Origin of the sequence: Streptomyces sp. SCSIO 75703 (assembly GCF_036607905.1) — a bacterium.
In the GTDB taxonomy this organism is placed as follows: Bacteria; Actinomycetota; Actinomycetes; order Streptomycetales; family Streptomycetaceae; genus Streptomyces.
In genome coordinates this window covers 6520916-6751601 of record NZ_CP144555.1, presented here as the reverse complement: position 1 = coordinate 6751601, position 230686 = coordinate 6520916, and the positions used below count along the sequence as shown (strand labels likewise).

200 protein-coding genes, 3 pseudogenes and 1 riboswitch (2 of these 204 cut by a window edge) are annotated in these 230686 nt (G+C 74.7%); of the genes and pseudogenes, 96 read left to right on the top strand and 107 right to left on the bottom strand.

All coding sequences use genetic code 11. The features are described from left to right. Nucleotides 1-968 carry the 5' end (the start) of a lantibiotic dehydratase gene (locus tag VM636_RS29680; RefSeq protein WP_338486203.1) on the bottom strand. The gene continues 1357 nt to the left of window position 1, outside the view, so only the first 968 of its 2325 coding nucleotides appear in the window; it begins with the start codon at nt 966-968; its stop codon lies beyond the left edge, outside the window. Nucleotides 969-1209: 241 nt separating this feature from the next. Here VM636_RS29680 and VM636_RS29675 point away from each other — a divergent pair, with 241 nt between their 5' ends. From VM636_RS29675 to VM636_RS29665, 3 genes are all read left to right on the top strand, one after another. Beyond that, entirely contained in the window at nt 1210-1461 is a 252-nt protein-coding gene (locus VM636_RS29675; protein WP_030419824.1) for an MbtH family NRPS accessory protein, read from the top strand. Continuing rightward, nucleotides 1454-2233, top strand: coding sequence for a 4'-phosphopantetheinyl transferase superfamily protein (locus VM636_RS29670; RefSeq protein WP_030419825.1), 780 nt, complete (start codon nt 1454-1456; stop codon nt 2231-2233). Before VM636_RS29675 ends, VM636_RS29670 begins: the two co-directional genes overlap by 8 nt. A gap of 214 nt (nt 2234-2447) precedes the next feature. After that, nucleotides 2448-3188 (top strand): peptidase E, encoded by a 741-nt coding sequence (locus tag VM636_RS29665; RefSeq protein ID WP_030419826.1) that lies wholly within the window; start codon nt 2448-2450, stop codon nt 3186-3188. A 73-nt stretch (nt 3189-3261) separates the two neighbouring features. On the opposite strand, the gene VM636_RS29660 is transcribed toward VM636_RS29665, so the two are convergent. Both VM636_RS29660 and VM636_RS29655 read right to left on the bottom strand, forming a co-directional pair. Next, nucleotides 3262-3903 (bottom strand): LuxR C-terminal-related transcriptional regulator, encoded by a 642-nt coding sequence (locus VM636_RS29660; protein ID WP_234340473.1) that lies wholly within the window; start codon nt 3901-3903, stop codon nt 3262-3264. An 8-nt stretch (nt 3904-3911) separates the two neighbouring features. Next, nucleotides 3912-4523 (bottom strand): response regulator transcription factor, encoded by a 612-nt coding sequence (locus VM636_RS29655; RefSeq protein WP_030419828.1) that lies wholly within the window; start codon nt 4521-4523, stop codon nt 3912-3914. Nucleotides 4524-5052: 529 nt separating this feature from the next. Here VM636_RS29655 and VM636_RS29650 point away from each other — a divergent pair. From VM636_RS29650 to VM636_RS29640, 3 genes are all read left to right on the top strand, one after another. Beyond that, on the top strand, nt 5053-8160 hold the full coding sequence (locus tag VM636_RS29650; protein ID WP_338486198.1) for a type 2 lanthipeptide synthetase LanM family protein: 3108 nt from the start codon (nt 5053-5055) through the stop codon (nt 8158-8160). A 61-nt stretch (nt 8161-8221) separates the two neighbouring features. Continuing rightward, nucleotides 8222-8416 (top strand): hypothetical protein, encoded by a 195-nt coding sequence (locus VM636_RS29645; protein WP_030419830.1) that lies wholly within the window; start codon nt 8222-8224, stop codon nt 8414-8416. Between the two features lie 192 nt (nt 8417-8608). Beyond that, nucleotides 8609-11521, top strand: a complete 2913-nt coding sequence (locus VM636_RS29640; RefSeq protein ID WP_030419831.1) for a LuxR family transcriptional regulator — start codon at nt 8609-8611, stop codon at nt 11519-11521. A gap of 19 nt (nt 11522-11540) precedes the next feature. On the opposite strand, the gene VM636_RS29635 is transcribed toward VM636_RS29640, so the two are convergent. From VM636_RS29635 to VM636_RS29620, 4 genes are all read right to left on the bottom strand, one after another. Further along, on the bottom strand, nt 11541-12791 hold the full coding sequence (locus tag VM636_RS29635; protein ID WP_030419832.1) for an MFS transporter: 1251 nt from the start codon (nt 12789-12791) through the stop codon (nt 11541-11543). A gap of 27 nt (nt 12792-12818) precedes the next feature. Further along, nucleotides 12819-14048, bottom strand: coding sequence for a cytochrome P450 (locus VM636_RS29630; protein WP_338486195.1), 1230 nt, complete (start codon nt 14046-14048; stop codon nt 12819-12821). Then, nucleotides 14045-21352 carry an amino acid adenylation domain-containing protein gene (locus tag VM636_RS29625; protein WP_338486193.1) on the bottom strand — a complete coding sequence of 2436 codons (7308 nt, stop codon included), beginning with the start codon at nt 21350-21352 and terminating at the stop codon, nt 14045-14047. Before VM636_RS29625 ends, VM636_RS29630 begins: the two co-directional genes overlap by 4 nt. Nucleotides 21353-21526: 174 nt before the next feature. Continuing rightward, nucleotides 21527-27832, bottom strand: coding sequence for an amino acid adenylation domain-containing protein (locus VM636_RS29620; protein ID WP_338486191.1), 6306 nt, complete (start codon nt 27830-27832; stop codon nt 21527-21529). A 480-nt stretch (nt 27833-28312) separates the two neighbouring features. On the opposite strand from VM636_RS29620, the gene VM636_RS29615 reads away from it, so the two are divergent. Next, complete coding sequence (locus tag VM636_RS29615; protein WP_051821274.1) at nt 28313-30406, top strand: AAA family ATPase; 2094 nt, start codon at nt 28313-28315, stop codon at nt 30404-30406. A 69-nt stretch (nt 30407-30475) separates the two neighbouring features. Here the strand turns inward: VM636_RS29615 and VM636_RS29610 are convergent, their stop codons facing one another. Next, a complete protein-coding gene (locus VM636_RS29610; protein WP_159042141.1) occupies nt 30476-30670 on the bottom strand; it encodes a hypothetical protein in 195 nt (64 codons plus the stop codon). Between the two features lie 146 nt (nt 30671-30816). Between VM636_RS29610 and VM636_RS29605 the strand changes: the two genes are divergently transcribed. Beyond that, nucleotides 30817-31461 carry a TetR family transcriptional regulator gene (locus tag VM636_RS29605; RefSeq protein ID WP_338486188.1) on the top strand — a complete coding sequence of 215 codons (645 nt, stop codon included), beginning with the start codon at nt 30817-30819 and terminating at the stop codon, nt 31459-31461. 389 nt (nt 31462-31850) lie between these two features. Here the strand turns inward: VM636_RS29605 and VM636_RS29600 are convergent, their stop codons facing one another. From VM636_RS29600 to VM636_RS29560, 9 genes are all read right to left on the bottom strand, one after another. Further along, nucleotides 31851-33026, bottom strand: coding sequence for an LLM class flavin-dependent oxidoreductase (locus VM636_RS29600; RefSeq protein ID WP_030419839.1), 1176 nt, complete (start codon nt 33024-33026; stop codon nt 31851-31853). Nucleotides 33027-33141: 115 nt separating this feature from the next. Next, entirely contained in the window at nt 33142-34629 is a 1488-nt protein-coding gene (locus VM636_RS29595) for an aldehyde dehydrogenase (protein WP_030419840.1), read from the bottom strand. A 222-nt stretch (nt 34630-34851) separates the two neighbouring features. After that, nucleotides 34852-35796: an AraC family transcriptional regulator gene (locus VM636_RS29590; protein WP_199809366.1), complete on the bottom strand. Its 945-nt coding sequence runs from the start codon at nt 35794-35796 to the stop codon at nt 34852-34854. A 374-nt stretch (nt 35797-36170) separates the two neighbouring features. Next, nucleotides 36171-36632: an NUDIX domain-containing protein gene (locus tag VM636_RS29585; protein WP_158786409.1), complete on the bottom strand. Its 462-nt coding sequence runs from the start codon at nt 36630-36632 to the stop codon at nt 36171-36173. A 31-nt stretch (nt 36633-36663) separates the two neighbouring features. Then, complete coding sequence (locus VM636_RS29580) at nt 36664-39054, bottom strand: pyruvate dehydrogenase (protein WP_338486183.1); 2391 nt, start codon at nt 39052-39054, stop codon at nt 36664-36666. A gap of 34 nt (nt 39055-39088) precedes the next feature. After that, nucleotides 39089-40429 carry a CaiB/BaiF CoA-transferase family protein gene (locus VM636_RS29575; RefSeq protein ID WP_078855864.1) on the bottom strand — a complete coding sequence of 447 codons (1341 nt, stop codon included), beginning with the start codon at nt 40427-40429 and terminating at the stop codon, nt 39089-39091. Nucleotides 40430-40476: 47 nt separating this feature from the next. Continuing rightward, nucleotides 40477-41448, bottom strand: coding sequence for a hydroxymethylglutaryl-CoA lyase (locus VM636_RS29570; protein WP_338486181.1), 972 nt, complete (start codon nt 41446-41448; stop codon nt 40477-40479). Between the two features lie 109 nt (nt 41449-41557). Then, entirely contained in the window at nt 41558-42136 is a 579-nt protein-coding gene (locus VM636_RS29565; RefSeq protein ID WP_338486179.1) for an NAD(P)H-dependent oxidoreductase, read from the bottom strand. After that, entirely contained in the window at nt 42133-42669 is a 537-nt protein-coding gene (locus VM636_RS29560) for a flavin reductase family protein (protein ID WP_053914384.1), read from the bottom strand. Before VM636_RS29560 ends, VM636_RS29565 begins: the two co-directional genes overlap by 4 nt. A 540-nt stretch (nt 42670-43209) precedes the next feature. On the opposite strand from VM636_RS29560, the gene VM636_RS29555 reads away from it, so the two are divergent. Genes VM636_RS29555 through VM636_RS29545 form a run of 3 tightly spaced genes read left to right on the top strand, consistent with a single transcriptional unit; the run spans nt 43210 to nt 47226 of the window. Beyond that, nucleotides 43210-44481, top strand: coding sequence for an MFS transporter (locus tag VM636_RS29555; RefSeq protein ID WP_338486177.1), 1272 nt, complete (start codon nt 43210-43212; stop codon nt 44479-44481). A 1-nt stretch (nt 44482) separates the two neighbouring features. Continuing rightward, nucleotides 44483-46258: a sulfatase gene (locus tag VM636_RS29550; protein WP_338486175.1), complete on the top strand. Its 1776-nt coding sequence runs from the start codon at nt 44483-44485 to the stop codon at nt 46256-46258. Beyond that, complete coding sequence (locus VM636_RS29545; protein WP_338486173.1) at nt 46255-47226, top strand: formylglycine-generating enzyme family protein; 972 nt, start codon at nt 46255-46257, stop codon at nt 47224-47226. The genes VM636_RS29550 and VM636_RS29545 overlap by 4 nt, the downstream gene beginning before the upstream one ends. Here VM636_RS29545 and VM636_RS29540 read toward each other — a convergent pair. Further along, a complete protein-coding gene (locus VM636_RS29540; RefSeq protein ID WP_338486171.1) occupies nt 47190-49241 on the bottom strand; it encodes a discoidin domain-containing protein in 2052 nt (683 codons plus the stop codon). The two genes, VM636_RS29545 and VM636_RS29540, sit on opposite strands and share 37 nt — an antisense overlap. A 95-nt stretch (nt 49242-49336) precedes the next feature. Further along, complete coding sequence (locus VM636_RS29535) at nt 49337-49939, bottom strand: TetR family transcriptional regulator (protein ID WP_030419852.1); 603 nt, start codon at nt 49937-49939, stop codon at nt 49337-49339. Between the two features lie 162 nt (nt 49940-50101). On the opposite strand from VM636_RS29535, the gene VM636_RS29530 reads away from it, so the two are divergent. From VM636_RS29530 to VM636_RS29490, 9 genes are all read left to right on the top strand, one after another. Beyond that, a complete protein-coding gene (locus tag VM636_RS29530) occupies nt 50102-51421 on the top strand; it encodes a D-arabinono-1,4-lactone oxidase (RefSeq protein WP_030419853.1) in 1320 nt (439 codons plus the stop codon). After that, a complete protein-coding gene (locus tag VM636_RS29525) occupies nt 51418-52641 on the top strand; it encodes an amino acid deaminase/aldolase (protein ID WP_338486169.1) in 1224 nt (407 codons plus the stop codon). The genes VM636_RS29530 and VM636_RS29525 overlap by 4 nt, the downstream gene beginning before the upstream one ends. A gap of 24 nt (nt 52642-52665) precedes the next feature. Further along, nucleotides 52666-54060 (top strand): GH1 family beta-glucosidase, encoded by a 1395-nt coding sequence (locus VM636_RS29520; protein WP_030419855.1) that lies wholly within the window; start codon nt 52666-52668, stop codon nt 54058-54060. Nucleotides 54061-54420: 360 nt separating this feature from the next. Next, a complete protein-coding gene (locus tag VM636_RS29515; protein ID WP_030419856.1) occupies nt 54421-54615 on the top strand; it encodes a hypothetical protein in 195 nt (64 codons plus the stop codon). Between the two features lie 611 nt (nt 54616-55226). Beyond that, on the top strand, nt 55227-55586 hold the full coding sequence (locus VM636_RS29510; protein WP_338486166.1) for a rhodanese-like domain-containing protein: 360 nt from the start codon (nt 55227-55229) through the stop codon (nt 55584-55586). Next, complete coding sequence (locus VM636_RS29505) at nt 55583-56986, top strand: MBL fold metallo-hydrolase (protein WP_338486163.1); 1404 nt, start codon at nt 55583-55585, stop codon at nt 56984-56986. The genes VM636_RS29510 and VM636_RS29505 overlap by 4 nt, the downstream gene beginning before the upstream one ends. Next, complete coding sequence (locus tag VM636_RS29500; RefSeq protein WP_053914346.1) at nt 56983-57564, top strand: rhodanese-like domain-containing protein; 582 nt, start codon at nt 56983-56985, stop codon at nt 57562-57564. Before VM636_RS29505 ends, VM636_RS29500 begins: the two co-directional genes overlap by 4 nt. Before the next feature lie 99 nt (nt 57565-57663). Beyond that, on the top strand, nt 57664-57924 hold the full coding sequence (locus tag VM636_RS29495) for an anion permease (protein ID WP_030419860.1): 261 nt from the start codon (nt 57664-57666) through the stop codon (nt 57922-57924). A gap of 66 nt (nt 57925-57990) precedes the next feature. Next, nucleotides 57991-58257, top strand: coding sequence for a metal-sensitive transcriptional regulator (locus tag VM636_RS29490; RefSeq protein ID WP_030419861.1), 267 nt, complete (start codon nt 57991-57993; stop codon nt 58255-58257). 82 nt (nt 58258-58339) lie between these two features. On the opposite strand, the gene VM636_RS29485 is transcribed toward VM636_RS29490, so the two are convergent. From VM636_RS29485 to VM636_RS29450, 8 genes are all read right to left on the bottom strand, one after another. Then, nucleotides 58340-59593, bottom strand: a complete 1254-nt coding sequence (locus tag VM636_RS29485; protein ID WP_338486159.1) for a four-carbon acid sugar kinase family protein — start codon at nt 59591-59593, stop codon at nt 58340-58342. Between the two features lie 12 nt (nt 59594-59605). Continuing rightward, entirely contained in the window at nt 59606-60493 is an 888-nt protein-coding gene (locus tag VM636_RS29480) for a class II fructose-bisphosphate aldolase (protein ID WP_051821277.1), read from the bottom strand. A 36-nt stretch (nt 60494-60529) separates the two neighbouring features. Continuing rightward, entirely contained in the window at nt 60530-61333 is an 804-nt protein-coding gene (locus VM636_RS29475) for an FCD domain-containing protein (protein WP_338486157.1), read from the bottom strand. 2 nt (nt 61334-61335) lie between these two features. Next, the gene (locus VM636_RS29470) at nt 61336-62121 is read right to left on the bottom strand and encodes an aldolase/citrate lyase family protein (RefSeq protein ID WP_030419865.1); all 786 of its coding nucleotides are present in this window, start codon (nt 62119-62121) and stop codon (nt 61336-61338) included. 19 nt (nt 62122-62140) lie between these two features. Beyond that, the gene (locus VM636_RS29465) at nt 62141-63298 is read right to left on the bottom strand and encodes a hypothetical protein (protein WP_338486155.1); all 1158 of its coding nucleotides are present in this window, start codon (nt 63296-63298) and stop codon (nt 62141-62143) included. Between the two features lie 20 nt (nt 63299-63318). Beyond that, the gene (locus tag VM636_RS29460; protein WP_053914343.1) at nt 63319-64158 is read right to left on the bottom strand and encodes an alpha/beta hydrolase; all 840 of its coding nucleotides are present in this window, start codon (nt 64156-64158) and stop codon (nt 63319-63321) included. After that, nucleotides 64151-65578 carry an MFS transporter gene (locus VM636_RS29455; RefSeq protein ID WP_199809368.1) on the bottom strand — a complete coding sequence of 476 codons (1428 nt, stop codon included), beginning with the start codon at nt 65576-65578 and terminating at the stop codon, nt 64151-64153. The genes VM636_RS29460 and VM636_RS29455 overlap by 8 nt, the downstream gene beginning before the upstream one ends. An 888-nt stretch (nt 65579-66466) precedes the next feature. Further along, complete coding sequence (locus VM636_RS29450) at nt 66467-67075, bottom strand: TetR/AcrR family transcriptional regulator (protein WP_338486152.1); 609 nt, start codon at nt 67073-67075, stop codon at nt 66467-66469. 136 nt (nt 67076-67211) lie between these two features. On the opposite strand from VM636_RS29450, the gene VM636_RS29445 reads away from it, so the two are divergent. Both VM636_RS29445 and VM636_RS29440 read left to right on the top strand, forming a co-directional pair. Then, entirely contained in the window at nt 67212-69407 is a 2196-nt protein-coding gene (locus VM636_RS29445; RefSeq protein WP_338486150.1) for an MMPL family transporter, read from the top strand. After that, nucleotides 69404-69841 carry a DUF3817 domain-containing protein gene (locus VM636_RS29440; protein WP_234312554.1) on the top strand — a complete coding sequence of 146 codons (438 nt, stop codon included), beginning with the start codon at nt 69404-69406 and terminating at the stop codon, nt 69839-69841. Before VM636_RS29445 ends, VM636_RS29440 begins: the two co-directional genes overlap by 4 nt. Nucleotides 69842-69979: 138 nt before the next feature. Here VM636_RS29440 and VM636_RS29435 read toward each other — a convergent pair whose 3' ends face one another. Beyond that, entirely contained in the window at nt 69980-70618 is a 639-nt protein-coding gene (locus VM636_RS29435; RefSeq protein WP_030419870.1) for a response regulator transcription factor, read from the bottom strand. Continuing rightward, nucleotides 70615-71829 carry a sensor histidine kinase gene (locus tag VM636_RS29430; RefSeq protein WP_338486145.1) on the bottom strand — a complete coding sequence of 405 codons (1215 nt, stop codon included), beginning with the start codon at nt 71827-71829 and terminating at the stop codon, nt 70615-70617. The genes VM636_RS29435 and VM636_RS29430 overlap by 4 nt, the downstream gene beginning before the upstream one ends. Nucleotides 71830-72000: 171 nt before the next feature. Between VM636_RS29430 and VM636_RS29425 the strand changes: the two genes are divergently transcribed. From VM636_RS29425 to VM636_RS29400, 6 genes are all read left to right on the top strand, one after another. Then, on the top strand, nt 72001-73089 hold the full coding sequence (locus tag VM636_RS29425; protein WP_030419872.1) for an ABC transporter permease: 1089 nt from the start codon (nt 72001-72003) through the stop codon (nt 73087-73089). Then, nucleotides 73086-73766: an ABC transporter ATP-binding protein gene (locus VM636_RS29420; protein ID WP_030419873.1), complete on the top strand. Its 681-nt coding sequence runs from the start codon at nt 73086-73088 to the stop codon at nt 73764-73766. Before VM636_RS29425 ends, VM636_RS29420 begins: the two co-directional genes overlap by 4 nt. A 186-nt stretch (nt 73767-73952) precedes the next feature. Continuing rightward, nucleotides 73953-74417 (top strand): DUF2871 domain-containing protein, encoded by a 465-nt coding sequence (locus VM636_RS29415; RefSeq protein WP_053914341.1) that lies wholly within the window; start codon nt 73953-73955, stop codon nt 74415-74417. 37 nt (nt 74418-74454) lie between these two features. Then, on the top strand, nt 74455-74979 hold the full coding sequence (locus tag VM636_RS29410; protein ID WP_338486142.1) for a hypothetical protein: 525 nt from the start codon (nt 74455-74457) through the stop codon (nt 74977-74979). A 360-nt stretch (nt 74980-75339) separates the two neighbouring features. Further along, complete coding sequence (locus VM636_RS29405; protein ID WP_338486140.1) at nt 75340-75786, top strand: Sec-independent protein translocase subunit TatB; 447 nt, start codon at nt 75340-75342, stop codon at nt 75784-75786. A gap of 87 nt (nt 75787-75873) precedes the next feature. After that, the gene (locus tag VM636_RS29400) at nt 75874-76104 is read left to right on the top strand and encodes a hypothetical protein (protein WP_030419877.1); all 231 of its coding nucleotides are present in this window, start codon (nt 75874-75876) and stop codon (nt 76102-76104) included. 56 nt (nt 76105-76160) lie between these two features. Here VM636_RS29400 and tatA read toward each other — a convergent pair whose 3' ends face one another. Further along, the gene (tatA, locus tag VM636_RS29395) at nt 76161-76466 is read right to left on the bottom strand and encodes a Sec-independent protein translocase subunit TatA (RefSeq protein ID WP_037857980.1); all 306 of its coding nucleotides are present in this window, start codon (nt 76464-76466) and stop codon (nt 76161-76163) included. Between the two features lie 152 nt (nt 76467-76618). Here tatA and VM636_RS29390 point away from each other — a divergent pair, with 152 nt between their 5' ends. Beyond that, nucleotides 76619-78160 (top strand): LCP family protein, encoded by a 1542-nt coding sequence (locus VM636_RS29390; RefSeq protein ID WP_338486137.1) that lies wholly within the window; start codon nt 76619-76621, stop codon nt 78158-78160. A gap of 21 nt (nt 78161-78181) precedes the next feature. On the opposite strand, the gene mgtA is transcribed toward VM636_RS29390, so the two are convergent. The 3 genes from mgtA to VM636_RS29375 form a co-directional block, all read right to left on the bottom strand. Beyond that, nucleotides 78182-80755 carry a magnesium-translocating P-type ATPase gene (gene mgtA / locus VM636_RS29385; RefSeq protein WP_234340468.1) on the bottom strand — a complete coding sequence of 858 codons (2574 nt, stop codon included), beginning with the start codon at nt 80753-80755 and terminating at the stop codon, nt 78182-78184. A gap of 52 nt (nt 80756-80807) precedes the next feature. Beyond that, nucleotides 80808-81170: a metalloregulator ArsR/SmtB family transcription factor gene (locus VM636_RS29380; protein ID WP_030419881.1), complete on the bottom strand. Its 363-nt coding sequence runs from the start codon at nt 81168-81170 to the stop codon at nt 80808-80810. Nucleotides 81171-81315: 145 nt separating this feature from the next. Further along, a complete protein-coding gene (locus VM636_RS29375; protein ID WP_051821282.1) occupies nt 81316-81663 on the bottom strand; it encodes a hypothetical protein in 348 nt (115 codons plus the stop codon). A 240-nt stretch (nt 81664-81903) separates the two neighbouring features. Here VM636_RS29375 and VM636_RS29370 point away from each other — a divergent pair, with 240 nt between their 5' ends. The 3 genes from VM636_RS29370 to VM636_RS29360 all read left to right on the top strand — a co-directional run bounded on the left by VM636_RS29370 (nt 81904) and on the right by VM636_RS29360 (nt 85742). Continuing rightward, entirely contained in the window at nt 81904-82800 is an 897-nt protein-coding gene (locus tag VM636_RS29370; RefSeq protein ID WP_030419883.1) for a virginiamycin B lyase, read from the top strand. A gap of 401 nt (nt 82801-83201) precedes the next feature. Continuing rightward, complete coding sequence (locus tag VM636_RS29365) at nt 83202-84614, top strand: cytochrome ubiquinol oxidase subunit I (protein ID WP_338486133.1); 1413 nt, start codon at nt 83202-83204, stop codon at nt 84612-84614. An 87-nt stretch (nt 84615-84701) separates the two neighbouring features. Beyond that, entirely contained in the window at nt 84702-85742 is a 1041-nt protein-coding gene (locus VM636_RS29360) for a cytochrome d ubiquinol oxidase subunit II (protein WP_338486131.1), read from the top strand. Between the two features lie 47 nt (nt 85743-85789). Here VM636_RS29360 and VM636_RS29355 read toward each other — a convergent pair whose 3' ends face one another. Beyond that, nucleotides 85790-87607: an FAD-binding dehydrogenase gene (locus tag VM636_RS29355; RefSeq protein WP_338486129.1), complete on the bottom strand. Its 1818-nt coding sequence runs from the start codon at nt 87605-87607 to the stop codon at nt 85790-85792. 509 nt (nt 87608-88116) lie between these two features. Here VM636_RS29355 and VM636_RS29350 point away from each other — a divergent pair. Both VM636_RS29350 and VM636_RS29345 read left to right on the top strand, forming a co-directional pair. Then, a complete protein-coding gene (locus VM636_RS29350) occupies nt 88117-89340 on the top strand; it encodes a cysteine desulfurase family protein (RefSeq protein WP_338486127.1) in 1224 nt (407 codons plus the stop codon). Between the two features lie 102 nt (nt 89341-89442). Continuing rightward, nucleotides 89443-90075 carry a TetR/AcrR family transcriptional regulator gene (locus VM636_RS29345; RefSeq protein WP_030419888.1) on the top strand — a complete coding sequence of 211 codons (633 nt, stop codon included), beginning with the start codon at nt 89443-89445 and terminating at the stop codon, nt 90073-90075. A gap of 82 nt (nt 90076-90157) precedes the next feature. Here the strand turns inward: VM636_RS29345 and VM636_RS29340 are convergent, their stop codons facing one another. The 4 genes from VM636_RS29340 to VM636_RS29325 form a co-directional block, all read right to left on the bottom strand. Further along, entirely contained in the window at nt 90158-91774 is a 1617-nt protein-coding gene (locus VM636_RS29340; RefSeq protein ID WP_338486125.1) for a long-chain fatty acid--CoA ligase, read from the bottom strand. 84 nt (nt 91775-91858) lie between these two features. Continuing rightward, nucleotides 91859-93220 (bottom strand): MFS transporter, encoded by a 1362-nt coding sequence (locus VM636_RS29335; RefSeq protein WP_053914333.1) that lies wholly within the window; start codon nt 93218-93220, stop codon nt 91859-91861. A 142-nt stretch (nt 93221-93362) separates the two neighbouring features. Beyond that, nucleotides 93363-94574 (bottom strand): acetyl-CoA C-acyltransferase, encoded by a 1212-nt coding sequence (locus tag VM636_RS29330; protein ID WP_338486122.1) that lies wholly within the window; start codon nt 94572-94574, stop codon nt 93363-93365. Next, on the bottom strand, nt 94571-95479 hold the full coding sequence (locus VM636_RS29325) for an SDR family NAD(P)-dependent oxidoreductase (RefSeq protein WP_030419892.1): 909 nt from the start codon (nt 95477-95479) through the stop codon (nt 94571-94573). Before VM636_RS29325 ends, VM636_RS29330 begins: the two co-directional genes overlap by 4 nt. Before the next feature lie 573 nt (nt 95480-96052). Between VM636_RS29325 and VM636_RS29320 the strand changes: the two genes are divergently transcribed. Then, on the top strand, nt 96053-97036 hold the full coding sequence (locus VM636_RS29320; protein ID WP_338486119.1) for a phosphotransferase: 984 nt from the start codon (nt 96053-96055) through the stop codon (nt 97034-97036). Nucleotides 97037-97283: 247 nt separating this feature from the next. Here VM636_RS29320 and VM636_RS29315 read toward each other — a convergent pair whose 3' ends face one another. From VM636_RS29315 to VM636_RS29305, 3 genes are all read right to left on the bottom strand, one after another. Beyond that, on the bottom strand, nt 97284-98288 hold the full coding sequence (locus tag VM636_RS29315) for a hypothetical protein (protein WP_338486117.1): 1005 nt from the start codon (nt 98286-98288) through the stop codon (nt 97284-97286). 141 nt (nt 98289-98429) lie between these two features. After that, on the bottom strand, nt 98430-99215 hold the full coding sequence (locus VM636_RS29310) for a hypothetical protein (protein WP_051821285.1): 786 nt from the start codon (nt 99213-99215) through the stop codon (nt 98430-98432). Then, nucleotides 99212-99553: a hypothetical protein gene (locus VM636_RS29305; protein WP_030419896.1), complete on the bottom strand. Its 342-nt coding sequence runs from the start codon at nt 99551-99553 to the stop codon at nt 99212-99214. The genes VM636_RS29310 and VM636_RS29305 overlap by 4 nt, the downstream gene beginning before the upstream one ends. A gap of 231 nt (nt 99554-99784) precedes the next feature. On the opposite strand from VM636_RS29305, the gene VM636_RS29300 reads away from it, so the two are divergent. From VM636_RS29300 to VM636_RS29290, 3 genes are all read left to right on the top strand, one after another. Continuing rightward, complete coding sequence (locus VM636_RS29300) at nt 99785-100534, top strand: class I SAM-dependent methyltransferase (protein ID WP_338486114.1); 750 nt, start codon at nt 99785-99787, stop codon at nt 100532-100534. Between the two features lie 975 nt (nt 100535-101509). Further along, a complete protein-coding gene (locus VM636_RS29295; RefSeq protein ID WP_051821287.1) occupies nt 101510-102130 on the top strand; it encodes an isochorismatase family cysteine hydrolase in 621 nt (206 codons plus the stop codon). After that, nucleotides 102127-103398 carry an MFS transporter gene (locus VM636_RS29290; protein WP_037857988.1) on the top strand — a complete coding sequence of 424 codons (1272 nt, stop codon included), beginning with the start codon at nt 102127-102129 and terminating at the stop codon, nt 103396-103398. The genes VM636_RS29295 and VM636_RS29290 overlap by 4 nt, the downstream gene beginning before the upstream one ends. 94 nt (nt 103399-103492) lie before the next feature. Here VM636_RS29290 and VM636_RS29285 read toward each other — a convergent pair whose 3' ends face one another. Continuing rightward, nucleotides 103493-104437 carry a LysR family transcriptional regulator gene (locus tag VM636_RS29285; RefSeq protein WP_030419900.1) on the bottom strand — a complete coding sequence of 315 codons (945 nt, stop codon included), beginning with the start codon at nt 104435-104437 and terminating at the stop codon, nt 103493-103495. 454 nt (nt 104438-104891) lie between these two features. Here VM636_RS29285 and VM636_RS29280 point away from each other — a divergent pair, with 454 nt between their 5' ends. Both VM636_RS29280 and dhaL read left to right on the top strand, forming a co-directional pair. Further along, nucleotides 104892-105890, top strand: coding sequence for a dihydroxyacetone kinase subunit DhaK (locus VM636_RS29280; RefSeq protein ID WP_030419901.1), 999 nt, complete (start codon nt 104892-104894; stop codon nt 105888-105890). 53 nt (nt 105891-105943) lie between these two features. Further along, nucleotides 105944-106612 (top strand): dihydroxyacetone kinase subunit DhaL, encoded by a 669-nt coding sequence (gene dhaL / locus VM636_RS29275; protein ID WP_030419902.1) that lies wholly within the window; start codon nt 105944-105946, stop codon nt 106610-106612. Nucleotides 106613-106633: 21 nt separating this feature from the next. Here dhaL and VM636_RS29270 read toward each other — a convergent pair whose 3' ends face one another. Further along, nucleotides 106634-107386, bottom strand: a complete 753-nt coding sequence (locus VM636_RS29270; protein ID WP_030419903.1) for an HAD family phosphatase — start codon at nt 107384-107386, stop codon at nt 106634-106636. Between the two features lie 537 nt (nt 107387-107923). Between VM636_RS29270 and VM636_RS29265 the strand changes: the two genes are divergently transcribed. Next, a complete protein-coding gene (locus VM636_RS29265; protein ID WP_051821288.1) occupies nt 107924-108649 on the top strand; it encodes a ScbR family autoregulator-binding transcription factor in 726 nt (241 codons plus the stop codon). A gap of 106 nt (nt 108650-108755) precedes the next feature. On the opposite strand, the gene VM636_RS29260 is transcribed toward VM636_RS29265, so the two are convergent. Next, nucleotides 108756-109412, bottom strand: a complete 657-nt coding sequence (locus VM636_RS29260) for a TetR/AcrR family transcriptional regulator (RefSeq protein ID WP_030419905.1) — start codon at nt 109410-109412, stop codon at nt 108756-108758. A 149-nt stretch (nt 109413-109561) separates the two neighbouring features. On the opposite strand from VM636_RS29260, the gene VM636_RS29255 reads away from it, so the two are divergent. Next, on the top strand, nt 109562-110617 hold the full coding sequence (locus tag VM636_RS29255) for a hypothetical protein (protein ID WP_030419906.1): 1056 nt from the start codon (nt 109562-109564) through the stop codon (nt 110615-110617). Nucleotides 110618-110717: 100 nt separating this feature from the next. Here VM636_RS29255 and VM636_RS29250 read toward each other — a convergent pair whose 3' ends face one another. Continuing rightward, the gene (locus VM636_RS29250; protein WP_338486108.1) at nt 110718-111647 is read right to left on the bottom strand and encodes a LysR family transcriptional regulator; all 930 of its coding nucleotides are present in this window, start codon (nt 111645-111647) and stop codon (nt 110718-110720) included. Between the two features lie 122 nt (nt 111648-111769). Here VM636_RS29250 and VM636_RS29245 point away from each other — a divergent pair, with 122 nt between their 5' ends. Next, nucleotides 111770-112273 carry a DapH/DapD/GlmU-related protein gene (locus VM636_RS29245; RefSeq protein WP_030419908.1) on the top strand — a complete coding sequence of 168 codons (504 nt, stop codon included), beginning with the start codon at nt 111770-111772 and terminating at the stop codon, nt 112271-112273. Nucleotides 112274-112422: 149 nt separating this feature from the next. Here the strand turns inward: VM636_RS29245 and VM636_RS29240 are convergent, their stop codons facing one another. After that, nucleotides 112423-113490 (bottom strand): hypothetical protein, encoded by a 1068-nt coding sequence (locus VM636_RS29240; protein WP_338486484.1) that lies wholly within the window; start codon nt 113488-113490, stop codon nt 112423-112425. Nucleotides 113491-113706: 216 nt separating this feature from the next. Continuing rightward, nucleotides 113707-113973 carry a hypothetical protein gene (locus VM636_RS29235; protein WP_338486105.1) on the bottom strand — a complete coding sequence of 89 codons (267 nt, stop codon included), beginning with the start codon at nt 113971-113973 and terminating at the stop codon, nt 113707-113709. A 176-nt stretch (nt 113974-114149) separates the two neighbouring features. Here VM636_RS29235 and VM636_RS29230 point away from each other — a divergent pair, with 176 nt between their 5' ends. The 3 genes from VM636_RS29230 to VM636_RS29220 all read left to right on the top strand — a co-directional run bounded on the left by VM636_RS29230 (nt 114150) and on the right by VM636_RS29220 (nt 116738). Further along, nucleotides 114150-114485 carry a metalloregulator ArsR/SmtB family transcription factor gene (locus VM636_RS29230; protein ID WP_030419911.1) on the top strand — a complete coding sequence of 112 codons (336 nt, stop codon included), beginning with the start codon at nt 114150-114152 and terminating at the stop codon, nt 114483-114485. A 44-nt stretch (nt 114486-114529) separates the two neighbouring features. Next, nucleotides 114530-116251, top strand: coding sequence for a SulP family inorganic anion transporter (locus VM636_RS29225; RefSeq protein ID WP_051821295.1), 1722 nt, complete (start codon nt 114530-114532; stop codon nt 116249-116251). A gap of 70 nt (nt 116252-116321) precedes the next feature. Continuing rightward, nucleotides 116322-116738: an ATP-binding protein gene (locus tag VM636_RS29220; protein WP_030419913.1), complete on the top strand. Its 417-nt coding sequence runs from the start codon at nt 116322-116324 to the stop codon at nt 116736-116738. Between the two features lie 67 nt (nt 116739-116805). On the opposite strand, the gene VM636_RS29215 is transcribed toward VM636_RS29220, so the two are convergent. Then, nucleotides 116806-118116: a GAF domain-containing SpoIIE family protein phosphatase gene (locus tag VM636_RS29215; protein WP_051821296.1), complete on the bottom strand. Its 1311-nt coding sequence runs from the start codon at nt 118114-118116 to the stop codon at nt 116806-116808. Between the two features lie 498 nt (nt 118117-118614). Between VM636_RS29215 and VM636_RS29210 the strand changes: the two genes are divergently transcribed. Together VM636_RS29210 and VM636_RS29205 are read left to right on the top strand one after the other, a co-directional pair. Next, on the top strand, nt 118615-118962 hold the full coding sequence (locus tag VM636_RS29210; protein ID WP_030419915.1) for a metalloregulator ArsR/SmtB family transcription factor: 348 nt from the start codon (nt 118615-118617) through the stop codon (nt 118960-118962). Between the two features lie 83 nt (nt 118963-119045). Then, the gene (locus VM636_RS29205) at nt 119046-119306 is read left to right on the top strand and encodes an antitoxin (protein ID WP_338486102.1); all 261 of its coding nucleotides are present in this window, start codon (nt 119046-119048) and stop codon (nt 119304-119306) included. A 111-nt stretch (nt 119307-119417) separates the two neighbouring features. Here the strand turns inward: VM636_RS29205 and entE are convergent. Continuing rightward, nucleotides 119418-119621: pseudogene (entE, locus tag VM636_RS29200) on the bottom strand (2,3-dihydroxybenzoate-AMP ligase); the annotation flags it as partial. 333 nt (nt 119622-119954) lie between these two features. Then, a riboswitch (cobalamin riboswitch) is annotated at nt 119955-120145 on the top strand. Nucleotides 120146-120327: 182 nt separating this feature from the next. Here entE and metE point away from each other — a divergent pair. Then, complete coding sequence (gene metE, locus VM636_RS29195) at nt 120328-122646, top strand: 5-methyltetrahydropteroyltriglutamate--homocysteine S-methyltransferase (RefSeq protein WP_338486100.1); 2319 nt, start codon at nt 120328-120330, stop codon at nt 122644-122646. 172 nt (nt 122647-122818) lie between these two features. Continuing rightward, on the top strand, nt 122819-124156 hold the full coding sequence (gene thiI, locus VM636_RS29190; protein WP_338486098.1) for a tRNA uracil 4-sulfurtransferase ThiI: 1338 nt from the start codon (nt 122819-122821) through the stop codon (nt 124154-124156). Here the strand turns inward: thiI and VM636_RS29185 are convergent. The 3 genes from VM636_RS29185 to VM636_RS29175 all read right to left on the bottom strand — a co-directional run bounded on the left by VM636_RS29185 (nt 124081) and on the right by VM636_RS29175 (nt 127824). After that, nucleotides 124081-125163 carry an enoyl-CoA hydratase/isomerase family protein gene (locus tag VM636_RS29185; protein ID WP_338486096.1) on the bottom strand — a complete coding sequence of 361 codons (1083 nt, stop codon included), beginning with the start codon at nt 125161-125163 and terminating at the stop codon, nt 124081-124083. The genes thiI and VM636_RS29185 overlap by 76 nt on opposite strands. Before the next feature lie 155 nt (nt 125164-125318). Further along, entirely contained in the window at nt 125319-126311 is a 993-nt protein-coding gene (locus tag VM636_RS29180; RefSeq protein WP_030423394.1) for a nitroreductase family protein, read from the bottom strand. A 442-nt stretch (nt 126312-126753) separates the two neighbouring features. Next, nucleotides 126754-127824, bottom strand: a complete 1071-nt coding sequence (locus VM636_RS29175) for a zinc-dependent alcohol dehydrogenase family protein (protein ID WP_030423395.1) — start codon at nt 127822-127824, stop codon at nt 126754-126756. A 269-nt stretch (nt 127825-128093) separates the two neighbouring features. On the opposite strand from VM636_RS29175, the gene VM636_RS29170 reads away from it, so the two are divergent. Both VM636_RS29170 and VM636_RS29165 read left to right on the top strand, forming a co-directional pair. Beyond that, the gene (locus VM636_RS29170; RefSeq protein ID WP_030423396.1) at nt 128094-128672 is read left to right on the top strand and encodes a hypothetical protein; all 579 of its coding nucleotides are present in this window, start codon (nt 128094-128096) and stop codon (nt 128670-128672) included. Between the two features lie 87 nt (nt 128673-128759). Beyond that, nucleotides 128760-129521 (top strand): alpha/beta hydrolase, encoded by a 762-nt coding sequence (locus tag VM636_RS29165; RefSeq protein WP_338486092.1) that lies wholly within the window; start codon nt 128760-128762, stop codon nt 129519-129521. A gap of 540 nt (nt 129522-130061) precedes the next feature. Here the strand turns inward: VM636_RS29165 and VM636_RS29160 are convergent. The 3 genes from VM636_RS29160 to VM636_RS29150 form a co-directional block, all read right to left on the bottom strand. Then, on the bottom strand, nt 130062-130664 hold the full coding sequence (locus tag VM636_RS29160; protein ID WP_030419374.1) for a DoxX family membrane protein: 603 nt from the start codon (nt 130662-130664) through the stop codon (nt 130062-130064). Nucleotides 130665-130885: 221 nt separating this feature from the next. Beyond that, nucleotides 130886-132610, bottom strand: a complete 1725-nt coding sequence (locus VM636_RS29155; protein WP_030419373.1) for a GAF domain-containing protein — start codon at nt 132608-132610, stop codon at nt 130886-130888. 166 nt (nt 132611-132776) lie between these two features. Next, on the bottom strand, nt 132777-133469 hold the full coding sequence (locus VM636_RS29150; RefSeq protein ID WP_030419372.1) for a response regulator transcription factor: 693 nt from the start codon (nt 133467-133469) through the stop codon (nt 132777-132779). Nucleotides 133470-133872: 403 nt separating this feature from the next. On the opposite strand from VM636_RS29150, the gene VM636_RS29145 reads away from it, so the two are divergent. Further along, nucleotides 133873-134328: a pyridoxamine 5'-phosphate oxidase family protein gene (locus tag VM636_RS29145; protein ID WP_030419371.1), complete on the top strand. Its 456-nt coding sequence runs from the start codon at nt 133873-133875 to the stop codon at nt 134326-134328. A 316-nt stretch (nt 134329-134644) separates the two neighbouring features. After that, entirely contained in the window at nt 134645-135853 is a 1209-nt protein-coding gene (locus tag VM636_RS29140) for a globin domain-containing protein (protein WP_030419370.1), read from the top strand. A gap of 192 nt (nt 135854-136045) precedes the next feature. Here VM636_RS29140 and VM636_RS29135 read toward each other — a convergent pair whose 3' ends face one another. Both VM636_RS29135 and VM636_RS29130 read right to left on the bottom strand, forming a co-directional pair. Beyond that, a complete protein-coding gene (locus VM636_RS29135; protein ID WP_338486088.1) occupies nt 136046-137026 on the bottom strand; it encodes a hypothetical protein in 981 nt (326 codons plus the stop codon). A 447-nt stretch (nt 137027-137473) separates the two neighbouring features. Beyond that, entirely contained in the window at nt 137474-138046 is a 573-nt protein-coding gene (locus VM636_RS29130) for a hemerythrin domain-containing protein (protein WP_338486086.1), read from the bottom strand. 758 nt (nt 138047-138804) lie between these two features. Between VM636_RS29130 and VM636_RS29125 the strand changes: the two genes are divergently transcribed. After that, nucleotides 138805-139206 (top strand): hypothetical protein, encoded by a 402-nt coding sequence (locus VM636_RS29125; RefSeq protein WP_338486084.1) that lies wholly within the window; start codon nt 138805-138807, stop codon nt 139204-139206. A 97-nt stretch (nt 139207-139303) separates the two neighbouring features. Further along, nucleotides 139304-139921 (top strand): vitamin K epoxide reductase family protein, encoded by a 618-nt coding sequence (locus VM636_RS29120; protein WP_338486082.1) that lies wholly within the window; start codon nt 139304-139306, stop codon nt 139919-139921. 81 nt (nt 139922-140002) lie between these two features. On the opposite strand, the gene msrA is transcribed toward VM636_RS29120, so the two are convergent. The 5 genes and pseudogenes from msrA to VM636_RS29095 form a co-directional block, all read right to left on the bottom strand. Continuing rightward, nucleotides 140003-140515: a peptide-methionine (S)-S-oxide reductase MsrA gene (msrA, locus tag VM636_RS29115; RefSeq protein WP_030419365.1), complete on the bottom strand. Its 513-nt coding sequence runs from the start codon at nt 140513-140515 to the stop codon at nt 140003-140005. A 177-nt stretch (nt 140516-140692) separates the two neighbouring features. Then, a complete protein-coding gene (locus VM636_RS29110) occupies nt 140693-142039 on the bottom strand; it encodes an ammonium transporter (RefSeq protein ID WP_030419364.1) in 1347 nt (448 codons plus the stop codon). Nucleotides 142040-142070: 31 nt separating this feature from the next. Continuing rightward, the gene (locus tag VM636_RS29105) at nt 142071-143012 is read right to left on the bottom strand and encodes an urease accessory protein UreD (protein WP_338486079.1); all 942 of its coding nucleotides are present in this window, start codon (nt 143010-143012) and stop codon (nt 142071-142073) included. A 1-nt stretch (nt 143013) separates the two neighbouring features. Next, nucleotides 143014-143424, bottom strand: coding sequence for a GTP-binding protein (locus VM636_RS29100; RefSeq protein WP_030419362.1), 411 nt, complete (start codon nt 143422-143424; stop codon nt 143014-143016). A gap of 37 nt (nt 143425-143461) precedes the next feature. After that, nucleotides 143462-143987 (bottom strand): annotated as a pseudogene (locus VM636_RS29095) (urease accessory UreF family protein); the annotation flags it as partial. 112 nt (nt 143988-144099) lie between these two features. On the opposite strand from VM636_RS29095, the gene VM636_RS29090 reads away from it, so the two are divergent. After that, nucleotides 144100-144987 carry an FUSC family protein gene (locus VM636_RS29090; protein ID WP_338486076.1) on the top strand — a complete coding sequence of 296 codons (888 nt, stop codon included), beginning with the start codon at nt 144100-144102 and terminating at the stop codon, nt 144985-144987. A gap of 249 nt (nt 144988-145236) precedes the next feature. Here the strand turns inward: VM636_RS29090 and VM636_RS29085 are convergent, their stop codons facing one another. Next, entirely contained in the window at nt 145237-145692 is a 456-nt protein-coding gene (locus tag VM636_RS29085) for a GtrA family protein (RefSeq protein ID WP_234312532.1), read from the bottom strand. Nucleotides 145693-146178: 486 nt separating this feature from the next. On the opposite strand from VM636_RS29085, the gene VM636_RS29080 reads away from it, so the two are divergent. After that, complete coding sequence (locus VM636_RS29080) at nt 146179-147186, top strand: glycoside hydrolase family 11 protein (protein ID WP_030419359.1); 1008 nt, start codon at nt 146179-146181, stop codon at nt 147184-147186. A gap of 66 nt (nt 147187-147252) precedes the next feature. On the opposite strand, the gene VM636_RS29075 is transcribed toward VM636_RS29080, so the two are convergent. After that, a complete protein-coding gene (locus VM636_RS29075) occupies nt 147253-148188 on the bottom strand; it encodes an ion transporter (RefSeq protein WP_030419358.1) in 936 nt (311 codons plus the stop codon). Between the two features lie 87 nt (nt 148189-148275). Beyond that, nucleotides 148276-148947 (bottom strand): CGNR zinc finger domain-containing protein, encoded by a 672-nt coding sequence (locus VM636_RS29070; RefSeq protein ID WP_338486073.1) that lies wholly within the window; start codon nt 148945-148947, stop codon nt 148276-148278. 53 nt (nt 148948-149000) lie between these two features. Between VM636_RS29070 and VM636_RS29065 the strand changes: the two genes are divergently transcribed. After that, entirely contained in the window at nt 149001-150506 is a 1506-nt protein-coding gene (locus tag VM636_RS29065; protein WP_338486071.1) for an MFS transporter, read from the top strand. Nucleotides 150507-150851: 345 nt separating this feature from the next. On the opposite strand, the gene paaE is transcribed toward VM636_RS29065, so the two are convergent. The 5 genes from paaE to paaA are packed head-to-tail and all read right to left on the bottom strand — an operon-like array spanning nt 150852 to nt 154559. Next, nucleotides 150852-151958 (bottom strand): 1,2-phenylacetyl-CoA epoxidase subunit PaaE, encoded by a 1107-nt coding sequence (gene paaE / locus VM636_RS29060; protein ID WP_030419355.1) that lies wholly within the window; start codon nt 151956-151958, stop codon nt 150852-150854. Then, complete coding sequence (gene paaD / locus VM636_RS29055) at nt 151958-152464, bottom strand: 1,2-phenylacetyl-CoA epoxidase subunit PaaD (protein ID WP_053914311.1); 507 nt, start codon at nt 152462-152464, stop codon at nt 151958-151960. Before paaD ends, paaE begins: the two co-directional genes overlap by 1 nt. Further along, nucleotides 152458-153285, bottom strand: a complete 828-nt coding sequence (paaC, locus tag VM636_RS29050; protein WP_030419353.1) for a 1,2-phenylacetyl-CoA epoxidase subunit PaaC — start codon at nt 153283-153285, stop codon at nt 152458-152460. The genes paaD and paaC overlap by 7 nt, the downstream gene beginning before the upstream one ends. A gap of 9 nt (nt 153286-153294) precedes the next feature. Further along, entirely contained in the window at nt 153295-153588 is a 294-nt protein-coding gene (gene paaB / locus VM636_RS29045; protein ID WP_030419352.1) for a 1,2-phenylacetyl-CoA epoxidase subunit PaaB, read from the bottom strand. Next, on the bottom strand, nt 153585-154559 hold the full coding sequence (paaA, locus tag VM636_RS29040; protein WP_338486067.1) for a 1,2-phenylacetyl-CoA epoxidase subunit PaaA: 975 nt from the start codon (nt 154557-154559) through the stop codon (nt 153585-153587). The genes paaB and paaA overlap by 4 nt, the downstream gene beginning before the upstream one ends. Nucleotides 154560-154765: 206 nt before the next feature. Here paaA and paaI point away from each other — a divergent pair, with 206 nt between their 5' ends. The 3 genes from paaI to VM636_RS29025 all read left to right on the top strand — a co-directional run bounded on the left by paaI (nt 154766) and on the right by VM636_RS29025 (nt 158075). Beyond that, a complete protein-coding gene (gene paaI / locus VM636_RS29035) occupies nt 154766-155215 on the top strand; it encodes a hydroxyphenylacetyl-CoA thioesterase PaaI (protein WP_338486065.1) in 450 nt (149 codons plus the stop codon). Continuing rightward, the gene (gene paaK / locus VM636_RS29030; RefSeq protein WP_338486063.1) at nt 155212-156558 is read left to right on the top strand and encodes a phenylacetate--CoA ligase PaaK; all 1347 of its coding nucleotides are present in this window, start codon (nt 155212-155214) and stop codon (nt 156556-156558) included. Before paaI ends, paaK begins: the two co-directional genes overlap by 4 nt. Before the next feature lie 218 nt (nt 156559-156776). Then, nucleotides 156777-158075, top strand: a complete 1299-nt coding sequence (locus VM636_RS29025) for an NAD(P)-binding domain-containing protein (protein ID WP_338486061.1) — start codon at nt 156777-156779, stop codon at nt 158073-158075. 88 nt (nt 158076-158163) lie between these two features. Here the strand turns inward: VM636_RS29025 and VM636_RS29020 are convergent, their stop codons facing one another. The 6 genes from VM636_RS29020 to VM636_RS28995 all read right to left on the bottom strand — a co-directional run bounded on the left by VM636_RS29020 (nt 158164) and on the right by VM636_RS28995 (nt 163381). Further along, entirely contained in the window at nt 158164-159288 is a 1125-nt protein-coding gene (locus VM636_RS29020) for a tryptophan dimethylallyltransferase family protein (RefSeq protein WP_037857696.1), read from the bottom strand. Between the two features lie 207 nt (nt 159289-159495). After that, complete coding sequence (locus VM636_RS29015; protein ID WP_030419346.1) at nt 159496-160851, bottom strand: cytochrome P450; 1356 nt, start codon at nt 160849-160851, stop codon at nt 159496-159498. Between the two features lie 17 nt (nt 160852-160868). Then, nucleotides 160869-161462 (bottom strand): ATP/GTP-binding protein, encoded by a 594-nt coding sequence (locus VM636_RS29010; protein ID WP_030419345.1) that lies wholly within the window; start codon nt 161460-161462, stop codon nt 160869-160871. After that, nucleotides 161437-161814 (bottom strand): DUF742 domain-containing protein, encoded by a 378-nt coding sequence (locus VM636_RS29005; RefSeq protein ID WP_030419344.1) that lies wholly within the window; start codon nt 161812-161814, stop codon nt 161437-161439. The genes VM636_RS29010 and VM636_RS29005 overlap by 26 nt, the downstream gene beginning before the upstream one ends. After that, on the bottom strand, nt 161811-162212 hold the full coding sequence (locus VM636_RS29000) for a roadblock/LC7 domain-containing protein (RefSeq protein ID WP_030419343.1): 402 nt from the start codon (nt 162210-162212) through the stop codon (nt 161811-161813). The genes VM636_RS29005 and VM636_RS29000 overlap by 4 nt, the downstream gene beginning before the upstream one ends. Next, nucleotides 162209-163381 (bottom strand): ATP-binding protein, encoded by a 1173-nt coding sequence (locus tag VM636_RS28995; RefSeq protein ID WP_030419342.1) that lies wholly within the window; start codon nt 163379-163381, stop codon nt 162209-162211. Before VM636_RS28995 ends, VM636_RS29000 begins: the two co-directional genes overlap by 4 nt. Before the next feature lie 538 nt (nt 163382-163919). Between VM636_RS28995 and VM636_RS28990 the strand changes: the two genes are divergently transcribed. After that, nucleotides 163920-165329, top strand: coding sequence for a cytochrome P450 (locus tag VM636_RS28990; protein ID WP_338486056.1), 1410 nt, complete (start codon nt 163920-163922; stop codon nt 165327-165329). Nucleotides 165330-165397: 68 nt separating this feature from the next. Here the strand turns inward: VM636_RS28990 and VM636_RS28985 are convergent, their stop codons facing one another. Together VM636_RS28985 and VM636_RS28980 are read right to left on the bottom strand one after the other, a co-directional pair. Next, on the bottom strand, nt 165398-166426 hold the full coding sequence (locus tag VM636_RS28985; RefSeq protein ID WP_338486054.1) for a hypothetical protein: 1029 nt from the start codon (nt 166424-166426) through the stop codon (nt 165398-165400). 162 nt (nt 166427-166588) lie between these two features. Next, a complete protein-coding gene (locus VM636_RS28980) occupies nt 166589-166945 on the bottom strand; it encodes a transglycosylase family protein (RefSeq protein WP_030419339.1) in 357 nt (118 codons plus the stop codon). Nucleotides 166946-167258: 313 nt separating this feature from the next. Here VM636_RS28980 and VM636_RS28975 point away from each other — a divergent pair, with 313 nt between their 5' ends. Further along, nucleotides 167259-167750, top strand: coding sequence for a DUF5949 family protein (locus tag VM636_RS28975; protein WP_030419338.1), 492 nt, complete (start codon nt 167259-167261; stop codon nt 167748-167750). Nucleotides 167751-167795: 45 nt separating this feature from the next. Here the strand turns inward: VM636_RS28975 and VM636_RS28970 are convergent, their stop codons facing one another. Further along, nucleotides 167796-168332, bottom strand: a complete 537-nt coding sequence (locus VM636_RS28970) for an isochorismatase family cysteine hydrolase (RefSeq protein WP_030419337.1) — start codon at nt 168330-168332, stop codon at nt 167796-167798. A gap of 190 nt (nt 168333-168522) precedes the next feature. Here VM636_RS28970 and VM636_RS28965 point away from each other — a divergent pair, with 190 nt between their 5' ends. Together VM636_RS28965 and VM636_RS28960 are read left to right on the top strand one after the other, a co-directional pair. After that, nucleotides 168523-169581 (top strand): right-handed parallel beta-helix repeat-containing protein, encoded by a 1059-nt coding sequence (locus VM636_RS28965; RefSeq protein WP_030419336.1) that lies wholly within the window; start codon nt 168523-168525, stop codon nt 169579-169581. Between the two features lie 156 nt (nt 169582-169737). Next, a complete protein-coding gene (locus tag VM636_RS28960) occupies nt 169738-170781 on the top strand; it encodes a methyltransferase (RefSeq protein ID WP_030419335.1) in 1044 nt (347 codons plus the stop codon). A gap of 74 nt (nt 170782-170855) precedes the next feature. On the opposite strand, the gene VM636_RS28955 is transcribed toward VM636_RS28960, so the two are convergent. The 4 genes from VM636_RS28955 to VM636_RS28940 all read right to left on the bottom strand — a co-directional run bounded on the left by VM636_RS28955 (nt 170856) and on the right by VM636_RS28940 (nt 174361). Next, a complete protein-coding gene (locus VM636_RS28955; RefSeq protein ID WP_030419334.1) occupies nt 170856-172016 on the bottom strand; it encodes a SchA/CurD-like domain-containing protein in 1161 nt (386 codons plus the stop codon). 148 nt (nt 172017-172164) lie between these two features. Further along, a complete protein-coding gene (locus VM636_RS28950; RefSeq protein ID WP_030419333.1) occupies nt 172165-172833 on the bottom strand; it encodes a class F sortase in 669 nt (222 codons plus the stop codon). A gap of 111 nt (nt 172834-172944) precedes the next feature. Beyond that, complete coding sequence (locus VM636_RS28945) at nt 172945-173355, bottom strand: hypothetical protein (RefSeq protein ID WP_030419332.1); 411 nt, start codon at nt 173353-173355, stop codon at nt 172945-172947. A gap of 163 nt (nt 173356-173518) precedes the next feature. Next, nucleotides 173519-174361 carry an alpha/beta hydrolase gene (locus VM636_RS28940; RefSeq protein ID WP_338486051.1) on the bottom strand — a complete coding sequence of 281 codons (843 nt, stop codon included), beginning with the start codon at nt 174359-174361 and terminating at the stop codon, nt 173519-173521. A 222-nt stretch (nt 174362-174583) separates the two neighbouring features. On the opposite strand from VM636_RS28940, the gene VM636_RS28935 reads away from it, so the two are divergent. Together VM636_RS28935 and VM636_RS28930 are read left to right on the top strand one after the other, a co-directional pair. Continuing rightward, a complete protein-coding gene (locus tag VM636_RS28935; protein WP_338486049.1) occupies nt 174584-175279 on the top strand; it encodes a hypothetical protein in 696 nt (231 codons plus the stop codon). 82 nt (nt 175280-175361) lie between these two features. Continuing rightward, nucleotides 175362-175889, top strand: coding sequence for a GNAT family N-acetyltransferase (locus VM636_RS28930; protein ID WP_030419329.1), 528 nt, complete (start codon nt 175362-175364; stop codon nt 175887-175889). Here VM636_RS28930 and VM636_RS28925 read toward each other — a convergent pair. The 3 genes from VM636_RS28925 to VM636_RS28915 all read right to left on the bottom strand — a co-directional run bounded on the left by VM636_RS28925 (nt 175879) and on the right by VM636_RS28915 (nt 177596). Further along, nucleotides 175879-176337 carry an ATP-binding protein gene (locus VM636_RS28925; protein WP_030419328.1) on the bottom strand — a complete coding sequence of 153 codons (459 nt, stop codon included), beginning with the start codon at nt 176335-176337 and terminating at the stop codon, nt 175879-175881. The two genes, VM636_RS28930 and VM636_RS28925, sit on opposite strands and share 11 nt — an antisense overlap. A 188-nt stretch (nt 176338-176525) precedes the next feature. Further along, complete coding sequence (locus VM636_RS28920; RefSeq protein WP_030419327.1) at nt 176526-176972, bottom strand: DUF2267 domain-containing protein; 447 nt, start codon at nt 176970-176972, stop codon at nt 176526-176528. Nucleotides 176973-177158: 186 nt separating this feature from the next. Continuing rightward, nucleotides 177159-177596 carry an Hsp20/alpha crystallin family protein gene (locus VM636_RS28915; protein WP_030419326.1) on the bottom strand — a complete coding sequence of 146 codons (438 nt, stop codon included), beginning with the start codon at nt 177594-177596 and terminating at the stop codon, nt 177159-177161. Between the two features lie 153 nt (nt 177597-177749). On the opposite strand from VM636_RS28915, the gene VM636_RS28910 reads away from it, so the two are divergent. Beyond that, entirely contained in the window at nt 177750-178415 is a 666-nt protein-coding gene (locus VM636_RS28910; protein ID WP_338486046.1) for a type III effector protein, read from the top strand. Between the two features lie 122 nt (nt 178416-178537). Here the strand turns inward: VM636_RS28910 and pgm are convergent, their stop codons facing one another. After that, nucleotides 178538-180178 (bottom strand): phosphoglucomutase (alpha-D-glucose-1,6-bisphosphate-dependent), encoded by a 1641-nt coding sequence (pgm, locus tag VM636_RS28905; protein ID WP_030419324.1) that lies wholly within the window; start codon nt 180176-180178, stop codon nt 178538-178540. A gap of 488 nt (nt 180179-180666) precedes the next feature. Further along, nucleotides 180667-181095 (bottom strand): hypothetical protein, encoded by a 429-nt coding sequence (locus VM636_RS28900; RefSeq protein WP_030419323.1) that lies wholly within the window; start codon nt 181093-181095, stop codon nt 180667-180669. A 224-nt stretch (nt 181096-181319) separates the two neighbouring features. On the opposite strand from VM636_RS28900, the gene VM636_RS28895 reads away from it, so the two are divergent. Continuing rightward, nucleotides 181320-182141, top strand: coding sequence for an SAM-dependent methyltransferase (locus VM636_RS28895; protein ID WP_030419322.1), 822 nt, complete (start codon nt 181320-181322; stop codon nt 182139-182141). Nucleotides 182142-182163: 22 nt separating this feature from the next. On the opposite strand, the gene VM636_RS28890 is transcribed toward VM636_RS28895, so the two are convergent. After that, nucleotides 182164-183099 (bottom strand): LysR family transcriptional regulator, encoded by a 936-nt coding sequence (locus VM636_RS28890; RefSeq protein ID WP_030419321.1) that lies wholly within the window; start codon nt 183097-183099, stop codon nt 182164-182166. A gap of 94 nt (nt 183100-183193) precedes the next feature. Between VM636_RS28890 and mdlC the strand changes: the two genes are divergently transcribed. The 3 genes from mdlC (at nt 183194) to VM636_RS28875 (ending at nt 187678) form a co-directional block, all read left to right on the top strand. After that, a complete protein-coding gene (mdlC, locus tag VM636_RS28885) occupies nt 183194-184774 on the top strand; it encodes a benzoylformate decarboxylase (protein WP_053914300.1) in 1581 nt (526 codons plus the stop codon). A 125-nt stretch (nt 184775-184899) separates the two neighbouring features. Next, nucleotides 184900-186354 (top strand): benzaldehyde dehydrogenase, encoded by a 1455-nt coding sequence (locus tag VM636_RS28880; RefSeq protein ID WP_030419319.1) that lies wholly within the window; start codon nt 184900-184902, stop codon nt 186352-186354. Nucleotides 186355-186415: 61 nt separating this feature from the next. After that, entirely contained in the window at nt 186416-187678 is a 1263-nt protein-coding gene (locus VM636_RS28875) for an aromatic acid/H+ symport family MFS transporter (protein WP_338486042.1), read from the top strand. A 120-nt stretch (nt 187679-187798) separates the two neighbouring features. Here VM636_RS28875 and VM636_RS28870 read toward each other — a convergent pair whose 3' ends face one another. Next, the gene (locus tag VM636_RS28870) at nt 187799-188542 is read right to left on the bottom strand and encodes a PepSY domain-containing protein (RefSeq protein ID WP_338486040.1); all 744 of its coding nucleotides are present in this window, start codon (nt 188540-188542) and stop codon (nt 187799-187801) included. Nucleotides 188543-188810: 268 nt separating this feature from the next. Then, entirely contained in the window at nt 188811-189851 is a 1041-nt protein-coding gene (locus tag VM636_RS28865; RefSeq protein WP_234340463.1) for a LysR family transcriptional regulator, read from the bottom strand. 208 nt (nt 189852-190059) lie between these two features. On the opposite strand from VM636_RS28865, the gene snpA reads away from it, so the two are divergent. Beyond that, entirely contained in the window at nt 190060-190725 is a 666-nt protein-coding gene (snpA, locus tag VM636_RS28860; protein ID WP_030419315.1) for a snapalysin, read from the top strand. Nucleotides 190726-190789: 64 nt separating this feature from the next. On the opposite strand, the pseudogene VM636_RS28855 reads toward snpA, so the two are convergent. Beyond that, nucleotides 190790-191064 (bottom strand): annotated as a pseudogene (locus tag VM636_RS28855) (radical SAM protein); the annotation flags it as partial. A gap of 44 nt (nt 191065-191108) precedes the next feature. After that, nucleotides 191109-191792, bottom strand: a complete 684-nt coding sequence (locus tag VM636_RS28850; RefSeq protein WP_030419314.1) for an adenosylcobinamide amidohydrolase — start codon at nt 191790-191792, stop codon at nt 191109-191111. A 475-nt stretch (nt 191793-192267) separates the two neighbouring features. Between VM636_RS28850 and VM636_RS28845 the strand changes: the two genes are divergently transcribed. After that, on the top strand, nt 192268-192618 hold the full coding sequence (locus VM636_RS28845) for a hypothetical protein (RefSeq protein WP_030419313.1): 351 nt from the start codon (nt 192268-192270) through the stop codon (nt 192616-192618). 42 nt (nt 192619-192660) lie between these two features. Here VM636_RS28845 and VM636_RS28840 read toward each other — a convergent pair whose 3' ends face one another. Continuing rightward, nucleotides 192661-193857, bottom strand: a complete 1197-nt coding sequence (locus VM636_RS28840) for a globin domain-containing protein (RefSeq protein WP_338486036.1) — start codon at nt 193855-193857, stop codon at nt 192661-192663. A 74-nt stretch (nt 193858-193931) separates the two neighbouring features. Further along, a complete protein-coding gene (gene nsrR / locus VM636_RS28835) occupies nt 193932-194378 on the bottom strand; it encodes a nitric oxide-sensing transcriptional repressor NsrR (protein WP_030419311.1) in 447 nt (148 codons plus the stop codon). Between the two features lie 150 nt (nt 194379-194528). Between nsrR and VM636_RS28830 the strand changes: the two genes are divergently transcribed. Together VM636_RS28830 and VM636_RS28825 are read left to right on the top strand one after the other, a co-directional pair. Further along, nucleotides 194529-194960, top strand: a complete 432-nt coding sequence (locus VM636_RS28830; RefSeq protein WP_030419310.1) for a hypothetical protein — start codon at nt 194529-194531, stop codon at nt 194958-194960. Nucleotides 194961-195188: 228 nt separating this feature from the next. Further along, nucleotides 195189-196472, top strand: coding sequence for a sensor histidine kinase (locus VM636_RS28825; protein WP_078855797.1), 1284 nt, complete (start codon nt 195189-195191; stop codon nt 196470-196472). Nucleotides 196473-196538: 66 nt separating this feature from the next. Here VM636_RS28825 and VM636_RS28820 read toward each other — a convergent pair whose 3' ends face one another. After that, entirely contained in the window at nt 196539-198284 is a 1746-nt protein-coding gene (locus VM636_RS28820) for an MFS transporter (RefSeq protein WP_338486033.1), read from the bottom strand. A 309-nt stretch (nt 198285-198593) separates the two neighbouring features. Continuing rightward, nucleotides 198594-199109: a MarR family transcriptional regulator gene (locus tag VM636_RS28815; protein WP_338486031.1), complete on the bottom strand. Its 516-nt coding sequence runs from the start codon at nt 199107-199109 to the stop codon at nt 198594-198596. Between the two features lie 200 nt (nt 199110-199309). Between VM636_RS28815 and VM636_RS28810 the strand changes: the two genes are divergently transcribed. The 10 genes from VM636_RS28810 to VM636_RS28765 all read left to right on the top strand — a co-directional run bounded on the left by VM636_RS28810 (nt 199310) and on the right by VM636_RS28765 (nt 208573). Continuing rightward, a complete protein-coding gene (locus VM636_RS28810; protein ID WP_053914294.1) occupies nt 199310-199999 on the top strand; it encodes a GAF and ANTAR domain-containing protein in 690 nt (229 codons plus the stop codon). A 292-nt stretch (nt 200000-200291) separates the two neighbouring features. Then, nucleotides 200292-202199: an ATP-binding protein gene (locus VM636_RS28805; protein WP_338486028.1), complete on the top strand. Its 1908-nt coding sequence runs from the start codon at nt 200292-200294 to the stop codon at nt 202197-202199. After that, nucleotides 202196-202603, top strand: a complete 408-nt coding sequence (locus VM636_RS28800; RefSeq protein WP_030419304.1) for a roadblock/LC7 domain-containing protein — start codon at nt 202196-202198, stop codon at nt 202601-202603. The genes VM636_RS28805 and VM636_RS28800 overlap by 4 nt, the downstream gene beginning before the upstream one ends. Beyond that, complete coding sequence (locus VM636_RS28795) at nt 202600-202947, top strand: DUF742 domain-containing protein (protein WP_030419303.1); 348 nt, start codon at nt 202600-202602, stop codon at nt 202945-202947. The genes VM636_RS28800 and VM636_RS28795 overlap by 4 nt, the downstream gene beginning before the upstream one ends. Then, nucleotides 202928-203545, top strand: a complete 618-nt coding sequence (locus VM636_RS28790; protein ID WP_030419302.1) for an ATP/GTP-binding protein — start codon at nt 202928-202930, stop codon at nt 203543-203545. The genes VM636_RS28795 and VM636_RS28790 overlap by 20 nt, the downstream gene beginning before the upstream one ends. Next, the gene (locus VM636_RS28785; protein WP_030419301.1) at nt 203542-204774 is read left to right on the top strand and encodes a cytochrome P450; all 1233 of its coding nucleotides are present in this window, start codon (nt 203542-203544) and stop codon (nt 204772-204774) included. Before VM636_RS28790 ends, VM636_RS28785 begins: the two co-directional genes overlap by 4 nt. Then, nucleotides 204771-205991 (top strand): cytochrome P450, encoded by a 1221-nt coding sequence (locus tag VM636_RS28780; RefSeq protein ID WP_030419300.1) that lies wholly within the window; start codon nt 204771-204773, stop codon nt 205989-205991. The genes VM636_RS28785 and VM636_RS28780 overlap by 4 nt, the downstream gene beginning before the upstream one ends. A gap of 155 nt (nt 205992-206146) precedes the next feature. Then, complete coding sequence (locus tag VM636_RS28775) at nt 206147-206551, top strand: hypothetical protein (protein WP_030419299.1); 405 nt, start codon at nt 206147-206149, stop codon at nt 206549-206551. Nucleotides 206552-206834: 283 nt separating this feature from the next. After that, nucleotides 206835-207653, top strand: coding sequence for a hypothetical protein (locus VM636_RS28770; protein ID WP_030419298.1), 819 nt, complete (start codon nt 206835-206837; stop codon nt 207651-207653). Nucleotides 207654-207781: 128 nt separating this feature from the next. Beyond that, nucleotides 207782-208573 (top strand): SAM-dependent methyltransferase, encoded by a 792-nt coding sequence (locus VM636_RS28765; protein WP_030419297.1) that lies wholly within the window; start codon nt 207782-207784, stop codon nt 208571-208573. Between the two features lie 91 nt (nt 208574-208664). Here the strand turns inward: VM636_RS28765 and VM636_RS28760 are convergent, their stop codons facing one another. The 4 genes from VM636_RS28760 to VM636_RS28745 form a co-directional block, all read right to left on the bottom strand. Then, the gene (locus VM636_RS28760; protein ID WP_338486024.1) at nt 208665-209681 is read right to left on the bottom strand and encodes an iron-siderophore ABC transporter substrate-binding protein; all 1017 of its coding nucleotides are present in this window, start codon (nt 209679-209681) and stop codon (nt 208665-208667) included. 118 nt (nt 209682-209799) lie between these two features. Beyond that, nucleotides 209800-210612, bottom strand: coding sequence for an ABC transporter ATP-binding protein (locus VM636_RS28755; RefSeq protein ID WP_030419295.1), 813 nt, complete (start codon nt 210610-210612; stop codon nt 209800-209802). A 57-nt stretch (nt 210613-210669) separates the two neighbouring features. Continuing rightward, complete coding sequence (locus VM636_RS28750; protein ID WP_051821240.1) at nt 210670-211629, bottom strand: iron chelate uptake ABC transporter family permease subunit; 960 nt, start codon at nt 211627-211629, stop codon at nt 210670-210672. Between the two features lie 86 nt (nt 211630-211715). Beyond that, nucleotides 211716-212702: an iron ABC transporter permease gene (locus VM636_RS28745; protein WP_051821239.1), complete on the bottom strand. Its 987-nt coding sequence runs from the start codon at nt 212700-212702 to the stop codon at nt 211716-211718. Nucleotides 212703-213020: 318 nt separating this feature from the next. Between VM636_RS28745 and VM636_RS28740 the strand changes: the two genes are divergently transcribed. The 5 genes from VM636_RS28740 (at nt 213021) to VM636_RS28720 (ending at nt 218703) form a co-directional block, all read left to right on the top strand. Next, nucleotides 213021-213581, top strand: a complete 561-nt coding sequence (locus tag VM636_RS28740) for an MSMEG_1061 family FMN-dependent PPOX-type flavoprotein (RefSeq protein WP_053914291.1) — start codon at nt 213021-213023, stop codon at nt 213579-213581. An 89-nt stretch (nt 213582-213670) separates the two neighbouring features. After that, nucleotides 213671-214531, top strand: a complete 861-nt coding sequence (locus VM636_RS28735; protein WP_030419291.1) for an ABC transporter ATP-binding protein — start codon at nt 213671-213673, stop codon at nt 214529-214531. Next, nucleotides 214528-215508, top strand: a complete 981-nt coding sequence (locus VM636_RS28730; protein ID WP_030419290.1) for an iron-siderophore ABC transporter substrate-binding protein — start codon at nt 214528-214530, stop codon at nt 215506-215508. Before VM636_RS28735 ends, VM636_RS28730 begins: the two co-directional genes overlap by 4 nt. Nucleotides 215509-215515: 7 nt before the next feature. Beyond that, on the top strand, nt 215516-217582 hold the full coding sequence (locus VM636_RS28725; protein WP_053914290.1) for an iron ABC transporter permease: 2067 nt from the start codon (nt 215516-215518) through the stop codon (nt 217580-217582). Nucleotides 217583-218103: 521 nt separating this feature from the next. Next, the gene (locus VM636_RS28720) at nt 218104-218703 is read left to right on the top strand and encodes a GPP34 family phosphoprotein (RefSeq protein WP_338486020.1); all 600 of its coding nucleotides are present in this window, start codon (nt 218104-218106) and stop codon (nt 218701-218703) included. 81 nt (nt 218704-218784) lie between these two features. Here the strand turns inward: VM636_RS28720 and VM636_RS28715 are convergent, their stop codons facing one another. The 6 genes from VM636_RS28715 to crtI all read right to left on the bottom strand — a co-directional run bounded on the left by VM636_RS28715 (nt 218785) and on the right by crtI (nt 225310). Next, nucleotides 218785-220041: a M20 family metallopeptidase gene (locus VM636_RS28715; protein WP_030419287.1), complete on the bottom strand. Its 1257-nt coding sequence runs from the start codon at nt 220039-220041 to the stop codon at nt 218785-218787. Between the two features lie 305 nt (nt 220042-220346). Continuing rightward, nucleotides 220347-221003 carry a trimeric intracellular cation channel family protein gene (locus VM636_RS28710; RefSeq protein ID WP_030419286.1) on the bottom strand — a complete coding sequence of 219 codons (657 nt, stop codon included), beginning with the start codon at nt 221001-221003 and terminating at the stop codon, nt 220347-220349. 277 nt (nt 221004-221280) lie between these two features. Beyond that, nucleotides 221281-221757, bottom strand: a complete 477-nt coding sequence (locus VM636_RS28705) for an MSMEG_6728 family protein (RefSeq protein WP_030419285.1) — start codon at nt 221755-221757, stop codon at nt 221281-221283. A gap of 15 nt (nt 221758-221772) precedes the next feature. Beyond that, on the bottom strand, nt 221773-222771 hold the full coding sequence (locus VM636_RS28700; protein ID WP_338486017.1) for a DUF5914 domain-containing protein: 999 nt from the start codon (nt 222769-222771) through the stop codon (nt 221773-221775). Beyond that, nucleotides 222768-223790: a phytoene/squalene synthase family protein gene (locus VM636_RS28695; RefSeq protein WP_030419283.1), complete on the bottom strand. Its 1023-nt coding sequence runs from the start codon at nt 223788-223790 to the stop codon at nt 222768-222770. Before VM636_RS28695 ends, VM636_RS28700 begins: the two co-directional genes overlap by 4 nt. Then, entirely contained in the window at nt 223787-225310 is a 1524-nt protein-coding gene (crtI, locus tag VM636_RS28690) for a phytoene desaturase family protein (RefSeq protein WP_338486015.1), read from the bottom strand. The genes VM636_RS28695 and crtI overlap by 4 nt, the downstream gene beginning before the upstream one ends. A gap of 602 nt (nt 225311-225912) precedes the next feature. Here crtI and VM636_RS28685 point away from each other — a divergent pair. From VM636_RS28685 to VM636_RS28670, 4 genes are all read left to right on the top strand, one after another. Beyond that, nucleotides 225913-227097 carry a lycopene cyclase family protein gene (locus VM636_RS28685; RefSeq protein WP_338486013.1) on the top strand — a complete coding sequence of 395 codons (1185 nt, stop codon included), beginning with the start codon at nt 225913-225915 and terminating at the stop codon, nt 227095-227097. A 46-nt stretch (nt 227098-227143) separates the two neighbouring features. After that, on the top strand, nt 227144-227866 hold the full coding sequence (locus VM636_RS28680) for a methyltransferase domain-containing protein (protein ID WP_030419280.1): 723 nt from the start codon (nt 227144-227146) through the stop codon (nt 227864-227866). After that, nucleotides 227863-229422, top strand: a complete 1560-nt coding sequence (locus VM636_RS28675; protein WP_338486011.1) for an FAD-dependent oxidoreductase — start codon at nt 227863-227865, stop codon at nt 229420-229422. Before VM636_RS28680 ends, VM636_RS28675 begins: the two co-directional genes overlap by 4 nt. Before the next feature lie 187 nt (nt 229423-229609). After that, nucleotides 229610-230686, top strand: partial view of a S1 family peptidase gene (locus VM636_RS28670; protein ID WP_053914285.1) — the 5' portion only. Its footprint extends 84 nt past the window's final position; 1077 of the gene's 1161 nt are visible here — the first part of the coding sequence; the start codon lies at nt 229610-229612; its stop codon lies beyond the right edge, outside the window.

Here is a 230686-nt window from a genome sequence, read left to right as displayed (position 1 = left end):
GTCAGCGCGGCGGCGTCGGTGCCGGCCGCGCGTACGGCGTCCCGGCCGCGTTCGAGCACGGCGAGCTGGGCGAGGGCCCGGTCGCGGGCGGCCTCGTCGGGGACGCGTTCGAGGATCCGGCGCAGGGCCCGGTCGGGGTGGGTGGCGGCGGGCACCTCCAGGCGGTGGGCGACCCAGCGCCGGCGGACCAGCTCCTCCACGATGCCGGCGACCTCGTCGGGGTCCCGGCCCAGGTCGGCGGCGATGGCGGCCGGGTGCCGGGTGCCGTCGCAGCGCCGCAGGACCGCCTGCCGGAGGTCGTCGACGGGCTGGGCGGGCCGGCCCGGGACCCGTACCGCGCCGTCCTCGCAGCGCACGAAGGACATCCGGCGCGGCGGGATCCACCGCATCAGCCCGGTGTCCTCGCCGAGCACCTTGGCCAGGGCGTCGACGGCCCAGCCGGAGAAGTACACCTCCTGCGCGGCGAGGAAGCCCCGTCCGGGGTCCACGGTGACGGCGTGCGGCGCGGCCGGGTCCCAGCGGCCCCAGCCGACGGGGCCGAAGAAGCCGATGGTGTCGTTCTTGACGCAGAACCGCTGCCAGTAGTGGGCGACCAGTTCCTCGCGCTGGCGGGGCATGCTGCTGCGCTTGTCCACGCCCGGCGTCCACCGCAGGAACGGCGCGATGCCGGTGCGCAGTACCGCCGGGTTCTGCCAGGCGAGGGCCGCCTGGAAGCGGGGCCGGCCGGCGATGTGCTGGAGGTGGCGGGCGGTGTCGACGGCCGCCTCGGCGAGGTCCCGCGCGAAGGCGTCCCACTCGGGTCCGGACAGGTCGGTGCCGGGGCGGAACTTGTCGGCGGCCTCGGCCAGTCCGGGCGGGGCGAGGCGCAGCACGCCGTCGGCGGGGAAGCCGGGGCCGCGCAGGGCGAACTCCTGCCAGAGCCGCCAGCCTCCGCCCGGTAGCAGGACCGGTGCGTGCTCGTCCGACATCACGTGCTCCTTCCGGAAAGGGGGATGCGGGCCGGCCGGGGGTCGTCCGGCCGGGCGCCGGGCTCCCCCGGCCGGTCAGCACCGTCCCGCGCCGGGGCGGTGCGCCACCAGGGAAGATCCGGCAGCAACGCGCGCCGCCGGCTCGGCGCGTTCGTCCCTGCCCGGCGCCGGCGGGTGCCCGGCACGCTGGCCGCGTCGGCCCCGACCTGCGGCCGGCCCCACCACCTGCGGGAGGTTCACCATGACGCAAACCGACTCCACGACCGGCGCGGGCACCGACGAGGCCCGTCCGGACACCGACGAGGTGTACCTCGTGGTCCGCAACGACGAGGAGCAGTACTCGATCTGGCGGGCGGACCGCGAGGTGCCCGCCGGCTGGCACCCGGAGGGCACACGGGGCGGCCGGCAGGAGTGCCTGGACCACATCGGCGTGATCTGGACGGACATGCGCCCGCTCAGCCTGCGCCGCCGGCTGGCCGGGGCGGATGTCTGAGCCGGGGGCGGGCCGGCTGCTCGACCCGCCCGCGCACGCCCCGCCGCCGGTGCCGGCCGGGCTGCCGTGTCCGGCGGTGCTGGACCTGTCCGGGCTGGGGCGGCGGACGCGGGCCCCGGGTCCCCGGGTCCTGCGGGGACCGCTGGAGCTGTACCTGGCCCGTGTCGGAGCCCAGGACGAGCGGACCCTGCGGGACGCGCGGGAGCTGCTGGACGCGGAGGAACGCGACCGGGCCCGCGCGTTCCGGCACGACCGCGACCGGACGGCGTACGTGGTCGCGCACGCGGCGCTGCGCGACGTGCTCGGCGTGCTCCTCGGCCTGCCCGCCGAGGCCCTGCCCCTGGCGCGGGAGCCGTGCGCGGGCTGCGGCGGGCCGCACGGCCGGCCGGTCCTGCGCACGCCGGGTGTGCACTTCTCCCTGTCGCACAGCGGCGACCTGGTGCTGGTGGCGCTCGCGCCGGCCCCGGTCGGTGTCGACGTGGAGGGGCTGGCCACGGACCGGGCGGTGCTCGGCGCCCGGTCGGCGCTGCACCCGGCGGAGGCGGAGGAACTGGCGCTGCTGCCCGCGCACGGCCGGCCGGCCGCGTTCACCCGCGCCTGGGTCCGCAAGGAGGCCTACCTGAAGGGTCTCGGCACGGGTCTGGTGCGCGATCCGGCGCTGGACTACGTGGGCACCGGGCCGCTGCCGGCCACCCCGGCGGCGGGGTGGAGCCTGCGGGACGTCGCGGTCCCGGCGGGGTACGCGGCGGCGGTGGCCCTGCGGACGCCCTGACGGCCACGGCGGAAGCCGCGCGGCACGTGTCCCGAGCAGCACGGCACGCGGTCCGACGGCACGGAACAGGGCGGGGACCGGTCCGGTGGGACCGGTCCCCGCTCCCGTGTCGCGGGGCCCGCGCGGGGGTCCTCCTCCCGCCGGCGGCCGTGTGCACGACGCCTTCACCGGCCGCGCACGCTCACAGCGGACCCGACGCGCTACGATCACCGGCGTGACCGCTGCGGAACCGACCATCGTCGCCACCTCCGGAGGTCATCGCGTCGGCGCGCGCAGCCGGGTCCTCTTCGACGCCCTCGTCCACCACGCGGTCGATCTCTCCGGGGTACACGGCAGGCGCCCCCGCGTCCTCTACCTGGGCACCGCGGTGGGCGACGCCGAGCACGTGACATCGCGGATGGGCGAGGCCGCCCGGGTGGCGGGCTTCGACCTCACCCCGCTCCACCTCTTCCCGATGCCGAACGTCGAGGACGTCGAGGGCACGGTGCTCGGCTGCGACGTCGTCTGGGTGATGGGCGGTTCGGTGGCCAACCTGCTCGCCGTGTGGCGGGTGCACGGGCTGGACGAGATCCTGCGGCGCGCCTGGCGCGCCGGGGTGGTGCTCGCCGGGGTGAGTGCGGGTTCCCTCTGCTGGTACGAGGGCGGCACCACGGACTCCTTCGGCCCCGAACTCCGCCCGGTCACCAACGGGCTGGGGCTGCTGCCGTACGGCAACGGGGTCCACTACGACAGTGACGGGGGCCGGCGTCCGCTGATCCACCGGCTGGTCGCCGAGGGCGTCTTCGACACGGCGCACTGCACCGACGACGGGGTGGGCCTGGTCTACCGGGGCACCGAACTCGTCGAGGTGGTGGCGGAGCAGCGGGACAAGGGCGCCTACGTGGTGTCCCGGGACGGCGGCCGGGCCGTGGAGGAGCGCCTCGTGCCACGGCTGCTGCCCGCGCCCCCCGGCTGACGGCGGCCGGAGGGCGCGGGCGGCCCGGCCCGGAGGGCGCGGGGCGCCCGCGGGCGGGGCGGGCACCGTCGGATCACACCAGGCCATGGCGCACGGCGTGGGCGACGGCGTGGGCCCTGTTGCGGGCCTGCAGCCGGGCCATGATCTCGTAGATGACGTTCTTGACGGTGTGTTCGGAGCAGCGGAGCAGCAGGGCGATGTCCGCGTTGCCGTGTCCCTCGGCCATGAGGCGCAGCACGGACGCCTGACGCGCGGTCAGGACGGGACGGCCTCCGCCGGCCCGGTCCGTGCCGCGTGGCCCGCCGGTCAGCAGGTGGGAGAGTTCCGGGTAGGGGATGCTCGGGTGCGGGTGGGCCGCGCGGCGTACCGCGGCGACCAGGGTCTCCTCGGTGAGGTCGGCGGTCCGCAGGACGGCCGCCCCGGCCCGCAGCGCGAGCTTCAGGTCCGTCCGGCCGACGGTGTCGCACACGAGGAGCAGGGGCCCGGTGTCCCGGCGGCCGGTCAGGGCGCGGGCGGCGTCGGGGGCGGGGATCACGGTGACGGTGCCGGGCCCCGCGTGCTCCGGCGCGCAGGCCAGTCGGGCGCGGCGGGCCACGCCGCGCACGCGGTCCGCGCCGGGCACGGGTGCGATGCGCAGGACGACGGGCGCGGACGTCGCCCCGACGCCGGGCGCGGGGGGCGCGGTGGGGCCGGGTACGGGGGGCGCGGTGAGCACGGCCGCCGTCACAGCAGGCCCGCCCGGAGCGCGTAGGCGACGGCGTGAGCGCGGTTGCGCAGCCGGAACCGCCGGGTGATGTCGTGGACCACGGTGGTCACGGTGCGCGGCGAGTAGGCGAGCCGCCGGGCGATCTCGGCCGTCTCGTGGCCGTCGGCGAGCAGTCGCAGCACCGAGCGTTCCCGGTCGGACAGCATGCCGTCGCTCCAGCCCCCGGCGGTGTGCCGGAGGTCGGCCGGACGGTCCAGGAGCTGTTCGAGCAGGCGGGGTGGCAGGGTGCAGTCGTCGCGGGAGGCGGCCAGCACCGCGTGGGCGAGGCGTGGCGCGTCGGCGTCCCGGCGCGGCAGCAGCCCGCGGGCCCCGGCGGCCAGGGCGTGCAGGGCGTCGCCGGAGGCGAGGGCGCCCGCGACCAGGACGACGGCGGGGCTGTGCGGCAGGGCGCGGGTGGCGCGCACCATGTCGAGTTCGGCCGGTCCGGGGCGGTCCACGGTGAGGACGGCGACACGGGCGTCCGCCGGCTCGCACACGGTCAGGTCCGGGCAGGCCTGCAGGGTGGTGCGCGTGCCGGCCTCCAGTACCGGGTCGAGGGCGACCACGCCGACGGTCACGGTTGCTCCCATCTGCGACTCCTAGGAAGTTCGTCCGCCCGGTCGGGCGCGCTCCGGGCCGGTTCTGCGGTGGGGACTGCGCATCACCGTGCCGCTGCGGGGGCCCGCCGGCATCGGTAGCCGATCCCCACCTTTCCGGCCGGCCGGGGCCGCCCCGGCCGGGCCGGTTCCCCCACGACCGCCTCGCCACCCGTCACGGGCCGGTCGCGGGCCGGCCGGCGCGGTGGCGGTGATCTGCGAGGGGAAGTCCCGTACCGCCGTGGGGGCGTAGGGGACGGGCTCTTGGGGAAGCGTCCCCCGCGAAGTGCGGGGCACGGGGGGTCCGGGCACGCGCCGGGGGCGGGCACAAGGGCCGAACGCGCGGAACCGCGCCGGGCCCGGCGTCCCGGCCACCCAGGTGGGCCGGCCGGGCAGCACCGCCGCCGGCCTGCGGCTTTCCCCCGGCGCGGGTGGGCCGGCGCGGCGGGTGCGGCGGCGCCGCGCAGAATATGGGGGACGCCTACCCATGTGGGCGTCCCCGGGGTCTGCGACCTTCTTACTCGTGACTGAGACCGCCGGCCCCCCGGCATCCCGCAGCACCGTCCTCCCGCCCTCGTGGTGGGCCCCGGCGCTGTCCCTCGCGGAACGGCTCGCCGCCCCCGGCCGTCCGGCGGCGCCCGCCGACGCCGCCGCCGTCCCCGCTCCCTGGGCCGCGGGGGACGCCGAGGGCTTCGCCCTGCGGCTCGCCCACCTCGGTGTGGACCGGGCCACGGCCGCGGCGCTGGCCTCCGAGCCCGCCGAGCGGCTGGCCGCCCGCGCCGCCAAGCCCGGCTGGGCCCGGTACGCCGAAACCGTCCTGGACGGCGCCGTCAGGCAGCCGGCCGGCCGGGGCGGCGAGGGAGCCGACGCCTTCGCCCCGGTCGTACGGCCGCTCGTGGACGCCGCCACCGCGCGGCTTGCCGACCTGCTGCCCGCGGGCGCCGAACAGGACGTGTGGCGGGCGGCGTTCGCACGGCGCCTGACGCACCAGCTCGTCCGCCTGGCGGCGCGGACCCTGGTCCACGAACTCGACACGGCGCGGCGCGGCGGGCGGCTGGCCGGTGCCGGGCCCCGCGCGCGGTTCGACGCCTTCGTCGCCGCCACGGGCACCCGGCGGGGCCTCGGCGCGCTGTTCGCCTCCCGCCCGGTGCTGGCCCGGATGCTCGCCCAGACCTCGCTCGACGCGACCGAGGCCGCCGCCGAACTGGCGGCCCGTTTCGCGGCCGACCGGCAGGACCTGGCCGCCGGGCTCCTCGGCGGACGCGACCCGGGACCGCTCACCGGGGTGGAGTTCGGCCTCGGGGACGCCCACGAGGGCAACCGGTCCGTCGCGGTCCTGCGCTTCGCCGGTCAGCGGCTGGTCTACAAACCGCGTCCGCTCGGCCAGCACGCGCTCCTCGACGACCTGGTGGGCTGGCTGAACGCCAAGGTGCCCGGACTGGACCTGCGCACCCCGCGCAGTCTGCGCCGCGAGGCGTACGGCTGGCTGGAGTTCGTCGAGCACCGCTGGTGCCGCTCGGTGACCGAGACCGACGCCTTCTACCGGCGCCAGGGCGCGCTGCTGGCCCTGCTGTACGCGGTGGACGGCGCCGACATGCACTACGAGAACGTCATCGCCCGTGGCGACCAGCCGGTCCTGGTGGACGCCGAGACGCTGTTGCACACCGGGCTCGGGCAGGCCGTGACCGCGGGCGCGGACCCGGCGGCGGAGGCGCTGCGGGCCTCGGTGCACCGCACCTGTCTGCTGCCGCACCTGCTGATCGGCGAGCACGGGGCCCTGGACATCTCGGCGCTCGGCCGCTCCACCGACGGCACCCACCCGAGCGAGGGGCTGCACTGGCGGGACAGCGGGCTGGACACCATGCGGGCGGTGCGCGGACCGCTGCTCAGCCCCGGGGCGCACAACCAGCCGCTGCCCGCGGGCCGCACCCTGGAGGGCGCCGACCACCGGGCGGCGCTGCTGGAGGGCTTCCGTACCGCGTACGCGGCGCTCGCCGCCGACGGGGCCGAACTACTCGGGGAGGGAGGGCCGTTGACGTGCGGCGCGGGCCGGCCCGCCCGGCTCGTCGCGCGTGCCACCCGGCTGTACGCGACGCTCCTGGAGGAGTCCGCCCACCCGTCGCTGCTGGGCGACGCGCTCGCCCGGGAGGGGGTCTTCGCGGTGCTGTGGACGGAGTCCGAGCACGACGCGGCGCGCCAACGGCTGATCGAGCACGAGACGGCGGCCCTGTGGCGCGGTGACGTGCCGCTGTTCACCCACCTGCCGTCGGGGACGGCGGTGCGGGCGGACGACGGCACCTGGCTGCCCGGTCTGCTGCCGGTGGCGGGGGTGGACTCGGTGCGGGAGAAGATCGCCCGGATGGACGAGGTCGACTGCCACGACCAGGAATGGGTCATCACGGCCACGATCGCGGCGCGGGGCGCGGGCTCCCCGCTGGAGCGGCCCCGGTCCGAACTGGCGGTGGGGCCGGTGCCGGCCGTCGCGCCCGACGCGTCACGGCTGCTCGCCGCCGTCTGCGGGATCGCCGACGAGATCGCCGCCCGCGCGGTGCGGGACGGCGACCGGACCAACTGGCTCGGCCTGGAGCGGGTGTCCGGCCCGCACTGGGCGGTGCTGCCGATGGGCGCCGGGCTCGCGCAGGGCTACTGCGGGGTGGCGCTGTTCCTGGCGCACACGGACGCGCTGGCCGGAGCGGGCCGGTACGCCGCGCTCGCCCGGGAGGCGGTCCGCCCGCTGCCCGCCCTGCTGAAGGCCCTGGCAGGCGACCCCGCACTGAGCGCGGCGGCCGGGCCGGGCGCCTACGACGGCCTCGGCGGCATCGTGTACGCGCTGCTGCGGCTGTCGGCGCTGCTCGGACCGGGTCCGGCGGACTGCCTGCCGGACGCGCTCACCGCCCTCGGGCACGCCGCGTCCGCCTCTTCCGACCCGGGGTTCGCCGGCGGTGCCGCCGGGGCCCTGACCGCCGCCGTCGCCGTGCACGAGGCGACCGGCGACCCGGCGGCGCTGCGGCTGGCGTCCGCGCTGGCGGACCGGCTGCTCGGCGCGGTGTCCAGCCCGGACGGGGACCCGGCAGGCGCCGGGGCGCGCGGTCTGCCCGCCGGTCTCGCCGACGGCGCCGCGGGCATCGGGTGGGCGCTGCTGCGGTACGCCGACCGCCTGCCCGGGGAGACCGCCGCGCACACGGCCGCCGCCCGGACGCTGCTGGCCGGCGCGGTACGGGACGCCGAGGACTCGACCTGGTCGCGCGGGCTCGCCGGGGCGGCGGCCGTCGCCGCCCACCTGCCTCCCGGGCCCGGGGCACCCGCCGCGGGACGGACGCCGGAGCCGGACGGGCGCCCCGACCTCAGCCTCGGGCAGGGCGCTCTCGGCACGCTGGAGGCCCTGGCCGTCAGGGCCGGCCGGGGCGAACCGGCCGCCGCCGCGGCGCTGGCCCGGCACGCCGGCCGGGCGCTCGCCCTCGTCGAGGCGCGGAGCCACCGCTGCGCCACCCCCGACCACGTGCCCTCCCCCGGCCTGCTCGACGGGCTGTCCGGCATCGGGTACGGGCTGCTGCGCCTCGCGCACCCCGGCACCGTCCCGTCCGCCCTGCTCCTGTCCCACCCCGGCCACCGGCCGGCGACCCACCGCTGACGCACGGCACTTCCAGCTCCGGCCCCGTACCCGACGTACGGACATCAGAAGGGGAACACCCATGGACCGGCACCCGAACACCACCGCCGACGCCGCCGTGAACGCCGCCGAGGAGACGGACGCGGCGGGCGGGATCACGCTCACCGGCCGCAACCGCGCCTGCGCCCGCGCCCGGGTCCTGGCCGGGATGGTGCTGACCAGCGGCATCGTCATCACGCTGACCTCGCTGGACACCTCGGTCTCCGCCCCGAGCTGAGCCCGCGCGGTCGTCGCCCGCGATGACGGCGCGGGCCCGCCGGACGGGCCCGCGCCGCGGCGCGTCCGGCGGGAACGCCCGCCTCCGCCCCCGGTGGCGGGCCGTCCGGCGCAGGTCCGGCGGGGGCGCGGTGTGTGACGGCGCCGATGCGGTCTGCCCCGGATTCCGGCATCCTGACTATCATCTGCGTCCATGCGTTCCCATGCGCCTTCCCTCGTCGGGCGAGACCCCCAACTCCGTCTGCTCGACAGCGCCCTGGCCGAGGCGCGGGAGGGACGGGGCGGTGTCGTCTTCCTGGTCGGTGAGGCCGGGGTGGGCAAGTCGCGGCTCGCGGCGGAAGCCGTGGGCGGCGCGCTCGGATCCGGGATGCGGGTCCTGCGCGGCCGGAGCAGCACCACCGGCCCCGCGGTGCCGTTCCGTCCGCTGACCGAGGCGCTGATGCCGCTGTTCCGCGGCGGCGAGCCCCTGGACGACACGGCCCTCGGCCCGTACCGGCCGGTCCTCGGCCGGCTGATACCCGAGTGGGACACCGGGGAGCGCGAGAGCACCTCCATGGTGATCCTGGGCGAGGCGGTGCTGCGGCTGCTGCTGGCCGCGGCGCGCGGGCAGGGACAGTTGCTGCTGCTGGAGGACCTGCACGACGCCGATCCGGAGACCCTCGGCGTCCTCGAGTACCTGGTGGACAACCTGGAGTGCACGCCGGTGCTGCTGCTGGCCACCGTGCGGACCGACTTCAGCGACGCCCTGGACCTGGCGCAGTCCGCCCGCCGCCGGGGCGCGGCCACCCTCGCCGAGCTGCCGCCGCTGACCCGGCCCCAGGTGGAGGAGATGACGGCGGCGCACCTCGGGGTCGCCGGCCCCGGGGAGGTGCCGCCCGCGGTCCCGGACCGCCTGTGGGAGGACAGCGCGGGCAGCCCCTACCTGGTCGAGGAACTGCTGCAGTCCATGATCGGGGCGGGCACGCTGGTGCAGGGCGCCGACGGCTGGCGCACGGTCGGCGATCTGCGGCGGGACGTCTCCTCCACGCTGGCCCGGGGCATCCTGCGCCGCATCGACCGGCTGGGCGCGCAGGGCCTGACGCTGCTGTCGGCCGCCGCGGTGCTGGGCCGCCGCTTCCCGCTCACCGTGCTCCAGCACATGACGGGCGCCGACGACCGGACGCTGCTGAGCCATCTGCACGCCGGCGTCGCCGCCCGGCTCGTCCTCCCGGACGAACCCGCCCCCGACTGGTACTCGTTCCGCCACTCCCCCACCGTGGAGGCCCTGTTCACGCAGATGACGCCGGGCCAGCGCGCGGAGCTGTCCCGGCGCGGCGCGCGGGCCGTCGAGGAACTGCACCCGGGCCTCGACGGCGACTGGTGCGCGCTGGCGGCCGGGCTGCGCTGCGAGGCGGGGGACCGGGTGGAGGCGGGGCTGCTCTACGCGGAGGCCGGCGGACGGGCCCTGGCGGCGGGCGCCCTGGGCTCCGCGGTGACCTTGCTGAGCCGGGCCGGGGAACTGCTGGCCGAGGCCGGTGACCCGCAGGCACGGGCCTCGGTCCTGGAGGATCTGCTGCCCGCGCTCGCGGAGGCCAGCGACTTCGCCCGCGCCTTCGACCTGGCCGAGGACCTGCACGCGCTGGGCGGGGCCGGGCTGAGCGCCGTACGCCTGGCCACGCTGCACACCCGGCTGGCCAAGGTGGCCCACACGGCGGGCCGGTGGAGCGACGGCAACCGGCAGGTCGACCGGGCCCGGGAGGTCCTGGCGGGGGCACCGGACGAGGCGACGGCCGCGGCCGTCGACGTCACGGCCGCCTACCTCGCCCTGGACACCCCGGGGCCGGACCGCACCCAGCACGCGGAGAAGCTCGCCCGCTCGGCCGCCGACACCGCCGAACGGCACGGCCTGCCCGTCGTCGCCTGCCAGGCATGGGAGTTGCTGGCCACCGTCGCCCGCGAGCGGGACCCCGAGGAGTCCGCCGGCATGCTCCGGCAGGCCCAGCGGACGGCGGAGCGGCACCGGCTGCCGCTGCAGCGCATGTACGCGGCCACCCGCATGGGCGGCAACGCCTGGCTCGCCGAGGGCGACACCGCCGGCCTGCTGGCGGCCCGCGAGGAGGCGCTGCGGCTCGGCTCGGTGAACATCGTGCACACGGTGGACGGCATCCTCGTCCTGGACGCCGTGCTGCGCGGCGACCACGAGGCCGCGCGGTCGGCCGCCGCGGACTGCCTGTCGGTGGCACGGCGGCTGCGCCTGGCGCCCGTCGTGCGGTACGTCCTGATGGCACGGGCCACCCTGGAGGCGCACCGCGCGGACCGGGCGGCGATGGAGGCGGCCCTGGCGGCGTTCACCGAGTGGGACGGCGCGGGGTCGCAGGAGGAGCCGCTGAGCCTCGGCCTGGCCCGCGCCTTCTGCGCGCTGCTGGAGGAGGACCGCGACCTGGCGCGCGCCGAACTGCGGGCGGTGCAGTCGCTGGAGGCGGGCAATCCCTCCACCTACCACCTGGGCGGCACCCACGGTCTGGTCCTGCTGCTGGACGTGCTCGCCGGTGACGCGGACCGGCGGCGGCACGAGGAGACCACCGCCACCGCGATGGCCCGGATGCGGTGGAACCGCCAGTTCGTGCTGCTCGCCGACGCGGTGCTGCTGGGCCGGGAGGGCGCGCGGACGCGCGCGGCGGCGGCGGTGGAGTCCGCGCTGGCCGCGGCGGAACCGTATCCGCTCGCCCGGCACCTGGGGCTGCGGCTGATCGCGGACGCGGCGCACCGGGACGGCTGGGGCGACGCGGTGGGCTGGCTGCGGCAGGCCGAGCACCACTTCCACGAGCGGGACCTCGTGGCGGTCACCGGCGCCTGCCGGGCGGCGCTGCGCCGCTTCGGCGCCCCGGTGCACCAGCACCGCTCCGGGACCAGCTCGATCCCGCGGGACCTGCTCGCCCAGGGCGTGACCGTGCGGGAGTTCGACGTGTTCCGGCTGCTCGCGGAGCGGCTGAGCAACAAGGACATCGCCGACCGGCTGTTCATCTCGCCCCGCACCGCGGAGAAGCACATCGCGAGCCTGATCACCAAGACGGGAGCGGCCAACCGCGCGGACCTGTGCGCGCGGTCGGCCGCTGTGAAGGAGTAGGCCACCGCCGGCCGGGGCCCTACCGCATCTCGCGCACCGCCCTCGACGCGAGCACCGCCAGTCCGGTCGCGGCGAGCAACCCGGCCACCACCCCGAACAGGAGGGAGACGTCCCGGCCGGCCAGCGCCCCGCACACGATCAGCGACAGCGGGGCGACGCCGTAGCCGAGGACCATGTCGACGGAGACGACGCGGGCGAGCACGTCCTGCGGGATGTTGCGCTGGATCCAGCTCAGTCCGAACACGCCCTGGAACCCGATGGCGAAGCCCATGGCGAGGACGGTGGCCACGACGACGGGGGTGCTGTGCACCAGGCCGAGGACGGCCATCCCCGCGCCGAGCCAGCCGGCCAGCGCCGCCACCAGCAGACCGACCCGGGGGCGCCCGCCGAGGGCGCCGCCGGCGAGGGTGCCGAGCACGGCTCCCGCGGCGAGGGAGCCGTTGAGCACGCCGAGCGTGGCCGAGCCGCCGCGCAGCACCTGGTTCGCGAGGGTGGCGAAGCCGACGGTGAAGGGCCCGGCGTAACAGAAGTTGACGGCGGTGTCGAGGGCGACGACCGTCCGCAGCCGCGGGTCGCGGGCGGTGTACGTGATGCCCTCGCGGATGCGGGCGCCGAGGGACGCCTGTCTGCCGGGGGTGCCGTCGGCGGCGGGGCGGGGCGGTCTGGGCCGGGTGCGGACGCGCGAGACGCACAGCCCGCACAGGGCGAAGCAGCCGGCGTCGACGAGGAAGGCGACCGGTGCCCGGGTCAGGGCGATGACCAGTCCGCCGATCGCCGGTCCGATGACGGCGGCGGTGCGCGCGCCCGCCCCCATCAGCGCGTTGGCCGGGGTGAGCAGTGCGTCGTCGACGACCGAGGGCAGGATGGAGACGCGTGCGGGCTGGAAGAAGGCGTCGACGGTGCCGAAGGCGGCGGCCGCCGCGCACAGCATCCACACCGTCAGGTCCCCGCTGAGGCCCGCGACGCCGACGGCCGTCATCAGCGCGGCCCGGGTCCAACTGGAGGCGACCATGAGGGTGCGCGGGGACATCGAGTCGCCGAGGCTGCCGCCGACCAGGGTGAACAGGGCGCGGGGGACTGCCTGGAAGGCCAGGACGTAGCCGAGGGCGAGGGTGGAGCCGGTCAGGGAGAGGGTGATCCAGGAGAACGCGACGACGCTGAAGCCGTCGCCGAGCAGCGACAGGGCCTGCCCCGTCCACAGGAGCCGGAAGGACCGGTGCCGCAGGGGGGCCCACAGGCGTGGGCCGGCCTCGGCGAGGGTGGTGGCCATGGGTGCCTTTCGTCGACCGGGGTCCGGTCAGTAGCGGACGGGCAGGGCTGTGAGCGCGCGGTTGAGCAGGGACGGCTGCCAGGCCGGGCGGCCGGGGCCGGCGAGGGTCAGGCCCGGGTGGTCGCACACCAGCGTGCGGACGGCGGCCACCGCGACCAGGCGGGCCAGGGCGGCGCCGATGCAGAAGTGGGCGCCGAAGCCGAAGCCGAGGTGCGTGGCGCCGCTGCGGCGGACGTCGAACCGGCCGGGGTCGGGGAAGCGGGCCGGGTCGCGGTTGGCGGCCGCGGTGACGAGGAAGATCCGGTCCCCGGCGCGCAGGGTGCGGCCGTCGAGGTCGAGGTCGCGGGCGGCGGTGCGGATGGACATCTTGGACGGGCCGTCCAGGCGCAGGGTCTCCTCCACCGCGCCCCGGGCCAGTTCGGGATCGGCCCGGACGGCGGCCAGTTGCCCCGGGCGGGTGTGCAGGGCGAGGACGGTGTTGGCGATGAGGTTGCTGGTGGTCTCCCCGCCGGCGAACGCCATCTGGGTGAGCATCCCGGTGAACTCCTCCTCGCTGACCGAGTCGCCGACCCGGCCCTCCCGGAGGACCTGGCTGATCAGGTCGTCGCCGGGTGTGGCACGGCGCCGGGCGACGAGGGCACCGAGGTAGTCGTCGAGGCTCACCAGCGCCTGGAGCGAGGCCCGGTACTCGCTCTCCTCCTGGGCGGTGCCGAGGACGAGGTCGGCGACGCGGGTGTTCCAGTACCAGAAGGAGGGGCCGTCGGCGGGCGGGATGCCGAGCCAGCGGGCGAACACCAGGGCGGGCAGCGGTCTGGCGACGTCGGCGAGGAGGTCGCCGGTGCGGCCGGGCACCGCCCTGCGGGCGAGGACGGCCCGGGTCGCCTTCTCGGTGAAGGCGCGGTAGCGGGCCACGGCGCGGGCCGCGAACGCCTCCTGGAAGACCTGGCGCAGCCGGCGGTGCCGGGGCGGGTCGTTGAAGACCATCCAGCGCGACAGGATGCCGAAGGCCCGTTCGGCGTCCTCGCGGGCGCCCTGCGGGACGGCGTCCATCAGGGGCCGCACCCGGTCGGCGGAGACCGCGGGGTCGCGCAGGCAGCGCATCACCTGGTCGTGGCCGGTGACGAGCCAGGCGTGGTGCAGGGGGCTCCAGTGGACGGGCGCGTGGTCGCGCAGGGCGTCGAGGTGGCCGTAGGGGTCGGCGATCATGTCCGGGGAGAGCAGGTAGCGTTCGGTGACGCCGGGGGCGTGGGGGGTCATCGGGTGTCTCCCGTCCCGGCGCGTGCGGCGGTCCCGGCGGCCTTCGCGGCTCCGGAGGCGTCGATGCCGGTGAGCAGGCCGGCGATGCCGCGCACCCGGGGCGCGGCCATCATCGACATGTGGTCGCCGTCGCTGACGTGCAGCGTGAGCCCGCCGCCGGCCACCTCGCGCCAGCGGGCGACGTAGGTGTCGTAGTCGACGTCCAGGCCGGGCATGGTGCGGCCGCGCGGCAGTCCCGCGGCCTCGCTGCCCACCACCAGGTGCACGTGGCCGGGGTGGGGACGGACCTCGTAGGCGGCGAGGGCGGCGAGCAGCGAGTGCCACACCTCGATCGGGGCGCCCTCGACGAGGGCGGCCTCGGACGGGCTCATGCCGGCGCCGAGCAGGGCGGCCGTCAGCTCGGCGGTGGCCCGCTCGCGCCGCGGGGAGGGCGGCAGGCCGCGCAGCCGGTCGCGCAGGCGCAGGGCCTCGCGCAGGTCCCGGGTGACGCCCAGGAGCCGGTCGCGGGCGGCCGGGTTGGGCAGGTAGGGCTCGATGAGGACCAGCGGGGCGACGGGGTGTCCGGCCCGGTGGAGCTGGGTGGCCATCTCCAGGGCGATGTTGGCGCCCATGGACCAGCCGAGCAGGGCGTGCGGGCCGCTGCCGCCGCGTTCGGTGATCTCCGCGACGTAGTTGGCGGCGATGCCGGTCACGGTGCTCGGGTCGGTGCCGCCGAGCAGACCGCGCGCCTGGAAGGCGTGCACGGGGCTGCCGGGCGGCAGGGCGCGGGCGAGCGGGACGAACCAGGCGGCGCTGCCGCCGGTGGGGTGCACGCACCACAGGGGCTCCCCGGTGCCCTCGCGCAGCCGGACCTCGGAGGTGACGGCGGCGGGCAGTCCCTCGCCCGCGGTCCGTACCGCGTGCCGGGCGAGCCGGGCGAGGGTGGGGTGCTCGATCAGGTCCCCCACCGAGACCGGCAGGCCGCGCGCGGCGGCCATGAGGGAGACGCGGACGGTGGACAGGGAGCTGCCGCCGATGCGGAAGAAGTCGTCGTGGACACCGATGCGGGAGAGGCCGAGCACCTCGCGCCAGATCTCGGCGAGGATCTTCTCGGCGGCGCCGGAGGGGGCGACGTACCCGGTGTCCGGCCGGTCGGGTTCGGCCGGCGGCAGGGGCAGGGCCCTCTTGTCCGTCTTGCCGCTGCGGTTGACGGGCATCTCGTCGAGGACCACGAACCGCGCGGGCACCATGTACGCGGGCAGCCGGGCCCGCAGGACGCCGCGCAGGTCCTCGGTGGCGGGCCGGTGTGCCCCGGAGAGGACCAGGTAGGCGACGAGGGCCGGTTCGCCGGGCAGGTCGGTGCGGTGCAGGACCACCGCCTGCCGGACCTCGGGAAGCTGCCGCAGCGCGTGCTCGATCTCCCCGGGCTCGATGCGGAATCCGCGGAGTTTGACCTGGGAGTCACGGCGGCCCAGCCACTCCACGGAGCCGTCCGGCCGGTGCGTGCCGAGGTCGCCGGTGCGGCACAGCCGCTCGCCCGGGGCCCCGTACGGGTCGGGGACGTAGGTGGCGGCGGTCAGGGCGGGCCGGCCCAGGTAGCCGCGGCCGACGGCGACGCCGCCGAGGTGGATCTCGCCGGGGGCGCCGGCCGGCACCGGCTGGAGGTCGTCGTCCAGGACGTGGACGCGGGTGTTGCGGATCGGGGTGCCGACGGGCGGGCGGCCCCGGCCGGGTTCCAGTTCGGCGGCCAGGGACCACACGGTGGTCTCGGTGAGGCCGTAGACGTTCTGGAAGCGCCGGCCGCCCGACCACCGGTCGGCGACTTCGGCCGGGCACGCCTCGCCGGCCACCTGGAGCACCGTGAGGTCGGGGAAGGCGTCCTCGCCGAGGACGGCGAGGGCGCTGGGCGGCAGCATGGCGGCGGTGACGCGGTTCTCGCGCAGGGTGTGCGCGAGGTCGGGGCCGGGGCGCAGGGCGGCGGCGGGGGCCGTGACCAGGCAGGCGCCGTTGGCGAGGGACCAGGTGAGTTCCAGGATCGAGGCGTCGAAGCCGAAGGAGGCGAATTGCAGGACCCGGTCCTGCGGGGTGGGGTGCACCAGGTCGCGCTGGCCTTCGAGCATGTTGGACAGGCCGCGGTGCGGGATGCCGACGCCCTTGGGCGTGCCGGTGGAGCCCGAGGTGTAGATGATGTAGGCGAGGGTGTCGGCGTCGGCCGCCGGTCCCGGCGGCGCGGGTTCCTGGTGCGCGGCGGGGGCGTCGAGGTGGACGACCGGTCCGTCGAACGGCACGGTGCCCTCCAGCGGCCGCTGGGTCAGCAGGACCCGCATGCCGCTGTCCCGGGCCATGAACGCGAGCCGTTCGGTGGGGTGTTGCGGGTCCAGCGGCAGGAAGGCGCCGCCGGAGCGCAGCACGCCGACCGCGGCGCGCACCAGGTCCGGGCCGCGTTCGGCGCAGATGCCGACCACCGTCTCGGGTCCCACGCCGAGGCTTCGCAGCCGTCGCGCCAACTGCTCGGCCTGCTCGTGCAGTTCGGCGTAGGTGAGCCGCTGCCCGAGGTGCTCGACGGCGGGGGCCCCCGGCGTGCGGGCGGCGTGGCCGGCGAGGTGCTCGTGCAGGAGCAGCGGGGAGGACGGCACGACGGGGCCGCGGGCCCAGTCGTCGAGCGCGGTGGCGCGGGCGGCGCCGGTGAGGGCGGGCCGGGTGACGCGGGCGTCGGGGCGGGCGGTCATCGCCTCCAGTTGGGCGCAGTACACGTCGGCCAGTTGCCCGGCGGTGGCGGGGTCGACGTACTCGGGGTCGGCGTCCAGGGTGAAGGCGTTGACACTGGCGTTGACCAGCAGCGGGAACATGGTGCGCGCGATCTCCAGGGAGTCGTCCCAGGAGTCGTGGGAAAGGCGGTGGAAGTTGACGTAGTTGAAGACGGCGTCGGTCAGCCGCGGTTCGGTGGGCCGAAGTCCGGCGATACGGACCAGGGGGACCCTGCGGTGCGGCAGCATGTCCTGCTCGGCCCGGAAGACGTCCCGCAGGTAGGCGAGCCAGGTGCCGCGCGGGCGGGCCACCCCGAACGGCACGGTGTTGAGGAACAGGCCGCGCATCCCGTCGGCACCGGGCAGCTCGGGGCGGCCGTTGGTGACCAGGCCGACGCTGTGGCCGCGGACGTCGTCACCGCGGTCGGCGAACAGGCTCATGGTGTGGTGGAAGGCGGCGACGAGCACGGTGCGGCGCGGTACGCCCGCCTCCCTGGCGAGCCGGCCGATGGCCTCGGCGAGGTGGGCGTAGGAGCGGCGGACCTCGTGCACCGGCGGGCCGTCCTGCGCGGCGGCGCCGGCGCGGCGGCGGAAGGTGACCGGCCGCAGCTCGGCGAGCCGTTCGCGCCAGTACGCCAGTGACTCCTCACTGCGCAGCGCGGCGCGTTCCAGGGCGACGTACTCGGCGAACGGCGGCGCCGCCGGGGGGCGCGGGGCGGTGCGGTGGGCGACGGCCTCGCGGTGCAGGGCGAGCAGGTCGGCGACGAGGGAGGTCAGGCTCCAGCCGTCCAGGACGACGTGGCAGTCGGTGAGGACGAGCCGCAGGTCGTGGTCGGTGACGTGGAACAGGTGGAGGCGGACGAGGGGGGCTGCGGCCAGGTCGAAGCGGCGGTCGAACTCCTCGTCGACGAAGCGGCGCAGTCGTGCCCGCTGTTCCTCGCGCGGCAGGTGGCGCAGGTCGGTGTAGCCGACGGGCAGGTGGGCGGTGCGGTGGACGAGCTGGAGGGGCTCGCGGTAGGAGACGAGGTCGACGCAGGTGCGCAGGATGGGGTGCCCGGCGACCACCGCGTCCACGGCGGCCTGGAAGGCGCCGAGGTCGAAACCCTCGGGGACGGTGATCTTCAGGTCGGTGACGTTGTGGTAGGCGCCGCGCCGGGGGTCGGCGAGCATCTCGTGCAGCATGCCCGCCTGGAGCATGGTGAGCGGGTAGGCGTCCGCGAGGTGGTCGGGCAGCCGGCCCGCGTCGGCGGGGTCGAGCTGGGAGAACGGGGCGACGGGCTCGGGCGCGTCGGCCGCGTCGGTGACGAGTGCGGCCAGGTCGGCCAGGGTGCGGGCGCGGAAGACGTCGGCCACGGTGAAGGCGAGCCCGGCGAGACGGCCCAGGCCGACCAGGCGCAGGGCGAGGATGGAGTCGCCGCCGAGGTCGAAGAAGTTGTCGGTGCGGCCGACGTGTTCGGTGCCGAGGACCTGGCTCCACACCCCGGCCAGGGCCCGCTCGACGGGTCCCTCGGCGGGCACGTGGGCGCGGTCTCCGGCGGCCTGGGGGCCGTGGGCGGCCAGCGCGGCGCGGTCCACCTTCCCGTTGACGGTCAGCGGCAGCCGCTCGTGGCGGACGAACAGGGCCGGGACCATGTGGTCGGGCAGGGTCAGCCGCAGCCCCTCGCGCAGGGCCGGCGGGTCGAGCGGGCGGGCCTCGGGCGTGACGACGTGCGCGACCAGCCGGGCGGTGCCGCCGTCGGCGCGGGCCACCACGGCGACGTCCCGGACGCCGGGCAGGGCGCGCAGCGCCGTCTCGACCTCGCCGGGCTCGATCCGGTAGCCGCGGATCTTCACCTGGTGGTCGGCGCGGCCCACGTAGGCCAGTCCGCCGTCGGGCAGCACGCGCACCAGGTCGCCGGTGCGGTACATGCGGGTGCCGGGCGGGCCGAAGGGGTTGTCGGGGAAGCGTTCGGCGGTCAGTCCGGGCCGGTTGAGGTAGCCGCGGGCGACGCCGCCGCCGGCGACGTGCAACTCGCCGACGGTGCCCGGCGGGACGAGCCGTCCCCCGGGGTCGAGGACGTACCCGTGCTGTCCGGCCAGCGGCCGTCCGATCGGCGAGCGGACCGTGCCGCGGACGTCGTCCTCGGTCACGGTATGGGCGGTGACGTGCACGCAGGTCTCGGTGATGCCGTACATGTTCACCAGGGCGGGGCGGCGCCCCGGGGCGGTGAACCAGTCCCGGTAGTCACGCACGTCGAAGGCGTCGCCGCCGAAGATCACCGTGCGCAGTGCCAGGTCGTCGAAGCCGGCGCCGGAGTCCTCGACGCGGGCGCGCAGGCCCTTGAAGGCGGCGGGGGTCTGGTTGAGGACGGTGACGCGTTCCTCCCGGAGCACGCGGTGCACCGCCTCGGGGTCGCGCACCTCGTCCGCGCCGAGCACGACGACGCGTCCGCCGCTGGTGAGCGGGGCCCACAGTTCCCACACGGAGAAGTCGAAGGCGGGCGAGTGCGTCAGCGTCCACACGTCGGCGGGGCCGAAGTCGAAGTGGTGGTCGGCGGCGGCGAGCAGCCAGGCCAGGTTCGCGTGGGTGACCTCCACGCCCTTGGGCCGGCCGGTGGAGCCGGAGGTGTAGATGACGTAGGCGAGGTCGTCGGGGGCCGGCCGGATGTCGCCGTCGTCCTCGGGGGCGGGCACCGGTCCGGTGTCGTCGAGCAGCACGAGGCGGGCGGGCAGGCGGTCCACGGCGGCGCGGGTGGCGGTGTCGGTGACGATCCAGTCGGCGCCCGCGTCGGTGAGGGTGAACTCGCGCCGGGCCCGCGGGTGCGAGGGGTCGAGCGGGAGGTAGGCGGCGCCGGCCCGCCAGATGCCGAGCAGGGCGGCCGCGAGGTCGGGGGTGCGGTCGAGGCAGACGCCGACGAGCGCGCCGGGGGCCACCCCGGCGGCCCGCAGCCGCCGCGCCAGCGCGGAGGCGCGGGCGTCGAGCCGGGCGTAGGTCAGGGAGCGGCCGGCCCCGCCGACGGCGACGGCGTGCGGGGTGCGGGCGGCGTGGGCGGCGAACCGCTCGGGCGCGGTCCGCGGGTCGGGGGCGAGGCCGGCGCCGGTGTTCGCGGGGCCGTCGGGGCCGAGGAGGTGGCCGCGTTCGGCGGGAGTGAGCGGGTCGATGCCGCTGAGCCGGGTGCCGGGGGTGTCGCGGAACGCTTCCAGCAGGGTGACGGTGTGCCGGGCGAGCGCGGCGACCGTGGCCTCCTCGAAGAGGTCGGGCCGGTAGACGAAGTCCAGGTCCGTGCGGTCGCCGCCCTCGCGCAGGTCCAGGGTGAGGTCGAACTTGGCGGTGGTCAGGCCGATCGGGTACGGCGTCCCGCTCGCCGCGCCGAGGGCGATGCCGGGCGCGGCGGCGCCGGACTGCGTGCAGAGCACCTGGACGAGCGGGTTGCGGGCCAGGTCGCGGTCGGGGCTGAGGGCGTCGACGACCCGCTCGAACGGCAGGGACTGGTGCTGGAACGCCTCCAGGACCAGTTCCCGGGTGCGGGCGAGCAGGGTGTCCGGGGTCGGGTCGTCGGAGAGGTCGCCGCGCAGCACGAGGGTGTTCACGAAGAAGCCGACGAGTTGCTCGGTCTCGACGCGTTCCCGGTTGGCCACGACGGTGCCGACGGCGATGTCGTGCCGGCCGGTGTGGAAGGCGAGCGCCGCCTGGAAGGCGGCCAGCACGGTCATGTAGGGGGTGGTGCCGGCGCGGCGGCCGAGCGCGGCGAGGGCGTCGGTGAGGGAGGCCGGCAGGGTGACGCGGTGGACGGCCCCGCGTCCGGAGGGGGTCTCCGGGCGGGGGTGGTCGGCCGGCAGTTCGAACGGGGTGAGCCCGGCCAGGCGCTCGCGCCAGTGCTCCAGGGCGGCGGACTGGTCGCTCTCGCGCTCCCATAGCGCGTAGTCGGTGTAGTCCAGGGGGATGTCGGGCAGTTCCGCGGCGCGTCCCCGCGTTCGGGCGTCGTACAGCTCGGTCAGGTCGCGGACGAGGAGGTCGAGGGACCAGCCGTCGGAGACGATGTGGTGCATGCCGAGGACGAGGACGTGGTCCTCGGCGGCGGCGCGGACGAGGGTGGCGCGGAAGGCTGGTTCGCGGGCGAGGTCGAAGGGGCGCAGGGCCGCCGCGTGCACGGCGGCGGACAGCCGGCGCTCGTGGTCCTCCGGGTCCTCGGCGGCCCGCGCCCGCACGTCCGTCACGTCCAGCGCCGTGCCGCCCGGGGGCAGCACCCGCTGGTGGGGAACGCCCTCGTGCTCGGGGAAGACCACGCGCAACTGCTCGTGGCGGGCGGTCAGTTCGGCGACGGCCGCGGTGAGGGCCGGCACGTCGAGGGGGCCGGTCAGCCGCCAGGCGGCGGGCAGCAGGTAGGTGGGCGCTCCGGGGTCGATCCGGTCCAGGAAGTACAGGCGCTGCTGGGCCGCGGACAGCGGGATCCGCTCGGGTCTGGGCCGGACCGGGGCGGGGCCGGTCTCCCGGGCGGCGGGCCGGCCGCGCAGCCGCCGCTCCAGCAGGCGCCGGGCGGCCGGGGTGAGGGGGCCGCCGGCAGTGACGGGGCCGGGACGCACGTCGGGTGTGGTCATGGGGCGCTCCGATCTCGGTTCTGGGAGGGGGAAGTCGGTGGGGCCGGGCCGCCGCTCCGCGCTCGCCACGGGCGTCCCGGAACGCGCCGGGGCGGGGTGACGGGCACGTGAGGCGGCGGGCTTCTCGGCCGTCGGGGTGACGGGCGCGGCGGGTGCGGGCGGCCGGGGCGGCGGTCAGAGGTCGGCCGTCAGGGACAGGTCGATCTCGTCGTCGCTCATCTGCGAGATCAGCTCCAGCAGGCGCCGCTCCACCTCGGCGGCGAGCCGCTCCACGGTCGGGTGCTCGAACAGGTCGCGGACCTGGAGCGGACAGTCGAAGGCGGTCCGCAGGCGGGAGGCGACCGCGACCGCGCGCAGGGAGTGGCCGCCCAGGCGGAAGAAGTCGTCGTGGACCCCGACCTTCGGCAGGTCGAGCACCTCGCACCAGATCTGCGCCACGACCGTCTCGGCCGGGGTGCGCGGTGCCACGGCGGTGTGCGGGGCGGGCGCCTCGGGCTCGGGCAGCGCGGCGGTGTCCAGCTTGCCCTGCACGGTCAGGGGCAGGGCGTCCAGGAGGACGAACGCGGACGGGACGAGGTAGTGGGGCAGGCGGGCCCGGCAGTGGGTACGCAGGGCCTCCTCGGTCAGTCCGCGGCCCGCCGCGTAGCCGACGAGGGCCGGCTCGCCGCCCGGGGCGCGCACCACGACGGCCGCGCCGCTCACCCCGGGATGCGCGCGCAGCACCGCCTCGGCCTCTCCCGGTTCGACCCGGAAGCCGCGGATCTTGACCTGGTCGTCGTCGCGGCCGAGGAACTCCAGTTCCCCGTCGGGCCGTCGGCGCACGACGTCGCCGGTGCGGTAGAGGCGGCCGCCGGGCGGGCCGAACGGGTCGGGGACGAACCGCTCGGCGGTGAGGTCGGGCCGGCCCAGGTAGCCGCGGGCCATCTCCGGCCCGCCGAGGAGGAGTTCGCCGGGCACCCCGACCGGCACGAGGGCGCCGAGCGGGTCGGTCACGTAGGCCCGCCGGCCGCCCAGGGGCCGGCCGATGGGCACCCGCCCGTCCGGGGCCCGGGCGACGGTGTGCGCGGTCGCGGAGATCACCGTCTCGGTGGGGCCGTAGGTGTTGGCCACGGGGACGCCGGGCAGGCGGGCGAACCAGCGCGCCAGGGGGTCGGCGGGCAGTTCCTCTCCCCCGGTCACCAGCAGCCGCAGGCCGGCCAGCCGGGGAGCCAGCGTGTCCAGGCTGGCCACCAGTTCCGTCCAGTACGAGGGGGTCAGTTCCATGACCGTCACCCGCTCGGCGGCGACGTGGGCCGCCAGTTCCTCCGGCGTCCAGATCTCGTCCGGACGTACCAGGACCGTCGCCCCGGTGCTCAGGGCGGGCAGAATCTGTTCGAGCGAGGCGTCGAAGGACGTGGAGGCGAAGGTGAGCACCCGGTCCCGCGCGGTCAGCCCGAACGTCTCGCGGGCGACGGCGACGTGGGCGTCCAGGGCGTGGTGCGGCACGCCGACGGCCTTGGGCCGGCCGGTGGAGCCGGAGGTGAAGACGACGTAGGCGAGGTCGTCGCGGAGGGGGACGTGGCGGGGGCCGGCCGGATCGGGGAGGACGTCGCCGACGTCGACGGTGCCCGTGCCCAGGGCGGCGGCCCGGTCCCGGGTGCCCGCGTCGCACACCAGGCGCCGCACCGCGGCCTCCTCGCACATGTGGCGCAGCCGCTCCTCGGGCAGCCGGGGGTCGAGGGGGACGTAGACGCCGCCGGCCCGCCAGACCGCGAGCATCGCCGCCACGGACCACACGCCGCGGCCGACGCACACGCCCACGGCGTCGCCCGGGGCCGTGCCCGCGCGGACCAGGGCCGCTGCCAGCCCGCCGGTGAGGGCGTCCAGGCCCGCGTGGTCCAGGGTCGTGTCCCCGCAGACGACGGCCGGTGCCCGCGGCACGCCCCGCACCGCGAACGGCGGCGCGGGTTCCGCGTCCCGTCCGGCGTCCGCGACGAGGTGCGCGCGCTCGTCCGCCGAGAGCAGGGCGGCCTCGTCGGCGCGGGCGCGGGGGTCGGTCAGCAAGGCGTCGAGGACTCGGCCGACGTGGTGGGCGAAGCGGGTGGCGGTGTCCGGGTCGAACAGGTCGGCGGCGTACTCCACGTTGAGCGCGAAGCGGTCCGGGCGGATCAGGAAGGTGGCGGTCAGGTCGAACTTCGCCGACCGCCAGGGCAGCGCGAAGTCGGCCGTCCGCAGACCGGGCGGCCCGGCGCCGGCCGCGGGGGACTCCTGAACGTCGACCATGGCCTGGAACAGCGGGTTGCGGGACAGGTCGCGCTCCGGCCGCAGCCGTCCCACGACCTGTTCGAAGGGCACCTCCTGGTGCTCGAAGGCGCCGAGGACCACCTCGCGCACCCGGTCCACGAGGGCGCCGAAGGAGGGCCGCCCCGACAGATCGGTGCGCAGGACGACGGTGTTGACGAAGAAGCCGATCAGCGGTTCCAGTGCGAGCCGGCCGCGGCCGGCGACCGGTGTGCCCACGCAGATGTCGCTCTGCCCGCTCCAGCGGGCCAGCACCGTCTGCGCGGCGGCCAGCAGCACCATGAAGCGGGTCGCGCCGCGCTCGCGGGCGAGGGCGTCGGCGCGGTCGACGAGCGCGGGGGGCAGGTCGATCTCGACGGCGCCGCCCCGGCCGGTGAAGGCGGCGGGCCGCGGCCGGTCCGTGGGCAGGTCCAGCACCGGGGCGCCCTCCAGGACCCGCTCCCAGTAGGCGAGTTGCGGCTCCAGGGCGCCGCGCTCGGCGCGGTCGCGCTGCCACACGGCGTAGTCGCCGTACTGCACGGGCAGCGGGGCGCAGGAGGCGCGCCCTCCGGCGGAGCGGGCCGCGTAGTGCCGGCCGAGTTCGTCCAGCAGCACGCCCTTGGACCAGCCGTCGGTGACGGCGTGGTGGAAGGCGAGGAGGACGACGTGGTCGTCGTCGGCCAGTTGCCACACGCCGGACCGCAGCAGCGGCGGCCGGCCGAGGTCGAAGCGGCGGGTGGCGTGCGCCGTGGCCAGGCTCCGTACCGCTTCCAGGCGGGCCCGTTCGTCCGGTGCCTGGGGCGCCCGCTCCCAGAGCAGCGGCACCGGGCCCGGGTCGCAGACCTGCTGCACGGGGCGGCCGTCGGTCTCGACGAGGGCCGTGCGCAGCACCTCGTGCCGCTCGGCCAGGTCGTCCAGGGCCGCTTGCCAGGCGGCGCGGTCCAGGCCCCCGCGCACCCGCCAGCAGTACCACAGCAGGTACGACTCGCCGTGCTCGGAGGTGCGGTCCAGGAACCACAGGCGTTCCTGCGCGAAGGACTGCGGCAGCGGCCTGGCGCGGTCGACGGGGACGATCTCGTCGGCGCCGGCGGCTCCCGCCGCGGCCACCCGCGGGGCGAAGCCGCGGACGGTGGGGTGCTCGAAGACGGTGCGCAGTTCGACCTCGCGGCCGAGGCGCTGGGCGATCCGGGAGACCGCCATGGTCGCCAGCAGGGAGTGGCCGCCGAGGTCGAAGAAGCCGTCGTCGATGCCGATCCGGTCGAGCCCGAGGACCTCGGCCCACACCTCGGCGACGATCCGCTCGGTCTCGTCGCGGGGCGCGGCGTACGCCGGGTCGTCGGCGGGGCAGAGGCGCTCGGGCTCGGGCAGGGCGCGGCGGTCGAGCTTGCCCGACACGCCGACCGGGAGGGCGTCCAGGACGACGAACTCGGACGGGACGGCGTAGTGCGGCAGGTGGCGGGCGCACCAGGCGCGCAGTGCGGCCCGGTCGGGCGCGGCGGGCGCGTCCGGTGCGGGTACGACGTATCCGGTGAGGGCGCGTCCGGTGGCCCGGTCGGGCCGGGCCGCCGCGGCGGCGACCAGCGGGCAGGCCCGCAGCACCGTCTCCACCTCGCCCAGTTCGATCCGGAAGCCGCGGATCTTGACCTGGTCGTCGCGGCGGCCGAGGAACTCCAGTTCGCCGCCGGGCGTCCAGCGCGCGAGATCGCCGGTGCGGTAGAGGCGTCCGCCGGGCGGCCCGTACGGGTCGGGCACGAAGCGTTCGGCGGTCTGTGCGGGCCGCCCGAGGTAGCCGCGGGCCAGTTCCGTGCCGCCGATGAGGAGTTCGCCTCCGACGCCGGCCGGGACCGGCTCGCCCTCGGCGTCGACGACGTACACCCGGCGGTCGCCCAGGGGCCGGCCGATGGGCACGAGGTCTCCCGGGGGGCCGGCGGCGTCGTGCGTGGTGGCGGTGACCGTGGTCTCGGTGGGCCCGTACGCGTTGCAGACCCGCACCCCGGGGACGGCGGCGCGCCAGGCGGCGAGGGTGTCGGCCGGGACCGCCTCCCCGCCGAGGACGAGGAGCCGCAGCGAGCCCAGGGCGGCGGCCAGCCGCCGGTCGAGGGAGAGCGTCAGCTCCGACCAGTAGGTGGGCGGCACGTTGACGACGGTCAGGCCGTACCGCTGGACGATCTCGGGCACCTGGGTGGGCAGCCAGGGCTCGTCCGGCCGCATGACGACGGTGGCGCCGCAGGTGAGGGCGGGCAGCACCTGGTCCAGCGAGGCGTCGAAGGCGAAGGAGGCGAAGGCCAGCACGCGGTCGGCGGAGGTGATCCCGAAGCGCTTCCGGGCGGCGGCGACGTGGGAGGCGAGGGCGGCGTGCTCGACGCCCACCGCCTTGGGTCTGCCGGTGGAGCCGGAGGTGAAGATGACGTAGGCGAGTTGGCGGGGGTGCGGCCGGTGGCGGGGGGTGTCCGCGGTCGCCGGGAGCGCGGTGACGTCCACCGTGACCGGTGCGAGGCCGGCGGCGGCGCCGGCGGTGCCGGGCTCCGCGACCACGCAGACCGGCCGCGACTCGTCGGCCATGTGGCGCAGCCGCTCGGCGGGCAGCTCCGGGTCGAGGGGCACGTAGGCGCCCCCCGCCCGCCAGACGCCCTCGACGGCGGCGACCGACCACGGGCCGCGGCGCAGCAGCACACCCACCGGATCGCCCGGGGCGACCCCGGCGGCGCGCAGCGCGGCGGCCAGTTGCCCGGTCATGGTGTCGAGCCCGGCGTAGCTGACGGTGTCCTCGCCGCAGCGCAGCGCGGTGGCGTCGGGATCGCCGCGGAAGGCGACCGGCGGCGCCGGCTCGGCGGGGCGGTCGGCCGCGCGGTGCCAGTCGGGCCGGGGCCGGCCGGGTGCGGCGGGGCCGGCGAGGCCGTCGGGCAGGGCGCGCAGCAGGTCCCGCACGGGGGTGTAGGGGTCGGCGAGGACGGCCCTGAGCAGGGCCGTGTAGCAACGGGCGAAGGCGCGCATGGTCGCGGCGTCGAAGAGCGCGGTGGCGTACTGGAGTACCGCGGCGACGCTGCCGTCGGTGCGCAGGGTCAGGTCCAGGAAGACGTCCAGCGGGGTCTCGGTGAGCGGCGGCTCGACCAGCGTCACCTCCAGACCGGGCATCCGTACGGGCCGGATCGGGGCGTTGAGCAGGGTGAACGACGCCTGGGCGAGCGGGTGGCGGGACAGGTCCCGGGAACCGCCGAGGGCGGCGACGACCAGGTCGAAGGGGGCCTCGGCGTGGGCGAGGTCGGCCGGCACGCGGCCCTGCGCCCGGTCCAGCAGGTCACCGAATCCGGGCCTGCCCGCCAGGTCGGCGCGGAGCACGACGGTGTTGACGAGGGGCCCGATGACCGTGTCGGAGCCCGGCCGGGCCCGGTCGGCGAGCGTGCTGCACACGGCGACGTCGTCACGGCCGCCCGCCCAGTGGCCGAGGAGCGCCTGGTAGGCGGTGAGCAGGAGGGTGTACCGGGTGACGCGCCGGGAGCGGGCGAGGGCGTCGACCGCGGTGACCAGTTCGGCCGGCAGGTCGAAGCGGACCACGTCTCCGGTGCCGTCCCACACGCGCGGGCGGGGCCGGGCGGTGGGCAGTTCGAGCGGGGTGAGACCGCGCAGCCGCTCGCGCCAGTGGCCCAGGAGGCGTTCCAGCCGTTCGCCGCTCAGCCGTTCGTACTGGGCGCGGGCGAGGTCGCGGTGGCGCAGCGGGGGCGGGGCCGGCGGCTCGCCCCGGTAGCCGGCGGCGAGTTCGTCCAGCAGGACGCCCCAGGACCAGCCGTCCACGGCGATGTGGTGCACCTCGACGAGGAGCAGGTGCTCCTCGGGCGTGACGCGGGCGAGCACGGCGCGCAGCGGGTGCTGCGCCGACAGGTCGACGGGGCGTCCCAGCCGGCGCGCGAACAGGTCCCCGGGCCCGTCTGCCTCGATGCGTTCCAGTTCGAGGCCCGCGGGCGGGTCGGTCACGGGGACCGGTTCACCGCCGACGCCGCGGAAGCGGGTGCGCAGCACCTCGTGCCGTGCCACGATCCCGGACAACGACCGCTCCAGCCGGTCCGTGTCCAGGGGGCCCCGCAGTCGCAGGACCAGCGGGAGCATGGACCCGGTGGAAGAACCGGCCAACTGGTCGAGGAACCACAGGCGGCGCTGCGCGAAGGATGCCGTGGGGGAGCCGACGTCGTTCGGAGCCTTGTCGTGGGCCGGTCCTGCTGTCACTGGGAGCCTCCAAGCGGTGTTTCGCAGCAGACTGCCGCCGCGGGCCCGGGGCCCATAGGGAAGAAGACGCAGCACCGCGAGCAGAGCCGTCGGCCCCGGCCGGAGTAGTGGAGCGGCGGACCCGCCGTCGGACGGGGGTGGTGCCCGGCCGCCGCCCGGCCCTGCCGAGGGTCGCGCCCCGTGCATCCCGGGTCGAGGCCCGGCGGAGATGAGCACCACCCGACGCTCACGCAGGTCGCGGTCGCTCCGTACCCCGGGCCGCCGCCCCGGGCGGACGCGGGCGACGGCCTGGCTCCGGCCCAGGTCGGCGTGCGCGGGGGACCCCATCGCCACCCCGGCCCTCCCCCAGGGGACGGGCCGGCCACAAATAACACAACCAAGCCACTATCTTAACCGGGTTCAGTTATGCTGGCGGCCGGGAATTCGCCGTCCGGTCCCGCCGGGCGGTGCGCAAGGCCGTCACTCCGGAAAGGTCGATCGATGACGTCACACGTCCAGGACACGCACGGCACCCAGGAGACCGCCGGACTCGACGACGAGCTGACCCTGGAGCGTGCCTACGTCGCGGTGTGCCGCGAGGCGATGACCCGCCAGGTGGACGATGCCCGGTACCAGGTCGTCGCGGGCGAGGACGTGTCGGGCGACGGCGCGAGCGCCGAGGCGCTCGGCCGCTATCTGCGCACCCGCGCACGCCAGGTGGCGGAGGAGCCCGACAGCCCGCTGTTCTTCGGCCGGCTCGACTTCGAGGACACCGAGGAGGCCGGGGACCACCGGCGGCAGCGGTACTACATCGGCCGCAGGCGGGTCTCGGAGCACCCGGCCGCACCGCCCCTGGTCATCGACTGGCGCGCGCCGGTCTCCCGCGCCTACTACCGGGCGAGCGCCCTGGAACCGCGCGGAATCGCGGTGCGGCGGCGCTTCGGCTGGGCTCCCTGGAGCCACGGCGCCCCCGAGGACCTCACCGGCCTGGAGGACGAGCGCCTCGACCACGCCCGCGCCGAGGACGGCGGCGACGCGGCGAGCGCGATCGTCGCCGCCGAGATCGAACGGCCCCGCCTCGGCCCGATGCGCGACATCGTCGCCACCATCCAGCCGGAACAGGACGACCTGGTCCGCGGCGAGCTGAACGAGTCGGTCTGCGTACAGGGCGCGCCCGGCAGCGGCAAGACCGCCGTCGGCCTGCACCGCGCGGCGTATCTCCTCTACACCTTCCCCGAGCGGCTGCAACGCGGCGGTCTGCTGGTCATCGGTCCGAACCGGACCTTCCTGCGCTACATCTCCGAGGTGCTTCCGTCGCTCGGCGAGATCGACATCGCGCAGCTCACGGTGGAGGACGTCGTGGCCCGGCACCCCGTGCGACGGGTGGACTCCGAGGAGGCCGCCGTCCTCAAGCACGGCGACCGTATGGCCACCGTCCTGGAACGGGCCCTGTACGCCAGGGTGCGGCACCCCGAGGAGTCCATCGCGGTCACCGACGGCGCGTACCGCTGGCGGGTCGACTCCTACGACCTGGCCCGGGTCGTCGACGAGGTACGGGGCATGGGCGTGCCGTACGGGACCGGCCGCGAGCATGTGCGCTCGCGGGTGGTGACGCTGATCCAGCGGCAGGCCGAACGGCGAGCCGGCCCGAAGAGCGTCACCTGGGCACGGAAGATCGGCCGTGCGAAGCCGGTCGCCGCGCTGCTGGAGGCGGCGTGGCCGGTGGCGCGGCCCGAGGAGGTCGTGGCCACGCTGCTGAGCGACCCGGCCGTGATGGAGGAGGCGGCGGACGGCGTGTTCGACGCCGCAGAGCGGCGGGCCCTGCTGTGGGCCAAGCCGCCGAGGTCGGAGAAGAGCGCCACCTGGTCGGTGGAGGACATGCTGCTGCTCGACGAGGTGGCGGGGCTCGTCGAGCGCCCCGAGGGCTACGGCCATGTGGTCGTGGACGAGGCCCAGGACCTGTCGCCGATGCAGTGCCGGGCGATCGCCCGGCGCAGCGCGTTCGGCTCCCTCACGGTGCTGGGCGACCTGGCCCAGGCGACGGCGCCCTGGTCGGCGCGGTGCTGGCGGGAACAACTGACGCACCTGGGCAGGACACGGGCCACGGTCGTCCCGCTGACCACCGGCTTCCGCGTCCCGGCCGCGGTCATGGAGCTGGCCAACCGGCTGGTGGGCGCCCTCGGCGTGGACGTACCGCCCGCCCGGTCACTGCGCCACGACGGCGAGTTGACGGTCAGCGAGGTCGACGACCTGACGGCCGCCACCGTGTGCGCGGTCCGCGCCGCCCTCGGCCGGGAGGGGTCGGTCGCCGTCATCACCGCCGACGACGCGGTGGCCGCCACGTCGGCAGCCCTGCGCGAGGCGGGCATCGAGACGGCGACCGCCGAGGAGGTCGGCACCGCCGCCCGGGTGACCGTCCTGCCCGCGACGGTCGTCAAGGGCCTGGAGTACGACCACGTCGTCGTGGCGGAGCCGGCTGCGATCGTCGAGTCCGAGCCGCGCGGACTGCACCGGCTCTACGTCGTGGTCACGCGTGCGGTGTCCCGGCTCGACGTCCTGCACACACGGCCACTGCCCGAACCGCTTGCCGCCTGACGGCGCGGAGCCGACCGAGAAGTGCGGGCCGGGGGATGTCACCCGGCGGCTGCCGGTCTTCGGGGCGGGTCAGCGGCTGGGCGCCAGATCGTCTTCCGCGACCCGGTCCTGTTCGGCGGGTGCCTGTGCGGGCTTGCGCGGATCGATGGTGTTCGGCAGGCCCGCGAGGAGCGCCGCGACACCGGTGATGCCCGCGGCCCACAGGCCGGCGACGGCGTAGCCGTGCACGGTCGCCTCGGGGCCGAGCAGAGTCTCGGTGGGCATCAGGGTCGAGGCGTGGGAGCTGTCGGGGGCGCGGGCGGCAGCCCGTCCGCCGTCCGCGCCGGACACTACGGCGGCGTACTTGACTCAGTCACTTTAAAGACCAGGTCACCTGATTGCCCCGGTAAGGAGGATGCTAGAATGGCCTGGTGAACGCGCCGATGGGCTTGCGAGAGCGCAAGAAGCAGCGAACGCGGGAGACGATCTCCAACACGGCGATCACGCTCTTCCTGGAGCACGGGTTCGACCAGGTCTCTGTCGTCGACATCGCGGCGGTCGCCGAGGTCTCGAAACCCACGCTGTTCAAGTACTTCCCCACCAAGGAAGACCTGGTCGTCCACCGCTTCGCCGACCACCAGACGGTGACCAGCAGCGTCGTGGCCGAGCGGCCGGCCGGAGTGTCGGCGATCGACGCGCTGCACCAGCACTTCCTGGACGGGCTGGCGGCCCGGGACCCCATCACGGGGCTCAACGACGACGAGGAGGTCCTCGCCTTTCACCGTCTCGTGTACTCCACACCCAGCCTCGTGGGACGCGTCAGCACGTACCTCACCCAGGCCGAGGAGGCGCTGGCCGAGACCCTGGCCGGCGCGCTCGCCTCGGACCGTGAGATCACCGCCGCCCTGCTGGCCGGCCAGGTGATCGCCACCGAGCGCATCCTGGCGTCGGCGAACTGGCGACGCATCGTCGCCGGCCGGTCCGCGGACGAGGTCCACCCCGAGGCGGTCGCCGACGCCGACCACGCCTACGCCCTGCTGCGCCACGGCCTGGCCGGCGCCGCACCGCGGAAGTAGGCACAACGACGAAGGCGCCGCCTCCGAAGAGGCGGCGCCTTCGCCTGGGAGGCCATGTCGGCCGGGGACTTGTTCCGGCCGGGCTCGTACACGCCGTCGATGCGCCCGATCGGGATCCCGAAGCCCCGGATCCGCCACCACCCCGACACGCGCGGTGTCGCCGACCAGGGACACCCGGTCCGGTCGCCGCCGGTCGGGCATCCGTACGTCGACCCGCGAGGCCGACAGCGCACGGCCCGCGCGGGGGACGCGCCGGCGCGGGGCTGCGCTCCGCAGCACGGCCGGGCGAGGGCAGCGGCGCCGCGGAGGACCTGCGGCGCCGCTGCCCTCGCCCGGTGGTCGGTGGTCGTGGCCGGGGGCGGCACGACCACCGGCGAGGGGGCCCGGTCCTAGTGGCGGATGCCCGCCTCGATCATGAGGGGCATGACCTCGTCCCGGAACATCGGGAGTTCCTGGTCGGGGTCGATCAGGCCCATGATCATGCCGCCCATGCCCGCCTCGTTGAGTTCCTTCATGCCCTGGACGACCTGCTCCGGGGTGCCGACCAGCGGGTAGCCGCCCCAGCCGGCGATGAAGCGCTCGGACATCTCCCGGGCGTGGTCGAACGACTGGCTCGCCCCGGAGAGCGCGATCTTGATGACGTTGCCCGCGGCTCCCCAGTCGCCCTCGTCGACGACCTGCTGGAAGGCCGCCTTCGCCTCCTTCTCGGTGTCACGGACGACCACCAGGCCGTAGGTCATCACGTCGATGGCGCGCTGGTACTCGTCGCGGGCCTTGTTGCGGACGGTCTCGGTGTAGGTCTTGATGTTCTCCAGCGTGTCGAGGCTCGCGAAGTTGATGTCGACGTTGCGGGCCGAGTAGTCGATGCCGGCCGGCGAGTTGCCGGCGTTCAGCAGCACCGGGTTCGGGCCCTGGTGCGGCTTCGGGTAGGACTCCACGTCCCGGCCCTGGAAGTACGTGCCGTCGACGTCGAAGCTGCCCTCCTCGGACCACAGGCGCATCGCGTACTCGATCCACTCCTGCCCGAACGCGTACCGCTCGTCGTGCTGGCGCTGCTCGCCGCCGAACATCTCCATCTCCGGCGGAACCCAGCCCATGACCAGGTTCAGGGCGAACCGGCCGCCGGAGATCCGGTCGATCGTGGTCGCGGCCTTGGCGGCCACGATGGGGTGCACGGTCGGCAGGTGCGAGGTGGCCGCGATCGCTATGTTCTCCGTGGCCTCGGCGAGGCCGGCGGCCCAGGTGTAGGTCTCGAAGCAGTTGCCGTTGAAGTTCGTCGAGCCGCCGAAGCCCTTCCAGCGCGCGACGGGGACCATGACCTCCAGGCCCATCCGGTCGGCCTGCCGGGCGATGGACTTCGTGTGCTCCCAGGTGATCTCGTACGACGAGGGCGCGTGGGACATGATCAGGCCGAAGGAGCAGTTGGTGCCGAACAGGCCGAGCTTCATCGGCTGGTCGTTGAGCAGCGGGTTGGTCTCCCGGCGGTCCTGGACCGGCCGGGTCTCGTCGGCCGGGCGCGGGTCGGTGGCGGCGAGTCCGAGCCTCTCGTTGGCGCTGAGCGTCATGTCGTTCTCCTTGGTTCTCCGGTTCGCCCCGCCGGCGAGAAGCCGTGTTCGGGCGGGGGTGGGGCAGGGGCGCGGCCCGCGTGGACGGGTGCGCGGGTCAGGGGGAGGGGCCGGATCAGCCCATCGTGAAGGGGTCGCGGGTCCCGCCGGTCAGCTCGACCAGGACGGACTTGTTCTCCAGGTACTCGTTGACCGCGTCGGTCCCGTTCTCACGGCCGATGCCGGAGAGCCCGAAGCCCCCGAAGGGCATGTTCGGCGTGACGACCCGGTAGGCGTTGATCCAGATCGTGCCGGCGCGCACGGCGGCGGCCACCCGGTGCGCCCGGTGCACGTCCTTGGTCCACACGGCACCCGCCAGGCCGTACGGCGTGTCGTTGGCCAGGGCGATGGCCTCGTCCTCGTCGGTGAAGGTGTAGGCGGCCAGGACCGGGCCGAACACCTCCTCGCGCACGATCGTCTTGCCGGGGTCGGCGAGCACCACGGTCGGCCGGACGAAGAGGCCGCCGAGGTCGGCGTTGGGTTCGCCGCCGCAGGCGATGGCCGCCCCCTCGGCCTTGGCGCCCTCCAGGAATTCGAGGACCTTCTCGTACTGGGGGCGGTTGGCCACCGGCCCCATCTCGGTCTCGGCCGCCGTGGGGTCGCCCTGCTTGATGGCCTCGGCGCGCTCGACGACCTTGGCGACCAGTTCGTCCCTGACCGACTCGTGCACGATGAGCCGGGACCCGGCCATGCACGTCTGCCCGGTCGCGGCGAACACGCCGGCGACGACGCCGTTGGCCGCGGCGTCCAGGTCGGCGTCGGGGAAGACGATCTGCGGTGACTTCCCGCCCAGTTCCAGGGTGACCTTGTTGATGTTCGCCACCGCGGCCTGCGCCACCTTCGCTCCGGTCGCGGTCGAGCCGGTGAACGCGACCTTGTCGACGCCCCGGTGCGCCGCGAGGGCCTCGCCGGTCGACCGGTCCCAGCCGGTGACGACGTTCAGGACCCCGGGGGGCAGGCCGGCTTCGGTGAGGATCCGGGCGAACTCGACCGTCGAGGCGGGCGAGTGCTCGGACGGTTTCACCACGCAGGTGCACCCCGCCGCCAGGAGCGGCGCAAGCTTGAACGTCAGCAGCAGCAGGGGGCTGTTCCAGGGCGTGATCGCGCCGACCACCCCCACGGGCTGCCGGACCGTGTAGCCGAAGTAGGTCCGGGGGTTCAGGGCCGGGACGGTCTTGCCCTCCAGTTTGTCGGCGAGCCCGGCGTAGTACGTGTACCAGGTGCCGAGGCCCCTGAGCTGGCCGGTCATCTCCCGCAGGAGCTTGCCGGAGTCGCGTACCTCCAGCAGGGCGAGCCGCTCGGCGTTGGCGCTGATGGCGTCGGCGATGTTCCGCAGGATGGCGGCGCGTTCGAAACCGCTCTTCGCGCCCCACTCGCCTTCGAAGGCGGCCCGTGCGGCCCGGACGGCGATGTCGATGTCCTCGGGGCCGCCGTCGGCGATGACCGCCCACGGCTGCCCGGTGTAGGGATTGAGCGATGCGAAGGTCTTTCCGGAGACGGCGTCGACGGTCTCGCCATTGATGAAGAGCTGGAACGTCTCGCATGCGGAGGAGGGGGGAGCCATGTCGTTCGGTCTCCTCGGGAGTGAGTCGGGGTGTCGCGGACTTCACACCGAACGCTAGGAACGGCGGCGCCGGGCTCCTATCCCTTCGCGGACGCGTAAGGGCCATTCAGCGCAGAGTCGACGGACGCGCGGCCGGTATCGCGCGTGCGCGGGCATGACGAAGCGCGCCCGGCCGCGGGGCCGGGCGCGCTTTCCGCCCCGGGCGCACGGGGACGTGCGGTGTCAGCGCTGGAGGGTGACGGAGGGCAGTTCGTTGAACTGGTCCCGGTACTGCTGGGCGAAGCGTGACTGGTGGAAGAATCCCCACCGCATGGCCACGTCCGCCACCCGGGTCTTCCGCGGGTCGCTGCGCAGCAGTTCGGCTCGGGCCTTGCTCAGCCGGATACGGCGTACGTAGGCCATGGGCGACTCGCCGAGCTGTTCCTGGAACGCGGCGTGGAGGGTGCGGACGCTGACGCAGCCGACGCGCGCGAGGATCTCCGGGGTGATCTCGTCGTCCGCGTGCGTCTCGATGTAGGAGACCACGGTGGAGAGCCGGCCGAGCCGGCGCACGTCCTCGTGCCCGGCGAGCGCGTCGCTGAACTGGTGTCGGCCCGCGTGCAGCAGCGAGGTGAGGACGTACGCCTCCAGTTGTTCCCGCGCGAGCGGCATCTCCGCCAGGCCGGCGGGTTTGTCGAGTTCGGTCGCGAGGAAATGGACCGCCCTCAGCAGGGCCCGGCCGGAGCTGGTGGTGAGATCGAGGCCGAAATCGAAGTCGACGACCTCGGTGACCGGCTTGCCGATGAGATCCGAGAGATGGGATTCGAGGCTGGTCCGCGGGATCTTCAGGATGAGCTGTTCCGCCTCGGGCGTCCAGGACACCCTGTTCGTCTGGACCGGGGACAGCACCACCCCGCGCCGGCCGCCCACGGTGACCTCACGGCCGCCGTCGCTGCGGGACGCCTTCGTCTCGCCGACGATGGTGAGGTTGACGTGATAGCAGTGCTCGGTCGCCGGCATCGTGAGTTCGGCTTCGGCCTGGTAGGTCAGGTAGCCCAACGTCATGTGCCGGTCGGTGAGGGCGTTCAGGCGCATGTTCATCGCGTCCTGGGGGCCGACCAGATCGTGAGGCAGGTAGATCTCGGTGACCGCCTCGCGGGCCTCTTCCAGGCTCTGCGTTGTGATCACCGAGGCAGAAGCCAGATATTCCATGGCAACCCCTTCGGGGCACATCAGCTACGTGATGAGTGCCGCCAGCGTAGATGCGCCGTGATGCCCCACGCAGCCGCCGGCGGAGAGCGACTATCCGCTCTGTGCGGATTCTGGCGAAAAGCGGGCAAAGAGCAAAGGTCCCGGGTCACACGGAATGGCCGGGACGTGGTGATTCCTGTCGGGTACTTGACAAGGGCGCCCTCTTCCCGGGGTCCGACGGTGGTCGGTGCCACGCCCGCCCGCCCCTCCGGCGCCGGAGGGGCCCGGCGCCGTGACCGGTGGTGCCGCGAGCCGGCACCACCGGTCACCACGAGCCTGTCTCCGTGGGTGACCACGAGCCGGGCCGCCCCTCAGGCGGTCCGGCCGGACTCCCCGACGGCCGCGAGCACCTCCCCCAGCCAGCCCACCTGGCCGGAGAAGCGCGGCACGTCGCACGGCCGGACCCAGCGGTGGGCGACGTGCTCCCAGTTCAGCCGGACGCGCCGGCGGGTGGTGTTCGCGCGGAACGTGTGCACGCGCCACGGGAGGCCGTCGCGCGCGTCCGGGAGCCGCAGTGTCGGACCGGCCTCGAAGACGTCCATGTCCGCGAACCGCAGCCCGGTCTCCTCCCAGATCTCCTGGACCGCCTGCCGGTAGGGGCCGGCGCCGGAGTCGACGTGGCCGCTGATGCAGTGCCACTTGCCGGCGTCGTGGCCGACGGCCCCGCTCCGCTTGAACAGACCCACCCGGCCGCGCCAGGTGAGGACGACGGCGACGACCTCCCGGCCGGCGGGCGCCGTGGCGCGCAGGGGTTCGACTTCGTTCGGTGACACGGACATCGTGGGACCTCCGGATCGGTGGGTGCTACCGGTCGAGAAGGGTCAGCGCCGCGTCGACGATCGCGTCGGTCCCGATCCCGTGCAGCGCGTACGCGTCGGTCAGGTCCGAGGACTGCCCGAACTCGGTCACTCCCAGGCAGCGGATGCGGTCGCCGCGTGCCCCCGCGAGGTAGGACAGCGTGTGCGGGTGGCCGTCCAGGACGGTGACGAGGGGCGCCGGACGCAGCGGGGGGAACAGTTCGCCGATGATGTCCGACCCGCCGCCGGCCGTGCGGGCCCCACGCTGCTGGAAGGAGCGGAAGACCAGGTCGGGGCTGGTGAGGCAGACCACCCCGGCCCCGACGCCCAGGCCCGCCAGGGCGTCGGCCGCCGCGATCACCTCCGGCATGATCGCTCCGACGCCGACCAGGGTGACCTGCTCGTCCGCCGGGCCGGGAGCCGGGAGGCGGTAGCCGCCGGCGACCGCCTGGAGGCGCCGCCGCTCCCTCAGCGCCGGGTCCTCCGGGACCCGGGCGAGGGCGGGGTCGACCGGGCGGGTCGAGAGCCGGAAGTAGGCCGACGTGCCGCCGGGGACGCCGATCTGGTTCATGGCGTGCAGGAAGCACCACTCCAGGTCCTGGGCGAACGCCGGCTCCCAGGCCACGCAGGACGGCTGCTCCAGGCCGATCGACGGTGTCGTGACGGACTGGTGGGCGCCGCCCTCGGGGGACAGCGTCACGCCGGAGGGGGTCCCGACCAGGATCGACTGGCCGCCGGCGTAGATGCCGTAACTCCAGGGTTCGAGCGCCCGGGAGACGAACGGGTCGTACAGGGTCGCGATGGGAATGAGCCGCTGGCCCCACCGGGACCACGTCGCGCCCAGCTCACCGGCGAGCGACACCAGGTTGACCTCGGCGATCCCGAGCTGGATGTGCTGCCCGTCGTGGACCTCCGACCAGCGCAGGACGCGCTCGGCGTCGTCGGCGAACCAGTCGAACCGTTCGATGACCGACCACACGCCCGTCTTGTTGATCCAGCCGCCGAGGTTCGTCGAGGAGGCGACGTCGGGACTGCACGTCACCACCCGGGCGGCGGTCTCCGGGGCGTCCCGGACGAGATCGGCCAGCAGCCGGCCCAGCGCGGACTGCGTCGAGGCGGGCTTGCGGTGCGGGTGTCCGAGCGTGACCGGAACCGAGAGGGGCGGGGACGGCGCGTACGGGGTCCGCCGCAGCAGTTCACCGCGCCGGGCGCACAACCCGGCCGCCGCCGTGTCGGGCTCGAACACGCGCCACGGGTCGTCCTGGCCGACGCCGCACGACTGTGCCAGGGACCCCATCTGGGCCTCGGTCAGGAGGGCGGAGTGGTTGTGGGGATGGCCCTCGGTCGGCAGCCCGCGCCCCTTGACGGTGTAGGCGAACACGACGGTGGGCCGGTGCGCGTCGACCGCTTCGAACGTGTCGACCAGGAGCCCGAGGTCGTGCCCGCCGAGGTCCCGCACCGCCGCCGTGAGCTGCTCCGCGGTCAGCGAGGCCAGCAGCGCCCGCAGTTCCGCCGAGCCGGTCTCCCCCATGATCCGCTCGGTGATCTCCGAGGAGTCGACCCGGAGCATCCGCTGGTACTCCTCGTTCGGCATCCCCTCCAGCCGCCTGCGCAACTCCTCCCCGCCCGGCCGGGTGAACAGCTCCCCGATGTCCCTCCCCCACTTCAGGACGACGACCTGCCAGCCGGCGGCGCTGAACATGCCCTGCAGGCGTTCGATCTGGATGTCGGGCACGATCCGGTCCAGCGACTGGCGGTTCAGGTCGACGACCCACAGCAGCTCGCCCAGGTTCGCCACCTGGGGGTCCGCCACGGCCTCCCAGATGGCGCCCTCGTCGAGTTCGGCGTCGCCGAGCAGGCTCACGAAACGGCCCGCGGGGGGTGTGCCGGGGAACTGGGAGGCGAGGTAGCGGTGCGAGATGGCCGCCCACAAGGCCGCCGTCGCGCCGATGCCGACCGACCCGGTGGAGAAGTCGACGGTGTCGGGGTCCTTGGTGCGGGACGGGTAGGACTGGAGGCCCCCCTTCGCGCGGAGCGTCGTCAGGTACTTGGGGTCCAGGTCGCCCAGCAGGTAGTTGATGGCGTGCAGGACGGGCGACGCGTGCGGTTTGACCGACACCCGGTCCAGACGGGTGAGGTGGTGGAACCACAGGGCGACCATGATGTCGACCATGGACGCGGAGGACGCCTGGTGCCCGCCGACCTTGATGCCGGTCCGGTTCGGCCGGCCGCGGTTGGCGGCGTCGACGATGGCGGCCGAAAGCCAGAGCACGCGTCGGGAGATGTCACGCAGGACGGCGACGTCGACGTCGCGGGCGTCCGCGGACGGGTCCGGCGCGTCCGCGGACGGGTCCGGCGCGTTCGGGGACGGAGGGGTGGCTCGGGGGATCTGTGTCATGGGTGCGCTGCTTCTCGGTGAGGGGCGTACGGGGTCAGGTGCGCGTGGACCGGGCACGGCGGGCGGCCGTGTCGTTCCGTGCCGCATCGTGCACGACGTCGTCGCCGAGTTCGGCCATCGCGTCCAGACACGCCCGGCAGCCGCACGGGCGTGCGAGCAGTTCGGAGAGCACTTCGTGGGTGTGTTCGCCGAGGTCCGGACCCGGATGGGACACCGGGACGGACTGGTGGTCCAGTACGGGCACGATCCCGGGGAACAGCACGTCGCGGGTTTCCCCGGCGATGTCGACCGGCAGCGCCTGCACCATGTCGCGGGCCGCGAACTGCTCGTCGTCGACGATGTCCTTCGCGGTATGGATCGGTCCGGCGGGCACCCCGGCCGCCGCCAGGGCGGTCAGGACCTCCTCGCGCGGACGCCGGCTGGTCCACTCCTCGATGGCGCGGTCGAGTTCGTCGCGCCGGGCCCAGCGGCCGTCGTTGGTCGCGAGGCCGGGGTCGTCCCGCAGGTCGGGGCGGCCGATGGTCTCCATGTAGCGGGCGAAGATGGAGTCGCCGTTCCCCGCGATGACGACGGAGTCGCCGCCGGCGCAGACGTAGGCGTTCGACGGGGCGATGCCCTGCATCCGGCCGCCCGTGCGCTCCCGGAGGACACCGTGGGCGGAGTAGTCGGGGACGAGGGACTCCATCATCGAGAAGACCGCCTCGTGGAGCGCGACGTCGACGTGCCGTTCGACGGGTGTCCAGGGGCGGCGGCCCTGGTTCTTGCGGTTGCCGCGGTCCAGCAGCGACATGACGACCCCGAACGCCGCGTAGAGGCCGGCGATGGAGTCACCGATGGACACGCCGACCCGGGAGGGCGGCCGGTCGGGGTCGCCGACCAGCTCCCGCATGCCGCCGAACGCCTCCGCGACGGCGGCGAAGCCGGGCCGGGCGGCGAGCGGGCCGGTCTGGCCGAAGGCGGAGATGCGGGCCACGACCAGCTCGGGGTTGGCGGCGGTGAGCGCTTGCGGGGTCAGTCCCCACCTGTCGAGGGTGCCGGGGCGGAAGTTCTCGATCAGGACGTCCGAGCAGGAGACCAGTTCGAGGACCGAGGCGCGGCCGTCGTCCGTGCGCAGGTCCAGTTCGACCGACTTCTTGTTCCGGTTGATGGTGCGGTACAGCATCGAGGTGTCGCCCGCGAACAGGCGCCAGTTGCGCAGTTCGTCACCGGTGCGGGGCCGCTCCACCTTGATGACCTCGGCGCCGAAGTCGGCCAGCAGACGGCCCGCGGTGGGGGCGGCGATGAAGTTGCCGAGTTCGACGACACGGACGCCTGCCAGCGGAAGCGTGTCGGCCGGGACGCGGGAACGGTGGGGGGTGGTGTCTTCCGAGCTCATTCTCGGTGCCTTCCTTGTCGGTCGCGGACAGAACGGGTGACGTGACGTCAGCTCTCGGGCCCGGCCGGGTCGTTCGCCGCGAGGACGGAGCCGAAGTCGCCGGCCCGCACGAGCAGGCCCTGCGGCGGGCTGTCCAGCCGGTCGCCGAGCCAGGTCCCGACCCGGGCGAGGCCCTCGATGTCGGGGACGCCGGGACCGAGCAGGGGCACGCCCTCACCGCGCAGGAGGTAGGCGAGATCCTCGGTGGCGATGTTTCCGGTGGCCGCGGGCGCGAACGGGCAGCCTCCGAACCCGCCGACGGAGGCGTCCAGGGCGACGACTTGCCCCGGGACCCGCCCGCCGTCCGCCCCGAGGTGAGCGGCCGCGACGGCGTTCGCGTACCCGGTGTTGCGCGTGTTGTGGAAGTGGAAACGCAGCTTGCGGACGCGCGCGTCGCCGGCCGCGAGCGCGGCCAGCGCGCGGACCTGGCGGGGGACCCCGACGCCGATGGTGTCGGCGAACGCGATCTCGTCCGGTTCGCTCTCGGCCGCCCGGGCCAGGACCTTCTCCACCTGGCCGACGGGGACCGGTCCGGAGAACGGGCACCCGAACGCCACCGCGAGGGTCAGGCTGACCCGCATGCCGGCCTCACGGGCCACCTCAGACGCCGCGGTCGCGTGGTCGAGCATCGCGTCGACGGTGAGGTTCTGGTTGCGGAGGCAGAAGGCGTCGGTCACGGGGACGACGATGTTGACCTCGGTGCACGGGGTCCGGGCGGCCCGCTCGGCACCGCGCCGGTTGAGGACCAGACCGATGTAGGACACCCCGGGGTCGTGCGGCACCATCGCCATGACCTCCTCGGCCCCGGCCATCTGCGGGACGAGGTCGGGGCGGACGAAGCTGACCGCCTCGACGCGCCGGGCGCCCCGGGCGACCAGGCGCGTGACGAGTTCGGCCCGGGTGCCGGCGTCGAGCGGCCTCCTCTCGTTCTGGAGGCCGTCGCGGGGGCCGACCTCGACGAGTTCGACGGTCGTGGGCATGTACGTGTTCTCCCTGCTGGTTCGCGGACGGCGGGGCTGGGGATGCCCCCCGCACCGCTGGTTCGAGGACGGCCGGGCTGATCCCTCCCGGCACCGAGGGTCTGTCCGGTCACACGAGCGGCTCGAGCCGGGCGATGTCCCCGCTCGCCCGGCAGGCGGCGGCCAGGTCCACGAGCGCGCGTCCGTGCAGGGCGCCCGTCGCGGCCTCGTCCGCGGTCAGGGACTTGTCCGGGCCGAAGGCGGTCCGGGACAGGTGGAGCGAGGGTGCGAGCACCTGGACGGCGTAGAAGGAGGCGAGGGTGGCCCGCAGCCCTTCCGTCGCGAGGAAGTGCTCGGGGGCCGCGCCGGTCATCACCACGGCGGCGGCCTTGCCCCGCAGGGGTGCCCGGGTCTCGAACCGCGCGCCGCGCTCGACGTGTTCCAGGAACGAGGCCAGCAGGGACGTGTGGGTGGCGCGGTAGGTGGGGGAGGCGAACACGACGGCGTCGGCCTCCTCGACCGCGTCCACGGCACCGGCGAACCCGTCGGCGGCGCCGTCCCGGAGGTCCACGAGGGTGCAGACGGCCCCGGCCTCGCGGCAGCCGTCCAGGACGGCGTCGACGGCGGCGGCCGTCGCACCGCTCCCGTGCGGACTGGCGAGGACCGCGGTGACCCTGAGAGCCGCGGCGGTCCGCTCCGCGCCGTTCACCGGGACGCCCGCCAGTCCGCGCGCGGGTAGGACCCGCGGTAGTAGAGCAGCGGGTCCCGGTCCCGGTCGTGGCCGAGCGCGGTGACCTCGCCGATGACGACCGTGTGGTCTCCCCCGTCGTACTCGCGCCACATGGTGCACTCCACCCAGGCGCTGACGCCCCCGAGGAGGGGACAGCCATGGGGTGACGGCGTCCAGTCGACACCGGCGAACTTGTCGGTCCCGGACCGGGCGAACCGGTTGGACAGCTCGGCGTGGTCGTCGGCCAGGATGTTGACGGCGAACCGGCCGACCTCACGGATACGGGGCCAGGTCGTGGAACTCCGGGCCGGGCTGACGGAGATCAGCGGCGGGTCGAACGACAGGGACACGAAGGACTGGCAGGTGAAGCCCAGCGGCGTGCCGCCGAGCCGGTCGTCCAGCGCGGTGACGACGACGACGCCCGAGCAGAACGCGCCCATGGTGGCGCGCAGGACCTCGGGGGTGATCGCGTCGGCGGCTGCCTGCGTCGGTGGGGTGGTGAGGCTGGTCATGCCGTACAGCGTCATCCACATCGCACCGACGACATATCCGGTCACAGCACTCTCGGAGCCGGTCCGTGCGAGGGTGTCCTCGCACCGCGCGTCCGCCTGGCGACACGACGGATCGGGCGCGGTCCGCTCGCTCGTCGGGGCGTTCACCGAGGTCTGCCGACGCGCGGAGGTTCCCGTCGGACACCGCGGCGGCGCACGGTGACGGCCGTCGAGCGGAACCCGCACCCGGCCACTGCCGGACGTCACCTCCTCTTCCCCGCCCGCGACTTGGCCCCTGCCGGACTGCCCGCCGCACAGCAGGCCGGGGCGCCGGGACACCGTGTCGCCGCCGCTCACCCCGGTCGGTGCCGAGCGTCGTGAGCGACCGCGCGCCGAGCCGGGCGGACCCGGACGCGGAGCGGGCTCGGCGGCGAGCCGGCGGTCCTGGCGGCAGCCGGGTGCCGTCAGGACCGCCGACCCGCTTGGTCATCCGTCCAAGACGATTGACCACCCCACGTGTGCCCCCTAGACTCCCGGCACCGTCCAGCTCAGGAGGCGCCGGTGACCGCACCGCCCGAGTACCGGCCGGGCCCGCCGGAACCGGCCCGCCCGGCAGCGGGCGCGTCGGTGCCCGGCACGCCCGTCACTCGGACGTGGCTGTGGTTGTTCGCCCTGGCGTGGCTCGGGTTCTGGTTGCTGGTGATGCTGCCCAGTCAGATCATGCTCGCCCAGTTGGCCCGCGACATCGATCCGGCGCGGAAGGTCCGGCTGGCCAGTGTGTTCCAGTCCGTCATGCTGATCGCCATCGTGCTCGCGGTGCCTCTGGCGGGCTTCCTCTGCGACCGTACCCGGCTGGCCTGGGGCCGCCGACGCGCCTGGGCGCTGGGCGGGTTCGCCCTCGCCGCGCTCGCCTTCGCGGCCGTCGGCCAGATCGACTCGGTGCCCGCGGTGTGCGCGCTGCTCGTGTTCGTCGCGCTCGGACAGGCATGCGTGCTGGTGAGCCTGAGCGCGATGATCGCCGATCAGGTGCCCGTGCACCAGCGCGGCCGGGCATCGGCCGCCTTCGGCGCCCCCCAGGTGATCGCCCTGGCCGGCGGCATGGCGCTGGTCACCGAAGTCATCCACGACGTCCCGACCGCGTGGTGGGTGATCGCCCTGCTCGCCGTGGTCTGCTGCCTGCCCTTCCTGCTCGGCGTCGGCGAGCCGGCACCGCTTCCCGGGGCCAGACCGACCGGTGGGCTGCTGCACAACCTGACTCCCCCGCGCCCGCGCCGGGCACCCGACTACTACTGGGCCATGGCCACGAGGGTGCTCATCAACGCCGGCAACCTGGTCGGCACGGCGTACCTGCTCTACTACGTGGACGACGTGCTCCACCGTCCGGAGCCGGAGGGCGCGGCCCTCACGCTCACGCTCGTCTACCTGGTCTTCTGCGTGGTCGCCACGTACGCCGCGGGCCTGACAGCCGACCGAAGGCTGCGCCGCAAGCCGCTCGTGCTCGCCGGCGCCGCGTTCCAGACGGCGGCTGCGTCGAGCCTGGCGGTCTCGCCGACCTGGGGGGCGGCGCTGCTGGCCGCGGCCCTCCTCGGCGTCGGGTACGGCACCTTCCTCTCGGTCGACCAGGTGCTGACCACCGAAGTCCTGCCCGACGAGCGCACCCGGGCCCGCGACCTGGGCCTGGTCAACGCGGCCCAGAACCTGCCCATCGCCCCCCTGGTCGGCTTCACGGTACTCACCCTCACCAACGAGAACTACCGCGCCCTCTATGTCGCCAGCGCACTGATCGTGCTGCTCGGGGGCTGGTCGGTGACGCGGATAAGGTCGGTGTCCTGACATGCGTGCCATCTTCGTGCTCTTCGACACACTCAACCGGCGGTTCCTGCCACCGTACGGAGCGAACGACGTCGTCGCCCCGCATTTCGCCGACCTCGCCGAGCGCAGCGTCACCTTCGACAACGCCTACGGCGGCTCGATGCCGTGCATGCCGGCCCGCCGCGAACTCCACACCGGCCGGCACAACTTCCTGCACCGCGGCTGGGGCCCGCTGGAGCCGTTCGACGACTCGGCACCCGAACTGCTCACCCGGGCCGGCGTCTACACACACCTGGTGACCGACCACCAGCACTACTGGGCCGACGGCGGGGCCACCTACCATCCGCGGTTCCGGACGTTCGAGTTCTTCCGGGGCCAGGAGGGCGACGAGTGGAAGGGACACGTCGCCGACCCGCCGGTGCCCGAGGGCCTGGCGCCGACCGTGACCAACGGGGAACTGCGCCGGCAGGACCGGGTGAACCGGCTCTACATGACCGACGAGGCCGAGCACCCGCAGACGCTCACCTTCGATGCCGGGCTGCACTTCATCCGCACCAACGCCGACGAGGACAACTGGTTCCTCCAGATCGAGACCTTCGACCCGCACGAGCCCTTCTTCACCTACGACGACTACCGCAAGCTCTACGACACCGCGTACGACGGTCCCGAACTGGACTGGCCGGACTACGTGCGGGTCCGCGAGCCACAGGAGACCGTGGGCCACGTCCGCTCGCTCTACTCCGCCCTGCTCACGATGTGCGATCACAGCCTGGGCCGGGTGCTGTCGGCCATGGACGAGCACGGCATGTGGGAGGACACGATGCTCATCGTGGGTACCGACCACGGGTTCCTGCTCGGCGAGCACGACTGGTGGGGCAAGAACACTCCCCCGTACTTCCAGGAGACCATCCACCTGCCGCTGTTCATCTGGGACCCGCGCGCACGCCGTCGTGGTGAGCGGCGCACTTCGCTGGTGCAGACCATCGACCTCGCTCCGACCCTGCTCGACTTCTTCGGCCGCACCCCGACCAGGGACATGCGGGGAGCGTCTCTCGCGCCCACCGTCGAGTCCGACGCGCCGGTACGCGAGGCCGGTCTGTTCGGGATCTTCGGAGGGCACGTCAACGTCACCGACGGCCGCTGGGTCTATCTGCGTGCCCCGGCGCGGCCCGGCAACCAACCGCTGGCCGAGTACACCCTGATGCCCACGCTCATGCGCGGCCGGATGCCCGTCGAGGTCCTGCGCGAGGCCACGCTCGCGTCCCCGTTCGCGTTCACCAAGGGCGTGCCGCCGCTGCGGGTACCCGGTACCGCGTACACCGACCCGTACGCCTTCGGTTCGATGCTCTTCGACCTCGAAGCCGATCCCGGTCAGCAGCACCCCGTCATCGACGACGAACAGGAACTGCGGATGGCGACCCTGATGCGCGACCTGATGGCCGAGAACGAGGCGCCGCCCGAACAGTTCGAGCGGATGGGACTGCCCGCGGCCGGGCCGCTGACCTCCGAGCACCTGCTGTGCCGCGAACAGGCGGGCCAGGTGGAGACCAGCCGCCGACGGCCCCTGCGCGCGGCGGACTTCCCCCGCGCCCGGTTCGGCGTGACCACACCCGTCTCGGCGCTGCTGGCCGAGCCCGACGCGGTCGCGATCCTGCGCGCCCACCTGGGACCCCTCGTCGACGGTCCGCTGCCCGACGAGGTGCTCGAGCTGGGGTTGCTGGATGTGGCGGGCGTCGCCGTCGGGCTCATCCCCACCTCCACGCTGCACCGGATCGCCGACGAGCTGGCCGAGCTGTGAGGGGCCGCTGCTGCTCACCCGGGCGGGACGCAGCCGACGCGGACGGAGCGGCCGGGCGGGTCACCGAGACCTTCCCGCCCCGCGCTCCACGACCTGGCGCCGAGCCGCCGCCGCACGCCGTACGGCTCCCGGGAGGCGCGTTCCTCATGGGCAGCGACGAGCGACTGGGCCACCCCGACGACCAGGAGGGGCCGGTGCGTACCGTGACCGTCGGTCCCTTCGCCGCCGCCGCGACGACGGTGACCACCCTCCAGTGGGCGGCGTTCGTCGAGGAGACCGGACACGTCACCGACGCCGAGCGGTTCGGCTGGTCCCATGTCTTCCATCTGCACCTGCCGCCCGCTGTCGCCGCCCGCGCGCCCCGGGTCCGGTCGGCACCCTGGTGGTGCGCGGTCCGGGGAGCGGACTGGCGACGTCCCGAGGGCCCCGGGTCGAGCCTGGCCGGCCGTGAGGACCATCCGGCCGTGCACCTGTCGTGGCGCGACGCGCGGGCGTGGTGTGCGTGGGCCGGCGGCCGACTGCCGACCGAGGCGGAGTGGGAGTACGCCGCCCGCGGCGGGCTGGAGAACGCGCGCTATCCGTGGGGCGACGAACTGCGTCCGGGCGGAGAGGACCGGTGCAACATCTGGCGGGGCGACTTCCCCCATCGTGACGAGGCCGCCGCCGGCTGGGCCGGCACCGCCCCGGTCATGACGTACCCCGCCAACGGCTTCGGCCTCTTCCAGACCGTCGGAAACGTGTGGGAGTGGTGCGCCGACCCCTGGCGCGGCGGCCGCGTCATCAAGGGCGGCTCGTTCCTGTGCCACGACTCCTGGTGCAACCGCTACCGCGTCGCGGCGCGCGCGGCCAACGAGGAGGACGCGTCGGCGGCCAACGCCGGCTTCCGGTGTGTCTGGGACATCCCGGTCCCCGACACACCGGAACGCGGCCCTCACCGAGCGTGGACGGCCACCTCCCACAAGGAGTAGCCGTAACGCGTGGCCCGGTCGGTACCGTGCACACGCACGTAGCGCGCGGTCGTCGGGGTGAACCGGGCGGTCTCCAGCCCGCCGCGGCCCGTCGTGGTCTGCCACACCGTGCGCCACGTCCGGTTGTCGTCGGACACTTCGATGCGATAGGCGGCGGCGTGGGCCGCCTCCCAGTCCAGTACCACCCGGCCCACCCGCTGGGGACTGCGGAGGTCCACCGCCCACCACTGGTCGTCGCTCCAGTCGCTGGCCCACCGGGTGGCGGGGTTGCCGTCGACGGCACGGTCGGGCCGGTAGCTGGTGAGCACCGAGAACTCGCTGCTGCTCGCCTGCGCGGCACCGCCCCGGGCCAGGTTGGCCGGCCGGTCCCAGGCGACGGTGGCGTTCCACGTGTCCAGGTAGGACTGCGCGCCGTGCAGCAGTTCGTCGACGAGGGGGTCGCCGCCGAGCCGGCGCACGTCCTCGACCCAGTCGGGCACCAGCCCGACGTGGGCACCGCCGTCGCTGTTCACGTCCCACACCCGTTCGCCGGTGCGCTGGCGGTCCACCAGCGGGCCGTCCGGGTAGGTCCGGAACGGGTAGGTGACCTTGTCCGGCGCGTCGGATCCGCGGGGCGCCGGGTGGCTGCCCAGTCCGTTGAAGTCGGTGCCGTAGCCCAGCCCGACGCCGTACTTCCCGCGCAGGTCCGCGGTGGCGGCGGTCTCCTCGACGAACTTCTCCGCGTCCAGGCCGTAGGAACCGACGAAGCCGCCCATGCGGTAGAGCCGTTCGGTCCACGTGCGGTCCATCCAGCTGTGGCTGGAGATCACCCCGGGGTACCGCACCGATTCCAGGATGTCCATCGCCCGCCCCGCGGCCTTGACGCTCATGTGGTCGACCTCGACCATCATGCCCCGGTCCATCATGCCGTTGAGGGCGTACTCGCCGAGTCGGGTGAGGCCGCGGGTGTTGCAGCGCGCGTCGTCGTCGTACGAGGGCACGCTGGTCCCGGCCGGCAGCTTCGCCTCCGCCTCGGGGACCTCGGCCGCACCGATCGGGTTGTCGCGCTGGGGGCCGGTGCACTTCTCGGTCTTCCAGAAGGTGCCGGTGGAGAGGAACTGCCCGACGTTGATGACGGTGCCCTGCGTGCCTTCGTCGAAGCGCACTCCGCACAGTGCGTTGTCGAACTTGTGACACAGGAACATGCTGCTCACGCCGAGCGCGTGGAGTTCGTCGAGTCCCTTGTCGATGTCGGCCTCGGTGCACTGGGCGATGTCGAGTATCTGCTTGCAGCCGAACGGTTCGGAGGTCTCCACCCCCAGGACCACGGCCATCCTGCCCGCTTCGATCACCTGGCGGGCCTGCTGGGGCGAACTGACGATCCGGAACCAGCCCCGGCCGGGGCCCCCGTACATCCGGTCGATGTAGTCCTGCATCTCGTGGGTCTTGCGGGCCTGCAGCCGGACGGACTCCATCTCGTCGCAGCCGCGGTCGCGGACGTAGATCGAGCACAGGACGCCGTTGGACGTCAGGTCGGTGACGAGTACGCGCTGTCCGGCCCGCCACGCGCGCTCGAGCCAGGCGTAGTAGTTCTGCTGGTGCGACATCGTGGTGTGGCTGGGCCAGTCCCGGAACGTCGGCCAGCCCACCGGGTCGTGACGGCCGTCGGGGTCCACGGTGAGGTTCTCCAGCAGTGCGCCGGCCCCGTCGGGGTAGTGCTCGGGGCAGTCCTTGAGGGCGTCGGCGACACCTTCCTCGGAGAACGGTTTGCCGCAGACCACCTTGCCGCCGAATGCCTCGTTGGTCATCAGGTGGTTGTGTGCGTCGACGAACCCGCGGACGTCGCCGCGTGCGTCGGTGCCCGTGAACGGCTCCCCGCTCACGTTGATCTCGGAATCCGGCACGGGCCGGTGGGCCGGTTCCCACCAGGGTCGCTCGGCGGCGCCGGCCCCGCCGGCACCGAAGCCGGAAAGGAACAACGCGGCGACAAGGGACAGGACGAGGGCGGCTGTGCCGCCCCAACGCGCTCTCTTCATGGGGTCTCCCGAGGCGTGGCGTGGGGCGCACCCTAAAGTTGGTCAATCGTCCCAGTCAAGAGTCCCAGACCGGCCGGAGCCCCAGGCGTCAGGCGTCAGGCGTGGCGGGCCATGCCCGCCACGTGCCGGGCGACGAGGTCGAGGACCTCGCCCGCGGCGGCCGCGTTCCCCTCGTTGAGGTAGAGCAGCGTCACCCCGTCGAGCACCGCCGTGACGTAGCGCGCCAGCGTCGGCACCGGGGCGTCCCACTCCAGGCGCTTGCCCTCCTTGTCCGTAAGCGCCTCGATCAGACGGGTGTTGGCCGCGAGGTAGGTCTGGTACTGCCGCTCCGCGACACCGGCGAGCCCGGACTGCCGAGCGGCGTACTGGGTCAGCTCGTAGGTGAGGCGGTGTTCGTCCGGCACCTCGACCACGTGCTGCCAGTAGGCGCGCATCCCGCGACGCAGCCGGTCCTCCAGGTCCCCCTCGCCCACCACCTCCGGCAGCGCGCGCTCCAGGGTGTGGCCGGTGATGACCTCGATGACCTCACCGAGCAACTCCTCCTTCGAGCGGAAGCAGTAGTGGAAGGACCCCAGCGGCATGTCCGCCTCGGCCACGATCGCGCGCGTGGTGGCGGCCGAGACCCCCTCCCTGACCATGACCGCGATCGCGGCGTCGACCAGCCGCTCGCGTCGTTCGCTCGCCGCCATCCGGCTCATGGGTCAGCTCCTCGCTCTTGCCCGGCGGTCACGGACCGCGACCGCGCACGTCGGGTGCCATTGTCCTCGATCCCGTCTTGGACATACGACCAAGACGCTTGACCCGGCTTCTGTGCTGCTGCCATAGTCGCGCCACCGACCGACCGTTCACCGGAGGCTCCGATGACCACGCGCTGGGAGAACTGGGCCCGCACCGAATCGGCCACACCGGTCCGGATCGTCTCCCCCGCCTCCACCGAGGAGGTCGCCGCCGTCGTCACCGAGGCGGCCGCGGCCGGACGTCCGGTCAAGGCGGTCGGGTCGGGGCACTCGTTCTCCGGGATCGCGGTCGGGGAAGGCGTGCAGATACGTCCGGACCGACTGACCGGACTCGTCCGCGCCGACACCGAGAGCGGCCTGGTCACCGTGTGGGCGGGGACTCCCCTGCACCGGCTCAATCCGCTTCTCGCCGAACTCGGACTGGCGCTGGAGGTCCTCGGCGACATCGACCGCCAGACGGTCGCCGGTGCGCTGACCACCGGCACTCACGGGTCGGGCGAGCGGTTCGGCATCATGGCGACCCAGATCAGAGAGCTGGAACTGGTGCTGGCCGACGGCTCCGTCGTGACCTGCTCCGCACAGGAGCGGCCCGACCTGTTCGCCGCCGCGCGTGTTTCCCTCGGCGCCCTGGGCGTCATCACCACCGTCACCCTCCAGTGCGTGCCGCTCTTCGCGCTGCGCGGGGTCGACCGGCCGCGGCCACTCGAGGAGACCCTGGAGTCGCTCGACGAACTCGCCGCCGCCCACGACCACTTCGAGTTCTTCTGGTTCCCGCACACCACCACCGCGCTGACCCGTCGCTTCACGCGGCTCCCGGCCGACACCAGACTGCGCCGCCTCGGCCCGGTGACACGCGCGGTGGAAGACCGGCTGCTGGCCGACCACACCTTCGAGTGGCTGCTGCGCCTGGGCGCCAGGCGGCCGGGAGCCGTGCCGGGCATCACCCGTCTCGCGACCCGGCTCACCGGCTCCCGCGACGTCACCGACCTCGCCCACCGTGTCTTCGCCTCGCCCCGCAACGTGCGCTTCCGTGAAGGCGAGTACGCCGTCCCCCGCGACACCCTCGTCGCCGCCCTGCGAGAGCTTCGGCGCTGGGTCGACACCCACGACGAGGCGGTCTCCTTCCCCTTCGAGGTCCGGTTCGCCGCCGCCGACGACATCTGGCTCTCCCCCGCCCACGAACGCGATGTCGCCTACGTCGCGTACCACCAGTACCACCGGATGCCACACGACCGGTGGTTCCGGGTGTGCGAGGACGTCCTCGGGGCCGCGGGCGGACGGCCCCACTGGGGGAAGATGCACCGGCTCGGCGCCGCCGAACTCGCCGAGCTGTACCCCCGGTTCGGCGACTTCACCGCCCTGCGCGATCGCCTGGACCCGGCCCGGGTGTTCTCCAACCGCCACCTCGACCGTGTCCTCGGGCCCGCCGGGGCGTCCCGATGAGCGCGTCCTCCCCCCTTCGCCCCGCCCTGCCCGGCGCGTTCTTCGCCGAACTCGCCGAGGCCACGGCCGGGCTGCGTCCGCCGTACGCGGTGGTGCACCTGCCCTCGCTGCGCGCCAACGCCCGGGACCTGGTGCGCCGGGCCGCGGGCAAGCCGATCCGGGTCGCCAGCAAGTCGGTGCGCAGCCGGGCGTTGCTGCGGCAGGTCTCGGCCGGACCCGGCTGGGCCGGAGTGCTCGCCTTCACGCTGCCGGAGGCGCTGTGGCTGGCGGAGGAGTTCGAGGATGTGGTGGTGGGCTACCCGACCGTCGACACGGCCGCCGTCGCCCGGCTCGCCTCGGACGAGGTGATGGCCTCCCGGGTGACCCTGATGGTCGACTCGCCGGCGCACCTCGACCTGATCGACGCGGTCCTCGACGGTCTGGGGCCCGGCGCCCGGCCCGTGCGGGTCTGCCTCGAGGTCGACGTCTCGCTGCGACTGGCCGGCGGCCGCGTGCACATCGGTGCCCGGCGTTCCCCGGTGCACACCGCCCGCGCCGCGCGGGACCTGGCTCAGGCGGTGGCCGCCCGGCCGCGTCTGCGCCTCGTGGGGGTGATGGCCTACGAGGGCCACATCGCCGGTGTCGGCGACAACCGTCCGGGTCCGGGACGGTTCCTCGTCCGGGGCGTGCGGAGGATGTCGGCGGGTGAAATCGCCGAACGGCGGGCCGCGGCGGTCGCCTCCGTCGCGTCGGTGGCGCCGCTGGAGTTCGTCAACGGCGGCGGCACGGGAAGCCTGGAGACGACCAGCCTGGAGCCGGCCGTCACCGAGGTCGCGGCCGGGTCCGGGCTCCTGGCTCCCACACTGTTCGACTTCTACACCCGGTTCGCTCCCCACCCGGCGTCCTTCTTCGCACTGTCGGTGGTGCGTCGTCCCTCGCCGCGGCACGCCACGCTCCTGGGCGGGGGCTGGGTCGCGTCGGGGGCCGCAGGTCCCGACCGCCTTCCCACGCCGGCCTGGCCGGCGGGCCTCCGGCTGCTGCCGCGGGAGGGCGCCGGCGAAGTACAGACCCCCGTGCGCGGCCCCGGCGCCGCCGGCCTGCGGGTCGGGGACCGCGTCTGGCTGCGGCACAGCAAGGCCGGCGAGCTTTGCGAGCACGTGGCCGAACTCCACCTCGTCGAGGACGGCCGCGTCGTCGACACCGTCCCCACCTACCGAGGCGAGCACCGAACGTTCCTCTGACCGCCCCCTGCGAAAGGTGTGACCATGTCCGGCTTTCCCCTCCTGCCCGACGATTTCCTCCTCGGAGTGTCGACGGCGTCCTACCAGATCGAGGGTGCGGCGGCCGAGGACGGCAAGGGGCCCTCCATCTGGGACACGTTCTGCGCCGAGCCCGGCAGGATCGAGAACGGCGAGACCGGGGAGGTCGCCTGCGACCACTACCACCGGTCGGGGGAGGACGTCGCCCTGATGCGGGACCTGGGTGTCGACGCCTACCGCTTCTCGGTGTCGTGGCCGCGCGTCATGCCGTCCGGTTCGGGCGCCGTCAATCCGGCGGGTCTGGACTTCTACGACCGGCTCGTCGACGACCTGCTGGCCGCCGGCATCACGCCCGCGGTGACCCTCTACCACTGGGACCTCCCGCAGGCGCTGCAGGATCGCGGCGGCTGGCAGGTGCGGGAGACGGCGCACCGGCTGGCAGACTACGGCACCGTGGTCGCCGAGCGCCTCGGCGACCGGGTCGGGATGTGGATGCCGGTCAACGAGCCGGTGGTGGCGACGATGTTCGGGCACGCGGTGGGCGCCCACGCGCCCGGACTTGCCCTCGGCTTCGACGCCCTGCCGGTGGCCCACCACATGCTGCTGGGCCACGGGCTGACCGTGCAGGCGCTGCGCGCGGCCGGCGTCGGCAACATCGGCATCGCCTCCAACCACGCGCCCACCTGGCCGGCGTCCGGCTCCGACGCCGACCGTGAGGCGGCCGCGTCCTACGACGCGCTGGTCAACTGGCTGTTCGCGGACCCGGTACTGCGCGGCGCCTACCCGGACGAACTCCTGGCCATGCTGATGCCCGGACACGCGGACGGCACCCTGGCAGCGGACCTGGAGGTCATCTCGTCGCCCCTGGACTGGTTCGGGGTGAACTACTACCAGCCGGTGCCCGTCGGCGCGCCCGGCACCGCGTCGCCGCGCTCACCCGCTCTGGAGGGCGCCGCCCTGCCGGAAGGACTTCCGTTCGAACCCCGCGTCCTGACCGACGCGCCCACCACCGGCCTCGGCTGGGCCGTCGTCCCCGACGGGCTGCGGGAGATCCTGGCCACCTTCGTCCAGCGGTACGGCGACCGGCTGCCACCGCTCTACGTCACCGAGAGCGGTTGCGCCTACCCGGACCGTCCGGACCCCGACGGCACGGTCCGCGATCCGCAGCGCATCGCCTACCACCGTGACCACCTCGCCGCGGTGTCCCGTGCGATCGAGGACGGCATCGACGTGCGCGGCTACTTCGCGTGGTCGCTCCTGGACAACTTCGAGTGGGCGCTGGGGTACGAGCCGCGGTTCGGCCTGGTTCACGTCGACTACGACACCCAGACCCGTACGCCCAAGGACTCCTACCGCTGGTTCCAGGAGCACCTCCGGGCACGGCGCCGACCGGGACGGTGACGCGCCACGGCCCTCCGGAAGGAGGTGCCGCTCCCGCGCTGCGACCCGCGCCCGGACGGACGGCCGTGACCGGCGGGGGCGGCTCGCGGCTGCGCGACGATGTGGAGCACTCCGCATGCGCCGCGCCGCGATGTGACGCCGTGTCACGCGCTGTCCGGCGGCACGAAGACCACAGGTGCGCGCGGGGGTGCCGTCACCTCCCGCCGGAACGGGCGTTCCGCGACGTCTCCCCCGTCCGCCGGGCACATGCCGTCGAGGACCAACGGCTTGCCGGGGGACGCGTCGCCGGGCAGTCCGTGCCGCCGCCGCGCTGTACGTTCGTGGGCTCCGTGCCGCCCCGGCAGGGAGGATCCGGGCCTCATGGCGGCAGCGCACCGGCCGGACGCCCCACCGGTGGACGACGACCGCCCCGGCCTCCGGGGGCTCTCCCTGATCGCGGCGGTGGCCGCCGAGGGCGTGCCCGCGGACGCGGCGGCGGACGTCGTGTACGGGGCCCGCGAGGTCCCGGCGGGCCGCCGGCGACGCCTGGCTGCCGCCGGACGCCCCACGTCCTGACGATCCGGGGGACGTCCCCAGGGGCCTCCCCCCTGTCCGCCACGGTGGCCGACGAACCGGGTCCTCTCGTGACCGCCCAGGGCCGGCGAACCGACCGTCCGCGACACGCCGTCGCCCCGCACTGACGCGGACAGGGCCCTCGCCCGCACGGCCAGAACCCCGGTGGAGCCGGCCCGGCCGCCCGCCGGCGTCCGCATCGAGGCGTGACGCCGGGGGCGCGCCGCCCGTCGGCGCTGCCCCGAGCGACCGGCCGCTCGGCCGCGGTCGCCGGGCCGGAGTGCGCCGCCGCCGCGACCACGAGGAACGCGGAAGGGCCGACGGCCCGGCCGGAACCACTTCCGGGCGCTCCCACGCGCCGGGCGGAGCCCGTGGTCCGGGCGGCGGGCGCGGTCCACTCCGCGGTTCCCGCCCCTTCCCGGGGCTGAGGCGGGCGTCGCGCCGGGCGCGGCGCACCTCGCCGCTTCGCCGGTGCGCGCGGCCCACGACCCGAACAGACTGTGAGAAGCCTCACCCGGGGATACCCCCCGGGGCATAGAGAGGGTCCTGTTACGGTTGACCCCAGGCATACCCCCCTGGGTATCCAGGAAAGCGACTGAGCAGGAGTTCCCCGCATGGTTCCCGAGAGCGACGAGCCACGGTCCGCCGAGGCGCGCGTGCCGGAGGCCCGCGTCGCCGACGTCCGCGACGGCGGCGCCCGTCACGCCGGTCACGCCTCCGGCTCCCGGTCCGCACCGCGCTCCCCCGTCGCCCCGGCCCTCGCCGGACGGCCCCCGGCCGGGCTGGTGCGCGCGTTCGGCCGGAGCGGCGGCCACCGCGCACGCGCGCACTTCCTGCCCCGCGATCCCGGCCGCCGTGCCGCCCAGGGCGTCAGCGGTGGCACCGCCCCCCGGTCCCACGCCGCCCACCCCACGGCCACCTGCGGCCGTCCTGACTCCCCCACCGTCCCCGACACTCCCGAGGAGACGCGATGATCACCGTCCTGCCCGTCGAGACGCCCGGACTGGGCGACCGCACCTACCTCGCCCACGACGGCTCCGTGGCTCTGGTGGTCGACCCCCAGCGTGACTACGACCGCGTCACCGCGCTGGCCGACGCCGCCGGGGTGCGGATCACCCACGTCTTCGAGACGCACATCCACAACGACTACGTCACCGGCGGCCTGGCCCTGGCCCGCGAGGTGGGGGCGCGGTACCTGGTGAACGCCGACGACGAGGTCGCCTTCGAGCGGACCCCGGTACGCGACGGCCAGGTGATCGAGGTCGGCGACACCATGCGGGTGCGGGCGATCCACACCCCGGGCCACACCCATACCCACCTCTCCTACGCACTGGAGGCCGACGGGGAGCAGACCGCGGTGTTCACCGGCGGCTCGCTGCTGTACGGCACCACCGGGCGGCCCGACCTGCTGGGTCCGGACCACACGGACACCCTGGTGCGGGCCCAGTGGCGCTCGGCGCACCGACTGGCGCAGGAGCTGCCGGACGAGACGGCCGTCTATCCCACCCACGGGTTCGGCTCCTTCTGCTCCGCGACCCAGGCCACCGGTCTGTCCAGCACCATCGGCGACGAGAAGCGGACCAACTCCGCGCTGACCGCCGACGAGGAGGCCTACGTCGAGCGGCTCCTGGCGGGCCTCGACGCCTACCCGGCCTACTACGCCCACATGGGCCCGGCCAACGCCGCAGGACCCGGCAAGCCCGATCTGTCCGCGCCGTCCGTGGCGGATCCGGCCGCACTGCGGCGCAGGATCGAGGCCGGCGAGTGGGTGGTGGACCTGCGCGACCGTATCGCTTTCGCCGCCGGACATCTGCCCGGCAGCCTCAACTTCGGCCTGGACGGCCAGTTCGTCACCTACCTGGGCTGGCTGATCCCGTGGGGCACCCCTCTCACCCTGCTCGGCGAGACCGCCGGCGACGTGGCAGAGGCTCAGCGCGAACTGGTCCGCATCGGTATCGACCGCCCGGCCGCGATGGCCACCGGCAACCCCGAGGACTGGGCCGGCGGCGAACCCCTGGCGGCCTATCCCCGCGCCTCCTTCGGCGACCTCGAAGCCGCCCGGAACGGCGACGAAGACCTCGTCGTCCTGGACGTTCGCCGCGATCAGGAGCGCGAGCGGGCCCACATCCCCGGCTCGGTCCACATCCCCGTCCACGAGGTGCCGGCCCGCATCGGCGAGGTCCCGGCGGGCCGTGTCTGGGTGCACTGTGCCGGCGGCTACCGCGCGGGGATCGTCGCCGCGCTGCTCCACGCCCACGGCCGCGACGTCGTCGCCGTCGACGACAGCTTCGACAACGCCCTCGGGCTCGGCCTGTGCGCCCTTGCCTCCCCCCTCTCCGCACACCACGACAACCGACAGGAGTCCGACGCATGACCACCCCCACCACGCCGCACAGCCTGACCATCCACGAACTGCGCGCCAGGATCGACTCGGGAACCCCGCCCCGGGTGCTGGACGTCCGCTCCCCCCTCGAGTTCGAGGAAGCGCACATTCCCGGCTCCCACAACGTCCCCCTGCCCCTGCTCCGTGAGCACCGTGAGGAGTTCACCAGGCACCTGGACTCCGACGTGGTCCTCGTGTGCCGTTCCGGTCAGCGCGCCGGCCAGGCCGAACGTGCCCTCGCGGAAGCCGGGCTCCCGGGCCTGGCGGTCCTGTCGGGCGGCATGACCGCGTGGGAGAGGTCCGGCGCCCCGACGAAGTACGGTCAGGAACGCTGGGACATGGAGCGCCAGATCCGCCTGGTCGCCGGTTCCCTGGTACTGGTCGGAGCCCTCGGAAGCTTCGTCGTTCCCGGACTGCAGGCGCTGTCCGCGTTCGTCGGCGCGGGACTGGCGTTCGCCGCCGTCAGCAACACCTGTGCCATGGGCATGCTCCTGTCCAGGATGCCGTGGAACCGCGTACCGTCCGTCGACCCCCGCGAGGCCGTGGCACAGCTCTCCGCCGGCAGGTGAGCACCCTGGTGCCGGCGCCCGTCCGGCACTCGCGCCGCCGGTAGGCGTCAGCCTCGGTCCGCTCGGCGAGGCGGGCCGAGCCGGACCGTTCCGCTGCCGGTGTACGCCGCGGGCACGGACGTCGAGGAGGCCGTCGCGACCTCCCTGTCCGTCGTCGGCGTCACCTCCGCCGTGGGCGTGGTCACCCACGCCCACGGCGGACGGGTCCGCCGGCGCACCGGCGTCCCGTCCGGGGCGGCCGGCGCCCACACCGGCGGGCGCGTCGGCGGTGACGTCCCCGACCTCGTCCTGGCCGCCCTCGTGACGGCGGTGCGGGCGCCGACGGAATCTTCCGGCCCGTCCGAGTGTTCGCGTGGGTGAGGGGAGAGACAGGACGATCCGGTCCTCTCCCCGCCCTCCCGGTCCCCCCGCCTGAACGGAGCCCCCATGGTCCAGCTCCCCGCCGACCAGGTACGGTCGGCCGCCAACCGCCTCAAGCGGGCCCAGGGTCAACTCGCCGGCGTGGTACGCATGCTGGAGGAGGGACGGGACTGCGAGGACGTGGTCACCCAGCTCGCCGCGGTCAACCGCGCCCTGGACCGGGCCGGCTTCGCCATCGTCGCCGGCGGCCTCAAGGAGTGCCTGACCCGCGAGGGCGGAGCCGACAGCCTCGACACCCGCAAGATGGAGAGGCTCTTTCTCTCCCTGTCCTGAGACACCTCCCTCCCTGCCGTCGCGGTGCACCGGACGACGAAGTCCCGGCCCCCGGGTTGCTCCGCCGCCGAGATCGGGGGCGTCAGGCGCCGAGCAAGCGCGCGATGTCGGCCAGCGTCGCCGGGCCGCCGACGTTCCCGGGCACCACCACGTAGACGCGGTCACCGCGCCGTGTCGTGAGGTCCCAGACCGACACCCCCGGCAGGATCTGCCCCCGCACCCGGGCGGCATGCGCCCCCAGGCCGGTCCGAGCCACTTCGGCGGAGGTGATGCCGCCCTTGGCGACGACCACGGCCGCGTCGTCGGCCAGGGCGTCGACGGCCGTGGTCAACGCCGTCATCACGCGCTCACCGTGGCTCAGCGTGTTGTCCGCCGGCCGGCGGGAGCGGCTGGAGGAGACGATCGCGAGACCCCGGGTCGCCAGGTCCGCGCGAACGCGGTCCACCACGGCCCGTCCGGCCCTGCGCGGATCGAGCAACGCGGCGTCCGTGTCGATCGCATGGGGTACGACACCCGTGGCCGCGGTCAGCCGCGCCAACTGGGCGGTCGCCCCGTCGGTGTGCGACCCGCAGACGACCAGCACCGGCCCGGCCGGCCTGCTCACCGGCGCCGGCAGCAGTCCCGCGCTCACCGCGCCCGCGCACCGGGCCGCCAACGGCGCCGCACAGCGCACCACGACGCGCCGCCCGGCGCTCCGCGCCCGCGACAGACCGGCGTGCACCAGGTCGATGTCCTCGTCGGTGACGGCGTCCGGGGCGACCACGCTGCGCCCGGGAGCGGACAGCAGCGCCTCGGCGACGGCCGATCCACCGCCGGCGCGCAGCACGTCGAGCGGCACCGAGACGGCCTCCCGCCCGCCGAGTTCCCGCACGTACGCCACCATGTCGCTGGAGCGGAAGGGGAACACGGGGTCCCGGGCGTACTCCGTCTCGTGCGCGGGGACGTCCCCGGCCGCGGTGCCGACGTAGTGCACGCCGTCCCGCGTCGTACGTCCTCCGGCGGGAAACGCGGGCAGGAACAGGATCGGGCTGTCGTCCCCGACGAACACGTCCGTCTCGGCGAAGACATGACCGCGCAGCGTGGAGTCGCCGCGCAGGACCACGTCGACGTGTTCGGCCAGCTCCGTCGCCACCTGGGCGATCTCTCCGGCGACGCGACGGCAGAGCGCGACGGCGTCGGCCTCGGAGATCGCCCGGCTGTTGGTCTGCAGGTAGACCGCGTCATGGTCGCGGAGGACCTGGGCGATCGTGTCCGCGTCCCAGGTGAGCAGGACGGTGACGCCACTGGCCGACTGGGTTCCGGTGGGGTCGTCGTCCAGCACGACGGTCTTGGTCACGATGGTTCCTCTTCACGAGCGGTGGATGGGAGCGGCGCCGCTGTCCGTGGCGGGGCGGTGGTCACCCCGGAACGAGGCGATCGTCTCGGCGGCGGTGACGGCCGTCGCCTCGACCCAGCCGGCCAGCAAGCTGTCGAGATCCAGTCCGACCGCGTGCGCCGGGGTGGCCTCCTCCAGATGAGCGAAGACGGCCCGGCGCAGCTCGGTGTTGACATTGATCTTGCACACCCCGGTGTCGATCGCCGCGGTGATGACGTCGGACGGGAGCCCGGACGCGCCGTGGAGCACCAGCGGCACGTCGGTCGCCGCGGCGATCTTCGCGAGCCGGTCCAGGTCGAGCGCCGGGACACCGCGGTAGAAGCCGTGCACGTTGCCGACGGAGACCGCGAGCAGGTCGACGCCGGTCGCGTCGGCGAAGCGCGCGGCCTCGTCCGGGTCGGTGAGCGCGGCACCGTGGCCGTCGGCGGACAGGGCGACGTCCTCGTTGCCGTCGATCCGGCCGAGTTCGGCCTCGACGATGACGTCGTCGTCCAGGTGTCGCCGCACGGCCCGGACGAAGTCGAGGTTGGCCTGGTACCCCTCGCGGGAGCCGTCGGCGAGCACCGCGTGGGCGCCCGCCTCCACGGTGGCCCGGATCAGCGCGAGGTCGGTGGCGTGGTCCAGTTGCACGGCCACCGGGGCCGGCGACGCGTCGGCGAGGGCCCTGAGGGAGCGCACCAGGCCGTGCCCGTACCGGGTTGCGGCCGTGCTCGGCGAGACGAGCAGGATGACGGGCACCCCCGCTCGTTCGGCGGCCGTGACGACCCCCGTGGCGGTGGCCAGGTCGTAGGCGGTGAAGGCGGGGACCGCGGCTCCCCGCGCGCGAAATGCGCGGATGTGCTCGCGAAAGCCATGGTGCATCGTCGGTGCGTTCCGTTCTGCTGGGTGGTGGATGGGTCAGGGTGAGCCGGGCCGGTCGCGACGTGCCCGGCGCAGGTTGGCCACGGCCGTCCCCATGTGGGCGGCCATGGCGGCACGGGCGGCGGGTTCGTCCTGGTCGCGGATGGCCTCGGCGATGGGGCGGTGCAGCTCCAGGGAGTCGACGAGCCGTACCTCGGACGCCAGTACCTTCTCCGTCCAGGAGCGAAGCAGGCTGCGGATGTTGACGAGCACCCCCGCGAGGACGGGGTTCTCGCTCGCGTCGCCGATGGCCAGGTGGAAGGAGATGTCGGCACTCGCGAACCGCTCGGCGTCCTCGGCGGCGGTCGCCAGCTCCATGAAGGTGAAGAACTGCTCGACGCGACCGCGGGCGGCGGCGTCCCCGTGCCGGGCCGCCAGTCCGGCCAGCGACACCTCCACTTCGGCACGGGCCTCGATGAGCGCGTCGATCGACGGGTCGCCCAGGAAGAGCCCCCACTCCACGATCCGGGGCAGCAGGTTGGACGTGTTCGTCGTGAGGAAGGTCCCGTCGCCCTGGCGTACTTCGAGGAAGCCGAGCACCGTGAGCGACTTCAGCGCCTCCCGCATGGCGGTGCGGCCGACGCCCATCTGCTCGGACAGGGCCCGTTCTCCCGGCAGGCGCTGCCCGGGGCGCAGGCCGCCCTCGGCCAGCACGCGCAGCAGCCGCTGGGTCAGCTCGACACTCGTCCCCGGATCGGCGGGACGCCGGCTCCCGGAGCCCATCGCCGCGAGCGGCGACGGGCTCGCCGAACCGGCGGCTCGCCTGCCGCCCGAACCGTTGTGACTGTGCCGGCTGCTCATGGTCAGTATCCTCCGGATCGCATCACGGGCTGGGTGCCCCGCACGCAGGCCAGGCGCTCTGCGGCTGCGCTCCGAAGATAGGACATGTCGTTGCCGGGGGTGACCAGGTCATAGCCTGCCCGCGCCCAGTGCGCGGCCTCCGCGCCGTCCCGGCAGAAGAGCCCGGCCGCCAGGCCGTGGGCGTGGGCGCGTTCGACCACCTGGTGCGCGATCTCGGCGACGCGGCCCGAGATCGCCCCGCCCGCGGGCAGACCGAGGTCCAGCGCCAGGTCGTTGGGGCCCAGGTAGACGCCGTAGAGCCCCGGGGTGCTCATGATCTGGTCGAGGTGCGACACGGCCGAGGCGGACTCGATCATGGCCCACGGCATGATCGTTCCCTCCGCGTGGGCGACGTAGTCGGCCCCGCCGTACAACAGGCCCCGCGAGGGACCGAACGAGCGGGTTCCGCGCGGCGGGTAGAAGCAGGCGTCGACCAGTTGCTCCGCGAGCCCGGGGGTGTCGACGGAGGGTGCGATGATCCCGTAGGCGCCGGCGTCGAGGAGCCAGCCGATCTCGGCGACGTCCATCCGGGACGGCCGGACCATGGGCACGGCCGGCCCCGCGGACACCGCCTGGAGCAGGGGCACCAGCCGGTCCCGGCCGAACATGCCGTGCTGGGCATCGAGGGTGACGCTGTCGAACCCGGAGTGGGCGAGCACCTCGGCGGCGTAGGTTCCGTCGCCGGACACCCATCCGTTCACGGCCGTCCCGCCGCTGGCGATGAGCTGACGCACCGCGTTGCTGCGCATGGGTTTCGGTCCTGTCCGTTCAGTCGTCGTCGGTCGTCATGGCCAGCAGGAACACGGGCGCGACGTAGCCGTCGGCGTCACGCGAGAGGCCCTTCTCGGTGGCTTCCCGCCAGACCTCCGGTGCCCAGTGCAGGCGGACCCGGGCGTCGCCGCCGTTGACGACCACCAGTTCGGCGAAGTCGTCCCCGTCGGCGGCGGAGTCGGCGTGGAGGGTGCGCCACGCGTGGGGCGGGACCGACAGGGTGTCCTCCGGGTACAGGGTCACCTCGACCACGTCGCTCCCCTGGTTCAGCCCGACCTTCCAGACCCCGCTCTTCACGATGAGGACCTGTGTCTCGGCGTGCCAGTGGCGCAGCATGCCCTCGCCGGGCCGGGCCCGCAGCCAGGCCACGTTGAACGAGTGCGGGTTGGACACCCTGGGCGTGATGTCACGGTCCTCGGCCATGCCGTAGCCGATCACCGCGGCGAGTTCGGCGCCGCCGCCCGGCAGCGTGGAGCACAGGAACGGTTCGGCGTGGAACACGCGGTCGGCCGCGGTGGTGATCCGCCCGCGCATTTCCTCGGCGGAGTACTCCCGCAGGCTGTTGACGATGTCCTCGGGCATCGGACGGATGAGGTGGGTGTCCTCGGGCAGCTCGTCGCCGGCGACGGTGTCGATCAGCCGGTTGTCCGCGGTGAGGTAGAGCCCGTGGCCCTCGGCCTCGTTCAGCACCGAGGGGCCCCAGATGATCCCGCCGGTGTCGTTCTGCCCGAGCGCGGTGAACAACCAGCCGTCGTCGGCGCCCTCGTTGGTGAAGCCCCGGAAGATCCAGGTCGGGACGGTGATGATGTCGCCCTCGGAGGAGACGTACTCCCCGCCCTTGCCGTCCTTGCCCCAGCGGAACCGCCAGGTGCCGCGGAAGTTGAAGAAGACCTCGGCCGTGAAGTGCATGTGCAGGGAGTTGGTCACGCCGTTGGGCATCGCCGCCGCGCCGATGTTGTAGCCGTGGTCCTCTCGGAGGTTGATGAGCTGGCCGGCGCTCTGGGAGACCCCGCTGCCGATCAGGGCGTAGTTCTCCTTGCGGTCGGATCCCGGGGTGCGGCAGTCGATGAAGGCGTTGTCGCAGGAGACGAGGTCACCGCGGCGGATGGTGCGCCGATCGAGTTCGGCCTGGCTGATCGTCGGGTTGTGGGTCATTCTTGCCTCCGTTGTCGTGGTCAGGTCCGGCATGCGTGCCGGGCGGTGGGGCTCTCGCCGGGTTGGCCGAACTCCCGTTCCAGCCAGGTGGTCACCGTCGCGGCGACGAGGTCCGGGGCGAGCAGCGGCGCCATGTGCGTCGCCCGCGGCAGGATGCGTACGGCGCCACGCGGGGCGGCGGCCGCGATCTCCCGGGAGCGCTCCGGCGGGACGAGCAGGTCGTCCTCGGCTCCGACGGCCAGGACCGGTCCGGTGAATCGCGCCAGGCCGGGTCGTTCGTCGACTCGTTCCAGTTGGAGCGTGAGCTGCCGGCCGAGGCGGGCGGCGCCGGTGGCGTCCGCCATCCGGCGGCACAGCCGCGCCGCCACGCGGTGCCGGCTCGGGGAGGCGGCGTCCCGGGCGGGGCCGATCAGCAGCTCGACCGGGGGATCGGCGTCCGCTCCCGGCTCCGGGTCGGTGACGCGGGCCCGTCGCACCTGCCATGCCTGGATCTGGTCCGCCCGCGGCGCCCTCGGGTTGGCGCAGAGGGTGACCACGCCCGCGACCCGGTCCGGCCGCAGCCGCGCCGCCGCCAGGGCGACCGTGCCGCCGAGCGAGTGTCCGACCAGAATCACCGGGCGGTCGAAGCCGGCGACCGCGGCGCCGACCGCCCGGACGTGGGTGGCCTCGGTCACCGGGCGGACGCTGATCCGGGTACCGGGCCGGTGGCCGAGCAGCGCCGCCACGAACGGGGCGAACAACTCCCGGGTGCACTGCATGCCGGGCAGGAGCACCAGCGGCGGCAGGGCTTCGGGCCGTCCCCCGGAAGGGCCCTCGGGCGAGACGGTCGCGTCGGCCCGGTCCGTCGAGGGGTCAGGCACGGCCGGTCTCCGCGACGGGCTCGTTCACCAGCCGGTTCAGCTCGGGGTTGTAGTCGTCGTGGGCCAGGTCCTTGCGGTAGGTCTCCTTGAAGCAGAAGGCGACCACCAGCAGCGAGACGAAGGAGACGACGCAGACGTAGACGGCCACGGACATGATCGTCCCGGTGGCGTCCACCAAGGCGCTCGCGATGAACGGCGCCGTGCCCGCGAAGATGCAGAAGGCCAGGTTGAACGCGATGGAACCGGCGGTGTAGCGCATCTTCGTCGGGAACATCTCGGCCAGGCACACGGTCACCGACACGGCGATGAAGAAGATGGGGACCAGGTAGACGAGCTGGGCCAGGACCGCGCTTTCGAAGGTGCGCGCGCTCACCATGTGGAAGGCCAGCGGGACGATGACCAGTGGCGTGGCGCAGCCGGCGAGCAGCATCTTCTTCCGGCCGATCCGGTCCGAGAGGCGGCCGGAGAGGTAGAGCAGCGGGAGCAGTACGAGCAGCGCGATGCTGGTGGACAGGACCGACAGGTCCAGGCTGAGCGGCCGGCCGGGGCCCGCCGTGCTCTGGAGGTAGGCGGGGATGTAGGCGGTCCAGGTGTAGGACAACACCGCGTTGGTCATGGCGAATCCGGAGAAGACCAGGATCGGCTTCCACTGGGTCCGCAGGGTCTGCGCGATCGTCGTGGCCGGCAGTTCCTCCGACAGTTCCCTGGCCCGTTCCTGCATCTCCTGCTGCCGCCGGAACTCGGGAGTGTCCTCGACGGCTCGGCGCAGGTAGAACCCGGCGATCGTGAGCGGCAGGGCGAGGAGGAACAGGATGCGCCAGCCCCAGTCCACCATGGCGCCGTTGCCCAGCAGGGCGGTCAGTCCGAAGGTGAGGGCGGTGCCGGTGAGCAACCCGGCGAAGACGGAGATCGACACGAACGAGGTGTAGCGGGCACGCTGGTCGGAGGGGCCGTACTCGACCACGAAGGAGACGGCGCCCGCGTACTCGCCGCCGGCTGCCAGGCCCTGGCCCAGGCGCAGCACGAGCAGCAGGCAGGGCGCCAGGAATCCGGCGGCCGCGTAGGTGGGCAGTATGCCGATCAGCGCGGTGAGGAAGCCCATCAGGATGATGGTGAGGGAGAGGATCTTCTTGCGGCCCATCCGGTCGCCCATCCGGCCGAAGATGAAGCCGCCCAGCGGCCGGATGAGGAAGCCGACCGCGAGGCCGGCGAATACGGCGAGCTGGCCGACCAGGGCGTCGCCCTCGGGGAAGAAGACCTTGGCGAGCACGGGCGTGACTGCCGCGTAGACACCGAACTCGTACTGCTCGGTGTAGTTGCCGACCACGCCGGCGAGCACGGCCTTGCGCATGGTCTTGAGTGGCACCTGGGGGGCGGCGGGGCCGTGGTGGCCCTCATGTGCCGTGGAGAGAGGATTCATCAAGGGCGTCCAAGTCTGCTGGTGACCCGATCGTTCCGGTTTCGGATGCGGGAAACGTAGCGAAGACTTCCGACAGTGGTCCACCGGTCGACCACCTTCGTGACCTTTACGTTATGTTCGGTGTTCGCGTGGCAAGGCGTCAGGGCGGCCGGACCGCGTCCACCAGGCGACGGGGAAACCGGACGGAGCGCGCACGAGGGACCGCGGTCCGAGCCTCCGGGGGCCACCGCGCCGGCCCTGTGCGCGAGGACTCCGGCGGGGTGCCCCGGCGAGGACGGGATGGGCACGCGGCGCTCTCTCGACGAGCGCCAGAAGCCCTTCGGCGCGACGAGAGCCGCCGGATCGGCGCCGCCGGGGGCCCACGCCGCCTCGCGGAGTCGCACGTCGCCGCGCCATGGAGCCCCTGCGGGCCGCCGGACTCACGGGGAGGGGGACCCGCCCCCGGCGACCACGGGGCGCCCCCGGCCGCGGCCGCATGCCGTCGAGCACACCCGCGGGAACACCGGCGCCCCGCGGCCCGCCCGGCGGGCCCGCCGGCCGCCGAGGACGTCTCGGCCCCGCCGCGAGCCCGGCCGGGGCGGGGACGACGCGGGTGACCGTTCGCTCGTGTCGCACCGCGCTCCCGGAGCCCCCGCACGGCTCGGCGCATCCGGGAGTCCCCCTTGAGTGGCGGAGGCGGACGACACCGTCCCCCCGGGAGACCGGAGCACCTCCGTTCGGCCGGCGGAGGGCCGGCTCATCGTCCGGCCGGTACCGCCGCGCCTCCTTGCCGTTCCGCCCGGACCGGGTCCGCCGGCGAGCCGGCCGGGGCCGCCGAGCCCGGCGGAGCGGTGCGCACCGCCCGGTCCCGCCCAAGGGTGCCGCGGCCCCGCCGAGAACCCCGGGGTCTCACCGGGAGGGGCCCGAGGAATCCGGGCCGCCACCGGGGGCGAGGAGCCTCTCGGTCGCCTGGGAGGCGAACGGCAGGACCTCGCCGAGGTCGTCGCCGCGGTCGATTCTGCGGATGCACGCGTCCACCACGGCCTGTATCACCGCTACCGTCAACTCGGGCTTCTGTACGCCGAGTTCGTCGACAACCTCGCCGAGAATGTCGTGCAGGCGCGTGTGCATCTCCCGCACCCGCTCACGGCCGGAGGAGGACAGCGACCCCCGGGACAGCGATGCCCGCCATCCGTGGGTGCCGCGCGCCGCCTGCTCCAGGTTGGCCCGCACATAGGCGACGGCCCGGGCGCCCGGGTCCGATTCCGCGTCGACCGCCCCCGCGACCGCGTCGACCCACGCGGGAAACTCCCGGGTCACGATCAGCTCGATGAGGTCGTCGATCGAGTCGAAGTACCGGTAGATGCTGTTCCGGGCGATCCCCGCCCGCGCCGCCACCTCACCCGCGGTGAGCGCCTCGATCCCCTTCTCGGCCACGATGGCCTCGGCCGCGTCGACGAGCCGGTTCAACCGCTGGGCGCGGTGCTCGCGAACGCTCCCGGCCTCGATCTTCGGCATCTGCTCCCCAACATCATCCGCCGGCACGGTGCACGCGCCGAGCTGCCCTGAGTTGCTCCTGCTCCGAGGCGACTGCTAGCTTGCGGGAATCTTAGAGACACCCCTGTCGCTAAGTCTCCCATCGAAGGCTGCCCCGATGTACACCAGCATTCTCCGATGTTTCCTGGCCACCAGGAAACGCGCCTCCGTGGTCGTCCTCTTCTGGGTCCTCCTCGCGGGACTCCTGGCCCAGCTCGCCCCCGACCTCAAGTCCGTTCAGGACAACACGACCGCCAACCTCCCTCCGGCCGCCTCGGACTCCATGCGGGCGCGTGACCTCGTCCGCGAGGAGTTCCCCGGACAGGACGCCCTCCCCGCGGTGATCGTCGTCCGCGGGCCGGACGGCGACCGGGAACGAACCGCCCAGGCCGTGGAACGGATCACGAGCGCCCTGACCGGTCCCGACCGGCCCCGGCAGGTGACCGGCGTCGTGTCCGCCGCCGGGAACCCCCGGGCCGCGGAAGGACTGGTCTCCGGCGACGGCGGCACCCAGCTCCTGCTCGTTCCGGTCGAGGGCAGCCCTTCCGACGAATCGTTCCGTACGGCCGTCGGGAAGGTCCGCGAACTGGCGCGCGACCAGGCCGACGGCGCCGAGGTCGCCGTCACCGGCCCCGCCGGCATCGCCACCGACACGGTCGCGGTGTTCAGCCAGGGGGACCGGATCCTGCTGCTGGCCACGGTGCTGCTCGTCCTGGTGCTCCTGTTCGCCATCTACCGTTCTCCCCTGCTGGCGCTGATCCCGCTGCTCGCCGCCGGAGTGGCCATGCGCGTCTCGGAGACCCTCGGCGCCCTCATGGCCGACGCGGGCTGGTTCGGCATCAGCTCCCAGACGGCCTCGATCATGACCGTTCTGCTCTTCGGCGTGGGCACCGACTACGCGCTGATCATCACCGCCCGCTACCGCGAGGCGCTCCTGGACGAACCCGACCGGCACCGGGCGATGCAGACCGCCATGCGTGGTGTCGGCGAGACCGTCCTGGCCAGCGCTTCGACCGTCGTGCTCGCCATGTTCGCGCTGCTGGTCGCCGTATCGCCGTCCCTGCGCGGATTCGGGCCGTACCTGGCCCTCGGCGTGGCCGTCATGGCGCTGGTGGCCTTCACCTTCGTGCCGGCCGTCGTCCTGCTCCTCGGGCGGAGCGTCTTCTGGCCCGGCGGTGTGCGGAAGGCAGCCGAGCGCAGCCGCGGCGGCTCCCTGTGGCGCTACGTCGCCGACCTCGTGACCCGCGCCCCGGTCAAGGTCACCAGTGCCGTCCTCGCGGTCCTCGTGGCCCTGGGCGCCGGTCTGGCCGGCTACCAGCAGAGCTTCGACTTCGTCAGCGGCTTCCGCGTCGACACCGAGTCGGAGCACGGCCGGACGCTCGTACGCGACGCCTTCGGCCCCGGCGCGTTGGCACCCGTCACCGTCCTGGTCCGCGGGGGCGACGACCTGCGCGCCACGGACGCGCCCTCCCACATCGCCGGCTCCCTGGCCCGGGTGGACGGGGTCGCCGACGTGGGCGAACGACCGCAGCTCAGCCGCGACGGACACACGGCCTCCTTCCAGGTCGTCCTCGACCAGGACCCCTACTCCCCCGAGGCGCTCGACACGGTCGAGCCCCTCCGCAAGTCCGCGCAGACGGCGGCGGAACGCGCCGGGGTCACGGAAGCGGAAGCACTCGTGGGAGGCGAGACCGCCCAGACCGCCGACATCCGCTCCGCCCTCGACCGCGACACCGTCTGGATCCTCGCCCTGGTCCTGGCCGTGGTGACCGGAGTCCTCGCCCTCCTGCTGCGCTCGCTCCTGGCCCCCGTCTACCTCGTCGTCACCCTCGTCCTGTCGTTCGTGGCGACGATGGGCGCGACCACGTTCGTCACCGTGACGGTCCTCGGTGACGACGGGATAGGCAACCGGGTCACGGCGTACGTCTTCGTCTTCCTCGTCGCCCTCGGTGTGGACTACAACATCTTCATCATGAGCCGCTTCAAGGAGGAGGCACGCGTGGCCCAGGCGGCCCCGGCGCTGAAGGCCGCCGTCACCCGCACCGGCGGCGTCGTCTCCTCGGCCGGCCTCATCCTGGCCGCCACCTTCGCCGTACTGATGACCCAGCCCATCCGCGAGCTGTTCCAGTTCGGCTTCGCGATGGCCTTCGGCATCCTCCTGGACACCTTCGTCATCCGGCCGCTGCTGGTCCCCTCCCTCGTCCGGCTCCTCGGCGACCGAGCCCTGTGGCCGACGCGCATGAGCCACCCGGGGCGGTCGGGCGGCAACCCCGCCACGGCGCACGCGGCACCGACGGCCGGGGGCACGGCATGAGCGGGACCCCCCGTGCGGCACGCGCCGGAGCGGCCGAGGCGCGCTGGTTCTCCGTGGTCGCGACCGCCGAGGCGGTCACCTGGGCCGGGCTGCTGGCGGGGATGTACCTGAAGTACGTCACCGAGACCACCGAGATGGGCGTGCGGATCTTCGGGAGCCTGCACGGCGCCGTCTTCCTCGTCTACACGGCGCTCACGGTCTGGGTCGCCGTCCGCCTGAAGTGGCCGCTGCGCTGGACGACGTTGTTCGCCCTGGCCGCCTCGGTCCCGCCGTTCGCGACCGTCGCCTTCGAGGTCTGGGCACGCCGCACCGGCCGTCTCCCCCGGCCGGCCGGCCGCCCACCGCACCCTGCGACCGCGGCCGACGGGCCCGGCCCGGCCGACCGGACGGCGCCCCTCCACGCGCGGCCGCCGAAGGACCGGGGAACCCGCTGACGTGCGCCACCCTCGCGCGTGACCCCGCCGTACGGGCCGGAACCGGACGGCTCCCGGCCGGTACGGAAGAAGGCAACGGGTCCTCGGCCCGGGACCCGGCCCCCCGGCACACCGGTCGGTGTGCCGGGGGGCCGGACGTCACCGGCGGATGAGGCCGAGGTCGATGGCGGCGGCCACGGCGGCGGTACGCGAGTCGACGCCGAGTTTGGCGTAGATGCGGGCCAGATGGGACTTGACGGTCCCCTCGGTGAGATGGAGCCGGTCGCCGACGGCCTGGTTGGACAGGCCGTCGGCGACCAGAGCGAGGACGTCGCCCTCGCGCCGGGTCAAAGCGGTGCCGGGCGTGCGCAGCCTGTTCATGAGCCGGTCCGCGACGCTGGGCGCCAGCGTGGTGCGCCCCGCCGCCGCGGTGCGCACCGCGGCGGCCAGTTCCTCGGGCGGAGCGTCCTTCAGCAGGTAGCCGGTGGCGCCGGCCTCGATGCTGGGCAGGGTGTCGGCGTCGGAGTCGTAGGTGGTCACGATCAGCACGCGGGGCGCTCCGGGCCGGGCCGTGATCCGGGCGGTGGCTTCGGTGCCGCCCATGCCCTTGCCGAACTGCAGGTCCATGAGGACGACGTCGATGTCGCCCTCGGCGGCACGGGTGACGGCGTCCTCGGCGGTGGCGGCCTCCGCCACGACGACGAGGCCGGGCTCGGTCTCCAGCACGGCACGCAGTCCGGCGCGTACGACGGGGTGGTCGTCGGCCAGGAGAAGGCGGATGGGTACGTCGTCGGTCACGGGCGGGCCTCGCTCTCGGTGGGCTGGTGGAGAGGGAACTGGGCGGCCAGGGCGGTGCCGTGGCCGGGCGCGGATTCGATGGTCAGGGTGCCCTCCAGGGCGTCCACGCGGGCACGCATGGACGGCAGGCCGAAGCCACCGCTCGCGGGGTCGGGCGCGGGCAGCCCGTCGGTGGCGAAGCCACACCCGTTGTCGATGACGTCGAGCGCGATGTGGTCGCCGAGGTGGCTGAGGGTGACCTCCGCCCTGGTGGCCCCGGAGTGGCGCACGGTGTTGGCGAGGGCGGACTGGGCGATCCGCAGCAGGGCGACCTCGTACGCGGTCGGCAGGGGGGTCAGGTCACCCGTGCTGTGGAAGCGGGCGGTGATGCGGTGCCGGGCGCTGGTGGTCGCGCACAGGCGTTCCAGGGCGTCCGCCAGCGTGGTGCCCTCCAGGTCGGGAGGGGTGAGGGCGGCGACGAAGCGGCGGGCCTCGGCGAGGTTGTCCATGGCGGCCTGGCGTGCCGCCGCCACATGGCGGACGGCGGAGTCGGCCCGGCCGGGCAGGGCCCGTTCGGCGGCGCGCAACAGCAACTGGATGCTGGAGAGCCCTTGGGCGAGGGTGTCGTGGATCTCGCGGGCCAGACGCTCACGTTCCGCCAGCACCCCCGCGGTGTGCTGCGCCCTGGCCAGGTCGGCGCGGGTGGCCGTGAGCTCCTCGATCAGCCGCCTGCGCTGTTCGCTCTCGCGGTACAGGGCCTGGTAGCCCCACACCACCGCGACGGCGACGGCGGCGCCGAGCACGGGACCGATCGCGACGGCCGCGCCGAAGGAGCCGGCGTGGGCGGCGAAGCCGGTGATCGCGGCCACGGCGGTGGCGGCCACGGCGGCCAGCGAGGCCCGGCGCGAGAGCAGGTGGAGTTGGAGGAAGTACAGCGGGAACGCCACCCACACGGCGTCGGCGGACAGGGCCAGCAGCACCAGCCACCCGGCGCCCACGGCGGCCAGCCACCAGGCGGCGAGGGGCCGGGAGAGACGGACGCGGGGCAGGAAGGGCCCCGCGGCGTACACCAGGCCGCACGCCGCCGCCGCGGCGGCGACCGCCCCGGCGTGGGGGAGGCCGTCGACTGCGGCCCGCACGGCGGCGAGGGCGAGCAGGCCGATGATCAGCAGGTGCAGACACCAGGCCAGGGCCCGGGTCGTCGGGGTCAGGGCGGGGACGGAAGCGTTCACAGTGCCTCCCAGGCTACGGAGGCGGGATCGCGGGGGCCTCCATCGAAAGTGAGAACCCGCGTGCCGTCTTTCGGCCCGGGAAGTGCCGTCCTGCGCCAGACGCGCGCACGAGGGGTGTGCGAGGACAGTGGAGCCATACCGCTTCCACCGCCGGAAAGGACGGGCAGCGCCGTGTTTGTCGCCTGGAGAGACCTGAAGTTCGCCAAGGGGCGCTTCGCCCTGATGGGGACCGTCATCGTACTGATCACCCTGCTGGTGGGGCTGTTGTCCGGGCTGACCGCCGGACTGGGCCAGCAGAACATCTCCGCGATCACGGGACTGCCCGCGGACAAGGTCGCCTTCCAGGCCCCCAGCGGCGGTCAGGATCTGTCGTACTCCAACTCCGTCGTCACCGAGCGGCAGTGGCGGCAGTGGTCCGAGGCGCCCGGCACGGAGAGTGCCGAACCCCTGGGGATCGCCACGACCAAGGCCACCGCCGGGGACCGGAGCGCCGGGGTCTCCGCCTTCGGCGTCGAGCCCGGCTCCCGGCTGGCCCCGCAGAGCGGCACGATCGGCAACGAGTCGGTGGTGCTGTCCACCGGCGCGGCCGACGACCTCGGTGTGCGGCCCGGCGACTCCCTCACCCTGGCCGGGCAGGAGCTGACGGTGGCCGCCGTCGAGGGCGACGCCTACTTCAGTCACACACCGGTCGTCTGGACGAGCCTGGACACCTGGCAGAAGACAGCGCCGCCCACCGGCCGCGGCGACGGTCCCACCGCCACCGTCATCGCCCTGAAGACCACCTCCGGGGCCGACGTGGCGGCCACCGACCGGCAGGCCGGCACCCAGACCGTGTCCACCGGTGACTCGCTGTCCGCGATCGGCTCCTACACGTCCGAGAACGGCTCCCTGCAGTTGATGCGCGGCTTCCTGTTCGCCATCTCGGCCCTCGTCATCGGCGCCTTCTTCACCGTGTGGACCATCCAGCGCAGCGGGGACGTCGCCGTCCTCAAGGCACTCGGCGCATCCACCGCCGGCCTCCTCAAGGACGCCCTCGGCCAGGCCGTCGTCCTCCTCGTGGCAGGCACCCTGATCGGCACCGGCACGGCCGCCGCCCTCGGGGCGCTGGTCGCCGGATCCACCGTGCCGTTCCTCCTCACCCCCACCACCGTCCTGCTTCCGGCGGCCGTGATGATCCTTCTCGGCGCCCTCGGAGCCGGCCTGTCCATCCGCCGCATCACCTCCGTCGACCCGCTGACCGCTCTGGGGAGCGCCCGATGAGCCTGAACCTGACCGACGTCACCCTCACCTACCCGGACGGGGACACCCGCCTGACCGCTCTCGACACCGTGAGCCTGGCGGTCCCCAAGGGGAGCCTCACCGCGGTGGTCGGCCCGTCCGGCTCCGGCAAGTCCAGCCTGCTGGCCGTCGCCGCGACCCTCATCACCCCCGACTCCGGCACCGTCGTCGTGGACGGGACCGTCACCACCGGTATGACCCACGGCGAACTGACGGACCTGCGCCGGCGCAGGATCGGAATCGTCTTCCAGCAGCCCAACCTCATCGCCTCGCTCACCGCCGCCGAACAGCTCCAGGTCATGGCGCAGATCGACGGCCGTCCGCCGGCCAAGGCACGCCCCCGTGCCATGGAACTGCTCGACGCCGTCGGCCTGGCCGACCAGGCCGGACGCCGTCCCCACCAGCTCTCCGGCGGCCAGCGCCAGCGCGTCAACATCGCCCGGGCCCTGATGAACGACCCCACCGTCCTCCTGGTCGACGAGCCCACCAGCGCCCTCGACCACGAACGCGGTGCCGCGGTCATCGACCTCATCACCCGGCTGACCCACCAGAAGGCCACCGCCACGGTCCTGGTCACGCATGACCCGGCCCACCTCACCGCCGTCGACCAGATCGCCGAGGTCCACGACGGGCGCCTGAGCCACCCCGTCCGAGGCTGACCCGACGGGGTGTGGTGCGGGCCGGGTCCCGGCAGACCGCCCCGCCCCCGCCCCGCCCCGCCCCGCGGACCCGATACCGGCTGCCCGCGCCTTGACCCCGCCCCGGCCCACGGCCGGGGCGGCCCACCCGTCACCCCACCCGCCGCCCCGCCACGGGGCCGCCACGGGACAGGAGCCCGAACACCGATGAAGAAGCTCTACTACTCCGCCGTCCTCTACACCGTTCTCGGCCTGGCCGCCGGTCTCTACTACCGGGAGCTGACCAAGGCCCAGGACTTCACCGGCGACACGCAACTGGCCGTTGTCCACACACACCTGCTCACGCTCGGCACCCTGGTCTTCCTGATCACCATCGCCCTGCAGAAGACGCTGAACCTGACCCGCGGACAGTTCTTCTCGGCGTTCTTCTGGACCTACCACGCCGGACTGCTCCTCACCACGGCTCTCATGACCGTCCACGGCACCCTCACCGTGCTCGGTGAGGACTCCGGAGCCGCGATATCCGGGATGGCGGGTCTGGGACACATCCTGCTCACCGTCGCGCTGGTCTTCTTCTTCCTCTGCCTGCGCCACCGCCTGGGCCGTGACTTCGCGGCCACGTCACCGACCGGCGCCCCGGAGCGGACCACGGCGGAGAGGACACACGGCTGAGGCCCCTGCCCGGAGGCCCGGCGGGCACAGTGGACTCATGAGAACAGCCGGACGGACACCGGAACCGGAGCGCCCTCGACCGGGTGGCGGCACGCCGCTGGGGGAGGCGGCATGCCGCTACCAGGCGAACGACATCCCCATCGAGGATGTGCCGATGATCGCGGCCGTCGCACTCGCCGCCGGGCTGGACTCCCCGGCACTGCGCGAACTCGCGGGCCCGCCGCGCCACGCCGACCCCAGGGACGTCCGCGTGGCCTTCGAGCAGGCGCTGGCCGAGTGCGGCATCGCCCTGCCCGCCCCGGACGTCGCACGGCGCCACGGTCTGCGCCGGCTGGCCGCGCGGTTCCTCGCCCAGGACGTCGCCCTCGCCGACCTGGCCGCGGACCACTGGCTGGACCTGGAGGTCCGGACGGCGGCGGAGCGATCGTTCGTGGCGCTGCTCCCGCCGTGCGACTGCTGCACCGAGTACACGCTGGGCCTCGACCGGCGGGCCTGGGAGGCGCGGCTGCGCTCCGCCGCGCTGGCCCTGGCGTCGTCCCCGCCGGTCGGTCCCGGCTGTTGACGGTGCCCGGTGAACGCCGGTCGCCCCGGGGCCGGTCGTGGCGCGGAGGCTGACGGGCGAGGGAGGGCTGGGCCACCACGCCCGAGGAAGGGCGCGCCCTGGTTCTCGGCGGCGAAGAACAGAGCGACGCGCTGCGGCCCGGCACGGCGGACCCCGGCCTGCCCGACCACCACCGCCGGCTGAACGACGCCCTCGCGGACCGGCTCGCGCCCTGGGCCGACACGGGGCCCGGCGGCGGCCTCCGGTTCGGCGCTCGCCCGCCCCCTCGGACCCCTGATGGTTCCGATACTTGCGCAATCGCTAAAGTGGAGTTCCCGCGGCCCGCCGGGCCGTGGCGCGTGAGGGAAGTGAGGGCGGCCGGTGTTCGCCGATGTGGGTCCGCTGGAGCTGGTCACGCTCGCGGCGATGGGGTTCCTGCTGTTCGGTCCGGAACGGCTGGCCGAGAACATCCGGAGCGTGAGCGGTTTCGTGCGCAAGGCGCGGGCGCTCTCCGACGAGGCCAGGGACGAGATCCGCTCCGAACTGGGCCCGGAGTTCAAGGACTTCGAGTTCGAGGACCTGCACCCCAAGACCTTCGTGCGGCGGCACGTCCTGGACCGTGACGACCTCGGGCTCGACGAGGTCCGCGACGCCCTCGACCCCCGGCGCGAGCTGACCCGGACCGCGAACGCCGTACGCGAGGCCGTCACCGGGGCGACGGAGGAACCCGCCCGCCGCCCGGCGGAGCCCGCGCGGACCTCCCTGGCCAAGGAGGCGCGGGCGGAGCCGGGCGGCAGCCCGCCCGCCTTCGACCCGGACGCCACCTGACGGGGCCCGACAGCCCACCCGGAACGCCCACCCGATGTGATCCAGCTCACTGGCTCGCGACACTTGCGCAACCTTTAAACTGTCACCATGACGATGACGCACACCACGACGTGGGAGATGGCGGTCCTCGACGGAGGCCCGGCACACGGCTGGCGCTTGGAGGTCGCCGACCGGCCCAGGGTGATCCAGGTGACATCCCCCTGCCAGGTGCGCAGCGCGCCGGACGGCGTGCGCGCGGAGGGGGTGTACGTCTACCGGATCGACCACACGGTGACGGGCGAGCCGCTGCGGTACGGCTACGACGTGGCCAGCCCCTGACCGGCCGCACGGCCCGCCGGCCCCTCGGCGGGCGGGCCGCCCGCGGCGTCCGGTCCTCAGGGCGCGGGGCGTTCCCCGTCCGCCGGACGTGCGGGTTCCGCCTCGCGGGCCTCGCCGGGGACGATCCGCGGCCCCCGGGCGTCGGGCGCGAGGGCCGTCCCGGCGGGCTCGTCCGGGGTCGGCGCGCCGGCGGCGCTCCCGGTGTCCGCGTCGCCCTTCATGGCCCGGGCCTCGCTCTTGAGGATGCGCATCGACTTGCCCAGCCCGCGCGCCGCCTCGGGCAGCTTCTTCGAGCCGAACAGCACGATGAAGACGATGGCCACGACCAGCAGGTGCCAGGGTTCCAGTCCGTTGCGGAGCATTCCGCCATCCCTTCCTGTGGGTGGACGGCGATACGGGCCGGGGGCGGCGGCGTACCATCCGTCATTGTTGCTACATTGCGCAACTGTACAACCATGGGGTGGGGCTCAGGCGTCCCCTCCGCATGAGTCGGACGGACGAGGGCACTTCACGGATGACCACCACCAACGATCAGGCCACCCCCGCCCGCCACCGGCGCCGGGCACAACCGCCCGGCCGCGGCGGCGGGTCCCGGGGCCGGCGCGGCCCGCAGCGGCGCAAGCGGCGGCCGTTGCGCATGGCGCTCGCCACCACCCTCGCCGTGGTACTGCTCGGCACGGCGGGCCTGGGCTGGATCTACCTGAAGCTGAACGGCAGCATCGACACCTTCGACGGTGACGGCCTCTCCCGCGACCGCCCCGAGGCCGCGTCCGGCGGCCAGAACGTGCTGGTCATCGGATCGGACGCCCGTACCGACGGCAACAGCGCCTACGGCGGCGGCGACAAGGACGACGTCGGCCGCTCCGACACCGCCTTCCTGCTGCACGTCTACGCCGACCGGCGGCACGCCCTCGCCGTCTCCATCCCCCGCGACACCCTGGTCACCATCCCGCCGTGCCGGCTGCCCGACGGCACCTGGACCGAGCCCAGCCCCCACACCATGTTCAACGCGGCGTTCTCCGTCGGCCAGACCCCCAAGGGCAATCCGGCCTGCACCCAGAACACGGTGGAGAAGCTGACCGGGCTGCGCGTGGACCACACGATCGTCGTCGACTTCAAGGGATTCGCGGAACTCACCGACGTGGTCGGCGGGGTGAGGGTGTGCGTGCCCGCCGACGTGTACGAGAACGACCTCAACCCCCACCGTGCCACCCGGGGCAGGCTGGTGCTGCCCCAGGGCGAGCAGACCGTCGCCGGACAGCGGGCACTGGACTACGTACGGCTGCGCCACGGCATCGGCGACGGCTCCGACATCGGGCGGATCAAACGGCAGCAGGCGTTCGTCTCCAGCCTCCTGAAAAAGATCAAGGAGGATGGTTTCACCCCGGCCAGGCTGCTGCCGCTCGCCGACGCGGCCACCAAGTCGATGAGCGTCGACCCGGGCCTCGGCACGGCGGACAAGCTGCTCTCCTTCGCGCTGTCGCTCAAGGACGTCGACCTGCACCACACCGCGTTCGTCACCGTGCCCTGGCGGTACGAGGGGTCGCGGGTCGCGATCGTCGAGCCGGACGCCTCCGAGCTGTGGGCGGCGCTCAGGGCGGACCGCACCATCGACGGCCAGGACGCGGGCGGCACCGCCTCGCCGTCCCCGTCGGCGGAGGCCACCGAGCCGGTGGACGGCACGGGCATCGACGTGGTCGTGCGCAACGGCACCACCACCTCCGGTCTGGCATCCGAGGCCGGTTCCCTGCTGATGCGGCACGGTTTCACGGTCACCGGCACCGGCAACGCCGACCGCCAGGACCACGCCACCACCGTCGTCCGGTACGGGAGCGGGCTGCGCGCCCAGGCCGAGAAGGTCGCCCGGCTCTTCCCCGGAGCCGAGGTGGCCGAGCAGCCGGGCGGCGGCATCGACCTCGTCGTCGGCCGAAGCCACGCCGAGCCCGGGGCCGCCGCGTCGACGGCGCCGGCCGCGGTGCCCTCCTCGGTCGCGGAAGGGGCGCGCACGGCGGCCGACGACCCCTGCTCCGACCTGAGCTACGGCGAGGGCGGCTGATCCCGGCGCCGGGCGGCGGGATCAGGGGCGGGCGCGACGGCGTTCGTAGCGCATCCGGGCGGTGAGGAGTCCGGCGGCGTAGAGGACCAGGACGGCGCCGAGCAGCACGTAGTAGAGGACCGGGAGGGCGGTCAGGCCGAGCGCCGGTCCGAGCGGGGAGGGCGGCAGCGCCAGGCCGACCGCGGCCAGTGCCGCCGCCGCCCAGGCGACCGGGCCGGGCCGGGCGCCGCCGGCGGCCCGCGCGCCGAGGCGCAGCAGCAGCATCACCAGGGCCTGGGTGAGCAGGTTCTCCGTGAACCAGCCGGAGTGGAAGACCGCCTCGTCGTCCCCCGTCCCGGGTCCGTGCAGGGCGAGGGCGAGGACGCCGAAGGTGACGAGGTCGGCGGTGGCGTTCAGGACGCCGAAGCGGGTGATGAAGCCGAGGAGTTCACGGGGGCACAGGGCGGTGGGGCGCAGCAGCGCGGCGGGGCGGGGCCGGTCGTAGGCGAAGGCGAGCTGGGCCGCGTCGAAGCACAGGTTCTGCGCGAGGACCTGGGCGGGGAGCATCGGCAGGAAGGGCAGCAGGAGCCCGGCGGAGAGCATGGCGATGACGTTGCCGAGGTTGGAGGAGAGGGTGACGCGCAGGTAGGAGGCGATGTTGCCGCTGGCGTGCCGGCCTGCGCCGATGGCGTGGGCGAGGGCCGTGAGGTCCTTCTCGGCGAGGACCACGTCGGCGCTCTCCCGGGCGACGTCGGTGGCCGCGCGGGGGGCGACGCCGACGTCGGCGGCGCGCAGGGCGGGCAGGTCGTTGACGCCGTCGCCGAGGAAGCCGACGGTGTGGCCGCAGGCGCGCAGCGCGGCGGTGACGCGGGCCTTGTGCTCGGGGGTGCAGCGGGCGAAGACGGTCGTGCGGTGGACCAGGCCGGCCAGCTCGGCGTCGGGCGTGGCGTCGAGGCGGTCGGCGGTGAGGACCTCCTCGGGGGTGACGGGGACACCGAGGTCGCGGCAGGCGCGCAGCGCGGTGCCCGGGTGGTCGCCGGTGAGGACCTTGACGGTGACGCCGCGTTCGGCGAGCACGCCGAGGGCCTCGGCGGCGGTGGGGGCGAGTGCGTCGCGCAGGGTGACCAGTCCGCGGTAGGTGAGTGCGCGGACGTCGGCGGGGACGGTGTCGCGGAGGCCGGCGCGGCGTTCGGCGGTGGCGACGGCGAGGACGCGCAGGCCGGTCTCGGCGTGCCGGGCGGCGTCGGCGAGGAGCCGGGCCCGCTCGTCGTCGGTCAGTGCGCAGCGTTCCAGGACGTCTTCGGCGGCGCCCTTGACCACGAGGGTGTGGGTGCCGAGGCGGCCGGGGGTGCGGACCACGGCGGTGGCGATCCGGTGCACCGGGTCGAAGGGCAGGGCGGCGATCCCGTCGTGGGCGAGCAGGCCGTCGGGGTCGGCGGCGTCGAGGATCGCCTCGTCGAGCGCGTCGGGGGCGGGCAGGTCGGCGAGCTGGAGCGTCCACCAGGCGTTGGCGGCGGCCCACTCCAGCACCTCGGGGTCCTCCTCCCCGTCCGGTCCCACGGCCCGGTCGACGACGGGGCGGTCCTGGGTGAGGGTGCCCGTCTTGTCCAGGCAGAGGACGTCGGCGGCGCCGAGGTCGTGCAGGGCGGGCAGGCGTTTCACGATCACGCCGTGGGCGCGGGCGAGGAGGGAGGCGCCGCGGGCGAGGCAGCCGGTGACGATGACCGGCAGCATCTCCGGGGTCAGTCCGACGGCCACCGCGACGGCGAAGGGCAGGGTCTCCAGCCCCCGGCCGCGCAGCGCGGCGTTGGCCATCAGCACCAGCGGCGGGGTGATCAGCATGAAGCGGACGAGGATCCAGGAGATGCCGTGGACGGAGCGTTCGAAGACGCTCGGCTCCCGGCGGGCGCGGTCCGGTCCGAGCGCGGCGGCGAGCCGCGCCCGGGGGCCGGTGGCGACGACGACCGCCGTGGCGCTGCCGGACACGACGCTGCTGCCCTGGAAGCACAGTTCCGGCCGGTCGAACACACCGCCGCCGGGCTGGCCGGGCCCGTCGAGGGCGTACTTGGCGACGGGTGCCGATTCGCCGGTCAGCGCCGCCTGGTGCACGCGGAGTCCGGCGGCCCTCAGGAGCCGGACGTCGGCGGGGACGAGGTCCCCGGGGCCCAGGCGGATGACGTCGCCGGGGACCAGGTCCGCGACGGGCACCTCGCGGGGCGCGGGTGGCGCGCCCCCGCCGGAGCGCCGCAGCACGGTGGCGGTGGTCGCCACCAGTTCGCGCAGTCCGGCCATGGAGCGGTCGGCGCGGCGCTCCCCCGAGGCGCGCAGGCCGCAGCTCACGGCGACGAGGAGGAAGGTGATGACGGCGGTGCCCCAGGAGGCGACGGCCGCCGACACCAGTCCGAGGCAGAGCAGCACGGCGGTGAACGGGTCCCGCACACTGCGGGCCAGCAGCAGGGGCCAGGAGGCGTCGCGCCGGTCGGGGAGCGTGTTCTCCCCGACGCGGGCCAGGCGCTCGGCGGCCTGGGCGTCCGTCAGTCCCCGGGGCCCGGAGCCGAGTCCGCGCAGCACCTCCAGGAGGGTGGGCACGGCGGTGTCGTCCGGCCCGGGGAGCACGGTGGTCCCGGACGCGGCGGTTCCCGCCCCCGTCGTCCGGGCAGGGGCCCGCTCAGGCACCGGTCCCGCGCAGCCGCCGCAGCGGCACCGAGGTCCGCTGGTTGCGGGCGGTGAGCTGCCCGACCATCACGCGGACCACCGTCACCACGTCGGGGTCGTCGACGTAGTAGATCTGCCGGCGGCCCTCGCGGCGGGAACGGACGAGGCCGGCCAGTTTCAGCTTGGCGAGGTGCTGGCTCACGGCGGGCAGCGCGCCGCCCACCCGGTCGGCGAGGTGCGTGACATCGCTCTCGCCCTGGGCCAGGGCCCACATCAGGTGCAGCCGGGCCGACGAGGCGAGCAGCCCGAAGGCGGCCGCCGCCTCCTCCAGCACCTCGGCGGGCGGGTCCTCCACTCGACCAGAGTCAGCCGCCACTACCCTCTCCCGTCCCGCCCTGCTCACCTCGACGCACACACGTGCCACCAGTCTAGGCATCCGCCGGGACCGGCCCGGGGGCAGCGTCTCGGGTGCGGGCCGGGACGGGCGCGCCGGTGGCACGGGGCCGGCCCGCGCCGCCGGCTCACGGCGGCGGTTCGTGCCGCCCGGCGGCACCGTGGCGGCGGGCGCGGCGGCGGACGACGTAGGAGGCGAGCAGGGAACCGACGACGAGGGGGCCGGCGACCCAGCGGATCACGTGCGTGGTCCAGGCCGGTTCCGCGCCGGTCATGAGCGCCGCCGTCTGGGCGGCGAGGGAGATGCCCAGCAGGACGTAACCGAGCCCCCAGACCCGGACCAGCCGGACCGGCCCCTTGATCACGGGCGCCTGGCCCGGCCGGAACTGGACGTGGACTCCCAGCGCCACGCAGCCCAGTGCCGCGAGGAGCGTGAACACGTCCATCGTCCGGTCGAACACCTCGGTCACGGTCATCGGCGCTCCCCTCCCCCGGCCGGTCCCCCGGCCCCGTTTCCCCGGGCCCCATGATGACGGAACCGGGGCACCGCCTCGTCCGCGGGGCGGGGGCACGTGAGGAAGGGCGTCGGGCGTCCGCCCGCCGGGACCCGGCGGCGCACGGCACCCCGGCCGTCGCGGAAAAGGGTTCGGCGCGGCGGTGCCCGGTAGCGGATGATGGGCGGCGGCCACCCGCCCCCGATCCTGTGAGGAGCCTTCGTGGAGCGTCCCGCGACCGGCACCGCCGAGTTGTTTCCCCTGACGGACGCGGACGCCGGGCCGTACGGCATCGCGACCGGCCCCGACGGCGCGCTGTGGATCACCCTCGTGCACGGCGGGCGGATCGCGCGGTTCGTCCCCGGGGGCGGCATCGAGGAGTTCGCCCTGGACTCGGCCGGGTGCCGGCCCACCGTCATCACCCCCGGGCCCGACGGGGCGCTGTGGTTCACGCGGTACGGCGACCACCGGATCGGCCGTATCGCGCCGGACGGCACGGCCGGGAGCTTCGCGCTGCCGACCCCCGGCAGCGGTCCGTACGGCATCACGGCGGGCCCGGACGGGGCGTTGTGGTTCACGCAGACGAACCTCGACCGGATCGGCCGGATCACCACGGCCGGTGAGGTCACCGAGTTCGCGCTGCCTGTCGAGGGCGGATTCGCCTCGGTGATCACGGCGGGGCCGGACGGCGCCCTGTGGTTCACCCTCAACCAGGCGAACGCCATCGGCCGGGTCACCGTCGGCGGCGAGGTCTCCCTGTATCCGCTGCCGACGCCGGGTGCGGCCCCGGTGGGGATCGCGGGTGACGGGGCCGCGCTGTGGTTCGTCGAGATCGCGGCGGGCCGGATCGGCACCGTCACGGTGGGCGGGGACATCACGGAGTTCCCGTTGCCGGAACCGGCGTCCCGGCCGCACGCGATCGTCGCGGCCCGCGTCGGGGAGTGCTGGTTCACCGAGTGGGGCACGAGCCGTCTGGGCCGGATCACCGCGGACGGCGAGATCACCGAGTACGCGCTGCCCTCCGCCGCCTCCGAGCCGCACGGCATCACCGTGGGCCCGGACGGGGCGGTGTGGGCGGCGCTGGAGACGGGTGCCCTCGCCCGGGTGACGCCCCGTTAGGGTCTTTCGTTCGGATCAGGCCGGATCAGTGAGCCGGGCCCCGCGAGCCCGGCGTGATCCCAACGGGAGGCCCTGGGTGTCGACGCCGTTCCGGACGGGGCTCCGGGGCCACGGAGTCGCCGGGCCGGCTTCGGCCCCGCTCGTCTCCCGGGTGTGACGTGACCCCGGCCGGGTTGGTCCGGCCGGAGGGCCGAGGGGCGTGGCGCGGGAGCCTCCTCGGCCCGGGGCGGTAGGTTCGGCCGGGTGAATCCCGGACAAGAGGAACACTTCAGTCGTCGCGGCGGGACGGGGTCGAGGTACGGCGCGGGCCGGTGCGCCGCGGCGCGCGGTACGGGGGACACGGTGCGCCGGCCCGCGGCGGGGCTGTGTGTCTACCGGACCCCGCCGGCCGGAAGCGGAACGTGCCCGTGCTCGCCCACCTGACCCCGGGGCCCGCCCTCTGGGTGCTCGCGGTGACCGAGGGGGACCTCGCGGCGGCGCGGGCCCAGATGGGTTTCTCGCTGGCGTGGCACATCGTGGTCGCCTGCCTGGGCGTGGGCATGCCCGCGCTGACGCTCATCGCCGAGTGGTGGGGCATCCGCACCGGCGATCCCGCGTACCGGCTGCTGGCGCGCCGGTGGGCGCGGGCCATGGGGGTGCTGTTCGCGGTGGGCGCGGTCTCCGGCACCATCCTCAGCTTCGAACTGGGGCTGCTGTGGCCGGGGCTGATGGGCCGGTTCGGGCAGGTGATCGGGCTGCCGTTCGCACTGGAGGGGATCGCGTTCTTCATCGAGGCGATCTTCCTCGGCATCTACCTCTACGCCTGGGACCGGCTGCCGCCGAGGCGGCACCTGCTGACGGGGGTGCCGATCGTGGTGGCCGGGACCGCCTCCGCGTTCTTCGTGGTGTGCGCCAACGCGTGGATGAACCAGCCGCGCGGCTACACGCTGCGCGACGGGAAGGTCGTCGACGTCGACCCGTGGGCCGCGATGCTCAACCCGGCGAGCCCGCCGCAGACCGTGCACATGATCCTCGCCGCGTTCATGGTGGCGTCCTTCCTGACCGCCTCCGTGTACGCCGTGGCCCTGCTCAAGGGCCGCGGGGACGCCTACCACAAGGCCGGGTTCATCATCCCGTTCACGCTCGGGGCGGTGGTGACGCCGTTCCAGATCGTGGTGGGCGACTGGGCCGCGCGGTTCCTCGCCGACTTCCAGCCGACGAAGCTCGCCGCCATGGAGGGCGTCTTCACCACCGGCTCGCACGTGCCGCTCACCCTGGGCGGCGTGGCGGTCGGCGACGAACTGCGCTACGGGCTGGAGATCCCCAACGGCCTCTCCCTGCTGGTCGGTTACCACCCGGGCACGGTGGTGCGGGGCCTGGACCAGGTGCCGCGCGACCAGTGGCCGCCGGTGACGGGCGTGCACTGGGCGTTCGACCTGATGGTGGCCGTCGGGCTGTTCCTCCTCGCCCTGGGCGTCTGCCTGCTCCTCGCGTGGTGGCGCGGGCGCCGCACGGGCCTCGCCCTGCTGGACCGGCGTGGCGCGCGGCTCTTCCTGGCTCTCGCCGTGGTCGCCGGGCCCGCCTCGGTGGTCGCGCTGGAGAGCGGCTGGTGCGTCACCGAACTGGGCCGCCAGCCGTGGATCGTGTGGGGCGTCATGAGCGTGCGCGACGCCGTCAACCCGGCGCCCGGACTGATGACCGGCCTGTGGCTGGTCCTGGTGGTGTACGCGGCGATGACCGTCGCCACGGTGTACGTCCTGCGCCGGCTGGCCAAGGGCCCGGCCGTGCCGCGCGCCCCACAGGAGGAGGACGTGGAGAAGTACCCGGTCGTGTGACCGCGCGGCCCTCCTCGCCCCTCGGGCGCCGCTTCCGTACGGCGCCCTCGTCCGTACCGTTCCGTCGGCCGCCACCCGGAGGTGACCGTGCTCGCGAACACGGCCTTGGCTGTCATGTGGGTGGGACTCACCTGCTACGCCCTGTTCGGCGGCGCCGACTTCGGCGCCGGGGTCTGGGATCTGCTGGCCGGCGGATCGCGGCGCGGGCGGGAGGTACGCGGTCTGGTCGAGCACAGCATCGGGCCCGTGTGGGAGGCGAACCACGTGTGGCTGATCTTCGTGGTCGTCCTGCTGTGGTCGGCGTTCTCGCCGGTGTTCGCCGCGGTGATGTCGACGCTGTACCTGCCGCTGACCTTCGCCGCCCTGGGTATCATCGCGCGCGGGGCCGCGTTCGCCTTCCGCAAGGCCAGTACGGAGCTGTGGCAGCGGCGCCTGTTCGGGGCGTGTTTCGCGCTGTCGTCGGTGCTCACGCCGTTCTTCCTCGGCACGGTCGCCGGGGCGGTCGCCTCGGGGCGGGTGCCGCCCGGCATCGCCCGGGGTGACGTGATCACGAGCTGGTGGAACCCGACCTCGGTGCTCGGCGGGGTCCTCGCGGTGCTCGCGTGCGCGCACCTCGCCGCGGTGTACCTGTGCGCGGACGCCGACCGCGAGGGCGACCGGGTGCTGGCGTCCGCCTTCGCCCGGCGGGCCGTCGGCAGCGGGCTGGCCAGCGGGGCCGTCGCCTGCGCCGGGATCGCCGTACTGCACGCCGACGCGCCGGAGCTGTTCCACGGGCTGACGCACCGTGCGCTGCCGCTGGTCGTGGCCGGCGCGGTCGCCGGGCTCGCCGGGCTGCTCCTGCTGTACCGGCGCCGCTTCGTCCTCGCCCGGCTCGCGGCGGCGCCGGCGGTGGCCGCGCTGCTGTGGGCGTGGGGCGCGGCGCAGTACCCGGCGATGCTGGTCGGCGGGGTCACGGTCGCCGACGCGGCGTCGGACGGGGCGGTGCTGGCGGCGTGCCTGATCTCGCTGGCCGTGGGCGCCGTACTGCTGGTGCCCTCGCTCTGGCTGCTCTACTCGACCTTCCAGCACGGTACGGAACGGGCCGGCGGCCGGCACCCGCGGCCCCCGGCGCCGCCGGACTCGCCGTGAGGGCGGGGCGGCGGCCGTGGGGACCGCGGGCCGGTTCCCGTGCGGGGTCAGGTCGACGTGGCGGCCGCCGCCGCGCGTCCCGCCGCGCGGCCGGAGAAGAGGCAGCCGCCGAGGAAGGTGCCCTCCAGGGAGCGGTAGCCGTGGACGCCTCCCCCTCCGAAGCCGGCCACCTCGCCGGCCGCGTACAGGCCCGGGACGGGGGTGCCGGAGGCGTCCAGGACGCGTCCGGACAGGTCGGTCTGGAGGCCGCCGAGCGTCTTGCGCGTCAGGATGTTCAGCCGTACCGCGATCAGCGGTCCGGCGGCGGGGTCGAGGATGCGGTGGAGCGGCGCCGTGCGGCTGAGCGAGTCGCCGACGTAGGCGAGGGCGTTGCGGATGCCCATGACCTGGACGTCCTTGGTGTAGGGGTTGGCGATCTCCCGGTCGCGGGCCTCGATCTGGCGGCGCAGCAGGTCGAGGTCGACGAGGTCGCCGCCGGCGAGCCGGTTCATGCCGGCGACCAGTTCGGGCAGGGTGCCGGCGACGACGAAGTCCTCGCCCCTGTTCTTGAACCGCTCGATGGGCTCCGGCGTCTGCCAGATCCGGGAGAGCAGTTGCCAGACGTTCTTGTCGGTCAGGTCCGGGTTCTGTTCGGAGCCGGAGAGCGCGAACTCCTTGGCGATGATCTTCTGCGTGGTGACGAACCAGGAGTGGTCGTGGCCGCTGCCCGTGATCGTCGCGAGGGTGTGCAGCGTGTCGTAGCCGGGGATGTCGGGGGTGCCGAAGCGGCGGCCCCGGGCGTCGAACCACAGGGAGGAGGGGCCGGGCAGGATGCGGATGCCGTGGCCGGGCCAGATGGGGTCGTAGTTCCGCAGGCCCTCGGTGTAGTGCCACATGCGGTCCGGGTTGACGATCCGTCCGCCCGCCTTCTCGGTGATGGCGAGCATGCGGCCGTCGACGTGCGCGGGGACCCCGGTGATCATGTTCTTCGGCGGGGCGCCGAGGCGGGCCGGCCAGTTCTTGCGGACCAGGTCGTGGTCGGCGCCGATACCGCCGGAGGTCACGACGACGACCGGGGCGCGCAGGGCGAAGTCGCCGACGACGGTACGGGAACTGGGCTCGCCGCGGGCCGCTCCGCTGGGTTCCAGGAGCGCGCCGCGCACTCCGGTGACCGCGCCGCCGCTGGTGAGCAGGCCGTCGACACGGTGCCGGAAGCGGAAGGTCACCTTTCCGGCGGCGACCGCGGCGCGCACCTTCTTCTCGAAGGGTTCGAGGACGGCCGGTCCGGTGCCCCAGGTGACGTGGAAGCGCGGTACCGAGTTGCCGTGTCCGTCGGCGAGTCCGCCGCCACGTTCGGCCCAGCCCACGAGGGGGAACCACTGCACGCCCAGGCCGGCGAGCCAGGACCGTTTCTCGCCCGACGCGAAGTCGACGTACGCCTCGGCCCAGCGGTAGGCCCAGTGGTCCTCGCCGGACGGGTCGCCGACGCCGCGGTCGAAGCCGGCGGTGCCGAGCCAGTCCTGCCAGGCCAGGTCGCGGGAGTCCTTGACGCCCATCAGGCGCTGTTCCCGGGAGTCGACGAAGAACAGCCCGCCGAAGGACCAGAACGCCTGTCCGCCGAGGCTCGCCTCGGGTTCCTGGTCGAGGAGGAGCACGCGCCGTCCGGCGGCGGCGAGTTCGGCGGTGGCGACCAGGCCGGCGAGGCCGTGGCCGACGACGATGGCGTCCGCGTCCTCGGAGGCGGCGGCGGACGCGGGGAAGGCATGGCCGGCCAGGGCGGCGCCGGCGAGGACTCCGCCGGTGACGGTGAGGGCGCGGCGTCGGGTGACACCGGCCGGGGCCTGCTCCGGCGGGGACGGTACGGGGGCGGTGGGGGGCTTCTCCATGGCTGCTGCCTTTCGTCAACGGTTCCTGCGGTGCGGGAGGTTGAGCGGCAGGTGGTCGCCGGAGTGCCCCGGGATCGGCGGGCACGCCACCTGGAGGGTTACCGAAGGTAGCCCATGGGGCGGGCGGCGAACAGGGGTGCGGGGGCCGTGACGCGGAGGGCGGGGAGGGGCGAAGGAAGAGGGCGCGGGGCGCGGCCCGTCGGTGAGGGGCGACGGCGGCGCGGAGCAGGGTGGGCGCGGCCTGGCGGCGACGCGGCGCGCGCGGGGCGGGTGGGGCCCGGGGTGCGTGCCGGGTGGTCCTCGGTGTGGTCTCCTGGGCGGAGGCGACGCGCCCCGAGGGGCGGGCGGTGCCCTCCGTCCGGGCAGGCGGAACGCCCGGTCCGGGGCGACGGGCCGTCCGGCCGGGGCGCCCGAGGCGAACAGGACGATCCGCACGTGGCACACCTCCCCGCGTCACTCCCGAAAGACCCTGGGCGCCCCGCCCCGGCCCGCTCCCCCGGGACCCGGACGTGACCGGCGGGACACCTCTCCTCCCGCCGCCGGAGTCCGGGCCGGCCGGCGGGCCGGTGTACCTGGACCACAACGCCACCACCCCGGTCGATCCGCGGGTGGCCGCGGCGATGGAGCCGTATCTCACCGGGCACTTCGGCAACCCGTCCAGCGGGCACCACTACGGCGAGGCGCCCCGCCGCGCCCTCGCCGGGGCACGCGCGCGAGTGGCGGCGCTGGTCGGGGCCCGCGCCGGGGAGGTGGTGTTCACCGGCTCCGGGTCCGAGGCGAACCTGCTCGCCCTGCGCGGCACCGTCCTCGCCTCGGGACGGGACCGGCCACGGGTCGTCACCCAGGCGACCGAGCACCCGTCGGTCCTGGAGACCCTGCGGGCCCTGCGACGCCTGCACGGGGTACGGGTGACGGTCCTTCCGGTCGACGGGGACGGCCTCGTCGACCCCGCCCGGCTCGCCGCCGCGCTGGACGAGGACACGGTGCTGGTGTCGGTGATGGCCGCCAACAACGAGACCGGCGCGCTCCAGCCGGTCGCCGAACTGGCCGCCCTCGCCCGCCGCCACGGGGCGCTGTTCCACTGTGACGCCGCCCAGGCCGCCGGGAGGATCCCGCTCGACGCTACCGCCCTCGGCGCCGACCTGCTCACCATGGCCGGGCACAAGCTCTACGCGCCCAAGGGCATCGCCGCGCTCCGGGTCCGCGCGGGCCTGCGGCCGGAGCCCGTGGTGTACGGGGGCGGCCAGGAGGGCGGGCTGCGGGCCGGCACGGAGAACGTCGCCCTCGCCGTCGCGCTCGGCACGGCCGCCGCCCTGGCCGCCGCGGACCTCGCGGACGGCGCCCCCGGCCGGCTGGCCGCGCTCCGCGACAGGCTCCACCGGCGTCTGGACGCCGCCCTGCCCGGCCGGGTCCGCCTCAACGGCCCGGTGGAACGCCGTCTGCCGACCACTCTGAACATCAGCGTCGACGGTGCCCCGGGGCACGCGCTCCTCGCCGCGACGCCGGGTCTGGCCGCCTCCACCGGGTCCGCCTGTCACGACGGGGACCACCGCCCGTCGCCCGTCCTCACCGCCATGGGCCTGGACGGCGACCGGGCGCTCGGGGCGCTGCGGCTGTCGTTGGGCCGCGGTACCACCCCGGCGGACGTGGAGACGGCGGCGGACCTGCTGGTCGGCGCCGCGCGGTCCGCTCGCGCGGGTCTCCTCACGGGCCCGGTCCGGCCGTTTTCGTGAAGTGCCGGACCGACTCCTGAAATACTAGGGAGTATCATCATCGGGGCGGCCCTGCCCCGTGAAGAGTGCACCGGACACGTACCGACCGAGAGAAGGTTCTGGATGGCAGTCACGGACGGCGTCGAGGCCGACAACGCCAAGCGCCGCATTCTGGACGCCGCGGCCGAGGCTTTCATGGAGCAGGGATTCGGCGTCGCCATCGATGACATCGCGGACAGCGTCGGCGCCACCAAGGGCCTGATCTATTACCACTTCCGCTCGAAGTTCGACATCTTTCTGGCCGCCTACGAGCACGGAATGCGTACCGTGCGCGAACAGGTGGAGCCGTTGTCGCAGGCCGGCGGCACCGGACGGGACCGGCTCGTGGCGATGTCGACGCAGCACGTCATGAATCTCATGACGAATCTCGCCTATCACCACGTGGTCCACCTCGGCGTCAGGGAACAGTCGTCGACGGCGCTGAAACCGCGTCAGCGGAAATCCCTGGACGCGCTCAACATCCTCCGGGCCGAGTACGAAGACCTCTTCCTCCGGGTCGTCCAGGACGGAATCGCCGACGGAACACTCCGACCGGTGCGCGCGAAATTGGCGGCGCGCACCCTGTTGTGCAGTCTCAACGCCGTCGACATGTGGTTCCACCGGATCGAGGGCCAGTCCACGGACGACCTGCGGCAACTCGCCGACGACATCGTGGACGTCGTGGTCGGGGGCCTGGTCCTCGATCCGGTGCGCTGAACCGGCGTACGGGGCATCCCGCCCGGACCGGTGCCGGCCCGGGGCAGGGAGCCGCGTGACCGGATACCGGGGGCGCCGCCGGTCAGAGGGTCCCGGCGGCCATCGACTGGCGCAGGGCGGCCTTGGCGAACTTCCCGGACGCGGTCTTGGGGAGGCCGTCCAGCATCACGACCCGCTCGGGAATCCACCACTTGGCGACCCGGCCGACGAGGTGCGCGCGGATGTCCTCCCGCGTCAGTTCCGTGCCGGGCAGCGCCACCACGCACGCGAGGGGCCGCTCCCCCCACTTGTCGTCCGGCACCGCGATCACCGCGGCCTCCAGCACGCCGGGCAGCGCCATGAGCGCGTTCTCCAGTTCCACCGAGGAGATCCACTCGCCGCCGGACTTGATGAGGTCCTTGGTGCGGTCGACGATGCGCACCACTCCGTGCCGGTCGATGGTGGCCACGTCCCCGGTGCGCAGCCAGCCGTCCTCGGTGAACGCCGAGGACTGGGGGTCGGCCCCGTAGTAACCGGCGGCGACGGTCGGCCCGGCGACCTGGAGTTCGCCCCGGTGCAGTCCGTCGCGCGGGGCGAGGGAACCGTCCTCGGCGACCAGGCGCAGCGAACACAGCACGGTCGGGGGGCCGGGGGCGGCCAGGGCGGTGACCCGGTCCTCCTCGCTCAGCGCCGCCGCCTCCTCGCTGGGGATCCGCGCGCTGCACACCAGGGGGCTGGTCTCGGTCATGCCCCAGGAACTGCGCAGCGGGAGCCCGGTCTTCTCCAGGAAGGCGCGGGAGAGGGACTCGGGCAGGGCGCCGCCGCCGCTGACCAGGTGCCGGAGCGCGCTCAGGTCGGCGCCGTCGAGGTGGGGCACCATGCCGCGCCAGACGGTGGCGACGGCCGCGGCGAAGGTGACCCGGTGCCGCGCCATGGTGCCCACCAGGCGGTCCGGCGCCGTGACGGGGCCGGGCATGACCAGGTCGGCGCCGGCCATGAGGGCGGCGTAGGGCAGTCCCCAGGCGTTGACGTGGAACATCGGGACGACCGGCATCACCGTGTCGCCCTCGCTGATGGCGAAGGTGTCGGCCATGAGCAGGGTCATCGCGTGCAGCACGATCGAACGGTGGTCGTAGAGCACTCCCTTGGGCCGGCCCGTGGTGCCCGAGGTGTAGCAGAGGGCCGCGGCGGTGCGTTCGGCGACGGGCTCGAACGCCTCGACGGGCCGGGCGGCGGCCAGCAGCGTCTCGTAGTCGTGGACGCGGGGGTCGTCGGGCAGTTCGGCCGGTGAACCGTCGTCCATCACGATCAGGTGGCGCACGCTCGGGCAGGTGCCGAGCAGCGGGCGGACCACGTCGAGGATCGAGCGGTCGACGAAGAGGACGTCGTCCGCGGCGTCGTCGACGATGTAGGCGAGGTCCTCGGCGAACAGGCGGTGGTTGATGGTGTGCAGCACCCGTCCCGCGCACGGGACCGCCATGTACAGCTCCAGGTGGCGCTGCGAGTTCCAGCCGAAGGAGCCCACCCGGGCGCCGGCGGGGACGTCGAGGGCGTCCAGTACCCCGGCGAGCCGCCGGACGCGTGCGGCCACGTCGCCGTAGGAGGCGGACACGGTGCCGCTCGGCTGGGTGGTGGTGACGTGCTTGCGGCTGAACCGGTGCTCCATGCCGTCCATGAGCATCGGCAGCGACAGGGGGCGGTCCTGCATGAGGCCGTGCATGTGCGTTTCTTCTCCTCGTTCAGGTGTCGGCGAACGGGCGGGCCGGACCCCGCGTGCGGGCGGGGCCCGGCCCTGGGCGGTGCCCTACCGCGACACGGGCGCCGCGGTCCCGGTCCCGGCCGGGGCGGCCTCGGCCTCGGCCGCGTCCTCCTTGCGGACGGCGTGGGCCAGCAGGGGGGTGAGCGCGACGCCGACGAGCGAGCAGGCGATGACGACCCACAGTCCGGCGCTCGGGTTGCCGGTCGCGTCCTCGGCCAGGCCGAACATGTACGGGCCGAGGAATCCGCCGAGGAGGCCGATGGTGTTGATGAAGGCGAGCCCGGCCGCGGCGACCAGTCCGGACATGCGCGCCATGGCGACGGACCAGAACAGCGGCAGCGTGCCGAACACGAAGATCATGGACACGGCGATCAGCACGATCTGCGCGGCGGGCGACGACGAGAGCACGTAGACCCCGGCCAGGACGGCCGTCAGCGCGGCGAGGACGCCGATGAGGGCGATCTCGTTGCCGAAGCGCCGGTGCACGACCGGCACGAGGAGCACACCGATGGTGGCGCCGACGCCGGAGCTGCCCGAGACCAGGCCGATGAGGAAGGATCCGCTGATGTTCAGGTCCTCGACGATGGAGGGCAGGTTGAAGACGATGCCGACGTTGGTGATCTGGTTGAACAGGTAGATCAGGGCGACGATGACGATGAAGGGACGGCCGAAGGCCGCCTTCAGGTTGCCCCTGATACGGCTGTCGCCCGGCTCGCCGCCGCCGGTGGCGCGGGCGGTGAGGATCTCGGCCTCCTCGGTGGTGAGCCACCTGGCGTCGCGAGGGGTCTCGGGGAGGGTCATCCAGACCAGGACGCCGACCAGCATGGTCACCAGGCCCTCGATGAGGAACATCCACTGCCAGCCGTGCAGGCCCAGGGCGCTGTCCAGCTCCATCAGCGCGCCGCCCATGGGGTTGCCGACGATCAGGGCGACGGTCGGCGCGAGGTAGATGAAGCCGACCACGGTGGCCCGGTGCTGCTGGGAGAACCAGACCGTGACCATGTACATCAGGGTCGGGTAGAGGCCGGCCTCGGCCATGCCGAGGAAGAAGCGCAGGAAGTAGAAGGACCACTCGCCCTGCACGAACATCATGGCCGCGGAGAGCGCGCCCCAGGTGAGGGCGATCCGCGCGATCCAGCGTCTTGGTCCGATTCTGTGCATGATCAGACTGCTGGGGACTTCGAGGAAGGCGTAACTGACGAAGAAGATGCCGGCGCCCAGACCGAAGGCGGTGACGCTGATGCCGACGTCGGCCTGCAGGTGGGTCTTGGCCAGCGCCACGTTGGTGCGGTCGATGTACGCCATGAAGTAGGCGGCGAGCATGATCGGCAGCAGCCTGACCAGGGCTTTGCGGGTGGCGCGCGCGTGAAGCGTGTCCGCCGCCGAAGAAACCGGATGCATAGCCATCGAAGCCCTTCCATCGGGGGTGAGGTGCTCGTGGGTACGTGGATCGCACCCTGGGTGGTGGCGACGTGTCGCCTCGGTACGGCGGCGGGCCCGGCGTGATGCCGTGCTGGTCGCGGGGGCGGAGGGCGGTGTGCCCGTCCGGTCAGAAGATCTCGAAGAGTCCGGCGGCGCCCATGCCCCCGCCGACGCACATGGTGACGACGGCGAACCGGGCGCCGCGCCGGCCTCCCTCGAGCAGGGCGTGGCCGACGAGGCGCGCTCCGCTCATGCCGTAGGGGTGGCCCATGGCGATGGCTCCCCCGTTGACGTTGAGTCTGGCCGGGTCGATGCCCAGGCGGTCGCGGCAGTGTACGGCCTGGGAGGCGAACGCCTCGTTCAGTTCCCACAGGCCGATGTCGTCGACGGTCAGTCCGTGGCGGTCCAGGAGCCGGGGGACGGCGTGGACGGGACCGATGCCCATCTCGTCCGGTTCGCAGCCGGCGACGGCGATGCCGCGGTAGGCGCCGAGCGGGGTCAGTCCGCGCCTCTCGGCCTCGCGGGCCTCCATGAGGACGGCGGCGGAGGCGCCGTCGGAGAGCTGGGAGGCGTTTCCGGCGGTGACGGTGGAGGTGGCGGTCACCTTCCCGTCGGGCAGGACGGGGCGGAGCCCGGCGAGGGCACCGAGGGTGGTGAAGGGGCGGTTGCCCTCGTCCCGGTCGAGGGTGAACTCCTCGGTGACCGGCTCGGCGGCGGGATCGGTGTCGGGTCCGGCCGGGACGGCGCGCCGGCCGGTGAAGGCGACGATCTCCTCGTCGAAGCGGCCCGCCCGCTGGGCGGCGGCGGTGCGCTCCTGGGAGAGCAGGGCGAACTCGTCCTGTTCGTCGCGGCCGACGCCGTACCGTTCGGCGACGATCTCCGCGGTCTCCAGCATGGTCGCGTAGACGGCGGGCTTCTCGCGGGCCAGCCAGGGGTCCGTGGCGCGGTGTCCGTTGCGGTGCTCGTTCTGGACGAGGGAGATCGATTCGACGCCGCCGCCGATCACGATGTCCATGCCGTCGAGGACGATCTGCTTCGCGGCGGTGGCGATCGCCATCAGGCCCGAGGCGCACTGCCGGTCGAGGGTCATCCCGGCGACCGAGGCGGGCAGCCCGGCGCGCAGGGCGCCCTGCCGGGCGACGTTCATCCCGGTGGTGCCCTCCTGCATGGCACAGCCGAGGACGACGTCCTCCACCTCGTGACCCTCGACGCCGGCGCGGCGCAGCGAGCCGGTGATCGCGTGGGCGGCCAGGTGCTGGCCGGAGGTGTCGGCGAACGCGCCCCGGTACGCCTTGCCGATCGGCGTACGGGCGGTGGAGACGATGACGGCTTGCCTCACGGCACGGCTCCCAGCTCGGTCCCGGCGATGGCCGCGTACCGCTTGGTCTGGTCGAACGCCGAGCCGGTGACCACCGGGGCGCTCATGTCGCTGATCTCGGCCCATCGTTCGGCGATGACCTCGGGGGAACGGTCGTCCTCGCGGAGGAAGACGCCCGCGGACTCCTTCATCTGGGCCACGGCGAAGACGCCCGCGCCGGCGGCGAGGAGGGTCTTGGTCGGGGCCTCCTCGCTGACGAGGAAGAGGGCGCCCGGCGCGATCGACTCGGGGGTGAGCATGCCGAGGATGTGCTCGTCGATGAGTCCCTCCGTCATCTGGGTCGCGGCGGTCGGGGCGAGCGCGTTGACCCGGATGCCCTTGCGCTCACCCTCGATGGCGAGGACGTTCATCAGGCCGACCAGGCCGGACTTGGCCGCGCCGTAGTTGGCCTGGCCGAAGTTGCCGTAGATCCCCGAGGCGGACGTGGTCATGAGGATCCGGCCGTACCCCCGCTCCACCATGTGCGGCCAGACCGCCTTGGCGCAGTGGACGGAGCCCATCAGGTGCACGTCCAGGACCTGCCGGACCTGCTCCAGGTCCATCTTGGCGAAGGACTTGTCCCGCAGGATGCCGGCGTTGTTGATGAGGATGTCGACGCGGCCCCAGCGCGCGACGGTCTCGGCGATCATGCCCGCGACCGCCTCGGCGTCCGTGACGTCGCAGAGGTAGGCGAACGCCTCGCCGCCGGCGGCCAGGATCTCCGCCGCGACGCCGGCCGCGGGGCTCTGTCCGGCGGAGGCTCCGGTGGGTGTGCCCATGTCGTTGACGACGACCTTGACGCCGCGCTCGGCGAGGGCGATTGCGTGTGCCCGTCCCAGACCGCCGCCCGCGCCGGTCACCACCGCGACCTGTCCTTCGAAGTTCATCTCGCTCCTGTCATACTACGGAGTATCATGATGACCGTGGCGTGAATGGGGTGTCAACAGTCAATTTCGCGGAGTGTGGTGGGGGCGGGCGGCGGGTTGACGAGGTGTTCACAGGAGTGCGGGGTTCACAGGGAGCGCCGTGGAGGTGAGGTTCACGGGGTTCACCGAATGCGCGGGGTTCAACTGAGCGGCGGGGCGGCGGCGCCCGCGGGGAGTTCACAGGGGTGCGGGGGTCGGGCCTGTGAACTGGCGTGGGGCGCGTTCACAAGAGGGGCGGTTCACACGGCCACCCCGGGTGCGGCGGGTTCACAGCGCAGTCCGCGTTCACGGCGTGGCGGGCATGACCGGCGTTCACAGCCCCCCTTGCGAGCGGCGTTCACACCCTCTTTGTGAGCGGCGTTCACAGCCACCGCGTATGAGCGGCACGTTCAAGGGGCGTCAGCGGTGCGCGCGGCCCGACACGAAGGTCACCCGCCGGCCGCCTTGTGAACTCGATTCACCTCCCGGCAGGAGCAGCAGGCTGTTTCGCGCCCACCACCCCCGCCCCTCCCCGCGACCACTACGCTCAGCCTCATGTCTCAGGGGCACCGCACGACCTCAGCCGAGGCCGACACCGAGACCCCGGCCTGGCACCGCACCCGCAGATGGGTGGAGAGCGCACTCGCCCCCGGTGAACGCATCGGCGCCGTCACCCCCCTGCGCGGCGGCTGGACCTCACGGATGCGCCGCCTCGACATCGAGGGCCCCGGGGAGTCGTACGCCATGGTGCTCCGTTCCTTCGTCACCCCGTTCTTCGTACGCCACGCGCCGGGGCTGCTGCACCGGGAGGCGGACGTCCTCCGGCTCCTCGCGGACACGCCCGTGCCCGCCGCCCGGCTGCACCGCGTCGACGCGAGGGCCCGGCACTGCGACCACCCCTCGCTGCTCATGTCGCACCTGCCCGGACGGCTCCGGCTGCGCCCCGGGGACGCCGAGCGGACGACACGGCTCCTCGCCCGGCAACTGGCCGAGATCCACGCGCTGCCCGTCCCGGAGGAGGACCGGCCCCGGGTCTACGAGGCGTGGACCGCGGCGGACCGGGTGCGCGTGCCGGCGGGGACCGGCCGGCCCGAGGTGTGGGAGCGTGCCGTACGGACGATCCGGCGCCCTCCCCCGGACCACCGGCCCCGCCTCCTGCACCGGGACTTCCACCCGGGCAACGTCCTGTTCACCGGGGAGGGGGACGACCTGGCCGTCTCCGGGGTCGTGGACTGGGTGGAGACCTCGTGGGGGCCCGCCGACCTCGACGTGGCGCACTGCTCCACCGCGCTCGCCCTGCTGTACGGGGTACCCGCGGGGCTGGACTTCGCCGGTCACTACACCGACGCCGGCGGAGTCCTCGCCGACGACCCGGCAGCCCACCTCTACTGGCGGATGCTGGACGCGCTCGCCTTCGCACCCGACGCGGACAAAGTCGGCACGCCCTGGCGGGAGACGGGCCGGCACGACCTGACCCCGGACCTCCTCGCCGGGCGCCTGGAGGGGTACCTCCACGGCCTGTTCGACCGGTACGGGTGAGGCGCAGGACGCGGGGGCGCGGGGTGATGCGGGTCGGCCGGCCCGGGCCGCGGTCGCCAAACGAGCGCCCCCGCCCATCCCCTCCCCAGCCCCCCTCGGGCCCCGCGCCCGGCACCGACCCGGCCCCCAGCCCCCCGCCCCCCGCCCCGGCACAGGCGCCCGCAAGGCTCCCCGCCTTCGGCCCTCTCCGCCGACGCCGCCTCCCCCCTCCGCCCTTCGCCCTCCCGGCGAGACCCCCGTCGACTCCCTACGTCGAGACCGTCTCCGACCGGGCCGCCGGACGCAGCGGTACCTGGGACGCGCGGTCCACCAGGTCGCGCAGGACGGCCACGTACTCTTCGTGGCCGCCGAGTTCGTCCAACAGCAGCCGGGCCTGATCCCGGAAGCCGTCGACGCCGGCCTCGAAGCGCCGCAGCACCTCCGCGTGGAGGAGGATGCCGGCGAGTTCCGCGCGTGCGTCGGCGTCGTCCCGGGCGGCGGCGTGCAGTGCCGTGATCCGGCCGGGCGGGACGGGGGCGGCGCCCTCGTCGAGAGCGCAGGCGAGGAGGTAGGTGACGGTGCCGTTGCGGAGGTCCTCGTGGCGGCCGGTGAGGATGTCGTCCTGGTCGTTGAAGAGCTGCCACAGGATGCCGAACACCTCGCCGAAGCGGCGCCAACGCCGTACCCGGGGCGCGTCCGCCCCCGCCAGCGTCGCGGCCATGGCGGTGACCATGCCGAAGGGCGCACCGGACTTGCCCAGGTAGACCTCGGTGACGGAGGCGCGGCCGGCGCCCTCGGCCTGTCCGGCGAGGTCCCTCAACTGGCCTTCGGTCGCGTCGACCCAGCAGCGGACGATCTCGGTGGCGAGGGTGCCGCGTAAGGCTTCCGGGACGGAGTCCGAGCCGACGACCAGCAGCGGCAGGGGCGTTCCGGCGATGACGGTGGCGAGGAGCGCCTCGCTGTCGTCCAGGCCGCCCGCGGTATAGGTGCCCTGGGAGTCGGCGAGGTCGTCGAGGCAGCAGGCGGCGGTCCACCACAGTTCGTGGACGACGGCCAGGGGCAGGGCCGGTTCGGGTTCGCCGGTCTCCGCGGCGTGCACGAGCAACGGCAGGACGGACAGGGGGTAGGCGAAGGTGCGGTCCGCGAGGAGCGCCGAGACGGCCGTGCGGACGGCGGGCGCCGACGGGCCGAGCAGGCCGAGGGCCTTGTCCGTCTCCGCCTCGATGCCCGCGGCCATGCGCCGGTGCAGATCCAGGTACGACACTGGGGTCACGTGAGCCCTCCATGGTGGGTGCGGCTTCGAGCACAGATTCGATCATGGAGGGGCCGTCCGCGCCACGGCCACCCGGCTCACCGGGGGCGGCCGTTGGCCGTCGCCCGGCGGCCCCGCGCGCCCGCGGGGAACGACGGTGACTCAGACGCGCCGGCGGCGTCGGCTGCCCCGTCCCCAGTGGAGGCGCAGGGCGGCCAGGCGGATCAGTGGCAGGAGCAGGAGCCAGGTCACGACGACGCCGGCCGGGCCGGTGAAATCCCCCACGAAGAGGGCCGGGAGGGCGGCGAGGCCGGCCCAGAACGCCTGTGCGCCCAGCGGGACCAGCTCGGCGGGCAGTCCTTGCCGGGCATGGCGGCGGGCATGGCGGACGGCGACGGTCCCGGCGTACGCGCCGTAGACCCCGGCGGCCGTCATCGCGCAGGCCAGGGCCGTGGTGAACTCGGGTTCGCCGACGGGGGTGTCGGCGGATTCCTGGGTGACGCCGTCACGGGTGACCGCGACGGTGTAGTCCCGCCAGACCGTGAGCGTCACCCGGTCCCCCTCCCGCAAGCCGCTCAACAGGGGATCGGCACCGTACATGTCGAGTTCGGCGGGGACGGCGCCGCCGCCGCGGAGCAGCAGAGAGTACTGCTGGTTCCTGCCCCCGTCGTGGATGACGGTGCCCCGGACGGTCGCCGGGAACCGGCGGAGGCAGTCGGCGGGCGCGGGGGTGGTCGTCGGGCAGGGCCGGGCGTTCTCGAAGGCGCGTACGTCGTCGAGCAGACCGGGGACGAGGGCCGCCGACGCGGCCGCCGCCACGAGGGCCGCCGCGCCGAGGAGTGCGGCCACCGTGCCCCAGGCGCGGTGCCACCAGGCGCGGCGGCGTACCTGCCGGGCGCGTCGGGCCGCGCGTGTCGAGGCGGAGGCACGGGCCCGCGACCTGCTCACGTCGTCCGTCTCCGGCCTGGGCGGACGCGGGAGGCGGCGGTGAACACGGCCAGCGCGACGAGTGTGCCCGCCGCCGTGGCCAGGGCGTCGGCGTCCGGCCGGTCGAGGTGCCGCCGCAGGACGTCGACGAGGAGGAACAGGACGGGGCTGCCCAGCAGGAACGCCGCCGCTCCCGGCACCCAGCGGCGGTGGCGGTTGACGAACCACCAGCCCAGCAGGAACACGACGGGCGCGGTGACGGGCAGCGCCGGCTCGTCGACGGCCCGCAGCACGCCATACGTCAGCGCGCAGACGGCCCAGCAGCCCGCGAGCACCACGGCGGCCTCCCGCAAGGGCACGCCCCTGTCCTCGGTCCGCCCCCGGTCCATGCGCCCGCCCTTCGCTCCGGCCGCGCGTATACGCCCGCGCATGCGCCGGTGCCATTGAGCCACACGGGCGGTGGCCGGGGACAGGCGTGTCTCCGGCACCGGTGACCGGCCGGAACTGCCGGAACACGGCAGCCGGCCCCGGCGCCGCGAGCCACCGTTATTCGGATGCCCCGGTGCCGTGCACGTGCCTAGGGTGCCGGTGTGAAACCGGCAGACTTTTACACGGGCATGGTCGCGGACCTGTACAGGCCGCTGAAGGGGTCCTCCGAATCCCCGGATCCCTACGCAGAGTTCGTCGAGCGGTACGGCGGACCGGCGCTGGAGCTGGGATGCGGGGACGGTGATCCCCTGGTGGAGTTGCGCCGGCGCGGGCTGGACGTCGACGGTGTCGACTCCTCCGCCGACATGCTGGAACGGCTGCGGCGCCGCGCGGAGGCCGCGGGTGTCCCCGTCACCGTCTTCCACCAGCGGATGGAGGCCCTGGACCTGCCGCGCCGGTACCGGACGGTGTTCCTCGCGGGGCCCACCTTCACCCTGCTTCCCGACGACGCCACGGCGCTGGCCGCGCTGCGCCGCATCCGCGCCCACCTCACGCAGGACGGCACCGCCCTGGTCCCGCTGGACGTCCCGGAGCCGACGCCGCCCGACCGGCTGGGCCGGCCGCGGACCGCCACCGCGCCCGACGGCACCGAGATCCGGGTCTCCGTGATCGCCGAGGAGCGCGACGAGACCGCCCGCACCCAGACGTCGGTCTTGCGCTACGAGCGCCGGAACGGTACCGAAGCCGACGTGCTGGAACGCCCGTGGCTGCTCCACTGGTACCCGAGCGAGGTCTTCGGGGAACTGGCCGCACGGGCCGGCCTCGCCGTGAGCGCGGTGACCGGGCCGGACGGCGAGCCGGCCGCCGAGGGCGCCACGTACCTGCACTTCCTGTTGCGCGTCGCCGACTGAGCGGGCGGGCCCGGCCCGGCGGGGGTTCCGCGCTCTCGCCGGGTGGCGCCCCGGGCCGCGCGCACGGCCCACCCGGCGTCGGACCCCCCGTCCCCGGCCGCGGCCGGGCGGTCCTCCACGCCGCCGTCGGCCGGGGTGGCGTGGCCCGGTCACCACGCCCCGCGCCCCCGCGCCCCCGCACCCGCGCCCCGGTCGTCGGGCGACGTGGCGCCTCCGCGCAGCCCCCGCGGACGGCGCACGGCACCCGGTCACCCTGTGCCGGTGACCTCCTGACCCCTTTTCACGCGCCCCGCCGCGGGAACGGCCGGGTGCGGAGCCTCTGCCTGCCCGAGGCAACCGCCCCCTCCGTACGGCTCGGCGCCGAGGAGGGAGAACGCCCGCTGGTGGCGACGCTGGAGGGCACGGGCTTCACCGCCCAGCCGGACGGGTCGGCCGGGGCGACGCCCCCTCCGCCACCGGGCCGGGCGGGCCCTCCGCACCCGGTGTCCGGCTCCGCGGCGGGCGCGGTCCGCAGGCTGCCGCACGACTGCCCGTTCCGCGAGGGGCCCAGGAGCGTCCGGACATCGCCTGCGCGATCCCCCTCGGTCTTCTCAAGGCTCTCCGGAGACGCTCCGAGTCCCGTCGGCCGCCGGGGAGTTGGAATCCCTCGTGGCCCCGCACCGCTGTGCGGCCACGCTGCGGCGCACCGGCACCGCCCGACGGGACTCCGGCCCCCCTCTGCCCCTCCCCTCCCCTCTGCCCCTCCCTCTCCCCCTCCCCCCTCTCTCGCCCTCTTTCCACCCGGCCGCGCGCCGGCTCCGCCGCCGTGCCGGGCGGGTGCCCGCGTGTGGTCGTCCCCGGGCCTCCGGACGGTATAAAGAATTCCTATGACTGGGGGAACGCGCTTCGCGGTTAGGCTCAGGGCTCACTCAACCGGGGCCGAGATCCGGGCCTTCCGCATTTCGCAGCGCAAGAGGAGTCCACCCGTTGAACGCGATGTGGCGCGTGAATCCGAAGAATACGGCACTGCTCGTGATCGACATGCAGAACGATTTCGTTCTGGAGGGGTACCCGATGGAGGTGCCGATGGCACGCCGGCGGATACCGCAGATGCAGGAGGTCATCTCCGAGTGCCGGGCGGCCGGAATTCCGGTCGTCTACAGCCGGCACGTCCTTCTCGACACGTTCAACGTGTCGCCGCTGGAATCCACCTACAACCCGGCGCTGCTCACCGCGGGAATGCGCAGCGGTACGCCCGGAGTGGAGATCGTCGACGACCTCGCGCCGGAACCCGAGGACGTCGTCATCCCGAAGCACCGCTACGACTTCTTCCACAACACGCCGCTCGAGACCGTGCTGAACAGCATCTCGGGCCTGCGACAGGTGGACACGGTCATCATCATCGGCACCCTCACCGAGGTCTGCTGCGATTCGACGGCGCGCAGCGCGTACATGCGCGATTTCAAGGTGGCGTTCGTCGCGGACGCCACCGGTGCGCGCAGTGAGGCCGCGCAGAAGGCCACGGAGGAGAACATCGGCACCTTCTTCGGCCGGGTTCTCCAGACCCGGGAGCTGGTCGCGGAGATCCGGGAAAGCACGGAAGGAAGAGCGGCATGACGACGAAAGAGTACGACGTCCGCTATGAGCGTTCCGCGGTACTGCTGCTGTCCCTCGGTTTCGGTCTCGTAGGTCTGGACCGCTGGATCATCAGTCCGCTCTTCCCGTCGATGATGAAGGAACTCGGGCTGGACTATCAGGACCTGGGGAACATCATCGGTGTTCTCGGTCTCGCCTGGGGCGCTTCTTCCCTTCTCATGGGCGGTCTCTCCGACCGGCTGGGACGGCGCAAGATCCTGGTCGCGTCGATCGTGTTCTTCTCGGTCTGTTCGCTGCTGACCGGACTGGTCGGCGGACTCTTCAGCCTCCTGATGGTGCGCGTCATCATGGGCGTCACCGAGGGCGCGTTCTCCCCGACGGCGGTGGCGGCCACGGCGGAGGCGTCGCCTCCGCGGCGGCGCGGGCTGAACATGGGCATCCAGCAGAGCACCTTCGCCCTGTTCGGCGTCGGCCTGGGCCCCATCATCGCCACCCAGCTCCTGCGCATCCTGCCGAGCTGGCACTGGGTCTTCGGCATCATGCTGCTGCCCGGACTGGTGCTGGCCTGGTTCGTCTTCCGGACCATCCGTGAGCCGCACCAGCTCCCCGCCTTCGAGTCCGCGGTCGTCGCCGCCGCCCCCGGCGAGAAGCCCCGCTGGCTGGACGTCTTCCGCTACCGCAACATCCGGCTGGCGATCCTGGCCCTGTGCGGCGCGATGACCTGCATCTTCGTGCTCAGCGCCATGGTGCCGAGCTATCTCGTCGACCACCAGGGCATCGGCACCACCCAAATGGGCGTCATCGCCTCCGGCATCGGTTTCGGCGCCTTCGCCGGCCAGCTCGTGATCCCCGGGCTCTCCGACCGGTTCGGCCGCAAGCCCGTGGTGGTCGCCGCGCTGCTGATGGCGATGGCGATGCTGATCGGCTTCATCTTCCAGGGCCCGGTGGTGCCGCTGCTGTTCCTGCTGCTGTTCTTCATCGCCTTCGGCGCCAACGGCTGCCTGGCCCTGCTCGCCGGCACCGTCACCGTGGAGTCCGTGCCCGCCGGGCTGATGGGCGCCGCCGCCGGCACCGTCATGGGCGTCGCGGAGATCTTCGGCGGCGGTGTGGCCCCGTCCGTCGCCGGTTACCTGGCGCAGAACCACGGCATCGAGACCGTCCTCTACCTGGCGCTGGGCGGGCTGGTGCTCTGTGTGGTCGCCGCGTCCTTCCTCCAGGAGACGGCACCGAAGAAGGCCGGCCTCACCGAGGCGGCCGACCCCGCCGCCAAGGCGCCCGCCGGCGCCTGACCGGCCCAAAGCTCCGCCCCGTACCCCCGTCCCCAGGCCCCTTTCCCCCGGGGGCCCCGCGCCCGGACCGGACGCCCCGCGTGAGAGCGCGGGGTCATCCGGCTCCGGGCGCTTCGGCGTCCAGGAACCGGGCGACCGACGCGGCGAACTCCTCGCTCACTCCGTGGTCGCGCCCCGCGTCGCTGACGCCGACGGTGACGTTGATCTCCGGCAGGAGTCCGGGCAGCGGTGTGGCGGGCAGGTCGGTGCCGCAGCGCTCCCGGTCGGCGAGGACCACGCCGGTCGGCACGACGGAGATGCACTCGCCCAGCCGGATGAGGGCGTGCATCGTGCGGTAGTCGTCCACCACGTGGAAGCGGGAGATCTCGTAGGTCTCGATCAGCGTCGTGGTGATGCGGGCGTGGTGGGTGAGCACCGGGTTGTCGAAGAGGACGAACCGGTAGCGGGAGAGCAGTTCGGTCAGGGCGGGGGCGCTGTGCTCCTCCAGGACGGTGCCCGGCGGGTGGACCAGCGCCATGTCCTCGGTGCCGACGACCTCGGTGTGGAACGGGTGGCCGGACTCCGTGGAGTAGAACAGCCCGGCGTCGAGCTGGTTGAGTTCCAGCAGGTCGATGAGGGTGGTGGCGGGCCGGCTCGTGACCCGGAACTCGTCGGCGCCGTAGGAGCCGAGGGCGCTGCTCACCACGGCCCGCACGGAGCGTTCCGACAGCCAGTTGTCCACGCCGAACATGACCTTGTGCGGGTGTCCGGCGACCTCGTCGAAGCTGCGGGGCCGGGCCGGGTCCTTGGTGCCGAGGACGGCGGAGGCGTTCGACAGGTCGCGGATGAGCGTGGCGGCGTAGGGCAGGAAGTAGGACCCCTGGGGGGTGAGCACCACCCCGGTCCAGCCGCGTTCGAACAGCGCGAAGCCGAGGCTCTCCTCCAGTCGGCGCAGCCGTTGGCTCATCGTCGGCTGGGTGACGTAGAGGCCGGCGGCGGCCTTGGAGATGCTCCGGTGCTTGGCCACCGCGAGGAAGGAGTGAAGGGCCTCAAGGTCCACGAATGCCCCGCTTCGGTCATGTTCGGCTTGGCTGAAAGGGACCCTACTGCCTCGCGGGGCCCTTGTGACCAGCCTCAGGTCACGGTTTCGCGTGCTGCGCGCACCGTGACGGAGGGCCGGGCCGGGACCGGTGGCGCTTTCCGCGCATCGGGCGGCGCGCGGGAGCGCGAGGGGCGCGTCCCACGTGCCGCGCTCCTCCTGCCGCGCTCGGGCAGACGGGCGAGGGGAGGGGCGGCGCCCCCCATATACCGCACGGACGTTCGACGAATGGGGGAGCGGAAGGGCGCGCGTACGCCCCGGGGTGGCTCCGTTGTGCGCACGGCGCACCACCGTGGGCGGCCGTCCGTGACTTGCCGCCTCCCGGGTGTGGCCGCAGCATGGACTTCATTCCGGCGGGAGACGGCCGGCAGCGACCGACTCGCCCGCTCGCGGCCCTCGACGACGGAGGACCCGAATGGCCCGGTACTTCGAGAACAGCAGTGACGCACTCGTGTCCGACGCCCTTGAGGGCTTCGCTCTGGTCCATGACGACCTGATCACGTTCGATCCGCAGCACGGCTTCCTCCTCGCCCGCCACACGGCCCCCTCCCGGCGGGTCGCGCTGGTCTCCGGAGGCGGAGCCGGGCACGAGCCCATGCACGCCGGCTACGTGGGGCGCGGCATGCTCGACGCGGCCTGTCCCGGTCGGGTGTTCGCCTCGCCGCACAACCGCCAGGTCTACGAGGGGTCGCTGGCCGCGGCCCGGCCCGAGGGCGTGCTGCACATCGTGAAGAACTACACCGGCGACCGCATCAACTTCGGCATAGCGGCCGAACGCCTGGCCCGCTGTGACATCCCCTGTGCCCGCGTCCTGATCAACGACGACCTGGCCTCGGACGCGGACGGCATCGCGTCCGGCCGGCGCGGCACGGGCGGCACCGTCCTGATCGAGAAACTGCTCGGCGCCGCCGCCGACGACGGGCTGGGCCTGGCCGAACTGCAGGAACTGGGCGACCGCCTCTCCGCCCGCTGCCGCACCCTGGCCGTGGCCTCCGCCGCCCATACCGCGCCGACCCTGGGCGAACCCGCCTTCCACCTCGACGCCGACGAGATCGAGTACGGCGTCGGCATCCACGGCGAACGCGCCAGCGCCACCGCCCGCCAGGGCCCCCTCGACGCGCTGATCGACCGCATGTCGGAGGAGCTGATCACCGCGCTCGCCCCGGAGCCGGGGAGCACCCTGCTGACCCTCGTGAACGGGCTCGGGGCGGTGACGCCCCTGGAGCTGTACGCCATCCACCGCGAGTTCGCCCGGGTGCTCGGCCGGCACGGCCTCTCCCCCGCCCGCACCCTGGTCGGCGACTACGTGACCGCCTTGGACATGCGCGGCTTCTCCCTCACCCTGCTCGTCGCCGACCCCTCGGACCTCCCCTTCTACGACGCGCCCGTGCACACCGCCGCGCTGCGCTGGTGAACCCGCCCGCGACCGCTCGCCGGCCCCGGCCACCGACCTTCGGGAGCCCCCTCATGACCAGCACGCTTCCCGCCGTCTTCTCCGGCGAACTGTGGATACGCCGCTTCGCCGACTCCGCCCGTGCCACCGAGCCCCAGCTCACCTCCCTCGACCAGCGGGTCGGCGACGGCGACTTCGGCACCAACCTCGCCCTCGGCACCTCGGCGGCCCTCGCCCGCCTGGACGCCCTCACCCGACCGGACGACGCCGCCGCCCTGGACGCCGCCGCGGCGGCCTTCCTCGACGAGGTCGGCGGCACCAGCGGCCCCCTGTTCGGGCTGCTCCTCCAGTCGCTGGCCGCCACCGTGGCGCCCTCCGGCGCCACCGCGGCGTCCCTCGCGGAGGGCGTCGCCGACGGACTCGCCGCCATACGGCGCGTCGGCGACGCCGCCCCGGGTGACAAGACGCTGGTGGACGCCCTCACCCCGGCCGCCGAGGCACTCCACTCGGCCTCCGGTTCCTCCCGGCCCGAGCAGGCCCTGGCCGATGCGGCCCGCGCGGCGTGGCAGGGGGTGCGCGCGACCGCCCGGCTGCGGGCGAGCATGGGCCGTTCCAGCTACCTCGGGGAACGCGCCGAGGGCATCCCGGACCCCGGCGCGGTCGGTGTCGCGCTGCTCTTCGCCTCCGCCGCCGACGTCGTGCGGGACCTCGGCCCCCACCTCGACGGCGACCGCTCCGGCTAGCGGACACGGGAGCCCGCGACGCTACGGCGCCGGAGGCGGCACCCGGTCGCGGGCCCATGTCAGGATCTGCTCGGAGTGCAGCGCGCTCACCCACAGGTCGGCCTGTTCGGCGTCCGCCCGGTCCGTGAGCGGGCCGACCCCGAGCACCCGCAGCCCGGCCCGCCGTGCCGATTCGACGCCGGTGAGGGAGTCCTCGACGGCGAGGGCGGCCTCGGGGGGCACCCCGCAGAGCCGGGCCGCCGTCGCGTAGACGTCCGGCCACGGTTTGGGGCGTACGACGGGTGCGCCGGCGGTGCCGTCGGGCCGGGCGGCGGTGCCGTCCGGGGTGCCGGGGTCCTCGGAGGGGACGACGACGTGCAGGAAGTGGCGGCGCAGTCCGGCCCGGCCGAGGCTCTCCTCGACCACTTCCAGGGGGCAGTTGCTCGCCACGGCGAGCGGTACCCGGCCGGAGAGGGTCCGGACGAACTCGACCGCGCCCGGCATGGTCAGCGGCTCCTCGGCGACGAGCGCGAGGAAGTGGCGCAGCAGCGCCTCCGTCAGCTCGGGCGCCAGGTCGGGCTTGTGCGTCTCCTCGGCCATCATCCGCCCGCAGTCGGCGTAGTGGACGCCCTTGGCCCGGTGCGCGAAGCCCTGCGGGGGCTGGAGGCCGAACTGACGGAACGCCCGGTTGCGCGCGTCCTGCCAGTGGCGCTCGCTGTCCATCAGGGTGCCGTCGCAGTCGAAGACGACGGCCTCGGGTGACCAGTCGAGAAGGGGGTGTGCCGTTGTGGACACGGTGGCCTCCTGGAAGAACGGGCGGTCGCGCCCGTGGCGGGACCGCGGTTCGGGGTGGTGCGGCTTCTCGTGCCGGACACGCCAGGACCGTCACCGTCCTCGCCGGCGCCCGCTCGGCAGAACCGCCTACATTTCGGGCTTTAAGCCGCAAATGGAAAACATTGCAATGGCTACGTTATTTCCGCTGCGCAGCGTGAGGCAATCACTACTTAGAGTGCTCGACCGCCGACGGCGCGGGGTGTATGGGGGTGGCCGGCGGCCACCGGGCCCCCCGTTACTGATGGGACGTCACCTCAGTCCTGCGGGCGGCAAGTTGAGGCATATTCGCCGGGCACACCTCGCGGGTTCCGGCGTGACGTGAATCCGACGGACGACAGGCAAGAAGGGCGCCGGAAGGGGCCAATGGCCACCCGCACGCGTTCATATTCGAAAGAAATGCGTAATTACCGCGCGGGCGGGGGTACTTATCGCTCCCGGCGTACGCGGGCGCACTACATTTCCGTCGTCACATCAGAGCCGAACGAAGGCGGACGGACGGTGCAGGCACGGGCCAGAGCAACCCGCAGATCACTCCTGGAAGCGGCGGCCTGCCTCTTCGCCGAACAGGGGTACGCGGGCACCAGCGTCAACGACATAAGCGCCCGGTCCGGCCGGACCAGCGGCTCCGTCTACTTCCACTACGCCAGCAAGGAGGGCATCGCACGCGCCGTGGTCCAGGACGGCTTCGCCACCTGGCCCGGCCTCACCGACCGGTACACGGACCACGCCGTGCCACCGCTCGAACGGCTCGTCGCCCTCAGCTACGAGATCGCCCAGGCCCTCGCCGAGGACCCCCTCACCCGGGCGGGCGCCCGCCTGTGGGCCGAGCGCGACAGCATCAACGCCCCGCTGCCGGACCCGTTCGTCGTGTGGACCGCGGCCGTCACCCGCCTCCTGGCGCAGGCGCGGGCCACCGGCCAACTCGCCTCCCACGTCCGCCCCTCGGCCGCGGCGCGCACGCTGGTCCGCGCCTTCTTCGGCTTCTGCACCCTCACCGAGTCCCTGGAGGGCCCGCACCGTCTCGCCGAACGGCTCTGCGACTGGTGGCACCTGACCCTGCCGTCGCTCCAGAGCGACCCGCGCGCGGGCCAGCGGGCCCCGGCCGGCACCCCGCACCAGGTGGTCCGCTCCCGCCCGGCCGACGCCGCCGGCCCCCGCAACCGCAGACCCCCGGGCACACGGAACGTCGGCCACCAGCGCACCAACATCCAGGGCCTGCCGTGAGCCGTGCCCGACACGGGGCACCTTGGGGCAGCGCCACCCGGAAGCCGCCTCGCCCCACCCGCGCCGGGCGGTGATCCGGTCCCGCGGTCGTCTCGCCCCCGCGCGCTCACGACGGTCGCGGGCCCCGTAGCGCCGGCGCGCCGCCGCGGGAGCCCCGGCCGCGGACCAGGGGCAGGAAGACCTCGTCGACGATCTCGGCGAGGACGGCGTCGGGCACGGTGGGGGCCCCGAGCATCACGTACTCGTCCCGCAGCAGCGCCATGGGCACCTGCGCCACCCGCGGGTGCAGCGCCTCGGGCGCGACGTCTCCGCGGGCGACCGCCCGGCCGAGCAGGGTCAGCCAGGCCGCCTCGTGGGCGCTCTTCGCCGCCGGGTCGCGCAGTTCGGCCAGGAGTTCCGGGGTGCTGCCGGCCGCCGCGATCAGGCCGCGCAGGATCTCCCCGTACGGCGAGGACCACGTGCTGTTGGCGCGCCGCAGCATCTCCAGGGTGTCGCCGCGCAGCGAGCCGGTGTCCGGCGGCACGGTCTCGGCCGCGGCCAGCCGTCGGTACGCCGCCACGCCGAGCGCGACGCGGTGGGGCCAGCGCCGGTACAGCGCGTTCTTGTTCGTCCCGGCCCGCCGGGCCACCTCGTCCATCGTCAGGCCCGGGACGCCGGACTCCTTCAGCACCTCGGCGGCCGCTCGCAGGATGGCCTCCTCCAGCTCGGCCCCGCGTCGCCGCGTGGCCCGGGTCCGCCGCCGTTCCCTCCCGGTGTGCGCCACCGCCCTTCCCCTTTCGCCGCACGTACGTGAACTACGGTACGCACCGTACTCTTCGACGTCCCACGCGTCTCATTCCAGGCACCTCCACGGTACGTTGAGCATCCCTTACGGTACGGGACGTACCGTATATTGCGAGGAGGGCATCCGCCGTGCGCATCTTCGGCATCACGTACGACACCGGTTTCACCACCGCGGGAACCACGACCCGCGAACCCTTCGACCCCGCCGTCGTCCGCCGCGAAATGCAGATCATCCGCGACGAGCTGGGCTGTGACGCCGTGCGGGTCACGGGCGGTGACCTCGACCGGCTCGAGACGGCCGCGCGCCACGCGGCCGAAGCCCGACTGGAGGTCTGGTACTCGCCGTTCACCAACGGCCTCACCACCGCAGAACTCCTCGACTTCCTCACCGACAGCGCCGAACGCGCCGAGCGGCTGCGGCGTGCGGGCGCCGAGGTCGTCTTCCTCACCGGCTCGGAGATCTCCCTCTTCACCGTCGGCATGCTCCCCGGCGACACGTTCGCGGAACGCGCCGCCGTCCTCGCCGACCCGCAGCGGCTGCGGGCGGCGCTGCCCGGCCTCCCCGCCCGGGTCAACGCCTTCCTGGGCACCGCGGTCGCCGCGGTGCGCGCCCGGTTCGGCGGACGCGTCGGGTACGCCTCGCTCCCGTTCGAGGGCGTCGACTGGGCACCGTTCGACATCGTCGCCACCGACGCCGGCTACCGCGACGCGCGGACCGCCGGCCGGCTCGCCGACGGCCTGCGGGCACTGACCGCGCACGGCAAGCCGGCCGCCGTCACCGAGTTCGGCTGCACCACCTACCTCGGGGCCGCCGACGCCGGTGGCCGGGGGGACGCCGTCATCGCGTGGGACGACCGCGCCCGTCCGGTGCGGTTCACCCGCCCCGTGACCCGTGACGAGCAGGAACAAGCCGACTACCTGCGGGAACTCATCGGCGTCCTCGACGAGTCCGCCGTCGACGCGGCCTTCGTCAACACCTTCGCCCGCTACGACCTCCCGCACGCGGCCGACGACGAGCGCGACTTCGACAAGGCGTCCTTCGGCGTGGTCAAGGTCCTCGACGGCGGCCGTGGCGGCACCGCCTACCCGAGCCTGCCCTGGGAGCCCAAAGCCGCCTTCCACACGCTCGCGCAGTACGGCCGCGGCCGGATCCGGACGGGTTCCGGCCCGGCCGCGGCGGGATGAGGCCGGCCGCCCTCCGGGAGCCGGTCGTCACCGGCAGCGGGGCGCCGAACCGCCGCGCCACGGAGGCCGTCCGGCCATGGGGGGCCGTACCCGACTCCGGTCAGGCGCACGCCCACCGCGGCGCCCACACGTCGCCGGGTGTCCCGGGCGCCGTCGCGCGCAGGTGGTCGCGCAGTGCGGTCAGCACCGGGTGCTCGTCGCCCGTGCGGAACAGCAGGGTGTGCGGGTACACCGGTGTCGGGTCGCGCAAGGGGATGCGTCGCAGGTCGTGCGCCTCAGGCCACAGGTACCGGTCTCCGGCGCCGACGAGGGTGGCCACGGAAGCCGAGTCGGCGAGGGTGTCCATGAGGGCCTCGTCGCCGAAGTCCGGGCCGAGCGCGTCGATGCTCAGCCCGAACTCCCCGGACAGCGCCGCGTAGAACTCCGACCACTCCGTGCCGGCGCGGATCCCGGGGACCCAGACGCGGTGCCCCGCGAGGCCGGCGGGCCTGATGGCGCGAGCGTTCGCCAGCGGGTGGGCGGGGCCGACCAGGAGGTGCAAGGGGGCGTCCAGAAGCCGTTCGGTGCTGATTCCGTCGGGGACCCGGTCCGCCGCAAGCGCCCGGAAGGAGGCGTCGATCGACCCTTTCAGCACGGCCTGGGCCGCCTGGGAGGCGTTCTCCTCGCCCATGGCGACCGCGTCGAGGCCGGTCCCCGGACGGGAGCGGTAGAACCGGTAGACGGCCTGGGCCGGGGCGATGCGCCGGTTGAGGACATCGACCCGCAGGGGCCTGCTTCCCGGTCGCACGGCCTGCGCGGCCTGTTCGACGGCGGCCAGGACCTTCCTGGCGTGGGGGAGGAAGACCTGTCCGTCCAGACTCAGCCGGGAACCGCGAGAGGTCCGCACCAGGAGGGGCACTCCGAGGTGTCCCTCCAGGCACGCGATCCGCTTGGACACCGCCTGCTGGCTGATGCCCAGTTCGTCGGCCGCCGCCTGGAATTGCCCGCCGTCGGCCACTGCCACGAACGTCCGCAGCGCTTCGACATCCATACGGAGATCCTAAAGCCACAACCCATGGTTGTGGCGGGGTCTCCACAACGTTGTTTGCCTGCGACGTCAGCGCGTTGATTCACTCCCGGCGATCACACGATGGTTGTCACCGGGAGGTTGGAATGGACTTCGCGCAGAAGGTGCGGCGGGCGATCGGCATGGCCGAGCGGATCAACACGCTCCCGTACGCCCGGCAGGAGGAGATCCACAGGCGGTGGAGTGAGCTGACCGGGCGGCCGGTGGACGCGACCTTCCACCTGATCCCGCCCGTCTACACCGACCACGGGGTGAACATCCGGGTGGGCCGCAACGTCTTCGTGAACCAGGGCTGCCGCTTCAACGACGTCGGCGGCATCGAGATCGGGGACGACGTGATGCTCGGTCCGGGTGTCAGCCTGATCTCCTCGGGGCACCCCCTGGACCCGGCACGGCGGCGTACCGGGATCACCTCGGGCCCGATCCGGATCGAACGCAACGTCTGGATCGGGGCGTCCGCCGTGGTCCTGCAAGGAGTGACCGTGGGTGCCGACGCCGTGGTCGCCGCCGGCGCGGTGGTGACCCGCGACGTCCCCGCCCGGACCGTCGTCGCGGGCGTACCGGCAAAGGTGATCAAGAAGATCGGGTGAGGAGCCGAAGCACGATAGCTGTCACCGTCGGCCGCCACTGGCCTGCGGCATCCAGATAGCAAAGCACGGTGGTTGTCACCGGGTCAGCACGTTACTTGTCACCAGCAGCGCGCGAAGCAGGTGGGGTGTCACCGGCGCGCTGGGACAGCTCATTGGATCAAGTCGGTGTGCGGATGCTCGGGGGAGGTCGGGCAGACGTAGATCTGCATGTTGTCCGTGCTGCCCACCTCTACCCCCGTCGGCTGGGCGGGGTCCTGGCCCGCGTAATGGGAGCCAGCGGCGTTGGCCTGGTCTTCCCGCGGTACCCAGCCTTCGTCGCCGTCCCACTCGAAGGAAGCGATCGTCAGCAGCGGGACCATCTGTGCCTCGCACACGGCGCAGTACCGCGGGATCGGGTCGGTGCGACCCCACGGGGGCCAGCCGCCGACCTTCCAGCCGGGTGCGTTGCCCAGATGGATGGAGTAGAAGTCGCACGGATGCGCCGCGTAGGAGCTGTCCACGTCGGCGCCGCCTGCCTGCCACCTGTTCCAGTCCGCCAGCATCGCCTGAAGCTCCGGGCTCAGCTCCAGGCTGTTGGGGTACTCGGTGATCGCTTCCGGGGCCAGCAGGCACGGCTCCGGCACGTAGCCCGGAGAGTCCGCCTCGTACGGTTCCGGTGGTGTGACGAGGACGTCGCCGACCTCTGCGGCCGACCGCCAGAACAGTGCGGTCGCCGGCTTGTAGTCCGGATCGTGTTCGTACGGGCACCAGAGGATCTGGAGCAGGTCGGCCTGCCCGGGCGGCCGCAACAGGGGTACGTCGCGCAGGAACAGCTGAGCCACGGGCAGCATCGGGACCGGGCATTCCGCCGGGCCGGGAGGGCCGGCTTCGAGCCGTTCGGTGAGCCACGCGGCATTGTGCTCCTTGAGCGCCTCCTCCTCGGGTGTGAGCGTGGGAGCCGGGCCGTCAGGGCTCCACCGGGAAGACAAGATCCGGCGGAGCCGCACTTCGGTCGGCGACCGGCGGAATCCGGTGTCCACGTGCAGGTGGACGTCTTCGCAGTGCGGCCAGGGCTCGTCGGCCGGCCACAGCAACGGCCCGCCGACCGAACTGTCACTGACCGACGGCGACCCCGGACGCGGATGCAGCCGTATCGCCGGGCGCGCCAGCGGCGCGAGCTCGGGGAAGACCGCTGTCACCTCTACAGGCCGTGGCGGAGTAGTTCGTACGAAACTCATGCCGGTGATCTTGTCACCAGCTGCCGACAGCAGAGGCCAGCCCATTCGGCACCCCCGGGCAACCATGCGAACGAGGCGATCGAGGCCGATCACAACGTTGATCCGATCACGCAGCACGCCTCGTCCGGCGTTACCAGTGACCACACACTGCTTTGGTGGCGACTATCGCGCTTCGGCTCACGGGTGAGCCGGCCGGCCGCGGGGCGGTGGTGCGTGTCAGAAGGAGAAGTCGATGTAGTCGATGTCGGTGAACTCGATCTCCAGTCCCCCGGCGCGGCGGCCGTTGTCCTTGAAGCAGAGCTCCTGGATGCCTTCGGCGACGACCTCGTTGGGGGCGAGGGGCCCGACGCCCCGCTCGGCGTCGAAGAGGCGCCGGACGTAGTCGGCGGGCAGGTGCAGCGTGATGCGGCGCACGCGACCGTCGTCGGTGGTGCCGACGGGGGCGGTGGTGCCGACGGACCCGTCCGCACTTCTGTTCGACATATGCCTGAACGATGGGCCGCCCCCCCCCCTGAAGCCCGCCCCCCTTCCCGCCCGCCGGCACCCCGCGCCGTGATGCTGTGACCTAGGCAATTGCGAAAGTCTGCAATTTACTAGATGCTGTCTTTCCGGGGCTCGCAAGCCGATGCGGGCCCCGCTCTTCGGGAAGTCGAGGTGTCGTGTCGGTTCCGCTGTACCAGGCCAAGGCCGAGTTCTTCCGGATGCTGGGGCATCCCCTGCGCATACGCGTGCTGGAGCTGTTGCAGTCCGGGCCGATGCCGGTACGCGACCTCCTCGGCGCGACCGGGGTGGAGCCGTCCGCGCTCTCCCAGCAACTGGCCGTGCTGCGCCGTTCCGGCATCGTCACCTCGCGGCGGGACGGCGCGACCGTCGTGTACGCCCTGGCCGGAGGGGACGTCGCCGAACTGCTCGGCGCCGCGCGCCGCATCCTGACCGAGGTGCTCACCGGGCAGCACGCGCTGCTCGCCGAGCTCCAGGGGGAGGCCACAGCGTGACCAGGGTGTTCCTCGGTCCGCTCGTGTCCCGGCTGGCGGCACTCATGCCGGGCCGTACCGATCTGACGCAGATGCGCCGGGACCCGTGGCGGGACCTGCTGGCCGGACTCACCGTGGCCGTCGTCGCGCTGCCGCTCGCACTCGGCTTCGGCGTCTCCTCCGGGCTCGGCGCGGAGGCCGGGCTGGCGACCGCCGTGGTCGCGGGCGCCCTCGCCGCCGTGTTCGGCGGCTCGAACCTCCAGGTGTCCGGGCCGACCGGCGCGATGACGGTCGTCCTGGTGCCGATCGTGGCCCAGCACGGGCCGTCCGGGGTGCTGACGGTCGGTCTGATGGCCGGCGTCCTGCTCCTGATACCCGCCCTGCTGCGCGCCGGCGCGTACATGCGCTACGTGCCCGCGCCGGTCGTGGAGGGATTCACGCTCGGCATCGCCTGTGTGATCGGCCTCCAGCAGATCCCCAACGCCCTCGGTGTGGACACTCCGGAGGGCGACCGGGTGCTGGTGGTGGCCTGGCGCGCGCTCGCCGACTTCGCCGCGCACCCGAACTGGACGGCCGTCGCGTTCGCCGTCGGCGTCGCCGCGATCATGCTCATCGGAGCCCGGCTGCGCCCCACGGTGCCCTTCTCGATCATCGCGGTCGTCGTGGCCACGGTCGTGGCGCAGGTCGCCGGCCTGGACGCGGCCCGGCCCATCGGCGACCTGCCGTCCGGACTGCCGGCGCCGTCGCTGTCCTTCCTGGACGTGGGCGCGCTCGGCTCGCTGCTGGCCCCGGCGGTGGCGGTGGCCGCGCTCGCCGCGCTGGAGTCGCTGCTGTCGGCGTCCGTCGCCGACGGCATGACCGTCGGGCAGAAGCACGACCCCGACCGGGAGCTGTTCGGGCAGGGGCTGGCGAACATCGCCGCCCCGCTCTTCGGTGGCGTGCCCGCCACCGGCGCCATCGCCCGCACCGCCGTCAACGTCCGCACCGGCGCGCGGTCCCGGCTCGCCGCGCTCGTGCACGCCGCGGTCCTCGCGGTGATCGTCTTCACGGCGGCACCGCTGGTCTCGCGGATCCCGCTGGCCGCGCTCGCGGGCGTGCTGCTGGCGACCGCGGTCCGCATGATCGAGGTCGGCTCGTTGCGGGCGATGGCACGAGCCACCCGCGCGGACGCGCTGATCCTCGTCCTGACCGCCGTGGCCACCCTCGCGCTCGACCTGGTCCTCGCGGTGATCATCGGCCTGCTGGTGGCGGGCGCCCTGGCCCTGCGCGCGGTCGCCCGGCAGGCCCGGCTGGACCAGGTGCCGCTGGACCGCGGCGACCACGGCGACGAGGAGCACGCACTGCTCGCCGAGCACATCGTGGCCTACCGCATCGACGGCCCGCTGTTCTTCGCGGCGGCCCACCGCTTCCTGCTGGAACTGGCCGAGGTCGCCGACGTCCAGGTCGTCATCCTGCGCATGTCGCGGGTGATGACCATCGACGCCACCGGCGCGCTGGTACTGAAGGACGTGGTGGAGAAACTGAACCGGCGCGGCATCACCGTCCTCGCCTCCGGGGTCCGCCCCGGGCAGCGGCAGGTGCTCGACTCGGTCGGCGCGCTGGAACTGATGCGCCCGCTGGGCCGGGAGTACGCGACGACTCCGGAGGCGATCCGAGACGCGCGGGCCCACCTGGAACGCGCGGGCGTGCTGCCGGCGCCGGCCGGCGCGCACGGGCGGCCGCTCTTCGCCGGGCGGGCGGAGGGGGTCCGCGTCGCGGAGGAACCGGCGGAAGGGGGACTGCGGTGAGCGCGGCGTCCCCGTGGGCGGCGGGCCGGGGGCCGTGTGCCGACCCGGGCGGCGCACGGCCGGGGGCGCGATGACCGCGCTGCTCGACCTCGGTCTCCCCCACCGGCACTACCTCACGCTGCCCACCCGGCCGGGGGCGGTGCGGCTGGCCCGGGAGACGGCGGAACTGGCGCTCGCCGAGTGGGGCGTGGACGCGCACCACCCGGCGGTGGGCCCGGCCCTGCTGGTCCTCAGCGAACTGGTCGCCAACAGCGTCCGGCACGCCGCCCCGCTCTCCTCCCAGGTCACGGTCAGCTACGGGGCGGGGCCCGGCCGGCTGGCGTTCGCCGTGCACGACCTGCACCCCGGGCTCCCGCCGCTGCGGGAGGCGACCTCGGGCGGCCTGGCGACGGTGCGTGAACTCGTCCTCGGCCTGGGCGGCACGGCGGTCGTACGGCCCGACGCCGACGGCCGGGGCAAGAGCGTCGGCGTCTCGCTCCCGCTGTGACCGCGCGGCCCCGCCCGGGGGCGGCCGGACGGTGTCCGCACGCGTCCGGGGCGGGGCGCGCCGCGTGTCAGGAGCGGCCGTATCCCGTCAGGGGCGGGGTACGCAGGGCGATGACGGCCATGTCGTCGCGGCCGTCGCTCGGCCCGTTCTCCGACAGCGCCCGGCACAGCTCCTGCGGCGAGCGGCCCGCGTGGCGCGCGGCCGTGCCGGCCAGTTCGTCGAGGCCGCGGTCCAGGGACTGGCCGGGGACCTCCACCAGACCGTCGGTGTAGAGGACGACGGTGCTGTCCACCGGTACCGCCTCGCGCTGGTCGGGGCGGGGCAGCCCGGTCGCGACGCCGAGGGGCGTGCCGGGCTCGGTGTCGAGGAAGCGTGCCCGCCCGTCGGGCAGCACCAGCAGCGGCGGCGGGTGCCCGGCGCTGGACCAGTGCAGGTGCCAGGCGCCGTCGGCCGGTTCCAGCCGGGCGAGCAGGGCGGTGGCGATGGGCGCCTCGTCCCAGGCGTGCATGAGCCGGTCGAGGCGGGCGAGCGAGGAACTGGGCGGCCGGCCCCAGTCGTAGTAGAGGGCGCGCAGCATGTTGCGGATCTGGGCCATGTCCGCCGCGGCCTGGAGGTCGTGCCCGACGACGTCGCCGATCACGGCCGCGCAGGCTCCGCCGGGCAGCAGCATGGCGTCGTACCAGTCGCCGCCGAGGGCCGCGGGGAAGCTGGCCGGGCGGTAGGCGGCCCCGGCGGCGAAGGGCGTGAGGTCGGGCAGGCGGGGCAGCAGCGCCCGCTGGAACTGCTCGGCGCTCTTGCGGACCCGCTGGTAGAGGCGGGCGTTGTCGATGGCGACCGCGGCGGTGCCGGCGAGGGCGCGGATCACGCCCTCGTCGTGCCGGTCGAAGGGGCGGCCGTCGCGCCGTTCGGAGAGGTAGAGGTTGCCGTAGATCCGGCCGCGGACACTGATGGCGATGCCGAGCAGGGTGTGCATGGGAGGGTGGCCGGGCGGGAAACCGGCGGACTCCGGGTGGCGGGCGATGTCGTCGACGCGCAGCGGCTCGGGGTGGCGGATCAGGTGTCCCAGCAGGCCCCGCCCCCGGGGGAGTTCGACGCCCCCGAGGTCGCCCAGTTCGGCGGCGGTGAGGCCGAGCGGGATGAACTCGGCGAGGTAGCGGCCCTCCTCGTCGAGGACGCCGAGTGCGCCGTAGCGGGCTCCGACCAGGTCCATGGCGGTGCGCACGATGCGGCGCAGCACCGTGGCCAGCTCCAGGTCGCCCGTGATGTCCACGACCGCCTTGAGGAGTTCCTGGAGCGTGTTCTGGGCGCGGGCCAGGGCGTGCATCTGCTCGCCGATGCGGTCCAGGTCGGAGCTGAGCGGCAGGTCGAGCATCGACATGTAGGGCGTGTCGTCCGCGCCCGCCCCGTGGGGACCGTCGTCCGCGTCCGGCGGCTGCCGTCCATCCCGCTCCGTCACCGCTGCCTCGCTTCCGCCGTCCGTTTCCGGGTGCCCCGCCGGGCGCCGTGGTCAGGGCGCGGCGTCCGGGTCTCTCCGCCATCTGAACCGCGGGTCCGCCCCGCCGCCCGCCGACTGGCCGGACGGACACCGCGGGCACCCGAACGGCCCAGCGGCTCCCCGCTCCCCCGGGCAGCCCCTCCCGGACCGGCCCGGGGCCCGGTGCGGGCGGTGCCGGGGGCGGCTCCGTCAGGGACCCGGAATTGCTAATCTCGGCAACCGCGCAGGTCGCGGCGGAGGGACGCGGGTCCCTCCCGGGCGGGGCGCGGGCAGCCGCGGTGGCGCGGGGACGGGTGACGAGGTGCTGAGGAGCGGTGGGATGCAGGAAGCCGGGAGCCGCCGGTCGGGGACCCGCGGGGGCGCCGGGAGGGCGGCAGGGCGATGAGCACTCCGCTGTACAAGCTGAAGGCCGAGTTCTTCAAGACGCTCGGTCATCCGGCGCGCATCCGGGTCCTGGAGCTGCTGAGCGAGCGGGAGTACGCGGTGGCGGAGATGCTGCCGGAGGTGGGCATCGAGCCGGCGCACCTGTCGCAGCAGCTCGCGGTGTTGCGGCGGGCCAACCTGGTGGTGTCGCGCAAGGCGGGCTCGACCGTGTACTACTCGCTGACCAGTCCGCACATCGCCGAACTGCTCGCGGTGGCCCGCACCATCCTGTCCGGGGTGCTGGCCGGGCAGGCCGAGTTGCTGGCGGACCTGCGCACGGACACCGGGGCGAAACCGCCGTCCTGACCGCTGCGGGGCATACCGGGCACCGTCGCACCGTAAAATCGTGCTTCCACCAGGCAGTTGAGTGAAGGAGACACGAGGCCGGCATGTTCGACGCGCTGAAGAACCTCAAGGACAAGGACGCCCTGAAGAACCTGAAGGAGAAGGCCGAGGAGGTCGCCGGCACGCACGGCGACAAGATCTCGGACGGACTGGAGAAGGTCGGCGAGTTCGTCGACGGCAAGACCCGCGGCAAGCACAGCGACAAGATCGACACGGCGGTCGACAAGGCGCAGGACTTCGTCGGGAAGCTGGGCGACAAGGACGAGAAGGGCGACAAGGACGGCAAGGACGAGAAGAAGTCCTGACCGGCCGCTCCCCCGTCGCGCCGCTCCCGCTCCCGGGCCCGAGGGCTGTTCGGAGGTCCGGGAGGAGGCGGTGCGGCGGGCGGGGCGTCCGGCGTGCGGGTCGGGTGCGGGCGCGGCCCGCAGGTCCTTCCGGGAGACCTTGCCGACACCGGTCCGCGGGAACTCGGTCACGAACGCGACGCGGTCGGGCACCTCGTACGCGGCCGGCCCCCGTTCGTGGACGAAGCGTGTGATCGCCACCGGCCGGGGCCGTTCGGCGCCGGAGCGCAGGATGACGTAGGCGCAGGTGCGTTCGCCGAGGTGGGGGGCGGGTTCGAGGTGGTCCGGTGGCCGCGCCGGCGACGGCCCCCGCCTGAACGCGGGGCGGACCGCCCCCGCCGGGCGGGGTCGCGGGCCCGGCGGCGAGAGCCGCGGCGCCCGTCCCGGGCGGCGGCGTGCGACCGTCCCGCGACCCGGTGGCGTGGATCCGCCCGGCCGTCGCGGCGTCCCGCCGGGGAACCGTCTGCCGCGCCGGGGCGGGGGCCGCACCGCACCTTCCGCACGACGCCGTGGGGCGGCACCGGTGCCCGGCGGGTGTCCACGCCGCCATCCGCATGGCGGACGTGTCGCCCGCCCAAGGGCGTGGGCGTCTAGGGTGGGCGGTGCAGCTGGTTCGCCCCGTCCGCCAGGCGGGATGCGTCGCAAGAGGGAACCCGGTGGGAATCCGGGACTGCCCCGCAGCGGTGAGCGGGAACGACCGCCGTCATGAGCACTGGGCCGAAGGGCCTGGGAAGCGACGGTCAGTAGGTGTCCTCCTCGGTGACCGAGAAGGACGTGCCCGCGAGTCCGAAGACCTGCCACCTGCCCGAGCGCGCACCCCGCGCGCCCGGACATCCCGGTGACCTCGAGGGCGGGTCGGCGTACACACCAGACGGACGAGCGCGGCGGACCGGCGTGCTGTCGTCCCGTCCGGTCCGTCACCCCTTCGCGCACTCGTCCCGTCGCCGGGACCTCAGGGATCCATCTCGCGAAGGAGATCTCCGTGACCACCGAGTCCGCAGCCGCGGCAGCACGGGCCACCGTGTACGGCTACCCCCGTCAGGGCCCGAACCGGGAACTGAAGAAGGCGGTCGAGGGCTACTGGAAGGGCCGCGTCGGCGCCGACGCCCTCCACGCCACCGCCGCCGCACTGCGCCGCGACAACCGGCGGCGACTCGCCGAGGCCGGCATCCACGAGGTGCCCACCGGCGACTTCTCGTACTACGACCACGTGCTCGACACCACCGTCATGGTCGGTGCCGTGCCGGAACGGCACCGTGCCGCCGTCGCCGCCGACCCGCTGGACGGCTACTTCGCCATGGCCCGCGGCACCCAGGAGGTGGCGCCGCTGGAGATGACCAAGTGGTTCGACACGAACTACCACTACCTGGTGCCCGAACTGGGCCCCGACACCGTGTTCACCGCCGACTCCTCCCGGCAGGTCGCCGAGGTGCGCGAGGCCCTCGCGCAGGGCCTCGCCCCCCGGCCGGTCCTGGTCGGACCGGTCACCTACCTGCTGCTCGCCAAGCCCGCGCCCGGCGTCGCCGAGGGGTTCGACCCGCTCACCCTGCTGGACCGGCTGCTGCCCGTCTACGCCGAGGTGCTGGCCGACCTGCGCGCGGCGGGCGCCGCGTGGGCCCAGCTCGACGAACCCGCCCTGGTCCAGGACCGCACGCCGGCCGAACTGAACGCGGCCGGGCGGGCCTACCGCGACCTCGGCGGACGGGAGGACCGGCCCCGGCTGCTGGTCGCCTCCTACTTCGACCGGCTCGGGGACGCGCTGCCGGTGCTGGCGAAGGCGCCGGTCGAGGGGCTGGCGCTGGACTTCGCCGAGGCCGCCGCGGGCAACCTGGACGATCTCGCCGCCGTGGGCGGGCTGCCGGGCAAGCGGCTCGTCGCGGGCGTCGTCGACGGCCGCAACGTGTGGGTCAACGACCTCGCCCGCTCACTGACCACTCTCGGCACGCTGCTGGGCCTGGCCGGCCGGGTCGACGTCTCCGCCTCCTGCTCCCTGCTGCACGTGCCGCTGGACACCGCCGACGAGCGGGACATCGATCCGCAGATCCTGCGCTGGCTCGCCTTCGCCCGGCAGAAGACCGCCGAGATCGTCACCCTGGCCCGCGGCCTCGCCCACGGCACCGACGCCATCGCCGCCGAACTCGCCGCCAACCGGGCCGACCTGGCCTCCCGCGCCGACTCGCCGATCACCCGGGACCCGGCGGTGCGCGCCCGCGCCGCGGCCGTGACCGACGCCGACGGGCGCCGCTGCCTGCCCTACGCGGAGCGGACCGCCGCCCAGCGCGCCCGCCTCGGCCTGCCGCTGCTGCCGACCACGACGATCGGCTCGTTCCCGCAGACCACGCAGGTGCGGACGGCCCGCGCCGACCTGCGGGCCGGGCGGATCGGCCGGCCCGAGTACGAGGAGCGGATGCGGACCGAGGTGCGGGAGGTCGTCTCGTTCCAGGAGAAGGCCGGTATCGACGTGCTGGTGCACGGCGAACCCGAGCGCAACGACATGGTGCAGTACTTCGCCGAGCGGCTCACCGGCTACCTGGCGACCCGCAACGGCTGGGTCCAGTCGTACGGCACCCGGTACGTGCGCCCGCCGGTGCTGGCCGGTGACATCGCGCGCCCCGCGCCGATGACGGTGACCTGGACGACGTACGCCCAGTCGCTGACCGGCCGTCCCGTCAAGGGCATGCTCACCGGTCCGGTGACGATGCTCGCGTGGTCCTTCGTCAGGGACGACCAGCCGCTCGGCGAGACCGCCCGCCAGGTGGCCCTCGCCCTGCGGGACGAGGTCGCGGACCTGGAGGCGGCCGGGACGTCGGTCATCCAGGTCGACGAGCCCGCGCTGCGCGAGACCCTGCCGCTGCGCGCCGCCGGGCGCCCCGCCTATCTCGCCTGGGCGACGGAGGCGTTCCGGCTGACCACGAGCGGGGTGCGGCCGGACACGCAGATCCACACGCACATGTGCTACGCCGAGTTCGGTGACGTCGTGCGGGCCATCGACGATCTCGACGCGGACGTCATCAGCCTGGAGGCGGCCCGCTCGCACATGCGGGTGGCCCGCGAACTCGCCGCGCACGGCTATCCGCGCGAGGCCGGCCCCGGTGTCTACGACATCCACTCCCCGCGGGTGCCGGACACCGAGGAGGTGGCCGCCCTGCTGCGCACCGGGCTGGCGGCGATCCCCGCCGAGCGGCTGTGGGTCAACCCGGACTGCGGGCTCAAGACCCGGGGCTGGCCGGAGACACGGGTGTCCCTGGAGCATCTGGTGGCCGCCGCCCGGACGGTCCGCGAGGAGCTGACCGGGGGCTGACGCCCCACGGCGGGGGCGCGGCCCGGGACCGCCCGGCGCGGTTCCCGGGCCCGCGCCCGCCCCGCCGGCCGCGCTTCCGTACGGGCCGGAGCTACCGTGACCGGGCGCGCCCCCGGCACCGCCGCGCCGCGGGAGCGCACCGAGGACGACCGGATTCGCCAAGGAGGTCCCCATGTCCGGTGAACACGTCACCGACCGGCCCGAGGTGCCCGCCGCCCGCCGGCCCGCCGGGTACGGCCCCTGCGTGCTGCTCAAGCACGGGGAGATCTTCCTGAAGGGACGCAACCGCCGGCGGTTCACCGAGCGGCTGCAGGACAACCTGCGGATCGCGCTGCGCGGGGTGGGCGGCTCGACGTGGATCAAGACCGCGCAGAACGTCACGGTGCTCGGCGGGCAGGTCCCCCGGGAGGTCCTGGTGGAGCGGGCGCGCAGGGTGGTCGGCTTCAACGCGGTCGAGCCGGCCGTGCGCGTCCCGAGCGACCCCGGCGAGATCACGCGGGCGGCCGTCGACGCCGTGCGCACCGCCCTCGCCCGGCGCCCGGCGGCCACGTTCGCGGTGCGGGTGAAGCGGCGGGACAAGGGGTTCCCGGTGACCTCGTACGGGATGGCCGGGCACCTCGGGGCGCGAGTGCGGGAGGCCGTGCCCGCGCTGCGGGTGGACCTGACGGCACCGGAGCTGACGCTGACGGTGGAGATCGACCGGAAGGAGACGTACCTCTCCTGTGAGCGGCTGCCGGGCCTGAGCGGACTGCCGGTCGGCTCCAGCGGACGCGCGCTGGTCCTGCTCTCCGGCGGCTACGACTCCCCCGTCGCCGCCCACCGCGCCATGCGCCGCGGACTGGCCTGCGACTTCGTCCACTTCAACGGCGCCCCCTACACCAACCCCTCCTCCGTCTACAAGGCCTACGCCCTCGCCCGCGAACTCAACCGCTACCAGCCCCCCGGCGACCTCCACGTCATCGCCCTCGGCAAGGCACAGAAACAACTCGCCGTCGCCGGAGCCGGACGCCTCCAGGTCGTCGCCCAGCGCCGCCTCATGATCCGCACCGCCACCGCCCTCGCCACCACCACCGGCGCCCACGCCCTCGTCACCGGCGACAGCCTCGGCCAGGTCGCCAGCCAGACCCTCGCCAACCTCACCGCCGTCGACGACGCCACCACCCTCCCCCTCCTGCGCCCCCTCCTCGCCTGGGACAAACAGGAGATCATCGACGAGGCCCGCACCATCGGCACCGCCGGCATCTCCGTCCTCCCCGACGAGGACTGCTGCGGCCTCCTCGCCCCACCCCGCGTCAGCACCCGCGCCGGACTCCCCCAACTCCACTCGGTCGAACGACGCCTCGACCTCGACGACGTCGTCGAAACCCTCCTCGCGAGCGCCCGCCTGATGCACCCCGGCGACGGGACCACGGCGGCGGACGCGGCCGGACCGGCTCAGGACGCCCCGGCGTCCGTCCCCTCCGCCGCGTACGCCAGGCCGAGTTCACGCTCGCCCAGGGGAGCGAAGTAGCGCTCCACGTCGTCGTCGGTGACCTCGGCGAGGGTGGCCGGGGACCAGCGCGGGGAGCGGTCCTTGTCGACGACCTGGGCGCGGATGCCCTCCACCAGGTCGTGGCTGCCGAGGCCCGCGAGGGAGCTGCGGTACTCCTGGTCGAGGACGGCTTCGAGGCTGCCCAGGACCCGGGCCCGGCGCACCGCGGCCAGGGTGGCCTTCACGGCGGTGGGGGAATTCGTGAGCAGGGTCTCGGCGGTCTCCTTGGCGGCCGGGTCACCGTGGGAGGTGAGCCGGCCGACGATCTCCTCGACGGTGTCGGCGCCGTAGCAGGCGTCGATCCACTCGCGGGCCGCGGCGAGACCACCCGGCGGAGCGGGCCGCGTATGCCGGGCCACGGCCTCCGCCGCCGGGAGTACCGCCAGGTCGGCGAGGAGGTCCGGCAGCGCCGCGGACGGCACGTGGTGGTCGGCGAGGCCGCACAGCAGCGCGTCCGCGGCGCCGACCCGCGCGCCGGTCAGCGCGAGGTGGGTGCCCAGTTCGCCGGGGGCGCGGGAGAGCAGGTGGGTGCCGCCGACGTCGGGGACGAAGCCGATCCCGGTCTCCGGCATGGCGATCACCGACCGCTCGGTGACGATCCGGACACCGCCGTGGGCGGACACGCCGACACCGCCGCCCATCACGATCCCGTCCATGACCGCGACATACGGCTTGGGGTAGCGGGCGATCCGGGCGTTGAGCCGGTACTCGTCCCGCCAGAACGCCGCCGAGGCCGTACCGTCGCCGTCCCGCGCGTCGGCGTGCACGACGCGGATGTCACCGCCCGCGCACAGGCCACGCTCGCCGGCACCGGTCAGCACGACCGTCTCCACGGCCGGATCGCGCTCCCACTCAGACAGCGCCTCGTCGATGCGGAGCACCATCTCGTGGGTGAGCGCGTTGAGCGCCCGGGGCCGGTTCAGGACGAGGTGGGCGGCCCGGCCCGTGGTGTGGCGGAGGACCGGGTCACCGGTGCCGCCGCTCATCCGCGTGCCTCCGTCGTACCGCCGTCCGCGCTGACTCGCATGTCTCCTCGACTCCTTCCGGGACCCGGGTGGACCTCCGTTCCGGATGATCCTCTCAGGGCCCGGGGGCGTGCCGGGCGGCCGGGGCGGGGGCACACCGGGTACGCCGGGAGCCGTCACGTGATCTCCAGGACCTCCCGGACCGGGCGGCGGGGGCTCGCCGGGCCCCGGGGCCCGTAGCCGAGGCGCAGCACCATCTGGACCTGTCCGGCGCCGGACCCGGGATCGCGGACCAGCCGGCGCAGGTCGCGTTCCTCCAGGGCGTGGGAGGTCAGGGAGGTGACCAGTTCGGCGAGGGTGGCCTCCAGCAGGACCCGTTCCAGGGCCTGGCCGGCGCGCAGCCAGTCGGCGGGCCGGTCCTCGGGGGTGCTGAGCAGGGCGAGGCGCGGGGTCTGCTCGAAGGAGGCGGCTCCCCGGTCGGCCACCGGCCGGTCCCCGGCGAAGTCGCGCACCGGGGCCCTGCCGCCCGCCTTGCGTGGCCCGAAGGCGTACTCGGGGACGCCGTCCGTGGCGGAGGCGGCCTCGGGCCCGAGCCGGGTCCAGCGGTCGATCTCCTCCCGGGCCTGCGGCGTCATGGCCTCGCGGCTCTCCGCGTCCCGGACCAGGTCGAGGACGGTGTCGGTGTGCCAGGGGTGCGGGAGGACGAGTTGGGCGCCCTCCTCGGCGGCGGCCTCGGCCAGCCGGTCGAGGACCGGGACGGGGACGGTCTTCTCGGCGAAGGGGTAGCGGCTGGCGTGCCGCTGCCGGATCGCGGGGTGGAGCCGGGCCAGCGGGGCGTCCGGCGGGGTGCCGTCGGGTTCGGCCAGGTCGACGGCGGCGAGCAGGAACGGGACGTCCGGTGCGGGCAGCAGCCGTACGCGCGGGTCGAGTCCCGCGTGCACGGCGGACACGCGCAGGTTGAACAGGGCCGCGCCACAGCCCAGATGCAGGGCCCGCTCGTCGGGGTCGGTGCGGGGCATGGCGCGCTCCGGGTCGGCGCTCAGCAGCAGCCGCCGCTCCCCCGCGAGGAACCGGAAGCGCCAGGGCTGGGCGTTGTGCATGGAGGGCGCGGCGGTGGCGTCGGCCACCAGCGCGGCCACCGTCCTCTCGTCGAGGGGCCGGGGAACCATGGGTGTCCTCCTCCCGACAGGCTGCTCCCAGTGTCCCCCACGGGCGCCGTCCGTGCCGGGTCCGGGCGCCGTCCGATCCGGGGGACGTGCCTGTCCCGGGCGCCGCGCGCCTCCAGCGCCGGGTGGGGGCCGGCCGCGGGGCCGAGCGGGTGGACGGCGTCCACCACGGCGCGGGTCGCCGGTCACCGCGGTCTGCGCGGACCGGCGCGCCGAGTGCGCGGCGGTGCGCGGCGCGGCCCGGCGGACCCCGGCCGTGGCGGGTCCGTGCGCGCTCCGCCGGTCCGCCCTCCTGTTCCGGGCGCGCCGGACCGGGCCGTACGTCCCGCTGGGACCGGCGCCCGGCCGCGCGCGAGGGCGGTGGCATCCGGCACGTAACGCGCCCCGGCGCGCGCTCCGCGCGGAGCGGGGGCACCGGCGTCGGGCCGCGTCGGGCCGGGGACGGTCAGGCGTCCGCCGCCGGTACCACCTCCCGTTGCGCCCCGCCGAGCACCACCTTGAGCGCACCGGTGTCTGCCGCGCCCGCGAACACGTCGTACGCCTCCTGCATCCGCTCCAGCGGGAAGGTGTGGGTCACCATGCGCCCGGTGGGCAGCCGGCCGGCCGACGCCATGCGCAGCAGGGTCGGGGTCGTGCGCGTGTCGACCAGTCCGGTGGTGATGGTGACGTTCTTGATCCACAGGTCTTCCAGGTGCAGTGTGGCCGGGGCCCCGTGCACACCGATGTTGGCGACGTGCCCTCCGGGGCGGACCATGCGGGTGCACATCTCGAAGGTCTCCGGCACGCCCACCGCCTCGACGACCACGTCCGCGCCGAGCCCGCCGGTCAGGTCGTCGACGAGTTGTCCGGGGTCCTCGCGGGCGTCGGCGACCGCGTCGGCGCCGAAGGCGGTCGCCGCCTCCAGGCGGGAGGGGGCCAGGTCGACGGCGACGATCCGCTCGGGCGAGAACAGCCGGGCCGTCGCGATCGCCGCCAGTCCGATGGGTCCGGCGCCGACGACGACCACGGTGTCGCCGGGGCGGACCCGCCCGTTGAGCACGCCCACCTCGTAGGCGGTGGGGAAGATGTCGGCCAGCATGACGGCGTCCTCGTCACGCAGCGCGCCGGGCAGCGGGTGCACGGCGAGGTCGGCGAAGGGGACGCGGACGTACTCGGCCTGGGTGCCGTCGACGAGGTGGCCGAGGATCCAGCCGCCGCCGCCCAGGCACTGGCCGTAGGCGCCCTCGCGGCAGTAGCGGCACCGGCCGCACGGGCTGATGCAGGAGACCAGGACCCGGTCGCCGGGGCGTACGGTGCGCACGTCGCCGCCCACTTCGACGACCTCGCCGACCGCCTCGTGGCCGAGGACCGTCCCCGGCCGGACCTCGGGCACGTCGCCCTTGATGATGTGGAGGTCCGTGCCGCAGACGGTCACGGCGCGGACGCGCACGATGGCGTCGGTGGCGTCCTTGACGGACGGGTCCGGGACCTCTTCCCAGGCGGCCTGTCCGGGACCGTGGAAAACGTAGCCTTTCATGCCGATCCTCACCCTCTTGCTCGCTCGTCGGGAGGCCGGAACCGGACGGCGGAACGCCGGCCGGGCCGAGCCGGTGACGGCTCGGTGGCGGGATGACCCCGCCGTTCCAGCTTGGCCGAGAACCGGCCGCCCCGCATGGGCCGGGCGGACCGGGCGGGCCGGCCGGAAGGGTCCGTTCGGCCCACGCGGACCCCCCTCACCGGCCCAAGACCCCGGGGCGCGGCCCGTGCCAGGGTCGAATTCCAGGGGGGATCGAGGAGGTGCCGCTCATGTACGGCGGCAAGGCCGAGAGGAAGCGACCGTGGCGGTGGCGGCGCAGTCCGCTGCGCCGGCGCGTCGACACCGTCGAAGCCTGGATCGTGCTGCTGGTGTGGGCCGTGATCGCGGCCGGGGGAACCCTCGCGGGTCTGCTGACGGCGCACGCCGCGGACGCCTCGTTCGCGCTCCAGCGCGCCGAGCGCCAGTCGGTGCGGGCCGTTCTGGTCGCGGACGTGCCGCAGAGCGCGTCCCCCACCCAGACCGCCTACCGCGCCTTGGTGAAGGTCCGCTGGACCGCGCCGGACGGCACGTCCCGGACCGGCGAGACCCTGGCGACATCGGGGCTGCGCGCCGGTTCGTCGATCATGCTCTGGCAGGACCGGGGCGGCTCGCTCACCGGGGCGCCGACGGATCCGGCCAACGCGTCCGTCGAGTCCGCGCTCTACGGCGCGGGGGCGGCCGTGGCCGTGGCGGGCCTCATCTACGGGACCGGGGCCCTGGTGCGGTGGCGGCTGGACCGGCGGCGGCTGGACGAGTGGGCCCGCGAGTGGGAGCGGGTCGGCCCGCGGTGGAGCCGGCGCACCGGCTGACGACGGGGCGGCCCGCGCCGGGCGCGGTCCGCACGGGCGGGAGCGCCGCCCCCGGCGGCGGCCCGCCGGAACCCGAGGAGGTGGCACATGCTCCGCGACGACTACCAATACGCCATCCCTCCCGTGGACGAACCGGCCTGGGGCGCCCCGCCCGCGGGCCTCGGCCCCGTGGGCGGCCGGCCGGTGACGGTCCCGATGACCGCCGAGGGGCCGTGGGAGCGGCCCGGAGGCGAGGTCGCGGTGCCGGTCGGCCCGGCGCGGCTCGCGGGCCGTCTCGTCCTGCCCCCGGGCGCGGGGAGCCTGGTGGTCCTCGCGCACGGCAGCGGATGCAGCCGGCACAGCCCGCGCAACCGCCGGCTGGCCGCCGCCCTCGGCCGGGCGGGCCTCGGCACCCTCCTCCTGGACCTGCTCACCAGCGGCGAGGAACGCCTCCCGGACGCCCTCTTCGACATCCCCCTGCTGGCCGGGCGGCTGGGCGAGACCACCCGGTGGCTCGGCCGGGAGACCGGCCTGCCGGTGGGCCTCCTCGGCGCCGGCACGACCGCCGGAGCGGTGCTGGAGGCGGCGGCCTGGGGCGACGCGCACGCCGTGGTCTGCTGCGGCGGCCGTCCCGACCTGGCCGGGCCGGCGGCCCTCGCCCGGGTGCGGGCGCCGACGCTGTTCGTCGTCGGCGCGCTGGACGCCCGGGTGCTCGGGCTGAACCGGCTCGCCGCCGGGCAGCTGCGCTGTGAGCACCGCCTGGCCGTGGTGCCGGGCGCCACCCGTCTCTTCACCGAGCCGGGCGCGCTGGACGCGGTCGCGCGGCTGGCGGCCGGCTGGTTCACCGCGCACCGGCCCGTGAGGGTCTGATCCGCGCGCGGGCGGGGGCCCGGCGTCCGCGCCCCTCGCACGACGGGCCGGGGCCCATGCGGGACCGGGTGCCCGGCGGGAGCTCCGGTGTCCGGCAGGGGAGGGAGGTTCCCTTCACCGGACCGTCGCCCGGCCCGCGCCCCGCCCGGCCGCCGGTACGCCCGCCCCTCGGTCGAGGGCCCGCACTCCCCACCGGGGCTCGGCATCGAGAGGCGAGTCCTGGGCAAGGGCTCCGGCCCGGACGCCCAGATGTGGAGGGGGCGACGGGCAGGCGGCGCGGTGTCGCCGCGCGGGCGGCCCATGCGGCGGCGGCCCGGCTCTCCGGCGATCCGTCGAGACCACGGTGACGGTGCGGGGCACGTCGCCCACCTCCCGGACGCCGGCCGGTGCGGTACGGCCCCGGCTGGCCTCGTGGCGGCGAGGCCGGTCCGGCAGGGGCCGGCGGGCCCCGACCGGGGCCGGCCGGCTCCGGACGGGCCGGTGCGGCGGCCCCCGGGGGCGGGGGCTGCCGGGGGCGGGGCTGCCGGGGGCGGGTGGGGGTCAGCGGAGCCAGTGGTGGTCGCGGACGACGGGGAGGCGGGCCCAGGTCCGGCCGAGGCCGAGGGTGTCGCCGGCCGCGGCGGCGGCGAGGACGACCAGGAGGACGGCGTAGACCAGGTGGTAGTCGGCGAAGGGGTTCGTCGACATGCTCGGCGAGCCGTCCGAGAGGTGCCGGGCGGGCGGCCATTCGGCCATCCACATCAGCGCCATCATCACGGACCCGGCCAGGGCGGCCAGCCGCAGCGCGACGCCGGCGATCAGGGCGACGCCGATGCCGAGCAGGCCGAGCATGAAGAGCCAGTCGGCCCAGACGGCGCCGGCCCAGGAGTGGAACACGGACTCCAGCGGTCCGGCCTCGACGGAGCCGAGGAAGCCCCGGGTGGGCGAGCCGCCGTCGGGCCAGCCCCTGCCGGACGGGGTGGCGTAGCCGAGGCCCAGGAGCTTGTCCAGGAAGGCCCACAGGAAGACGAACCCCATGAGCATCCGCGCTCCGGCGAGGACGCGGGCCGGTGTGCCGGTGGTGGGGCCGCAGGCCGCCGGGCCGGTGCCGAGGGGAGGCGGGCGCCGGCCCGCTCGGTGCGGGGACTGTTCGTGGACGGCCATGGCGGTGATCCCTTCGGGGACTGTCCGGGTGGTTCCCGGCGGTTCCCACTCTCGCTGTACGAGGGCGCCGGCGCCCGCCGCCGAAGGTCCGCGGCCCGGGGCTGAACGGCCCTGCTTCCAGGGGCTGTTCGGGGTGTGGAGGACGGGCCGCGAGGAACGGCGCGTACGGGGCGCGGCCGTGCCGCCGGGAGCGTCCGCACCGGCCGGCCGCCGCGGCGGGGTCAGCCGCCGTCCGGCACCGGCACTCGCCACTCCAGGGTGGTCCCGCCCCCGTCCGGGGTGGACAGCCGCAGCTCGCCGCCGAGTTGGGCGGCGCGTTCGGCCATGTTGCGCAGTCCGCTGCGGCGGCCCCCGGCCGGTATGCCGACGCCGTTGTCGGTGACGGTCAGGCGCAGTTCGCGGCCGTCGGTCTCCAGGGCGACGGCGGCACGGCCGGCGCGGGCGTGCCGGGCGATGTTGGTGAGCGCCTCGGAGAGCACGGCGACCACGTGGTCGGCGACGCGGCCGGGCACCTCGGTGTCCAGCAGCCCTTCCATCCGCAGGCTCGGCGCGAAGCCCAGCACCGGCGCGGCCTCCCCGACCGCGCGCACCGCCCGTCCGCGCAGACCGGCGCCGGCGTCCTCACCGCGGGCGCGCAGTCCGAAGATGGTCGACCGGATGATCTTGATGGTCTCGTCGAGGTCGTCCACGGCCCGCAGGACGCGTTCGGAGGCGGCGCTGTGCTCGATGAGGCGGCCCGCGCTCTGGAGGGTCATGCCGGTGGCGAACAGGCGCTGGATGGCCAGGTCGTGGAGGTCGCGGGCGATGCGGTCGCGGTCCTGGAGGACGGCGATCTGCTCGGCGTCGCGGCGCCGTTCGGCGAGTTCCATGGCGAGGGCGGCCTGCGCGGCGAAGCCCTGGAGCGGTTCGGTCTCCTTCTCGGAGAAGACCGCCTGGCCCGCCTGCCGCACCAGCAGGACCACGCCGCGGACGCCCTTGCCGACGCCGAAGGGGACGGCGACGGCGGGGCCGAGTCCGGCGAAGCCGGGGGCGGCGGGCGAGATCCGCTCGTCCTGGTTGACGTCGTCGCAGCGGACCGGGGCGGCGGTCGCGAAGGCCCGGCCGGTGAGGCTGTCCCCGACGGGCAGCACCAGGCCCCGGTGCTCCTCCGCGCCCTGCCCGGTGGCGAGCTCGACGACCAGCGAGTCGGTGCCCTCCATGGGCATGGCGAGGACGGCGAGGGCGGCGCCGGTGATCTCCCGGGCCCGTTCGGCGATCAGCCCCAGGGCCTCGCCGCGCTCGCTGCCGGACATCAGGCTGTGGGTGATCTCCGCGTTGGCGCGGAGCCAGCGTTCGCGCAGCCGGGACCGTTCGTAGAGGCGGGCGTTGTCGATGGCGACGCCCGCGGCGACGGCGAGGGTGGACAGGACCGACTCGTCCTCCTCGTCGAACTGGGCGCCGCCCCGCTTCTCGGTGAGGTACAGGTTGCCGAACACCTGGTCGCGGACCCGGATGGGCACGCCCAGGAAGGAGTTCATCGGCGGGTGGTGGGCCGGGAAGCCGTAGGAGGAGGCGTGCTCGGAGAGCTTCGCCAGGCGCAGCGGCTCCGGGTGGCGGATGAGTTCCCCGAGGATGCCGTGGCCCTCGGGGTAGGGGCCGATGCGGGCGATCTGCTCCTCGCTGACGCCGACCGTGTGGAAGGCGGAGAGCCGCTTGCCGTCCGGGCCGATCACGCCGAGGGCCGCGTACCGGGCGTCGACGAGGGCCGCGGCGGCCTCGACGATGCTGTGCAGCACCTGTTCGAGGTGGAGTTCCCGGCCGACCGAGAGCACCGCCTCCAGCAGGCTGTGCACCCGGTCCCGGGTGCCCCGGGCCGCGTCCAGCCGCGCCTGCAGCTCCTCCAGCAGTTCGTCCAGTCTGAGCTGCGGCAGTCGTGGGCGGGCCCGCTCGTCAGGGCTCTCCACCAGTGGTCCTCCAGGTCCCTCCGACGCGCCGGCAGCCGTTCGTTTCCGGTCTCCCGTCCACGGTAGCGGTCCGGGCGGGCCGAGGACACGGGAGGGTGACCACGACCGTGCGACGGGACGGACCGGACCGGCCGCACGCCGCCACCCGGCGGCCGGGTGGCGGCCGGGGTCAGCGCCCGTCCTGCCGGAGCCGGTCCTGCGCCTGGGTGGCGATGACGGCGGCCTGGATACGCCGCTCGACGCCCAGCTTGGCCAGCAGCCGGGAGATGTGGTTCTTCACCGTCTTCTCGGCGAGGTAGAGCCGCTGGCCGATCTGCCGGTTCGTCAGGCCCTCGCCGATGAGGGCGAGGATCTCCCGTTCCCGGTCGGTCAGTCCGGGCAGCGGTTCCGGCTCCTGCTCCTTCTCCTGCTCGCCGCGGAGCCGGGCCATCAGCTTGGCGGTGGCGCTCGGGTCGAGCAGGGACTGCCCGGCGGCGACGGTGCGCACGGCCGAGACCAGGTCGGAGCCCTGGATCTGCTTGAGCACGTACCCGGAGGCGCCCGCCATGATCGAGTCGAGGAGGGCCTCCTCGTCGTCGAAGGAGGTCAGCATCAGGCAGGCGAGGTCCGGCATGCGCGAGCGCAGTTCGCGGCAGACGCTCACTCCGTCGCCGTCCGGCAGCCGCACGTCGAGCACCGCCACCCGCGGGCGCAGGGCCGGGACACGGACGAGGGCCTGTTCGACCGTGCCGGCCTCCCCGACCACGGTGATGTCCGGCTCGTCGTCCAGCAGGTCGCGCACCCCGCGCCGTACCACTTCGTGATCGTCCAGCAGGAAGACCCTGATCGGTTCGTCACTGCCGGGCCGCTCGCTGTCCGCCATCGAACACTCCTCGTCTGCGTCGTCTCCGCGGGCCGCCCGTGGTCCCGGCCGCCCCGCCCGCACGCACGCGTGCGGCGCCCGGCGCCGTGGCGCTCCGCACCGCGCGGCGGCACGTCACCGAGCCTAGCGGGGTCCCGGGGCCCCGCGTCCCCCTCGGTTCGCGCCCGGTCCGAGGGCCGGGGCCGGGCATGATCCGGCCGGCCCGCCGTAGGGCCGAACGGCCCTAGCAGGGGCCCGGTTCCCGGAGCTCCAATGAACTGAGCACCTCTGGACACCCGCGGGCCGCGGCGGGAGGTCGCCGCACCGGACCGGCCCCCGTGCTCCCCGGTGGCAGACCTCCCGGCCGTCCCGAAGGCCGGGCGGAGACAGGACAGTGAGCGATGAAACCGCACGGAAGCACGCCATGACTCTCGACAACGTCCGCTCGATCCCGGTCCGGCCCCGCCGCAGCACCGAACTCGACAGCGCGGAGGCCCTGCGGCTGCTGGGCAGCGTCTCCCTGGGCAGGATCGTCTTCACCCAGCACGCGCTGCCGACGGTGCGCCCGGTCAACCACGTCCTGGACGACGGGGACGTCGTCATCCGCACTCACGAGGGCGCGGCCCTGACCTCCCGCACCCGTACGGCCGACGATCCGGGCGTCGTGGTCGCCTACGAGGCCGACGCGATCGACCCGGAGACGCACCTGGGCTGGAGCGTGGTGGTGACCGGGTACGCGCGGCTGGTGACCGACCCCCGCGACCTGGCCCGCTACCAGGCGATGCTGCGCCCCTGGGTCGAGCAGACCATGGACTACGCGATCCGCATCCGGCCGGACCTGGTCACCGGCATACGGCTCACCGAGGCGGCCGGCGACTGACCCCGCCGGGCGCGCCCGCTTCCCGCGGCGGGCCGCCGGCGGTGGCCGAAGGCCGCCCCGAGCTCCGCGTCCTCCCCGTTCCCCCGTGTCCCCGTCGCCGGACGGCAGGGCCCGGGGGTCCCGCGTTCCGGGGACCTCCGGTCCCGGGCCGCCTCCCCGTGACGGGGACCAGCGGGCCGATCACGGGGGCCGATGGTCCCCGTTCCCGCTCCGGGGCCGTAAGCCCCCCGGAGCGGGGTCCGCCGGCTGGTAGACAGAGTTCCGCCGCCGCGCCCGGTGCGCCGGCCCGCCGCTCCATCCGCCTACGGGAGGCCCCATGCTGTCCGCAGAATCCGCGTCCGTGGTGCGCGCCACCCTGCCCGCGGTGGCCGCCGCGCTCGACGAGATCACCACGCGCTTCTACGGGACGATGCTCCACGACCGGCCCGAACTGCTCGACGGACTGTTCAACCGGGGCAACCAGGCCGGCGGCACCCAGCGCCGGGCGCTCGCCGGGTCGATCGCCGCGTTCGCCACCGCGCTCCTGGACGACCCGGACACCCGGCCGGACGCGCTGCTGGACCGCATCGCGCACAAGCACGTCTCCGTCGGCGTCACCGACGACCAGTACACGATCGTCCACAAGTACCTCTTCGCCGCCATAGCCGAGGTGCTCGGCGACGCCGTCACGGCGGAGGTGGCGGCGGCCTGGGACGAGGTGTACTGGCTGATGGCGGGCGCGCTGATCGGCCGGGAGGCCCGTCTGTACCACGAGGCCGGGCTGCGGCCGGGCCGCGTCTGGCGGCAGTGGAGGGTCGTCGAGCGGCGCCCGGAGACACCCGGCGTGGTGTCCTTCGTGATCCGCCCGGCGGACGGCGGTCCGGCGCCGCGCGCCCGCGCCGGGCAGTACGTGAGCGTGAGCATGCGGATGGCGGACGGTGTGCGCCAGGTGCGGCAGTACAGCCTCTCCGGCGACCCGGGCGGCGAGCTGCGCCGGATCACCGTGAAGCGGGTCCCCGCCCAGGACGGCGCCCCGGCCGGCGAGGTGTCCAACCTGCTCCACGACGACGTGTGCCGGGGCGACGAACTGACCCTGTCGGCCCCCGCGGGCGACGTGTTCCTCGACGACGACGGCACGGGCCCCGTGGTGCTGGTGTCGGCCGGCATCGGCTGCACCCCCATGACGGGCATCCTCGCCCACCTCGCCGAGACGGGGGCCCGGCGGCCGGTGCTGGTCCTGCACGCCGACGGCTCCCCCGCCGAGCACGCGCTGCGCGCCGAGACGCGGGCCCTGGTGGAGAGGCTGCCGGACGCCCGCGCCGAGTTCTGGTACGAGCGGGGCGGCCCGCAGGAGCCGGACGCCCGCACCGGTCTGATGGACCTCACGGACATCGCCCTGCCCGAGGCGGCCACGGTGTTCCTGTGCGGCGCGCTGCCCTTCATGCGGGAGATCCGCGGCCGGCTCCTGGCGGCCGGGGTGCCGGCGCGCCGCATCCGGTACGAGGTCTTCGGCCCCGACCTGTGGCTGCCGGACACGGCGGCCTGAGCCCGTACGGGGGGCGGCCCCCGGGCGCGGTGCCCGGGGGCCGCCGTGTGCCGTCAGGAGGGGGGCGTGGCTCCGGCCTCCCCGGGCAAGGGGCGGGGCCGGGCGCGGGCCACCCGTGTCCGGGAGCGGGCGCCGGGGACGGGGGCGGCCCCGGGCGAGGGCGCGAGCGCGGGCGGGGAGTACGGCCCGGGGTCAGCCGTGGGGGAAGGCGCGGGGGGTGCGGGTCGTGGCGGCGCGCGGGGTTCGTCCGCCCTCCGGTCCGTAACCGAAGCGGATGAGGAGCTGGGGGCAGCAGCGGCTGCGCGGTGCGCTCATCGCCGCGCGCAGGTCGGGCCACTCCATCGCCTGGTGCAGCATCGACGTCCGCACCCCGTGGACGGTGGCCGTCAGCAGGACCCGCTCCAGGGCCTGGCCGGCCCGCAGCCAGTCCCCCAGCCGGTCCCGGGGCGTCCACAACAGGGCGACCTGGACGTGCCGTTCGAAGCGCAGGGCCGGCAGCCGCAGGGGTGCCGAGAAGTCCCGCATCGGCACGTGCCCCGCGCTGTCGCGGGGGCCGAGCGCGGTCACGGGGATGCCGTACGCGGACTCGGCGCCCGGCGTGGTGAGCCAGGTGCGGGTCTCCGCGGCGCGCTCGGGGTGGGTGGCGTTGCGCGCCTCCGCGGCCTGGGTCAGGCGCAGCAGCCGCCGGGTCCCGATGATGTCGGGGACGTCGAGCTGGGCGCCCTCGGCGCGGGCCGCGCCGGTCATGTCGGCGACGACGGCGTCCGGGACGGGGCGGCCGGTGAACGGCATCCGGCTGGTGTGCCGCCGCTCGACCGCGTCGTAGAGCCCGGCCACGGGGTCCGGGGTGCCGGTGGCGGGGCCGGCCAGTTGCACGGTGGCCAGCAGCGTGGGGTCCTCGACCGTCGGCAGCAGCCGCACGAGCGGGGTCCAGCCCAGGTGGGCGGCGGCCACCCGGAGGTTGAGGACGGCGGCGCCCACGGAGAGGAACTGGGCCCGCCGCTCGGGGTCGGTCAGCGGCAGGGACCGGTTGCGGTCGACGCGGACCTCGACGGAGCGGCTGTCGGGGTCCAGGCGGAACCGCCAGGGCTGCGTGTTGTGGATGGACGGCGCGGCCACCGCCGCGGCCAGCAGGGCCTGGACGGCTGTGGCGTCGACTTCGCGGGTCTGCATGGCGGCTCCTTCACACGGCTCGGCCCGTTCTCCCCCACCCTCCGCCGTCCCCGGGTGCGGGGCGAGGGTTGACCGGCCCCGGGCAAGGGGCCGTCCGGCCCCATGGGAGCGGGCGTCGGCTCGCGGGCGGGGCGGTGGCGGACAGGACCACGCCGAGGGAGCCGGTCAGGGGGCCACGGCGAGGGCGCGGGCGCCGGACGGCCCCTGGCGGGGGCGGGGCCGGGTCCGGCGGCGATCACGACCGGGGCGAAGGGGCCGGGTCCGGCGGCGAGGGGCGCCCGTAGCCGGGTTCGGCGAGGCCCGGGTGAGGCCGCGGTACCGGGCGGGGGCCCGGCCGGTGGCGAGCCGGGTGGGGAGGATCACGGGTGCCGGTGAGCTGGTGACGCGGGGGCGGCCGGGCTGGACGGGCCGGCCGCGGTGCGTCCGGCGCGGGGCCCCGGGCGCCGGCTACGCTCCGCCGGTCCCCGCGGGCCCGCCCCCGCCGCCTGCCTCGCCGCCCTCGCGGGTCCCGGGGGCCCGCGGGTCCGTCTCGGGCGGTCCGGTGGACAGGCGCCGGTCGAGGTCGGCGTGGAGGACGGAGAGGCGGATGCCGGGGGCCATGGCGAGCAGGGGCAGCACGAGGCCGGTCTCCTTGGCGAGGTGTTCCTCCAGGAGGACCTGGAGCGCGCGGGCGTCGGCGATCGCGCCCGCCGGGCTTGCGGAGCGCAGCGCGCCGACGAGCCCGCCCAGGCAGGCGTGTTCGGCGATCAGGCCGTCGATCAGCGGCCGGGCCTCGGGCAGGGCGCGGGCGGCGGGGTAGAGGACGGCCGCGCTGGCGGACAGGTGCGGCAGGACGGCGCGGTCGCAGAAGGCGAGCAGGCCGCGGTGGATGCGCCGGCCCGCCGCCGGGTCGCGGCCCGCGCCGGTGAGCAGCAGGGTGACCCGGGCCGTCAACTCCCCCACCAGGCGGGCGTGGTGTGCCTCGGCGGCCCGCAGGGCGGCGGCGTCCTCCGGCGTCGACGCGAGGGTGAGGGGGTCCATGGGGGCCTCCGGCGGGTCGGTCCGGCGCCGGCGGGCGACGCGGGCGGGGAACAGCGCGTCCGCCGGGTCGTCAGGGGCCGGCCGGGGGCCGGTTCCGGGAGAGCGGATGACCGCGCCCGGCCGCGGTGGGCGGCGGCCGGACGCGGGACCGGACCGGCTGACGCGCGCCGGGCGCGCCACGCGCCGGGGCCAGGGACGGGGGAATGACCTGGCGGTCCGGCCCGTGCCGTCGTCGCGGTGGGCGGCAGCGGTTCGACCAGTGCCAGCATGCACCGCCGAGCCCGTCGTACTCGCGGCCGACCGGCCCTGGCAAGAGGGCCGTTGGTCCCTGGACCACGGGCGCCGGGTGGGCCGGACGCCGACCGGGCGGGGCCCGGCGGCCCCGGGGCCGCGCGCCGGGGGCCGCCTAGCGTTCGGACCATGGGAAACGAGCGCGACGGGAACCGGGAACACCAGGACCGCTGCCGCGGCCGGCGGATGCGCGTCACCGTCTGCCCGCACCCGAAGGCGGACGTCACCACGCCGCCGGCGAGGCGGAGAGGTGTGCCTTCCGCTTCCCGCGCATCGAGGCCGGGCGGCCCGCGGTCCGCGCCGGGACGCGCCGGCCGCGACGCGCTGCCGTCCCCGCACCGCGAGGACGCGGCGGCGCCGGGCGCCCCGGGGAACCGGTGCCCGGTGGAGGGCCCCGGACCGCCGGCCGGGTGCCCGGGCCCGCTCGGCGTACCCACCCTGCTCCGCACCGTCACGGAAGGACCCGCATGAGCCCCCTGCCCGCCACCATCCCGGCCATCGTCCGCACCCGCGTCCGCGCGGCCGTGCGCCGCCGTGCCCCGGAGTTCGCCGCGCCGGCCGGCCCCGGCGCGGGCGAGGCTCCGCCGCGCCGCCGCCGGGGCCCGGGGCGGGGCCACCGGGCGCCGTCCGACGCCGGTTCCCCGTACCGGCGCGTGCTGTCGGCGCTGCTGACCGTGCTGCCGCCGGCCACGCGGGCCGGCCGGGAGGCCGTGGCGAAGCCGCTCGCCGAGGGCCCGCCCGGCGAGCGGGCGGGGCTCGACCCGTACGGCGCCCTCGGGACGGACGGGGCCCACGGAGCCGGGGAGTTCGCGACGCCGGCCCGGGTGCCGCGCCAGGCGCCGGGCCCGACGGGGAGCGGCCGTCCGTGAGCACCTGCCCCGCCCCCGCGGCCCCGCCCGAGGGGGCCGGCGCACGCGGCCGGCGCGCGGCCTCGCGGCGGCCGGTGTGAACGGGCCGGGGCCGGCCGTGGCGGGACCGGCGGCGGGGCCGCGGGGCGGCGCCCCGGTGGCGGCGGACCGGCGCACCGGACTGGTCCTGCTGCTCGCCGGGATTGTCGGCTGGTACGCCTCGTTCCGGCTCACGGTGGACGACTGGCGGATGCTGCGCGATCCGGCCTACCGGCCCTCGTGCGACATCAGTCCGGTGGTGAGCTGCGGCGGGGTCATGTCCAGCCCGCAGGGGAGCTTGTTCGGCTTCCCGAACATGGTGCTGGGCCTGTCCGCGTTCGCCGTCGTCGCCGCGGTGGGCGTGGCGGTCCTCGCGGGGACCCGGCTGCCCCCGTGGACGTGGCGCGCGCTGGCCGGGGGCGCGCTGGCGGGCGTGGTGTTCGTCCACTGGCTGCTGTGGCAGTCGCTGTACGAGCTGAACAAGCTCTGCCCGTACTGCGTCGTCGTGTGGGTGGTGACCATCGCCCTGTTCTGGTTCCTCGCCCTGCTCTGCCTGGAGCACGGGCTGCTGCGGGCTCCCCCGGGCGTGCGGGTGCTGCTGCGGGACACCCACGGTCTGCTGCTCGCCGGCTGGTACGGGGTCATCGCCCTGCTGGTGCTGACCCGCTTCTGGCCGTACTGGCGCGGGCCGTGGTAGCCGGGCGGGCCCGCCGCCGGCCCCCACGCGGGTGCGCGCGGGGGCCGCGCCGGCGCCCCACGCGCCCGCCCGCGCTCCGGCTCAGACCTCCTGCCGCCTCGGCAGGCGCCAGCCGGGACGGGGGAAGTGGCAGGTGTAGCCGTTCGGGTAGCGCTGGAGGTAGTCCTGGTGCTCGGGCTCGGCCTCCCAGAACTCCCCGGCCGGCTCGACCTCGGTCACCACCGGGCCCGGCCAGAGCCCGGACGCCTCGACGTCGGCGATGGTCTCCTCGGCGACACGGCGCTGTTCGTCGTCCAGATAGAAGATCGCGGACCGGTAGCTCGACCCGATGTCGTTGCCCTGCCGGTCGCGGGTGGTCGGGTCGTGGATCTGGAAGAAGAACTCCAGGACGGCCCGGTAGTCGGTCACGGCCGGGTCGTAGAGGATCTCGATCGACTCGGCGTGCCCGTCGTGGCGCCGGTAGGTGGGGTGGGCCAGTTCGCCGCCGCTGTATCCGACCCGGGTGGACAGCACGCCGGGCTGCTTGCGGATCAGTTCCTGCATGCCCCAGAAGCAGCCGCCCGCCAGCAGGGCCCGCTGCGTACGCTCAGTCATCAGGTGTCACCCTTTCTCCGCGGCTCGCGCGTGCGCCGTTCGCTGCGCGCACACACGCCGGCGACCGCCGGACCTCCATCCTCACACGCTCCCGCGCCGTTCCCGCCACCACCGTCCCACCTGCCCGGACGCCCGGAAACCACTCCCCGCACCCGCCCGTCGCGCCCCGGCCCGGCGCTACCCCTCCCGGTGCTCGCGCAGCAGCCGCCCGATCTCGGCGACGGTCGCCTTGTCCAGGCCCGCGCCGCCCGCCGCCAGCGCGTCCAGCCGGGCCGCGGTGCGGAAGTCGTAGGCGCGTTCCTCGTCCTCGCCCGGGACGGAGGCGTACGCCTCGGGGTCCGCGAATCCGACGACCTTGTCCACGGCCTTGGCGAGCAGCCAGGTGAGGACGAGGGAGTAGGCGGCCACGGCCAGGATGGCGACCACCTGGCGCCACAGGAGCGAGCCGCCGCCACCGTAGAACAGGCCCTCCTTGCCGCTGACCTCGGAGGTGGCGAAGAGACCGACCATGAGCAGGCCGATCAGTCCGCCCGCTCCGTGCACGCCGACCACGTCGAGGGTGTCGTCCACGTTCAGGCGGTACTTGAGCGTGACGGCGAAGGCGCAGAACGCGCCGGCCACCAGCCCGGTGACCAGCGCGCCCGAGGGGTCGATCTCCCCGCACGCGGGGGTGATCGCGACCATGCCCGCCACGGCCGCCGAACCGACCCCCATCATCGTGACCCGCCTGGTCCGCCAGTACTCCACCAGCGGCCAGGTGACCATGGCGCCCGCCGCCCCGAGCTGCGTGTTGATGAACGCGGTGGCGGCGGTGCCGGTGTCACGGACCGCCGAACCGGCGTTGAAGGCCAGCCAGCCGAACCAGAGCAGCGCCACACCGATCATGACCAGGGGGATGTTGTTGGGCCGTGGTTCCTTGCGCCGGAAGTCCGCCGGGCCACGGATGACCAGGGCGACGGCCAGCCCGGCGATGCCGGAGTTCAGTTCCACCGGCAGCCCTCCGGCGAAGTCCAGGGCGCCCAGGTGCCGGGAGATCCAGCCGTTCTTGGTGTCGAACACCCAGTGTGCGATGGGCACGTACACGATGAGCAGCCACAGCACCGAGAAGACCAGCCATCCGCGCATCGTGGCCCGCCCCGCGATGGAACCGCTGATCAGTGCCACGGTGACGATGGCGAAGCCCATCTGGAACGTGCTGTAGACGTAGGTGGGGATGGATCCGGTCAGCGTGTTCGGCGCGATGCCGCGCAGGAAGGCGTGGTCGAGGTTGCCGATGAGGCCCACGCCGCCGGCATCGGGCCCGAAGGCGAGCGTGTACCCGACGATGAACCAGAGGATGCTCACGAAGCACAGGGAGGCGAAGCTCATCTTGAGCATCACCAGGACGTGCTTGGTGCGGACCATCCCGCCGTAGAAGAAGGCGAGGGCTGGGGTCATCAGCAGCACCATGGCGGCCGCGGCCAGCATCCAGGCGGTGTCGCCGGAGTCGTAGGCGGGCGGCATGGGTGCGGGTGCGGTGATCACGGGCTCGGTCTCCTCCGGCGTCGGGCGGGGGCTACTGCTTGCGCAGATCGGGTGCGGGGTGTCCGGTGAGCAGCCGCCGTACGGCGTCCCAGGCGGCCCGCACCGCGTCGGCGACCCGGGGCTGCTCCCGGCCCAGGACGCGCACCCACGCCCCGCAGTCCTGTGGCAGGACGCTGGCCCCGTGGACCACCTCCATGCCCGTCAGACAGGCGTGCAGGGTGTCGGCGATCTCCGCGGCCGGGCGGCGCCCACTGACCACGAACAGCGAGGCGACGTGGTCGTGGCCCGCGAAGACGGCGGGTCCGGTCACCCCGCCGGGCCCCGCCGGGCGCAGCCGCAGCGTGTCCACGGCGAGCAGCGTCCCGTCGGGGCGGCGGATCTCCAGGTCGCCGGCGAGCAGGGTGTACGCGTGCCGTTCGCCGCGGGCGATCCGGCCGGCGGTGACCGTCTCCGCGTAGACGGCGGTGGCGCTCTCGTGGACGGTCAGTACCGCGCTCTGGTGGAAGCGCGCGCCCCGGAAGGGGATGAGCGGGTCGGGCAGGTACTCGACGTAGGCGCCGTCGTCGGCGCCGATGTGGATGCGCTGCGTCGCGTAGTCGTGCTCCATCCGGTAGACCTTGGTGGCCGCCTGGGTGGTGATCAGGACCTCGGTCCCCGGCCCGCACGTGATGTCCTGCCGGTAGCGGTCGGCCTGGGCGATGCCGCCCCCCGTCGCCATGACGTAGGTACAGGCCATGCCGGGCAGCGACGGGTCGACGTAGAGCGGGCGCATGATCTCCAGCGGCGACTTCTGGTAGCGGCCGACCAGTTCGGTCCGGTCGCCGCGCAGCGCGTAGGTCAGGTCGAGGACGCCGACCTTGGCCGGTGACCCGGGGCCGAGGGTGTCGGGCACGGTGGCCAGGCCCGCGAACTCCGGCGGCAGCCGGACGGGTTCGTAGTATTCCGGCGCGAGCCGGTCGCGTGTCCCCGGCATCTCAGATCAGTACCGCGCGCCGGGACTCCAGGAAGTCCGCGACCTCGGCGACCCCCGTGCCCGTCAGGCAGGTGAGCGTCAGGTTGTCGCCCCCGCTCTCGTAGAGGAGGACGTCGACGTCGGGGAAGCGCTCCAGCATCTCGGCGCCCGCGGCCAGGTTCATCGTCGGGTCGTCGCGCACGGCCGTGTGCGGGCAGGCGCCGGTCTCCACGCCCACGACGCGTTCGGGGTCGAGGACCCCGGCCAGCGTGTGCCGGATGTGCTGGGCGTCCTCCTGGGTGTAGATGTCGTTGGTGATCACCGCGGGCCGGCGGCCCTGACCGATCAGGACGGGGACCAGTGCCTCGATGAGGGCGGTCTTGCCGGAGCCGACGGGCCCGCCGATACCGACGCGCAGGATGTTGTCTGTCATGGTCTTCCTCTCGGTGCCGGCCGCGCGGCGCGGCCCGTCAACTGGCGAACAGGCGGGCCTCGGCCCGCTCGTGGCGGGCGGACATGACGTCCGCGGCGAAGGTGGTCGCCCCCAGGTCGGCCGGGCTCCGGGCCAGCGCCTCCCGGGTGGTCTCCTCGATCACGGGGGCGGTCCGCCGCAGCAGCACCTGGGCCCCGCGGTGGTCGGTGAGCCGCAGCCTGAGCGCGGCTCCGGCGAAGCTCGCGCAGAACACGAACAGGTCCGCGGCCACCGCGTGCCGCACCGGCACCCCCGTCGCCGCGTACACGACCCCGGCGGCCACGGCCTGTGTTCCGGGCGCCTCGCGCGCGGACACCGTCCGGTGGTAGCGGGCGATGCCGTCCGCGCCGAAGACCTCACGGGCCAGGTCCAGCAGTTGGCGTCCGGTCCGGGTGGCGGCCTGCCGGGTCTCCCGGTTCAGTTTGGAGGCGTACAGCCGTACGTCCGTGGCTGCCACCTCCTCCCAGTCGCCGGCCGCCACGGGCACCGTGGGCCAGGGCCAGGGCGGTGGCGTCGGCGGCGCCAGGGGACGTGTACGTGCGCGGGACCGTGCGGTTGCCCCCGCGACAGGGTGTCGGAGCGGATCTGCGGGGGCTGTTGTCGCGCTCCTCCCCGGCCCCTCCCCTCGCCTTGCGCGTGGGCCTGGCCGTCGCGGTGGGCACCGCGCTGGGAGCCGTGCTGCCGCTGTTGCATCCGTCATGGGTGGCGGTGGGGGCGGCCGCCGCGTTGCAGGGAGGGCCGGGCGTGCAGCCCACGCGGCGCGCGGTGGCACGGCTGTCGGGCACGGTCGCCGGTGTGGCGGTCACCGCGCTGGCGTTCCACTCCTACCAACCGGGGGTGTGGGTGACCGTCGCCTGCGCCACCCTGGCCCACGGGGCCTCTCGCACGGTGCCGTCGAGCGCGCTGTTCTCCCGCATGCTGCTGTCCACGCCCGTCGCGCTGTTGCTGGCGAGCGCCGCGTCGCCGCCCGGAACGGGGCTGGGCACACTCGCCGCGTACCGCCTGCTGGACCTCACCCTGGGTCTCGCGCTCGGGGTGGCCACCGCGCTGGTGGTGCGGGGGGTGCCCTCGGGCCGGGTGTGCGCCGCGGTGTCGCAGGCGGTGGGCGCGACCGGGGCCGCCCTCCGCGTCCGCCTGTGCACCGGGTCCGCCGGGGCGGAGTGCGCCGGCTTCGCCTGGCGGCGGACGGCCGAGCTGTGGACCGTGTACGCCTCCGTTCCGGCGGAGGAGGTTCGCCGTTCCGGAACCGCCGAACGGCTGTGGCCGACCGTCCTGGCCGTCCGGCGCCTGCTCTCGTGGTCCGTGCTCGGCGGCCCTCCGGCACCCGCCGTCGAGGCCGGCGTACGGGCGGGTGACCAGATGGCGGCCCTGGCCACCGCGGCCCGTGCGGGTCTGCCCGGCTCCGATGCGCTGCGTGCCGCGCTGGACGGCCCCGTGCCGGTGCCCGAGCCGGCCGCCCCCGGGCTGACCCCCCGGCTGTCGGCCGTGCGCTCGGCACTGCTGGGCCGGACCGGCGCCGGCTGACGTCACGCGGGCGTGCCACGGAGGCGTGTTCGGCCGCGAACGCACGAAGTCCCCGTGCCACTTCCGTGGCACGGGGACCCCCTCGGAGCGCTGGGCCGGCCTTGCACCTGCATTTCCCCACAGGAAGTGGGGCGTCTTTCCTTAGACGACCAACGCGTGTCGTTCGGTTCGGCCGGGTGGCCGTTCGAACAAGATCGACTGTAGCGCATCGGCCCCGTTCGCGCATCTCGGCCGCCGGACGGCGCGCGATCAGCCGCCGTCGCTCGCGGGCCCCCGGAAGACGGCCAGCCGCAGGACGGTGAAGCGGACGACGGTGACCAGGACCGAGGTGACGGCGAGGACGAGGGCCTCGGCGGCCGGGGACGCCTCCGGGGCGGCGTACCGGAAGGCGAGGACCGCCCCGGAGGTGACCAGGTAGCCGAGCAGGAAGAGGCCGCCGGCCCCGAGGTGGGCGCGGGCGGCCGACGCGCCCGCGTGCCGGAAGGTCAGCCTGCGGTTCGCCTCCGTGTTGAGCACCGTCAGCACGAGCAGCGAGGCGAGGTTGGCGGCGGCTGGGGGCCACCAGGCCCGCAGGAGCCAGTACAGGAGGGCCTGTCCGGCGGTCGACGCGACGCCGATGACGACGAACCAGCCGGCCTCCCGCGACCACGGCGGCCGGCGACCGGCGCCGGCGGGTGCGTCCCGGGACGCCTTCGGCCGCACCACACGCCACTCCCCCGCGGTCCACCGGCCCCGCGCACCCCGGGAGCCTCGTGGTCGGGGAGCCTACTACGCCCCGGCGTTCCGTCCCGCCTCCGGAAGCTCAGCGAAAGTTTCGACGAACTGCGGCCCATCGAACCCGCCCGCGCCCCGGGGATGCGTACGAGAGCCGGACACCAGCACCCCCTCCCTGTCGGTATTCCGACTGGCCGGAACCCATCCGGCCGACTCCTCCACTCCAGCGAATCATTCGAAACATCTACCGAAAGCATTGACGCTTGACGGGGACAGGCCAAGACTGGTCGCCGTCGAGAGGGCCCGGCCCCGCCGGTTCCCCCCGCCTTCGCACCACGCTCTCCCCGCGCTCCGCCCCGTTCCCCCGCTCCCCCGCGACGCCGGTCCGCGCTCCGCATCGCGTCCCGCGACGCCGCCCCGGGGGCGTCGCGCGCCGCCCGTCTCACCCGGCACCCACCGCAAGGAGGAAGCACGCACATGAACCCGCTCGCACGTCCCAGAAGCCCCGGACGGGGCCGCACCAGGCTGCCGGTCCGCTCCGCGTGGGCCGTCGCGCTCGCCGCCCTGGCCGCGATGCTGCTGCCGGGCACGGCCTCGGCGGACACCGTCGTCACGACCAACCAGACCGGCACGGACAACGGTCACTACTACTCCTTCTGGACCGACAGCCAGGGCACCGTCTCCATGACCATGGGCTCCGGCGGCAAGTACAGCACCTCGTGGCGCAACACCGGCAACTTCGTGGCCGGCAAGGGCTGGAGCACCGGCGGACGCAAGAACGTCACGTACTCCGGCAGCTTCAACCCCTCCGGCAACGCGTACCTGGCGCTGTACGGCTGGACGACCAACCCGCTCATCGAGTACTACGTCGTCGACAACTGGGGCACCTACCGGCCCACGGGCACGTACAAGGGCACCGTCACCAGCGACGGCGGCACCTACGACATCTACGAGACGACACGCGTCAACGCCCCGTCCATCGAGGGCACGCGGACGTTCAAGCAGTACTGGAGCGTGCGCCAGGCGAAGCGGACCGGCGGCACGATCAGCAGCGGGAACCACTTCGACGCCTGGGCCCGCAACGGCATGCCCCTGGGCGGCTTCAACTACATGATCCTCGCCACCGAGGGCTACCAGAGCAGCGGCAGCTCCAGCATCACCGTGGGCGAGTCCGGCTCCGGTGGGGGTGGCGGAGGCGGGGGTGGCGGTGGCGGCGGTGGGGGCTGCACCGCCACCCTCTCCGCCGGCGCGCAGTGGAGCGACCGCTACAACCTCGACGTCACCGTCAGCGGCTCCTCCGACTGGACGGTCACCATGAACGTCCCCGCACCCGAGAAGATCATCGCCACCTGGAACGTCTCCGCGACCTACCCCAGCGCCCAAGTGCTCACCGCCAAACCCAACGGCAACGGCAACACCTGGGGCGTCACCCTCCAGGCCAACGGCACCTGGACCTGGCCCACCGTCACCTGCGCCACCACCTAGCGGGGGCAAAGGCCCCCCGGGTGCGGCGGCTCTCCCGGCCGCCGCACCCTCGTGCGCCGCGAGCGGTCAGCCGGGCCGGGGAGCACCGGGGGCCGCGTCCGGTTCGGGTTCACGGTCCCGGGTGCGGGCGGCGGGCAGCGGGGGCCGGCCGAGGCTCGCCTCCAGTTCGTCGAGGGCGTGCCGGGCGGCGGCGATGCGCGCCCTGAGGTCCGGTTCCGGCGGGCCGGAGCGCACCGCGGCGTCGCGGTCGTGCCGCCGCTCGATCTCGCGGGCCTCCTCCAGGGAGCTGATGACGACGCCGATGAGCACGTTGACCAGCACGAAGGAGGCGAACAGCACGTACGAGGCGTAGTAGAAGATGCTCCAGCGGGAGATGGCGAGACCGGCGTGGACGGCGTCGCCGAGGCCGTCCAGCGTCATCAGCAGGAACAGGGTCAGCACGGCGCGGCCGATCGAACCGTACTGCTCCGGGTCGTCACGGCCGAAGAAGACCCAGCCGACCATGGCGTAGACGTACATCAGCAGGGTGCCCACGAGCAGGAAGCTCGCCGTGCCGGGCACGCTGCGCACCACCGCCACCATGACGACGCGCAGTTGGGGCAGGAAGCGTGCGGAGCGCAGGACGCGGGCGAGGCGCAGCAGCCGCAGGACGGTGGTGTTCTCGCGGATCACCGGGAGGAAGGCGCAGGCCACCACGGCGAGGTCGAAGAGGTTCCACGGGTCGCGGAAGAAGGCGCGCGGGCGGTCGGCGTACGCGCACAGCCGCAAGGCCAGTTCCACCGTGAACGCGGCCAGACACAGGTGCTCGCCGAAACGTAACCACTGGTGCCATTCCTCGGCCAGCCCGCGGAAGGTCTCGGCGCCCAGCAGGGCTGCGTTGACGACGATGAGCACGAAGACGGTGAGGGAGAACCAGCGGGCCTCGGTGACGGCGCCCGCCCGTCGCGCCAGTGCCAGGCGGGCCCGTCCGAACGTGTCCGCGTGGTCGGGGTGTGGGGTCATCCTGCTCGTGTCCGCTCCGTACTCAAGTGATCAAGTTCCAGAACGTTTTCTACAGCACTGTAGATGGGGGTGCGCGGACGGTCCGGACTACCGGGGCGGGGAGTGCCGGCGGCGGTGGGCCGCGACGCGCTCGCGGGTGGCGCACCGGCGTGAGCAGTAGCGGCGGTCCCGGCCGCTGCCCTGGCTGACGTAGACCCGGAGGCAGCCGTCGGCGGCGCAGATCCCCCCGGGCGGGCGCTGGTGGGTCCAGACCAGGACGGCGAGCGCCAGGCAGGACGAGGCGAGGAACCACTCGGGCCAGGGGGCGTCGTCGTCCGGGTCGACGTGCGGGTGCCAGGGCGAGGCGCCGCGGTGGGAGGTGAGCCGCAGTGGGCCGGTGTGCTCGTGCAGGAGGCGGTTGAGGACGGTGACGGCGTGCTCCGCGGTGCCGGCGGCGAAGACCTCCCGGAGCCGGCCCGCCGCCTCCCGCAGTCCGGCGAGGTCGGCCGGGGTGAGGTGGAGGGGGTCGTTCTCGCCGTGGGCGCGCAGGGCGGCGGCGATGTCGCCGGGGCCGGCCGCGTCGTCGGCGAGCGTGTTGACGAGGTCGGCGGTGCGCCGGGCGGCGGCCGACGGGGAGTGCCGGGCGGACCTCGGGTCGCGGGGCGCGGGCGGCCCCTGCCCCGGGCTGTCGCCGGGTCTGTCGGCGGGCTCCCGGCGCGAGTTCCCGCGGCGGTTCTCGTGCGGGTGTCCGGGGCGCTTCTCACGGGGCGGGAGCACCATCCGAATGTAACGCATCTTGCGTCGTTCTGCGTTACGTCCGTAGCGTCTCGCGGATGACCGGACGGATGACACGGCGGTACCCCCTGACCTCGTACCTGACGGGGGCGGTGGCGGCGCGGGCCGGGGACGAGATGTCGGGGCCCGCGCTGCTGCTGGCCGGCTTCGCGCTGTCCGGCTCGGCCGCCGAGGCGTCGTCGCTGCTGGCCGCCGTCACGGTCGCCGCGGCGGCCGGCGGGCCGGTGATCGGCGCGCTGCTGGACTCGGCGGCCCGGCCGGGCCGCCTGCTGGCCGCCGCGCTGCTGCTGTACGCGGCGGGGGTCACGGGGGTGCTGGCCGCCCTCGGCCGCCTCCCCTTCGCGCTGACGCTGCTGATCGCGGTGGTCACGGGGCTGCTCGGTCCCGCACTGTCGGGAGGCTGGACGGCGCAGCTCCCCCGGGTGGTGCCGGGCGGCCGGCTGCCGCGGGCGAACGCGCTGGACGCCATGTCCTTCGGGGTGGCCAGCCTGGCGGGTCCGGCGCTGGCGGGAACGGTGGCGGAGATCGCGGGCGCGTCGGCGGCGGTGGGGGTCTCGGCCGCGCTGATCGCCCTGGCGATGCCGGCGGCGTGGAGCCTGCCCCGGCGGGAGACAAGGGCGGGTGTGGGGGCCGAGGGGGGTGCGGCGCGGGGGCACGACACCGGCGGGGCGTCCGCCGGCGGTACCGCTGCGGCCGGGCCGCGTGCGTCCGGCGCCACCGCCCGGGAGCGCGCCGCCCGCCACGTGGCCGGCGGGGTGGGCGCGGTCCGCGACGTGGCCGGCCGGGTGGGCGCGGTCCGCGACGTGGCCGGCCGGGTGGGCGCGGTCCGCGACGTGGCCGGCCGTCTCACCGCCGGGATCCGGGTGGTGGCGCGCTCGCCCCTGCTGGGACGCGCCACGCTGACCTCGGTGATCTGCTGCGTGGCGCAGGGAGTGTTCACCGCCTGCGTGCCGCTGCTCGGGGAGCGCGCGTTCGGCTCGGCGGGGCGCGGCGCGCTGCTGTTCGCCTGCGCCGCGCTGTCCGCGCTGGTGGCCAACGCCCTGTTCGCGCGGTACGCGGACGCCGCGGCGCCGGACGGGATCGTGCGGGCCGGCGCCCTGGCGCAGGGGGCCGGGTTCGCCCTGGCGGCGTTGGCGGGCGGCGGGCCGACCGTGCTGGTGGCCGCCGCGGTCGTGGTCGGCGCCGGCGAGGGGCCGCAGCTCACGGCCCTGTTCGCGGTACGGCACCGGGAGGCTCCGGCGGAGCTGCGCGGACAGGTGTTCACGACCGGCGCCAGCCTGAAGATCACCGGCTTCGCGGCGGGGGCGGCGCTGGCCGGGCCGCTCGCCGCCCGGTCCCTGACGGCGGCCCTGACGGCGGCGGCCGCTCTGGCGGTCGCCTCGGTCCTGGCCCCGGCCCGGCTGCCGTCGGACGGCGCGGGGAGCGGGCCCGCCGGCACCGCGCCGGGCGACCCCGCGCCCCACGGCAGCGCTTCGGCCCGCCCGCCGTCGGACGGCACCCCGAAGGGGGCACCTGACAGGGCGGCATACCGTCAGGCACCGTGACAGGCGGCACCCCGCCTGTCAGCACCTCGGCGACGGGCACCCCGGCCACCGGCACCCGCCACCACCCGGGGCCCCCGCCGGCGGCGCGAGCCTCCGAGACTTCCGGAAGGAGCGCGGAAAGGGGCCGGCCCCGGGGAGCGGCGCCCAGCGTGTTGTCGCGCCGGCCTTCTCCCCGGCCTGGGCGCGCTCCCCCTCGGCCCCGCGGACCCGTCCGCTTCCGGACGCGGAGGGTCCGTGCGCCTGCTCTGCGGAGTCTGCCCGGGTGCGCCCGACCGCCTCGGCCCGGGGGTGCCGCGCCGGGGCGGTCCGAGGGCCCCTCCCCCACGGCTCGTGCCGGGGGAGCCGTCAGCCGTCGTAGTCCACCGTCAGCGTCTCGGTGACCGGGTACGACTGGCAGGTCAGCACGTACCCGGCGTCGACCTCGGCCGGTTCCAGGGCGAAGTTGCGGCGCATCTCGGCCTCGCCGCCGGTGACGAGGGCGCGGCAGGTGCCGCAGACGCCGCCCTTGCAGGCGAAGGGCAGGTCGGGGCGGGTGGCCTGGGCGCCGTCGAGGATGCTGCGGTCCCGGGGGAGGTCGGCGGTGGTGGAACGGCCGTCGAGGGTGAGGGTGACCCGGCTGACGGGTCCGGCGGGGCCGGCGTCCTCGTGGCGGATCTCGCGCACCGGTTCGTCCTCGGCGAAGAAGAGTTCGCGGTGGACGCGGTCGGCGCCGACGCCGAGGCCGGCCAGGACCCGCTGGGCGTCGGCGACCATGCCCTGCGGTCCGCACAGCCACCAGTGGTCGGCGCGGTCCACGTCGACGAGGGCGCCGATGAGGGCGGAGAGCCGCTCGGCGTCCAGCCGTCCGGAGAGCACCTCGGCCTCGCGGGGTTCGCGGGAGAGCACGTGGGCCAGTTGGAAGCGGGCCGGGTAGAGGTCCTTCAGGTCCGCCAGGTCCTCGGCGAACATGACGGTGTCGGTGCGCCGGTTGCCGTAGAAGAGGGTGACGGTGGAGCGGTCGTCGGCGGCGAGCGCCGACTCGGCTATGGAGAGCATCGGCGTGATGCCGGAGCCCGCGGCGACCAGCACGTGGTGGCCGGGGGTGGCGAGGTCGGGGGTGAAGCGGCCGGTGGGCGCCATCACCTCGACGGTGTCGCCGGGGCGCACCTCCTCGACCAGCCAGGAGGAGAACAGGCCGCCGGGCACGGCCCGTACGCCGATGCGGGGCGGAGTGCCGGCCGGTGAGCAGATCGAGTACGAGCGGCGCTCGTCGCGGCCGTCGATCTCGCGGCGCAGGGTGAGCGACTGGCCGGGCGCGAAGGCGAACTCCTCGGCCAGGTCCTCGGGTACGTCGAAGCTGACGGCCACCGCGTCCGCGCAGAGCCGCCGGACGGCGGCGACGCGCAGGCGGTGGAAGGCCGGCCGGCGGCGGGGACGCGCGGGCGCCTCCGAGGCGGGGGCGGTCGGGGCCATCAGATCTCCTTGACGTACTCGAACGGCTCGCGGCAGGACCGGCAGCGCCACAGCGCCTTGCAGGACGTGGCGGCGAAGCGGGAGGTCTCCTCGGTGTCCGCCGCCCCGCAGCGGGGGCAGGGCACGGTGCGGCGGGTGGGCGCGAGGACCAGCGGGACGGGGCCCCGGGGCGCGGCGCCGGGCGGGGCGATGCCGTGCTCGGTGAGCTTGCGGCGGCCGGACTCGGTGATCCAGTCGCTGGTCCACGGCGGGTCGAGGACCGTGCGGATCTCCACGCGCGGGTAGCCGGCCGCGCGCAGCCGGGCCGCGACGTCCGCCCGCATCTCGGCCATGGCGGGACAGCCGGAGTAGGTGGGGGTGAGGCTGGCGACCACGGTACCGTCCCCGGTGACGTCGACGTCGCGCAGGACGCCCAGGTCGGCCAGGGTGAGCATGGGCAGTTCGGGGTCGGGCACCTGCTCGGCGACGTGGCGGGCGCGGCGGACGTCGGGAGCGGCGGTCACCATGTCGCCTCCGGATGGGCCCGGGCCACGCTCTGCAGTTCGGCCAGGAGCGGGGCGAGGTGTTCGGTGTGGTCGCCGTCGCGGCCCGAGCCGGGCAGCGGCCGGCCGTCGGGCAGCGGGAGCCCGGCGGCCTCGGTGACCTGCCGGAGGACGGCGACGACCTCTTCGCGCACGTCGCAGGCGGTGAAGAGTTCGCCCAGGTAGGGGGCGACGCGGTCCAGGGCGGCGCGCATCCTGCGGTGGGACTCCGGGGTGCCGTCGCCGAGGCGGACCACCCACTCAGCGGCGTACTGGCGGTGGTACGTCAGTTCCTTGACGCCCTTGGCGGCGACGGCGGCCAGGACGGGGTCGGGGTGGGCGGTCAGGCGCCGGAAGTGCTCCAGCCGCCAGGCGGAGAGGACCAGCAGCCGGGCGACCGCGAACGCGAAGTCGTCGCGGGGCAGTTCGGCGAGGCGGACGTTGCGGAAGTCGGCGGGGTCGCGGAAGTAGGCGTAGGCGTCCTCGTCGCGGCCGGTGCCGTCGGTCTGTCCGGCGCGGGAGTAGAGCAGGCGGGCCTGGCCGAGGAGGTCGAGGCCGATGTTGGCGAGCGCGACCTCCTCCTCCAGCTCGGGGGCGCGGGTGATCCACTCGGCCAGCCGCTGGGCCAGCACCAGGGCGTCGTCGGCGAGGGCCACGCAGTCGGCGGCCAGGGCGGCGGCGTCGACACCCTCGGGCACGGTGGTGTCCACGCCGTGCAGGGGGTCCTCGAAGCCGGTGCCGTAGGCCCAGCGCGCGTCGTCCTCGTGTCCCTCGGCGAGGCTCATGTAGACGTGGTCGTCGCTCATGCCCTGCTCCTAGATGTGGGGGACGTCGCCGGGGATGTCGTAGAAGGTGGGGTGCCGGTAGACCTTGTCGGCGCTGGGCGCGAAGAAGGGGTCCTTCTCGTCGCGGGTGGAGGCGGCGATGTGCTCGGAACGCACCACCCAGATGCTGACGCCCTCGTTGCGCCGGGTGTAGAGGTCGCGGGCGTGGGTGAGGGCCATGGTGTCGTCGGCGGCGTGCAGGGAGCCGACGTGGACGTGGTTGAGGCCGCGCTTGCCGCGGACGAACACCTCGTACAGGGGCCAGCCGTGTTCTTCGGCGGTCATGCGGCCGTTTCCTTCCGTGCGCGGGCGGCCTGCCTGGCCGCGTGGGCGGTGGCGGCCTCGCGGACCCAGGCGCCGTCCTCGTGGGCGGAGCGCCGCCGGGCCATCCGCTCGGCGTTGCAGGGGCCGTCGCCCTTGATGACACGCATCAGCTCGTCCCAGTCGGGGGTGCCGAAGGCGTACCGGCCGGTCTCCTCGTCGCGGCGCAGGTCGGGGTCGGGCAGGGTGACGCCGAGCTTCTCGGCCTGCGGGACGGTCATGTCGACGAAGCGGCGGCGCAGTTCGTCGTTGCTGTGCCGTTTGATCTTCCAGGCCATGGACCGGGCGGAGTTGGGCGAGGCGTCGTCGGGCGGGCCGAACATCATCAGGGAGGGCCACCACCAGCGGTCGACCGCGTCCTGGACCATCGCGCGCTGGGCGTCGGTGCCGCGCATCATCGTCATCAGCAGTTCGTAGCCCTGGCGCTGGTGGAAGGACTCCTCCTTGCAGATGCGGACCATCGCGCGGGCGTAGGGCCCGTAGGAGCTGCGGCACAGGGGGACCTGGTTGCAGATCGCGGCGCCGTCCACGAGCCAGCCGATGACGCCGACGTCGGCGAAGGTGAGCGTCGGGTAGTTGAAGATCGACGAGTATTTCTGCCGGCCCTCGATCAGCCGCTGGGTCAGCTCGGCGCGGTCGGTGCCCAGCGTCTCGGCGGCGGAGTAGAGGTAGAGCCCGTGGCCGGCCTCGTCCTGGACCTTGGCGAGGAGGATCGCCTTGCGGCGCAGCGACGGGGCGCGGGTGATCCACTCGCCCTCGGGCTGCATGCCGATGATCTCCGAGTGCGCGTGCTGGGCGATCTGGCGCACGAGCGTCCCGCGGTACGCGTCGGGCATCCAGTCGCGCGGCTCGATCCGCTGGTCGTGCGCGATCGTCTCGTCGAAGCGCTCCTGGAGCCGCTCCGGGGACGGCGCCTCGGCGGATGGTGTCGTCATCGCTCCCCGCTTCCCAACCGACCATTCGTTCGGTCTCAGTGTGCCGTGTTTCGGGGCGTCCGGCAAGACCCGCGACCGCCGCCGGCCGCCCGGTAGGGGCCGGCGCTGATCGCGCCACCCACCCCTTGACAGGGGAAGTATGCGGCTGGATTACTGGGCGAGCCGAGAACGCACCGAATGGTCGGTCGGGACACGAGGTGGTGGAGATGGTGGCAGAGGCCACGGAGACTCCGGCGGAGACGATGTTCGCGGCGGACGAGGCGTCCCGCGGGCTGGGCATCGCGCTGCTGGAGCAGGGCGAGGGCACCGCCGTGCTGCGCATGACGGTGACCCCCTCGATGGTGAACGGACACGGGATCGCCCACGGCGGTTACGTCTTCCTGCTCGCGGACACCGCCTTCGCCTGCGCCTGCAACAGCCACGGCCCGGTCACCGTCGCGGCCGGCGCCGACATCGTCTTCACCGCGCCCGCGCACGAGGGCGACGTACTGGTGGCGCGCGCCGAGGAGCGCACCCGGTACGGCCGCAGCGGGGTCTGCGACGTGACGGTGCGGCGCGGCGACGAGGTGATCGCCGAGTTCCGCGGACGCAGTCGCGCCGTACGGGCGGCGGCGCCGCGCGACGGGGCGGAGACGACGGGCGGGGGAGCGCGATGAACGGCGAGCCGACGGTCACCACGGACCCCGCGCCCCGCCTCGGGCCGCCCCTGCCCGACGCGCTGCGGGACGACGCCGAGCGCCTGGCCCGCCCCGAACTGGAGGCGCTCCAGCTCGGCCGCCTGCGCGCGACGCTGCGGCACGCCTACGAGAACGTGGAGCTGTACCGGCGGAAGTTCGACGCGGCCGGCGTCGGCCCGGACGACTGCCGCACCCTGGCCGATCTGGCCCGCTTCCCCTTCACCACCAAGGACGACCTGCGGGACACCTACCCGTTCGGCATGTTCGCCGTCCCCATGTCCGAGGTGCGCCGTATCCACGCCTCCAGCGGCACCACCGGGCGTCCCACGGTCGTCGGGTACACCGAGAACGACCTGTCGATGTGGGCGGACCTGGTCGCCCGCTCCCTCCGCGCCGCCGGCGCACGCCCGGGACACAAGGTGCACGTCTCCTACGGCTACGGGCTGTTCACCGGCGGACTGGGCGCGCACTACGGCGCCGAGCGCGCCGGCTGCACGGTGATACCGGCCTCCGGCGGCATGACGGCCCGTCAGGTACAGATCATCGACGACTTCCGGCCCGAGATCATCATGGTCACCCCCTCGTACATGCTCACGCTGCTCGACGAGTTCGAGCGGCAGGGCATCGACCCGCGCGCCAGTTCGCTGGAGGTCGGCGTCTTCGGCGCCGAGCCGTGGACCGAGGAGATGCGCCGGGAGATCGAGGAGCGGGCCGGCATCCACGCCGTCGACATCTACGGACTCTCCGAGGTGATCGGCCCGGGGGTGGCGCAGGAGTGCGTGGAGACCAAGGACGGCCTGCACGTGTGGGAGGACCACTTCCTCCCGGAGGTGGTCGATCCGTTCACGGACGCCGTACGGCCCGACGGCGAGGAGGGCGAGCTGGTGTTCACCTCCCTGACCAAGGAGGCGCTGCCCGTCATCCGCTACCGCACCCGGGACCTGTCGACACTGCTGCCCGGGACCGCCCGGTCCGCCTTCCGCCGGATGCGGAAGGTCACCGGCCGCTGCGACGACATGATCATCCTGCGCGGGGTGAACGTCTTCCCCACCCAGATCGAGGAGGTCGTCCTCCGCACCCCCGGGGTGGCGCCGCACTTCCAGATCCTGCTGACCGAGCGCGGGCGCATGGACCACATGACGGTCCGGGTCGAGGCCCGCGCCGACGCCGGGCCCGGGGTGCGCGAGGCCGCCGCCGCGGCGATCGGACGGGGCGTCAAGGACGGTGCCGGGCTGAGCGTCGAGGTGGAGATCGTCGCCCCCGAGACGCTGGAGCGCTCGGTCGGCAAGATCCGGCGGGTCCGGGACCTGCGCCGCGCCTGACCGGCCCGGGGCCGCCGGCCGGTGCCCGCCGCCCCCGGGCTGGTTCCCGGGGCCGGTGGGCCTCCCGTCGCCGGCGGCGAAACCGGCGAGGCCCCTGGTGCCCGGGGGAAACGTGAGCACGAACACGCTCCCGTCCACGCCGTACTGGTGTGCGGTGAAGTCCGGCTGGGCAGTCACTGCGTGATCGGGGGAGAAAGTACCGTCCTTGGGGGAAACCCGTGCGTGTGTGTGTGATCGGTGCCGGTCTGTCGGGACTGGCGGTGGCTCGTTCCCTCAAGGAGCGGGGCATCGACTTCGTCTGCCTGGAGAGGTCCTCCGACGTCGGCGGCATCTGGCGCCGGCCCGGCGCCGGTGAACGGGGCCCGGGATACGAGACGCTGCACCTGAACACCGCGAAGCAGCTCACCGCCTACGACGGCTTCCCGATGCCGGAGGAGTACCCGCTGTACCCGCGGCACAGTCAGTTCGCCGCCTACCTGCGCTCCTTCGCCGAGTCGACGGGGGTGCTGGACCACGTCGAACTGCGCACCGAGGTGACCTCCGTCCGCCGGGAGGCCGACGGCACCTGGACCGTGGCCGGCCGTGACGCCTCCGGCGCGCCGGTCTCCCGGCGGTTCGAGCACGTCGTCGTCGCCTCCGGGCACCACGAGAAGCCCGCGCTGCCCGACCCCCTCCCGCCGGGCGCCGACTCGTTCACCGGAACGATTCTGCACTCGCTGGACTTCCACAGCGGCGCCGACTTCGCGGACCGGCACGTCGTCGTGGTCGGCCTCGGCGCCTCCGCGGTGGACATCGCGGCGGACCTCTCCCGGCACGCCCGGCAGACGGTCCTCTCGGTGCGCCGGGGACTGCACATCGTGCCCAAGCAGCTCTTCGGCAAGTCGGTCGACGAGATCGCCGAGGCGCCCTGGTGGAGCGAGATGACCCTCGCCGAGCAGCGCCGTTTCGTGGAGCAGGCCCTCTACGTCTCCCGGGGCCGCCTCGCGGACTACGGACTGCCCGAGCCCGACCACCCGGTCTTCTCCTCGGCCGTGACTCTCTCGGACGAGATCCTCAGCCGCATCCGGCACGGCGCCGTCACCCCGAAGCCCGCCATCGCCGCCTTCGAGGGCGAGGAGGTGGTCTTCACCGACGGCACCCGGGTGGCCGCGGACGCGGTCGTCCACTGCACCGGTTTCCGGCTGGACTTCCCCTTCCTGCCCGCCGGTTGCCCGGCGTCTTCGGAGGGCCCGGTGGAGTTGTACCGGCGCGTCGTCCCGCCCGGCGCCGAGGGCCTGTACTTCGTCGGCCTGGTGCGGCCGGTGGGCGCGATCACGCGTCTGGTGGAGGCCCAGGCCCGCTGGGTGGCGGGCCTCGTCGACGGCGAGGACGTGCTGCCCCCGGCCGACGAGATGCGCGCGGAGATCACCGCCTACCTCGGCGGGATCACCGAGCGGTACGGCCTGACGCAGGGCGCCTCGATCCAGGTCGACGTGGGCGCGTACCTCGCGGAGTTCCGTGAGGCGCTGAAGGTCTGAGCCCGCCTGGGCCGTCGGCGCCTCACCTCCCCCGACGGCGCGGGGGCCCCGGCGGACGTCCGCCGGGGCCCCCGCGCCGTCGGGCCGGCTACCGCACGGCGTTCACGTGGCGGGGCCGTGCCAGGGCCGGCGGGCGGACCGCGTACGCCTCCGAGGAGAGGTAGGCCGTCACCCGCGGCGCGCGGCCGTGCTGATGGGCCAGGGCCAGGTAGGCGATCAGTCCCACCCCGTCCTCCGGCCGCCGCCCGGTGACGGCGGACAGGGCGCGGGGCAGCACCGCGGTGTCCATGCCGTACCGGGCCAGCACGCGTCCGGCCCGCTCCAGCACCTCCCCGTCGTGCCGGGCGTAGTCCCGGACGGGGATGTGGAGGGTGAAGCCGCTGGGCCGCGCGGCGCCGGTCTCGGTGAAGGCGTGGCAGGTCAGTCCGGGCCGCCTGCTGAGCCGGGTCACCTCCCGGCCGCCGCCCGCCGCGGTGAGGAAGAAGTCCTCGACCGCCGCGGCGTCGGGTCCGGGGTCCATGCGGGACAGGCGTCCGGCCCGGCCCGCGGTCAGGTCGTCGTGCCGGGCGTAGACCTTCAGCCGGGGTTCCTCCCAGTCCCCGAGGTCCAGCGCGACGAACGGGTAGCCGTCGGCGCGCGCCAGCGAGGCGAAGGCCCGGCCGTGGCCGAGCCGTTCCATGGCCTCGCGCACGGTCCAGAAGGAACGTTTCACCCGCAGGGCCGCGGGATTGAGGTAGACCTTGACGCGGGGCACTCCGCCCGGCCTCAGCTCCAGGGCGCACCACAGCGCCAGGGGGCCCTGCGGAGAGGGTGGCAGGAAGAGGTCGCGGACGGCGTCGAGCGGGCCGGTGGAGAAGTTCCAGCGCCTGGCCATGGCCCGGATGGCGGCGAGCCCGATGCGGCCGTTGCGGTCCAGGCCGTCTGCGCCGCAGCCCGGTTCCAGCAGGACCCGCAGGGAGGGTGCCGTGCCCGGCTGGAGGGAGAGGGAGAACTCCACCGGGGTGTGGTCGTCGGACAGGAAGGTGCGGTCGGGGGGCGGCAGGTCGAGCGAGCGGGCGCCCACCGGGCCGAGGGCCTCGGTCAGGACGTCGGCGTAGGTCGCGGTGTCGGCCTCCGACAGGCCCGCGAGGGCCGCCAGTCTTCGCAGTTGTCCGGTGGTGTGCTCGGTGAGGGTGGCTGCGGGCAGATCGGCGCGGACGGGTGCGGCGGTCACCGGTCCACCCCTCGCCACGGGCACACAAAAAGGTACCCGCCCTTCCGGGCGGGTACCGGGGAGCTCACCGGGGGGAAAGCGGCGTTCGTGGGTATGTGGTCCACGACACCTCCTTTTGCTCGTAAGCAACTTGAATGCCGCGTTGCTCACTACCCCAGCCGTTGAACGTTTATGCGAAAACAGCCGGCGCGCAGGGTGTTGCGCATGTCACCGTGTGAGCCAGTTGAGGAACTGGCTCCACAGTCCGCTCCGTTCGCCGGGCCGGGGGGCCTCGGCGTGCGCACCGACGGCGGGCCCGGCGGTGCCCTGGGCGGCGGGCGGTCCGGAGGTCCGCTGGGGCCGCACCGGGGTGAAGCGGGCGGGCAGCGTGGCGAGGGCCCGGTGGAAGGGTCCCGGCCGCCAGGTCAGGCTGTCCTCGGGCACGGCGAGCCGCACGTCGGGGAGTTCGTTGAGCAGGTTCTCGATGGCGGTGACGGTGATGTGCCGGGCCGGCTCCTTGGACGGGCAGGCGTGCGGGCCCGCGCTCCAGGCCAGGTGGGCCCGGTTGCTGCCGGCCTGGCGGGACGCCTCCAGGGCGGGGCCGGTGTTGGCGGCGGCGAAGCTGACCAGGACCAGCTCGCCCTCCTCGAGCGGCTGCCCGGCGAGGTCGGTGTCGGCGGCCGGGTAGTGCGGGGCGTAGTTGGCCATGGGCGGGTTCTCCCACAGCGTGTCGTCCAGCGCCTCGTCGATCAGGCCGCCCTCGCGCGCGTAGCGTTCGTGCGTGAGCAGGCGGTGCAGGGTGTTGCCGATGAGGTTGCGCAGCGGCTCGGCGCCGGCGCCCAGCAGCAGGGCGAGCTGGTGCACCATCTCCTCGTCGCTCAGGCCGGCCTCGTGCCGCATCAGCCAGGAGGTGACGTCGTCGCCGGGCCGGGAGCGCTTGAGCGTCACCAGTTCGCCGACCGCCTGGAACAGCACCTCGGTGGCCTTGTCGGCGTTGATGCCGTCGAACATGCCGGAGATGCCGAAGAGGACGCGGTCGCCGATGTCGGCGGGGCAGCCGAAGAGTTCGTTGAAGACGAACAGCGGGAGCTGCTTGGCGTAGTCGCCGAGCAGGTCGGCCGAACCGCGGGCGCCGAACTGCGAGATGAGGTAGCCGGAGATCTGCTCGGTGCTCCGGCTCAGGCGCCGGGTGTCGACCCGGGCCATGCTGTCGGTGACCGCCTGGCGCAGCCGCAGGTGGTCGGCGCCGTCGGCGAACATGCAGTTGGGCCGGTAGGCGAGGAGCGGCGCGACCGGGTTGTCCGGTCCCACCTTGCCCTCGTTGAAGGCCCGCCAGCGCCGGGCGTCCTTGCGGAAGGAGCCGGAGTCCTGGAGCAGTTGGAGCGCCGCGGCGTAGTCGGTGACGAGGGTCGCCTCGACGCCGGGGGCGAGTTCGACGGGGGCGGTGGGGCCGTACTGGCGCAGGTAGGCGTAGTACGTCTGCGGGTCGGCGGCGAACTCCGGCCCGTACAGCGGCACGCGGCCGGACAGGCCGTGTGCCGGGCACCCGGGCGGGGGCGCCGAGGTGGTGTCGTGAGCGTCCATGTCGGGGGGCTCAGCTCCTAGCGGGTGTGGTCCAGAAGGTGGCGGACGAGCGTGGTCAGCGCGGCGGCGGACGACTTCTCGTCCCGCGCGTCGCAGGTGACGACCGGGGTGTCGTCGAGCAGGTCCAGCGCCTCGCGCAGCGCCGGCTCGTCGCGCAGCGGAGCGCCGTCGAAGTGGTTGACGGCGATGGCGTAGTCGAGCCCGTAGTGTTCGATGAGGTCGATCACGGGGAAGGAGTCCGCCAGCCGTTCCGGGTCGACCAGCACCAGGGCGCCGAGCGCGCCGCGGGCCATGTCCTCCCACATCTGCACGAAGCGCTGCTGTCCGGGGGTGCCGAAGAGGTAGAGCACGACGCGGTCGCTGATGGTCAGCCGGCCGAAGTCCATGGCGACCGTGGTGGTGGTCTTGCCCTGGACCCCCTTGAGGTCGTCGACCGCCTCGGCGGCCCGCGTCATCGTCTCCTCGGTGGACAGCGGCTCGATCTCGGAGATGGAGCCGATGAGCGTGGTCTTGCCCACCGCGAAATGGCCCACGACGAGGATCTTGACCGCGGTCTGGGTCTCCCCGCCGCGCACGTAGTCGCGCTCATCCAAATTTGGCGCGGAGACCATTGAGCACCTCCTCCAGAATCTCCTTGTCGGCGAGGCGCGCGCGGGCCACCGGCGGGCGGGTCACGAGGTAGCCGCCCTCCTTGAGGGAGGCCAGCAGGATGCGCACCACGCCGAGGGGCAGCCGGGCGTGCCCGGCGATCTCGGCCACCGAGAGGTAGCCGGCGGAGCAGAGTTCCAGCATGTTCTGCTCTTCGGGGGACAGCCGGTTCGGCCGCTGCGCGTGGTCGGCCGACGCCGTGACCAGGGTGATGAGCGAGAGCTGTTCCTCGTCGGGCAGCCCGCGGCCCTTGGTGATGACGTACGGACGTACTAATTCGGCGGATTCCGGCAGCCAGCCGTCGTGCCCCGTCATGAGCGGGCGCCGAGATTCTCGCGCGGCGGTGTGGTCAGCCGCTTGCCGAGCTGGCCGACGAGCTGCTGCATCCGGAAGGTGATGTCCGCCATGTCCACCTCCGGGGAGGCGGAGACGCCGAGGTAGGCGCCCTCGCCGGCGGAGATCAGGAAGACCCAGCCGCCGTCGAACTCGACCAGGGTCTGCCGCCAGGCGTGCTGGGGGTCCTCACAGAAGAAGCCCAGCGTGCGGCTGAGCGACTGCACCCCGCTCATGGCGGCGGCGACCCGGTCGGCGTCGTCCTTGTCGAAGTCCTTCGTCCGGGCCATCAGCAGCCCGTCCGCGGATATCAGGACCGCGTGCAGGGCCCCGGGAATCTCCAGGGCACTGTCGAGCATCCATGACAGATCGTCGTTCACGAGACTCCATGTCCTTCGCTGCTTGCACCAGGGTTACTGCTCGTCCGCTCCGCCTCCTCGGGCCGGCCGGTCCGGCCGGACTGCGTGCCCCGTTGGAAGGCCCCCATGACCCGTGCCTGTTCCGAGTCGCTGCGGGCGGCCGAGCGCGGTGCCGGCGCGCTGCCGGGCACGATCGCCATCGGCCGCTTGCGGCGCCGCCGGGGCAGGCCGTCGTCGGTCCGGGCGGGGGCGAGCGCGGCCTCGGGGCCGCCGTCGGGCGCGGTGCGGGCCGCGGCCAGGGTGGCCGGGGCGGGCGCCTGCTTCTCCGGCATGGCGGTGAGCAGGTCGTGCGGCAGCAGGACCACCGCGCGTACACCTCCGTACGGGGAGGAGGAGTCCACCGACACCTCGAAGCCGAACCGTTCGCACAGCAGGCCGATGACGGCGAAGCCGAACTGGGGCGGGTTGCCGAGCCCGGCCACGCCGGAGGCGCGCTCGCTGGCGAGCAGCTTGTCGGCGCGGACCCGCTCCTCGTCGCTCATGCCGACACCGGCGTCGTCGACGACCACGCAGATGCCCTTGGGCACGGTGCGGATGTTGATCTCGACGACGGTGTCCGGGCTGGAGTAGCTCGTGGCGTTGTCGAGGAGTTCCGCGAGGGCCAGGGCGACGGGTTCGACCGCGCGGCTGGTGATGCCGAAGTCGACCTGCGAGAGGATCTCCACCCGGCGGAAGTGCCGGATGCGGCCCTGTGCGCTGCGCACCACGTCGTAGACGGAGGCGGTGTCGCGCCGTCCCCCGAGCCAGCCGTCGCAGAGCACCGCGATGGACTGGGCCCGCCGGCCGAACTGCGAGTTGGTGTGGTCGATCTCCAGGAGGTCCTGGAGGAGGGCCGAGTCCCCGTACTTGGACTGCAGCCGGGAGAGCACGAGCTGCTGCTCGGCGGCGAGTCCCTGGAGGGTGCGCATGGCGGACTTCAGGACGGTCTTGGTCTCGTCCTCGGCCTGCTCCTGCGCCGCGCGCACGGACTTCCCGTAATCGTTCTCCAGTTCTGTGTAGTGGCTGGTGAGGCTCTGGATCTCCTGCCGCAGTGCCCGCGCCGTCCTGCGCTGCCGGTGGACCAGCACGGCGGTGGCGACGAAGGCGACGAGGAGGACCCAGAGCAATGGGTTCGCTGTGTATTCCGTCATAAGACTCTCTTCAGGCGACTGACGGCCGAGTTCCCGCTCCGTGCGGGCGGCCCGGCGGACGCCCGTTCCGGGGTGCTGTCCGGGCCGTCCCTGAAGTCGGGGATGCCGTTTTTCACCCATCCGTCCGCTCCGCAAACGCGGTGATCGTATCACCACATGATCAGGTAAATTTACGTCAAGAAGCGTAAAGCTGGGAGCGGTTGGGAACGATCAGTGTTCAACTTTGTTCACCATGCGGGGCCTCGACACCGGACTCTCCGATTCCGCTTCGTCGTGAGGGTGACGCCACTCCCCCACCACCCGCGGTGAACCGCCCACTCCGCCCGCGACGTCGCAGGTCACGGACGTGCACCATGGGCCCGCCCCGAAATCCGCCGCACGCCGCCCGGCACCGGAGCGGCCGCTTCCGCTCCGCCTTCTCCCCGTCACCTCCGGACCCCGCCGAGGTCCCTCGCCGCACCCCTCAGGCGCACCACCGGCGCACGTGGCGAACGCCACGCCACCGCACGGATTGAGCCACGCGCGCGCGAGGGAAGCCATGGAGCGCCCGAGATCGATCCGAAAGGTGACACCCCCCGTGACGCTCGTAGCGCCTCCCCCCATACCCAGGGCGGCGGGATCCCTCCCCGTCCTGGGTCACGCGATACAGCTCATGCGCGACAACCTCGGCTTCATCGCCTCCCTGCGCGCCCTCTACGGTCCCCTCGTCGAGATACGCCTTCAGCCCGGCACCCGCACCCTCGTCGTCCAGGACCCCGACCTCATCCGCACCATGCTGACCGACCTCGGACCGAGCCTCGACAAGGGCCGGTTCTTCGAGAAGATGGGCCAGGTGCTCGGCGACTCCGTGGTCACGGCCTCCGGCCGGCCCCACGTCCACCGCAGGCGACGGCTCCAGCCGGCCTTCGCCCGCGCCGAGATCGCCGGCTACGTCGCCGTCATGCGCCGCCGGGCCGACGCCGCCGTCGACCGCTGGCGCCCCGGCCGCCGGCTCGACGTGCACCGCGCGATGGTCGACCTCAGCCTCGACATGCTCGTCAGGACCGTCTTCTCCGGCAGCCTCGACGACGAGGCCTTCCGCCGGGTGCGGGAGAACCTGTCGACCGTGATGCGGGGGGTCGGCATCCGCGTCGTGCTCCCCGACTGGGCCGAACGGCTCCCCCTCCCCCACAACCGACGCTTCGAGGCGGCCCGCGCCGCCGTCCGCACCACCGTCACCCGGGCCGTCGCCGAGCTGGAGGCCACCGGCCACGACACCGGCGACATGCTCTCCCTCATGCTGCGCAGCCCCGACGAGGAGACCGGACTGCCGCTCACCGGGGACCAGATCGCCTCCGAGATCCTCACCCTCGCCGTCGCCGGCACCGAGACCACGGCCTCCGTGCTGTCCTGGGCGCTGTACGAACTCGCCCGCCACCCCGACGCCGAGGCCCGGCTCCTCGCCGAACTGCGACAGACCCTGGGAGAACGGCCGGTGGCCTTCGAGGACCTGCCCCGGCTGACGTACCTGCGACGGGTCGTCGACGAGGTGCTGCGGCTGCACCACACCGGGTGGCTCGTCACCCGCCGCACCGTCACCGAGACCTCCCTCGGCCCCTGGACCGTGCCCGCCGGCACCGAACTCGCCTACTGCCAGCACGCGTTGCACCGCGATCCGGCGCTCTTCCCGCACCCGCTGCGTTTCGACCCCGACCGCTGGCTCGACAGCGCCCAGCCCCCGCCCTCGCACGCCTTCCTGCCCTTCGGCGCGGGCAGGCACAAGTGCATCGGCGACCGGTTCGCCGTGACCGAGGTGATGACCGCCCTGGCCACCATCGTGCGCCGGGTACGCCTCGAACCGCCCCGGGGCCGGTCCGTACGCCCGGTCGCCCAGGCCACGGTGCGCCCGCGGTCACTGGTGATGACGGTGCGCCGCCGGGCTGCTCCGCCGGTGCGCCCGGCCGCGTAGGCCGTCGGACCGTCGCCGTCCCGGGTGCCCACCGGGACGGCGGGGCCGGCTCCGGCGGAGGACGCGGGTCACGGCGGAGGGAGACGGAGCACCCCGCGCTCGTCACGGATGTCCGTGAGCACCTTCAGGACGGAGGCGTGGCGGCCCTCGGTGTCCGAGGTGACGACGGCGGCGAGATCCCCGAGGCAGCGCTTGCCGTCGGCGGGCGGACGCGCGCAGAAGAGGACGTGCCCCCGCATCCGGTCGATCCGCCCCGGTTCGAGCCGCCAGACGCCCATGCCGGACCCGCCGGCCGCCACCGCGTCCGGGTGGGTGCGCCGCAGCCGGGGCAGGACCGAGGCGTCGATCTGCCGTGAGAACGCCTCCCGCTGCGCGAACGGCGCGACCAGCCGCAGCGTGGGCGTCCCGGCCTCCGCCCGGCCGCCGGCGCCGGGCGCGACCGGGTAGGCGGCCACGTGGTACGGCACGCCGGCGAGGGCGGCGAGCCGGGGCCGGTGGGTGAGGCGCAGGAGGGTCGGCCGGTCCCCCTTGGCGAAGGGCAGCCGGGCCGCGGTACCGGGGTCGGCGAAGGCGACGGACGCCCACCACGGGGTCTCGGCGTCCGGCCGGGCGGCGCGGGCGGTGGTCCAGCGTGCGACGCAGGCGCCGATCTCCGCGAGCACCTCGTCCAGGTTCCGGTTGGTCGGCGCCGCCTCCACCCAGGGCGTGGTGAGCGCCTGGTCCACGGCGATCACCGGGTGCCCGCACTCCTCGAACGCCTCCCGCATCAGCCGCAGGTGCTCCCCCTGGGACCGGCCCCGCAGGACCGCCTCGCGCAGCGCCTCCGCACAGGTCTCGCCGCCGTCGCACCGGTCCGCGTCCGCGTCGACGCGCAGGACGACGGCCGCGTCCGGGTCGTCGGAGAGCGAGAAGGTGATCTCCGACCCGGTCGTCTCGGGCACGAGGGTCCGCGCCCCGATGACCGTCAGCCTCCCGGGCAGGACCTGCTCGGCCACCTCCCGTGCCCGCCGCTCGTCGTCCCCGGTCCCGAGCACCCCGCACCCGGCCACCAACGCCCCGCCCAGCAGGACCGCCCACCCCGCGAGCCATCGCCCCATGTCCGCCCCTCCCCCGACGCGCACCGACACGGCCGACGATAGACACGCCGCCGCCGGACCGGATGAGTGCGCGTACTCAGGGGTGCCGAGTGCGGCGGCCCAGGGTCGGCCCCGGTACCGGGACGGGGCTCTCGTGGTCCGCCGGTCCCCGCGCGGCGCGGGTCAGGCGCAGCCCCAGGCCGACATGCCCTGGAGGCGGGCCAGGCGTTCGGCGACCGCGATCTGTTCGGCGCGGGTGGCGAGGTCGGCGCGCGGGGCGTAGGCGAGGCCCCCGGCGGCGATCCAGCTGGAGTGGGCGAACTGGAGGCCGCCGTAGTAGCCGTTGCCGGTGTTCGCCTTCCAGTTGCCGCTGGACTCGCAGGCGGCGATGGCGTCCCAGTCGGTGCCCGGCAGGCGGCCCGGCGCGGCGGCGTTCGCGGGGGCGGTCGCGGCCAGTGCCGCGGCGGCGGCCAGGGCGAGCGGCACGGCGCGGCGGGTGCGGCGGCTCGTGGCCGGCCCGAGAAGTCGTCTGTGGATCATATGAAGAGGGTTACCGCGGGGCGCGGCCCGTTCGGCGCCGAGCGGGCGCGGGTCACCGATCGGAGCACCGGGCGGGGCAGGGCGGCGGGCCGGGGCCGCCTTTCCAACCCCCGGCACGGTTCGCGTCGTTGACCGCCCCGCCCCGGCCGTTCGCCGGCGCGCGCGGCGTCCGCGTCCGCTCCATCGGCCGCCGACCGCCCGAGGGGCGCACCGCGCGCTCCGCGGGCCTCGTTCGTGTGAAGACCAGCGCGGGGTTCGTCCGGTCGGGTGAACGGGGCCGGTGCGGCTTCCGGGCCGCGGATACGGTTTCGCGGTGACCTCGATCTCCACCGATTCCCGCCCCCTGCGCACCGCCGACCTGGGCACCGTCGTCCTCATGTCCTGGAGCCGGGAGACCCCGGCCGGCGACGTCCCCTTCCTCCTCGCCTGCTCCCTCGGCGACGGGCCCGAGGGTCCGGAGGGCACGGCCGCCGCCGTCCGGCAGTTGCTCGCCCTCACCGGGCTCCCCGTCGGCGAGGGCGTCCTCGACGCCACCGTCCTGTCCGACCTGCCGGTGCGCCTGCTGGTGGTGCCCGGCGCCGCCTCCCTCACCATGCCGGGCGTCAACGCCCAGTTCGCGCCGCCCCCGGCCTGGCGGGCCGCGGCCGACGCCCGCGGGTACGCCTGCCTCGTCTTCGCCACCCGGGCCTGGCCCGGCGGGGAACCCGGGGACGCCGAGGCGGTGGCCGCCTTCGCCAACGACGAGCAGACCCTCGCCACGTCGGCCCAGGTGGTGCTCCCGGTGCGCACCCTGCGCGCCGGCTGACCCCCCGGCCCCGCCCGCCCCGCGACGCCGCGGCCTACCGTGCCCTCACGGCCACAGGTCGCGGCTTTCGCACACCTCGGCCCCCATGTTCCGCCGCATCATGCGCAGCGCGGCGTCCGCCAGGTCGGCGTGGATGTGGGCGACCGCGTCGCGGGGGACGACGACGTCCAGGTGGCGGATGTGCGCGTCGAGCGCCGAGTAGAGCACGCACTGCTCGGTGACCTGCCCGCACAGCACGAGGCGGTCGATGCCCTGCTCGTAGAGCAGGTACGTCAGCGGGGTCTCGTAGAAGACCGAGTGGCGGGCCTTGACGACGAAGAGCGAGGCGGCGTCGGGACGCAGCGGCTCGACGAGGCGGGCGTGCGGTCCGGACAGGGCGCGGTCGAGGATCTCGCCGTGGTGGGAGCGCCACTCGCCGAAGTTGTCGTTGACGTAGATCACCGTGACGCCCTGGCGGCGCGCCCGCCGCAGCAGGCCCGTCACCGCCGGCAGGACGGCTTCCACCGAGGGGATCAGGGCGTCGGCGTCCTCGTGGTCATAGGTGTTGATCATGTCGATGACGATCAGCGCGGTCTTGCCCATGGGGCGAGGATGCCATCCCCGCGGGCGCCCGGGCGGCCGCCGGGCCGGTGACCCGGGCGGGTGCCCTCCGGCGGCACAACGGCCCCTCGCCGGAGGCGTTTCGCGTGGTCGGCGGGGGTGCGGGGGGTGACACGCCGTCGGATGGCGCATCCCCGCCGGGACCGAATACGCCGGGCATACCGTGCGCGATATGAAGAAATGCCACGTTGTGTACCTGGCGTGTACCGCCGCCCTGGTCGGCACGGGGCTCGGTGCCGCTCCCTCCCAGGCCGTCCACGCCACCCATGTGGTCCGCCCGGGTCAGTCGATCCAGAAGGCCGTGGACGCCGCCCGACCCGGCGACACCGTCCTCGTCATGTCCGGCACCTACCGCGAGAGCGTCAAGGTCACCACCGACGGGCTGACCCTGCGCGGCACCGGACCGGGCACGGTGATCCGGCCGGGCGGCGAGAAGGCCCCCGACGACTGCGCCGAACGCGGCAACGGGATCTGTGTGACCGGTGCCAAGGACCGCCCGCTGCGGGACGTCACCGTCGCGGCGCTGACGGTCACCGGCTTCGGCGGCAGCGGCGTGTTCGCCATGGGCACCGACCGGCTCACCGTCCGGGACGTGACGGCGGAGAAGAACGGCGTGTGGGGCATCGCGCAGCAGCGTTCCGTGCGCGGCGTCCTGCGGGACAACACCGTCCGCGACAACGGCGACGCCGGCCTCTTCCTCGCCAACACCATCACCGCCGAGGAGGGCGCCGCCGACACCCGGGGCACCCTGGTCGAGCACAACACGGCCGAGGGCAACCGCATCGGCGTCACCGTCCGCCGGCTGCGCAACCTCAGCGTCACCGGCAACCACCTCACCGGCAACTGCGCCGGTCTCTTCGTCGTCGGCGACGAGAACACGCCCAGGGCCGGAGACCTGCTGGTCGGCGGGAACCGTGTGGTCGCCAACAACAAGTCCTGCCCGAAGACCGAGCGGCTGCCCGCCCTCCAGGGCTCCGGCATCGTCCTGACCGGCGCCGAGAAGACCCGGATCACCCGGAACCTGGTCGCGGACAACTCCGGTGACGCCCCCATGTCGGGCGGCATCGTCCTGTTCAAGAGCCTCGTCGGCGCCGCCGGCGAGCAGAACCGGATCGAGCGCAACACCCTGCGCGGCAACGCCCCCGCCGACCTCGTCGACACCGAGACCGACGCCGTCAACACCTTCGAGGGCAACTCCTGCGCGGCCTCCCGCCCCGCGGGCCTGTGCTGACCCGGCGACGGCCCGGACCCCACGACCGCCCGGCACCGGCCGGAACCCGGCCCCCCGCCGGCGACGGCCGGGCGCCGACGGCCTCGTCGTGACCGTCCGCGCCCGATGACCGCCCCGCAACCACCCGTGCACCGTAGAACGGAAGGACAGCGGTACATGACGACCGCTCAGACCGCCCCGCCGCCGCCCATGCGGCTCAGGGAACTCGTGTTCGGGGCGGCGTGTGCCGCCGCCCTCCGCGCCGCCGCCCGGCTCGGCGTCGCCGACGCCCTGGACGACCGCCCGCTGGCCGTCGAGGATCTCGCCGCCGCCGTCAAGACCGAACCGCAGCCGCTGCGCCGGCTGCTGCGCGCCCTGACCTGCCACGGCGTCTTCGCCGAGGAGCCGGACGGGACGTTCTCCCACACCGACATGTCCCGGCTGCTGCGCGAGGACGACCCGCACAGCCTGCGCGCCATCACCCTGTGGTGCACCGAGCCGTGGACCTGGGACGCCTGGCCCCGGCTCGACGAGGCGGTACGCACCGGCCACAACGTCGTCGAGGACCTGTACGGCAAGGAGTTCTTCACGTACCTCGGGGAGGACGCGCCCGAGTCGGCCGAGGTCTTCAACCGGGCGATGACCACCTCCAGCCGGCAGTCGGCGGCGGACGTCGCCGCCTTCCTCGACCTGTCGGGGCGCGGCTCCGTCGCGGACATCGGCGGCGGCCAGGGCCACGTGGTGGCGAGCCTGCTGGAGAAGTACCCGTCGATGCGGGGCACCCTGCTCGACCTGCCGCGGGTGGTGGAGAACGCCGACCCGCGACTGCGCGAGGGCGGCGCGCTCGCCGGCCGGGTGGACATCGTGCCCGGCGACTGCCGGGCCGCGATCCCGGTCCGCGCCGACGTCTACGTGGTCAAGAACATCCTGGAGTGGGACGACGAGAGCACGGCCCGCACCCTGCGCAACGTCGTCGAGGCGGGCGGTCCCGGCACCCGGGTCGTGGTCATCGAGAACCTCGTCGACGACTCGCCGTCGATGCGGTTCAGCACCGCGATGGACCTGCTGCTCCTGCTGAACGTCGGCGGGGCCAAGCACACCACCCAGAGCATGGTCGCCCGGTTGACCGCGGCGGGCCTGGTCATCGACGACATCCGTCCGGTCAACGCGTACCTGCACGCCTTCGACTGCACCGTCCCCGAGAAGACCGCGGGGCTCTGAGGGACCCACGGCACCGGCCCCGGACCACGCCGAGCGCGTGGTCCGGGGCCGGTGCCGTGGGGGCGGACGGGGTGTCAGACGCCGTCCGCGCGGCGGTCGGTGACCAGCGCCATCCGGGCCCGCGCGAGGGCTCCCGCGAGGGCGGGCCCGTCCTGTCCGGACGCGCTGCCCAAGCCGTCGGGGTCGTCGAGGAGTTCCGTCAGGTCGGCGGTCCGCGCCGCGTCGGGCAGGCCGAGCGCGACCGCGGGGTCGCAGGCGTCGAGTCCGCCGCGCACGTCGATGAGCCGGACGACGATGTCGTCGCGCTGGAAGATCGTGCTGCACACCACCGGGCTGCCCGGGTCGTCGGCCGCGGCCTCGTCGCGTTCCGCCAGGAGCCGGGCCAGCCGGGTGCCGCGGCCGGGCCGGGCGGGGTAGGACAGGGCGTGCCGTTCCGCCTCCGGGTCCTCGCGGCCCGCGGTGACGTGGTGGACGGCGGGCAGCGCGGCCCGCGTGTAGAAGACCCGCGCGGACTCGGGGTCGCCGAGGTCCCGGTCCTGTTCCAGGTACGGGTTGATGGCCTCCTCGACCGCGCGTACCTCGGGCTGCTGGGCGACGTGGCGCAGGGCCGCGAGGAGGTCGCCGCGGACCTCGATGGCCCGCACCACGCGGTTGCCGTGCAGGAAGAGCGAAGTGCGGCACAGGCGGGTGGAGTCGTCGACGCGGGCCTCGGGCGAGGCGTAGTCGGCGAGGATGCCGGCGACGGTGGCCTCGCTGCCGGGCCGGACGGTGAAGGTCAGGGCGTGCCGGATGACGCCGTCACCGACCCGCGGTGCGGTCTGGAGTCCGCCGCGGCCGGGCTCGGCCTCCGCCACGGGCCGGCCGGTCTCGCGGACCACGTGGAAGCGCAGCGATCTGGTGTCCCGGACGCAGCGGTGCAGCGGTTTGACCATCTTCACGTGCTCTTCGCTGCTCACCCAGTCCAGGAAGGGCGGGGCGCTCTCCCACTCGCTGGTGATGAGCCACTGGGAGGGGTTCTCGATGGACTGGCAGAGCTGTTCGCTGAGGTGCCCGGGGACGGACTCGACGTGGCTGCGGAGCTGTTCGTACGTCTCCAGGAACTCCTGCTGGGCCCCGTCGTTGACGTCGACGAGCAGGACGACCCGGAGCCGGGAGCCGTCGAACACGGACTGGGAGACGCGGTGCGGCACCTGCCGCGTCCGGGGGTGTGAGGCGGTGGGGGACGTGGTGGTCATGGTGCGCACATCTCCTTCGCGGGGGTGGGACTGAACGTCGCCCGCGGTGATACGACGCCAGCGTGTCTCGATCCTGTGCCCGCCCCCGCGCCCCCGCGACCCGTGTGTGTTGGGCGGGTGACCGGCCACGGGGCGGTGCCGCCGGGGGTCAGGCGAGGTGCGCGAAGACCACCAGGTTGTCGGTGTAGTCCTTCGCCGTGCGGTCGTAGGAGCCGGCGCAGGTGATGAGGCGTACCTCGGGGCGGTCCGCGGGGTCGTAGACCCGTTCGCTCGGGAAGGCGCTCTTGTCGAAGGTCTCCAGGCTGTCCACGACGAAGGAGGCGGTGCGCCCGTCGGCGCGTTCCACGTGGAACATGTCGCCCTCCTCCAGTTGGTCGAGGCGGGCGAAGACGGCCGCGGAGCGGGTGGTGTCCACGTGTCCGGCGATGATCGAGGTGCCCTTCTCGCCCGGCGAGACGCCGTTGGCGTACCAGCCGACGAGGTTCGTGTCGTCGGGGGGCGGGGGGTCGAGCCGGCCGTCCGCGGCGAGGGCGAGGTCGGTGAAGGGGGCGTCGACGGAGATGCCCGGGATGAGCAGGCGCACCGGCGCGGAGCGGGGCAGGACGCCGTCCGTGCCGTCGGCGGAACCGGTGGCCGGGGCCGCGGACGCGCCGGCGCGTGCGGTGGCGGGCGGCGTGGAGTCGGCCGACGTGCCCTTGCCGCCGAGCAGGTTGACCGCGAGGAGCAGCAGCACCACGGCGCACAGCACGGTCATGCCGCCGCGGGAGCTCTGGCCGGGCCGGGCCGGACCGGAGGGGGCGGACGGGGGGACGGGCATCGGGAACCACCTCGGGGTGCGCGGCAGCGGGTCGGGGGGTGGGACGCGGGCGAGCCGGGCCGCCCCGCGGGGTGCGGGTGGCGGCCCGGCCGCTATCGCGCCCGGCACGGCTCAGGCCGTTCCGTCGGACGTCTTCCGGCGGCGCAGGGCGTACAGTCCGGCGCCGGCGACGGCCAGTACGGCGATGCCGCCCGCGGTCGCTCCCGGCTGGGCGAGGCCGCCACCGCCGGTGTGCATGCCGCCGCGCGGCTGCTCGCGGTCGCCGCCGCCGTTCCAGGACTTGCCGCCGCTCTCGCCGCCGCCGTCCCAGCCGCCCTCGGCGGAGACCGCGCTCAGCGCGCCGCCGCCCGTGTGCATGCCGCCGCGCGGCTGGCCGTGCCTGTTTCCGCTGTCGTGCTCCTTGCTGTAGGACGAGTCGTCGTTGTTCCAGTCGCCCCCGGCGGCGGCGTGGGCCCCGGGGGCGCCGAAGGCGAGGACGCCTGCGGCGGCCGCCGCGGCCAGGAGCGTGCGAGCTGAGCGCATCGTGGGTTCCTTCCGTCGGGCGCGGGCAGCTGGTGCTTCGTCAGCTTCGGAAAACCCGTGCTCGACGTGCATCACCGTCAGTCAGGCGTGGCCCGCGCACCACTCAAGGCGCTCAGGCGGGTGAAGACCCCCCGCCGGGTGGGCGGAAGGTGTTCCGCGGGGGCTACCGGCGCAGGAACTCCAGGAGGTCGGCGGTGAACCTCTCCTTGTCGCCGGGGACCATCGCCAGGCCGTGGGACGCCTTCTCGTAGACCTTCAGCTCGGCGCCGGGGATCAGGCGGGCGGCCTTGCGGCCGGTGGCGTCGAGGGGCACGATCCGGTCGTCGTCGCCGTGCACGACGAGGGTGGGGATGTCGAAGCGGGCCAGGTCGGCGTGGAAGTCGGTGCCGCCGAAGGCGTCGACGCAGCGGACGGCGCCCTCCAGGGTCTGGGACATCGCCATGTGCCAGAAGGCGTCCCGGTTGCCCTGGGTGGGGCCCTTGCCGTCGGAGTCGGCGCCGGTGTCGTCGGCGGAGAAGAAGCCGGCCGAGAACTCCCGCCAGAACTGGGAGCGCTCGGTGAGGAGGCCGGCCTTGATGTCGTCGAACACCTGCTGCGGAACGCCCTCGGCGTTGTCCGGGCCGCGCCGCATCAGCGGGGTGATCGCGGACAGGAGCACCGCGGAGCGGACGCGTCCGGTGCCGTGGCGGCCGATGTAGCGGGCGAGTTCGCCGCCGCCCATGGAGTGTCCGACGAGGGTGACGTCCCGCAGGTCGAGGCCGGTGATCAGGTCGTCGAGGTCGTCGGCGAAGGTGTCGAAGTCGTACCCGCCGTACACGGGGGTGGAGCGGCCGTGGCCGCGGCGGTCGTGGGCGATGCCGCGCAGGCCCGCGTCGGCCACCGCCTTGAGCTGGTCCTGCCAGGCGTCGCCGTTCAGCGGCCAGCCGTGGATGAAGACGACCGGCCGGCCGCTCCCCCAGTCCTGGTGGAAGAGGTCGACGTGGTCGCGGGTGGTGCACGTGGGCATGGGCCCTCCGTCGGTCAGGGGGCCCGGTCCCGAGGGGCGGGCCGGTGGGAGTGGGTGGGGATGCCGCGGCATCCCCCAGCAGTCGACCGCACGCGTACCGGCCGCGCACCAGCACGCCGCCGGGCGGGGCCGGCCCGTCACCCCACCGCCGGTCGGCCCGGCCGCCGGGGGCGGCGGGGCGCTTGCTAGGCTCCAGCGCTGACCTCGGCCGATGGGAGGATCGTGCGGGCCACCAGCACAGCGACGACCGTACTGGCGTGTCTTCTGGCGACGGCGGCGGTGACGGGCTGCGGGTCCGGCGACCCGGGGAAGGACGCCTCGGCGCGGCAACTGCTCGACCAGGCGAATGCCGCGATGCGCCGGCTGGACTCCGTACGGATCGAGTACACGACCACCTCGGAGCAGGGCGGCACGATCAGCAGCACACAGGTGACCGACCTGTCCCGCCGGTGCGCCACGACCACCACGTGGTCCCAGGGCGGCCGGCTCGAACAGATCCGGATCGACGAGACGGACTACGTGCGTCCCGACCGCGTCTACCTCCAGCGGTGGAAGAAGGACGGCTCCGCCATGGCCGAGCAGCGGCTGTGGGTCCGCACGCCGGTGACCGAGGCGTCCACCGCCGAGGGGCTGGACGACTGCCCCCGCGAGTTCCTCACCTTCGGCACGGTGACGGAGGGGAGGACGACCCGCGTCGACGGGCGGGCCGCCCGCGAACTGAGCGTGGTGGACGAGGAGTCGGGCAAGGGGACGTATGTCTTCTCCGTCGCGGCCGAGGGCACGCCGTACCTGCTGAAGGTGGTCTACCGGGACGACGTCTTCCACACCGTCACGACCTTCGCCGACTTCGACGCCCCGGTGGACATCCGCCCGCCGGAGGATGCGGAGGTCGTCGGCCGGGACGACGTCCGGGACTGAGCGCACGGACCGGGCCGCCGCTCCCCCGCCGCCGCGCGGATATCCGGTCGCCCGGGGGCCGCGGCCCCGCTACGTTCCGGGCATGACGGAACTGCGCACCGAACGCCTGCTGCTGCGCCGCTGGCACGCCCGCGACCTGGCGCCGTGGGCGGAGCTGAACGCCGACCCGGAGGTCCGCGCCTACTTCCCCGACGTGCTCGACCGGGCGCGCAGCGACGCCTCGGTGGCCCGCTTCCAGGCCGGGCTCGACCGGCGCGGCTGGGGCTGGTGGGCGGTGGAGACCGTGGCCACGGGCACGTTCATCGGGTTCGCCGGACTCGATCCGGTGGACGAGGGCATGCCGTTCGGCGGCGTGGAGGCCGGCTGGCGGCTGGCCCGCGCGGCCTGGGGGCACGGGTACGCCACCGAGGCGGGACGGGCGGTGCTCGCCCACGGGTTCGGGGAACTGGGCCTCACGGAGATCCTCGCCGTGAGCGCCGCCGGGAACGCGCGGTCGCGGGCGGTGATGGAGCGCCTGGGCATGACCCGCGACCCGGCGGAGGACTTCGACGACCCGGGCGTGCCCGAGGGGCCGCTGCGCCGGAGCGTGGTGTACCGGATCAGGAGGTGAGGCGGAACGGTTCGTCGATGAGGGGGACGGCGGCCCGGGTGCGCTTGCCGACCGGTTCCTTGTGCACCTCGAAGCTCTGACAGACGGCCATCACGATCTCCAGCCCGTGCCGTCCCACCCGGCCGGGGTCCGCGGCGGCCGGGACGGGCAGCACCGGGGCACTGTCCCACACGGTGACCTCCACGCGGTCCTCGGCCAGTTCCAGGTCCACCAGAGACGGGCCGGGGGCGTACTTGCAGGCGTTGGTCAGCAGTTCGCTGACCACGAGCTGGACGAGGTCCCTGGCGCGGTCGGAGACCACGAGTCCCCGCGCGGCGTGCAGCCGGTCGAGGAAGCGGCGGGCCAGCTCGCGGCCCCGGGCGATGTCACCGGGACCGCCCTCGTACTCCGCCGACATCCTGACCAGCGCTTTCCTGAGCTGGTCGCTGTTCCGGGCAGCCCCGTCCATCCGATCCGCCCTCTTCCTGAGCCTTGACCGTTACGCCTGCCCGTCTACCCCGAAACGGGGAAAGCAACGGACATCGGCCACGCGGGATCACGGACCGTGCCGCCCGGGACCGGCCCTGGGCGCGGGCGCGCGCACGCCGCGCCGCCCGGGAGCGGGCGGCGCAGCGTGTCGGGTGCGGTGCGGGGGCGTCAGGCGGCGGCCTGGGTGAGTTCGCCCCGGCCGAAGAGGAGCGCGTAGCCCTGGGGCAGGGAGGCGAGCACCCGGTCGAGCACGTCGGGGCCGGCGAGGCGGGCGACGACGCCGAGGACGGAGCCGACGTCCCAGCGGGTGGTGGCCGGCGATCCGCCCGTGCGGGCGGCGAGGTCCCGGACGAACCCCCAGCCGGTCGGGGCCGCGCCCGGCGCGGGTGCCGGGGCGGTGAGGACCCGCGCGGCCTGGGCGGGCAGGCACGCGGCGAGGTCGGCGCGCACCTCGCCCGCGAGCCGGCGGCCGAGGGCGGTCAGCACGGCGCGGACGACCTCCTCGGCGCGCTCGCGCGTGGGGTAGGCGCCCTGGTAGCGGACCTGCTCCAGCATCCTGGCGTACGACGTGTCCGGCGTGCTGGACACCGCCGCCGGGGCCGTCTGGGACTGCATCGGTGGTTGTCGCCTTTCTCGCTCGTGGCTGGTCGGGCGTCACGGGTCCGCGCCCCCGGTGTACGGGGGTCGCGGGCCGCGCGCCGCGCCGCCGGCCTGTCGCACCGGCCGGCGGAGGGGGTGAGGGGTGGACGCGAGGGAGCGGGACGCGGGGCGGGTGCCCCGCGTCCGCGGGGTGGCCCGTCCTCAGCCGGAGATCTCCTTGCGCTCCTCGGAGCCGCGGACGGAGATCCGGCGGGGCCTGGCCCGCTCGGCGATCGGCACGCGCAGGGTCAGCACCCCCGCCTCGTACGCGGCGACGATGTGCTCCGTGTCGAGGGAGTCGGCCAGCATCACCTGGCGGGAGAAGACGCCCAGCGGGCGCTCCGACAGCTCCCGGTGCACGTCCCCGTCGTGGTCGGCCGGCCGGCGTTCGGCCCGCACCGTGAGCATGTTCCGCTCGACGTCGATGTCGATCGCGTCCGGCGACACTCCCGGGAGGTCGAAGGCGAGCACGTAGGTGTCGCCCTCGCGGTAGGCGTCCATCGGCATGACGGAGGGACGCGACCAGGTGCCGGTCGTGCCGCCGAACAACTGCTGGGTGAGGCGGTCGAACTCACGGAAGGGGTCGGTGCGCATCAGCATCGTGAAACACCTCCAGTACCGGTGTGGATGACTCGGGCGCCGGAGCGGTGCGTGCGCTTCCAGCGCTCTTGTACTTCTTCTTGTACCATGTCATCGGAACGATGACAAGCGGAGGTGTCACCCGAACGGTGACGCGATCGAGCGGAGGTGACCATGCCCGAGGACCCGCGGGAGACCGCTGCCCGTCCCGCGTCCTTCCACGCCGCGGCGGCGGCGCTGGCGGCGATCGAGGACGCGGTGCGCACCGCACGGGAGTCAGGTACGCGACCGGAGGACGGCACCGAACCCGGTACCGAGGGCCCCGAGCACGCGCTCGCCGCGCTGCTGCTCCTGCGCGAACTGCGCGACCAGCTCGCCGGCTGGGAGACGGGGCTGATCGAGACCGCCCGGCAGGCCGGTGCCAGTTGGGCCGACCTGGCCGGACCGCTGGGCGTCGCCAGCCGGCAGGCCGCCGAACGCCGCTACCTGCGGCTGCGCCCCGGCGCCCCCGGCAGCACGGGGGAACAGCGGGTCCAGGCGGCCCGGGACCGGCGGGCCGGGGACCGGGCCGTCACCGCCTGGGCCCGCGGCAACGCCGCCGGCCTGCGTCAACTCGCCGGCCAGATCACCGCCGTGACCGCTCTCCCGGGCGAGGCCCGCGCCGCGCTGGAGCGGGCGCTGGGCCACGACGACGCCGCCGGTCTCCTCGGCCCCCTGGCCGGTGCCCGGGACCACCTCGGCGCGGGCCATCCCGAGTTGGCCGCCCGCATCGACACCCTCACCCACGACACGGACCGGGTCCGCCGTACGGCCGGGGACCGGCGCGGCGCTGCCGGCTGACCCCGGGCCGGCCCCGGTGAGGCCGCCTCGCCGCGTCCGGACGCCGACGGCGGCACGGGCCGCTCCCCCGGGACGCCGTCGGGCGGCGGTGGCGGGGAGCGGCCCGGCGCGGACGGGGCGGGTCAGCCGCCGAGGGCGGCGAGGACGACCGCCTTGGCCTCCTCCTGGACCTGCCGCAGGTGTTCCGGGCCGCGGAAGGACTCGCCGTAGATCTTGTACACGTCCTCCGTGCCGGAGGGCCGGGCGGCGAACCAGGCGTTTTCCGTGGTGACCTTGATGCCGCCGATGGGCGCGCCGTTGCCGGGGGCCTCGGTGAGGACGCCGGTGACCGGCTCCCCGGCGAGGGTGCCGGCCGTGACCTGGGCCGGGGAGAGCCTGGCGAGGCGGGCCTTCTCCTCGCGGGTGGCGGGGGCGTCGATCCGGGCGTAGGCGGGCTCGCCGAAGCGGCCGGTGAGCGTGCGGTAGTGCTCGGAGGGCGTGGCGCCGGTGACGGCGGTGATCTCCGAGGCGAGCAGTGCCAGGATGATGCCGTCCTTGTCGGTGGTCCACACCGAGCCGTCCCGGCGCAGGAAGGACGCGCCGGCCGACTCCTCGCCGCCGAAGCCGAGCGTGCCGGCGCCCAGTCCGTCCACGAACCACTTGAAGCCGACGGGCACCTCCACCAGGGGCCGCCCCAGGTCGGCGGCGACCCGGTCGATCATGCCGGAGGAGACGAGCGTCTTGCCGACGCCCGCGTCGGCCGGCCACTGCGGGCGGTGTGCGTACAGGTGGGCGATGGCGGCGGCGAGGTAGTGGTTGGGGTTCATCAGGCCCGCGTCGGGGGTGACGATGCCGTGCCGGTCGGCGTCCGCGTCGTTGCCGGTGGCGATGGTGAAACGGTCCCGCTGCTCGATCAGGGACGCCATCGCGTGCGGCGAGGAGCAGTCCATGCGGATCTTGCCGTCCCAGTCGAGGGTCATGAACCGCCACGTCGGGTCGGTCAGCGGGTTGACCACGGTCAGGTCGAGGCGGTGCTGTTCGGCGATGCGGCCCCAGTAGGCGACGGAGGCGCCGCCGAGCGGGTCGGCGCCGATGCGCACGCCGGCGGAGCGGATCGCGTCCAGGTCGACCACGTGGGGCAGGTCGGCGACGTAGGCGCCGAGGAAGTCGTGCCGTCCGGTGCCGGGGGCCGCGAGTGCCCTGGCGTACGTCACGCGCCGGACGTCCTTCAGGCCGGCCGCGATGATCTCGTTGGCACGGTCCTGGATCCAGGAGGTGGCGTCGGAGCCGGCGGGGCCGCCGTGGGGCGGGTTGTACTTGAAGCCGCCGTCGGCCGGCGGATTGTGCGAGGGGGTGACGACCACGCCGTCGGCGAGGCCGGTGGCGCGGCCCCGGTTGTGGGTGAGGATGGCGTGGGAGACGGCCGGGGTGGGCGTGTAGCCGTCCTCGGCGTCGACGAGGACGCTCACGCCGTTGGCCGCGAACACCTCCAGCGCGGTGATCCTCGCCGGCTCGGACAGGGCGTGGGTGTCGGCACCGAGGAACAGCGGGCCGTCGGTGCCCCGGGCGGCGCGGTACTCGCAGATGGCCTGGCTGGTGGCGGCGATGTGGTCCTCGTTGAAGGCCGTCGCCAGGGACGATCCCCGGTGCCCGGACGTGCCGAAGGCCACGCGCTGGGCGGGCTCGTCCGGGTCCGGGTGCAGGGCGTAGTACGCCGTCACCAGCCGGGCCACGTCGGTCAGGTCCTCGGGGCCGGCCGGCTGGCCGGCTCGGTCGTGCAGCATGCGCCCACTCCTCCGCTTCGGTCGTGCAGTCGCTCGCGGTCCCATCTTCCCCCGGGCGGGCGGCGGCGCCGACCTCGGGCGGGACGTCGGGGTGGGGGCGGGCCGCGGAGGGGCGCACGCGCGTCCGTACGCCGGCCACGGGCCGGGGCGGGCCGGGCGGGTGTACCGGGCGTGGGAGTGCCGGGCGTGGGTCTCCCGCGCCGGTGGCGGGTCGCCGGGAGCGGGGGGCCGGGAGCGGGGGGCCGTGACGCGCCGCGGCCGAAGTCCACGCGGGTGTGCCCCACACCGCAGGGCCGGGGGTCCTCGCGGGGTGGGCCGGCAGCCGCGGCCCGGCGTCGGGGGCGGGTGCCGGTGCGCCCCGGCGGTGACCGGCCGCCGCTTCGGGCGGGTAGGCGTGCCGCTGCCCAAGTGCCCCGTCCCGGCGGGCGGTTGCCGGCCGGAACCGGATGATCCGCCCGTTCCGGGGGGGCGCCGGCGGGGCGGTGCGGTCAGATCTTGCCGCCCGTCAGGCGGGTGAGGGGGCCGTGGGTGGCGCGTCCGGCCCGGTGGCCGGCGGCGTACGCGGTGGCGCCGATCGCGGTCAGCCCGGCGCCGACGCCGGCGGCGACGAGCTTGTGCCGGGCGAGGGCCGTCCACGCCGTCCGGGCACCGGCGGCGACGTGGCCGGAGGTGGTGATGACGGCCTGGCGGCCCGCTTCGACGCCCTTGACCGCGGTGCGGGCGGCGCCGTCGACGGCCGCGGCCGAGCGTTCGGCGCCGGCCCGGACCGCCGACGCGGCGTCGTCCGCGGTGCCGGCGGCGGCCTTCGCGGCCCCGGCGGCGGGGGCGGTCGCGGTGTCCGCGGCGTTCCGGGCCCGGGACGCCGCCTTCCGCGGGGAGGAGTTCTTCGGGCTCTTGTCCTGGTTCGGATCGCTCATGGATGTCGCCTTGCCCCTCCCGGCCCCGGCAAACGCCCCCGCCGCGCCGCGTCGTCAACCCCTGCGCCCCGCAGGGGCGTTCCCGCGTCCGGCGGGGCGCGGGCCGGAGCCGCGGTGCGGCGCGGCCGGCGGCGACCGGGTGCGTCAAGACGGGTGCGCTCTTCAACAACCGTGAGTACGTTGGTCCTTGCGTGATCATCAGGGGAATCGGGAGGGACCAGCAGATGGCCGAGTCGTCCGCCAGGACCGAGGCACGACGCAGGATCAGGACGGACCGGCCGCACACGGCCCGGATCTGGAACTACTGGCTGGGAGGCAAGGACAACTACCCGGTCGACCAGGAGGCCGGGGACCGCATCCGGACCCTGCACCCCGGGATCGGGGAGTACGCCCTCGCCGACCGGAAGTTCCTCGGCCGGGCGGTGCGCCACCTGGTCGCCGAGCAGGGCGTGCGTCAGTTCCTCGACATCGGCACCGGGCTGCCCACCGCCGACAACACCCACGAGGTGGCCCAGCGCCTCGCCCCGGAGTCCCGCGTCGTCTACGTCGACAACGACCCGATCGTCCTCGCCCACGCGGAGGCGCTGCTGACCAGCGCGCCGGAGGGGCGCACCGCGTACCTGGACGAGGACCTGCGCGACACCGACTCCATCCTCGGACAGGCCGCGCACACCCTGGACCTGACCCGGCCGGTGGCGCTGGTGCTGCTCGGCGTGGTCATCTTCGTCGAGGAGGACGAGGAGGCGTACGGCATCGTGCGCCGTCTCGTCGACGCGCTCCCGGCCGGGAGCCACCTCGTGCTGTCGCACACCATCACCCGGCCGGACATGCCCGACGTCGACGCGGCGGTGGCCTTCTGGAACGAGAACGGCACCCCGAAGCTGACCCAGCGCACCCCCGGTGCCGTCGCCCGGTTCTTCGACGGGATGGAACTGCTGCCGCCCGGCGTCGTCTCCTGCAACCGCTGGCGCCCCGACGAGGCCGGGTCCGACGCCGAACCGCCCGCCGAGGTCGCCATGTTCGGGGGCGTGGCCCGCAAGGTCTGACGCCGCCGTGCGCCGGGCCCGGTCAGCGCACGGCGTACGGCGGGAGCTGGGCGGGGCTGACCTGCTCGCCCAGCACGTCCGACATGAACCGCACGAGCCAGCGCTGCGCCGGGCTGCGCGAGGACTCGTGCCGCGCGTACAGCGCGACCTCGATCAGCTCGGTCTCGAACGGCAGCCTGACCAGACGTACGTGGTGGGAGGCGGTGAAGACCTCCCCCACGTACTCCGGGACGATCGCGATCAGGTCGGTCTGCTCCAGCAGGTAGGGCAGCATCGAGAAGCGGGTGGCGTCCACGACGACCCGCTCCAGCAGGCCGTGCGTGGCGAGCACGCCCCGCGGGGCGAGGTGCCCGCTCGGCCCGAAGACCGTCGCGTGGTGCTCGGCCGACAGCTCCTCCAGCGTCACCGCGTCCCCCCGGATCCGCGGGTGGTCGGAGGCGACCATGCCCACGTAGCGCTCCTGGAAGAGCGGGATGCGCACGGTGCGGTGCGTGTTCAGCACCGGCGTCGCCACGAACGCGTCGAGGTCCCCGAGCCGCAGGTGGCTCTCCGCGTCCTCCACGTCGAAGGGGCGGACGGTGAAGGAGACGCGGGGGGCGCGTTCCCGGGCCGCCCTGAGGAGCCGCGGCAGGAGCGTGGCCTCGCCGAGGTCGGACATGGCGATGGTGAAGCGGCCCGGCATGGTCTCGGGGTCGAAGTCGTCCGCCTGCCGGATCGTGCCGTCGATCTCCGCCAGGGCCCGCTGGAACGGTTCGTACAGCCGCCGGGCGCCCGCCGTCGGCGTCAGCCCGCGCCCGGTGCGGCGGAACAGTTCGTCGTCGAAGTGCCGTCGCAGCTTGCCCAGGCTGTAGCTGACGGTGGGCTGGGTGACGTGGAGCGCCTCCGCGGTGGCCGTGACGCTGCCGGATTCGTAGAGCAGCACGAAGACACGGGCGAGGTTGAGATCGAAGGAGGCCATATCGACGGACTCTATATCGCGGCGCCGAAACATTTATTGGTGCCCATGTCGCAAGGTCCCTAACGTGTCGGACGTCACTGCGAAAGGAACGTCCGTGCCATCCGTGCGTCGTGTCTCCCACGAATTCCTGGAGCGCCAGGGGCTCACCACCGTGTTCGGCAACCCCGGCTCCAACGAGTTGCCCTTCCTCGCCGACCTGCCCGACGGCTTCCGGTACGTCCTCGGCCTGCACGAGGGCGCCGTCCTCGGCATGGCCGACGGCTACGCCCAGGCGACCGGCCGCCCGGCGCTGGTGAACCTGCACGCCGCCTCCGGTTCCGGCAACGCGATGGGCGCCCTCACCAACGCCGTGGCCTCCCGCACCCCGCTGGTGATCGTGGCCGGGCAGCAGGTGCGTCCGGCCATCGGTCCGGAGGCCAACCTGGCCAGCGTCGACGCCACCTCGCTCATGAAGCCGCTGGTCGGCTGGGCCGGTGAGCCGGCCTGCGCCGAGGACGTGCCGCGGGCGCTGGCCCAGGCCGTCTTCGAGGCGCGGCTGCAGCGGCGGCCGACCTACCTCTCCGTCCCGTACGACGACTGGGACGCGGAGGCCGGCGACAACAGCCTCGCGGTCCTCGACCGCGAGGTCGGGCGCGGTGCGGCGCCCGGCGCCGAGCAGGGCCGCCGGCTCGCCGAGCGGGTCGCCGCCGCCCGCAACCCCGCGCTGGTGCTCGGCGGCGACATTGACTCGGCCGGTCTCTTCGACGACGCCGTACGGCTCGCGGAGCGGCTCGGCGGACCGGTGTGGGCGGCGCCCTCCCAGTTCCGGCTGCCCTTCCCCAACCGGCACCCGCTCTTCCGCGGCGTGCTGCCGGCCGGGATCGCGCCGATCTCCGCCGCGTTCGAGGGCCACGACCTGGTGCTGGTGCTCGGGGCGCCGGTCTTCCGCTACCACGAGTACCTGCCCGGCCGGTACCTGCCCGAGGGCACGCGGCTGATCCAGGTCACCGAGGACGCCGCCGCGGCGGCGCGGGCGCCGATGGGCGAGGCCCTGGTCGCCGACCCGGGCGCGGTCGTCGACCTGCTCCTGAAGACCCTCGACACGCCGGCCTCCCCGGCCCGGGACTTCCGGCCGGCGCCCGAGCCGGCCACCGCCGGGGGCACCGCGACACACCCGGAGGAGGTCTTCGCCGCCCTGCGCGACGAACTTCCCGACGACACCGCCTACGTGGTCGAGTCCACCTCGACCAGCGCCGCCTGGTGGCGGCAGATGGACCTGCGCCGTCCGGGCTCGTACTACTTCCCGGCGGCGGGCGGGCTCGGCTTCGGCCTGCCCGGCGCGGTCGGCGTGGCGATGGGCTCCCCCGGCCGCCCGGTGGTCGGCGTGATCGGGGACGGTTCGGCCAACTACGGCGTCACGGCCCTGTGGACGGCGGCCCAGCACCGGGTGCCGCTGACCATCGTGCTGCTGCGCAACGGCACGTACGGGGCGCTGCGCTGGTTCGGCGGGCTGCTCGGCGTGCCGGACGCCCCCGGACTGGACATCCCCGGGCTGGACTTCACCCGGATCGCGGAGGGCTACGGCGTGCCCGCCCGGCAGGTCGGCGACGCCGGGGAACTGCGCGCGGCCCTCGCCGAGCAGACCGACGGGCCCCGCCTGATCCAGGTGGACACGGCGCTCACCACCCCCTCCTGAGGGATCGGCGGCACGCGCCGGCCGCTCGCCGGTGGACGGCACCAGGCGAGCACACCACGAACACACCACGGGCATCCGCGCGAGAGCGACGAAGAGCGACAGCGGAAGAGAAGAGAGGGATCACGATGACATTCCTGGACAGCGGCGTCTGGGGCGGCCGGTTCTTCAGCGACGGCTGGCGGGAGTCGGCCACCGCACAGCCGGTCGTGGAACCGGCCACCGGTGACCGGCTCGGCACGGTGGGCACGGCGGGCACCGAGGACGTGGCCCGCGCCGCGGCCCGCGCCGCCGAGGCCCAGCGCGCCTGGGCGGCGACCCCGCCCCAGCAGCGGGCGGCCGTGCTGCGCCGGGCGGGCGAACTCTTCACCGAGCACGCCGCCGAGGTGGAGGAGTGGCTGGTGCGCGAGGCCGGTTCGGTCCGGTCCAAGGCCGGCTTCGAGGCAGGGCTCGCCATCGGCGAGTGCTTCGAGTGCGCGGGCCTGCCGACGCACCCGCAGGGCGAGGTGCTCACCTCCGAGGACGCCCGCTGGTCGCTGGCGCGGCGCCGCCCGGCCGGGGTCGTCAGCGTCATCGCGCCCTTCAACTTCCCGCTCATCCTCGGGCTGCGCTCGGTCGCCCCCGCACTCGCCCTCGGCAACGCCGTGCTCCTGAAGCCCGACCCGCGCACCGCGGTGAGCGGCGGTGTCGTCATCGCCCGGATCTTCGAGGAGGCGGGGCTGCCCGAGGGGGTGCTGCACCTGCTGCCGGGCGACGGCTCGGTCGGCCAGGCGGTCGTCGACGCGCCCGAGGTGCGGGTCGTCTCCTTCACCGGCTCCACGCCGGTCGGGCGGGCGATCGGCGAGCGGGCCGGCCGGCTGCTCAAGCGGGCCCACCTGGAACTGGGCGGCAACAACGCGCTGGTGGTGCTGCCGGGCGCGGACGTGGCGAAGGCGGCGTCGGCGGGCGCGTTCGGCTCGTACCTGCACCAGGGGCAGATCTGCATGACGACCGGCCGGCACATCGTGCACGAGTCGCTGGTCGAGGAGTACACGGCGGCACTCGCCGCGAAGGCGGATGCCCTGCCGGTCGGCGACCCGGCCCGCGAGGAGGTGGCGCTCGGCCCGATCATCGACCGGCGTCAACTGGAGCGCGTGCACGGCATCGTCACGGACAGCGTGGCGGCCGGCGCGAAGGTCGCCGCGGGCGGCGAGATCGACGGCGCCTGCTACCGGGCCACGGTGCTGACCGGGCTGACCACGGACATGCCGGCCTGGCGCGAGGAGATCTTCGGCCCGGTGGCGCCGGTCATCTCCTTCTCCACGCTGGAGGAGGCGGCCCGGATCGTCGACGACTGCGAGTACGGGCTGTCCGTCGGCATCCTCGGCGACGTCGGCACGGCGATGAAGCTCGCCGACCGCATCGAGTCCGGCAAGGTGCACATCAACGAGCAGACCGTCGGCGACGAGCCCAACGCCCCCTTCGGCGGGGTCAAGGCGTCCGGCACGGGCTCCCGGTTCGGGGGCGCGGCGGCCAACGTCGAGGCGTTCACGGAGACCCAGTGGGTCACCGTCCGCCCGGACATCGCCGACTACCCGTTCTGACCGGCCCGCCCTTCCCCGTCCCCGCTTCGCTCACCCACACCCGACTGGGGGGAACGTCACCATGGCTTCCGCCACCACGTCCGACTCGTCCACGCGCGGCTCCCGCGACGCGGGCGGCACCTGGACGGTGGTCCTGTGCTGGATCACCGTCCTGCTGGAGGGCTACGACCTCGTCGTCCTCGGCGCGATCATCCCCACCCTGCTCAAGACGCGGCACCTCGGCATGACCGCGGCCGACGCGACGACCATCGCCACGCTCTCCCTGGTCGGCGTGGCGATCGGCGCGGTCTGCGTCGGCCCGCTCGCCGACCGGCTGGGCCGGCGGGCGCTGCTCATCGGCTCGGTCGTGCTGTTCTCCGTCTTCACCCTCGTGGTGCCGCTGGCGAACTCCGTCGCCATGTTCGCCCTGCTCCGGCTCACCGCCGGGCTGGGCCTGGGCGCCTGCATGCCGGTCTCGCTGACGATGATGGCCGAGCGCATGCCGGCCAGCCGCCGGGCGCGGGCCAGCACGCTCACCATGACCGGCTACCACACCGGTGCGGTGATCACCTCGCTGCTCGCGCTCCAGGTCACCGACGACTGGGAGATCCTGTTCTACCTGCTCGGCGTGGTCGGCCTCGGCGTCGCCGTCATCCAGTGGTTCCGCCTGCCGGAGTCCGACGCCTTCGTCAAGGCCCAGCGGGAGGGCGCCGAGCGGGTGCCGTTCACGGAACTGCTCAAGCCGGCCTACCTGCGCGCCTGCATCGGCGTCTGGATCGCCTCGTTCATGGGCCTGCTGCTGGTCTACGGCCTCAACACCTGGCTGCCCAAGCTGATGAACGACGCCGGCTACCCGGTGCCCACCGCCGTCACCCAGCTCCTCGTGCTCAACGTCGGCGGTGTCGTCGGCCTGGTCCTCGGTGGCTGGGTCGCCGACCGGCGGGGCATCAAGGGCACCACCATGGCCTGGTTCGCGGTCTCGGTCGTCATGCTGGCGTGCCTGAGCGTGAAGATGGGCAGCGACCTGCTCCTGAACACGGTGGTCTTCCTCACCGGCGTGTTCGTCTTCTCCGCGCAGGTCCTGGTCTACGCCTATGTGACCAACTTCTACCCGGCCGCCGTGCGCGGCACCGCGCTCGGCTCCGCCTCGGGCATCGGGCGGCTCGGGTCGATCGTCGGCCCGTCCATCACCGGCGCCCTGGTGGCGTCGGGGATCGGCCACCCGTGGGGCTTCTACTTCTTCGCGGCGGTCGCGGTGCTCGGCTTCCTCGCCGTCCTGACCCTGCCCGCCCGCGCCGCGAAGCCGCGGAGTATCGGGGCGCAGGCGGTCGAACCGGCGGCCTGACGCCCGCGTACGGCGGAACGCGACGGGAGCGGCGGGCCCACCCGGCCCGCCGCTCCCGTCGTGCGTGTGCGCTCCCGCGTGGTGTCCGGTCGCCCGGCCGCCGTGCGTGGCGAGGGCCGGTCAGTCGTTGGTGACCTTCTCGCCCAGGACCTTGCCGTTGGTGGCGTCCACGTCGACGGCCGTGAGGTCCCACGTGTCGGTGTTGACGACGTCCACGGTCCACTGGAGCTGCTGGTCGTTCTCGTCGAGGTCGAGGCCGGTGACGGTCCCCTTGGTCTTGTCGGTGGCCGCCTTGACGGCCTGCTGCGGGCTCTGGCTCGCCTTGTCCAGCCGGTCGGCCATGTCCCGCTTGTCGGCGGCGCTCTGGTCCGGCTCGACCTGGGTGCGGAAGACCTTGCCGCTGACCGCGTCGATGTCGATGCGGTGCACGGTGCCGTCGGGTGCGGCGACCTTGGCCTCCCACTCGGGCGCGCCCGTGCTGGGGGCCGGGTTCGGCGTGCTCGGGCTCGGGGAGCCCGTCGCCGACATGGCCTCCTTCGTGGTCCGCTGCAGTTCGAGTTCCACCAGCTTGCTCTGGGGGACCTCCTTCATGGCGGTGTCGGCCGCCTTGTCCCAGGTGATCTTCGCCATCGGGATCAGCGCCTTGCGCTCGGCCCGGTCACCGCCGGGCGAGGAGGTCGCCGTGCCCGTCGGGGAGGCGGTGCCGGTGCCGGGGGTGGAGGGCGATCCGGTCGGCGCCGCCTCGGCGACGCTGGAACGGGTGGTGTCGGCGCTGCTGCAGGCGGTCGCCAGCAGGAGGGAGCCGCCCAGGGCGCAGATCGCGGCCAGGGACCGGAGGGGCGGGAGTCGTCGCGTAGAGCTCATGGTGCTCTCGGTAACCAGCCGGTCATCCCGCCATACCGGCGGGAAAGGGAAATCACCGCAATGGACCGACACGCCGCTCCGACGCCCGGCGCGGGCGTCGGGCTTGGCGCCGGGGCCGGCGCTACAAGGGGCTGCGGGCGGGCCGCCGGGGCGGCTTGTGCCCTGCGGGGCGCGGGCGTTCACCCGGGTGCCGGGCCGGTGGCGTCCACCGGGGTACGAGGCGGACGGGCCGCCATCGGGGCCGGCCCCGGTGACGGCCCGCGGCGGGTCAGCGGGCCGGGGTCAGCTCCGGGCGGCCCGTACCCGGGACGGCCGCGCCCGGGACCACCGCTCCCGGTGGGGGCACAGCCGGTGAGGGGACGGCCGGTGAGGGGACCGGGTCCGGCGGCAGGGGGCCCGCGCCCTCCAGCCACTCCCGGTAGGCGCGCGATTCGCGGGCCACCTCCCAGTACGCCTCCTCCAGCGCCGGGTAGACGGCGTCCAGCCGGTCCGGGGTGCGCGCGGCGAGCAGCAGGCGGACGCCGAGCGGGTCGCCGTGCAGGCGGCGCACGGCGAGGTCGGGGCGCGAGCGCGAGCTGGGCTGGCAGACGGTGACCACCTCGCCGGTGGCGACCAGGGACGCGGCGGTGTGGTAATCGCCGTGCAGGACACGGGGGTCGAGGCCGGCGGCGCGCAGCATCCGGTGCACACCGTCCCATTCGCCGTCGACCGTCGGGTCGACCATCCAGCGGTCCTCGGCCAGGTCCGCGAGGCGGACCACGCCGCGGGCGGCGGCCGGATGGTCGGCCGGCAACATCACGAACTGCGGCTCCCGCTCCACGAGCACCCTCAGCCGCAGCCCCTCCGGCACCCGCAGCGGACTGCCCTCGACCTCGTGCACGAAGGCCACGTCGAGTTGCCCGTCGGCGACCCGGCACAGCAGTTCGTTGGCGGAGACGTCCATCTGGAGGGCGGGTTCCAGGCCGGGTCGGCGGAGGCGGCGCAGCCAGCCGGCGAGGGCCCGGCTCGCGGTGGAGCCGACGCGCAGCCGGCTGTCGCCGCCGGCCGCCGCGGCACGGGTCTCCCGGACCAGGGCGCGCATGTCGGCGACCAGCGGGCGGGCCCGGCCGAGGACGGTGCGGCCGAGCGGCGTCGGACGGCAGCCGGTGCGCTCGCGTACGAACAGCCGCCCGCCCAGGGCCTGTTCGATGCGGTTCAACTGGGCGCTCAACGTGGGCTGGGCCACGCCCAGTTGGCGTGCCGCCCGGTGCAGGCTGCCCGCTTCGTCGATCGCGCAGAGAGCGCGAAGGTGCCTCACCTCAAGCTCCATGCGGGGAGCGTAGAGGGGACCAGAGGGTTGCGCCAGGTGAACAAAAGGCGGCGGACCCGGGCGAGTTCAGCACTTCGGTCCTCGTCGCGCCGGGGGTGCGGGTGCCGGTGATAGCCCGGCCCTATCACCGGTTGCCATCATCCCAGCGGGCTCCTGCGCGCCTCACACTCACCGGTGACGACTTCACCCCCACACCGAGGAGTCACCGATGCGCGTCAAGCTCCCCCTGCTCACCGCCGCGGCCGGTCTCGGCCTGACGGCGGCCCTGCTCGGCGGCCCGGCCGCGACGGCCGCCGCCCCCGCTCCTTCCTCCGACTACCTCGGCTACGCCGCGTCGGCCGAGAACGCCCAGGAGAACCAGGAGTTCTTCGAGGCGGTCATCCGCTCGGTCGCCGAGAAGCGCGCCGCGAGCCCGAACTCCGCGGCGGCCGTCACCGTCTACTACAGCGCCGCCAACGCGCCGAGCTTCCGCAGCCAGATATCCCGCAGCGCCCAGATCTGGAACAGCTCGGTCGCCAACGTCCGCCTCGCGGAGAGAAGCTCGGGCGCGGACTTCGCGTACTACGAGGGCAACGACTCGCGCGGCTCGTACGCCTCGACGGACGGGCACGGCCGGGGCTACATCTTCCTCGACTACCGGCAGAACCAGCAGTACGACTCGACGCGGGTGACCGCGCACGAGACCGGGCACGTGCTGGGCCTGCCGGACCACTACTCCGGTCCGTGCAGCGAGCTGATGTCGGGCGGCGGCCCCGGCACCTCCTGCACCAACGCCTACCCGGACGCCAACGAGCGGGCCCGGGTGAACCAGCTCTGGGCGTACGGCTTCACGGCCGCGCTCGACAAGGCGCTGGAGAAGTCCGCCCAGCGCTGACGGCGACGCCCTCGGGGACGGTCCGGCCGGGCCGTCCCCGTCGGCGTGCCCGGCCGCGGCTCCGTCACAGGGAGGGGCCGGACGGCAGGGCGGCCGGTACGCGTTCCAGGACGCCGCCGGCGAACACGTCGTACAGGGGCCGTGTCTCCAGGTGGACGTAGCCGGTGTGGCGGTCGCAGACGGCGAGGGGGCGGGGCAGGGGCGCGGCGCCTGCCGGTAGGAGCCGTCGTAGAGATCGCCGAGCGCGGTGCGGACGAAGTGGCGGCGGCGCACGGTCCCGTCGCCGTCGGCGCAGACCACCGACTCGCCGGTGCGGCAGGGACGGAGCCCGGCGCAGCGGTCCTCGGGCCCGGTGGGGCCCGGTGGATCGGGAGGGGGCGGGTTCAGCCGGGCGCGGGCAGGGCGGTGAGGACGGCCCGGTGCACGGCGCGGGCCAGCCGGGCACCCCACTCGGAGCGGGGGCCGGCGAAGGCGTGGACCTCGGCACCGGGGCGGGGCGTGCGGGCGGCGACGCACACGGCGTCGGTCGGGGTGCCGGAGCAGTCGAGGCCGGCGTCCAGGAGCGCCTGGACCTTGGCCTCGGTCGCGGTGATGACCGCGTTCACCAGGGCGGCGTCGCTCAGCGCGACCGGGACGGCGGCGACGATGTTGATCGTGCCGGGCGCGGGGACCGCCACGGGGGTCTCGTGCGGCACGGCCGCCCAGCCGCGCACCGCGACACCGGCGGTGGCCAGGGCCTCGGCCCCGCCGTCGTGGCCGCGTCCGGGGGCGCGGATGTCGGCCGCGGTCATCAGGCCGACTCCCCTGCCGGACACCCCGGCGTCCCGGGCGAGACGGGCCAGGTGCGCGGCGGGGTCGGTGCGCCGGTAGCCGTGGGCCACCTGGGCGTTGAGCACCCAGGCGCGTTCGGCGAGGCCGCCGCCGAGCACGGCGCTGCTCGCCATCCGCCAGCCGGGCCCGGCCTCCCACAGCAGGGCGCGCAGTCGCTCGCCGTCCTCCAGGCGCGTCAGGCACCGCGGCTCCAGCAGGCGGGCCCCGCCGCGCGGCGGTGGCGGGACGACGGTCACGGGTCGGGCTCCCTGCGGGGTCGGGGACGGACCGGTCGATCGTACGCGGCTCCCCCGGCACCGGCTCGGGGGCCCGGGTGCGGGGAGGGTGAGCGTGTGACGCGGCCTCGGCCGGGGGGAATCGGACACCGGCCCGGGGCACTACGTTCCGCGTCCCGGCCCGGGTGCCCGGGGCTTCGGACCCGGCTCCGGCGGTGGGCCCTCGGACCAGGCCCCGGGGCCTCACGCCGCCCCGCCGGGGGTCCCACCCCAGCGCCCTCCCCGCAATCCGCCTCGGCATCCCTTCCCGGTTCCCCGGCGTCCGGGGGGAAAGGACGTCCAAGACCCGGGGTGAAGACCGCGTGACGGGACTCCGCGGACCGAGCGCGGCCCCACGCCGGTTCGCCCGGCGGTGCCGGGAAGGCGCGTTGCGGGGTGGGCCGCCGGGGCTTTCACTGAAGGCAGACACGCCGTCAGGCGTCGGATCGGAGGCACGATGCTGTCCCATACGCTGCAGCACGGGGTCCTGGTCATCAAGGTGGACCGGGACCCGGGGATCGACGGGCGGGCCGCACTGGCCACGCACATCACCCGCCTGGTCGATGCCCACCATCCCCGTCCCGTCGTCATCGTGCTCACCGAGCCGGCCGCCGGGAACGCCGCCGTCAGCGCCGTGCTGCGGGCTCACCAGTGGTGCGGCCGGCTCGGCGTGCTGATGTCCGTCGTCGCGCACAGCGCCCCCGTCCGGCGCCTGCTGGAGAACAACGCGGACAGCTCCGGTCCGCGCCTGGTGGTGCACGCCCGGGTCGACACCGCGATCAGCACGGCCTTCGCGGCGGCGGCCTGAGGCGCCGCCCGGCGGGAGCGGGGCGGCGCGTTGCGGGGCCGGTCAGCTCGCGGCGAGCCAGAGGTCGGGGCCGAACACCTCGTAGTGGACGGCCCCGGCGGGCACCCCGCGCTTCAGCAGGTCGCCGCGGACGGCACGCATGAAGGGCACCGGTCCGCACAGATAGGCCGTCAGGCCGGACGGCAGTTCCAGGCCGGAGAGGTCGGCCCGGCCGGCGGCGGCCCCGTGCGCGGAGTCGCTGGGCTCCTCGTACCACAGGTGGAGCCGGGCGCCGGGCAGGGCGCCGGCCAGGGCACGCTGCTCCTCGCGGTGGGCGTGGTCGGCGGGGCTCCGGTCGGCGTGCACGACGATCACCGGGCGGGTCGATCCGGTGGCGGCCAGGTGGTCCAGCACGGCCAGCATGGGCGTGACGCCGATACCGGCGGAGGCGAGCAGCAGCGGGCCGTCGCCCTCGGCCGGGACCAGGTCACCGAAGGGCTCGGAGACGGTGAGCACGTCGCCCTCGCGGGCGTGGGCGTGCAGCCAGGAGGACACCTCGCCCTCGGGGCCCGCACCGCCCCGGACCCGCTTGACGGTGATGCGCCGCTCGGGCCGGCCGGGCGCGGAGGAGAGACTGTACTGGCGTATCTGCCGGGCGCCGTCGGGCAGTTCGCACTGAACGCCGACGTACTGTCCGGGGCGGAAGGGCCGCAGGGGCCGGCCGTCTGCGGGGCGCAGGTCGAAGGAGACCGCGTCGGCGCTCTGTTCCCGCCGCCCGACGACCTCCATCCGGCGCCAGACCTCGCCCTCGGCGACGCCGGACTCCTCGTAGAGGCGGGCCTCGAGGGCCACCAGGGCGTTCGCCATCAGCCAGTAGACCTCGTCCCAGGCCGCGGCGACCTCCGGGGTGACGGCGTCGCCGAGCACCTCCGCTATCGCGGCGAAGAGATGACGGTGGACGATCTTGTACTGGTCGGAGGTGATGCCGAGCGAGGCGTGCTTGTGGGCGATCCGCGACAGCATCGCGTCGGGACGCTCGTCCGGGCGCTCCAGCAGCATCCCGGCGAAGGCGGCGAGGGAGCCGGCCAGGGCCCGTTGCTGCTCGCCGCTCGCCTGGTTGCCCCGGTTGAACAGGTCCCGCAGCAGTTCGGGGTGGGCGGCGAACATCTTCCGGTAGAACAGTTCGGTGATGTCGCCGATGGCCGCTCCCACCGCGGGAAGGGTGGCCCGGACCACGGGGACGGACTGTTCGGAGAGCACAGCGGGCTCCTTAATTGGTAGATGAGATGCGTGTTAAACGGCGGACGGAGATCCGCAGGGACACCCGGCTCCCCTCAGCCGGGCGGGCGGGAGGTCAGGCCGACCAGGACCGGCCCGGTCGGCGCGGCCACCAGATCGGCCACGGTCAGCGGGTCGAGCGCGGCGTAGAACGCCTCCTGCGCGGCCCTCAGGGCCCCCCTGAGCCGGCAGGCGGCGCGCAGCGGGCACGGCGGATCGTCCTCGCAGGCGACGACCTCCCCCTCGCCCTCCAGCTCGCGCACCAGCCAGCCGACCGACGCCTGCCGGCCGAAGCCGGTCAGCGTCAGCCCGCCGCCGCGTCCGCGCCGCGCCTCCACCACGCCGAGGTGACGCAGGCGCGTGACGGCCTTCGCCGTGTGCGTGTACGGAACCCCCACGGCCTCGGCCACCTCGCGGGTGGTCAGCGGGTCGTCACCGTCTCTCACGACCGCCAGGCGCATCACGGAACGCAGCGCCAGGTCGGTGAACTTCGTCAGCCGCACGTCCCGGACGCTAGCAAATACGCATGTTAAATTCCCCTTTGGGTCCGGTCGCGGGGGTGTGGAGTGCGTCACCCGGCCGGACCGCGGCGGACCGGCCGTCCAACCGGGCGGTGTACGGGTCGAGTTGCGAGCAGCGGACGGTGGCACCTGATGACTGTGGAAGACGGCGGCGCTCCCCTGCCCCGTGTCCTCACCGACACGGCGGCGCTCCTGGCGTCGGGGACGGAATCGTCCGGTGCGTTGTGGCGGCTCGCCGAGTCGGGACGGCAGCTCGACGCGAACGTGGTCCGCGTTCCGCCGGGCGGCCGGGTGGGCACCCATGCGGAACCCGATCTCGACGTCCTGCTCCTCGTCCTGGCCGGCGCGGCCTCGCTGACCGGCGCCGACGGGGAGCACGCGCTGCGTCCGGGGGTGCTGACCTGGCTGCCCCACGGTTCGACGCGCGCGCTGGAGGCCGGCCCGGACGGGGTGGCGTACCTGACCGTGCACCGGCGCCGGCCCGGGATGCGGATCGGTCCGCCCGACGCCGCCGCCCGGCTGGTGCCGGGCGGCGGCGAGGGCGGCGGCGACCGCGACGGCTGAGCGGTCCCGGATGGCCCGCGGCGCCGGGGGACGGAGGCCGGATTCCGGGGTCCGCGGCCGGCCGGCTCGTCGGCGTGGCGTGCCGCGGGCGTCCGTCGGGGACCCCGGTGATCCGGCCGGCCGCGGCGAGGTGAGCGCGGTCGTGGGTGACCAGGCCGGAGGGGGCGCCCGGAACTCTCACTTTCGTCGGATGTGCGCCCGCGCCGGGGCCCGTAGGCTGGAGTGATCGTGAACGCGCTGACTCCGACCCCCCGGGCCCTGGACTGGAGCCTGCACCTGCTCGTCGCCGGGCTGCTGGTGCTGGCGGCGGCACGCGCGGTGGCGGACGGAGGTCCGCACGCGACGGCGGTCGTCGTGGTGGCCTTGGTGCTGGGCGCCGTGTACGCGCTGGGTCCGGCGCTGCCCTCGGTGCGTGGCTCGCGCCGGGGCGCCGCGCTGTGGCTCGGCGCGGTCGGGGCGGTGTGGCTGGTGCTGCTGGCACTGTCGGCCGAGGGCGTGTGGCTGGCCTTCCCGCTCTACTTCGTCCAGCTCCACCTGCTGCCGCGCCGGGCGGGGCCGGCCGTGGTCGCCGCCACGGCAGTCGCGGCGAGCACCGCCTTCGCCGCGCACCGGGGTTCCCTCACCGCGGCGGTCGTGATCGGCCCGGCGCTCGGGGCGGCGGTCGCCGTGGCGGTGGTCTGGGGCTACCAGGCGCTCTCCCGGGAGAGCGAGGGGCGGCGCCGGCTGATCGAGGAGCTGACCGCCACCCGCGCGGACCTGGCGGAGGCGCAGCGGGCGGCGGGCGTGCTGGAGGAGCGCGAGCGGCTGGCGCGGGAGATCCACGACACGCTGGCGCAGGGGCTGTCCAGCATCCAGTTGCTGCTGCGGGCCGCCGAGCGGGCGCTGCCCGGCCGGCCCGAGCGGGCCCTCACCCATGTGGGCCAGGCCCGGCAGGCAGCGGTGGACAGCCTCGCGGAGGCCCGCCGTTTCGTCGCCGCGCTGTCACCGCCCGCGCTGGACGACACCACGCTCGCCGACGCGCTGGACCGGCTCTGCGCCACCACCGGCGAGCGGCATCCGCTCGTCGCCCGGTTCCGGCTCACCGGGCGGCCCCAGCCGCTGTCGACGGCGCGGGAGGTGGCGCTGCTGCGGGTCGCCCAGTCCGCGCTGGGCAACACGGTCGCGCACGCGGACGCGCGGATCGCCGAGGTCGCCCTCGCCTACCTCGACGACGCCGTCGTGCTGCGCGTCGGCGACGACGGGGTGGGTTTCGATCCGGCGGCGGTGCGCGCGCCGGCGGCGGAGACGGGCGGTTTCGGGCTGGCGGCGATGCGGGCGCGGGTGCGGGCCGTGGGCGGCACGCTCACCGTGGAGTCCGCGCCGGGCGCGGGCACCGCACTCACCGTCCGGCTCCCGCTCGGTCCCGACGCCGACCGCGATCCCGGCCCCGCTGCCGCTGCCGCTTCCCGCTCCCCCGGCTCTCCCCCCTCCCCGGGCTCCCCCGGCTCCCACGACTGCGAGGACCGCCCGTGACCGGCGCGCCCGCGACCCCGGACCCCGTCCGGCTGCCGCTCGCCGGACGACCCACCGGGCTCGGGCTCATCGGCCGCCGGGCCGGGCCGCCCGCGCCGCCTCCGCGCGCAGTTCGCCGAGGGTGGCGGCGGTCAGGGGCCGCGGGTCCGCCCCCGGGTCGACGAGGACCACGGTGCAGTCGGACTCGTGGGTGAGGGCACTGGTGAGGCTGCCGTCGGCGAACTGCTCCAGGGGGCCGCGCGGGGAGCGTCCGACGGCGACCGTACGGGCCCCGGTGTCGGCGGCGTGCCGGGCGAGGACGCGGCCCGCGGCGGCGTGGTCGCCGACGCTGGTGAGGATCTGCCCGGTGACGGTGACGCCGCGGCCGGCGAGCCGGTCGAGGTGCGCGGTCACGGCGGCACGGGCCTGTTCGTGGGTCTCCGTCTCCACGGCCTGACCCTCGACGACGGCGGTCTGCCGTACGTGGACGACCTCCAGGGGGCTGCCGGAGGCCTCGGCGAGCCGGGCGGCGGCGTCCACCACGGCGCCGGCCCGGTCGTGGGCGCCGACGGCGACGATCACGGGCGGGGTGCCGGGCACCGTCGGGGAGCCGACGCGGGTGAGGGCGGGGGGCACCGGCTCGGCCTCCGCGCCCGCCGTCTCGGCCCGGACGAGCAGCCGGTGCCCGCCGGCCAGGACGGGGATGGCGAGGAGGAAGGTCCCCGCGCCCAGGTAGAAGGGGACGCTCAGGTCGGTGGCGTCGGCGAGCCGGCCGGCGACGTAGGGCGCGAGGCCGCCGCCGATGAAGCGGAGGAAGCCGTACGCCGAGGACGCCACGGGCCGCTCGACCGGGGAGACCAGCATGACGGCCTGGGTGGTGAGGGTGTTGTTGATGCCGATGAAGGCGCCGCTGACGATGACGGCGACGATGACGACGGCCGGGGTGGCGACGCCTGCCGCGATGACGGCCATGACGACGGAGAGGCCGGACAGGTTGGCGTAGAGGACGGGCGCGGTGCCGTACCGGCCCTGGAGGCGCGGGGCGACGAAGACGCTGAAGGCGGCGACCAGCAGGCCCCAGGCGGTGAAGACCAGACCGAGCTGGTGGGCGTCCAGCTCCATCGGGTACGGGGCGTAGCCCAGCATGGTGAAGAAGCCCCAGTTGTACAGCAGGGCCATGAGGCCCATGGTCAGCAGGCCGCGGTGGCGCAGGGCCCTCAGCGGGGCGAGGGGCGAGGTGCGGCGCTTCGGCCTGGGCAGGTTCGGTACGAAGGCGAGGGTGGCGACCAGCGCGAGGGCCATGAGGACGGCGACGCCGAAGAAGGGGCCGCGCCAGCTGATGGCGCCGAGTTCGCCGCCGAGCAGCGGGCCGACGGCGATACCGAGGCCGAGGGCGGTCTCGTAGAGGATGATCGCGCCGCCGAAGCCGCCGCTCGCGGAGGCCACGATGACGGCGAGGGAGGTGGCGATGAACAGGGCGTTGCCCATTCCCCACCCGGCGCGGAAGCCGACGATGCCGTCGATGGAGCCGGAGGTTCCGGCGAGGGCGGAGAAGACCACGATGACGGCGAGGCCGACGATCAGGGTGCGCTTGGCGCCGATGCGGCTGGAGACCCAGCCGGCGAAGAGCATCGCCACGGCGGTGACGATCAGGTAGCTGCTGAAGAGCAGGGAGACCTGGCTGGGGGTCGCGTGCAGGTTCTCGGCGAGGGCGGGCAGGATCGGGTCGACCAGGCCGATGCCCATGAACGAGATCACGCAGGCGAAGGCGACGGCCCAGACGGCCTTGGGCTGCCGGAAGGGCCCGGCGGCCTTTTCGTGCGGTGCGCTCATGTCCGGTTCTCTTTCGCGTGAGAGGTGAGGGTGGGGGGGCGCGAGGGCGAGAGGGGGCGGGTCGGACCTCCGGGTGGACGGACGGACACGGGGACGGACGGACAGGTGGACGGACGGACGGATTCCGGACTGACGGACCGGCGTGCGCCACCGGTCACGCGGACGGGTGGACCCACGGACGCGTCGGCCGGCGGACGGGCGGAGGCGCGGGCGGGCCGGGGCGTCCGGTCGGGGGCCTCACCCCCGCCGGGTACGGGCGGGGAGCCGCCGGCCGGCCCCGACGCGGTACCGGACGGCCGGACGGCCCGGTCAGGGGGCGCCGGACCCGTTCTCGATCACGCGGGCCAGGGCGAGCAGCGCGGTCTCGACGGCCCGCCGCTCCGGCTCGGTCAGTTCGGCGACGAGGTGCCGGAGGGCTCGGGCGCGTTCGGCTCGGCGGCTTTCCAGCACCTCCAGACCCGTACCGGTCGGCTCGACCAGGACGCCCCGTCCGTCGTCCGCGGCGGTGGTGCGGCGGACCAGGCCCGCGTGCTCCAGCCGGGTGACGAGTTGGGTCATGCCGGGCTGGGAGACGCCCTCGGCGCGGGCGAGTTCGGTCAGCCGTCGCGGGCCCTCGCGGCTCAGCCGGGCCAGGGCCGAGGAGGCGGCGGCGCTCAGGCCGCCGGTCCGGGCGCTGTGCCGGACGTGCCGGAGCACCTGTTCCGCGGCCACGATCAGTTCCTCCGGCGGGACCGGCGGTCCCGCGAGGTGTTCCGGCTTGCCGTGCTCCCCCGGGCCGCGGGGGTCCGCCGGTTTTCCGGGGGCTTCCTGCGGGCGCCTGTCCATAAGCACATGATGCATTTAGATGTACCGTGAAACAAGATGCGGTGCGACGGCCCGGCGGCGGAGACTGGCGGCGAGGCGGGCACACACGGGGACTGCCCGCACCGGTGGGCGTGCCGGGGCGGGGCACCCGTCCGGGTACGGCGCGGCCCGCGGGACCCGGCGGGCGCGGCGCGAGAGCACCGAGTCGGCAGGAGAGCGGTATGGACTGGCGCACGTTCGCCCAGCAGATGGCCCGGATGGCCCGCGACCTGCTGGCCCAGGAGTCGGTCAACGACACCCTGGCGCGGATCACCGGGTCGGCCATCGAACTGGTCGAGGGGTGCGACGCCGCCGGCATCCTCATCCTGCGCGGCCAAGAGGTGCGGTCGCTCGCCCCCAGTTCCTCGCTGGTCGTCGAGAGCGACCGGCTCCAGGAGCGGGTGCGGGAGGGCCCCTGCTTCGACGCCGCCCGCGCGGGCACCGGCCGGCGGCAGTACCGGATCGCCGACTTCACCGACGAGGCGCGGCGCTGGCCCCGGTACGTGCCCGAGGCCCGCGCCCTGGGCCTTGGCTCGATGATGGGGTTCCTGCTGTTCACGGAGGACGAGGACCTGGGCGCGCTGAACCTCTACTCCCGGCGGCCCGGCGCCTTCACCGAGGCCAGCGAGACCGCGGGGTGGCTCCTGGCCTCGCACGCCGCGGTGGCCTTCTCCAGCGCCCGCACCCACGCGCAGTTGCAGGAGGCCATCGGCACCCGGCACACCATCGGCGAGGCGATGGGCATCCTCATGGGCAGCCACCGGCTCACCGAGGACGAGGCGTTCGCCGCCCTGCGCCGCTACTCGCAGGACCACAACGTCAAGCTGCGCGAGGTCGCCCGCCAGGTCTGCGAGCGCGGCGCCCTGCCCTGAACCCGGCTTCCCGCCGCGGACGTCGGCGGCGCCGGGCCCGCCCGCCCCCGACGCGGGGCGGGCGGACGGACCGAGCCCCCCGCCCCGCTGTCCGCCCGTGAGCGGACTCCGGCGCCCACCGGGTGGACGAAAGTGACGGCCAATCGGAAAATACACCGGGCCACTTCTCAAATCGATCGCCAACTCGCCTATAGTGATCGCCAGTTGAGCGCCGCGTGATCGCGCGCTACCCCTTTCGCGCCCCCAAGGACGAGACGAGGGCCGCTTCCGCGGCCTGGCGAGGACCCGATTGATGACCGCGCCCGCCCCTCCCGGCGACCGACCCGCCCTCCGTACCCTCGCCGCCGTGGCCCTGCCGTGCGCGGTGGTCTCCGCGCTGGCCGTCGGCGGTGCCGTCACCGCCGCCCCGCCGGCGGTGCGCGCCCCCCTCGCCCTGGGCGGGAGCGCGGGCGCCATCCTCCTGTGCGCCGCCCTCACCGTGGCCGTCCACGCGCTGCGGACGGCGCGGACCACCCGCCGGGCGCTGGAGGCCGCCCGCGCCGAGGCGGAGCGGCTGGCCGGCGAGCGGGCCCGCCTGGCCGGGCAGGCCCGCGCCGAGCGGGAGCGCCTGCGCGAGGAGGCGGACCGCGAACGCGAGGACCTCCTCGCCGAGCACGAGCGCGCGGTGGAGCGCGCCGCGCGGGAGGCGGAGCGGGAGCGGACCCGTCTGACCGAGGACCATGACCGGGAGGTCGCCCGGCTCACCGAGGAGACCGCCCGGCTGCGGGCCCGCCTCGACCAGGCCGCCTCCGAACGCGCCGCCGCCCTGTCCGCGACCGCCAACGCGGCCGGCCGCATGCAGGCGCTGGCCACCGGCATGCTCGCCGACCTGCGCGCCATGGAGGAGCGGCACAGCGACGAGGACGTCCTCGCCGACCTGCTCCACCTCGACCACCGCACCGCGCAGGCGGGCCGGATCGCCGACTCCGTCGCCGTGCTCACCGGGGCCCGCTCCGGCCGCCGCTGGGCCCGGCCGATCGGCATGGAGTCGATCCTGCGCGGCGCCATGGGACGCATCGCCGGCTACCGGCGGGTGCGGGTGCACTCGGTCAGCGACAGCGCGGTCGCCGGGCACGCCGCCGAGGGCGTCATGCACGCGCTCGCCGAGATCCTGGACAACGCGGCCACCTTCTCCCCGCCGACCGCCGAGGTCCACGTGTACGTGGAGGAGGTGCCGTCCGGGGTCATCGTCTCCGTCGAGGACAGCGGACTCGTCATGGGCGACGTGCAGTTGCGCCGCGCGCAGCGGGCGGTGTCCGGCGACTCCGCCGGGCTCGGCGGCCTCACCGGCACCCGGCTCGGACTGGCCGTCGTGGGCCGGCTGTCCGTCAAGTACGGGCTCCAGGTCTCCTTCCGTCCCTCGGCGCGCGGCGGCACGGGCGTGCTGGTGCTCATCCCGCAGGAGATCCTGGCGGGCGCCACCGGCTCCGGCGACGCGGCCGCCGCCCGGTCCGGGGCCGGGTCCACCACGGTCCCGGCGACCGCCGAGGCCGCCGGCCCGCGCCGCGGCACCCCCGGCGACCAGGGCGCCCGGTCCGCCCGCACCCGCGCGGGCGCCGGTCCGCTCACCCCGGCCGCCGCTCCGCCGGCCCCCGCCGCCCCGTCCGCCCGGCCGGACCCGAAGACCCCGGCCCGCCCGGAGGCCGCCTCCCACCCCGAGGGCTCCCGCACCGGCACCCGGCCCGAGGCCGCGGCCCCGGCGCCGTCGGCCCGGCCGCACCCCGACGACCTGCCCCGCCGCGCCTCCGCCACCCGTACCGACCGCACGGCGGACACGGCAGAGACGGCGGACACGGCGAACACGGCCGGCGCACCGGACACCCCCGACACGCGGGGCACCGCCGTCACGCGGGGCACCGCCGACGGCGCGGACGCGGAGCCGCCCGGACTCCCCCGGCGCCGGCGCGGCCGGACCCTCGCCGCGGCCGAACGGACCCGCGCCGCCCGCGCCGCGGCACCGCCCGCCGCACCGCCCGCCGAGGGCGACGCGAAGGCCCGCGTGGCCCGCTTCAGCAGTTTCCGCCGGGCCGTCCGGCCCGCCGCACCCGACTCCGCCGCACGGGACACCTCCCCGGGCGGGGAGCGGGCCGAGGCTCCCCGGACCCACCCCGACGCCCCGTCACCCACCACCGCGCACCCGGAAGGCGACACCACCTCATGACCGGCCAGACCACCGCCGACGAGAAGCTCACCTGGCTCATCGAGGGCCTCCTGGAGCGCACGCCGGACGCGCGGCACGCGCTCGTGCTCTCCCGGGACGGCCTCAAACTCTGCCGCACCCCGGAGCTCACCGTCGACCAGGCCGACCAGCTCGCCGCGATCGCCGCCGGCATCCAGTCGCTCTCCCACGGCGCGTCCGTGGAGTTCGGCGACGGCAGCGGCGGGGTCCGCTCGGCGATGACCGAGTTCTACGGCGGCGTCCTGTTCATCGTGGAGGCCGGCGAGGGCGCGCACCTGGCCGTCGTCACCTCCGAGGACGCCGACGCCGGACTCGTCGGGCACAACATGAGCGAGCTGGTGGAACAACTCGGCGAGCACCTGACCGCGCCGCCCCGCACCGCATGAGCCGCCCCGGCCGCGACGACGCGCCCGACCGGCTGTACACCCTGACGCAGGGACGCAGCCGGTCGGGGCCGGACAGCCCCTTCGACCTGGTCACCCTCGTCGTCGCCGAGTGCGAACCGACCCCCGGCATGCAGTCGGAGCACGTGGCGATCCTGCGGATGACCCGGGCGCCCGCCGCCGTGGTGGAGATCGCCGCCGAGCTGCGGCTCCCGGTGAGCATCACCCGGGTCCTGCTCGCCGACCTCCACGCGGCCGGCCGCGTGAGCGCCCGGCACCCGCGCCTGACCGCCGTTCCCGACCCCGACATCCTGGAGCAGGTGCTCGTTGGACTCCGCAACCTCTGACCCCCGCATCCCCCTGGGCGCGTCCGCCGACAACGGCCTGAAGATCGTGGTCGTGGGCGGTTTCGGTGTCGGCAAGACGACCATGGTCCGCTCGGTGAGCGAGATCCGCCCCCTCAACACCGAGGAGACGATGACGCAGGCCGGCGCGGCCGTGGACGACAACAGCGAGGTGCGCGGCAAGTCCGCGACGACCGTCGCCTTCGACTTCGGCCGCATCAGCCTGGACGCGCACAACGTGCTGTACCTGTTCGGGGCACCCGGCCAGGAGCGGTTCTGGTTCCTGTGGGACCGGCTCTTCTCCGGGACGCTCGGCGCGGTCGTCCTCGTCGACACCCGCCGCATCGACGACTCCTGGTACGCCATCGACCGCCTGGAGCACCACGGCACGCCGTTCATCGTGGCCTGCAACGACTTCGGCGGCCCCCGGCACTCCCCCGACGCGGTCCGCGAGGCCCTCGACCTCGATCCGCGGGTGCCGCTGGTGGAGTGCGACGCGCGCTCGCGCGAGTCCAGCAAGCAGGTGCTGATCGCGCTGGTGGAGCACCTGCGCGGCCACTACGCGGCGCGGGCCGCCCGGCCCCGTCAGGAGCTGGTGTGAACACCGACACGAGCGACGCCGTACCGCTCGGCGGCCCCCGTTTCCAGACCGACCCCGCCGGCCTCTACCGGCGGATGCGGCGCGAGCACGGAGCGGTCACCCCGGTGGTGCTGGACGGCGGCGTACCGGCCTGGCTGGTGCTCGGCTACCGGGAGCTGCACCAGGTCACCGGCGACCCGGTGCTCTTCAGCCGCGACTCCGAACTGTGGAACCAGTGGGAGAACATCCCCGACGGCTGGCCGCTGCTGCCGATGATCGGCCGCCGGCAGCCGTCGATCCTCTACACGGTCGGCGAGCGGCACCGCCGGCGCGCCGCCATGGTCAGCGACGCCCTGGAGGCCGTCGACCCGCACCTGCTGCGCGGCCACGCCGAGCGGTTCGCCGACGAACTGGTGGACCGGCTGTGCGCCAAGGGCGAGGCGGACCTCGTCGGCGAGTACGCGATGCTGCTGCCGGTGCGGGTACTGGCCCGGCTCTACGGCTTCTCCGACGAGCAGGGTCCGGCCCTGGTCACCGCCCTCAACGACATGATCGACGGGCGGGAGCGGGCGCTGGCGGGCCAGGCGCACCTGGCCACGTCGATGGCGCGGCTGCTCGCCGACCGCGGGGCCGAACCGGCCGACGACGTCGCCTCCCGGATGCTCGCCGACACCGGCGGCTTCAGCGAGGAGGAGATCGCCCAGGACCTGATGGTGATGATGGCGGCGGGGCATCAGCCGACCGCGGACTGGATGGGCAACTCGCTGCGGCTGATGCTGACCGACGACCGGTTCGCGGCGTCCCTGTTCGGCGGGCGCAACAGTGTCGCCGAGGCCATGAACGAGGTGCTGTGGGAGGACACCCCCACGCAGAACGTGGCCGGGCGCTGGGCCTCCCGCGACACCCAGCTCGGCGGGCGGCGCATTCGCGCCGGCGACCTGGTGCTGCTCGGGCTCCAGGGCGCCAACTCCGATCCGCAGGTGCGCACCGACGGTTCGGCGCTCACCGGCGGGAACAACGCGCACTTCTCCTTCGGCCACGGCGAGCACCGTTGTCCCTTCCCCGCGCAGGAGATCGCCGAGGTGATCGCGCGGACCGGTATCGAGGTCGTCCTCGACCGGCTGCCGGACATCGACCTCGCCGTGCCGGCCGGCTCCCTCACCCGCCGCCCCTCGCCCTGGCTGCGGGGGCTGACCGAGTTGCCCGTGCGGTTCACCCCGACCACTGCCCTGGGAGGCACGTCAGCATGACCACCGGCACCGAAGAGGCCAGGATCGCGCTGGACCCGTTCGTCACCGACCTGGACGGCGAGAGCGCCCGGCTCCGCGCGGCGGGGCCCCTCGCCGCCGTGGAGCTGCCGGGCGGCGTGCCCGTCTGGGCCGTCACCCACCACGCGGAGGCCAAGGCGCTGCTGACCGATCCGCGTCTGGTGAAGGACATCTCCGTGTGGGGCGCCTGGCAGCGCGGTGAGATCGCCCCCGACTGGCCGCTGATCGGGCTGGCCAACCCCGGCCGGTCGATGCTCACCGTGGACGGCGCCGAGCACCGGCGGCTGCGCACCCTGGTCGCGCAGGCGCTGACCGCGCGGCGGGTGGAGCACCTGCGCGGGCGGATCACCGAGCTGACCGGCCGGCTCCTGGACGATCTGCCCGCGGAGGGCGTCGTCGACCTGAAGGCGGCCTTCGCCTACCCGCTGCCGATGTACGTCGTCGCCGACCTGATGGGCATCGAGGAGGAGCGGCTGCCCCGGCTGAAGGTGCTGTTCGAGAAGTTCTTCTCGACGCAGACGCCGCCCGGGGAGGTCGTCGCCACCCTGACCGAGCTGGCCGGGATCATGCGGGAGACGGTCGCGGCCAGACGGGAGGCGCCCGGCGACGATCTGACCAGCGCGCTCGTCCTGGCCTCGGAGGACGGCGACCACCTCACCGACGAGGAGATCGTCTCCACGCTCCAGCTCATGGTGGCGGCGGGCCACGAGACGACGATCTCGCTGATCGTCAACGCGGTCGTCAACCTCTCCGCCCACCCCGAGCAGCGGGAGCTGGTGCTCGCCGGGAAGGTCGAGTGGTCGGCGGTGGTCGAGGAGACGCTGCGGTACTCGACGCCCACCTCCCACGTGCTGATCCGGTTCGCGACCGAGGACGTCCCGGTCGGCGACAAGGTGATCCCGGCCGGGGACGCGCTGATCGTGTCCTACGGGGCGCTGGGCCGGGACGAGCGGGCGCACGGGCCGACTGCGGGCGTCTTCGACGTGACCCGCGCCTCGGAGAACCGGCACATCTCCTTCGGCCACGGTCCGCACGTGTGCCCCGGGGCGGCCCTGTCGCGCCTGGAGGCGGGGGTGGCGCTGCCCGCGCTCTACGCCCGTCATCCGCGGCTCGACCTGGCGGTGCCGCTGTCGGAGCTGCGCAACAAGCCGGTGGTCACCCAGAACGACCTCTTCGCGCTGCCGGTCACCCTCGGCTGACTCCCTCGTCGCGCACCGTGAGGGCCGTCCCCGGCGTCCGGGGCGGCCCTCACGTCGCGTTTGCCCCTCCCGTATCGGGCAACTCCGGCAATCGGGACGTCGGCCCCGATCCGGCACACCGGCGTCGACATGCTCTGGTGACTCCGGGAGGCGCTATGTGGAAGCGGAAGCGCAAGAACGGACGGCGGGCCGCGAAGCCGGTCCGGATGGAACTGTGCGACCTGTGTGCCCGGGTCTTCCCGGAGCACGAGTCCCTGCGCGGCTACGTGCCCGACTCCTCCGCCGCGGACTCCGGCAGCGAGTGGTTCGACGGACTGCGGCTGGTCACCGCCTGCTGCGACGAGCACTTCGACACGGTCAAGCAGGAGTACCTGCGCCGGCCCTTCGTCGAGGAGGAGCTGTGGGCGGCCAAGCTCACCCGGGCGCTGACGACGGGACCGCCCGCCCTGTCCATGGACCAGCTCGCCTGCCGCACCGGGCTGCACGAGCCGCAGATCCGCCGGGCCATCGCCTGGCACAACGAGCGGATGCGGGAGGAGCAGCAGCGCACCGACCCGTGACCGGCGGGCCCGGCCCGTGCCCCGGTGACCGGCGGGCCCGGCCCCGGGCGGACCGGCGTGGCATCCGACCTGGGCCGGACGGGTCGCGCAACAGGGACTCGCCCGGTGGTGCCATCGCGTACCCCCGCGGGCGCGCATCTGCCGGGCGCGGCGGGTGACGCGGGGGCCGGCCGGGTAGACGGCGAGAGTGGCACCGCCACCCCCGCGGACCGGTCGGTGAGCTGCCAGGTCCCCCGTGCCGCGTCCGCGAGTCCTCGTAGGGACCCCTCCCGAGGAGCACCCCGTGAACCGGTTAGGGCGCCCGTTCCACCGCCTGTGGGACCGGCTGGCCGCGACCCACCTGGTGCGGCAGGGCAGGGACCTGGAGCTGATGCACCGAGCCATGGGGTTCGCCACGCTGGCCCTGGTCACCCTGGCCCCGCTGCTGATCGTGGTGGCCGCCGCCGACCCGCTGGGCCGCGGCGGCTTCGCCTCGTGGCTGGCCGACGGCATGGGCCTGTCCGGCCGCTCGGCCCGGGTGCTCACCGACATCATCAGCCCGCCGACCGAGGTGGTCGGCACGACCAGCGTGTGGGGCGGCATCGCGCTCGGCGTCTTCGGCGTCTCCTTCGCCGCGAGCGTGCAGAACGGCTACGAACGGATCTGGGGGCTGCCCTCCGGCCCCTGGCACCGGGTCTGGCGGCAGATGACGTGGGTGGTGCTGCTGACGGCGTACCTCTACCAGGAGGTGCAGACGCGGACGACGCTGCACGGGTCGGCGCGGATCGCGCTGTCCACCGCGACCGGCATCCTGTTCTTCTGGTGGGGGCAGCACTTCCTGCTCGGCAGCCAGGTCCGCTGGCGCGCCCTCCTGCCGGGGGCGCTCGCCACGATGGTCGGGCTGATCGGGCTGCGCGGCTTCTCCTACCTCGTCTTCACCTCACTGATTCTGGACAACGCGATCAGCTACGGGACGGTCGGCATCGTGCTCGTGGTGGAGTCCTGGCTCATCGGGGTCGGCTTCGTCGTCTTCGGCGGCGCGATGGTGGGCCGCTGGTTCGGCGAGCACCACTGGCGCCCGCGCCATCACGGCCGCGAAGACGCAGGTGAGGACGGGGGTTGAGGCCACGGCGTCGCGCCGGGGGCGGCGGGCGACCGGGGCCGGGCGACCCGTACGCACATCCGCGCCGGGGCAGTACGATGATCGAAAAGTGCGGCGATGCCACGCCTCCAGGACGACGGAGTCTGCCCATGACGACGGACCATTCCCAGCCTCCTCACATCGACACCAGCCGGGCCCACCCCGCGCGCGTCTACGACTGGCTGCTGGGCGGCAAGGACAACTACCCCGTCGACGAGGCCGTCGGCGAGACCCTGCCGCCCGAGGCCCGGGACGCGGCACGGCAGAACCGCGCGTTCATGAACCGCGCGGTGGCCTACCTCGCCTCCCAGGGGATCGACCAGTTCCTGGACATCGGCACGGGCATCCCGACCGAGCCGAACCTCCACCAGATCGTGCAGCGCACCGTGCCGGCCGCACGGGTCGTCTACGCCGACAACGACCCCATCGTGCTGCGGCACGCCGAGGCCCTGCTGGTGAGCCGCCCCGAGGGCGCCACCGACTACATCCAGGCCGATGTGCGCGAGCCGGACGCGATAGTGCGGCACGCCCGGCAGGTGCTGGACTTCGACCGGCCGATCGCCCTGTCGCTGATCGCCCTGATGCACTTCATCACGGACGAGCAGGACGCCCACGGCATCGTCCGCGGTCTGGTCTCCGCCCTGCCCCGGGGCAGCTACCTGATCCTCTCGCACGCCTCGACCGACCTCTTCCCGGAGCTGTCCGACCAGGTCATCGCCCAGTACGCCAAGGGCGGCATCCGCCTCGGCTTCCGCGACCGCGCCGAGGTGACCCGCTTCTACGACGGTCTGGAACTGGTGCCGCCGGGCCTGGTCACGGCCACCGAGTGGCACGGCGAGGGACAGGAGCGGCCGGAGCCCGAGGACAGCGGGATCTACGCGGGCGTGGCCCGCGTCCCCTGACCGGACCGTGCCCCGGACACCCGGGAGGGGGCCGGCGCCGCGATCCGCGGTGCCGGCCCCCTCCCGTCGTCCCGTCCCGGGGCGCGCGCCCTCACTTCAGGGCGTCCGCGAAGAGCGGGACCACCTTCTCCAGGGCGTAGCCGACCGACAGCACGGAGTTCGTGGCGAACGCCTGGCTGATGTCCTGGTCGTCGAAGACGACCGAGTGGCCCTTCTGCACCGCGGGCAGCGAGGCGTAGAGCGGGTCCGAGGAGATCCTGGCCGCGTCGATGCCGATGGGCGACATGACGATCAGGTCGGCGTCCAGCATCTGGAGGTTCTCCCGCGAGACCTGGAGGGAGAAGTCCGCGCCGGCCTCGGCGTCGACCTTCGGGTTGTTGCGGAAGCCGAGCGCCTGGACGAAGTTGACCCGGTCCGTGCCCTTGACGTACGCGCCCCACCCGGCGGAGGTGCGGGAGCCGACCGTGATGGTCTTGTCCTTGAACTCGGGGTGCTCCCCGGCGGCGGCGGTGAACTTCCGCTGGGTCTCCGCGATGAGCTGCTCGCCCTTGCCGGCGCGGCCGAGCGCGGTCGAGATCATCGTGGTCTGCTGCTGCCAGGAGATCTTGTACTGGTCCCCGCCCTCGGGCACGCCGAGGGTCGGCGCGATCTTGCTGAGGGTGTCGTAGCGGGTCCGGTCGCCGCTGGAGTTCACGTCGAGGATCAGGTCGGGCCGGAGGCCGGCGATCTTCTCGTACTCGGGCTCCAGGGTGCCGATCCTCGCCGGGCTCTCGGTGTAGAGGCCCTTGGCCCAGGGGCCGACGCCGTCGCCGCCGAAGGCCAGCCAGTCGCTCTGGCCGACCGGCTGCACGCCGAGCGCGAGGGCGGTCTCGGCGTCGCCCCAGCCGAGGGCGACGACCCGCTTGGGCTGGGACGGGACCGTGACGGTGCCGAACTTGGTGTCCACCTTGGCCGGGAAGGCACCGGAGGACGCCGGGGCGTCGGAGGAGCCGGAGCCGTCGGAGGAGCCGGAGCCGCAGGCGGTGAGGGCACCGAACAGGGCGACGGCCAGGCCGGTCACCCACAGGCGCCGGAGGCGGCCGGTTCGTGCGGCGGGGAGCGGGGACATGGTGACTCTCTTCTCGTCGGGTCCGGTCGGGGCTCGTCGGGTCTGATCGGGGCTGGTCGGGGCTCGTCGGGTCTGATCGGGGCTGGTCGGGGCTGGTCCGGGTTCTCGTCGCCCCTCGTCAGGGGGTGACGGTGGGGACGTGGTGGCGGCCGAGGGGGACGATCATCGGCGTACCGGAGGCCGGGTCCGGGATCACCGTGGAGCGCAGCCCGAACACCTCGCCCACCAGGGACTCGGTCACCACCTCGCGGGGGGCGCCCTCGGCGACCACCCGGCCGTCCTTCATTGCGATGAGGTGGTCGGCGTAGCGGCAGGCCAGGTTGAGGTCGTGCAGGACGACGGCGAGGGTGACGCCGCGGTCCCGGTTGAGGTCGGTCAGCAGGTCCAGCACGTCGAGCTGGTGGCTGATGTCGAGGTAGGTGGTGGGCTCGTCGAGCAGGAGGATGTCGGTCTCCTGGGCGAGGGCCATGGCGATCCACACGCGCTGGCGCTGGCCGCCGGAGAGTTCGTCGACGGACCGGTCGGCGAGGTCGAGGACGTCGGTGGCGCGCATCGCCGCGGCGACGCCCTCGCTGTCGGCGGCGGTCCAGCGGCGGAACCAGCCCTGGTGCGGGTAGCGACCCCGGCCGACCAGGTCCGCCACGGTGATGGCGTCCGGCGCGAGGGGCGTCTGCGGCAGCATGCCGAGGCATTCGGCGACCTGCCGGGTCGGGGTGGCGTGGATGTCCCGGCCGTCCAGGAGCACGGTGCCGGCGCTCGGGGTCAGCAGCCGCGCCATGGCGCGCAGCAGCGTCGACTTGCCGCAGGCATTGGGTCCGACGACCACGGTGAAGCGGCCCGGCGGCAGGTCGACGTCCAGTTCCGAGACGATCTGCCGGTCTCCGTAGCCGAGCCCCAGGCCGCGGGCGCTCAGGGTGTGCGGGGAGGTCACCGTGGTCACCGAGGTCTCCTTGCGGGGGTCGTGAGGGGGCGTGTCGGCCGGGGCACGTCAGCCGCCCCGGCCCACGCGGTTGGCGCGCGCGAGCAGCCACAGCAGGTACGGCGCCCCGACCAGGCTGGTCACCACGCCCACCGGGAGCTGGGTGGCGGGCAGCGCGTGCTGGGCGGCGAAGTCGGCGGCGCCGACGAGCGCGGCACCCGTCAGCGCGGCGGGCAGCAGGGCGGCGCCCTGGCCGGGCAGCAGGCGGCGGGCGATCGGCGCGCTGACCAGGGCGACGAAGCCGACGGGGCCCGCGGCGGCCGTGGCCACGCCGACCAGGGCGGTGGCACAGGCCAGCAGGGCGAGGCGGCCCCGTTCGACGCGGACCCCGAGTCCGCCGGCCGCCTCGTCGCCGAGCTGGAGCGGGGCGAGGCAGCGGGAGGCGGCCAGGGTCAGCGGCACGAGGACGGCGGCGCAGCCGAGCAGCGGCCAGAGCTGGGGCCAGGAGCGGCCGTTGAGGCTGCCGGTCAGCCAGAGGAAGGCGTTGTGGGCCTCGGTGACCTCGGCGCGGGTCATCAGGTAGGAGCGCAGGCTGACGAGTCCGGCGCCGACGCCGATGCCGATGAGCACGAACCGGCCGCCGCTGACGCCGCCGCGCCAGGCCAGCAGGTAGATGAGGGTGCCCGCGAGGAGGGCGCCGGCCAGGGCCCCGCCGGACAGGGCGAGGCCGCTCAGTCCGAAGGCCATGGAGGACAGGACGGCGGCGGCGCTGGCACCCGCGCTGACGCCGATCACGTCGGGGCTGGCGAGGGGGTTGCGCAGCAGCGACTGGAACACGGCCCCGGACATCCCGAAGCAGGCGCCGACGACGAGGGCGAGCAGGGCGCGGGGCAGCCGCAGTTCGTGGACGACGAAGCGGCTCGCCGGGTCGCCGCCGCCGGTGAGCACGGCCCACACGTCGGCGAGCGGTACGTCGATGTCGCCGACGGCGAGGGAGAGGAGCAGCGCGCCGAGCGCGACCAGGGCCAGGACGGCGCTGACGACGCCGAAGCGGGCGCGGCGGGCGCGTTGGAGGCGTCCGACGCGGGCGGCGGCGGCGTCGGTGAGGGCCGGGGTCACAGCGCCGCCTTTCCCCGGCGGCGGACCAGGAGGATGAAGGGCACGCAGCCCACGGCGGCGGTGACGACGCCGACCTGGACCTCGCCGGGCCGGGCCACCACGCGGCCGAGGACGTCGGCGAGGAGCAGCAGGGCGGGGGCGGCGAGGGCGCTGTAGGGCAGCACCCAGCGGTGGTCGGGGCCGGTGATCATGCGGACGGCGTGCGGGACGGCGAGGCCGACGAAGCCGATGGGCCCGGCGACGGCGGTGGCCGCGCCGCAGAGCAGGACGACGCTCACGCCGCCGGTGGCGCGGGCGACGCCGACCCGCTGGCCGAGGGCGCGGGCGACGTCGTCGCCGAGGGCGAGGCCGTTGAGGCGGGGGCCGAGGCCGAGGGCGAGGAGCGAGCCGACGACGACGAAGGGCAGGGCCTGGAGGAGGATGCCGAGGTCGCGGCCGTCCAGGGCGCCGACCTGCCAGAAGCGGAACTGGTCGTAGGTGTGGCTGTCGGTCAGCAGCATGGCGTCGCAGACGGACAGGAGCAGGGCGCTGACGGCTGCTCCGGCGAGGGCCAGCTTGACCGGGGTGGCCCCCTCGCGGCCGAGGCCGGCGACACCGTAGACCAGGACGGCGGCGAGGCAGGCGCCGAGGAAGCCGAACCAGATGTACTGTCCGGGCTCGGTCAGGGAGAGCACGCTCATGGCGAAGACGACGCTCACGGCGGCGCCGGCGTTGATGCCGAGCAGGCCGGGGTCGGCGAGCGGGTTGCGGGTGACGCCCTGCATGACGGTGCCGGCCAGGCCGAGGGCGGCCCCGGCGAGGAGTCCGGCGAGGGTGCGCGGGACCCGTACCTCCTGGACGACGAGGTGGGCGCGCACGGAGCGGTCCGGGTCGACGACGCCCTGGACGACGTCGCGCAGCGGGACGTCCCCGGAGCCGACGGCGAGGCTCAGGGCGGTGGCCGCGAGCAGCAGCACGCCGAGCCCGAGGAGCCCCGCGGCCAGGGTGACGCGGGTGCGGCGCCGTCCGCCGCCCGCCCGGTCCCGGTCCCGGTCCCGGTCCCGGTCCCGGTCCCGGTCCTCGACGGTGCGGGCCGGGGCGGTGGGGTTCACCGGCGGACCGCGCGTCGGCGCGGGCGCGGGGGGCCGTATCGGGGGGCGGGGCGCATCTGCGGTCCTTCAGGAGGTGCCGTGAGGAGGTGAACGAGGAGGCCCGACGCGGCCGGAGGATGCCCTGCCGGCCACGCAGGTAAGGTGAACCTAACATCTGCTGATGTCCTGAACACAACCACCCGTCGGACGCGCACCACAGGGGAGCCGGCCTTGCCGCACACGATCGAGACGACCGACCCGCCGGACGCCGCCGACCGGGCGGGATGGGTGGAACTGGGCTCGCGCGAGGAGCTGCGCGAACTGCTGGGCGAACCGTGGCCGTTGGTGATCGAGAAGGTGCACGACCGGCTGACCGGGCAGGATCGGGACATCCTGGCGCGCTCGCCCTTCTGCCTGCTGGCCACGTCGGACGCGGGCGGCAACTGCGACGTCTCCCCGCGCGGGGACGGGCCGGGCTTCACCCACGTCCTCGACGCGGGCACCGTCGCGCTGCCGGACCGGCCGGGCAACCGGCGCGGCGACAGCTTCCACAACATCCTGGCCAATCCGCGCGCCGGCCTGCTCTACCTGATCCCGGGGAGCAAGGAGGTGCTGCGGGTCAACGGACGGGCCCGCGTCCTGACGAACGCGCCCTTCTTCGACGCGATGGCACGCGAGGGGCGGCGTCCTGACCTGGCACTGCTGCTGGAGATCGACGAGATCTATCTGCACTGCCCGGCATCGCTGAACCGCGCGGGCCTGTGGAAGCCCGAGTCCTGGCAGGCGAGTTGACCCCGCCCGGACCCGGAGCGGCGGGACCGCGCGCGGCCGGGGCACCCCCCGGCTGACCGAAACCATTAGGTTAGGCTAACCTTCCCACCGTGAATTCTGGTGAGAAGGCCGCAGCCGCCCCCCGTCTGCGGGGCCACGACTTGTCGGCCACGGGTGTGACCGTCGCCTACGACGGCACCGACGTGGTGCACGAGGCCGCGGTCAGGCTCCGCCCCGGCGAAGTGACCGCCCTCGTCGGCCCGAACGGCAGCGGGAAATCGACGCTGCTGCGGACCGTCGCCCGGCTCCAGCGGCCCCGCGCCGCCACGGTCACCCTCGACGAGGACACCGACGCGCTGGCCCTGACAGCCCGTGAGTTCTCGCGGCACGTGGCGCTGCTGACGCAGAGCCGCCCGACACCGGGCGGGCTGACGGTCCGCGACATCGTCGAGTTCGGCCGCTACCCCTACCGCGGACGGTGGGGCCGGCCCGATCCCGACGGTCCCGCGGCGGTCGACCGCGCCCTCGCCCTCACCGGGGTCGAGGCCCTCGCCGACCGCGGCGCCGACCACCTCTCCGGCGGTCAGCTCCAGCGGGTGTGGCTCGCGGGCTGCCTGGCGCAGGAGACCGGCGTCCTGCTCCTGGACGAGCCGACGACCTACCTCGACCTGCGGTACCAGATCGAACTCCTCGACCTCATCCGCGATCTGGCGGACGACCACCGGATCGCCGTCGGCGTGGTCCTGCACGACCTCGACCAGGCGGCGGCCGTGGCCGACCGGATCACGCTCCTGGAGGCGGGCCGCGTCGTCGCCGACGGCCGCCCCGAGGACGTCCTCACCCCCGAACGCCTCACCGCGGTCTACGGCATCCGGATCGACGTCGACACCGACCCCCTCACCGGCCGGCTGCGCACCCGCCCGATCGGCCGACACCACATACGCACCGAAAGGCTCGGCACCCCCTCATGAGACGCCTCCTCCTCACCGCCGCGACCGTGGCGGCCGCCGCGCTCACCCTCTCCGCCTGCGGCACCACCGAACCCGCCGCCGACGCGCGCCCGAAGCCCTCCGAGGGCATCACGCTCAAGGACGGCACCGGCAAGGAGGTCACGCTCGACAAGGCGGCCACCAAGGTGGTCGCCACCGAGTGGAACGTCGTCGAGTCCCTCGTCTCCCTCGGCGTCGACCCCGTCGGCGTCGCCGACGTGAAGGGATACAAGACCTGGGACACCTCCGTCCCGCTGAGGAACGAGCCGAAGGACATCGGCACCCGCGGCGAGCCGAGCATGGACACCATCGCCTCGCTCTCCCCCGACCTCATCGTCGCCACCACCGACCTGCCGCCCGCCGCCGTCAAGCAGATGCGCGAGGTCGCCCCGGTGCTGGAGGTGACCTCCGCCAAGGGCTCCGACCAGATCGGGCAGATGCTGGAGAACATCGACCTGATCGCCCGGGCCACCGGCACCACGGACCGGGCGAAGACGCTCCGCTCCGACTTCGAGGCCAAGCTGGAGGAGGGGCGCGGCGCCCTGGCGGACGCCGGGCTGGACGGCACGCGGATCGCCTTCGCCGACGGCTACGTGACCTCCAACCAGGTCTCCCTGCGCCCGTACACCTCCACCTCGCTCATCGGCGCCGTCAACGAGAGGCTCGGCCTGAAGAACGCCTGGAAGGTCGAGGGCGACGAGAGCTACGGCCTCGGCTCCACCGACGTCGAGGGCCTCACCGCGCTCCCGGCCGACGTGCGGTTCGCGTACATCGGCAGCGACGGCGACAAGAACAGCAACCCGTTCGCCGGGGCGCTCGCCGAGAACTCGGTGTGGACGTCCCTGCCGTTCGTGAAGAAGGGCGACGTGCACCGGCTGCCCGACGGCATCTGGATGTTCGGCGGCCCCGGCTCGATGCAGGCGTACGTCGACGCTATCGTCGCCGCGCTGACGAAGTAGCGAGGTCATGGCCGTCACCGCACCGTCCCCCGCCACCCGTGCCCCGGCGGCCGCACCCCGGTCGGGCGCGGCCGCGGTGACGGCCGGGCTCGTCCTCCTCGTCCTCGTCCTCGCGGTCGCCGACATCACCCAGGGCACCGCCGCCGTCGGCCCCGCCGAGGTCGCCAAGGCCCTCACCGGCCGGTCCGACCCGGCCGACGCCTCGGTCGTGATCGCCTCCCGGCTGCCCCGGATGACCGCCGGACTGCTGATCGGCGCCGTGCTCGGCGCGGCCGGCTCGGTCCTCCAGGCCGTCAGCCGCAACGTGCTGGCCTCCCCCGACACCCTCGCCGTCAACGCCGGCTCCTACCTGGCGCTCGGTCTGGTCGCCACCACCGGTGTCTCGCTGCCGCTGCTCGCCTCCTCCGGTGTCGCCTTCGCCGGCGGGCTGGCCGCGGCGGCCGTCGTGCTCGGCCTCTCCGGCCTCGGCACCGGCACCGTCCGCCTGGTCCTCGCCGGCACCGCGCTCGCCCTCGGCCTGCGTTCGACGACCGAGGCGTTGATCCTGCTCTTCCCCGAGCAGACCGACGGGCTCTACGCCTGGAACCAGGGCAGCATCGCCCAGAACGGCTTCGACGGCGTCCTGCGGATGCTGCCCGTCGCCCTGGCCGGCCTCGCCGGACTGCTGCTCGCCGCCCGCCGGGTGGACGCGCTCGCCCTCGGCGACGACGCCGCCCGCGGCCTGGGCGTGCCGGTGCGCGCCACCCGCGTCACGGTGGTCGTGCTGGCCGCGCTGCTCTCGGCCGCGGCGGTCACGCTGGCCGGTCCGATCGGCTTCGTGGGCCTGTGCGCCCCGGCCCTGGTGCGCCCCCTCGGCCGCCGCTTCCGCGGCTTCGCCCGCTCCCGTACGGCCATGCCGGCCGCCGCCCTGACGGGTGCGGCGCTGGTGCTCGGCTCGGACGTGCTGCTGCGGGCGCTGGTTACCGGCGACCGGGCCGTGGCGGTGCCCACGGGCGTCGTCACCAGTCTGGCCGGCGCGGTGTTCCTGGTCGTGATGGCGCTGCGGCTGCGGGAGACCGGGTCCTCCGGCGCCCCGGAGCGGCTGCGCGTCCCGAGCCGGACGGCGTTCGTCGTCACGGTGGCCGCGCTGGCCGCCGTGCTGGCCGGCCTCGTCGTCGCCGCCGTGCTGGTGGGCGACAGCAAACTTCTCCTCGGGGACGTGGTCAACTGGGCCCAGGGCCGGGCCGGGCGGACCGTGTCCTTCGTCCTGGACACCCGGGTGCCGCGGGTGCTCGCCGCCCTGTGCGCGGGCGCGGCCCTCGCGCTGGCCGGCACCCTCGTGCAGGCGGTCACCCGCAACCCCCTCGCCGAGCCGGGCGTGCTCGGCGTCTCGGGCGGGGCGGCGCTGGGCGCCGTGGTCCTCGTGACGAGCGTGCCGTCCGCCGGTTCGTGGGGGGTGGCCGGCGCGGCGTTCGCGGGGGCGGCGGTCACGGCGGTCGTGGTCTTCGGGCTCTCCGCGCGCGGCGGCTTCCGGCAGAACCGGCTGGTCCTGGTCGGCGTGGGCGTGGCCGCCGCGACCACGTCGCTGATCAGCCTGCTGATCGTGCTCACCGACCCGTTCAACGCCGTCAAGGCGCTGACCTGGCTCTCCGGCTCCACGTACGGGCGGACCCTGCCCGACGTGGTGCCGCTCGCGCTGGCCCTGGCGCTGGGCGCCGGTGTGGCGTTCGCCCGCCGCACCGAACTGGACCTGGTCTCGCTGGACGAGGACACGCCCCGGCTGCTGGGGCTCGACCTGGGGCCGGGCCGGCTCGGCTTCCTGGTGCTGAGTGTCGTGCTCAGCGCGACCGCGGTGGCGTGCGCGGGCGCGATCGGCTTCGTCGGCCTGGTGGCGCCGCACGCGGCCCGCGCCCTGGTGGGGCGGCGGCACGTGCGCGTCGTGCCGGTCGCGCTGCTGCTCGGCGCGGCGCTGGTCTGCACGGCCGATCTGCTCGGGCGCACGGTGATCGCCCCGGCCCAGCTCGGCGCGGGGCTGATGACGGCCGTCATCGGGACGCCGTACTTCCTCTGCCTCCTGGTGCGCGCCCGCCGCTGAGGGCCCGGCGCCCGCCCGCCGGCCTCGCCGCGCTCTCCCGCCTCACCAACCGGCCGGCCGGCGAGCCCGCCCCCTCCACCTGCCGCCCGCTGTCCCCGCGGCCCTGACCCGGACACCGCGCGCGGCGGCCCCCGGCGCACCATGCGCCCAGGCGGACGTGACGGAGCGACGCAAGGGCCACGGCGTGGACGACGCGCAGTCCGACGGCCGGTCCGGACCCCCGGGCCGGCCGGAGAGCGCGCAGGTCCCGCTCGACGGCTCGCAGCCGATCGTGGGTTCCCGGCGGGAGTGGCGGGAGCTGATCACACCTCCCGGGATCTGTACGCCTTCGCCGACTCCGGCTCCGACGCCCGCTGAGACGCCGGCCGCTTCGGGAGCCGGACGAGACCCCCGTCCCGGGGCGGGGCGGGCGAGCGGGGCATCCGGGCGCCCGCCCCTGCCCCGCGGTCGTAGGATGTACGGGTTGTGCGGGGCGCGTCGGGCCGGCCGGCGCATCGCCCTCCTTCGACGCGGAGTCGCCCATGACCACGGCCCGGGACCTGATGATCGTCGCCCTCGGCACACCGTCCACCCCTCCCGCCGGCCGCGGCGACCTGTCGCTCGCCCTCGCGGGAGCGGAACTGATCGACCTCAGGGGCGCCGAGGCCGTCACGCTGGACGGTGACCGCGTGGTCCCGGGCCCGGTCCCCCTCGTCGACGACCCTCTGCTGCGGGAGGCCGCCGCCGCCCTCGTCCGGCAGGCGCCGTACGAGTCGGTCGAGGACTTCCTGTGGCGGCGGGGCCGCGACCTGGCGTCCGCCTATCTCGCCGCCCTGGAGGCGGACGCGCTGATCACCCGGCCCCGCCGCCGGTTCCGCGACGCCCCGCCGGACGTGGCCGACTCGGCGGCCCGTCGGCGCGCGGCGGACCGCTGGACGTCCGGCGAGCCGGTGCTGACCGGCCTCGCGGCCGCCGCGGGCATCGGCGAACAGCCCGCCGGCGAACGGGTCGAGGAACTCGCGGACGACCAGGTCGTCACCGTGCTGGCCGCCGTCAACGACGCCGTGATGGAACTGGAGGCGGTACGGCAGCGCAGGGCGATCGAGGACGCGGCCTTCGACAACGTCTGGCGAGGACTCTGACCCCGCCCGGCGGGACCGGACGCGTCCCCGCCGGCACCGTCGGGCCGGCGTGCCGGTCGCCGGTCTCGGCGCGGGGCCGTCTCAGACGCCGAGCCAGGCGAGCGCTGCCACGGTCATGGCGCTGACACCGGTGTCCAGGGTGGGCTGGACGACCGGGGCGAAGGTGGGGCTGTGATTGACCGGGACGTCCTGGGCCACGGTCCCGTTCTCCACGGCCCGCGCGTACAGCTCGGGGTCGGTCCCCCCGATGCCCCAGTAGGTGAACGGCACCCCGAACGCCCGCGCGAGCACGGACATGTCCTCACTGGCGGTCTGCAGATCGATGGGGTGCGCGTCGTCACCGAAGTGAGCCGCGAACGCCTCGGCCACCCTCCGGGTCGCGGTCTCGTCGTTGACGGTGGGCGGGAACGAGGACGTCGTCTCGATCTGCGGGGCCTTCGTCGCCCCGGACGCCTCGCACTCGGCACGGACGATGCGCTCGATCGCGCGCAGCACCCGGGTGCGCGTGGCGTCGTCGTAGGTGCGGACGTTGAGCTGGATGACGGCGCTGTCGGGGATGACGTTGGGGCCGCTGCCGGCGTGAACGCTGCCCACGGTGAGAACGGCGGGCGTGGTGGCGGCGAGTTCCCGGGAGACGACCGTCTGCAGCCTCACGATGATCATGGCCGCCATCACCACGGGGTCGACGGCGGCCTCGGGCATGGAGCCGTGCGCCCCTCGCCCGTGCACCGTGACACGCAGACTGTCCGCGGCCGACAGGAACGGTCCCGGCCGGGTGCCGACGTATCCGGCCGGATAGGGCAGCACGTGCTGGGCGAGCACCACGTCGGGCCGGGGTGCCTTCCGGGTGAGCCCGTCGCCGACCATGGCGTCGGCGCCGTCACCGTTCTCCTCGGAGGGCTGGAAGAGCGCCACGAAGGTCCCCCGCCAGGCGTTCCTGGCCCGGGCCAGCAGCCGCGCGCAACCGAGCAGGGCGGTCACGTGCACGTCGTGGCCGCAGGCGTGCATGACCGGCTGCCCGGTGCCGTCCGGAGCGGTCACGGTGACAGCGGAGGCGTAGGGCAGACCGGTCCGCTCCCTCACCGGCAGCGCGTCCATGTCCGCGCGGGCCATGACGACGGGGCCCTCCCCGTTGGCCAGGACGCCGATCACCCCGGTGCCGCCGATGCCCTCGGTCACCTCGAAACGGGACTCCCGCAGGGCATCGGCCGCCTTCTTCGCCGTCCGCTCCTCCCGCATCCCGAGTTCGGGGTACCGGTGCAGGTCCTTGTAGAGGGCCTCGAGGTCGGAGCGGATGCCGTGGAGGCCGTCGAGCACGAGGTGGGCGGAACCGGGCATGGAAGGGCCTTCCTCACGTGGGTGGGGCAACGCTTCACACGAGGGGGGCGCGCTGCCGCCCGTCGCGGGCCCGCCACCGTCACGCGCGTGCCGCCACACCCGAGCGGCAACGGTCCGGGGGCTGCCGCGCGGCGCCCCCGATCACGCCGCCGCGATGCCCACGGGCGCTCCAGACTACCGACAGCCGGTCGGACGCACCCGGTGTGACGGGCCGGCGGGGGAGCCGGGCCGGCAGCCCGGACGTGGTGTCCGCCGGCCGGACCGGGGCCACGCGGGGTGAGAACCGCAGGGGAGTCGTCCGGTGCCTATACGCCGGTGCCACGCGACTGCTCGCGTCGCCCGGTCCCGGGCGGCTGGGGCGCGTCGAGACCGAAATGCAGGCCGCTCACGCGGATCAGGAAGCACGCCGCCGCGGCGCCCAGCGCGGCGGGCAGACCGTACACGCCGGTCCGGATGGTGAGGACGGTGATCCCGGCGCCCACCAGGGCGGGGATGGCGTACAGACCGCTGCGCAGCACCGTGGGGACCTGCCGGACGAGCACGTCGCGGATCGTGCCTCCGCCCACCGCCGTGACCACCCCGAGCACCACCGCGGGCGCGGCGCCGAGCCCGGACCCCAGCGCCTTGCCCGCGCCGATCACCGCGAAGGTGCTCAGCCCGATCGCGTCGAAGACCTCGATCGTCCCCTCGATCCGGCGCAGGTGACGGCTGAGAGCGAAGGCGATCACCCCGCCGACGGCGGCGAGCGTGTAGTAGCGCCAGTCCAGGAGGGTGGTGGGTGGCAGCGAGCCGAGGAGCACATCGCGGACGAAGCCTCCGCCCAGCGCGGTGATCAGGCCGAGGACGATCACGCCCACCACGTCCAGCCGCGCGGCTCGCACCGCGGTCAGCGCTCCGTTGAGCCCGAAGGCGAACGTGCCGGTCAGGTCCAGGACGCGCAGGGGCGTGGGTTCGGAACTCATGCCGCATTCCCTACCCGCGCGGCGCGGACCCGGCGCGACGCGCCGCGCCGCGTCCGCCGGAAGGGGCCCGTCCGGCGGTCCGCTTCCGCGAGCACCGGGTGGCCACGGAGGGGGAGGGCTAGGGTTTTTCGTGGGGATCAGGCCGGATCAGGGAGGGGGTCCGGTGCCGTGCATCGCAAGGCGGAGGAGGGCGGCAGGACGGAGCCCTGACAACCGACGACAACGCGGCGAGGCGCGGTGCAGGGCCCCGCGAGCCCGGCGTGATCCACGAAAGACCCTAGGCGGGCCCGCGCTCGCGGTCCGAGGCCGGCCACACGTAGGGCAGGTCGTCGGGGGTGCCGGGGAACAGGGGCGCGTAGGCGGCGGGGTCCTTGCGGACGAGGGCCGAGCGGTGGCTGCGGTGGAAGTCCTCGTCGCCGAGCCAGGGCGGCAGTTCGCCCGCGCGGGCGAGCGCGGACTGGTCGCGGGGCACGGTACCGGGCCGGCCGGCGGTGAGCCCGGCGACGAGCGAGGCGGCGACGCCGTCCTGGTGGCCCCGTTCCCGCCAGACCCGGCAGACCTCCAGCCCGTAGCGGACCAGGGCCTCCTCGTACCCGGTCCACATCCGGACCGCCGGGTGCCGGCGCCAGCCGTAGCCGGGCACCGTCAGTCCGCGCAGCACCTGGAGTGCCTCGACCCGCTGTTTGCCGAGACGGCGGCGGTCCAGGGCGAGCGCGGAGTCCCGGAAGCCGGGGTGCGGCAGGAAGGTCTGCACGGGGCTCCGTTCGGGTCAGCCGGGGAAGCGGCCCCGGGCACGCAGGTGGTGGCGCCGTTCGGCGTAGGCGAGGTCGTCGCGCCACAGGCGGCCGGCCGCCGTCCGCACCAGGGGGCGCAGGCCGGGCGCGAGCCGGCGCAGCAGCGCGAACCCGGGCCGCCCGGAGGTGGCGAGGACGGCCTCGACGACCGCGGTGCGCGGGCGGCCGTGGCGGTCGGCGCCGAGCGGGGTGGCGTGGCTCTCCACCACCGACCCGGTGCCCTCCCCGTCGGTGATGCGCATGACGACGGTACGGGGCTCGGGCGCGGTGAACTCGGCGCGCACCGGGACGACGAGGCGCCGGGTGAGCCGGAAGGAGACGTCGACGACGAACCGGTCGTCGCCGGTGCCGTCGGGGGCTTCGACGACGGTGAGGTCGACGAAGGAGTGCGGGTGGTACCAGGCGCCGTGCCACGGGTCGAGCCGGTTGGCGACCACGTCCTCGGGGTCGCAGGTGCCGGCGCCGCGCCAAACCGAGGTCAGGGTGCCGTCGGCCGGGGGCCGCTGGGGGACCACCGGGGCGGGGGTGGGCTCCTCGCCGCCGACGGCGTCGAGCCGTACCCAGGTCAGCACACCGTCGTCGTGGACCGGGAGGGGGTCCCAGCCGGCGACGGGGCCGCCGTCCAGGGCGAGTCCGTGCCAGTGGCAGACGAGGGTGCCGCACCGCACGGGGGCCTCGGCGAGGGGGGCGCCGAGGTGCGGGCAGGCCCCGGGTCCCCCGACCGGCCGCCCGTCCACGTCCCGCCAGACGACGATCTCGGTGCCGGCGACCGTCCCGGCCAGCGGGCGTGCCTCGCGCGGGCCGGGGCTGGCGCCGAGGACGTACCAGTTGCCGGACGGGCGGGCCACGGCCCTGGCGAGGGCACCGGCGATGAGCGCGGGCCGGGCCTCGCGCCAGGTCGGCCGCTGTCGCCGCCAGGGGACGGGGCGGCGGCGCAGCCGCAGCGGCAGCCGGGCGGGGCGGGGCGCCGTCATCGGGCCTCCTCGGCGGCGCCGGCGGCCTCCGCCGGTACGGCGGCCCCGGCGGGCGCGGGCGCCGGGGCCGATGCGGGAGCGGTGCGCGCGGCGAGCCGGGCGGCCAGCACCCGGGCCAGCCCCTCCCCCGCGACGGCCGCGCGGCGCCGCCGGGACACCCGGGCCCGGCGGTGCAGGACCGCGTAGCCGCCGTCGGCGATGGCGTCGAGGATGCCCCGGTAGAGGACGAACGCCGTGGTGATGCAGGGCCGGGCGACGGGGTCCAGCATCGCCAGGCCGGGGGCGGCCTCCCGGTAGACGGAGCGGGTCAGGTCCTCGGCGGCGCGCAGCGCGGCGGTCACCCGCCGGTCGGGGCGTCCGGTGCGGCGGCTCCGGACGAGCCGGTCCCGGTCGACGCCGTGCGCCGCCAGCAGGTCCGCCGGGAGGTAGACGCGGCCCCGGTCCAGGTCCTCGCCGACGTCGCGCAGGAAGTTGGTGAGCTGGAAGGCGACGCCGAGCGCGGCGGCGTGCGGGGCGGCCGTCTCCCGGGGCGTGACGGTGCCGAGGACCGGCAGCATCTGCAGGCCGATGACGGCGGCCGAGCCGTGCATGTAGCGGCGCAGGTCCGCGTAGGTGGCGTACTCGGTGACGGTGAGGTCGCAGCGCATGGAGGCCATGAAGTCGGTGAAATGGGCCGCGTCGATGGCGTACCGCCCGGCGGTGTGGGCGACGGCGCTCACCACCGGGTCGCCGGCGCCGCCCTGCCCGGCGAGGGCCCGGCGCAGCCGCGCGTCGAGCCGGTCGAGGGCGGCGGCGCGGTCGGCGGGCGTGGCCGGCGTCCCAGTGTCGTCGACGATCTCGTCGGCCCACCGGGCGAATCCGTACAGGGCGTGCACGGCCGGCCGGCGGTCGGCGGGCAGCAGGCGGGTGGCGAGGAAGTAGGTGCGCCCGTGGCGGGCGTTGAGCCGGCGGCAGCGGGTGTAGGCGGCGCGCAGCGCGGGATCGGTGATGCCGGCGGCGTCCAGTTCGCGGCGGGTCATCGGAGCGCGCCGACGACGACGGCGGGGCGGCGGGCCGGCGGACCGGTGACGCGGGCGGCGGCCAGCTTCCCGGAGACGAGCACGGGCGGCACGCCCACGCCGGGGGTGGTGCCGCAACCCGCCAGGACCGCGTTGACGGTGCCGCGCACCAGGTTGCGGGGGCGGAACGGGCCGGTCTGCGCGAAGGTGTGGGCGACCGAGAAGGGCGTGCCGGCGGCGTGTCCCTGCGCGGTCCAGTCGGCGGGGGTCACCAGGCACTCCTCCTCGATGGCGGCGGCGAGGCCGTCCAGTCCCCGGTGTTCCAGGGTGGCCAGCAGCCGGTCGCGGTAGTGGGGTGCCAGGTCCTCCCAGGCGCGGGCGCCGGGGCCGGTGTCGGTGTTGGGGCAGGGGGCGAGGACGTAGTGCAGGTGGCGGCCGGGCGGGGCGAGCGCCGGGTCGGTGGCGGTGGGCCGGGTGATCAGCAGGGAGGGGTCGGTCATCAGGGTGCCGGTCCTGGTCAGTTCGTCGAAGGTGCGCCGCCAGGCGGCGCCGAAGGACAGCGTGTGGTGGGCGAGCCGGGGCCAGGTGCGGGTGGTGCCGGCGTGCAGCACGACGGCGGACGGGGCGTGCCGCAGTCGCAGCGGGCGGCGCGGGCGGCGGCCGAGCAGCCGGTGGACGACGGGCAGGTCGGGGGTGAGGACGACGGCGTCGCAGGGGACGCGTTCGTCGGCGGTGACGACGGCGGTGATCCGGTCGCCGGAGCGTTCCAGGCGCAGGACGTCCCGGCCGAGGCGCAGGTCGGCGCCGGCCCGGACGGCGGCCCCCGCCATGGCGCGCGGCAGGGCGTGCACGCCGCCGCGGGGGAAGTGGACCCCGGCGACGGTGTCCATGTAGGCGATGACGGCGTAGGCGGCGAGGGCCCGTGCCGGGGTGACGCCCGCGTACAGGGACTGGAAGGTGAAGACCCGCCGGAGCCGTTCGTCCGTCAGGAACCGTCCGATACGGGGCTCCAGCCGGCCGAAGCCGCCCAGCGCGGCGAGCCGGGCCAGGTCGGGGGTGAGCAGGCCGAGCGGCGAGTCGAAGTTGGCGTCGATGAAGCGGCGCATCTGCACGGTGTGCAGGCGGCCGAGCCAGTCGCGCAGCCGCCGGTAGCCGGCCGCCTCCCGGGGCCCGGCGAACCGGGCCACCTCCGCCTCCATCGCGTCCCCGTCGGTGTGCACGTCCAGGGTGGAGCCGTCGGCGAAGGCCGCCCGGTAGGCGGGGTGCAGGGGCAGCAACTCGACGTGGTCGGCGAGGCGTTCACCGACGGCGCCGAACGCCTCGTCGGCCAGGTGCGGCATGGTCAGCACGGTCGGTCCGGTGTCCAGCAGGTAGCCGCCGAGGTCGCGGCGACCGGCCCTGCCGCCGGGCAGCGGGTCGCGTTCGAGGACGGTCACGCGGCGTCCGGCGCCGAGCAGGTGCAGGGCGGCCGACAGCCCCGCGAGTCCGGCGCCGACGACCACGACGTGATCGGTGCGTCCGGGCACCGTCCGCGGGCTCATCGGCGCTCCCCGGGGGAGGGCCGTGCGCCCGGGGCGCCGACGCGGGCGGGGGTACGGGCGGCGACGCCGCTGCCGGCTCCGGCTCCGAGTCCGGCTCCCGCTCCGAGTCCGGCTCCGGCTCCCGCTCCACGGGGGAGCCGTACGCCGCGGGCGCCGTCGAAGTCACCGGCCCGGACACCGCCCCCACCGCTGCGGGCCCGCGGCCGGGCGGCCCTGACGCCGCCCCCGGCGCCCCGCCACGCGCCCCGGCTTCTCTCCCTGGCGCACGCCGCCCCGTCCTCGGCCCGCGCGGACGCCCGCCCGCCCCGGGCGCGCGCCCGCTCCCCCCGGCCACTGGTACTCCGGCGCATGCCGTCCTCCCGTCGTCGGTCGCGGCCCCGGGCCGCGTGCGGGGCCATGTTTCCCCCCGGCGGACCGTCACGGCGCGGTCCCGGGCCGTGCCCCTCCGCGCGTCACCCGTGCGGCGGTCGCCCGGCCCGGGACCCCCGCGCGCCGTCCCCCCACCGGCCGGGGCGGGAGGGGATACTCCGCCGCAACCGCGCCGTCCGCCGCCCTCGCGCGGCGTGGCGGCCGGGCCGGCGCACGGGCGGAAGGAGACGGACGTGGTCGACGCGGACATCGTCGTCGTGGGCGCCGGGGCGGCCGGCCTCTCCCTGGTCCACCGGCTCCCGGCCGAGGCGGCCTCCGTGGTGCTGATCGGCCCGTCCGGTGGACCGCTGCGCGCGCCCGACCGCACCTGGTGTTTCTGGGAAGCCGGGTCCGGCCGGTTCGACCCGGCGGTGACCGCGTCCTGGGAGTGGCTGCGGGTGCGGGGCCGGGACGGGCGCGAGGTGCGGCGGCACATCGCCCCCGCCCGCTACAAGATGATCCGCTCCGCCGACTTCGAGGCCCTGGTCGGCCACGACCTTGCCGGGCGCCCCGGGGTGCGGCGCCTGGAGGCCGCGGTGGACGGTGTTAAGGCGCTGCCGGACGGGACCGCGCGCGTGTCGGCCGTGGACACCGGCGGCGGCCGGCTCGCGCTGCGGGCGCGCTGGGTCTTCGACTCCCGCCCGGCCGCTCCGCCCGCCGCCCGGACCCGCCTCCTCCAGCACTTCCGCGGCTGGTTCGTCCGCACCCGCCGGCCGGTCTTCGACCCGGCGGTGGTCGAGCTGATGGACTTCCGCACCCGCCAGCCCGAGCGCGGGCTGTCCTTCGGCTACGTGCTGCCCACCGGCCGCCACACCGCGCTGGTCGAGTACACCGAGTTCGGCCCGGAACCGCTGACCGAGGCGGCCTACGACGCGGCGCTGGCGCGGTACACCGACCGGGTGCTCGGCATCGGCCCCGCCCAGGTGCTCGGCACCGAACAGGGGGTGATCCCGATGACCGACGCCGGCTTCGGCCGCCCCGGCGGGGCGCCGGGCCCGGTGTTCCGGATCGGCGCGGCGGGCGGGGCGACCCGGGGCTCCACCGGGTACACGTTCGCGGCCGTGCAGCGGCAGTCGGAGGCCATCGCCCGCGCCTGCCGCTCCGGGCGCCCCCCGGTGCCGCCCCCCGCGCACCCGGCGCGCGCCCGGCTGATGGACGCGGTGCTGCTGCGCGCCCTGGACACCGGCCGGGTGGACGGCCCGGACCTCTTCTTCCGCCTGTTCGACCGGGTGCCGGCCGGGCGGCTGCTGCGTTTCCTGGACGGGCGGACCCGGCTGTACGAGGACCTCGCGGTCGGCGTGCGCACCCCGGTCTGGCCGATGCTGCGGACCGCGGCCGAGTTGCCCTGGCTGCCGCGCCGCGCCGCCACCGTGCCCTGAGCGAATCCCCTTCCCGGCCCCACCGCACGCGAGGAGCCCCACCCCGATGCCCCTGCTCCGCGACGCCGCCCTGGCGGCCGCCTTCGACCACGGCGCCGACCGCTACGACCGCCTGGTCGCGCTGAACCCCGGCTACCACGCCCAGTTGCGCCGCTCCGCCCGCCGGCTGGCCGCGGCGGACGGCGGCGGTGCGCGCCGGCTGCTCGACCTGGGCTGTGGCACGGGCGCCTCCACGGCGGCGCTGGCCGCGGCCTTCCCCGGCGCCGAGGTCGTCGGCGTCGACGCCTCGGCGGGCATGCTGCGCCGGGCGGGCGCCAAGCGCTGGCCGTCGCGGGTGCGGTTCGTGCACGCGCCGGCGGAGGGGCTGGACCGCGCGGAGGCGGGCGGCCCGTTCGACGCCGTCTTCGCCGCCTACCTGTTCCGCAACCTCGCCGACCCGGACGCGGTGCTCGCCTCGGTGCGCGGGGTGCTGGTGCCGGGCGGGCGGCTGGCGGTGCACGACTACGCGCTCAGCGGGCGGCGTACGGACCGGCTGGTGTGGTCGGCGGTGTGCCGGGGCGTCATCGTGCCGCTGGGCACGGCCACCGGCGACCGCGGGCTGTACGGGCACCTGCGGTGCAGCGTCGCGGAGTTCGACACCGCGCCGGTGTTCGGGGCGCGGCTGCGGCGGGCCGGTTTCAGGCAGGTGCGGGTGCTTCCGCTGCCGGGCTGGCAGACGGGCATCGCGCACACCTTCCTCGCCCGCCGCGCCGCGGACGGTGACCGGTGAGGCGGCGCGGGGCGGTCCCCGTACCGGGCCGGGACCGGCGGGCGCGGCTGCTGGTCCCCGCTCCGGGGCGGGAGCGGATCTCGGGCCGGGCGCCGTCGGTGGCGGTGGTCGGCGGCGGCATCGCGGGGCTCGCCGCGGCCACCGGGCTCGCCGAACGCGGGGTGCGGGTGGTGCTGTACGAGCGGGAGGCGGTGCTCGGCGGCCGGGTCTCCGGGCGTCCCGTCACGCTGCCCGACGGGACGCCCGCGACGATGAGCCGGGGCTTCCACGCCTTCTTCCGGCAGTACTACAACCTGCGCGGCCTGTTGCGGCGGGCCGATCCGGCGCTCGCGATGCTGACCGGGCTGCCCGACTACCCGCTGCGGCACGCGAGCGGTGTCGCCGACAGTTTCCGCCGGGTGCCGCGCACCCCGCCGTGGAACGCGCTCGCCTTCGCCGCGCTCAGCCCCAGCTTCACCGCGCGCGGCCTGGCGGGCCTGCGGCCGGCCGCCGCCCTGCCGCTCCTCGACGCGGGCACCCGGCGCGTGTACGCGCGGCTCGACCACGTCAGCGCCCACGACTTCCTGGACTCGGTGGGGTTTCCCGAGGCGGCGCGGCACCTCGCCTTCGAGGTGTTCTCACGGAGCTTCTTCGCCGACCCGAAGCACCTGTCGGCCGCCGAGATGGCGCTGATGTTCCACGTCTACTTCCTCGGTTCCAGCGAGGGGCTGCTCTTCGACGTGCCGCGCGAGCCGTTCCCGCAGGCACTGTGGGACCCGCTCGCCGCCCATCTCGCGCGGCACGGTGTCGAGGTGCGCACCGACTCCCCCGTGCACACGGTACGGCCCGGCGGCCCGGGGACCCGGGTCGTGGTGGACGACTCGGGCGCCCGGCCCTACGACGCGGTGGTGCTCGCCCTGGACACCGAGGGGCTGCGGACGGTGGTGGGGCGTTCGCCGGACCTCGTCGGCCCCGGGTGGCGGGAGCGGGTGGGCCGGCTGCGGAACGCCCCGCCGTTCCTGGTCTCCCGGCTCTGGCTCGACCGGCCCGTCGCCCCCTCCCGGCCCGGTTTCCTCGGCACCAGCGGCTACGGCACCCTCGACAACGTCAGCGTGCTCTCCCGTTGGGAGGGCGAGGCGGCGCGCTGGGCGGCCCGCACGGGCGGCTCCGTCGTCGAACTGCACGCCTACGCCCTGCCGTCCGAGTGTGTGCGCGACGTCGAGCAGAAGCGGCTGGCCGGCTCCCTGCACCGGGTGTACCCCGAGACGCGGGGGGCGCGGACCGTCGCCGAGTTCCACGAATGGCGCGCGGACTGCCCGCTGTTCGACATCGGGGGGCACGCCGGCCGGCCGGCGGTGCGCACACCGGACCCGGCCGTGGTGGTCGCCGGGGACCTGGTCCGCACGGATCTGCCGGTGGCCCTGATGGAACGCGCGGCCACCTCCGGGTTCCTCGCGGCCAACGCCCTGCTGGAGCGGTGGGGGGTGCGCGGCGAGCCGCTGTGGACCGTGCCCGACCGGGGCCGGTGGGCGGTCCTGCGCGCCCTGGCCCGCCGGTACGGGGCCGACCGGGCCTGAACCGGGGGCCCACGCGGCGTTCAACGGCCTTTCCCCAAGCCCTCGTCCGGGAAGTGGCGGGGAATACCCAGCATTGGCATGGACCTGCCGTCCAGACCTGGCTAAGCTGCGGGCAACCTCGATGAGAGCGCTCTCAGAACGCGGTTGTTCCACCCCCACCTTGCTGGAACGACGAAGGGCAACTCCCTTGAGACGCAGCAGATTCAGGTACGCCGGACTGGCCACGCTCCTCGTGCTCGGCGGCTGGACCGCGGCGGGCGCCGCCCCGGCCGCGGCGACCGGCTCCCCCACCGCGTCCGCCGAGGCCCCCGCCTCCGCCGGGATGATGGAGGCCATGCAGCGGGACTTCGGGCTCACCCGGGCCCAGGCCGAGGACCGGCTCGCCGCCGAACGCGCGGCCACCGACGTGGAGTCCGCCGCCCGCGAGGCCGCCGGCGAGGCCTTCGGCGGCTCCTGGTTCGACGCCGGCCGGGGCCGCCTGACCGTCGCCGTGACGTCCGACGCCGGCCGGTCCACCGTGGCGGCGGTCCGTTCGACCGGCGCCGAGGTGCGCACCGTCGAGCACAGCGCCCGCGCCCTGGACGCCGCCAAGGCCGGCATCGACCGGCTGGCGGCACCGGCCGGCGTCGGCGGCTGGCACGTCGACCCGGCCGCCAACACCGTCGTCGTCGACGTGGTGGAGTCCGAGCGCTCCGACAACGATGTCCGCGCCTTCCTCGACCGGGCCCGCGAGAACGGCCCCGTCGACGTGCGCACCGTGCCGGACGCGCCGCGGACCTACGCGGCGGGCACGGTCGGCGGCGACCCGTACTACACCGGCAACGTCCGCTGCTCCATCGGCTTCTCGGTCCACGGCGGCTTCGTCACCGCCGGGCACTGCGGCCGGGCCGGGGCCGGGGTGAGCGGCTGGGACGGCTCGTACATCGGCACGTTCCAGGGCTCGTCCTTCCCCGACAACGACTACGCCTGGGTCAGCGTGGGCAGCGGCTGGTGGACCGTGCCGGTCGTGCTCGGCTGGGGCCAGGTCTCCGACCAGCTCGTGCGCGGCTCCTCCGAGGCCCCCGTGGGCGCCTCGATATGCCGGTCCGGCTCGACCACCCACTGGCACTGCGGCACGGTGCTCGCCAAGAACGAGACGGTCAACTACAGCGAGGGCGCCGTCCACCAGATGACGAAGACGAGCGTCTGCGCGGAGGGCGGCGACTCGGGCGGCTCGTTCATCAGCGGCGACCAGGCGCAGGGCGTCACCTCGGGCGGCTGGGGC

Coding starts and splice junctions, on each gene's coding strand:
- VM636_RS29410 (WP_338486142.1), top strand. CDS start 74,455: ATGAGAACAGCCGGACGGACACCGGAACCGGAGCGCCCTCGACCGGGT.
- VM636_RS29390 (WP_338486137.1), top strand. CDS start 76,619: ATGACCACCACCAACGATCAGGCCACCCCCGCCCGCCACCGGCGCCGG.
- VM636_RS29645 (WP_030419830.1), top strand. CDS start 8,222: ATGGACCGGCACCCGAACACCACCGCCGACGCCGCCGTGAACGCCGCC.
- VM636_RS29505 (WP_338486163.1), top strand. CDS start 55,583: ATGATCACCGTCCTGCCCGTCGAGACGCCCGGACTGGGCGACCGCACC.
- VM636_RS29440 (WP_234312554.1), top strand. CDS start 69,404: ATGAGCGGGACCCCCCGTGCGGCACGCGCCGGAGCGGCCGAGGCGCGC.
- VM636_RS28800 (WP_030419304.1), top strand. CDS start 202,196: ATGACCGGCCAGACCACCGCCGACGAGAAGCTCACCTGGCTCATCGAG.
- VM636_RS29530 (WP_030419853.1), top strand. CDS start 50,102: ATGACCACGCGCTGGGAGAACTGGGCCCGCACCGAATCGGCCACACCG.
- VM636_RS29145 (WP_030419371.1), top strand. CDS start 133,873: ATGACTCTCGACAACGTCCGCTCGATCCCGGTCCGGCCCCGCCGCAGC.
- VM636_RS29080 (WP_030419359.1), top strand. CDS start 146,179: ATGAACCCGCTCGCACGTCCCAGAAGCCCCGGACGGGGCCGCACCAGG.
- VM636_RS28930 (WP_030419329.1), top strand. CDS start 175,362: ATGACGGAACTGCGCACCGAACGCCTGCTGCTGCGCCGCTGGCACGCC.
- VM636_RS28925 (WP_030419328.1), bottom strand. CDS start 176,337: ATGGACGGGGCTGCCCGGAACAGCGACCAGCTCAGGAAAGCGCTGGTC.
- VM636_RS29550 (WP_338486175.1), top strand. CDS start 44,483: ATGCGTGCCATCTTCGTGCTCTTCGACACACTCAACCGGCGGTTCCTG.
- VM636_RS29670 (WP_030419825.1), top strand. CDS start 1,454: ATGTCTGAGCCGGGGGCGGGCCGGCTGCTCGACCCGCCCGCGCACGCC.
- VM636_RS28780 (WP_030419300.1), top strand. CDS start 204,771: ATGACCACCGGCACCGAAGAGGCCAGGATCGCGCTGGACCCGTTCGTC.
- VM636_RS28870 (WP_338486040.1), bottom strand. CDS start 188,542: ATGAGCTCTACGCGACGACTCCCGCCCCTCCGGTCCCTGGCCGCGATC.
- paaA (WP_338486067.1), bottom strand. CDS start 154,559: ATGACGACACCATCCGCCGAGGCGCCGTCCCCGGAGCGGCTCCAGGAG.
- VM636_RS29520 (WP_030419855.1), top strand. CDS start 52,666: ATGTCCGGCTTTCCCCTCCTGCCCGACGATTTCCTCCTCGGAGTGTCG.
- VM636_RS29475 (WP_338486157.1), bottom strand. CDS start 61,333: ATGAGCAGCCGGCACAGTCACAACGGTTCGGGCGGCAGGCGAGCCGCC.
- VM636_RS29070 (WP_338486073.1), bottom strand. CDS start 148,947: ATGGTGCTCCCGCCCCGTGAGAAGCGCCCCGGACACCCGCACGAGAAC.
- VM636_RS28805 (WP_338486028.1), top strand. CDS start 200,292: ATGACCGCGCCCGCCCCTCCCGGCGACCGACCCGCCCTCCGTACCCTC.
- VM636_RS28795 (WP_030419303.1), top strand. CDS start 202,600: ATGAGCCGCCCCGGCCGCGACGACGCGCCCGACCGGCTGTACACCCTG.
- VM636_RS28695 (WP_030419283.1), bottom strand. CDS start 223,790: ATGACCCGCCGCGAACTGGACGCCGCCGGCATCACCGATCCCGCGCTG.
- VM636_RS28880 (WP_030419319.1), top strand. CDS start 184,900: ATGACATTCCTGGACAGCGGCGTCTGGGGCGGCCGGTTCTTCAGCGAC.
- VM636_RS28910 (WP_338486046.1), top strand. CDS start 177,750: ATGCCCGAGGACCCGCGGGAGACCGCTGCCCGTCCCGCGTCCTTCCAC.
- thiI (WP_338486098.1), top strand. CDS start 122,819: ATGTCCGGTGAACACGTCACCGACCGGCCCGAGGTGCCCGCCGCCCGC.
- VM636_RS29455 (WP_199809368.1), bottom strand. CDS start 65,578: ATGAATCCTCTCTCCACGGCACATGAGGGCCACCACGGCCCCGCCGCC.
- VM636_RS29320 (WP_338486119.1), top strand. CDS start 96,053: ATGTCTCAGGGGCACCGCACGACCTCAGCCGAGGCCGACACCGAGACC.
- VM636_RS29235 (WP_338486105.1), bottom strand. CDS start 113,973: ATGTCGAACAGAAGTGCGGACGGGTCCGTCGGCACCACCGCCCCCGTC.
- VM636_RS29170 (WP_030423396.1), top strand. CDS start 128,094: ATGTACGGCGGCAAGGCCGAGAGGAAGCGACCGTGGCGGTGGCGGCGC.
- VM636_RS28890 (WP_030419321.1), bottom strand. CDS start 183,099: ATGGCCTCCTTCGATCTCAACCTCGCCCGTGTCTTCGTGCTGCTCTAC.
- VM636_RS29470 (WP_030419865.1), bottom strand. CDS start 62,121: ATGCGCAGCAACGCGGTGCGTCAGCTCATCGCCAGCGGCGGGACGGCC.
- VM636_RS29150 (WP_030419372.1), bottom strand. CDS start 133,469: ATGGCGGACAGCGAGCGGCCCGGCAGTGACGAACCGATCAGGGTCTTC.
- VM636_RS29580 (WP_338486183.1), bottom strand. CDS start 39,054: ATGACACAGATCCCCCGAGCCACCCCTCCGTCCCCGAACGCGCCGGAC.
- paaB (WP_030419352.1), bottom strand. CDS start 153,588: ATGACCGCCGAAGAACACGGCTGGCCCCTGTACGAGGTGTTCGTCCGC.
- VM636_RS28955 (WP_030419334.1), bottom strand. CDS start 172,016: ATGACCACCACGTCCCCCACCGCCTCACACCCCCGGACGCGGCAGGTG.
- VM636_RS29345 (WP_030419888.1), top strand. CDS start 89,443: ATGGCAGTCACGGACGGCGTCGAGGCCGACAACGCCAAGCGCCGCATT.
- crtI (WP_338486015.1), bottom strand. CDS start 225,310: ATGAGCCCGCGGACGGTGCCCGGACGCACCGATCACGTCGTGGTCGTC.
- VM636_RS29100 (WP_030419362.1), bottom strand. CDS start 143,424: ATGACAGACAACATCCTGCGCGTCGGTATCGGCGGGCCCGTCGGCTCC.
- VM636_RS29560 (WP_053914384.1), bottom strand. CDS start 42,669: ATGACCAGCCTCACCACCCCACCGACGCAGGCAGCCGCCGACGCGATC.
- VM636_RS29445 (WP_338486150.1), top strand. CDS start 67,212: ATGTACACCAGCATTCTCCGATGTTTCCTGGCCACCAGGAAACGCGCC.
- VM636_RS28725 (WP_053914290.1), top strand. CDS start 215,516: ATGGCCGTCACCGCACCGTCCCCCGCCACCCGTGCCCCGGCGGCCGCA.
- VM636_RS29400 (WP_030419877.1), top strand. CDS start 75,874: ATGACGATGACGCACACCACGACGTGGGAGATGGCGGTCCTCGACGGA.
- VM636_RS28990 (WP_338486056.1), top strand. CDS start 163,920: ATGGAGCGCCCGAGATCGATCCGAAAGGTGACACCCCCCGTGACGCTC.
- VM636_RS29280 (WP_030419901.1), top strand. CDS start 104,892: ATGGCCCGGTACTTCGAGAACAGCAGTGACGCACTCGTGTCCGACGCC.
- VM636_RS29295 (WP_051821287.1), top strand. CDS start 101,510: ATGTGGCGCGTGAATCCGAAGAATACGGCACTGCTCGTGATCGACATG.
- VM636_RS28830 (WP_030419310.1), top strand. CDS start 194,529: ATGACTGTGGAAGACGGCGGCGCTCCCCTGCCCCGTGTCCTCACCGAC.
- VM636_RS29575 (WP_078855864.1), bottom strand. CDS start 40,429: ATGAGCTCGGAAGACACCACCCCCCACCGTTCCCGCGTCCCGGCCGAC.
- VM636_RS28895 (WP_030419322.1), top strand. CDS start 181,320: ATGGCCGAGTCGTCCGCCAGGACCGAGGCACGACGCAGGATCAGGACG.
- VM636_RS29600 (WP_030419839.1), bottom strand. CDS start 33,026: ATGACGCTCAGCGCCAACGAGAGGCTCGGACTCGCCGCCACCGACCCG.
- VM636_RS29180 (WP_030423394.1), bottom strand. CDS start 126,311: ATGGTTCCCCGGCCCCTCGACGAGAGGACGGTGGCCGCGCTGGTGGCC.
- VM636_RS28915 (WP_030419326.1), bottom strand. CDS start 177,596: ATGCTGATGCGCACCGACCCCTTCCGTGAGTTCGACCGCCTCACCCAG.
- VM636_RS29415 (WP_053914341.1), top strand. CDS start 73,953: ATGAAGAAGCTCTACTACTCCGCCGTCCTCTACACCGTTCTCGGCCTG.
- VM636_RS28920 (WP_030419327.1), bottom strand. CDS start 176,972: ATGCAGTCCCAGACGGCCCCGGCGGCGGTGTCCAGCACGCCGGACACG.
- VM636_RS28760 (WP_338486024.1), bottom strand. CDS start 209,681: ATGTCCCCGCTCCCCGCCGCACGAACCGGCCGCCTCCGGCGCCTGTGG.
- VM636_RS29465 (WP_338486155.1), bottom strand. CDS start 63,298: ATGACCCACAACCCGACGATCAGCCAGGCCGAACTCGATCGGCGCACC.
- VM636_RS29540 (WP_338486171.1), bottom strand. CDS start 49,241: ATGAAGAGAGCGCGTTGGGGCGGCACAGCCGCCCTCGTCCTGTCCCTT.
- VM636_RS29215 (WP_051821296.1), bottom strand. CDS start 118,116: ATGTCGATGCTCGACCTGCCGCTCAGCTCCGACCTGGACCGCATCGGC.
- VM636_RS28900 (WP_030419323.1), bottom strand. CDS start 181,095: ATGAGCGATCCGAACCAGGACAAGAGCCCGAAGAACTCCTCCCCGCGG.
- VM636_RS29015 (WP_030419346.1), bottom strand. CDS start 160,851: ATGGACGCTCACGACACCACCTCGGCGCCCCCGCCCGGGTGCCCGGCA.
- VM636_RS29135 (WP_338486088.1), bottom strand. CDS start 137,026: ATGCAGACCCGCGAAGTCGACGCCACAGCCGTCCAGGCCCTGCTGGCC.
- VM636_RS28815 (WP_338486031.1), bottom strand. CDS start 199,109: ATGGACAGGCGCCCGCAGGAAGCCCCCGGAAAACCGGCGGACCCCCGC.
- VM636_RS29205 (WP_338486102.1), top strand. CDS start 119,046: ATGTTCGACGCGCTGAAGAACCTCAAGGACAAGGACGCCCTGAAGAAC.
- paaK (WP_338486063.1), top strand. CDS start 155,212: ATGAACGGCGAGCCGACGGTCACCACGGACCCCGCGCCCCGCCTCGGG.
- VM636_RS29525 (WP_338486169.1), top strand. CDS start 51,418: ATGAGCGCGTCCTCCCCCCTTCGCCCCGCCCTGCCCGGCGCGTTCTTC.
- VM636_RS29240 (WP_338486484.1), bottom strand. CDS start 113,490: ATGAGTTTCGTACGAACTACTCCGCCACGGCCTGTAGAGGTGACAGCG.
- VM636_RS29105 (WP_338486079.1), bottom strand. CDS start 143,012: ATGCCGGGGACACGCGACCGGCTCGCGCCGGAATACTACGAACCCGTC.
- VM636_RS29625 (WP_338486193.1), bottom strand. CDS start 21,352: ATGACCACACCCGACGTGCGTCCCGGCCCCGTCACTGCCGGCGGCCCC.
- VM636_RS28680 (WP_030419280.1), top strand. CDS start 227,144: ATGCCCCTGCTCCGCGACGCCGCCCTGGCGGCCGCCTTCGACCACGGC.
- VM636_RS29375 (WP_051821282.1), bottom strand. CDS start 81,663: ATGACCGTGACCGAGGTGTTCGACCGGACGATGGACGTGTTCACGCTC.
- VM636_RS28865 (WP_234340463.1), bottom strand. CDS start 189,851: ATGGAGCTTGAGGTGAGGCACCTTCGCGCTCTCTGCGCGATCGACGAA.
- VM636_RS29185 (WP_338486096.1), bottom strand. CDS start 125,163: ATGAGCGGCGGCACCGGTGACCCGGTCCTCCGCCACACCACGGGCCGG.
- VM636_RS29075 (WP_030419358.1), bottom strand. CDS start 148,188: ATGACCCCACACCCCGACCACGCGGACACGTTCGGACGGGCCCGCCTG.
- VM636_RS29165 (WP_338486092.1), top strand. CDS start 128,760: ATGCTCCGCGACGACTACCAATACGCCATCCCTCCCGTGGACGAACCG.
- VM636_RS28950 (WP_030419333.1), bottom strand. CDS start 172,833: ATGCCCGTCCCCCCGTCCGCCCCCTCCGGTCCGGCCCGGCCCGGCCAG.
- VM636_RS29210 (WP_030419915.1), top strand. CDS start 118,615: ATGAGCACTCCGCTGTACAAGCTGAAGGCCGAGTTCTTCAAGACGCTC.
- VM636_RS29125 (WP_338486084.1), top strand. CDS start 138,805: ATGAGCCCCCTGCCCGCCACCATCCCGGCCATCGTCCGCACCCGCGTC.
- VM636_RS29515 (WP_030419856.1), top strand. CDS start 54,421: ATGGCGGCAGCGCACCGGCCGGACGCCCCACCGGTGGACGACGACCGC.
- snpA (WP_030419315.1), top strand. CDS start 190,060: ATGCGCGTCAAGCTCCCCCTGCTCACCGCCGCGGCCGGTCTCGGCCTG.
- paaC (WP_030419353.1), bottom strand. CDS start 153,285: ATGAGCGACGACCACGTCTACATGAGCCTCGCCGAGGGACACGAGGAC.
- paaE (WP_030419355.1), bottom strand. CDS start 151,958: ATGGCCCCGACCGCCCCCGCCTCGGAGGCGCCCGCGCGTCCCCGCCGC.
- VM636_RS28960 (WP_030419335.1), top strand. CDS start 169,738: ATGACGACCGCTCAGACCGCCCCGCCGCCGCCCATGCGGCTCAGGGAA.
- VM636_RS28875 (WP_338486042.1), top strand. CDS start 186,416: ATGGCTTCCGCCACCACGTCCGACTCGTCCACGCGCGGCTCCCGCGAC.
- VM636_RS29175 (WP_030423395.1), bottom strand. CDS start 127,824: ATGAAAGGCTACGTTTTCCACGGTCCCGGACAGGCCGCCTGGGAAGAG.
- VM636_RS28980 (WP_030419339.1), bottom strand. CDS start 166,945: ATGATCCACAGACGACTTCTCGGGCCGGCCACGAGCCGCCGCACCCGC.
- VM636_RS29655 (WP_030419828.1), bottom strand. CDS start 4,523: ATGGGAGCAACCGTGACCGTCGGCGTGGTCGCCCTCGACCCGGTACTG.
- VM636_RS29160 (WP_030419374.1), bottom strand. CDS start 130,664: ATGGCCGTCCACGAACAGTCCCCGCACCGAGCGGGCCGGCGCCCGCCT.
- VM636_RS28940 (WP_338486051.1), bottom strand. CDS start 174,361: ATGCCCACGTGCACCACCCGCGACCACGTCGACCTCTTCCACCAGGAC.
- paaI (WP_338486065.1), top strand. CDS start 154,766: ATGGTGGCAGAGGCCACGGAGACTCCGGCGGAGACGATGTTCGCGGCG.
- VM636_RS28970 (WP_030419337.1), bottom strand. CDS start 168,332: ATGGGCAAGACCGCGCTGATCGTCATCGACATGATCAACACCTATGAC.
- VM636_RS29450 (WP_338486152.1), bottom strand. CDS start 67,075: ATGCCGAAGATCGAGGCCGGGAGCGTTCGCGAGCACCGCGCCCAGCGG.
- VM636_RS28945 (WP_030419332.1), bottom strand. CDS start 173,355: ATGCGCTCAGCTCGCACGCTCCTGGCCGCGGCGGCCGCCGCAGGCGTC.
- VM636_RS29355 (WP_338486129.1), bottom strand. CDS start 87,607: ATGGAGAAGCCCCCCACCGCCCCCGTACCGTCCCCGCCGGAGCAGGCC.
- VM636_RS29290 (WP_037857988.1), top strand. CDS start 102,127: ATGACGACGAAAGAGTACGACGTCCGCTATGAGCGTTCCGCGGTACTG.
- paaD (WP_053914311.1), bottom strand. CDS start 152,464: ATGGTGACCGCCGCTCCCGACGTCCGCCGCGCCCGCCACGTCGCCGAG.
- VM636_RS28720 (WP_338486020.1), top strand. CDS start 218,104: ATGACCACGGCCCGGGACCTGATGATCGTCGCCCTCGGCACACCGTCC.
- VM636_RS29595 (WP_030419840.1), bottom strand. CDS start 34,629: ATGGCTCCCCCCTCCTCCGCATGCGAGACGTTCCAGCTCTTCATCAAT.
- VM636_RS28995 (WP_030419342.1), bottom strand. CDS start 163,381: ATGACGGAATACACAGCGAACCCATTGCTCTGGGTCCTCCTCGTCGCC.
- VM636_RS29490 (WP_030419861.1), top strand. CDS start 57,991: ATGGTCCAGCTCCCCGCCGACCAGGTACGGTCGGCCGCCAACCGCCTC.
- dhaL (WP_030419902.1), top strand. CDS start 105,944: ATGACCAGCACGCTTCCCGCCGTCTTCTCCGGCGAACTGTGGATACGC.
- VM636_RS28710 (WP_030419286.1), bottom strand. CDS start 221,003: ATGAGTTCCGAACCCACGCCCCTGCGCGTCCTGGACCTGACCGGCACG.
- VM636_RS29340 (WP_338486125.1), bottom strand. CDS start 91,774: ATGCACGGCCTCATGCAGGACCGCCCCCTGTCGCTGCCGATGCTCATG.
- VM636_RS29615 (WP_051821274.1), top strand. CDS start 28,313: ATGACGTCACACGTCCAGGACACGCACGGCACCCAGGAGACCGCCGGA.
- VM636_RS29675 (WP_030419824.1), top strand. CDS start 1,210: ATGACGCAAACCGACTCCACGACCGGCGCGGGCACCGACGAGGCCCGT.
- VM636_RS28765 (WP_030419297.1), top strand. CDS start 207,782: ATGACGACGGACCATTCCCAGCCTCCTCACATCGACACCAGCCGGGCC.
- tatA (WP_037857980.1), bottom strand. CDS start 76,466: ATGCTCCGCAACGGACTGGAACCCTGGCACCTGCTGGTCGTGGCCATC.
- VM636_RS28730 (WP_030419290.1), top strand. CDS start 214,528: ATGAGACGCCTCCTCCTCACCGCCGCGACCGTGGCGGCCGCCGCGCTC.
- VM636_RS28715 (WP_030419287.1), bottom strand. CDS start 220,041: ATGCCCGGTTCCGCCCACCTCGTGCTCGACGGCCTCCACGGCATCCGC.
- VM636_RS29420 (WP_030419873.1), top strand. CDS start 73,086: ATGAGCCTGAACCTGACCGACGTCACCCTCACCTACCCGGACGGGGAC.
- pgm (WP_030419324.1), bottom strand. CDS start 180,178: ATGCTGCACGACCGAGCCGGCCAGCCGGCCGGCCCCGAGGACCTGACC.
- VM636_RS29610 (WP_159042141.1), bottom strand. CDS start 30,670: ATGCCCACCGAGACTCTGCTCGGCCCCGAGGCGACCGTGCACGGCTAC.
- VM636_RS29140 (WP_030419370.1), top strand. CDS start 134,645: ATGCTGTCCGCAGAATCCGCGTCCGTGGTGCGCGCCACCCTGCCCGCG.
- VM636_RS29635 (WP_030419832.1), bottom strand. CDS start 12,791: ATGGCCACCACCCTCGCCGAGGCCGGCCCACGCCTGTGGGCCCCCCTG.
- VM636_RS29570 (WP_338486181.1), bottom strand. CDS start 41,448: ATGCCCACGACCGTCGAACTCGTCGAGGTCGGCCCCCGCGACGGCCTC.
- VM636_RS28775 (WP_030419299.1), top strand. CDS start 206,147: ATGTGGAAGCGGAAGCGCAAGAACGGACGGCGGGCCGCGAAGCCGGTC.
- VM636_RS29130 (WP_338486086.1), bottom strand. CDS start 138,046: ATGGACCCCCTCACCCTCGCGTCGACGCCGGAGGACGCCGCCGCCCTG.
- VM636_RS29335 (WP_053914333.1), bottom strand. CDS start 93,220: ATGGCTATGCATCCGGTTTCTTCGGCGGCGGACACGCTTCACGCGCGC.
- VM636_RS28985 (WP_338486054.1), bottom strand. CDS start 166,426: ATGGGGCGATGGCTCGCGGGGTGGGCGGTCCTGCTGGGCGGGGCGTTG.
- VM636_RS29220 (WP_030419913.1), top strand. CDS start 116,322: ATGACCGCGCTGCTCGACCTCGGTCTCCCCCACCGGCACTACCTCACG.
- VM636_RS29225 (WP_051821295.1), top strand. CDS start 114,530: ATGCCGGGCCGTACCGATCTGACGCAGATGCGCCGGGACCCGTGGCGG.
- VM636_RS29480 (WP_051821277.1), bottom strand. CDS start 60,493: ATGCACCATGGCTTTCGCGAGCACATCCGCGCATTTCGCGCGCGGGGA.
- VM636_RS29325 (WP_030419892.1), bottom strand. CDS start 95,479: ATGAACTTCGAAGGACAGGTCGCGGTGGTGACCGGCGCGGGCGGCGGT.
- VM636_RS29005 (WP_030419344.1), bottom strand. CDS start 161,814: ATGACGGGGCACGACGGCTGGCTGCCGGAATCCGCCGAATTAGTACGT.
- VM636_RS29535 (WP_030419852.1), bottom strand. CDS start 49,939: ATGAGCCGGATGGCGGCGAGCGAACGACGCGAGCGGCTGGTCGACGCC.
- msrA (WP_030419365.1), bottom strand. CDS start 140,515: ATGACTGAGCGTACGCAGCGGGCCCTGCTGGCGGGCGGCTGCTTCTGG.
- VM636_RS29065 (WP_338486071.1), top strand. CDS start 149,001: ATGACCGGACGGATGACACGGCGGTACCCCCTGACCTCGTACCTGACG.
- VM636_RS29010 (WP_030419345.1), bottom strand. CDS start 161,462: ATGGTCTCCGCGCCAAATTTGGATGAGCGCGACTACGTGCGCGGCGGG.
- VM636_RS28820 (WP_338486033.1), bottom strand. CDS start 198,284: ATGAGCGCACCGCACGAAAAGGCCGCCGGGCCCTTCCGGCAGCCCAAG.
- VM636_RS29630 (WP_338486195.1), bottom strand. CDS start 14,048: ATGACCCCCCACGCCCCCGGCGTCACCGAACGCTACCTGCTCTCCCCG.
- VM636_RS29245 (WP_030419908.1), top strand. CDS start 111,770: ATGGACTTCGCGCAGAAGGTGCGGCGGGCGATCGGCATGGCCGAGCGG.
- VM636_RS28965 (WP_030419336.1), top strand. CDS start 168,523: ATGAAGAAATGCCACGTTGTGTACCTGGCGTGTACCGCCGCCCTGGTC.
- VM636_RS29640 (WP_030419831.1), top strand. CDS start 8,609: ATGCGTTCCCATGCGCCTTCCCTCGTCGGGCGAGACCCCCAACTCCGT.
- VM636_RS29250 (WP_338486108.1), bottom strand. CDS start 111,647: ATGGATGTCGAAGCGCTGCGGACGTTCGTGGCAGTGGCCGACGGCGGG.
- VM636_RS28810 (WP_053914294.1), top strand. CDS start 199,310: ATGGACTGGCGCACGTTCGCCCAGCAGATGGCCCGGATGGCCCGCGAC.
- VM636_RS29510 (WP_338486166.1), top strand. CDS start 55,227: ATGGTTCCCGAGAGCGACGAGCCACGGTCCGCCGAGGCGCGCGTGCCG.
- VM636_RS29500 (WP_053914346.1), top strand. CDS start 56,983: ATGACCACCCCCACCACGCCGCACAGCCTGACCATCCACGAACTGCGC.
- VM636_RS28700 (WP_338486017.1), bottom strand. CDS start 222,771: ATGACGGCGCCCCGCCCCGCCCGGCTGCCGCTGCGGCTGCGCCGCCGC.
- VM636_RS28845 (WP_030419313.1), top strand. CDS start 192,268: ATGCTGTCCCATACGCTGCAGCACGGGGTCCTGGTCATCAAGGTGGAC.